Consider the following 227,907-nt stretch of genomic DNA (forward strand, 5'->3'; position numbering starts at 1 on the left):
CCAGCAGGACGAGATCCTCGTGGCCCCGGTCACCGCCCCGTCTTGGGGGCCGGTGTTCGGCAAGATCAAGGCGACCGTCACGGACATCGGCGGCATGATGAGCCACGCCGCGATCGTCTGCCGCGAGTACGCCCTGCCGGCCGTCACCGGCACCGGCAGCGCCTCCACCACCATCGTCACTGGCCAGCGGCTGCGCGTGGACGGCACCAAGGGCACCGTGACCATCCTGGACGGCGCCAACGCCGCCCCGCAGGTCTCCGGCCCGGGCGCCCACTCCCACCACCACGGCGGTGAGCACGGCGCGCAGCACGGGGCCCCGGAGGCGGACACCGCGGGGGAGCCGGCCCATGTCTGACCCGACCGCCTCCGCCCCGGGCACCGCCCCGGGCCCGACGCCGACCGGCCGGCAGCGCACGGTGCTCGTCACCGGCGCGGCCGGGGGCCTGGGCCGGGCCTTCGCCGAGGGGTTCGCCGCGCGCGGCGACCGGGTCGCCGTCGCGGACATCAACCTCGACGGCGCCACGGAGACCGCCCGGGCCCTCAACGCCGCCGGGGCGGCCGCGGCCGCCTTCCAGGTGGACGTCACGGACCTGGACTCGGTGACCGCCCTGGCCCGCGAGGTGGCGTCCTTCGGGGACGGGAGCATCGACGTCCTGGTCAACAACGCGGCCGTCTACGCCACCGTCACGCGCTCGCCGTTCGAGGAGATCGACCCCGCCGAGTGGGACCTCGTGATGGGCGTGAACCTCAAGGGGCCGTGGCTCGTGACCCGGGCGGTGAGCCCGTACCTGTCCACCGGGGCGCGCGTGGTGAACCTCTCCAGCGCCACCATCTACTCCGGGTCAGCCCACTGGGCGCACTACGTGGCCTCCAAGGGCGGCGTGGTGGCCCTGACCCGGGTGCTGGCCAAGGAGCTGGGCTCGCGGGAGATCACGGTCAACGCGATCGCCCCGGGCTTCACGCTCACCGAGGCCAGCTACGGGCTCATGGCGGACGCCGAGACCTACGGCGTGGACCGCGGGTCCATCAAGCGGGCCTCCCAGCCCGAGGACATCGTGGGCGCCGCCCTGTTCCTGGCCTCCCCCGAGGCCGGCTACGTCACCGGCCAGACCATGGTCGTCGACGGCGGCCGCCAGTTCATCTGAGCCGTCCCGGGCCCGCCGGGCCCGGGACGGGCCGGACGACCCCGGCATCCCGACCACTCCGACCACTCCGATAACGAGGAGGCATCATGCCGACCATCCACTACACCGACGCCGCGGGCGAGACCCGGGACATCGAGGCGAACGTGGGCGACTCCGTCATGGAGACCGCCGTGCGCAACGGCGTGCCCGGCATCGTCGCCGAGTGCGGCGGCTCCCTGTCCTGCGCCACCTGCCACGTGTTCGTCCGCGAGGACGAGCTCGAGCAGCTGCCCGGGATGAGCGAGATGGAGGACGAGATGCTCTACGGCACCGCCGTGGACCGCGAGGACTGCTCGCGGCTGTCCTGCCAGATCAAGGTCACGGACGGCATGGAGCTGCACGTGACCACCCCCGAGACCCAGGTCTGACCCAGCGTCCCGGCCGCGCGCCGGGACCGAGCCAGGAGTTCCCCATGAGCACCCACACCCCCGAGCGGGCCGAGCGCAGCGGCACCGACGTGGCGGCCGGCCCCGAGGCCGGGGCCGCCACCCGGCCCGAGACCGGACTGCTGATCATCGGCGCCAGCCAGGCCGGCGTGCAGCTGGCCATCTCGCTGCGCGGCACCGGCTTCGACGAGCACATCACCCTGCTGGGCGAGGAGGACCACCGCCCCTACCAGCGCCCCGCCCTGTCCAAGGAGTTCCTGCAGGACAAGGTGGACAAGGAGAACCTGATCTTCCGGTCCCAGCAGTACTGGGACGAGCACGACATCGAGCTCGTCAAGGGTGCCCGGATCGTGCGGATCGAGAGGCACGCCCCGGCCGAGGACGGGCGCCGGGACGGCTCCGGAGTGGCGGTCGCCGCCGACGGCACCCGCTACCCGTACCGCCGGCTGGCCCTGGCCGTCGGCGCCCGCGCCCGCCGGCTCGAGCTCGAGGGCGCGGAGCTGGACGGCGTGGTCTACCTGCGCAGCGCCGACGACGCCCTGGCGCTGAAGGCCCGGCTCGGGGACTTCCGGGACGTCGTCGTGGTCGGCGGCGGGTTCATCGGCCTGGAGGCCGCCTGCTCCCTGCACGGCATGGGCAAGCACGTCACCGTCCTCGAGCACGGCCCCCGCCTCGTCGGCCGCGCGGTGGGCGAGGACACCTCCGAGTACTTCCTGCGCTCCCACCGCGAGCGCGGCATCGACATCCGGCTCGAGGCCCGGATGCGGCGCCTCGTGCCGGGGACCGGTGAGCGCGCCGGCTCCGTGGCCGGCGTCGAGCTCGAGGACGGCACCGTGGTGGACGCCCAGCTGGTGCTCGTGGGCATCGGCGTGGTCCCCAACACGGAACTGGCCGAGCAGATGGGCCTGGCCGTGGACAACGGGATCGTGGTGGACCGCCACGCCGTGGCCTCGGACGGCACCACCGTGGCGGTGGGGGACGTGGCGAACATGCCCAACCCCCTGCCCGGTGCCCCCGAGGGCGAGCGCATCCGGCTGGAGAGCGTGAACAACGCGATCGAGCACGCCAAGGTGGCCGCCTACTCGCTCACCGGCCGGCAGGAGGAGTACGCCGGCATCCCGTGGTTCTGGTCCAACCAGGCCGACCTGAAGCTGCAGATCGCCGGGCTGACCCTCGGCTACGACTCCACCGTGGTCCGCCGCGACGACGCCAAGGGCAGGTTCTCGGTGCTGTACTACCGCGGCGGCCAGGTCATCGCCGCCGACTGCGTCAACGCCCCGCTGGACTTCATGGCCGTGCGCGCCGCGCTCGGCAAGGGGCAGAACATCCCCGCCGGGGCCGCCGCCGACCCCGCCGTCCCGCTCAAGACCCTCGTGGTCGACCGCACCGCCCAGGAGGTCCCCGCATGAGCACCACCGACCAGCAGTCCGCCCAGGCCCACCCGGCGTGGGAGCAGGCCGAGCCCGGCGCGCACGCGCGGGACCCGCGCGCCGTGGCCTTCACCGAGGCCCACCCCGAGCGGCCGATCCCGGCCGTGGGCCCCGTCGACGACGCCCCCATCACCACCACGCCCTCCACCGGGCTGGAGGAACTGTGGCGCTCGATCGTCACGGAGTCCCGCACCCGGGCCAACGACATCCACCTGCCCACCTCCACCGCCTACGCCCAGCGGCTGTGCGATGCCTACCCGCAGGCCGACCGGGAGCTCGTGCTGGCGACCGTCATCCTGCACGACACCGGCTGGGCCCACGTGGACGAGTCCCGGATCATCTCCGAGGGCTTCCAGGGCGACTGGCGCAAGGCCGCGATCCGCTACGAGCACGAGGCCGAGGGCTGCGCCGTGGCCCGGCGGGTCCTGCCGGCCCTGGGCTACGACGAGCGGTTCGTGGAGCGGGTGTGCGAGATCATCGACGGCCACGACACCCGCCCCGTCGCCTTCTCGCTCGAGGACGCCCTCGTGCGCGACGCCGACCGGCTGTGGCGCTTCGACGTCACCGGGGTGTGCGTGTCCTCCTCCTGGTTCGGCATGGACCCGGCCACCTACACCGACCGGCTCGACCGGGAGATCCTGCCCGAGCTGCTCACCGAGGCCGCGGTCCGGATGGCCCGCGCCGACCTGGCCCGGACCCGGGCCCTGCTCCGGACGGAGGTCCTGCGATGACCACCCCGCTCTCCGAGCGCCACGGCGCCTCCCCGGCCGGCCCTGCCGCACCGGCCGCCACCGCCGGTCCGCAGGACGCCCGGGCCCGCCGGGCCGCCCTGGACCTGCCGTACACGCACGTGGACGACTTCTTCATCGGCGGCGCCTACGTGCCCGCCGCCTCCCCGGACCGGAACCCGGTCACGGACCCGGCCACCGGCGAGGTGTGGGGCTCGGTCCCGGCGGCCACCGCGCCCGAGCTGGACGCCGCCGTCGGCGCCGCCCGGGAGGCCCTCGCCGGCTGGAGCGCCCTCACGGCCGCCGAGCGCGCGGCGTACCTGGTGCGGATCGCCGAGGAGATCGAGGCCCGCGCCGAGGTGCTGGCGCTGACCAACACGCGGGAGAACGGCTCCCCGGTCTCCGAGACGCGCGGGGCGGCGGCCAACGCCGCGGGGATCTTCCGCTACTTCGCCACGCTGGCCGAGTGGCTGGACCGCGAGGACGTCCGGCCCTTCCCGGCCGGGGGCGCCGAGTCCGTGGTGGACAAGGACCCCATCGGGGTGTGCGCGCTGATCGCCCCCTGGAACTTCCCCATCAACCTCGTGGTCATCAAGCTGGCCCCCGCCCTGCTGGCCGGCTGCACCACGGTCATCAAGCCGGCCTCGCCGACCCCGCTGTCCCTGCGCTTCGTCATCGATGCGGTGCACGCCGCCGGCGTGCCGGCCGGCGTGGTGAACCTGCTGACCGGCCCGGGCCGGTTCGGGGACGCGCTGGTGCGCCACCCCGGCGTGGACAAGGTGGCCTTCACCGGCTCCACCCCGGTGGGCCGGACGATCGCCGCCGCATGCGGCGAGCTGCTGCGGCCCGTGACCCTGGAGCTGGGCGGGAAGTCCTCGGCGATCGTGCTGCCGGACGCGGACCTGGCGGCCATGTCCGCCGTGCTGGTGCGCTCGTGCCTGCGCAACACGGGACAGACCTGCTACATCTCGACCCGGATCATCGCCCCGGCCTCCCGCTACGAGGAGGTGGTGCGGATGGTCGGCGAGACGATCGCGGCCGGCCGGCAGGGCGACCCGCTGGACGAGGCCACCGTGTTCGGCCCGGTGGCCACGCGCGCCCAGTACGAGACGGTGCTGGGGTACGTGGACTCCGCCCACGCCGAGGGGGCGCGGGCCGTGACCGGCGGCGGCCCCGCCGAGCCGGGTTCGCTCGGCCCGGGCCTGGAGGACGGCGTGTTCATCCGGCCCACGGTCTTCGCGGACGTCACCCCGGACATGCGCATCTCCCGGGAGGAGGTCTTCGGCCCGGTGATCTCGATCCTGCGGTACGACGACGGCCCCGGCGCCGGGGGCGACTGGTCCGCCGACGAGGCCGTGGCCCTGGCCAACAACACCGCGTTCGGCCTCGGCGGGATCGTCTTCGGCGCCGACGAGGACCGCGCACTGGAGGTCGCCCGCCGGGTGGACTCCGGGTCCGTGGGGATCAACTTCTTCGGCTCCAACCACTCCGCCCCGTTCGGCGGCCGGCACGACTCCGGGATGGGCGTGGAGTACGGGATCGAGGGGCTCAGCGCGTACCTGAGCTACAAGTCGATCCACCGCCGGACCCGCTGAGCGGGCACGGCGAGCGGACTGCTCCGGACGGCACGAGGCCCCGGCTCCCCGAGAGGGGGCCGGGGCCTCGGCGCCCGACGGCGTCCCTCCAGGGGGCGCTCCGGGGGCGGCCGGAGCGCGAGGGCACCGCCTGGACGGGCGCGTCCCGAGGCCTCAGGCGGCGCGGCCCTCCTCGACCGGCAGGCCGGCCAGCCGCCACTCGAGCATGCCGTCCTGCAGGCGCACTGCCCGGCGGCCGGACGCGCGGAGCAGGTCCACGGCCTCGTAGGCGAACACGCAGTAGGCCCCCCGGCAGTAGGCGACCACCTCGACGTCCTCGGGCAGCTCCCCGAGCCGCTCGCGCAGCTCCTCCAGGGGGATCGAGACCGCCCCGGGGATATGGGCCGCGGCGAACTCCTCGGCGGGACGCACGTCCACCACGGCCACCCGCCCGGCGGCCACGCGCCGCAGCAGGTCCTCGCGGTCCACGGCCTCGTCGGCCTCGAGCGCCTCCCCGGCCCTCCCGCCCGTCCCGTCCCCGGCGCCCGGACCCAGGTACTCGGCCCGGGCCCGCTCCACGCCCGCCACCCGCGCGGCGGCCACCGTGCGCAGCCGCTCGTAGAGGGCCGCCACGTCCTGGCCCGCGAGCGCGTAGTGGATGCGCGTGCCCTCCCGGCGCGTGGTCACCAGCCCGGCCTGCCGCAGCACCTGGAGGTGGGCCGAGGCGGTGCTCAGCCCCAGCCCCGCGGCCGCCGCCAGGTGCTCCACGCTGCGCTCGCCCTGGGCCAGCAGGTCCAGCAGCTCGAGCCGGCGCCCGCTGCCGAGGGCCTTGCCCACGCGGGCCAGCTCGTCGAACAGCGCCGACTTCTTCCGGTGGTCGCCCATCCCATCCTCCAATGATCTGTGGAATACTGTTCTCATTCTATTCCACGATTCCATGGAATAGCCACCGGTGCCCGGATGGAGCGCCGGAGCGCCCACCGTCCCGAGGTTCCCCATGTCCCGCCCCTCCCCCGCTCCCGCCGCCCCGAGGCTGGGACTGCGCGAGAACGCGAGCCAGTTCGCCCTGCTCGTGGCCGTCAACGCCCTCGTCGGGGGCATGGTGGGCCAGCAGCAGACCGTCCTGCCGTTGCTGGCCGAGTCCGCGTTCGGCCTCACCGGCTACACCGTCATCTTCACCTACGTGGCCGCCTTCGGCCTCAGCAAGGCCGCCGCCAACTGGTTCGCCGGCACCCTCGCGGACCGCCACGGGCGCAAGCCGGTACTGCTGGCGGGCTGGCTGGTGGCCGTGCCGGTGCCGCTGCTGCTGATCTGGGCCCCGGAGTGGTGGTGGGTGGTGGCGGCCAACGTGCTGCTGGGCATCAGCCAGGGCCTGGCGTGGTCCACCACCGTGGTGATGAAGATCGACCTCGTGGGACCGCAGCGGCGCGGGCTGGCCATGGGGCTGAACGAGGCGGCCGGCTACGGCGCCGTGGCCGTGAGCTCCCTGCTGGCCGGCTGGCTGGCCGGGCAGTTCGGGCTGCGCCCGGCCCCCTTCCTGCTCGGACTGGCGTACACCGCGATCGCCCTGGCCGTGGTGGGGCTGCTGGTCCGCGAGACGCGCGGCCACGCCCACCTCGAGGCCTCCGGGCACGCCCCGCAGGCCGACGGCCGGCGCGACCACCTGCACGCCGGCCTGACGAACCGGCAGATCGCCCTGCAGGCCAGCCTGCGGGACCCCGCCCTGTCCTCCGCCAGCCAGGCCGGCCTCGTCAACAACCTCAACTTCGGCCTGTCCTGGGGCGTCTTCCCCCTGCTGTTCGCCGGCTCGGGGCTGCCGCTGGCCCAGGTGGGCGTGCTCATGGCCCTGTACCCGGGCGTGTGGGGCGCGGGCCAGCTCGTCACCGGCGCCCTCTCGGACCGGATCGGGCGCAAGCACCTCATCACCTCCGGCATGGCCCTGCAGTCCGCGGCGCTGGCGGTCATCGCGCTCGGCACGGGCCTCGGCGCCTGGGCGGCCGGCTCCGTGCTGCTGGGGCTGGGCACGGCGATGGTCTACCCCACGCTGCTGGCCGCCGTCGGGGACGTGGCCCACCCCGCCTGGCGCGGCCGCGCGGTGGGCGTCTACCGGGTGTGGCGGGACCTGGGGTACGCCGCGGGCGCGGTCGGCGGCGGGCTCGCGGCCGACCTGCTGGACCTGCGGGCCGCGGTCTGGCTCGCGGTCGCCATCAGCGCCGCCTCCGCCCTCGGCGTCGCCCTGCGGATGGACGAGACCCATCCGCGCGGCGCGCGCGGCTGAAGGGCGCGACGCCGGCCCCCGGACCGCGCGCCCGGCCGGCCCGCGGGACCGGAGCGGGCCGCCGTCGGGCCCGTCACGGCAGGCAGGCCACATGACGAGGGCCCGGTCCGCACCAGCGGACCGGGCCCTCGCGGGGTCGGTGCGTCACCGCGGCCGGCGCGGCGACGACGGGATCAGGCCGGGACCGGCTCGGCCCCCGTCGCGCTCTCGGCGAAGCCGAGCTCGTCCAGGGAGGCGCCGTTCGCCACGGCCTCCAGGACCTCGGTGGCCTCGTCCTCGGTGATCTCCAGGGCGAGGGCGACCTCGGCCACCAGCGGGGCCTGGGCGTTGCGGAACATGTCCTTCTCGGCCATGGACAGGCCCTTGGTGTCGCGGCGGCGGCCCAGGTCGCGGACGACCTCGGCGATCTGCTCGAGCAGGCCAGAGGCCACCTTCTCCTGGTTCGCCTTCATGCGGCGGGACCACTGCTTCTCCTCGACGCCGGTGGGCTCCTGGACCACCTCGAGCAGCCGGCGCAGGTGGGCGCGGTCGTAGACCTCGCGCACGCCGATCTCCTCGACCTTGGCCTCCGGGATGGACACCACGAGGTTGTTGCTCCGGATGGTCAGCTCGATGTAGGTCACCTCAGCGCCCTTCACGGTGCGCTGGAAGCGGTTCGTGACCGCCGCCGGGCCGTGGTGGGGATGGACAACGAGCTTGCCGGGAATCAACTGCATGTACACGTCACTTTCCTTCGGAGCGAAAGGCCTCCCCCCGACACCCCTGTCCCGGTGGGGGACACCGGGGCCACGGGCGATCGTGCCCTCCACGGCGCCGGCGCAGCAGCGCCGGAGGCCTGGAGGGCACGCGGAGCCCGCCCCGGACCCGTCCACGGGCCGGTCGTGTTCCGCGAGGTTGGCTGTCATCCATTTTCTCACACTTACGGGACAAGTGCCCCGGGATGCCCTAGGCTTCTCCCCTTTTCGTCACGAGCGGTCACCGGGGCAGCCGATGGGGAGTACTCCCCATCGAGGACCTTCCCCGCACTCACTAGGCTCGACCCGTCACCACCGGACGGCGTGGTGGCCTCTCGTGGGATCCCAGGGATCGCAGGACAAGGAGGAAAGACCCGTGGCGCTACCGGATTACCGGATCGACGAGGTGAAGGCACCGATCGTGGTGGCCCGCACCCGCACGCACGTCCAGGAGTTCGCCGGCCAGCGGGAGGACCTGGCCCGGGCCGTCGAGCGGGCGGCCGGCAGCTCCAACAGCGCACTCATCATGGGGGCGCTGCAGGAGGTCTACGACGGATACCAGGGCAAGCTCGCCACCGTCCTGGACCACACCGCGCAGAACGTCGTCAACGAGGCCGACCGGATGATCGCCGCCTACCAGGCGGGTGACCGGCAGATGGCCGACGACGCCCGCCGCGCCGCGGACGACGTCGCCCACACGGCGGAGGAGGCGCGGTGACCGTCGATCTCAGCGGGCTGCCCGCCTTCCCCGACACCGCCGCACTGCGGGCCGATGCGACCGCCCTCCACACGGCCGGGACGGCGTTCTCGACGACGGCCACCGAGGCCCGGTCGGCGTGGCTGGAGATCGACCAGTGGATCACGGTGCCCGGGGAGGCGAGCGTGCTCTCGGCCTTCGACAGGCCCCGGGACATGGGCGCGGCCCTGGAGGCCAGCACCGACGTGGTCAGGCTCGCCCTCCACCAGTACTGCGACGACCTGGAGGCCCTCAGGGGCGAGTACGACGCCGCCGTCAGCGGTGGCATGAGGTGCTACGCCGAGGAGTCCGAGACGGAGCAGGCCCAGCAGGCCGTCAACGCCGTGGCCGCCAAGCTGCAGCAGCTCGAGCAGGACTGCGCCGCCAACATCAGGACGGCCGACCCGGTGGCGGTCCCGGACGCTCCGTGGGCAGCGCCCCAGGACGGGATGGTCCGCGGCGCCGTGACGGCGGCCCTCGGCCAGGTGCGGATGCCGGAGTTCGACATCCGGTTCAGCGCCGCGGTCAGCGTCACCACCCTGGACTACTCACGCATCAACATCGCCCACGCGGACGGGACCATCATCCCCGCCGAGCGCATCGTCCTGACCCGGTCCACCATCCAGGCCGACGTGCAGGTCCGCGGGCGGGCGCCCGTGGTCGATCCCACCCGCTTCGGCACCGTCCCGGACGTCCCGGTGTGGGCGCGGCGCACGGCGCAGTTCATCCCCTTCGTGGACTACGGGATCACGGCCTACAACTCCTTCGCGCAGGAGTGGGGCGACGACCTGGAGCAGCATCCGGAGATGTCGACGCTGGACCGCGTCTTCTCGGCAACGACCTCGGCCGGCCTGCGCACGATCGGCAACGGCCTCGGCAACATCGTCGGTGGCGCCGTCGGCGTCTTCGGTGGCGCGCTGGCCGGCGGCGCCACGGTGGGAGCCGCCGGGGCGGCCGCCGGCTCCGTGGTCCCCGGACTCGGGACCCTGGTCGGCGGGGGCGCGGGCCTGGTCGGCGGTGCGGCCGTGGGCGCCCTGATCGGCGGCTACGCTGGGGGCACGGCCGGCGGCCTGGCCGGGGAGAACCTCGGCGGCATGGTGGACAACTGGATCGACGGCGAGGACGCGAACTGGGGCACCGTCTGGAAGAAGGTGTGGGGCTGAGGCCGCGGGCGCCCGCCCAGGCTCGACTTCATCATGGAACCGATCTTCGTCTTCTTCCTCGTCCTGCTTCCCGTGGTCGCCCTCGTCATGCTCCTGCTCACGTGGGGTGCCTACGCGGGCAAGACCACGTTGCTGTGGAGCCATGGCGGCGGCGTCATGGCCGGCGGCAAGTACTGGTTCGTCCTGTCCCCGGCCCTCATGGCCGCCGACGTCCTCGTCGTCCTGGTCATGGTGATCCTCAGGGTGAACCCCGAGACGGAGGACCGCTTCGACTCCTGGGGCCTGGTGGGGGCGCTGGTCGCGTTCCTCCTCCTGGCCTTGGTGGCCTCGTATTGGCTGCCGGAGCGACTGAAGCCGGAGTGGATCCGTGAGGCCGAGGCCGCGGAGGCGGAGTCCGCGGCGACCCGGAGGCAGGCACGGCGCCGTGGCTGACCACCGGGTCCACGACGGCATGAGTGCCCGGTGGCCGGGTTAGGCTGACTTTACCTATGGACTCTTTCGCTGTCATCGCCCTCATCGTGCTCGTCGTCCTCGCCGCCGTGCTCCTGCTCCTCACGTGGGGCGCCTACACCGGCAAGACCAAGCTGCTGTGGCACCACGGCGGCGGCGTCATGGCCGGCGGTCCCTACTGGTTCGTCCTGAGTCCGGCCATCCTGGTCGGCGCCGTCCTCGTGGCCGCTGCCATGATCCTCGTCGAGCTCAACCCCGAGACCGCCGGGACCTTCGCCCAGAATCCCAGCGATCCCCTGCCGGCCAGCCTCATCCTCGCCCTCTGCGGGTTCGGCCTCCTGGCCCTGGCGGCCTCGTACTGGCTTCCCGAGCGGCTGAAGCCCGAGTGGATCCGTGAGGAAGAGGCTCGGTCGAAAGAGGCCAAGGCGACTCGGAGGCAGGCACGGCGCCGTGGCTGAACCGGGGCGTGACCTGGGCTGGCAGGACCTCCGCCTCGGCGGGATCGCCTATGCCGTCCCCGGCGGCTGGACCGCGACGGACACCACCACCGGGCAGCTCGCGGTGCACGTGGCCCCGGAGGACGCCGGCCAGGACACGGACGGCCACCGTCCCTCGTGCGTGGCCACCGTGGAACCGTGCACGGTGTCCGCCGCCGAGTACTCGACCCAGACGCTGAGCGACCTGATCGCCCACCTGCCCCTGCTCCACGTCCTCGACGTCGCCCCGTGGGCGCCCCCGGGCATCGACCCCGCCCACGGCCGCCGGGTGGAGTCCCTGCACTCCGCCGGCGGCGTCCCCGTGCACGCGGTCCAGTACTACGTGGTGCAGGACGGGACCGCCTTCTCGCTGACGCTCACCTGCTCGGAGCGTCAGCTCCCGCTCTGGGACGAGGCGTTCTGGGCGTGCGGTGACCGCGTGCACCTGACCGGTCCCACGCACCACGCGCACCCGGAGGGGACCCGTCCCCCGGGGATGCCCCGGCTGGCCGAGTACGCCACCGTCCGGTGGGGCTCACCGATGGAGGCGCTCGCGGGCATCGCGTCCGAACAGCCGTTCCGCTCGGCCGGGCCGGTCCTGCAGGACGCGGCCGCCGCCCTGCTGCTGGACCTGGCGACGGCGAGCGGCCGGGCCCCGCGCCGGCCGGCCGGCCGCCGCGGCCGGATCGCCCCGGACCTCGCCTCCGCTTCCCTGGACGAGCTCGTCGAGGCCGGGCTGGCCGACGTCGAGGGCGTCCTCACCGCGCAGGGGCGCACGGTCACCGCGCCGCTGCGGCAGCCGGCGGGACGGGCCACCCTGACGGCCCACCACCGCGGCCGGGAGTCCCGGCTCGCCCTGTTCCACGGCGCGGAGGGACAGACGCTGCTGCTCGGGCAGGGGTCCGTGGGCGAGGACCTGCTCCGCGGCCCCGGACCGCGCGTCCCCGGCGTCCACGTCGCCGGGGACGCCCCCGGCACCGGCGCCACCCGCCTGGACTTCCTCCCCGTCTGGCTCACGGCGTCCGTGGCCGCGGCCTGGCTCGGGCTGGGCCCGGCCTGGGTCACCGACACCGGCACCGCGACCGTGGCCTTCGAGGACTTCGACTCCCGCATCCGCGACGTGACGCCGCCGCCCGCGGGGCTGCCGACCGCGCTGGCCCTGGCCTGGACGGAACCGTGGGTGGTGTGGCAGGCCGAGGGCGACGGCGGCTCGGTCACCTACCTGGACGCCGGGGAGTCCGGCCACCACCTCGTGGAGTCCGACGGCGCCGGGAACGTGCTGCTGACCCCCGTCCCGGCGCGCAACGTCTACCGCCACCTGGCCGCCGTGCTCGGTCCGGCCGGCGCGGGCTACGGCGTGGCCCGCGCGGACTGACGGCGGGGTCCCCCACCCGACAGGCTCGCCTCCGGGACTCCCGGACTCCGGCGCCCTACCCCTCGTACCCCTCCTGGGCGCGCAGGAACTCGAAGACCTCCACCTCGTCCACGCCGGGGAACGCGCCGGAGGGCATGGCCGCCAGCAGGTGGGCGTTGGCGCGGGCGGCCGGCCACGCGTGGCCGCCCCAGTCCGCCTCCAGGTCCGGGGACGGCAGCCGACAGCACGTGGGGTCCGGGCAGCGGGACACGGAGCGGGCGGTGGTGTCCTTGCCGCGGAACCACCGGGCGGCGTCGAAGGGCACGCCGATGGACAGCGAGTAGAAGCCGGAGGAGTGCCCCTCCACCACGGCGGTGCACCAGTAGGTGCCGGCCGGGGTGTCCGTGTACTGGTTGAACGCCCGGAACCGGTCGCCCACGCCGAAGACCTCGCGCGAGGTCCAGTTCCGGCACACCTGCTGGCCCTCGATGGCGCCGGTGTGGTCGGCCGGGAAGGAGACGCCGTCGTTCTCGTAGGCCTTGTGGATGATCCCGGACTCGTGCACCTTCTGGAAGTGGCAGGTGATCCCCAGGTGCTCGGTGGCCAGGTTGGTGAACCGGTGGGCCGCGGACTCGTAGGAGACCCCGAACGCGTCCCGGACGTCCTCGATGGCCAGGTCCCGCTCCGCCTTCGCGCCCTTCAGGAACTTCACCGTCTCCTTCTGCGGCATCATCAGCGCCGCGGCGAAGTAGTTGGTGTAGACCCGCTGGCGCAGGAACTCCGAGTAGTCCTCCGGCTCGCCGTGGCCCAGGACGTAGGCGCCGATGGCCTGCAGCAGCACGGAGCGCTGGTCGTGGTCCGGCGTGCGGGCCCGGGAGAGGTAGAAGCGGCGGTTCTTCAGGTCCGTCACCGACCGGGTGGAGTGCGGCAGGTTGGCCACGGAGCGCACGGAGAAGCCGAGGTGCTCGGCGAGGTCCGCGGCGGCGTGGTGGCTCAGCGGCCCCCCGGAGTGCCCGACGGCGTCCAGCAGCTCCTGCGCCTGGCGCTCCAGTTCCGGGTAGTGGTTGTTCCGCTCCTTCATCTCCTGGCGCAGCTCGGCATTGGCCCGCCGGGCCTCCTCCGGAGTGGCGGCCTGCTCCTCCATGCGGCGGTTGAGCTCGGCCTCCAGCCCGGCGATGACCTCCAGGACCTCGGTGGGCGTGCGCGGGGAGATCTTGATCTGCGGCAGGCCCAGGCTGGCGTAGTGGGCGGTGCGCTGGGCCTTCTCGACGGCGATCTCCAGTGCCGCGCGGCGGCTCGGCGCCTCGGCGGCCAGCAGGTCCTCCACCGAGGTGCCGTGCAGGGCGGCCAGCCGGGACAGCAGGGTCAGCCGGGGCTCGCGCTTGCCGTTCTCGATGAGGGAGAGATGCGAGCCGGTGGCGCCCACGGCCTCCGCGGCCTGGTCGAGGGTCAGCCCGGCGGCCTTGCGCAGGTGGCGCAGGCGGCGGCCCAGCACCACGGGGTCCAGGGCCTCCGGCGCGGCGGCGGGCTGGGGACGGTCCGGTCGGTCGACACGGGGAGCAGCAGAGGTGATCGCCATCACCCCATGCTAGTCAAATCACCACGCTTTCCAGAAGCATGCCCGCCTTGGCTGCCTCAGCGAGGTCAAGAGGCGAGCCTCTTGACGCCCGACCACAGTCCCGCGTCCCACGTTCCGTCGCGGCCCCGCCCTACGGAAGCCGTGGGCAAGGGGCCCGGAGGCCACGTCGCAGCGACGGCTCAGGCCAGGGACAGGGCATAGGACAACGCGAAGCCCGCCGTCGTGCTCAGGGCCACGGCGGGGCCTCCGTGCTCGTACGCCTCGGGCATCAGGGTGTCCGCCAGGGAGGCGATGACGGCCCCGGCCGCGAAGGCCAGGGGCAGCGAGATCGTCTCCGGGTCGCTGCTGGCCAGGGGGCCGGCTCCGAGGACGACGGCCGCCACGAGCAGCGCCCCGCAGGCGGTCCAGAGCAGGACCACGCGGGTCCGGGACATGCCGCGCTCCCGCATCGAGGCGGCTCCCACGAGGGACTCGGGCAGGTTGGAGACGAAGATGGCGGCGAGCAGGGCCAGGCCGCCCGTGCCTTCCGTGAGCGAGACGCCGAGCGCCACGTTCTCCGGCACGCCGTCGAGGGTGACGGCGGCGAGCAGCGCGAGCCCGGCCGCCCCGCTGGCCGAGGCCGCCGTGGGCGCCGTCTCCTGCGCCGCGGCATCCGTGTCCAGCTTCGCGCTGCCCTGCTGCAGTTCGGCCTCGTTGCCCGCGGTGCCGGGCTGGGCCCACCGGTCGAGCAGTGCGCTGAGGGCCGTGAACACCGCGGCGCCGACGGCCAGGCCGATCACCGCGCGCCAGATGCCCCCGCGCTCGTAGGCGTCCTCGAAGAGCTCGAACGTCAGCGCCGTGATGAGCGCCCCGGCGGCGAAGGACAGCAGGATGGCCAGGAGGCGCTTGGGCAGGTCGACCCGGACCCCCACCAGCGCGCCGATGACGAGCGCGCTGGAGGCGATGACACCGAAGATGAACGGCCCCGTCATGGCGTCAGTGTAGGTCCTGGGCCGTGCCTGGGGAGGGGCTGGGCGACCGGTGGCCGGGATCACCGGCAGGCACGCCGCCCGGCCTCCCGGATGACGCCGCGCGACGTCCGATGACGGCGACGGAGGGCCAGGATGACGGCATCCGGCGCCGGGAGGCCGGACATGACGTCACGTTCCGACGAGGTGGCCGGTGACCGGGCGCGGGACGACACTGGGCCTCCGGTCCCCTCCGCGGGGTCCGTTCCCCCGACTCCTGTCACTCAAGGGCTCCCCCGAAGGACTCACCATGACCACTCGACCCCACGATGCTCCCCCGGTCCAGCGTCCGGGGAGGATCGCCGCGCGCCTGCTCCTCGCCGCCGGCTTCGCGGCCGCGCTCCTGCCCGTCCTCCACTGGTCCCTCGGCAGCGCGGTGACCGCCATGGCCTACCTCGTGGGCACCGCCGCCCTGGTCACCGTGGGCATCATCGCCGTGTACCTCGCCGAGCACCCCCGCACGGGTGGCTCCGCGGTGGACGGAGGGGAGCGGTGAACATGCTCATCGGATACGGGGCCATCGCGTTCTTCCTGGCGCTCGTCGTCACGGTCCTCGAACGCACGCGCGTGCGGTCCTCGGGGTTCAGCGACTACACCACGGGCGGGCGGTCCTTCGGCCCCTGGTTCCAGGCGATGTCCTTCCTCAACACGTGGCTGGCCGGGTCCGTGTTCATCTCCTTCGCCGGGATGGTCGCCGGGGGCGGCGTCATCGGCTTCTACCTCGTCTTCTACTCGTTGCTGGCGCTGGCCCTCATGTTCTTCATGGCGCGGCCCGTCCACGTGTGGGGCAAGCGCTTCGACCTGCGGACCCAGGCGGAACTGCTGGGCTTCCGCTACGGGTCCCGCGCCGTGCGCCGCACCGCGGGGCTGATCGCGCTCCTCGCCGCCTTCCCGTGGATCGTGCTGGGCATGCAGTCGCTCGGGCTGGTCTTCGTCCACCTCGGCTTCGGCGCGGTGCCCGCCGTCGTCGCGATCGTGCTGAGCATCCTCGTGCTCTCCGTCCGGCAGGTGTGGACGGTGCGGATGGGCATGCGCGGGGTGGTCATCTCGGACATGGTCCAGGGCATCGTCGCCTACGGCGTGGGCCTCGTGGTGATCGTGGGCCTGCTGGCGTACCTGCTCACCCACGGCCACGGCTTCGACGCCGTCCCGGAGGGCCACTTCCTGCTCCCCGGGCCGGGCAGCGAGGCCGGCCCGCTCTACTTCTTCTCCCTGGTCCTCGTGGGCGCCCTCGGCGGCTGGTGCTGGCCGGACGTGTTCGTCCGACTGTTCACCGCCCGCAGCACCGAGGCCATCCAGAGGTCCACCGCCCTGTCCGCGCCCATCCTGATGGCGTTCGCCACGGGGCTGTGCACCGTGGCGCTGCTCGGGACCTCCTTCCCGGGCGTGGCCGAGGACCCGAACGCGGTGTGGTTCATCGTCGCGTCCGTGGGCGGGCCGGCCCTCGTGGCCCTGGCCGGCGTGATCGTGCTGGCCGCGACCATGGGCAACATCGACGCGCTCATCCAGGCCTCCAGCGCCCAGTTGTCCAACGACTTCGCCCGGACCGTCCCGGACGCCCAGGGCCAGGGCGAGACCCGCCTGGCCAAGGTCGGCACCGCCGTCATCACGCTGGCCGCCGCGGTCTGCGCGCTCGTCTGGCTCGAGTCGCCGGCCCTGTACATGCTGGCGATCGTCTCCTACGCCGGGATCGTGCAGCTCGGTCCCACGCTGTACCTGGGCCTGTTCTGGCGGCGCGGGACGGCCGTGGCGGCCGTGGCCTCCATGGTGGCCGGCATCGGCACGGCGGCGGTGCTGCAGGTGCTCTACCCCACCTCCGTGCCCTGGCTCGGCGGGGCGACCTCCGGCCTCGTGGGACTGGTGGTCAACACCATCGTGTACGTCGCATGCGCCTACCTGCTCCCGGCCGCTCCCGCGGAGCGACTCCGGGTGGACGCCCTGTTCGCCCAGCTCGCCGACGCGGAGCCCGCGCCGTCGGGCAGCCCCACGCCGGTCACGGCCGGGGACGAGGATCCCCGACTGGACCCCGTCGGTCGCTGACGCCCCGGGGCGGCATCCCGGCCGGGGCCTCAGGCCCCGGCCGGGAACACCTTCCCCGGGTTCATGATCCCCTGCGGGTCGAAGACCTGCTTGATCCGCCGGGACAGCTCATACTGGTCTTCGCCCAGCTCGTCCTGGAGCCACGCCCGCTTCAGCAGGCCCACGCCGTGCTCGCCGGTGAGCGTGCCGCCCAGCTCGAGGGCCAGGCCGAAGACCTCCCCGGCGGCCTCCCAGATGTGGTGCGGGACCTCGCGGTCCGTGAAGACGAAGGTCGGGTGCAGGTTGCCGTCACCGGCGTGCGCCGTCGTCGGGATGGCCACCTGGTACCGCTCCTCGATGCGCCGGATGGCGGTGAAGGCCTCGGCGAGCCGGTCCCGCGGCACCGCGATGTCCTCCACCAGCAGCGTGCCCATCGCCTCCAGGGCCGGGAAGGCGCTGCGGCGCACGGCGACCAGCCGCTCGGACTCCGCGGGGTCCCGGGTGACGGCCACTCGGCCGCCGCCGGCCTCGGCGAGGGCGGCGATGCCGCGGGCCGCGTCCTCGGCGTCCGCCCCGTCGCACTGGACGAGGAGGTAGGACTCCGCGGCCGCCGTCGGGTCCTGGCCGCCAGCCGTGGCGATGGCCGTCAGGGTCCGGTCGTCCATGAGCTCCATGATCGCCGGGACGAAACCGTCCCGGACCACCGCGGAGGCCACGGCCGCCGCGGCGTCCACCGAGTCGAAGTACGCGCCGATCGTCACGACGGTCCCGGAGCGCAGCGGCTGGAGCTTGAGCGTGCACTCCACGATGACGCCCAGGGTGCCCTCGGAGCCGATCATCAGCGCGCACAGGTCGTAGCCGGTGACGCCCTTGACGGTGCGGTGGCCGACCGAGAGCAGCGTGCCGTCCGCCAGGACCACCTTCAGGGCGAGCACGGCCTCCCGGGTCACGCCGTACTTGGCGCACAGCAGCCCGCCGGCGTTCATGGCGATGTTGCCGCCCACCGTGGAGAAGTCCTTGCTCGCCGGGTCCGGCGGCCACCACAGGCCGTGCTCGGCCAGCAGGGCGTTCAGGTCCCCGTTGAGGATCCCGGGCTCGACGACGGCCAGCCGGTTCTCCGCGGAGACCTCCAGGACCCGGTCCATGTCCTCCAGCAGCAGGACGATCTCCCCGGGTCCGGCCACCGCGCCGCCGGCCAGGCCGGAGCCCGCGCCCCGGGTGACCACCGGGTGTCCGCCGCTCGAGGCGATGCGGCACACGGCCTGCACGTCCTCGATGCTCCGGGCGCGCACGCAGGCCAGGGGCACCCCGGCGGAGCGGTGGCCGGAGCGGTCGGTGGTGTACTCGGTGAGGGCGCCGGGGTCCTCGACCACCCGGCCGGGCAGGGCCTCGCGCAGGGCGCGCAGGACGTCGGCGGAGCGCTGGGAGGCGTCGGTGTCCACGGTGGTCAGGGGTCCTTCCGGAGGGGCGGGGTCAAGGCGCTTTCAGGGCACAAGCCAACAGTGTGGATCATGGCACAGGTCACGGCGCGGGGCGGGGAGGACGTCGACGCGGCCTCCCCGCCCCGTGGCCCCGACGGGGTCAGGCCCCTCCGGCTACTCGCGGCACGCGAAGCTGTCGGCGGACTCGGTGTCCCCGCCGACGTAGACCGCCACGGCCGGGTAGGCGCACAGCGGGCGGGAACGGTCCGTGGACCAGTCCGCCGGCAGCTGCGGGTTCGCCGGGTTCACCCACGCCTCGAGGCGGTCCGGACGCTCGCCGCGCTCCACCCAGTCGACCAGCGCGGCCAGGGAGTCGTGCTGGTCGGTGGCCGGGCCACCCTGCGTGTGCCCCATGCCGGGCACCTGGAAGTACTGGACGAAGTCCGAGGCGTCGCCGCCGTGGTGCGCCTCCAGGCCCCGGTACCACGCGGTGGTGTCCTCCATGGAGAAGACGCCGTCCGAGGCGCCGTGGATCACCATCATCTTCCCGCCACTGGCCTCCAGGTCCTCGAAGGCCAGGTCCGGGGGCGTCATGAACTCCATGGCACTCTCGGTGTAGGGACCCTCGGTGGCGTAGATGCGCTCGGCGGCGTCGTCCATGTCCAGGCCGAGCACGAAGTCGCGCAGGGCGCCCAGGGCCGGGGCGTAGGGCAGGGTGGAGAAGATGTAGCCCACGGCCACGGAGTCACGGGAGAACGGGGAGCCGAACTTCCAGTCGGCCCACCCCGGCTGGACGAGCCCCGGGTCGTACGGGAAGGGGCTGTAGATCTCCTCTCCGCCGCTGGTCCTCGCGCCGGCGAACACCTCGGCGACGACGGCCTTCTGCTCCGCGCTCAGGCACGTGCCGTCGCGCTCGCCCGTGCAGGTCGGCACGTCCTCGGCGACCGAGAACGCCTCCTGGCAGTCGTCGCTGGACTGCACGAGGCCGTCCTCGAGGCCGTCGAGGCCGTCGCACTCGGCAAGGACCGCTCCGGCGAGCACCTGCCGTTCGGCCGGGGTGAGCGCCGAGGCGAGGTCCTCGGAGGTGGCCACCGTGTTCCACTGCTGGGCGCCCCACAGCTGGGCGACGGCGGCCTGCGGGAGGTTGAACCCGGGCGCGACGGCCAGGAAGCCGTCGTACTCGTCCGCGTACCGGGAGGCGGCGACCATGGCGTGGCGGCCTCCGTTGGACGAGCCCGCGAAGTACGAGTGGTGCGGCGCGGCGCCGTAGGCCTCGGTCACCAGGGCCTTGGCCATGGGGGTCAACGTGCCGACGGCCTGGTAGCCGTAGTCCAGCCGGGCCTGCGGGTCCAGGCCGAAGGTGGGGTTCTGGGCGCCGGTGTGGCCGGCGTCGGAGCTCAGGACCGCCATGCCCAGCTGCAGTCCGCTGTCACTGCCGCCGGCCCGCCCGAGGGCGGTGGCCACGGAGCCGTCGAGCCCCCCGTTGCCCTGGTACAGGAAGCGACCGCTCCAGTGCATGGGCAGGCGCAGCTCGAAGCCGATGGCGTAGGCCTCCCCGTCCACCTCGCTGACCCGCTCGTTCATCCGCCCGGTGACGAGGCAGTGCTTGCCGATGCGCTCCCCGCGGTGGGTGAGCTCACCGGGCGGGACGATCTCCGCCGAGGTGATCTCGGTCGATGCGAAGTCGAAGTCCGCCAGCGCCTCGCACGTAGGCTTCGTCAGCGGGTGGACGGGCTTCCCGGACGTCGCCGCGAGGCCCGCCCTTTCGGCGGGTGCCGCGGGTCCGGCGCTCCAGGCCGGGGCCGCCGCGGAGCCGGCGAGCAGTCCGGCCGCGGCGAGGAGGCCGACGGCGGCCCTCAGCACCCGCCGGGGGCCCGTCACCGTGGGGCCGGGTGGGGAGGGGTCCACCGGTCGCGATGGTCGCCTGAAGTCATCCATGTCACCCTCCCTTGTCCGCCGGCGCCGGAACCACCTCGATGGCTCGCGGGCCCGGCCCTGCGGGTCGGCGGTGCGCGGCCCGTGGAGGGGAGCCTATGATTAATCGTTGCGATTGACAATCATCGACCACGACGTGCCGGGAGAAGATCCCGCTCCAGTCACCTCGGGATCCCCACGAATACGGTCGATTGATCTCCACAACCGTTGACACACTCCACCCACCGTCCATACCTTGTGGCGGACATCACATGCACCTACCGTTCCTTTCGTCCGCCCAGGAGGGCCCATGACCACCACTCGCCGCACCGCCCTCGCCCTGGGTGCCACCGTCCTGGCCGGCACGGCCACGGCCGCCACCGCCTCGGCCGAGACGCGGCCCCGCCCGGTGCCGGGCGAGCCCCAGCTCACCGACCGGCGCTTCCACGACCTCCTGGAGTCCACCCCGGTCGCGGCACCCACCACCCGGCTCGCGTTGCGCGCCGTCGTCGACATCGCCGACGGCATCGACCTCGGCGCATCGCCGTGGGGGCACCGCTACCTGGTGCTCATCACCGGCGGACGGTTCGCCGGTCCCGGCCTGGCGGGCGAGGGCATCGAGGGCGTCGTGCGTCCGGGCGGCGCGGACCGGCAGCTCCAGCGGCAGAACGGGATCAAGGACCTCGAGGCCATCTACGAACTGGAGACCGATGACGGAGCGGTCCTCAGCGTGGTCAACCTCGTCATCAGCGACCCTCGTGACGCCGACCGGCCGTACCGGCGCTCCACGGTGACCATCACCGCCCCGGAGGGCCGGTACGGCTGGCTGAACGAGAGGAAGTTCGTGGGCACCCTGCAGTCCCTGCGACCGGAGCGCCAGGCCGTGCTCATCAGCGTGTTCATCGTGGAGTAGGCCGCCGCGGCCGTCAGGACTCCTGTGCCGCCTCGTGGCCGGAGTGGTGGGTGATGAGCACGGGGCAGCGGGCGTGGCCACCCACGGCGGAGCTGACCGAGCCCAGCACCAGCCCGGCGAAGCCGCCCCGGCCGCGGCTGCCGACCACGAGCATGCTCGCCTCCCGGCTCATCCTCGTCAGGACCAGGGCGGCCGGGCCCTCGCGGGCCACTACCGTGGTCCCCGGCGGCGTCTCCTCGCCGAGGGCCTTCCGCACGGCGTCGGCCGCGAGCCTCTCGGCCTCCTCGTGGGGACTCCAGGCCCGGTCGGCCAGGATCTCCGGGACCACGAGCATGGGCCACTGCCAGGCGGTGACGACCGTGAGGGGCGCCTCCGTCAGCCGGGCCATCCGCGCCCCCTCACGGAGGGCGTGCAGCGACGCCTCCGAGCCGTCGACTCCCACGACCACCGGCTTCACAGCATCCATCACGTCTCCTCGGACGAACCGACACCGGGCGCGACCGCGGCGCCCTCGGGGTGAGGACACCGTAGGCTCGGACGCCCGCCTCCGACAAGGCTCGATCGCTGGGCGGCGGACCGCCCGTCACACCTCCGCCAGCAGCGCCACCGGGTTCTCGAAGCAGTCGGCCACGAAGCGCAGGAAGCCGCCGGCCACCCCGCCGTCGCAGACGCGGTGGTCGAACACCAGGGACAGTTGCATCACCTTGCGCACGGCCAGTTGGCCGTCCACGACCCACGGCCGGTCGATGATCCGCCCCATCCCGAGGATCGCGACCTCGGGGTGGTTGATGATCGCCGCCGAGCCGTCGGTGCCGAAGATGCCGTAGTTGTTGATGGTGAACGTCCCGCCGGACAGCTCCTGGGGCGTCCCCCTGCCGGAGCGGGCCAGCTCGGTCACGCGGCGCAGCTCGGCCTGCAGCTGCCGCGCACTCATCCGGTGGGCGCCGCGGATGGAGGGCACCACGAGCCCGCGGTCGGACTGCACCGCGACGCCGAGGTTGATGCCCTCGAAGGACACGATCCGGTGCCCGCCCTCGCCGTCCTCCTCGAACCGCTGCGCGAGCGCGGGGTACCGGGCCAGGCCCGCGAGCGCGAACCGGGAGGCGAACGCGAGCACGCCGGGCACGTCCTCGTCCCCGCGCGCCTTCATCCCGGCGCGCAGGTCCATCAGCGGGGTGACGTCCACGTCCACCCAGACGGTCGCCTCGGGGATCTCCCGCCGGGAGCGGGACATCGCCGCGGCGGTCGCCTTGCGCACGCCGGTCACCCTCTCGACGCCGGCCACCGCCAGCCCCGTGCGGGCGTCCACCTCTCCGGCGGCTCCGGCCCCGGGGACCCCGGGGCTCGGCGCCGCCGTCGGGGCGGCGAGCGCCGCCTCGCCGGCCACGGGCGCCGCCGCGGCACTGGCCGCCGAGGCCTCCGCGGTCCCGCCGCCACCCTGCGGGCCGACCTCCGCGCCGGAGGTCCCGACGGCGGCCAGCACGTCCGCGCGCATCACCAGCCCCCCGGGGCCCGAGCCGCGCACGGCCGCCAGGTCCACCCCGTGCTCGCGGGCCAGCCGCCGCACGAGTGGGTTCACCACGCGCGGCGCCTGCCGCTCGGCGCCCTCCGCACCGGACGCGCCCGGGGCACCGCCTGCGGCAGGTCCCCCCGTCGAGGAGACCGCCGCCGTCGCCGTCGCCGGGGCCTCGGCCGCCGCGGAGACCGCGGCGTGGGTCCGCGGACCGTCACCGGCCTGCCCGCCACCGGACACGCCACCGGCGGCACCGCCGGGCGCCGCGCCCTTGCGCCGCCGGGTGCGGCCCTTGGCCGCGCCGCCCGGGGTGCCGTAGCCGATCAGGACGTTGCCGGAGCCGCCGTCGTCCGCCTCGCCGGATCCACCGGAGCCCCCGGCCCCGGACTCGCCGGCGGCCACCACGCCGGCCTCGGCCGCGGCCTCGGGCTGCGCGCCGGCGCGCTCCTCCTCGGCGTAGGACTGGGCGACCTCGCGCGCGTGCGCCCCGGCCCAGTCGGCGTCCGTGGGGTTCGCCGCCGGACCGGCGGCTCCCCCGCCAGAGGCCGCCCCGGCAGCGCCGGCCGCGCCGCCGCCGGGACCACCAGCGTCCACGCCGTCCTCCACGGACACGAGCGGCCTGCCCACGTCCAGGGTGGTGCCGGCCGCGGCGTGCAGCGTGGCCACGGTGCCGCCGAACGGGCTGGGCACCTCCACGAGGGACTTGGCGGTCTCCACCTCCACGATGGGCTGGTCCACCACCACGGTGTCGCCCTCGGCCACGAGCCAGCGGACGATGTCGGCCTCGGTCAGGCCCTCCCCGAGGTCGGGGAGCAGGAACGTGCGGACGGTCATCTCAGTCCTCCCATTGCAGGTCGTCCACGGCGTCGAGGATGCGGTCCACCGACGGCAGGAAGTGGTGCTCGAGCTTCGGCGCCGGGTACGGCACGTCGAATCCGGTCACGCGCAGCACGGGCGCGGCCAGCGAGTGGAAGCAACGCTCCTGGACCCGCGCGGCGATCTCCCCGGCCACCGAGCCGAAGCCGGTCTCCTCGGAGATCACCACGGCCCGGCCGGTGCGGCGCACCGAGGCGGTGACGGTGGCGTCGTCGAACGGCACGATCGTGCGCACGTCCACCACCTCGAGCGAGCGGCCCTCCTCCGCGGCGGCCGCGGCGGCGGCCAGGGCGGTGGGCACGGACGGCCCGTAGGCGATCAGCGTGGCGTCCGTCCCGGTGCGCGCGACGGCGGCCCCGCCGGACTCCAGCGCGGCGCGCGGGTCCGCGCCGGCCGCGGCACCGGACCGGCCGGCGTCGGGCTCGGTGCCGGTGGCCCCGGACATCCGCCCGGCGTCCCGCCCGGCCCCGGCGTCCGCCCGGGCGCCGGACTCGTACTGCGCCCGCAGCGCCTCCAGGTCCACCCGGTCCTTGGCGAAGTACAGCTTCTTCGGCTCCAGGAAGACCACCGGGTCGTCGGAGTCGATCGCGGCGCGCAGCAGCAGGTACGCGTCCGTCACGGTGGCGGGGGTGACGACCTTCAGCCCCGGGGTGTGGGCGTAGTACGCCTCGGAGGAGTCACAGTGGTGCTCCACGCCGCCGATGCCCCCGGCGTAGGGGATGCGGATGACGATCGGCATCGGCAGCCGCCCGCGCGTGCGGTTGGACATCTTGGCGATGTGCGAGGCGATCTGCTCGAACGCCGGGTAGGCGAACGCGTCGAACTGCATCTCGATCACCGGGCGCATCCCGTTGATCGCCATGCCCACGCTCATCCCGGCGATGCCGGACTCGGCCAGCGGGGTGTCGAAGCAGCGCTGCGCGCCGAACCGCGCCGCCAGCCCGTCGGTGATCCGGAAGACCCCGCCGAGCGTGCCCACGTCCTCGCCGAAGACCACGACGCCGTCATCCGCCGCCAGCGCGTCGGCCAGCGCCGCGTTGAGCGCCTTGGCCATCGTCACCGGCCCCGGCGGGACCGGGGCGGCCGGGGACTCCGGGCGGGCCTGCGGGACGCCGGCACCCCCGGCCCGGCTGGCGGAGTCGCGCGCGGCGTCCACGGCCACGGCGACGTCGGCGGTCGCCGGCGCGGCGCCGTCGGGGTTCGCCGCGGGACCGGCGGTGTGCTGGGTGGTGCTCATCATGCCTCCTCGCGGGAGAGTTCCTCGGCCAGCCGGGCGGACTGCTCGGCCAACTGCGGGGTGGGGACGGTGTAGACGTGGGCGAACAGGTCCTGCGGGTCCGGGGTGGTCTCCCGGTTCAGGCCCTCGCGCAGGGCCGCGGCGACCTGCTCGGCCTCCTGCTCGTACTGCGCCTGGAGCTGCTCGGTGAGCAGCCCCCGGTCGGTCAGGTAGGTGCGCATCCGGGTGACGGGGTCCCGGGCCAGCCACTCCTGGACCTCGGCGTCCGCGCGGTAGCGGGTGGCGTCGTCCGCGTTGGTGTGCGCCTGGATGCGATAGGTGTAGGCCTCCACGAGCAGCGGGCCGGCACCGCCGCGGACGAGGCGCACGCCGCGCTCGAGCACGGCCAGCAGCGCCACGAGGTCGTTGCCGTCCACGCGCTCGCCGGCCATGCCGTAGCCGACGGCCTTGTGGGCCAGCGAGGGGGCCACGGTCTGGCGGGCCAGCGGCACGGAGATCGCGTACTGGTTGTTCTGGACGAAGAAGATCACCGGCAGGTGGAAGACGGCGGCGAAGTTCAGCGCCTCGTGGAAGTCGCCCTCCGAGGTGGCGCCGTCCCCGCACAGGGCCACCACCACGGTGTCCTCCCCGCGCAGCCGCGCCGCGTGGGCCACCCCCACGGCGTGCAGCAACTGGGTGGTCAGCGGCGTGGACTGGATGCCCACGCGGTGCTCGGCCGGGTCGAAGCCGCCGTGCCAGTCGCCGCGGAAGATGGTCATGGCCTCCACCGGGTCCACGCCGCGCGAGATCACGGCCACGGTGTCCCGGTAGGTGGGGAACAGCCAGTCCCCCTCGGCCAGGCACGCGGCGGCCGCGACCTGGCAGGCCTCCTGGCCGTGGCTGGAGGGGTAGACCGCCATCCGGCCCTGGCGCACGAGCGCCGAGTTCTGGTCGTTGATCCGCCGGCCGGCCACGAGGCGCCGGTACGCCTCGAGCAGGTGCTCGTCCGGCGGGACGGGGTAGTCGTGGCCGGGCTCCGGGCCCTCGTCCGAGACGACGCGGCCGTCCTGGTCCACGATCCGGATGAGGTGGCGGGCCGGGAGCATGTAGTCCTCCGGCGTGATGCCGAAGCTGCGGGCGGCATCGGAGATGTCCGTGGACACCTCCGCCGTCGCGGCGTCCGGGCGAACGTCCTCGCTCATGGTTCCTCCTGGGCCCGTGCCGGGCTGGGCGTCGGCCCGCGCGCACCGGGGGTGCGGCAGGTCACTGCGGTAGTCACTTTGTACCCAACAGTGTGGACCCGGTCGATGGTTCGTCGCCGCAATCCGGCGGGATCGTGGACAGATTGTCCGTTCGTGCATAGCCTGATGGATGCTTCGGGCCCACGCCCGGGGTCCGTGGACGGAGGCTCCACGGACGCGACGACGCCCGGACGACCCGGGTCCGGGGAGGAACCACCATGGACAAGATGCCCGCACGGATCGATTCCGTGGACGAGCGCATCCTGGCCGAGCTCACGCGGGACGGCCGGCAGTCCGTCACCGCCCTGGCGCAGAAGGTCCACATCTCCCGCGCCCACGCCTACGCCCGCATCAACCGGCTGCAGGAGGACGGGGTGATCACCCGCTACAGCGCCGTGGTGGACCCCGTGCGGGCCGGGCTGCGCTCCTCCGCGTACGTCACGCTCAAGCTGCGCCAGCACGGCTGGCGGGAGGTCAAGGACGCCCTGGCGAGGATCCCGGAGGTCTACCACGTGAGCCTGGTGGGCGGGAACTTCGACGTCCTGCTGCTCGTGCGCGCCCGGGACAACCTGGACCTGCGCCGCGTGGTCTTCGACCTCATCCAGCCGCTGCCCGGGGTGCTGGACACCCAGACGTTCGTGATCTTCGAGGACATGGACACGCGCTGAGCCGGGCGCCGGGCACCTCGCCCACCGGGCCGGGGTACGCTGGGGACCGGGCGCGGACGACGGACGGGGGCACGCCCCGGGCCGGCCGCCGTCGGGCCTGTCCGCCCGGTCACACGCCCTCATCCCGTGGCTCACACACCCCCATTCCGTGGCTCACAGGGGGCGGTGAAATTGGCGACAGATCCCCGGGATCCCGCGGATCCGGGGCCCTCACCGGCCCTACCCTGTCAGGGTGACCCCGCCTGAATCCCCCCGCCCCGCAGCCACCCGGCGCGCGCCCCGCCGCGGCCGCCGCTCCCTCGCGACCGCCCAGCCCGGGCCGCTCGGCGAGGACATCCTGCTGGCACGCCACGGGGACCGGATCGAGTCCTTCCGCCAGGACGCGCGGACGAACCGCACCGTCGCCGCGCTGCGGGACGGCGGGATGGACAGCGCCCCCAACCACCTCGACGGCGGCGCCGTGCGCCTGAGCCCCGTGGACCGGACCCAGCTGCGCCTGGCCACGCTGAGCTCCGCACGGGGCGCGGAGACGCGCCGCGAGCTGCGGTTCTTGGGCCGGATCACCCTGGCTTGGCTCGTGGTGTCCGCGATCGCCTTCGGCGCGATGATGTGGGGCGCGGCGGCCATGGACCCGCAGGACCTGCAGATGGTGATGTCCAGCCAGCTCGGCGCCGAGCGCCTGCCGGAGGGTATCGTCCCGCCCGTCAGCGGCTGACCGGGGAGGTCAGCGGCCGGCGGTGCCGGTGAAGACCGGCGTGCGCTTCTGCTGGAAGGCGGCGAAGCCCTCGGCGTAGTCCTCGGTGCCGCACAGGTCCGCCTGGGCCTGGTTCTCGTTCGCCATGGACTCCCACAGCCCCAGCCGCTGGTCGCGCACCTGCGCCACGAGCTCCTTGGAGGCCACGAACGCCCCGGTGGCCCCCTGCGCCACGCGGGCCACGATCGCCCGGGTGTCCTCGAGCAGCGACTCGGCGGGCATGGCGCGGGAGAACAGCCCGGAGGCCACGGCCTCGGCCCCGCTGATCAGCTCGGCGGTGTAGATCAGGTCCAGCGTCCGGTGGGTGCCCAGCCGCTCGGTGAACAGCCAGTGGCCGCCCGAGTCGAGGGTGGCGCCGAGGTTGGCGAACGGCGAGCCGATCTTCGCGTTCTCGGCCACGTAGACCACGTCCGTGGCGATCGCCAGGCCCAGCCCGACGCCCAGGCACGCGCCCTGCACCGCGGCGAACGTGGGCGCCGGGAAGGCGCTCATGGACTGCAGCAGCGGGGTGACCTTGCCGCCCAGGTAGCCCAGCACGTCGTCGTCGGCGGGGGTGACCCGGGAGATGTCCCGGCCCGCGCAGAAGCCACGGCCCTCGCCGCGCAGCAGCAGGGCCCGCACCTCGCCGCGGCCGGCGGCGGCAGCGGCGTCGTCGTACGCCCGGCCGAGCTCGGCCAGTGCCGCCTCGTCCAGGGCGTTCATCTTCTCCGGGGCGTTGAGGACCACCTCGGCGATCCCGTCGGCGATGGTCAGGTCGATCATGCGTGCCTCCTGGCGGTGGATGGTGAAGCTGGCGGAAGGGGTGCTGGCGGAAAGGGGGGACGTGGCGCCGCGGCCTCCGGCGGCCGTGGCAGGACGAACGGCGCCGTCCCCGCCGGTGGAGACCGGCGGGGACGGCGCTGGACGGATCAGGCGTCGAAGTTGACGACGAGCTTGTCCGTGGTGGGGTGGGACTGGCAGGTCAGCACGTAGCCGTTCTCGATCTCGTCCGGCTCCAGCGCGTAGTTCTCGTCCATCTCCACCGAGCCCTCGACGACCTTGGCGCGGCACGTGCCGCACACGCCGCCGGCGCAGGCGAAGGGGACGTCCGGGCGCACGCGCAGGGCGGCGTTGAGCACGGTCTCGCGCTGGCCCTTGGGGGACTTCACCTCGTTCTGCAGGCCGTCCAGGGTGAAGGCGATGTCGAAGTTCTCGCCCTTCTCGTCCACCACCACGGGGCGGCCGATGTTGCCCTCCGGCCGGCCCTTGCCCGGGTCGCCGGTGGTGAACAGCTCGAAGCGGACCTTGTCCGCATCCACGCCCAGGCTGCCCAGCTCGTCCCGGACCATCTGGACCAGCTCGAACGGTCCGCACAGGAACCACTCGTCCACGGTGTCCGGCTGGATCACGGTGGTCAGCAGGGTGGAGAGCTTCTCGTGGTCGATCCGCCCGGACAGCAGCGGGGAGATCCGCTGCTCGCGCGTCAGCACGTGGTGCAGGGCGAACCGGGAGGGGTAGCGGTCCTTCAGGTCGGCGAGCTCCTCGAGGAACATCACGTCCATGGCGGCCTTGTTCGAGTAGACCAGGTCGAACCGGACATTCTCGTTCGCGGCCAGCACGGTGCGGGCGATGGCGATCACCGGGGTGATGCCCGAGCCCGCGGCCACGGCCACGAAGGTGTGCTCCGTGTCCGTGTCGATCGACTCCGGGTCGTTCATCCCGGTCATCCGGTGCTTGGAGATGAACGCGCCGGCCGGGCTCATGACCTCGATCCGGTCCCCCGCCTGCAGGTTCTCGTTGGCCCACGTGGAGAAGACCCCGCCGAGGTCCCGCTTGATGGCCACCTTGACCTCGCCCGGCCGGGGCTCGGCGCAGATGGAGTAGCTGCGGCGCACCTCGTGGAGGTTGCCCTCGGCGTCCGGCAGGTCCTTGCGCAGGGCCACGTACTGGCCGGGGGCGTAGTCGTAGTCGGCCGCCAGGTCCTCGGGGACGGCGAACGTGACCTCGACGGCGTCGGCGGTCAGGCGGCGGACCTCGGCGACCTCCAGCTCGTGGAAGGTGGCGCGGCGGCGGCCGGCGGTGGTGGTTTCGGCGGTAGCGGTCATGAGAGCACCTTGAAGTAGTCGAAGGGTTCCAGGCAGTCGCGGCACGAGTACAGCGCCTTGCAGGAGGTGGATCCGAAGCGGGAGAGCTCGCGGGTGTTCAGCGAATGGCAGTGCGGGCACTTCACCGTCATCCCGAGGGTCACCGTGCCGCGGTGTCCCTTCCCGGTGGGCGGGGCGATGCCGTACTCCTCGAGCTTGGCCTTGCCCTCGTCGGTGATCCAGTCGGTGGACCACGCCGGGGAGAGCACCAGGTCCACGCGGACCCTCTCGTAGCCGGCCTCGGTGAACTCCTTCTCGAGGTCCTGCCGGATGGCGTCCATGGCCGGGCACCCCGAGTAGGTCGGGGTGATGGTCACGACGACGGTCCCGTCGCCCCCCTGGGCGACGTCCCGCAGGATGCCCAGGTCGGCGATCGTGAGGACCGGGATCTCCGGGTCCGTCACGCGGGACGCGATCTCGTGCAGTCGGCCGGTCGCGGTGGTCGGGGTCATGGTGGTCCTCCTGACGGGATTACCAGGTGGCGCCGGGATGCTTGCGCGCCAGCACCTGCATCTCGGCGAGGATGTAGCCCAGGTGCTCGGAGTGCTCCCCGCGGCGGCCGTGGCACATCGCGTAGGGCACCTGCGGGACGGCCAGGCCGGCCCGCTCCAGCAGCTCGCCCAGGCGGGCGTCCCAGTCCGCGCGCAGCGTGGACGGGCGCACGGCCACGCCCTCGAGCTCGTCGTACAGCGGCTCGTCGGTGAACAGCTCGTCCACGTACGGCCACAGCTTGTCCAGGGCCACCCGCATGCGGCGGGCGGACTCGTCGGTGCCCAGGCCCAGGCGCAGCGTCCACATCTCGAAGTGCTCGAGGTGGTAGTCGACCTCCTTGAGCGCCTTGGCGGAGATCGCGGCGAGGGTCTCGTCCGCCGAGTCCAGCAGCCGCGTGTAGAGCAGGTGCTGGTAGATGGCCAGGAACAGGCCGCGCACGGTGGTCTCGGCGAAGTCGCCGTTGGGCTGCTCGACGAGGTGGACGGAGGTGAACTCCTCCTCCTCGCGGAAGTAGGCCAGGTCGTCCTCCGTCTTGCCCCACGCCTTGCCGGCGTAGGTCAGGAAGGAGCGGGCGTGGCCGAGCTGGTCCAGGGTGATGTTGCCGAGGGCGACGTCCTCCTCCAGCTCCGGGGCGCGGGAGACCCAGTGGGCCATGCGCTGGGCGTAGACGAGGGCGTCGTCGCCCAGCCGCAGGGCGTACTGCGCCGCGGCCTCGCTCGCCGGGGCGGTGTCCTGCAGCACGATGTCCTCGGGCCGCAGGGCGTTGCCCGGGGTCACGCGGGTGGCCGAGGCCGCCGCGTCGCCGTAGCTGTCCAGGCTGTGGTCGGCCGCGTGGCCGGTGGAGGTGCCGCTCACAGGTGCTTCACCCCTTCGCTCTTGGTGTAGTAGGTGGCGTGGCGGTAGTCCTTGCCCTTGGGCGACTCGAACATGGCGTCCTTGTCGTCCGGGTCCGAGGTCATGATGTCCTCGGAGCGGACCACCCAGAGGGACACGCCCTCGTTGCGGCGGGTGTACAGGTCCCGGGCGTTGCGCACGGCCATCTCGGCGTCCGGCGCGTGGAGGGAGCCCGCGTGCACGTGGGACAGGCCGCGCGAGGAGCGCACGAACACCTCCCACAGGGGCCAGCCGGCCGAGTGGGCCGAGGTCGCGGACTGCGTGCCGTTCGGGGTGCTGGTCTTGCTCATGCCACCTGTTCCTTCTGCTCCTGCTGCTTGCGTGCGTAGGCGGCCGCGGCCTCGCGGACCCAGGCGCCTTCCTCGTGGGCCTCGCGGCGGCGTGCCATCCGCTGGGCGTTGCAGGGACCGCCGCCGGCGATCACCCGCTTGAACTCGTCCCAGTCCAGCTCCATGTGGATCCACTTGCCGGTCTCCTCGTCGTAGCGGAGCTCCGGGTCCGGCAGGGTCAGGCCGAGGACCTTGACCTGCTCGGCGATCATCCCGACGAAGCGCTGGCGCAGGTCGTCGTTGGAGAAGCGCTTGACCTTCCAGGCCATGGACTGCTGGGAGTTCGGCGAGTCGTGGTCGGACGGGCCGAACATCATCAGGGCCGGGGCGTAGAAGCGGTCGATGGCGTCCTGCGCCATCTTCTTCTGGGCCTCGGTGCCGTTGGCCAGCTCGAGCAGGATCTCGAAGCCCTGCCGCTGGTGGAAGGACTCCTCCTTGCAGATGCGCACCATGGCGCGGCCGTACGGGCCGTAGGAGGCGCGGCACAGCGGGACCTGGTTGGCGATCGCCGCCCCGTCCACGAGCCAGCCGATGGCGCCCATGTCCGCCCACGTGCGGGCCGGGTAGTTGAAGATCGAGGAGTACTTGGCGCGGCCGGCGAGCAGCTGGTCGTTCAGCGTGTCCCGGTCCGTGCCCAGGGTCTCCGTGGCGGAGTACAGGTACAGCCCGTGGCCGGCCTCGTCCTGCACCTTGGCGATGAGGATGGACTTGCGCTTCAGGCTTGGGGCGCGGGTGATCCAGTTCGCCTCCGGCTGCATGCCGATGATCTCGGAGTGCGCGTGCTGGCTCATCTGCCGGGTCAGCGACTTCCGGTAGGCCTCGGGCATCCAGTCCCGGGGCTCGATGCGGGAGTCCTCGGCGATGATCTCGTCGAACCGGCTCTGGCCCGCGGCCTCCTCCGGCGTCTGGACGGCGGTCAGGTGCCCGCCGGTTTCCTGGTTTGCGGCCATGGTGCCCACCTCGTTCTGGAGATTGTCTGCAGCGGGCCCGGGAGGGGCGTTCCGCTGTCCGTGCATGGTCAGGGTCGTTCCCGATCGTATTTACCGACCGTTCGTTCAGTAATATAGCCACGGGGTGTGACCCCGTCAACACCCCCGAGTCTCCGGCGATCCGCCGTCCCGGAGGGAGGCCCGGCGGACCAGAACTTGACCCACATCACATTCTAGGATTACCTAATGATCGTTCAGTAGAGAAAGATCGGAGCGCCCATGACCACGTCCGGCACCGCCGCGGAGACCGGCACGCGCCATGCCCTCCTCGAGGGCGACCACGCCAGCGCCTGGATGGGCATCGACGTCGAGCGCATCGCCGACGGCCACGCGACCATCACCATGACCCTCCGGCAGGAGATGCTCAACGGCTTCGGGATCGCCCACGGCGGCATGGTCTTCGCCTTCGCGGACTCCGCGTTCGCCCTGGCCTGCAACCCGGCCGAGGGCTCGGCGGACTCCATGACGGTCGCCTCCGGCGTGGACATCAACTTCCTCAAGCCCGGCATCCCGGGCCGGCTGCTGACGGCCGTGGCGAACCGCCGCCAGCAGTCCGGCCGCAGCGGGATCTACGACATCCAGGTCCTGCAGTCCCTCCCCGAGGGCGGCACCGAGGTCATCGCCGAGTTCCGCGGCCGGTCCCGGACCGTGTCCACCCGCTGACCGCCCCGCCGGGCCCCCGCCCGGCGGCCCCCTCTCCCTGACGTCCCCCGCCGGCGTCGCCGGTCCCCCGGCGCCCCGGCAACCAGACCCCCACCCACCGCATTTGGAGGCCCCCAGATGACCGAGACCCTCTCCACCACCGCGTCCGCGGCCGGACTCGACCCGGAGGAGACGATGAGCCGGGACCAGATCGAGTCCCTGCAGCTGGAACGCCTCCAGCACGCCGTCGCCTACGCCTACGACCGCGTCCCGCTGTACCGCGAGAAGTACGACGCCGCCGGCGTCCACCCGTCCGACCTCAAGGAGCTCGCCGACCTGGCCAAGTTCCCCTTCACGGACAAGGAGGACCTGCGCAAGACCTACCCGTTCGGCATGTTCGCCGTGCCGCAGCCGGAGGTCGCCCGCATCCACGCCTCCTCGGGTACCACCGGCCGTGCCACCGTGGTCGGCTACACGCAGCAGGACCTGGACGACTGGGCCAAGCTCGGCGCCCGCTGCCTGCGCATCTCCGGCGTGCAGAAGGGCTGGAAGGTCCACAATGCCTACGGCTACGGCCTGTTCACCGGCGGCCTGGGCGCCCACGCCGCCGCCGAGCGCCTCGGCACCACCGTCATCCCCATGTCCGGCGGCCAGACCGAGAAGCAGATCACGCTGATCCGCGACTTCGAGCCGGACGCGATCCTGTGCACCCCCACCTACCTGCTGACCATCGGCGACGCCATGCAGCGCCAGGGCCTGGACCCGCGCAAGACCTCGCTGAAGGTGGCCGTGCTCGGCGCCGAGCCGTGGACCGAGGAGATGCGCCACGAGCTCGAGGAGATGTTCGACATCGACGCATGCGACATCTACGGCCTCTCCGAGGTCATGGGCCCCGGCGTGGCCGGCGAGTCCGGGCGCACCAAGGACGGCTGCCACATCTGGGAGGACCACTTCCGCCCGGAGATCCTGGACCCGTTCGACGAGACCAAGGTCCTCGGCGACGGCGAGCACGGCGAGCTGGTCTTCACGGCCCTGACCAAGCAGGCCCTGCCGATCATCCGCTACCGCACCCACGACCTGACCCGCCTGCTGCCCGGCACCGACCGCCCCGGCCACCGCCGCATGGGCCGCATCACGGGCCGCTCGGACGACATGATCATCCTGCGCGGGGTGAACCTGTTCCCGAGCCAGATCGAGGAGCTCGCCCTCAAGGTGCCGGGCCTGTCCCCGCACTTCCAGCTGGAGATCACCCGCCCCGGGCGCATGGACCAGCTGGCCGTGAAGATCGAGCGCCGCGACGACTGCACCGCCGAGCGCGCCACCGCCGCCGGCGCGGAGTTGCAGAAGCTCATCAAGATCCACGTGGGCTCCTCGTGCCAGATCGACGTGGTGGACCCGGAGTCCCTGCCCCGCTCGGTCGGTAAGCTGAAGCGGATCCACGACCTGCGCAACCTCTGACCCGCTGCCGACCTCCAGGAGACTGACCGTGTCCCCCGCGTCCAAGACCACCTCCGCGCCCCGGCGCGGACGCCCCGGCTACGACCAGGAGTCGGTGCTGCAGATCGCCGTGGGGGTCTTCAACCGGCACGGCTACGACGCCACCTCGATGGGCATGCTCGCCGAGGAGCTGGGGGTCAGCAAGTCCGCGATCTACCACCACGTGCCCTCGAAGGGCGACCTGCTGCGGCTGGCGCTCGACGAGGCGCTCGTGCCCCTGGAGGCCATCGGCCGCCAGGAGCAGGCCATGCACGGCACGGCGATCGAGCGGCTGGAGTTCATCCTGCGCAGCACCATCCGCGTGCTGATCGAGCGCCAGCCGTACGTGACCCTGCTGCTGCGCCTGCGCGGCAACACGGAGGTGGAGCGCCAAGCGCTGGAGCGCCGGCGCGCGGTGGACCGGAAGGTCACGGACCTGATGATCGCCGCCCAGGCCGAGGGGAAGGTGCGCACGGACGTGGACCCGCGCACCACCACCCGGCTCATGTTCGGCATGATCAACTCGCTCGTGGAGTGGTACAAGCCGAACGGGCCGGGCTCGCCGGAGCAGCTCGAGGAGAACGCGATCGCGATGATCGTGGACGGGCTGCGCGCCCGGGCGTGAGGCGGTTGCCGTGGCGTCCCGGGGACGCCGCGGCAGGGGCGCACCCGCCCACCACGCACCCCACCCCGGACATCGCCATGCACGCCGAGGGGCGGGGCGGCCACGCGGCCGCCCCGCCCCTCGGCGTTCCCGGGGCCGCACGGGCGCGCCTGGCGCACGCGCGGAGTCCGTGGCACGGACGACGGCGGGCCGCCCCGGATCTCCCGGGACGGCCCGCCGTCGTCGTGTCCTGCCGTCCCAGCCGGGCGGCGGGAGGGTCAGTCCTGCCAGTCCTTGTAGATGGTGTCCTCCTTCTCCACGAGCGTCAGCACGTCGTAGGTGGCCACGATCTCGTCCCGCTGGTTGTGGATGACGGCGTCCCACGCCACCTCGCCGTAGTCGTCCGTCACGCGCGGCGTGATCTTCTTGGCGGTGAGGGTGATGCGGATGGAGTCGCCGGCGGCCACCGGGGTGATGAAGCGCAGGTTCTCCAGGCCGTAGTTGGCCAGCACCGGGCCCGGGGCCGGCTCCACGAACAGCCCGGCGCCCCAGGCCACGAGCAGGTAGCCGTGGGCCACGGTGCCCGGGAAGAACGGGTTGGCCTCGGCGGCCTTCGGGTTCACGTGGGCGTAGAAGGTGTCCCCCGTGGTGTGGGCGAAGGCGGTGATGTCCTCCTGGGTGACCTGGCGCAGGTCGGAGGCCAGGGCGTCGCCCACGCGCAGCTCCGCGAGGGACTTCCGGAACGGGTGCACGTTGCCGGGCTCCGCGCCGTACGCCTCGGAGCCCGCGATGCGCCGGTCCGCCCCGGTCTGCCACACGCCGGTCACGGCGGTGAGCAGGTTGGGCGAGCCCTGCAGGGCGGTGCGCTGCATGTGGTGCATGACGGAGCGGATGCCGCCGAGCTCCTCGCCGCCGCCGGCCCGGCCGGGTCCGCCGTGGACGAGATGCGGGACGGGCGAGCCGTGGCCCGTGGAGGTCTTGGCGGTCTCCCGGTTCAGCAGGTGCACGCGGCCGTGGTGGCCGGCGATGCCGACGGTCAGCTCGCGGGCCACGTCCGGATCGTTGGTGCAGACGGTGGCCACGAGGGAGCCGGAGCCGCGGGCGGCCAGGCGGATGGCGTCCGCCACGTCCGAGTAGCCGATCAGCGAGCTGACCGGGCCGAAGGCCTCGCGGGAGTGCACCACCTCGTTCTCCGCGTCCGCCCAGGTCAGCAGGATCGGGGACATGAAGGCCCCGTCCTCCACCACGGCCTGCTCGCCGGAGGCGGTGCGCACGGTGGGGGCGTCCAGGCTGCCGTAGGCCAGCTCGCCGCCGGCGGCGATCATGTCCTCCACGGCGCCGCGCACGTCCTGGAGCTGGCCCAGGGAGGCCAGGGCGCCCATGGTGACGCCCTCCGCGCGGGGGTCGCCCACCACCACGCGCTGCTCGAGCCGGGCCGCGATCGCGCGGCCGACGGCCTCGCGCTGGGCCTCGGGGACGATCGCGCGGCGGATCGCGGTGCACTTCTGGCCGGCCTTGACGGTCATCTCGGTGACGACGGCCTTGACGAAGGCGTCGAACTCGGGAGTGCCCTCGACGGCGTCGGGGCCCAGGATGGCCGCGTTGAGGGAGTCGGTCTCGGCGGTGAGGCGGACGCCGCCGGTGACGACGTTCGGGTGGGACTTCAGGGACTGGGCGGTGGACGCCGAGCCGGTGAAGGCCATCATGTCCCGGTAGTCCATGACGTCCAGCAGGCCGCGGGCCGAGCCGGAGATCAGCTGCAGGGAGCCGGCCGGCAGCAGGCCGGACTCGACCATGACGCGCACGGCCGCCTCGGTGACGTAGCCGGTCGGGGTGGCCGGCTTGACCACGGTGGGCACGCCCGCGATGAAGGCCGGGGCGAACTTCTCCAGCATGCCCCACACGGGGAAGTTGAAGGCGTTGACCTGCACGGCCACGCCCGGGATGCGGGTGTAGACGTGGGTGCCGATGAAGGAGCCGTCCTTGGACAGCGGCTCGATCCCGCCGTCCTGGATGACGTTGGCGTTGGGCAGCTCGCGGCGGCCCTTCGAGGAGAAGGTGAACAGCACGCCGATGCCGCCGTCGATGTCCACCATGTTGTCCACCTTGGTGGCGCCAGTGCGGTGGGAGAGCTCGTAGAGCTCCTCGCGCCGGCCGTTGAGGTACAGGGCCAGCTCCTTGAGCCTCAGGGCGCGCTCGTGGAGGGTCAGCTCGCCCAGCGAGCGCTGGCCCACGGTCCGGCCGTGCTCGAGGACGGCGGCCAGGTCGAGGCCCTCGGCGCCGAAGTGGGCCAGGACCTCGCCGGTGCTGGCGTCGAGGACATCGTTCGTCCGGGAGCCCTCCTCCGGGGTCCACCACTGGTCGAGGACGTAACTGGGGACGGTGTGCACGGCGGTCTGCGTGGTCATCCGACATACCTTTCTGAACGATCGGTCAGTATTGTTTCCCAGCCTAACAGCAGCGTGGCGCAGAGCACAGGCCCGGCGTCGACTCCGCGCCTCCGGCCGGCGGTCCTGCCGCGTCCCACGACGTCACGGGGCGGTCCTGGCCGAAGGTCCAGTTGAAATACCTCCCATGAGTGTGTCTTTAATGTCCCCCGGTTAGGTAAGGCTAACCTCATAACCGAAGGGACACCATGACCGCACCCAGCACGACCGACACGCTGCCCCACCCGTCCGCCGCGGCGCCCGACCCGGCGGAGGACGCCCTCCTGACGGGGGAGACGGCCCACCGCCTGGTCCAGCACGCCGGCACCGCCACCCTGCTGGCCGCCTCCGCGCTGGTGCGGGCCCAGGGCCCGACCACGGGACCGGACCCCGAGGACCTCGCCGGCCGGTTCACGGCCGTGGACCTGGACCGCCCGCTGGGCTCCACGGAGGCGGCCCTGGCCGAGGCCGCGGGACTGTACCTGGACGACGCGGTCTACTTCCACCACCCGCGCTACGCCGCCCACCTCAACTGCCCCGTGGCGCTGCCGGCGGTCGCGGCCGAGGCGCTCGTGACGAGCATCAACACCTCCATGGACACGTGGGACCAGTCGGCCGGGGCCACCCTGGTCGAGCGGCGCCTCGTGGACTGGGCGGCCGGCCGCTGCGGGCTCGGGGCCGCGGCGGACGGCGTCTTCACGAGCGGCGGGACGCAGTCCAACCTGCAGGCGCTGCTCGTGGCCCGCAACCGCGCGGTGGCCGGCGCCGGCCCCCTGCCCGGCCGGCTGGCCGGCTGGCGCGTGTACGCCTCCGCGGACAGCCACTTCAGCATCGTCCGCTCGGCGGCCCAGCTCGGCCTGGGCGCCGAGGCCGTGGTGCGTGTCCCCGTGGACCGTCACCACCGCATGGACGCGGTCGCCCTGGAGCGGGCCGTCGAGCGGGACCGCGCCGCCGGGCTGCGGCCCCTGGCCGTCGTCGCCACGGCCGGGACGACCGACTTCGGGGCCATCGACCCCCTCGAGGACGCGGCCGACGTCGCCCGGGGCGTGGGGGCCTGGTTCCACGTGGACGCCGCCTACGGCTGCGGGCTGCTGGCCTCCCCCACGCGCCGGCACCTGCTGGACGGGATCGAGCGCGCCGACTCCGTGACCGTGGACTTCCACAAGTCCTTCTTCCAGCCGATCGGCTCGAGTGCCCTGCTGCTGCGGGACGGCGCGCACTTCGCGCACATCACCCACCACGCCGACTACCTCAACCCCCACCGGGACCCCGCGAGCCCGAACCAGGTGGACAAGTCCCTGCAGACCACGCGCCGCTTCGACGCCCTCAAGCTGTGGGTCACCCTGCGCTCCCTGGGCGCGGACACCCTGGGCATCCTGTTCGACGCCACCCTGGACCTGGCCGCCGAGGCCGGCCGCCTCGTGGCGGACACGCCGGGACTCGTGCTGGCCGCGCCCGTCCAGCTGGGCACCGTGGTGTTCCGCTACGAGCCGGCGCTCGACGACGGCCGGCCCGCCGGGTCCGGCGGCGAGCGCCCCGGCGACAGGCACCCCGACGGTACCGCGGCCGAGGGCCCGGGGCCCGGCGGCACCGTCCCGGGCCCCGCCGCCGTCGACGCCCTCAACGACGCCGTCCGCCGCGCCCTGTACCGCTCGGGGGAGGCGATGGTCGCCGCGACCACCGTGGCCGGCCGCCGGCACCTGAAGCTCACCCTGCTCAACCCGCGCACCACCCCCGAGGACGTGGCCGCGATCCTCGACGGCATTCTCCGGCACGGCCGCGTCCTGGCCCGGACGGCGGTGGCGGCATGAGCACGACGCACGAGACCCCCACGCACGACGTCCTCGCGATCGGCGCCGGGCCGTTCAACCTCGGGCTGGCCGCCCTCGCCGGGCCGGCCGGGGTGGACGCCGTGGTCCTCGAGGCCCGCGAGGGGCCGCAGTGGCACCCCGGCATGATGCTCGAGGGCACGCACCTGCAGGTCCCGTTCCTCGCCGACCTCGTGACCATGGCCGATCCCACGCACCCGCTGTCCTTCCTGGCGTTCCTCAAGGAGACCGGCCGGCTGTACCCGTTCTACATCCGGGAGGACTTCCACGCCCTGCGTCCCGAGTACGCGCGGTACCTCGCCTGGGCCGCCGAGCGGCTGCCGGTCCGCTACGGCCACCGGGTGGAAACCGTCGACCACGACGGCCGGGCGTACACCGTCACCGCCACCACCCCGGACGGCCCGCGCACCCTGCGCGCCCGGTCCCTCGTGCTCGGCACCGGCACGGAGCCGGTGATGCCCGACGCCGTCCCGGTCGCCCTGCGCGCGGATCCCCGCGTGGTGCACTCGGCCGGGTACCTGCCCGCCCGGGAGCGGCTGGCCGCGGCCGGGCGCGTGGCCGTCGTCGGCAGCGGCCAGAGCGCGGCCGAGGTGTTCACGGACCTGCTCGGCGGCCTCATCGGCGGGACCCCGGGTGCCGGCCACCGGCACCTGACGTGGGTGACCCGCTCGCCGCGGTTCGTGCCCATGGAGTACACCAAGCCGACCCTGGAGATGACGTCCCCGGACTACATCGACCACTTCACGGCGCTGCCGCAGGCGGTGCGGGACCGGCTCTCCGCCGGCCAGGCCGCGCTGTACAAGGGTGTCAACGCGGACCTGCTCAACCGGCTCTACGACATGCTCTACGAGGCCAGCGTGCACGGTCCCGTCCCGGCGACGCTGCGCACCGCCACCACGCTCGAGCACCTCGAGGACCGGGGTGGGGAGCTGGTGCTCTCCCTGCGCCACGCGGACGACGGCGGGGTGCACGAGTGCCGCGCGGACGCCGTCGTGCTGGCCACCGGGTACGGCTACCGCGAGCCGGCGTTCCTGGCCGGGATCGAGGACCGGCTGCGGCGGCTGCCGGACGGGCGCTGGGACGTGGACCGCGGCTACGGCATCGGCCGCCACGGCGACGTGTTCGTGCAGAACGCCGAGCTGCACACCCACGGCTTCACCGCCCCCGACCTGGGCATGGGCGCCTACCGCAACGCGCTGATCGTGAACCGGCTCGCCGGGCACGAGCACTACGCCGTGGAGCGGCGCATCGCCTTCCAGGACTTCGGCACGCCCGGCGCCCACGAGCCGTACGCCCCCTTCACCACCGGCGCAACCGCCACCCGTCCCACCGACCCCGCGGCCCACGCCGCCCGCCTCGAGGAGGCCCTGCGATGACCCCGACGACCCCCCGCCCCACGACCGCTGCGGACCCCACGACCCAGGCGTCCGCGACGCCCCCGGGAGCCCCGCGCTTCGCCTTCCGCCCCGTGCGCCCGGCGGAGGACGCCGCCCTGCTGCACGCCTGGACCTCCCCGGAGCGGGCGCGCTTCTGGGGACTGACCGGCGCGTCCATGGCGGAGGTCCGCGCCGAGCACGAGCGCCTCGCGGCCGACCCGCACCACCGGGCGCTGCTGGCCCTGGACCGCGAGCGCGGCGACCGGCCGGCGTTCCTGCTGGAGACCTACGACCCGGCGCACTCGGTGCTGGCCGGCCGGTACGCGTGGCAGCACGGCGACGCCGGGCTGCACCTGCTGCTGCCCGACCCGGCCCAGGCCGGCGGCGCGGAGCCCGGGTTCAGCGCCGCTGCCCTCGAGGCCTCGCTCGAGCACGTCTTCGCGGACCCGGCCGTGCTGCGCGTGGTCGTGGAGCCCGACGCGCGGAACACCGCGATCCAGGCCCTCAACGCCCGCTGCGGCTTCCGCCCGGTGGGCCGGATCGAGCTCCCGGCCGACGGCGGGGCGCCGGCGAAGACCGCGCAGCTGTCCTTCTGCACGCGCGTGGACTTCGCGGCGGCGACCGGCCGGCCCAGTGGGGCCGTCGCCCACCTGGACCCGGCGCGCTGGGCCGCGGCCAACCGGCACGTCACCGCCAAGGCGATCGCGGAGTTCAGCCACGAGCGGCTGCTCGCCCCCGTCCCGGACCCGGACGCGCAGCCCGAGGCGGGCACGGGAACGGGAGCCGCCGCGTGGCTGCTGGAGGGACCCGGGATGCGCTACCGGTTCCGCGCCCGGCGCCACGCCCTGGACCACTGGGACGTCGACGCCGGCTCGCTCACCTGCGAGCGCCGGACCGAGGGGCCCGGGTGGACCGAGGAGGCCCCCGACGCCCAGCGGTTCGTCACGGCCTTCCGGGACGTCCTGGGCATCTCGGCGGCCCAGCTGCCGGTGTACCTCGAGGAGGTCGGCAGCACGCTGGCCTCGCACTGCTACAAGCAGCTGCACTCCACCGCCACGGCGGCGGAGCTCGCCGCCGGCACCGGCGACCCCGTGGCGGACTTCCAGCGGCTCGAGGCGGCGATGACGGAGGGGCACCCGTGCTTCGTGGCCAACAACGGCCGCCTCGGGCTCGGCGCCGAGGACTACCTCGCGCTGGCCCCGGAGACGGGATCCGCCCTGCCCCTGGAGTGGGTGGCCGCGCACCGCAGCCGGGCCCGGTTCACGGCGGTCGACGGCCTGGACCTCGACCAACTCCTGGCGGCGGAGCTCGGCCCGGGACTGCGCGAGGCCTTCCGGTCCCGGCTGGCCGCCGCGTGCGCGCGCACCGGCCTGGACCCCGAGGAGTTCCTCCCCCTGCCGGTGCACCCCTGGCAGTGGCGGAACCGGCTCTCGGTGACCTTCGCCGCCGACGTCGCCACGGGCCACCTCGTGCACCTGGGCCCGACCGAGGACCTGTACCAGCCGCAGCAGTCCATCCGGACGTTCCTGAACCGCACCCGCCCGGAGCGCCACTACGTCAAGACCGCCCTGTCCGTGCTCAACATGGGCTTCCTCCGCGGGCTCTCCGCGGCCTACATGGAGTCCACCCCGGCCATCAACGACTGGCTCGCCGGGCTGTTCGCGGACGACCCCGAGCTGGACCCGGAGCGGGTCCAGCTCATCCGGGAGGTCGCCGCCGTGGGGTACTCCAACCCGCTGTTCCACGAGGCGACGGACCGGCACTCGCCCTACCGCAAGATGCTCGCGGCGCTGTGGCGCGAGTCCCCGGCCACCCGGATCGGCCCGGGCGAGGACCTCGCCACCATGGCCTCGCTGCTGCACGTGGACCGGCACGGCACCCCGTTCGTGGCCGAGCTCGTCCGGCGCTCCGGGCTCGGGGCCGAGGACTGGCTCGGGCGCTACCTCGAGGCCTACCTGGTCCCGCTCGTGCACTGCCTCGTGCGCCACGACCTCGTGTTCATGCCGCACGGGGAGAACGTCATCCTCGTGCTGCGCGAGGGCGTCCCGGTGCGGGTGCTGCTCAAGGACCTCGCGGAGGAGGTCGTCGTGCTCGGGGACCGCACGGACCTGCCGCCCGAGGTCGAGCGGCTGCGGGCCGAGGTGGCGGACGAGGACCACGGGCTGTCCGTCCTGACGGACATCGTGGACTGCTTCCTGCGCTTCCTCGCCCCGCTCCTGGTGCGCGAGGGGCTGGTCACCGAGGAGCGGTTCTGGGCGGTCGTCGCCGGCCGGCTCACGGACTACCGGGCCCGCCACCCGGAGTCGGCCGAGCGGTTCGACTCCCTCGGCCTGCTGGCCCCCGCCTTCCGGCTGTCCTGCCTGAACCGCCTGCAGCTGCGCAACAACCAGCAGATGATCGACCTGGCGGACCCGGCCGGCTCGCTGGCCTACGCCGGGGAGCTGGAGAACCCGATCGCCGCGGCGGCGGAGGCCACGGCGGAGGTCACGGCGGGGGTCCCGGTGCCGGCCGGCGCCCCGGCGTAGCCGCGCCACCGGACGCACACCGGCCCCGGACAGGACCGTGGTCCTGGCCGGGGCCGGCGTCGTGGGCCTCCGCTGGGCGCGGGGCCTCACTCCCAGTCGAAGAAGCCCTTGCCGGTCTTGCGGCCGAGCTCGCCGCGGGCGACCTTCTCCCGCAGGATGGCCGGCGGGGCGAACCGCTCGCCCAGGGTCGAGGCGAGGTACTCGGCGATGCCCAGGCGCACGTCCAGCCCCACGATGTCCGTGGTGCGCAGCGGCCCGGTGGGGTGCCTGTAGCCCAGCACCATCGCGTTGTCGATGTCCTCGGCGCTGGCCACGCCCTCCTCGACCATCCGCATCGCCTCCAGGGCGATCGCCACGCCCAGCCGGGACGAGGCGAAGCCCGGGGCGTCGTTGACCACCACGGCGGTCTTGCCCAGGCCGGCGGTCCAGCCGCGGGCCGCGTCCACCAGCTCGGGGGCGGTCTGCTTGCCGATCACCACCTCCACGAGGGTGGAGGCCGGCACCGGGTTGAAGAAGTGCAGGCCGAGGAACCGCTCCGGGCGCTGCAGCTGCTCCGCGAGGCCGGTCACGGACAGGCTGGAGGTGTTCGAGGCCAGCACGGCAGTCTCGGACAGGTGCCGCTCCACCGCCTGCAGGGAGGACACCTTCAGGTCCCAGTCCTCCGGCACGGCCTCGATCACCAGCTCGCGGTCGTCGAACGCGGAGCGGTCCACGGAGACGGAGAACCGCTCCAGGATCGCGTCGAGGTTCCCGTCCAGCACGCCGCGCTCGAGGGACTTCGCGGTCGAGGACTCCACGCGCTCCTGCGCGGCCTCGGCCGCGGCCTCGTCCCGCTCCACGACCACGACGTCGGAGCCCTTGATCAGGAAGGCGTGGGCGATCCCGGCGCCCATCCGCCCGCCGCCGAGCACGCCCACGGTGGCGGGCACGGTGGCCTGGACGGCGGTGGGGGCGGACGCCCCGGTCGGTGCGGTCGATTCGGTCATGACGGTCCTACTTCCTGTTCTTCTTGTCGAGAAACGCCTGCATCCGGTCGAACTTGGCCTGGGACTCGAAGAGCATGCCCTGGGCCAGGGTGTCGATCACGGGATGGACCTCCCGCGGGGTGTGGAACACGGACTTGGTGATGCGCACGGCCAACGGGTCCTGCGCGGCGATCCGGTCGGCCAGCGCGTGCGCGGCGTCCATCAGGGCCTCCGGCTCCACCAGCTCGGTGATGAGCCCGGCGGCCAGGCACTCGGCGCCCTTGAGCACCTTGCCGGCGAGCAGGACCTCCTTGGCCAGCGGCTCCCCCACGAGCTCCCGCAGCCGCCACGTGGCGCCGGCGGCGGCCAGGATGCCGAGGTTCGTCTCGGGGTTGCCCATGCGCAGGGCCTCGGTGCCGATGCGGAAGTCCGCGGCGTAGGCCAGCTCGGCCCCGCCACCCAGGGCGTAGCCGTCCAGGGCGGCGATCACCGGCATCGGCAGCTTCGCGATCCGGTCGAAGATCGTGGAGTTGATCCCGGCCAGGGCGTCGTCCCGGCGCCGCTCGCGCAGCTGGGCGATGTCCGCGCCGGAGGCGAAGATGCCCTTCGTCCCGGCCTCCGGGTCGGACGGCGTCCCGGTGAGGATGAGCACCTTGGGGCTGCGCTCCAGGTGGGCGCAGACGGCGTGCAGCTCGTCCACCATCGCCTGGTCGATCGCGTTGCGGACCTCCGGGCGGTGCAGCCGGGCGACGAGCCGGTCCTCGCGCTCCTCGAGCTGCAGCGTGGTGAACTCCCGGGCCTCCAGCGTCGCCGTCATCAGACCGCCTCCACCAGCAGGGCGGAGCCCTGGCCGACGCCCACGCACATGGTTGCCAGGCCGCGCGCCCCGGCCGAGGCCTCGCGCTCGAGCCGGCCCAGCAGGGTGATGACGAGGCGGGAGCCCGAGGAGCCGAGCGGGTGCCCCAGGGAGATCGCGCCGCCGTCGTTGTTGACGATGCCGGCGTCCAGGCCGAGCTCGCGCATGCTGGCCAGCGACTGGGAGGCGAAGGCCTCGTTGAGCTCGACGGCGGCCAGGTCGCCGACCGCGGTCCCGGTGCGCTCGAGCACCTTGCGGGAGGACGGGACCGGGCCCATGCCCATGATCTCCGGGGCCAGCCCGGCGGAGGCACCGCCCAGGATGCGGGCGCGCGGGGCGAGCCCGTACTTCTCGATCGCGGCCTCGGAGGCCACGATGATCGCCGAGGCGCCGTCGTTGAGCGTGGAGGCGTTGCCCGCGGTCACCACGGAGCCGCCCTTGACGACCGGGCGCAGGCCGGCGAGGACCTCGAGGGTGGTGCCCGGGCGCGGGCCCTCGTCCGTGTCCACGACCGTCTCGGCGCCCTTGCGGCCCTTGACCGTCACGGGGACGATCTCCGCGGCGAAGCGGCCGGCCTCGATGGCGGCCAGGGCACGCTCGTGGGAGCGCACCGCGAAGGCGTCGCAGTCCTCGCGGGAGGTGCCGTAGACGCGGGCGACCTCCTCGGCGGTCTCCGGCATCGAGTACGTGGCCTTGCCATCCCGGGAGTACTCCCCGGACAGGAAGGCGGGGTTGGGGAAGCGCCAGCCGATGGAGGTGTCGTAGACCTCGCCGGGCTTGGCGAAGGGCTTGGCCGGCTTCTCCATCACCCAGGGGGCGCGGGACATGGACTCCACGCCGCCGGCGACGACGACGTCCGCCTCCCCGGCCTGGATCATGTGCGAGGCCATCTGGATGGCGCTCATCCCGGAGGCGCACAGGCGGTTGACCGTGATGCCCGGCACGTGGTCCGGGAAGCCGTTGAGCAGCCACGCCATGCGGGCCACGTTGCGGTTCTCCTCGCCGGCGCCGTTGGCATTGCCGAGGATGACCTCGTCCACCACGCCCGGGTCGATGCCGGCGCGCTCGACGGCGGCGCCGACCACCAGGGCGGCCAGGTCGTCGGGGCGGACGGAGGACAGGGCGCCGCCGTAGCGGCCGACGGGGGTGCGGGCACCGCCGACGAGGAATGCTGCAGTCATGGGACTCCGTTCGGGGAACCGGTCCGGGGACCGGGCGCGGGAGACGGCCAGGGAATTACCGACCGATCGTTCACCTACAGTATTCCGGGTCACACGGGGCGGGGCAACCACATGACGCCCCTCCCCGTCTATTGTTGACAATAGGATGGACGGATTCGAAGATGGGTCATGGCCACCTCCTACCCGTACGTCGGCCCCGCCGCCGGCGACCACCCCGGAGCCGCCGCGGTCCCGGACCTGCCGGCGGACTCGCCGGACGTGCGGGCCCCGCTGTTCTCCGCGGAGGAGTACGCCGGGCGCCTGCGCGCGGTCCGCCGCCGGATGGCCGCCCAGGGACTCTCCGCCCTGGTCGTCACGGACCCGGCGAACCTGTTCTACCTCACGGGCTACGACGCGTGGTCCTTCTACACCCCGCAGATGCTCTTCGTCCCGGCCGAGGGGGACATGCTCCTGTTCCTGCGGGAGATGGACGCCCACGGCGCGTTCCGGACCTCGTGGCTGCCCGCGGAGCAGGTCATCGGCTACCCCGAGCGGTACGTGCACCGGCCCCACCTGCACCCCTTCGACTGGGTCGCCTTCGCCCTGCGGCGCCGCGAGCTGATCGCCCCCGCCGCACGCGGCTGCGTGGGGCTGGAGATGGACTCCCACTTCTTCTCCCCCAAGGCCTACCGGGCCCTGGTCAACGCCCTGCCCGAGTGGACGCTGGTCGACTCGTTCGAGCTGGTGAACTGGGTGCGCGCCGTGAAGTCCGCGGCCGAGGTCCAGTACCTGCGCACGGCCGCGCGCGTGACCACCGCCGCGATGCAGGCGGCGATCGACGCGATCGAGCCGGGCGTCCCCCAGCACCACGTGGCGGCGCGCATCGCCGCCGCCCAGGTGCTGGGCGCGGAGGAGGCGTGGGGCGACTTCCCCGCCATCGCCCCCATGCTCCCGACCGGCGCCTCCGCGGACACGCCCCACCTGACGTGGTCGGACCGGGTGCTGCGGGAGGGCGAGGCCGTGGTCGTGGAGCTGGCCGGGGTGCACCGGCGCTATCACGTCCCACTGGCCCGGACGGTGATGCTCGGCCCACCGACGGACGAGCTGCTGCGCCTGGAGGAGGCCGTGGCCGCGGGGCTCCAGGCAGTCCTGGACGTCACCGCCGCGGGCGTGCCGGTGCGGGACCTCTCCGCGGCCTGGAACCGGACGCTGGCCGCCCACGGCCTGGAGAAGCCCAGCCGGCTGGGCTACTCCATCGGCATCGGCTACCCGCCGGACTGGGGCGAGCGCACCATCAGCATCCGCTCGGAGGACGAGACCGTCCTGGCCGAGGACATGACCTTCCACCTCATCTGCGGCATGTGGATGACCGGCTACGGCTACGAGGCCTCCGAGTCCATCCGCGTCACCGCCACCGGGACCGAGACCCTGACCGCCTTCCCCCGAGCCCTCATCAGGAAGTGAGCCATGACCATCACCCCCATCACCACCCTGGGAGACCTCACCACCCGGCGCGGCACCGCCGGCGACCCCCTCCGCGGCAGGCTGCCCCTGGCCCGCCGCGCCGACGGCCTCGTCGGCTCGGTCATCGACTCCTCCACCTCCCTGCTGGCCGCCCAGACGCACGACATCGTCCGGTTCGCCATGGGGGCCCCGGCGGCCGAGTCCGTGCCCGCCGAGCAGTTCCGCCGGATCGCCGCGGAGGTCCTGGACCACGACTCCTTCACCTACGGCGCCACGGAGGGCGAGCCCGGGCTGATCGAGACGGTGGTGGAGCACCACTCCACCACGCCCGAGCCCACGCACCCCGACCGCCTCGTCATCACCTCCGGCGGCATGCAGGGGCTGGACCTGGCGTTCAAGCTGTTCGTGGACCCCGGGGACCTCGTGGCGGTGGAGAGCCCCACGTACACCAACGGGTCCGGCACGGCCCTGAGCTACGGCGCGGACGTGCTGGAGGTCCCCGTGGACCGGGACGGGATGGACGTGGACGCGCTCGAGGACCTGGTGGCCTCGACCGGGCGGCTGCCCCGCGTCATCTACACGATCCCCACCTTCCAGAACCCCTCCGGCACGACCCTCAGCGAACCGCGCCGGCGCCGCCTGCTGAACCTCGCGCACCACTGGGGCTCGGTCATCCTCGACGACGACCCGTACGGGAGCCTGCGCTTCGCCGGCACCCGGGTCCCCGGGTTCCGGGAGCTCAGCCCGGACGACCCGCTCGTGTTCTCGGTGCGCACCTTCTCCAAGGTCCTGGCCCCGGGACTGCGCGTGGGCTGGGTGGACGCCGACCCGCGGCTGCGCCACCTGCTCATCGCCGGCAAGCAGGCCATGGACACCTGCACGAACGTGCCCGGCCAGCACATCGTGGAGCGCTTCGTGCGCCAGGGCGGCTACGACGACCACCTGGCCCGCCTGCGCGTCGAGTACCGCCGGCGCAAGGAGGCCATGGACGCCGCGATCGCCCGGCACCTCGGACCGCGCGTGAGGACCACCGACCCCGAGGGCGGCTTCTTCCTCTGGGTGACGCTGCAGGGCGAGGACGCCCGGGTCTCCGCCTCGCGGCTGTTCGAGATCGCCCTCGCGGAGGGCGTGGCGTTCATCCCCGGTCCGGCGCTGTCCCCGGCCGGGCGGTTCGGGGACGCCTTCCGGCTGTGCTTCGCCTCCACGACGCCGGAGCGCACCGAGATCGGCGTGCAGCGGCTGGCGAGGGCGCTGGACATCGCCCGCGCGGAGGTGGACCGCTGAGCGCGCGGCCGCCGGCGGGCCGCCCGCCCGCCCCCGCGGCGGGACCCGGGGGGATGCCCGCGGCGGGGCCCGCGGAGGCGTCCCGGGAGGGCGCCGCCCCGGCGGTGTCCGAGGCCGAGCGCGCGGTGCTGGAGTCCATCCGATCCGACGACGTGGTCGCGCTGACGCGGGCGCTCGTGGACGCCGGCGGGGAGAACCCGGGAGGGACGGAGGAGCGCACCGCGCAGGTCCTCGAGCAGGCCGGGCGCGCCCGCGGGCTCGCCGTCCGGTTGGACGCCGTGGCCCCCGGACGCCCGAACGTGGACGTGGAACTGCCCCCGGGCGGACCCGTGGGGGACGGCCCCGGCCTGCTGTTCCTGGGGCACTCGGACGTGGTGCCCGCCGGCCCCGGGTGGAGCCGGGAGCCCTTCCGCTCGGTCGTCGCGGACGGTCGGCTGTACGGGCGCGGCGCCACGGACATGAAGGGCGGGCTCGCGGCCGTCGTCGTCGCCCTGGACGCCCTGCGCCGCGCGCAGGTCCCGCTCACCGGGCCCGTGCGCCTGGCCTGCACCGTGGACGAGGAGGACCTGGGGCTCGGGATCCGGCACCTGGCGCGGCGCGGGCTGGGCCGCGCCTTCCGCGGCTGCGTGGTCGCCGAGCCCACGGACCTGCAGACCGTGGTGGCCTGCCGGGGGGACGCCTACGTGGAGCTCGAGGTCACCGGGGTCCCCGCGCACTCCGGCCGCCCGGCCGACGGGCGCAACGCCATTGACGCCGCGTCCCGCGTGCTCGAGGTGGTGCGGGCGGACCACGAGCGCCGCCAGCGGGACCGCGATCCCCTCCTGGGCGCGGGCAGCTGGAACGTGGGACGGATCGAGGGCGGGCGCACCTCCTCCATGGTCGCGCCCTCGTGCCACGTGTGGCTGGACCGCCGGCTGATGCCGGACGAGGACCCCCAGCTCATCGTCCGGGAACTGCTCGCCGCGGTGGATGCCGCCGGGATCCCGGGGGACGGCATCTCGGTCTCCGCCGAGGTCACCATGGCCATGCCCGGGTTCCGCACCGCCCCGGACCACCCGCTGGTCCGCACGATGCACGACGCCGTCGCCGCCCTGGGCGGCCCCGCCTCGGTGGGCGGCTGGACCGCGGCGTGCGACGGCGGCTTCATCGCGCGAGACCACGGGGTCCCCACCGTCGTCATGGGCCCCGGCGGCCTGAACGACCAGGCCCACCAGGTCGACGAGTCGGTGGGCGTGGAGGAACTGGTGATCGCCGCGCGGGCCTACGCCCTGGCCGCCCTGCGCCTGCTCGGCTGACGCCCCGGAGCCCGCGCGCCCGGGGGGACGCGCGGGCTCCGGGGCCACCGGGCCAGGGCTCAGGTGCGGGCGCGGACGATGTCCTGCGGCCGCGTCTCCGGGATCTCCGTGCCGCGCAGGGAGGCGCCCACCGTCTCCTTCATGAACCACACGGCCACGAGCCCGACGACGCAGGCGGCCATCATGTAGAAGGCGGGGACCAGCGGATTGCCGGTGGCGTCGATGAGGGCCTCGTTGGCCAGCGGCGCGGTGCCGCCGAAGACCGCGGTGGCCACGTTGTAGGTGATCGCGAAGCCCGCGTAGCGCACCTGCGTGGGGAACATGGCCGGGAACGTGGCCGAGATGGTGGCCAGCTGGGGGATGTAGAGCAGGCCCAGCACGGCGAAGCCGAGCAGGGCCCACCAGAAGCCGTTGGACATCAGCATGTACATCGGGATGGCCAGCACCAGCAGGCCGATCAGCGAGGCGTACCACATGGGCTTGCGACCGACCCGGTCCGAGAGGGCCCCGGCGAACGGGATGACGAGCATCATGGCGAACTGGGCCACGAACATGATCGTCAGGACCGTCTGGTTCTCCATCCCCACCTGGCCCTCGAGGTACGTGGGCATGTAGCTCAGCAGGGTGTAGTTCACCACGTTCAGCGCGATCACCAGTCCCGTCATCGTGAGCATGGGCCGCCAGTAGCGGGTGAGCAGGTCCTTCAGCGCGGACCCGGCGCTCGCCTCGGTGTGCCCGGACTCCTCCAGTTCCTGGAACACCGGCGAGTCCGCCAGCCGGGACCGCAGGTACAGGCCGACCAGGCCCAGCGGCCCGGCGATCAGGAACGGGATGCGCCAGCCCCACTCCCCCATGGCCTCGGTCCCCACGGTGACCTCGCCGAGCAGGACGATGAGCGAGCCGAGCGCGAAGCCGGCGAGCGTGCCGAACTCCAGGAAGCTGCCCAGGCGGCCACGCTTCCGGTCCGGGGCGTACTCGGCCATGAACGTGGCGGCGCCGCCGTACTCGCCGCCCGTGGAGAAGCCCTGGACCGCCCGGAGCAGGATGAGCAGCACCGGCGCCGCGATGCCGATGGCCTCGACGGTAGGCAGCAGCCCGATGCAGAAGGTGGCCCCGGCCATCAGGAGGATGGTCAGGGCGAGGATGCGCTTGCGGCCGAGACGGTCGCCGAGGGGGCCCCAGAACAGCCCGCCCAGGGGCCGGACGAGGAACGAGAACGCGAAGGTGCTCAGGGCGAGGACGGTGCCGTACTCGCCCGGGAAGAAGTTCTGGGTGATGTAGACGACCGACACGGCGTAGACGCCGTAGTCGAACCACTCGGTGGCGTTGCCGATCGCCGAGGCCGCGACGGCACGGCGGATGGTCCGGTCGTCCGGTTGGATACGGCCCGTCTCCGGGTCGCGGGGCAGCTGTTCCTGCCGGGTGCCGGTCCTGCCGGCGGTGTGGTGCGGGGTCATGGGGTCCTCCCTCGGGATGCGGACGGTGCGCCGGCCGGCACCCCGGCCGGGGTGGACCCGGCGTCGGGGACGCCGGGACGTGGGTGCTGGGCCTCCGGGCGCGCCGGGCGCCGGGTCCCCCAGTCGACGGCCCGCTCGTACGCCCGGGCCGCCCGGAGGACCGTGCGGTCGGCGTGGCGGGGGCCGACGACCTGCAGCCCCGCGGGGAGCCCGTCCTCGGTGAAGCCGCAGGGGACGCTCACCGCCGGCTGCTGGGTCATGTTGAACGGGTAGGTGTAGGGCGTCCAACTGGTCCAGTGGGGCGAGGGCCACCCCACGGGGGTGTCCCGGCCGCGGGCGAACGCGGGGATCGGCAGCGTGGGGGTGAGCAGCAGGTCGTAGGCCTCGTGGAAGCGCCCCAGGGCCACGCCCAGGGCCACCCGGACCGCGGTGGCGTCGAGGAACGCGGCGGCGCTGGCCTCGCCGAGCTCCTCGATGCCGCGCCGCAGCCCGGGGTCGATCCGCTCCCGGGCGTCCGGGCCGTAGCCCTCGAGGACCTTGGCCGCCCCGGCGAACCACAGGACGTGGAAGGCCTCCACGGGGTCCTCGATGCCCGGGTCCACCTCCTCGACCACGGCGCCCAGGTCCCGGAACCTCTCGGCGGCCGCCCGGACGAGCCGCTCGATCGCCGGGTCGTTGCGCCCGAACCCCAGGGTGGGCGAGAAGGCGATGCGCAGGCCGGAGACCCCGTCGTCGAGCCCGTCCAGGAAGGAGCGGGTGGGGGTCGGCAGTGCGGACCAGTCCCGGGAGTCGAAGCCCGTGACGACGTCCAGCAGCAGGGCGGCGTCGGCCACCGTGCGCGCCATGGGCCCGGCGTGGGCCAGCGTGCCGAAGGGGCTCGCCGGGTACAGGGGGACCAGCCCGTAGGTCGGCTTCAGGGCCACCGTGCCGGTGAACGCAGCCGGGATGCGGACCGAGCCGCCGCCGTCCGTCCCCACCGACCACGGGCCCATGCCCAGGCCCACCGCCGCGGCGCTGCCGCCGCTCGAGCCCCCCGGGGTCAGCGAGGGGTCCCACGGGTTGCCGGTGGAGCCGTGGCGCGCGGAGTCGGTGACGCCCTTCCACGCGAACTCCGGCGTGGTCGTCTTCCCCAGCAGCACCGCGCCGGTCTCGCGCAGGCGGGCCACGCACGGGGCGTCCTCGTCCCACCGGCGCTCGGCGTCGATGAGCCGGGTGCCGCGCAGGGTGGGCCAGCCCCGGGTGTGGAAGACGTCCTTGACGGACGTGGGGACGCCGTCCCCGGGCCCCAGGGGCTCTCCCGCCCGCCAACGGCGCTCCGACGCCGCCGCGGCCTCCAGGGCCTGCTCGGCGTCCACCGCCACGAAGGCGTTGACCGCCCCGTCGCGCTCCTCGATGGCCTGCAGGGCCGCACGCGTGGCCTCCACGGGGGACAGGGCGCCGCGACGGTAGCCGTCCAGCAGTTCCAGCGCCGTGAGGCCGGCCAGCTCCGCCATGGTGTCCTCCCCGAGGCGGCTCGCCCGTCGCGCCCCTCTTGGTGCCCCTCTTCGTACCATTGTCGACAATCAGTCTACGCGTGGGGTGTGGCCCGGACAACAGTGCACCGACGGGAGCCAGGGCCCCTCCGGGAGCGTCCCAGGGAGCGGAGGTCGGCGGTATGATTGTGGACAATCCTTCTTTCAGACCCGCTGCCACGGCCGGAGGCCCCCATGACCAGTCCCACGCTCCAACCGGTGGTCCAGGAGACGACCCCCTCCCTCATCGCGCGGCAGTTGCGCCGGGCGATCGGGCAGGGTGAGCTGGCCCCGGGCCAACAGCTCAACGAGGCGGAGCTCAGCCGCCGGCTCGGGGTGAGCCGGGGGCCGCTGCGGGAGGCGATGCAGCGGCTGACCCAGGAGGGCCTGCTGGTCAGCATCCGCAACCGCGGCGTGTTCGTCATCGAGGTGACGGACGACGACGTGCGGGACATGTACCTCGCCCGGACGGCCGTGGAGCGCGCCGCGGCGGCGCGGGCCATCGAGGTCCAGGCCGCGCACGCCGGCGAGCGCCTGCTCGAGGTGGTGGAGACCATGGCCGCGGCCGTGGGCCGGGACGACGCCGACGCGCTCACCGAGGCGGACGTGGAGTTCCACGCCCGGCTGGTGTCCCTGGCCGGCAGTCCCCGGCTCTCGCGGATGCACACCACCCTGATGGTGGAGACCCGCATGTGCATCACGGCGCTCGAGACGCGCTACGCCTCGCACGCCTTCCGCCTCGAGGAGCACCGGGGGATCGCCGAGGCGATCGGGCGCGGCGACACCGCGGAGGCCGACCGGTTGCTGCGCGACCACATGGAGGACGCGCTGGGGCGGCTCCAGCCCGCCGGAGAGCAGCCGGGACGGTAGCCGGGACCCCGGCCCGGCCGGCGGGTCAGCCGCGCGGCACCGCCATGTACTTGACCTCGAGGAACTCCTCGATGCCCACGCGGCCGCCCTCCCGGCCCAGGCCCGAGGCCTTGACGCCGCCGAAGGGCGCCGCGGGGTTCGAGACGATGCCGGTGTTGAGCCCGACCATGCCGACCTCGAGTGCCTCGCCCACGCGGAAGCCCCGGTCGACGTCCTGGGTGAAGAGGTATCCCACGAGGCCCCACGGGGTGTCGTTGGCCAGCCGCACGACCTCCTCCTCCGTGTCGAACGGGATCACGGGGGCGACGGGACCGAAGATCTCCTCGCCCATGAGCTGGGACCGAGGGTCGACGTCGGACAGGACGGTGGGGGCGTAGAAGTACCCCGGCCGCTCGGGCCGGGAGCCGCCGCAGACCACCGTGGCGCCCCGGGCGACGGCGTCGTCCACGAGCTCCTGCACCTTGGCGAGTGCCTTCTCCTCGACGAGCGGCCCCACCTCGGTGCCGTCCCGGGCGCCGTCACCCACGGCCAGCGACCCGAGGCGGTCGGCCAGGCGCCGGGAGAACTCGTCGGCCACCGAGCGGTGCACGAACAGCCGGTTGGCCGCGGTGCAGGCCTCCCCCATGTTGCGCATCTTCGCCGTGACGGCACCCTCCACCGCGCGGTCCAGGTCCGCGTCCCCGAACACGATGAAGGGCGCGTTGCCGCCGAGCTCCATGGACGAGCGCATCACGTGCTGGGCGGCCTGCTCCAGCAGGCGGACGCCCACCTCCGTGGAGCCGGTGAAGCTGACCTTGCGGGCGATGCCGCTGGCCATCCAGTGGCCCACCACGGACGAGGCGCTGGACGTGCAGACGACATTGAGCACGCCCCGGGGCAGGCCGGCCTCCACGAGGATGTCCACCAGCGCCAGCGAGGACAGCGGGGTGAGGGCGGCCGGCTTGAAGACCATGGTGCAGCCGGCCGCGATGGCCGGGCCGATCTTGCGCGTGCCCATGGCCAGCGGGAAGTTCCAGGGCGTGACCAGCACGCACGGGCCCACCGGCTCGCGGGAGACGAGGATCCGGTTCCGGCCGTCCCCCGTGGTGGTGTGGTCCCCGCCGATGCGCACGGCCTCCTCGGAGAACCAGCGGAAGAACTCGGCGGCATAGGCCACCTCCCCCCGGGCCTCGGCCAGGGGCTTGCCCATCTCCGTGGTCATCACCAGGGCCAGCTCGTCCTGGCGGGACATGATGAGGTCGTAGGCGCGGCGCAGGATCTCGCTGCGCTCCCGGGGCGGCGTGCGGCCCCACGTCCGCTGGACGCGGCCGGCGGTCTCGATCGCGCGCCGGGCCTCCTCGGGGCCCCCGTCCGCGACGGTGGCGATGACCTCCTCGGTGGCGGGGTTGACCACGTCGAAGCGGGCCCCGGAGGCGGCCTCGCCCCACTGCCCGTCGATGAACACGCCGGTGCTGACGGCGGAGACCGCGCGCCGGGCCTCCGCGGAGGTGCGGGCGGCGGGGGTGGTGTGGGCGTTGACGGTCACGATGGGTCCTCTCGTCCGGGCTGCGGGTCGGGCTGGGGGTCAGGCTGCGGATGCGGCTCGGCCGGCGGGCGCGCGGCGGCGCCCGTCGGCTCCGGATCCGCCGGCGCGGTCGGCGCGGGGTCCAGGAGCTGGGCCAGGTGCAGGCCGGGCCGGCCGGCGTCGAGCTGGTCGACCTGCCGGGCGCAGGAGAAGCCGTCGGTGAGCACCGCGGTCCGCGGCCCCGCGGCGCGCAGCGCCGGGGCCAGGGCGTTCTCCGCCACCTGCATGCTCACAGCGTAGTGCTCGCGCTCGAAGCCGAAGTTGCCGGCCACCCCGCAGCAGCCGGTGGCCTCCACGATGTCCGTGACACCGGCGGCCGCCAGCGCGGTCCGCTGCGCCCCCTGCCCGAAGACCGAGTACTCGTGGCAGTGCGTCTGCAGCACGACCCGCCCGGGGACCGGACGGCCCGGCCGGGGCGACCACCCGCCGGCGGAGCGCTCGGCCACGTGGGCGGCGAAGCTGCGCACCCGGGCGGCCACGCGGCGGGCCCGGTCCGTGGGGACCAGCTCGGGCAGGTCCTTGCGCAGGGCCGCGGCGCAGCTGGGCTCGACGACGACGATCGGCCGGTCCGTGCCGTCGTCGAGCACCTCCGCGGCCCGGGTGAGCATCGCCCGCGCGGGGCGCAGCTGGCCGGTGGAGATCCAGGTCAGCCCGCAGCAGGCCTCGGCCGAGCATTCCACGGACCCGCCGGTGCCGGCGAGCACCCGGGCCGCGGCCCCGGCCACCTCGGGACGGAACCCGCGGGTGAAGGTGTCGACGAACAGCACGGTGTCCTCCGCGCCCGGTCCGGTGACGCCCGCACCGGCCGGACCGCCGGCGGCGACCGTGGCCGCCGCGCCGACCTCCCGGCGCCACGCCCCGGACGGGGCGAGGCGCGGCAGCCGGCGCCGGGTGGTCAGCCCGCCCAGGGCCGCGGCGGTCCGGCCCAGCGGGGTGGCCAGCACGGCGTTCACGAGCGGGGCGATCCGGCCGGTGACCGCCAGCCACCGGGGCAGCCAGCCGAGCGAGTAGTGCGAGAGCGGGCGACGGCGGCCCCGGTAGTAGTGGTCGAGGAACTCGGACTTGTAGGTGGCCATGTCCACGCCGGTCGGGCAGTCGGTGGAGCAGGCCTTGCAGGACAGGCACAGGTCCAGCACCTCGCGGGCCTCCTCGGACCGCCACCCCTCCTCGACGGTGCGGGCGCCCCGGACCACCTCCTGCAGCACGCGGGCGCGGCCGCGCGTGGAGTCCTTCTCGTCCCGGGTGGCGCGGTAGCTCGGACACATGACCCCGCCGGTGTCCGCGCGGCACCGCCCCACGCCGATGCAGCCCTGCACGGCGTGCACCCAGGCGCCGGCGCGCTCGTCGTCGGCGCGCTCGTCCTCGGTGCGCCCGCCCTCGGGGGCCCCGGGCCGGGCCCCCAGGGGCCGCAGCTCGAAGCTCGTGCGCCAGGGCCGGTCGGGCACACCCGCCAGGGACAGGTGGGCATCCATCGGGTCCGGGGCGGTGACCGAGCCGGGGTTGAGGATGCCCGCCGGGTCCCAGAGCCGCCGGAACCCGGCGAAGGCGGCGAGGACCTCCGGGGAGTACATGATCGGCAACAGCTCCGACCGCGCCCGGCCGTCGCCGTGCTCCCCGGACAGCGACCCGCCGTGGCGGACCACCAGCTCCGCCGCGGCGCGGGTGAAGTCGCGGAAGACGGCCCGCCCGGCCTCCGTGCGCAGGTCGTAGGTGATGCGGATGTGCATGCACCCGGCCCCGAAGTGGCCGTACATGACCCCGTCCAGCCCGTGCGCGTCGAGCAGGGCCCGGAGGTCCGTGAGGTAGTCGGCGAGCCGCTCGGGGGCCACCGCGGAGTCCTCCCACCCGGGCCACGACTCCCCGCCGGAGGCCAACCGGGAGGAGAGCCCGGCCCCGTCCTCGCGCACCCGCCACAGCGAGGCCCGCTCCAGGGGGTCGGGCACCGCCCGGCCCTCCACGAGCCGGCCCTCGCGCCCCAGCCGGGCGAGCAGCCGCTCGGCGGCGGCCGCCACCTCGTCCGCGTCGTCGCCGTCGAGGTCCACGAACAGCCACGCATCCCCCGCGGGCAGGCCGAGCACGGAGTCCGCGCCGCGGCGCAGGCGCATGGTCTCCACGATGGCCCGGTCGATCCCCTCCACGGCCGCGGGGGAGGACTCGAGGATGGCGGGCACGTCCCGCGCGGCGTCCACGACCCCGGCGTAGCCCAGGCACACCAGCAGGGCGCTCGCCGGCCGGGGCACCAGCCGCATACGGGCGCGCACCACGAGGGCGCAGGTGCCCTCGGTGCCCACCAGCGCGCGGGCGACGTCCAGGTGCCGCTCCGGCAGCAGGTGCTCCAGGTGGTAACCGGAGACCTGGCGGGAGATCCGGCCCAGCTCCCGCCGGAAGGCGGCGAGGTGGTCCCGGGCGAGCCCGCGCAGGGCCTCCTCCAGCTCCGCGGCGCGCGCCGCGGAGGCGGCGTCCGCGGGGTCGGTGGCGCGCAGGCCCGTGGTCGTGGCCGTGAGTCGCGCGCCGTCGGAGGTGACCACGTCGAGCTCCACCACGTGGTCGGAGGTCCGGCCGTGGCGCACCGAGTGGTTGCCGCACGCGTCGTTGCCGATCGCCCCGCCCACCGTGGCCCGGGTCCGAGAGGACGGGTCCGGGGCGAAGGTGAGGCGGCCACCGGTGGCGGCCTCCACCTCCCGGGTCAGTTCCGCCAGCACCATGCCGGGCTCCACGTCCACCGTGCCGGCGGCCTCGTCGATGCCGTGGACGCGGTTCAGGTGGCGGGAGAGGTCCAGGACCACGCCCGGGCCCACCGCGTTGCCCGCCATGGACGTGCCCCCGCCGCGGCCGATGAGCGCGGTGCCGGTCTCGCGGCAGGCCACGACGGCGGCGCGGACCTCCTCCGCGGAGCGCGGGAACACCACGGCCACCGGGGCGACGCGGTAGTTGGAGGCGTCGTAGGAGTACTCGGCCAGGCGCCGGGGCGAGGCGTCCGGGTCCAGCCCGGCCGCCCGCAGGCGGTCGACCACGTCGACCACGGCGGAGCCCGGGCCGGCCCCGTCCCGGAGGGCGGCCTCCTCGCGCGGCCCGGTCCCGGGGAGGGGCCCTGGGAGGGTCTCGGCGGCGTCCCGCATGCGGTCCCCCAGCCCCGTCACGCGCCGGCGGCGGGGACGGCGGCGGCACCGGCGGGGACGGCCCCGACGACGGACGCCACGGCCGCCTCGAGGCGCTCCAGGCCCAGCGCGATCTCGCCCTCCGTGACCACGAGGGCCGGGATGAGGCGCACCACGTTGCCGGACGGCCCGCACGTCAGGGTGAGCAGCCCGTGCCCCGTGGTGGCCTGCTGGACGGCGGTGGCCGTCGCGGCGTCCGGGGTGCCGTCCGCGGCCGTGAACTCGATACCCTGCATCAGGCCCAGCCCGCGGACGTCCCCGATGACCGGGAACCGGCGCTGGACCTCCCGCAGCCCCGCCTGGAGCTGCTCACCGCGCACCCGGGAGTTCTCCACCAGGCCCTCGTCCCGGACGACGTCCAGGGTGGCCACGCCGGCCGCGGCGGAGACCGCGTTGCCGCCGTAGGTGCCGCCCTGGGAGCCCGGCCAGGCCTTGGCCATGGTCTCGGTGGGTGCGGCGATCGCCGAGATGGGGAAGCCGGAGGCGATGCCCTTGGCGGTGATGAGGATGTCCGGGACGGCGGCGGAGTGCTGGTGGCCCCAGAACCTCCCGGTGCGCCCGACGCCGGCCTGCACCTCGTCGACGACCAGCTGGATGCCGTGGTGGTCGGCCCGCTCCCGCAGTCCCTCCAGGAACGCCGGCGGCGTGGGCAGGTAGCCCCCGTCCCCCAGGGCGGGCTCGATGAGGAAGGCCGCCGTGTCCTCCGGGGCGGTGCGGGTCCTCAGCAGGTAGTCCAGCTCCCGCAGGGCGAACTCGACCGCGGTCGCCTCGTCCCAGCCGTAGCGGTAGGCGTAGGGGAAGGCGGACATGTGCACGCCGGCCATCAGGGGGGCGAACCCGGCCGAGAACCGGGTGCCGGCCGTGGTGAGGGAGGCGGCCGCGACCGTGCGGCCGTGGAACCCGCCCTGGAAGACGACGACGTTCGGCCGCCCCGTCGCCATGCGGGCCAGCCGGACGGCGGCCTCCACCGCCTCCGAGCCGGAGTTGGCGTAGAACACCGAGTCCAGGCCGGCGGGCAGCACCTCGCCCAGCCTCCCGGTGAGCTCCAGCAGCGGCCGGTGCATCACGGTCGTGTACTGGGCGTGGATGATCCGGCCCACCTGCTCGCGGGCGGCCTCCACCACCCGCGGATGGCAGTGGCCGGTGCTCGTCACGCCGATGCCGGTGGTGAAGTCGAGGTACTCGCGCCCGTCGGTGCCGAAGATCCAGCTGCCGAGGGCGTGGTCCACGACCACGGGGGTGGCCTGCTTGAGGACGGGGCTCAGGGACGTCATGCCGCACATCCTCCCGTCCGCATCGACTTATTGTCAACAATAAGCAGGGCGACCTAGGGTGGGGGCGTGGAGACCATGGAGAACAGGACATGCCGCCCCGGACCGCGGCCCACGGTGGTCGTGCTGACCACGGCCACCACCCCGCCCCCGTACAACGCGGCCCTCCTGGAGGACCGGGCGGAGGTCGTCTACACCGATGCGGAGGGGCTGGGCGGGGCCCTGCCCGGGGCCGAGGTGCTCCTCGTCTGGGACTTCTTCTCCACCGCCCTGCGGGACGCGTGGGAGCACGCCGACGCGCTGCGCTGGGTGCACGTGGCCGCGGCCGGCGTGGACTCCCTGCTCTTCGACGGGCTGCGCGACTCGGACGTCCTGGTCACCAACGCCCACGGCGCCTTCGACGGGCCCATCGCCGAGTTCGTCCTGGCCTCGGTCCTGGCGCAGGACAAGCAGCTCCACCTGAGCAAGGACCTGCAGCGGCGGTCCACGTGGCGGCACCGGGAGGTCCGGCGCACGGCCGGGCAGCACGCGCTCGTCGTCGGGACCGGCGGCATCGGCCGGGCCACCGCGCGCCTGCTCCGTGCAGTGGGCCTGGAGGTGCGCGGCGCGGGCCGCACGGCGCGCGAGGACGACCCCGACTTCGGCACCGTGGTCGCCAGCGCGGACCTGGCCGAGCACGCCGGGTGGGCCGACCACCTCGTGCTGATCGCGCCGCTGACCGAGGCCACCCGCGGCCTCCTGGACGCGGAGGTGCTGGGGCGGATGAAGCCCACCGCCCACGTGGTGAACGTGGGCCGCGGGGCGCTCGTGGAGGAGCCGGCGCTGGTCGAGGCGCTCCGGTCCGGGCGGATCGCCGCGGCCTCCCTGGACGTGTTCGCCGAGGAGCCCCTGCCCCCCGGCCATCCGTTCTGGGCGATGGAGAACGTGCACGTGTCCGCCCACATGAGTGGGGACGTGGTGGGCTGGCGGGACACGCTGGCGGACCAGTTCGCCGACAACCTGGACCGCTGGCTCGCGGGCTCCGTCCCGGCCCACCGCGTCGACAAGGACCTCGGCTACGTCCGCCGGTCCTGATCCGGCCCGTCCCGGAGCGGGACAGGTCAGCCGGCGTCGGCCCGGGCGAAGGCCAGCGTCTCCCCGCGCGCTCCGCCCATCCACACGTCCTGGCACGCCGCGCGGAACTCCTCCAGGCCCTCCTCGATCGTGGCGAAGACGTTCCCGGGCACCCAGCCGACGTCGCCGTTGAGCAGCAGGTTGTTGCGCCCGTAGAACACGGCCAGGTCGATGAGCAGCCGGTGCTCGGCCGTCCCGGCGGCGGGCTCGTACCCGTAGGCGGGATTGTCCAGGACGCCCTCGAAGGTGAAGTAGCACAGGTCCCCGGGGATGGGGGTCACGGTCTGGTTCTCCGGGCCCGGCTCCTGCGCCGCGAACGCCGGGACGAGGGCGTAGACCTCGTTGCGGGCGAACTTGCCGTGGAACACCTGGCCGGACTGGGGCAGGGCCTCCCAGACGGCGGCGGCCGTGCGGGGAGCCTCCTCGTCCAGCAGCCGGGCGCGGGCGGTGACCCCCCGCCGTTCCAGGGTGACCGTGATGTACCGCGCCATGGCAGGCTCCGTCCGGAGGATCGAGGGGCCCGGGCGGCCCGAGGATTGTCTACAATCCAACTGTAGGCGTCCGCGGTCACGCCGCAACCCCCGGCGCATCCGCGGCGCACCCCAGGAGGAGGGCCACCGCCGTGCACACCGTCGTCATGCTCTACCCCGGCCACAGCGCCGAGGACGAGTTCCGCGCCCTCGAGGACCGGGTCCCCGGCGCCTCCCTCCCCGTGGTGCACACGTGGGAGGGCGGCACCGCCCACGACGTGCCGGCCCTGCTGGCCCTGGGCTCCCGGCAGCAGCTGGCCAGCCCCGCCGCCCGGGCCCGGGCCCTCGCCCCGGACGCGGTGATGTGGGCCTGCACCTCGGGCAGCTTCGTGTACGGCTGGGAGGGCTGCCACGAGCAGGCGGGGTGGGTCCGGGAGGCCGCGGGGGCACCCGCCTCGTCGACCTCCCTGGCCTTCGCCGCGGCGGTGCACCACCTCGGCCTGCGGCGCGCGTCCGTCGCGGCGACCTACCCGGGGGACGTCGCGGCCCACTTCGTGGACCTCCTGGAGCGGGACGGCATCACGGTGACCGCCCTGTCCTCGTACGACGTCCCGAGCGGCGAGGACGCGGGCGCCCTGGGCCCGGACTGGGTGCGGCGGGTCGCCGGGGCGGCGGACCTCGCCGGGGCCGAGTGCCTGCTGGTCCCGGACACCGCCCTGCACACGATCGAGGTCCTGCCGGAGCTGGAGGCCGCCGCGGGCGTACCCGTGCTGACCGCCAACCAGGTCACGGCGTGGCACGGGCTCGCGCTGGCCGGCCACCCCGCCCGCGCGCCCGGGCTCGGCGCCCTCTTCGCCTGAGAGCGACGGCGGCCCGGCGCGGGCGAGGCGAGGACGGGGCGGGATCCCGACGACGGCCCGGCGAGGAATGCCGTCCGGCCGCCCCCGCGTCCGGGCGGCCCTCAGCCGTCCGCGGCCCAGCCCGCCGCACCGAGCACCTGGTCCCGCGCCGTGAGCCCCAGGCCCAGGCGGCGCAGCCCGGCCCACGCGGTGACCTGGTTGGCCGTGAGCACCGGCTTGCCCAGCTCCGCCTCGAGCGGGGCGATGATGTCGAAGGTCGGCAGGTTGGTGCACGAGACGAACACCGCCTCGGCCTCCGGGCGGTCCGCCTCGCGCACGAGCCCGGCGGTCACGCGGTACGGCACGTGCCAGATCAGGTGGTCGAGGCCGAGGCCGGCGGTGCCCACCACGGAGTGGCCCTCGGCGGCGAGGAAGGCCTCCAGCCGCTCGGTCAGGCGCGGGACGTAGGGCGTCGCGATCGCCACCCGCGCCAGGCCCAGGGCGTCCAGCGCCTCCAGGAGCGCCTCGGACGTCGTCACGGCCGGGGCGCCCACCTCCTCCGCGATGGCCGCGGAGATGCGCCGGGCGCCGTCGACCCCGTGGACGAAGCTGCCCGAGGCGCAGGCGAAGACGACGGCCTCCGGCTCCACCGCGGCCAGGGACCGGGCCGTGGAGCGGATCTCCGCGTCGTCCCCCAGCGCGCTCGCCATCAACTCGTCCACGACGAGCGGGTGGTACGGGGTCCGTGCCATGGCCAGGGAGACGCCGGCCGGCATCCAGCGCCACAGTTCGCGGTCCAGCGCCATGTCGTAGGGGTCGACCACCCCGATGACCCGGTCGGGCGCGGGCCCCTTGGGGATGCGTCCCGTCGTGTCCGGCATGCCTCATTCTCCCATGGCGTCCGATCGTCGACAATGCGACGGAGGCCCGCCCCGGAGCCCGGAACGCCGCACCCCGGAGGCGGACACGCCGAGGCCCGGCGCGCCCCGGCCTGGGAGCAGGCGGGCGCGCCGGGCCGTGGAGGGGCCGGGCCGGTGATCAGCCCATGGCCGCCATGGCGGAGGTCTCCACGTTGGCCTTGGTCGGCACCTTGCGGTCCGAGCCGTCCTGCAGGACGAGCTCGTAGACGCCGTTCTCGTCGTGGGTCTCCCGGCCGGTCACGGGCGGGTTGAACACGCAGGCCATGCGCAGCTCGGTGGTGGCGCGCACGGTGTGCTTCTCGTGCCCGTCGAGCAGGTACATGGTGCCGTCGCGCAGCTCGTGCACCTCGCCGGTCTCCTCGTTGGTGAGGGTGCCCTCGCCCTGGACGCAGTACACGGCCTCGATGTGGTTCGCGTAGTGGAAGGTCGAGGTGGTGCCGGCGTAGATCACGGTGTCGTGCAGGGAGAAGCCGACGCCCTCCCCGGCGAGCACCATGCGGCGCGAGCGCCAGGTCTCGGACTTGATGTCGCGCTCGGTCTCGTTCAGGTCGTTCAGGTTGGTCACCAGCATGGGTGGCTCCTTTCGGTCGGTCGAAGCGTGGGTCGGTGGCGCGGGGCGCCTGCTCAGGCGTCCAGCAGCTCGCGGTCGCCGGTGCGGTACTGCACGTCGGCACCGGTCACGGTGGCCACCGCGTCGGCGATCAACCGCAGGCCGCGCTCGAGCTGGTCCTTCGGGGTGGTGAGCGGCGGCATCACCTTGAGCACCTCGTCGTCCGGACCGGAGGTCTCCACGAGCAGGCCGTGGGCGAAGGCCTCGCGGGCCACCTTGCCGGCCACCTCGACGTCCTCGAAGCGGATGCCGGCCAGCAGGCCGCGGCCGCGGACCGAGGCGCCCTCCACGGACGCGGCGATCTGCTCCAGGCCCGAGTGCACGGTGGCGATGGCCTCGGCGAGGGTGCCGCGCTCGAAGGAGTCGTCGGCCCAGAACTCGCGCAGCGCGGTGGTGGCGGCCACGAACGCGGGGTTGTTGCCGCGGAAGGTGCCGTTGTGCTCGCCCGGGGCCCACTGGTCCAGGTCGCCGCGGAACAGGGTCAGGGCCATCGGCAGGCCGTAGCCGGAGATGGACTTGGACAGGCACACGATGTCCGGGGTGAAGCCGGCCTCCTCGAAGCTGAAGAAGGTGCCGGTGCGGCCGCAGCCGGCCTGCACGTCGTCCACGATCAGCAGGATCTCGTGCTTGCGGCACAGCTCGGACAGCCCGCGCAGCCACTCGGCGCGGGCCGCGCGCAGCCCGCCCTCGCCCTGGACGGTCTCGACGATCACCGCGGCCGGCTTGTCCACGCCGGAGCCGGAGTCCTCGAGCACTCGCTCGAGCCACAGGAAGTCGGCGGTCTCGCCGTCGAAGTAGTCGTCGTAGGGGATCTTGGAGCTGTTGGTCAGCGGGATCCCGGCGCCCTTGCGCTTCATGGAGTTGCCGGTCACGGACAGCGAGCCCAGGGTCATGCCGTGGAACGCGTTGGTGAAGGACAGGATGTGCTGGCGGCCGGTGACCTTGCGGGCCAGCTTCAGGGCCGCCTCCACGGTGTTGGTGCCCGTCGGACCGGGGAACATCACCTTGTAGTCCAGCCCGCGCGGGTCGAGGATCAGCTCCTTGAAGGTCTCGAGGAACTCGCGCTTGGCCGGGGTCATCATGTCCAGGGAGTGCACGGGGGCGCCGCTGGTGAGGTACTCGACCACGGCGGCCTGCATCTTCGGGTGGTTGTGCCCGTAGTTCAGGGCGCCGGCCCCGGCGAAGAAGTCCAGGTACTCGGTGCCGTCCTCGGCGGTCTGGGTGGACCCGGAGGCGTGGCTGAACACGGCGGGCCAGCTGCGGCTGTAGCTGCGGACCTCGGACTCGGTGGTGGTGAAGATGTCGTTCGTCATGGTGCGTCCCTTTCGTCGGGGGAGGGAATGGCCTGTGGTGGGCGACGCGGCGGTCGGCTCAAGGACGTCGCCCCGGTCCCGGACCGCGACCGGCCGCGTGGGGGCGATCCGGTGCAGGAACTCGGTGTCGTGGCCGTCCGGGTACATCCGCTCGGTGAACAGCGGCGTGACCTCGTGGCCGGCGCCGTGCCGGCGGGCGAGGCCCGTGAACAGCGCGATGGAGGCCTCGTTGTCCGCGGTGATGGTGGTCTCCACGGCCTCGGCGGAGGTGCGGGAGACCAGCTCCTCCAGCATGCGCGAGGCCAGCCCGTGGCCCCGGGCGGCCTCGGCCACCGCCACCTGCCACACCATCAGCGTGCCCGGCGCGTCGGGGCGCAGGTACCCGGTCACGAAGCCCACCGGCGCGCCGTCGAGCTCGGCGATCACGGAGGTGTCCGCGAAGTCGCGGCACCACAGCAGGTAGGCGTACGAGGTGTTGACGTCCAGGGTCCGCGAGTCCCTGGCCATCTGCCAGAGGGCGGCCCCGTCGGCGGGCCGGGGGCGCCGCAACGTGGGGGTGGTCGGTCGGGTGGTCAGTGGTGTGTCTGCATCAGCTGCCATCCATTCCAACCTAACGAGATCGATCTCGATCTCAACTCGGGAAGGGCCGGATTCCGGGGTTTCCGGCCCCTCGGCACCCCTCCCGTGGCGGGGTGCGGACCCCCTTGGATCCCTTGCGCCATGAGGTTGCGCGGGCAAATACGACGTACACGGAAGGACTGCTGGGCATCGTTATCATTCCGTTATATTCACCCCCCGGCCGGCGGGCCGGGAGGACCTCCCCGGGGCCGTCGCCCGCGTGCCGGGCGTCACCTCCCCCGCTCCCCCGCTCCCCGACGGCGGGCTCCGCTACATTGCTGGAATGACCGCTTCCACCCCGGACCGCCAGCCCTCCACCCCGGCCGTGGGGACCGACACCCTCGAGGCCCCCGCCCCGGACCTCGACGCCCCGGGGCGGCAGGGTGGCCGCCGCGGGCTCGTGCTGGGCCGCACGGAGCAGCTGATGCGCGTGCACCTGCTCCGCGACCCGCAGCACGGTGCGGCGGGCGCGAGGACGGGGACGATGGGCACCGGGCCGTGGGTCCTCGACCCGGACGGGCGGCCCTTCGGGGCCGCGGCGGCGGTGATCATGGACAACACCCTGGCCACGTCCCTGCACGCGGCGGGCCCCGAGCTGGACTGGATCGTCACCACGGAGCTGCTGCTCAACGTGCTGCGGCCGCTGCCGGCGGACGGCACCGTGCTCGAGTCCTGGACCCGGGCGCGCGTGGCCGACGCCACGGGCGGGATGGCCTCCGGCACGCTCGTGGGGCCGGACGGCACGGAGTACCTCCAGGCGACCGGCTGGTTCCAGGGCGTCGAGCGCCACGACCCGGCCGCCGTCGAGCACTTCACCGCCATGGCACGCCTGCCGCTGGGCCCGGACACGGAAGTCCCCCTGGACCGGATCCTGGGGGCGAGGCCCACGACGCCGGCCCCGCCGGCCGGGCGGCCGGCGGTCACCGAGGCCTTCGGGGCCGGATGGGGCTTCGAGCGCAAGGACGAGCTGCGCAACCCGCACGGGGCCGTCCACGGCGGGGCCCTGAGCATAATGGCGGCCATGGCCGCCCAGCAGGCCATGCCGGACCACGCCGGGTTCGACCTGCAGTCGCTGCGGGTCATGTTCCTGCGGCCGGCCGGCGGCGCGATCGCCTCGCGGGTGCGGGTCCGGCATGCGGGCCGCTCGCTGCGCGTGGTGCAGGTGGAACTGGCCGGCGCCGAGCACGGGCCCGGCGCGAAGCCGTTCGTGCAGGCCGAGGCGGTGTTCCGGCCGGCCCAGTGAGGGCGGGCCGGAGCGCCCCGACCCGGACGGGTCAGGCGGCCTGCCGGGCGTCCTCGCGCTGGGCCTTCGCCGCCTTGCCGCGGTCCAGGCCGAGGTCCTTGAGCGGGACCCCGTCGATCGCCTGGGCCATGACGTCCTCGGCCTCGGCGGCGGAGATGTCGAGGACGATGGCCACCTCGGCGGCGAGCACGTCCACGGCCTCGCGGTGCAGCATGCGCTCGGCCATGGAGAGCTCCTTGACCTCGTGGCGGCGGTGCAGGTCACGGACCACCTCGGCCACGCGCGGCAGGTCACCGGTGGCCAGCTTCTCCTGGAACGCCTTCAGGCGGCGGGACCACTGCTCCTCGACGTGCTCGCTGGGCTTCGCCAGCAGGGACATCAGCTTGCGCACGGTGGTGTGGCTGCTGACGTCCCGGACGCCGATGGTCTTCACCATGGACTCGGGCACGGAGATGCGCAGCCCCTTGTCCTGGATCTCCAGCTCCACGTAGGCGACGTCCTTGCCCTTCAACTGGCGCACCTTGCGGTCCAGGACGACCGCGGGACCGTGGTGGGGGTGGACGACGAACTGACCGGGAACCAGACGCATGGGTGGGGTGCACCTTCCTGTTGACGGAGCCGAGCGACCTCCGGGCGGCAGCGGCACGCCGCCGGGAATTCGGCCAATAAATCATCTCATAAATAGCCGGAAAAAACAATTCGCCGGAGGGAATCTGGCGTTCCCCGAGGGCGGAATCAGTTCTTGACGGGGAGGATCGGGGTGTCCCCCGCGAAGTCGCCGGCATCGGCGCGGAACCGCGCGAGGATGCCGTTGAGGGTGGAGACGTCCCCTGCGGGGATGCCGAGGTCGCCGAAGACGCGCTCGTTCAGGGCCCGGCCGGCGCGGTCGGCCAGGTCGCGGCCCGCCGCGGTGATCTCGATGAGCGTGGCCCGCCGATCGGTGGGGTGGGCCCGGCGGGCCACGAGGCCGGCCTGCTCCAGCCGGTCCACGGTGTTCGTCACGGAGGTGGGGTGCACCTGCAGCCGCACGGAGGCCTTGGCCATCGGCAGGGCCCCCGAGCGCGTGAAGGACAGCAGGGTGAGCAGCTCGAAGCGCGCGAAGCTCAGGTCCAGCGGCCGCAGCACGGCGTCGATGCGGGCCATGATGATCTGCTGCGCGCGGACGAGCGAGGTCACCAGGGCCATGCCGTCGGCGGCCCCGCTCCAGCCGCGGTCCACCCAGTGGCGGTAGGCCTCCGCCACCGGGTCCGTCCCGAGGGGTTCACGCATGCGAGGCCCCCGGTCCGCCGTTCCAGGTGAACTCGGGCTCGCGGTGCGCCAGGAAGGCGGCGACCCCGGTCCGTGCGTCCCCGGCGGCGAGCATCTGCCGCTGCCAGCGCGCGCTCGCCTCCTCCAGCCCCGCCCCGCCGGCGGACGCCCGGTCGACGATCTCCTTCATCGCCTGGACGGACAGCTGGGACCGGGAGGCCACGCGCCGGGCCAGGGCGTCCGCGCGGTCCCAGAAGTCCTCCGTGGGGTGCACGGCGTGCACCAGGCCCATCGCCCGGGCCTGCTCGGCGTCCACGAAGTCCCCGGTGAACAGCAGGTACTTGGCGACGGCCGGGCCGGCCAGGCGCACCAGCCGCTCGATGCCCGCGACCGGGTAGACGATCCCGATCTTGGCCGGCGTGATGCCGAAGGTGGACCGGGCGGAGGCGATCCGCAGGTCGCAGGCCGCGGCGATCTGCCAGGCCCCGCCGAGGCAGTAGCCGTCGACGGCGGCGATGGTCGGCTTGTGCAGCCCGGCCAGGGCGGCCTCGCCCTTCGCGAGCGCCCCGCCGTCGTGCCGGCCGGTGTCCTCGTCCCGCAGGATGTTCTCCAGGTCGGTCAGGTCCGCCCCGGCGGAGAAGTCCTCCCCCGCACCGCGGACCACCACGACCCGCACCGCGGGGTCCTCGGCGAGCGCGGCGGTGACCGGGACGAGGGACAGCCACATCTGCTCGGTCATCGCGTTGCGGCGGCGCGGGTGGGACAGCGTGATCGTGGCCACCGCCCCCTCGGTCGCCACCGTCACGCGTCCGCCGGGCCCGGCCGCCGTCGGGCCGGTCATGGCCGTCCCGCCTCGGTGACGATGCCGGCCTCCACGAGCCCGGCGATCTGCGCCTCGTCCAGCCCGAGGCCCTTGAGCACGGCGCGGGTGTCCTGCCCCAGCGCCGGCGGGGCGCGGTGCACGGGCGTGGCCTCGCCGTCGATGCTCAGCGGACCGCGCACGAGCGGCAGCTCCGAGCCGTCCGCGCGCCGCACCCGCCGCACGACGTCCAGGGCCTGCACCTGTGGGTCGGCGAACGCCTGCGGGTAGGTGTAGATCGGTCCCGTGGGGATGCCCGCGGCGCGGAACCGCTCGATCCACTCCAGCCCGGGGCGCGTGGCCAGCCGCTGCTCGATGAGCTCCGCGAGGTCCCGGCGGTGCCCGGAGCGGTCCCGCCCCGTGGCGAACCGCGGGTCCTCCTCCAGCTCGGGCGCGCCGAGGATTCCGCAGAAGGTCCGCCAGTGGGCCTGGTTCCCGACGGCGATGATGACCGGCAGGTCCGCGGTGCGGAACACGCCGTAGGGGGCGAGCACGGGGTGGTCGTTGCCGCGCGGGACGGGCACGGCGCCGGTGGACAGGTGGTCCTGGCCCTGGAACGCGGACAGGGCGAGCCCGGCCTCCAGCAGCGAGGTGGCCACGTGCCGGCCCCGCCCGCCCTGGCGCTCGCGCCCGGCCAGCGCCGCGCAGATCCCCACGGCGGTGAACATCCCGGCGGACAGGTCCATGACCGGGACGCCCACGCGGGTGGGGTGCTCGGCGTCCGGGCCGGTGACGGACATCAGCCCGGACATGCCCTGCGCCACCTGGTCCAGCCCCGCGGCCTGCGCGAGCGGACCGGTGCTGCCGAAGCCGGAGACCGAGGCGATCACCAGGCTCGGGTTCTCCCGGCGCAGCTCCTCCGGGTCCAGGCCCATGGTGGCCAGCACGCCGGGGCGGAAGTTCTCCACCAGCACGTCGGCGGACACCGCGAGGTCCCACAGCAGCGTCCGGCCCCGGTCGGAGTAGAAGTCGATGGCGATCGACTCCTTGTTGCGGTTGGTGCAGTCGAAATAGAGCGAGTGCTCGCCCTCGAACGGCGGCCAGGCGCGGGAGGAGTCCCCGCCCGTGACGGACTCGACCTTGACCACGGTGGCACCGAGGTCCCCCAGCAGGGCGGTCGCGTACGGGCCCGCCAGCGCGCGGGACAGGTCCACGACCCGGACGCCGTCGAGCGGCAGGGGCGCCGGGGCACCGGCGGCCGGGATCGCGTCCGGCGTCATCCCCGCAGCCTCACGTTGACCTGCTTGACCTGGGTGAAGCCCTCCAGCATGCCCTCGAGGGACACCTCGCGGCCCATCCCGGACTGCTTGTAGCCGCCGTAGGACTGGCCCACCACCTGCCCGCCGCCCTGGTTGACCTGCACCCAGCCGGCCTCGAGGCGGTGGGCGGTGTCCAGGGCGGCGTCCAGGTCGTGCGTCCAGACATAGGCGGCCAGGCCGTAGTGGGAGTCGTTGGCCATCCGCACCACCTCGTCGACGTCCTTCCACTTGATGGCCACCAGCACGGGCCCGAAGATCTCCTCCTGGGAGAGCCGGAAGTCGTTGCGGGCCCCGCCGAAGATGGTGGGCAGGTGGTAGTAGCCCTCGGTGAGGGGACCCTCGGCGGGGACCTCGCCGCCGAGCACCGTGGTCAGGTCCGGGTGGTTCCGGCCCTCCTCGAGGTAGCCGCTGATCTGGTCGAACTGGGACTGGTTGATGACCGAGCCCATGTCCGAGGCCTCGTCGAGCGGGTCTCCGACCACGAGGGCGCCGAGCCGGGCGGAGAGCCGCTGGAGCATCTCGTCGTAGACGTCCTCGTGCAGGAACAGCCGCGACCCGGCGGTGCAGGACTGGCCCTGGCGGGTGAACCGGGAGGACAGCAGCAGCCCGTCGAGGATCCCCTCGTCCTCCACCGCGTCCGGGAACACGATGGACGGGTTCTTCCCGCCCAGCTCCAGGGACAGGTGCGCCAGCCGCTCGGAGGCCTGCGCGGCCACGCCGCGGCCCACCTCGGTGGAGCCGGTGAAGGACACCTTGTCCACGCCCGGGTGGGTGGCCAGGGCGGTGCCGATCACCGAGCCGCGCCCGGTCAGGGAGTTCACGACGCCGGCCGGCACGTGCCGCTGGCACAGCTGGGCCAGGTACTGGATGGTCAGCGGCGCGTCGTCCGCGGCCTTGAGGATCACCGTGTTCCCGGCCGCGAGGGCGGCGGGAACCTTGAAGGCGGCGATCATCAGCGGGGAGTTCCACGGCAGGATGCATGCCACCACGCCCAGCGGCTCGCGGCGCGTGTACTGCAGCTGCCGATCCCCCGCGGGCAGGGTCACGCCCTTCGCCTCGCCGGCGACCCCGGCGAAGTAGCGGAAGAGCGAGACGAGCGTGGCGACCTCCGGACGCGCCTGGGTGCGCAGGGCGTTGCCGGTGTCCAGGGCGGTGAGCCGGGCGAACTTCTCGGCCTCGGCCTCGATGTCGTCGGCGATCGCCAGCAGCGCCCGGGAGCGCTCCGTGAAGTGCAGGGCGCGCCACGCGGGGAACGCCGCGCGGGCCGCGCGCACGGCGCGCTCCACGTCCTCGGGGCCGGCGGCGGGCACGCGCGCGATCGCCTCGCCCCGGCGGGCCGGGTTCAGCACGTCGCGCCACTGCCCCGTGGCCGACTCCACGGCGTGGCCGTCGATCCACAGCGCCTGCTCGACGCCGGCCAGGATCTCCTGGGCCCGGGTGTCCGGGGTGGTCTGGGTCATGGTGTCCTTCTCTCGGGTGTGGCTCGGGGGTGCCTCGGGTCTGGCCCGGTCGTGGCTCGGGGGCCGGGGGTCGGGGCGCGGTTCAGCGGTGGGCGAAGGAGGCCGGGCGCTTCTCGACGAAGGCGGCCATCCCCTCCTTCTGGTCCTCGGTGGCGAAGCAGGCGTGGTTCATCCGGCGCTCGTGGAGCAGCCCCTCGCGCAGGGAGGACTCGTAGGAGCGGTTGACCGCCTCCTTGGCGATCATCGCGATCGGCTTGGACATCCCGGCAATGGTGGCCGCCAGCTCCGCCACCTCGCGCTGGAGGTCGGCCACCGGCACCACGCGGGCCACCAGCCCCGCCCGTTCGGCCTCCGCGGCGTCCATGGTCCGGCCGGTGAGCACCATCTCCATGGCCTTGGACTTCCCGATCGCCCGGGTCAGCCGCTGGGACCCGCCCATGCCCGGGATGATGCCGAGCTTGATCTCCGGCTGGCCGAACCTCGCGTTGTCCGCCGCGATGATGAGGTCCGCGATCATCGCCAGCTCGCAGCCACCGCCGAGGGCGTGGCCGGCCACGGCGGCGATCACCGGCGTGCGCACCGCGACGAGCCGGTCCCACGCGCCGAAGAGGTCCGCGGCGTAGACGTCCGCGAAGGAGTGCGTGGCCATCTCCTTGATGTCCGCGCCGGCCGCGAAGGCCTTCTCGGAGCCGGTGATGACGATGGCCCCGATCCCCGGGTCCGCGTCGAACCGCTCGGCGGCGTCCAGCAGCTCCTCGGTGAGCCGCAGGTTCAGGGCGTTGAGGGCCTTCGGCCGGTTGAGGGTGATCGTGGCGACCCGGCCCTCGGTGCTCGTCAGGATGGTCTCGTAGTCGGTCGTGTGCATGGTGGTCCCGTTCCTCGCGTCGGTCGTGGCGGTCATTGCTCGGCTCCCGTGCCGGTCCCGGTGCCGGTCCCGGTGTCGGTCCCGGCGTCGGCCCCGGACGCGGTGCCGGTCCCCGCCTCGGTCTCGAGGGCGGAGTGCTCGCGGATCTGCTCGATGATGGCGGAGAAGTCCCGGTCGGCCCCCTCGCCGGCGGCGAAGGCGGCGTAGATCCGCTCGGCCAGCAGCCCGATCCGGCTCTCGGTGCCGGTGGCCTCGATGGCGTGGCGGGCCAGCCCGAGGTCCTTCGCCATGAGGGCCCCGGCGAAGCCCGGCCGGTAGTCCCGGTTGGCCGGGGACGTGGGCACCGGGCCCGGCACGGGGCAGTTGGTGGTCAGCGCCCAGCACTGCCCGGAGGCCGTGGAGGCCACGTCGAACAGCGCCTGGTTGCTCAGGCCCAGCCGCTCGCCCAGCACGAAGGCCTCGGACACGGCGATCATGGAGGCCCCCAGGATCAGGTTGTTGCAGACCTTCGCGGCCTGCCCGGCCCCGGCGTCCCCGCAGTGCACGATCCGCCGGCCGACCACCTCGAGCACGGGCAGGGCCTCGGCGTAGTCCTCGGCGGAGCCGCCGACCATCATCGTCAGCGTCCCGGCCTCGGCCCCCACCACCCCGCCGGAGACCGGCGCGTCGAGGCTGCGGTGCCCGGCCGCCGTCGCGAGCTCGTGCGCCCGGCGGGCGTCCTCGACCGAGATGGTGGAGCAGTCCATGAACAGGGTGTCCGGGGCCGCAGCCTCCAGCAGCCCGGGCACCGCGAGGGCTTCCCCGTCCCCGGGGGTGCCCTGGTAGGCGACCAGCACGTGGCGGCCGGCCGGCAGCATGGTGATGACCAGTGCGGCGCCCTGCACGGCCTCCGGGCCGGAGCCGGCGATCTCCACGCCGGCGGCCCGGGCGGTCTCGAGCGCCTCGGGCACGAGGTCGAAGCCGCGCACGCGGTAGCCGGCCGCCACCAGGTTGGCGGCCATCGGGGCGCCCATGTGGCCCAGGCCGATGAAGGCCACCTGCGGCAGCGCGGCGGGGGCGGTGGTCTCGGGGACCGTGGGGGTCCCGGGGGTCTCGGTCATGACAGGGCCTCCTCGACGGCCTCGGTGCGGGACGGGTGGGGTGCGGCGAAGACGGCGGCGACGTCGGCGTCCCGCACGTCCTCGAGCGCGGCCGGGTCCCAGTGGGGATCGCGGTCCTTGTCCACGAGCTGGGCGCGGATGCCCTCGCTCATGTCCGCGCTGCGGATCAGGTGGTGGGCCACCGTGCGGTCCTGGTCCAGCACCTCGTGCACCGAGCGCATCCGACCGGCCCGGCGCACGAGCTCGAGGGTGACCTTGACCGACGTCGGCGACTTGGCCCGGATGTGCGCGGCGGCCTCGGCGGCGGCCGGGTCGCCGTCGGCCTCCAGGGCGGCGACGATCTCCTCCGCCGTGCCGGCCCGGTAGCACGCCTCGATCCACCGACGATGGGCCAGCAGGGGCGCGGCGGGCGGGTCGGTGGCGACGGCGGCGATCGCCGCGTCCGCCTCGAGCGTCTCCAGCGCGGCGGCCAGCTCCGGCAGCCGCCCGGCGGGGACGTGGTGGTCCGCGAAGCCCAGCGCCACGGCGTCCGCACCGGTGACGTGCTGGGACGTCAGCGCCATGTGCAGGCCGAAGCCGTCCGCGCGGGACAGCAGCCAGGACCCGCCGACGTCCGGGAAGAAGCCGATTCCGGTCTCCGGCATGCCGAGCCGGGTGCGCTCGGTGACGACCCGGTGGGAGCCGTGGGCGGAGATCCCCACGCCGCCGCCCAGGACGATGCCGTCCATGAACGCCACGAACGGCTTGGGGAAGTCCGCGATCTCCCCGTTCATCGTGTACTCGACGTCGAAGAACGCGTCCGCGTCCTCCGGGTGGCCCTCGGCCACCGTGCGGTGCAGGTTGACGATGTCCCCGCCGGCGCACAGCCCCCGTTCCCCGGCGCCCGTGACGAGGACCGTGCGCACGCCGTCGTCCTCGCGCCACCGCGCCAGCGCCTCCCGGACGGTGTCCACCATGCCGGGGGTGAGCGCGTTGAGCGCCCGCGGGCGGTTCAGGACGAGGTGGCCCAGGCGCCCGGCGCGCCGGACGATCACCTCGGGCCCGTCCGCGGGGTCCGCGGCCGGCGTCGTGCTCGGTTCGGTGCTCATGGATTCCCTTCCGCTCTCGGGGCCGGGCGGCCCCCGGATGTCAGGCGTCGACGAGCATGCGGCCGACGATCAGCCGCATGATCTCGTTGGAGCCCTCGAGGATCTGGTGGACCCGCAGGTCCCGGACGAGCTTCTCCACCCCGTACTCGTGGAGGTAGCCGTAGCCGCCGTGCAGCTGCAGGGCGGCGTTGGCCACCTCGAAGCCGGCGTCCGTGGCCACCCTCTTGGCCATGGCGCACAGCCGGACCCGGTCCGGGTCCTGGCGGTCCAGGGCGTCCGCCGCCCGCATCAGCAGGGTGCGGGCCGCCTCGAGGCGCATGTCCATGTCCGCCAGGTCGAAGACGAGGGCCTGCTTGGTGGTCAGGGGGGCGCCGAAGGCCGTGCGCTCCTTGAGGTAGGCGGTCGCCTTCTCCAGCGCCGCCTGGCCGCCGCCGAGCGAGCACGCCCCGATGTTGATGCGCCCGCCGTTCAGGCCCTTCATGGCGATGTGGAACCCGTCCCCCTCCTCGCCGAGCCGGTGGGCCACCGGGACCCGGGCGTCCTCGAGGATGACCTGGCGCGTGGGCTGGGTGTTCCAGCCCATCTTCTTCTCGTTCGGCCCGAAGGACAGCCCGGGGGTGTCCGCGGGCACCACGAGGGTGGAGATGCCCTTGGCGCCGGTGTCCGCGGTGCGGCACATGACCACGTAGACGTCGGAGGAGCCCGCCCCGGAGATGAACTGCTTGACGCCGTTCACCACGTAGTGGTCCCCGTCCCGCACGGCCCGCGTGGTGAGCGCCGCCGCGTCCGAGCCGGCGCCGGGCTCGGTCAGGCAGTAGCTGCCCAGCCGGCCCATCCCGACCAGTTCGGGCACCCAGCGGGCCCGTTGCTCGTCCGTGCCGAACGAGTCGATCATCCAGACCACCATGTTGTGGATGGAGATGTAGGCGGCCAGCGCCGGATCGGCCTTGGCGAGCTCCTCGAAGATGAGGACGGCGTCCTTGCGGTCCAGCCCCGCGCCGCCGTGCTCCTCGGACACGTAGATCCCGCCGAGCCCGAGCTCGCCGGCCTCGGCGAGCACGTCCACGGGGAAGTGCTTCCGCGCGTCCCAGTCCAGGGCGTGCGGGGCGATCCGCTGGTCGGCGAAGCCGCGCACGGCCTCGACCAGGGCCTGCTGGTCCTCGGTGACTCGGTACATGACGTCAGTCCTTCCTCCAGGCCCGGGGTGCGGGGCCGGGGCTACTTGGTGACCTTGCCCATCCGGGTGGCGAGGGGCGTGGTGAACAGCGGTCGGGTGAGGAACCAGGCCGCGGCGATCACGACCAGCGAGCCCAGGAAGACCACCAGCCCCCACCAGTCCGCCACGTCCCGCGAGGTGTACATGTGGTTCAGGTTCCGCAGCGCCCCGGTGAAGAACACCAGGAACACGTGCACGGCGGTGAACGCCACGAAGTAGAGCATCACCGGGAAGTGCAGCGCCCGCGCCCACTCCACCGGGTACGCCCGGTTCAGCCGCTCGGCCCGCTCCGGCCACCACGTGGAGATCCGCACCCCGGTGGCGATCGCCAGCGGGGCGGCCACGAACACGGTGAGGAAGTAGGTGAAGGACTGCAGCGCGTTGTAGTGCACCCACCCGTTCTCCGTGGGCCAGTCCAGGGAGGCGTACTGGATCGCGGTGGAGGCCATGTGCGGCACCACGTCCCAGCTGGTCGGCACGATCCGCGCCCAGTGCCCGGTGACCAGCAGCAGCACGACGAACACCAGCCCGTTGGCCACCCACAGCACGTCCAGCACCTGGTGCAGCCACTGGGTCAGGGACACCTTCTTCGGGGTGTTCCCCGCCGGGGAGAAGAACGAGCCCTGCCTCGCCGTCCAGTAGGCCGGGGGCTTGCGCTCGGTGCGCACCTGCAGGCCGGTGCGGATGATCAGCACGATGAAGAACATGTTCAGGAAGTGCTGCCAGCCCAGCCACGCCGGGATCCCCACCGGGGCGTCCGCCGGCTGGGTGGCGTGCCCGTCGTAGGCGGCGATGAACTCCGCCACCGGGTCCAGCGTGCGCAGCCACCGGGCGGCGAGCACCACCAGGGCGGCCACCACCACCAGCACCGCGGTGATGACCACCGGCCGCACCCACGGGCGGGCCGGCCTCGCCGGGGTCGCCGCCCCCGCCGGACCCGGGGTGCCCGCCCGGCCCACCGGACCGGACGGGGCCGCAGCAGCGGCCGGACCTGCCGGGCGGGCAGCGGCTGCCGCGGCCGGGGCACCCATCCGGGTGCCCCCACGGGCGGTTCCCGACGCCGGCCCGGGCGCCACCGGGGTGTCCGGCCCAGTAGCGTCGGCGGCGGGGGACGGGGCCCCCGCGGTCGCCGGGGCGCTGCGGGCGGCACCCATCCGCGTCCGGCCGGACGGCGTGCCGGCCGCCTCGGACGCCGGCACGGGGGCGGCCGGGGCATCCGCCGGGACGGAAGCGGCCGGGGTCGCCGTCACCGGCCGTGCCGCCGGGGTCCGGCCCATGCGGGTCTTCGTGCCCGGCGCGGGAACGGACGGCTGGGCCTCCTGCGTCGCCGGGGCGGCCGGAGCGGAGGCCGACACCGCGGCAGCGGGGGCCGAGCCCATGCGGGTCCTGGCCGGGGGCGCCGGGGCCGCCGCGGACGCAGGGGTCGTCGCGGGGGCCGCGTCATCACCGGCCGCCGGGCGGGCGGGCGCGGCCGGGGCGCCCCCCATCCGCGTCCTCGTGCCGCCCATCCTGGTCTTCACGGGCGGCATCGCCCCGTCTCCCGAGGGCGCCGGGGCCGCTGACACCGCGGCCTGGGGGGCGGACGACGGCGAGGCCCCGGCGTCGGGGGAGTCCGGCCGTGCGGTGACCGCGGGCGCCGCGGGCGTCGAGCCCGCCGTGGCCTGTCCGGAATCGAGGGGCCGGGGCGCCCCGCCCATGCGGGTCTTGCGCACCGGGGCGGCGGACGCCGCCTCCGGTGAGGGTGCCGCCGCAGGAGGCGCGGCGCCCTGCGCCGGCTCGGGCCGGGCCTCGTCGCCGCCGGCCGGGGCCGCAGGCGTCCCGGACCCGCCCTCCGGCTGCCGCAGCGGGGTGTACCCGGCCATGCGGCGCCGGGCAGGGCCCCGGGCCCCGGCGGGGTCCTGCGGCGCGTCGTTCTCGGTGGTCATGGGGCGGTCCGTTCCTTCGTCCGGGTCGGCGGGGGTTCGCGGGTCAGCCGCGGCGGGCGTTGATCTCCTCGACGAGCTGGGGGACGACGGTGAAGAGGTCCCCCACGATGCCGAAGTCCGCGATCTCGAAGATCGGGGCGTCCTCGTCCTTGTTGATCGCCACGATGGTCTTGGAGGTCTGCATGCCCGAGCGGTGCTGGATGGCCCCGGAGATCCCCAGCGCCACGTAGAGGTCCGGGGTGACCGAGATGCCGGTCTGGCCCACCTGGTAGTGCTGCGGCACGTACCCGGCATCGACGGCGGCGCGGGAGGCGCCCACCGCGGCCCCGAGGGCGTCGGCGAGCTGCTCGACGATCTCGAAGTTCTCCTTCGAGCCGACCCCGCGCCCGCCGGAGACCACGGCCTTGGCCCCGCGCAGCACCGGTCGGCCGGTGGCGGCCGGGGCGTCCGTGGCGGCATCGATCCTCGCCCCGGGGCCGGCGGCGGTGGCCACGGGGGCGGTGCGCACCTCCGGGCTCGCCACGGCCTCGGCGCGGGCGTCGACCGAGCCGGGCCGGACCGTGACGATCATCAGCCCGCCCTCCACGGTGGACTCGGTGGTGAAGTCCCCGCCGAACACCGCGTGCACGGCGATGACCTCCTGGCCCTCGGCGTCCCAGCGCACGCCGACCGCGTCCGCGGCGATCGCCCCGTTGGCCACGATCGCCAGGCGACCGGCCACCGCCTTGGAGTCGTTCGTCGCCGGCAGCAGCGCCACCTGCGCCCCGTAGGCCCGGGCGGCGTCGGCCAGGGCGCCGACCTGGGCGGTGCCCAGCTCGGCGGCCGCGGCCTCGGACTCGGCCATGTACACGTGCACCGCGCCGAGCTCCCCCAGCCGGGACGCCAGCGCCTGCCCGGCCCCGCCGGGGGCCGCCACCACCACGGCCACGGGGGTGCCCACCTGGGCGGCGGCACCCAGCAGGGAGGCGGCGGTGGACTTGGGCGTCCCGTCGGTGGTGGTCTCGATCAGGACAACGACGTTTCCAGCGGTCATGAGCGTGCTTCCTTCGCCTTCTCAGGTCTTCACGTGGTGGGTCTGTGGAGCGGGTACGGAGCGGGAGCCGGGTCGCGGCGGCCGGCACCCCGGCGGGGCGGCCGGCGGCGTCCGGCGGCGGTTCAGAGCAGCCTGTTCGCGGCCAGGAAGTCGGCCAGCTGGGCCGCCGCGGTGCCGTCGTCGGTGACCTTCGGCCCGGCCTGCTTCACCGGCCGGGCCGTGGCCGAGACCATCACCGAGCGCACGCCGGCCGCCTCCGGGCCCGCCTGGATGCCCAGGTCCGCCAGGGACCACGTGTCCACCGGCTTCTTCTTCGCCGCCATGATCCCCTTGAAGTTGGGGAACCGCGCCTCGGCGGACTTCTCCGTCACGGACACCACCGCCGGCAGCGGCGCGGACAGGGACACCGTGCCCCCGTCCACCTGGGCGGTGCCCGAGACACCGTCCGCGGCGAGGGTGACCTCGTCCAGGCCCGGCAGCACCGGCACGCCCAACACCTCGGCGACCATGGCGGGGATCATCCCGCCCCGGCCGTCCGTGGCCTCGTTGCCGGCCACCACCAGGTCCACCCCGCCGATCTTCTGCACCGCGGCGGCCAGCACGCGGGCGGTCTGGACCATGTCCGAGCCGGCCAGTGCCGGGTCCGTGACCAGCACCCCGGCGTCCGCGCCCATCGACAGCAGCTTGCGCACCGTCTTGGTCGAGTCCTCCAGGCCCATCGTCAGCACCACGATCTCGGTGTCCTTCTGGGCGTCCTTGTACTGCAGGGCCGACTCCAGGGCCCGCTCGTTGATCTCGTCCGGCACCGGCTCCGAGGCCGACCGGTCCAGCATCCCGGACTCCAGGTCGATCTTCCGGTCCGACCAGGTGTCCGGAACCTGCTTGGCCAACACGACGATTCTCACGGGGCGATCTCCTTGCCACACGGGCGATGGGGGACGGTGCGGGGGTCTGGGCCACAACTTACTAGGGCATCCATCTATTTACTAGGTCTTCCAAGCAAATGCGGCGATCCGTATGCTCTCCGCCATGACCCCTGAGTCCCCCGCCCTGGCCCTGCGCCGCGCCCGCGACATCCTGCTCGAGTCCCGCACGGACCCCACGGCCGCCTACGAGGCGTTCCGGTGGCCCCGGTTCGAGCACTTCAACTTCGCCGCCGACTGGATCGACCACGTCGCCGCCGGCGAGCGCGGCCACCAGGCCGCCCTCGTCATCACGGAGGAGGACGGCTCGGGCGAGCGGCGCACCTATCGCGAGCTGGCAGCCCGGTCCCGGCAGGTCGCGGCGTGGCTGGACGGGATCGGCGTGCGGCGCGGGGACCACGTGATCGTCATGCTCGGCAACCAGGTGGAGCTGTGGGAGGTCATGCTCGCGTGCTTCCGGCTCGGCGCCCCGGTGATCCCCTCCACCATCATGCTCGGCCCGGCCGACCTCGCCGACCGCGTGGAACGGGGACGGGCCTCGTGGGTCGTCACCACCGGCACGGAGGCCCCCAAGTTCGACGAGGTGCCCGGGGACCTCCAGCTCGTCCAGGTCGGCCCCCGGCCCGACGGCGGCGGCCACCGGCCCGCGCACGACTGGCAGGACTCCTTCGCGGCCCCGGAGGACTTCCGCCTCGCGGAGCCGACCCGCGCCGACGAGACGATGCTGCTGTACTTCACCTCGGGCACCACGTCCAAGGCCAAGCTCGTGGAGCACACGCACACCTCCTATCCCGTGGGACACCTCTCCACGCTGTACTGGATCGGCCTCGAACCCGGGGACGTCCACCTCAACGTCGCCTCCCCCGGCTGGGCCAAGCACGCGTGGTCCAACCTCTTCGCGCCGTTCCTGGCCGAGGCCACGGTCTTCCTCCACAACTACGGCCGGTTCGACGCCAAGGCCCTGATGCGGCAGATGGACCGCGAGGGCGTCACGAGCTTCTGCGCCCCGCCGACCGTGTGGCGGATGCTCATCCAGGCGGACCTGGGCCAGCTCGAGCACCCGCCCACCAAGGTCGTCGCGGCGGGCGAGCCGCTCAACCCCGAGGTCATCGCGCAGGTGGAGCGGGCCTGGGGCACCCAGGTCCGGGACGGCTACGGGCAGACCGAGACCACCCTCCAGGTGGCCAACACCCCCGGCCAGCCGGTCCGCCCCGGAGCGATGGGCAAGCCCCTGCCGGGCTACGACGTCGTCCTCATCGACCCGGACACGGACGCGGAGACGGACGGCACCGGGGAGCTGTGCCTGCGCCTGGACCCGCGGCCGGTGGGGCTGACCCCGGGCTACTGGGGCGACGAGCAGCGCACGGCGGAGGCCTTCCGCGGCGGCGTCTACCACACGGGGGACCTCGTGAGCCGGGACGCGGACGGCACCATCACCTACGTGGGCCGTACGGACGACGTGTTCAAGGCCTCCGACTACCGCCTCTCCCCGTTCGAGCTGGAGTCGGCGGTGATCGAGCACCCCGCGGTGGCCGAGGCCGCCGTCGTCCCGTCCCCGGACCCGATCCGGCTCGCCGTGCCCAAGGCCTACGTCCGCCTCGCCGAGGGCTGGGCGCCGGACGAGGAGACGGCCCGGTCCATCCTGCAGCACTGCCGGGACACCCTGGCGCCCTACAAGCGGATCCGCCGCCTGGAGTTCCACGAGCTGCCCAAGACCGTCTCCGGGAAGATCCGGCGCATCGAGCTGCGCCGGCGGGAGGAGCAGGTCCATCCCGACGGCGGTGCGGCCCCCGGGATCTCCCCGTCCGGCCCGGACGGGGTCGAGTACACCGACGACCTCCTGCGCCAGGACGCCGGGGCGGAGACGTGAGGGCCGTCGTCGTCCCCGAGCTGACCGGGCCGCACGCGGCCGAGCTGCGGGAGGTGCCCGAGCCGGCCGGCGCCCACGACCGCGCCGGCGGGCGCCGCGTGCTGGTGGACGTCCACGCCGCCGGCCTGTCCTTCATCGACCCCCTGCAGTCCCGGGGCCGGTACCAGGCCGGCAGCGAGCCGCCGTACGTGGCCGGGAGCGAGGTGGCCGGCGTCGTGCTCGAGGCGCCCGCCGACTCCGCCTTCCGGCCCGGCGACCGGGTGGCCGGCTCGGTGTGGCACGGCGCCCTCGCCGAGCGGGCCCTCGCGGCCGAGGACTACCTCGTCCACCTCCCGCCGGACCTCGACTACACGCGGGCCGCCGGGCTGCACATGAACTACTCCACCGCCCTGTACGCCCTCGAGGCCACCGGCGCGGGACCGGGGGGAACGGTGCTCGTCACCGGGGCCGGCGGCGGCGTCGGCACGGCGGTGCTGGACATCGCCCGGGCCCGGGGCGTGTCCACCATCGCCCTCGTCTCCTCGGACGCGAAGGAGCGCGTGGCACGGGAGTCCGGCGCCACGCACGTGGTGCGCTCCGCCGGCGACTGGCTGGGGCGGGTGCGGGAGCTCACCGGCGGGTCCGGCGTGCAGGCGTTCATCGACATGGTCGGCGGCGAGGGCTTCCTCGACGCCGTGCGCTCCCTCGCGATCGGCGGCACGGGCGTGGTGGTCGGGTTCGCCAGCGGCACGATCCCGGAGATCCGCGTGAACCGGCTGCTGCTGCGCAACCTCACCCTCAGGGGGATCGCGATGGACGTCATGGAGCGCGAGCACCCCGGCACGCTGGACCGCCTCCGGCGCGGCCTGGAGGAGTTGCTGGGCGCCGGCGCCCTGCACCCGGCCGTGGGCGCGGTCTACCCCCTGGAGCGGGCGGCGGAGGCGATGGCCTCCCTCGAGGAGCGGACCGCCGTCGGCAAGGTCGTGGTGTCCGTCAAGGACTGAGGCGGGGTCCGGCGGCGGGCGGCTCAGCCGGTGATCCGCCGCGCCTGGCGCAGCACCGGCTCGTCGACCATCCGCCCGCGGAACCGGAACACCCCGGGCTGGTGCTCCGCCTCGGCCAGCACGGCCCGCGCCCACTCGAGTTCCTCCGCGCCGGGCGCGTAGGCCTCCCGGATCACGGGGACCTGCGAGGGGTGGATGCAGGCGGTGGCGGCGAAGCCGGAGGCCGCGGCGTCCTCCGCCTCGGCGCGCAGCCCGTCGAGGTCCGGGATGTCCAGGAACACGGAGTCCACGGCGAGCTTGCCCGCGGCGGTGGCCGCGATGAGCACGCGCGAGCGGGCGTGGCGCGCCACGTCCCGGTACCGGCCCCGGCGCGGGCCCTCGGCGAAGCGGCTGGAGCGGCCGGCCATGGACGCCACGAGGTCCTCGGCACCCCACATCAGCGACGCCACGGCCGGGTGCCGGGCGATCTCCGCCGCCGCCTCCACGCCCGCGGCGGTCTCGCACAGGGCGATGACCCGGTACCCGGCCTCGTGCAGGTGGTCGAGCTGGCCGGCGGCCTCCGCCTTGGCGAGCATCAGCAGCCGGTACGGACCGCCCGCGAGGGCCGCGAGGTCCAGGTCGTGGTCCACGGTGCCCACGGGGTTGACCCGCACGATCGTGGTCACCGGGTCCATGCCCGCACCTCGGCCGGCGGCGGCCACGTGCTCGCGGGCGGCCGCCTTGTCCGCGGGGGCCACGGCGTCCTCGAGGTCGAGGATGACGGCGTCGGCGGCCGCCGCCGCCTTGGCGTAGCGGTCCGGCCGGTCGGCCGGGCAGAAGAGGATGGCCGGGCCGGGGTGCGCGGCGCTCATGGCGTGCCTCCCGACCCCGGGGAGAGCTGCATGAGGGTGGAGCGCTTGGCCACGGCCACCACGGTGCCGTGCTGGTTGCGCGCGGTGTGGTGGAACTCCACGACGCCCTGGTGCGGCCGCGAGCGCGAGCGGCGCTTGGCCGCGACCAGCGTCTCGGCGTACAGGGTGTCGCCGTGCCGCACCGGCGCCGGGAAGGACACCTCGGAGAAGCCGAGGTTGGCCACGATCGTGCCCTGGGTCAGCTGGGCCACGGACAGCCCCACCAGCGTGGAGAGGGTGAACATGCTGTTGACCAGCGGCTCGCCGAACTCCGTGCCGGCCGACCACGCGGCGTCCAGGTGCAGGGACTGGGTGTTCATGGTCAGCGTGGTGAACAGGACGTTGTCCGCCTCGGTGACGGTGCGCCCCGGGGCGTGGACGTAGACCGCGCCCTCCTCCATCTCGTCGAAGTACAGCCCGCGCTGCTCGATGCGCCGCGGCTCCGTGCCCGGTTGCGGATCCCGCTCGGTCATGCCGCCGATCCCTCCTCGTGCTGGTCGTGCTGGTCCCGCTCGTCCGGGATGCCCCGGCCGTCCGGCCCGCCGATCGTCCCGCCGGCGGCCCCCTCGGGGGCGCCATCGTCGGAGGCCCCGGCCGGGGTGATGACCGCCAGGACCTGCCCGCGGGCCACCGCATCCCCCACGGCCGCGTGCAGCCGCACGGTCCCGGCCACCGTGGAGCGGATGACGTGCTCCATCTTCATCGCCTCCACGACGACGACGGGGTCGCCCTCGGCGACCGCGTCGCCGTCGGCCACGGGGGCCAGCAGCACGGTGCCCGGCATCGGGGAGACCAGGGTGGGGTCCGAGCTGGCCTCGGCGTCCACGCCGTGGTCGGCGCGCTCGCGGCGGATGTCGAACAGCGCGCCCTCGCGGGCGAGCTGGACGCCCTCGGGGCCCACGACGGCGGTGAAGCCGCGCCCGACGCCGTCGAGGGTCACGGTGGCCCAGTGCCCGTCCCGGCGCACCCGGGCCGGCAGCTCGCCGTCCTCGGTGAGCACGCGCGGCGCCTCCACGCTCCCGGCCAGGCGGACCGTGGCGCGGGTGCCGTCCGCGGCGACGAGGCGGATCCGCCGGGGCGCGGCCTCGCCGAGCCGCCAGCCGTCGCGGCGGTGCCACGGGCCCGCCGCCGTGCCGCGGGCGGCGTCCATGAGCAGGGCGGCCTCGCGGAAGTCGCGCTCGGTGGGCGTGGCGGCCGCGAGGCCGTCGAGTTCGCGGGCGATCAGCCCGGTGTCGAGGTCCCCGGCCACGACGTCCGGCAGCCGCAGCAGCGCGCGCAGGAACTCGACGTTCGTGGTGAACCCGACGACGGCCGTGTCCTCGAGGGCGGCGACGAGCCGGCGCCGGGCCTCCTCGCGGTCCCGGCCCCACGTGATGACCTTGGCCAGCATGGGGTCGTAGTCCACGGAGACGACGAGGCCGTCCTCCAGGGCGGTGTCCACGCGCACGCCGTCAGCGGCCGGGTGCCGCACGTGCTCCACCGTCCCGCCGGTGGGCAGGAAGCCGGCGGCGGGGTCCTCGGCGTACACCCGGGCCTCGATCGAGTGCCCGTCCAGGACGACGTCCTCCTGGGCCAGCGCGAGCGGCTCGCCGGCGGCGATCCGCAGCTGCTGCTCCACCAGGTCCACGCCGGTGACCTGCTCCGTGACGGGGTGCTCGACCTGCAGGCGGGTGTTCATCTCCATGAAGAAGAACTCGTCCGGGGCATCGGCCGGGACGATGAACTCCACCGTGCCCGCCCCGCGGTAGTCCACGGACCGTGCGGTGTCGCACGCGGCCCGGCCGATCCGGGCGCGGGTGGCCTCGTCCAGCAGCGGGGACGGCGCCTCCTCGATGACCTTCTGGTGCCGGCGCTGCAGCGAGCACTCGCGCTCGCCGAGGTGGATGACGTTGCCGTGGGCGTCCGCGAGGACCTGGACCTCGATGTGCCGTGGCGTCGTCACGTAGCGCTCGAGGAACAGGGTGTCGTCGCCGAAGCTCGCGGCCGCCTCGCGGCGCGCGGCCTCCAGCGCGGCGTGCAGCCGATCGGGCGCCTCGACGACGTGCATGCCCTTGCCGCCGCCGCCCGCGGAGGGCTTGATGAGCAGCGGGTAGCCGACGTCCCCGGCCGCAGCGGCCAGTTCCTCGTTCGTCAGCCCGGGCCGGGCGATGCCGGGCACCGTGGGGACCCCGCGCTCGTGCACCGCGTTCTTCGCGGTGATCTTGTCCCCCATCACGCGGATCGACTCCGCCGTCGGGCCGATGAAGACCAGCCCGGCCTCCTCGCAGGCCCGGGCGAACGCGGCGTTCTCGGCCAGGAACCCGTAGCCCGGGTGGACGGCCTCGGCGCCGGTGGCCCGCGCCGCGGCGATCACGGCCTCGGCGTCCAGGTAGCTCTGGGCGGCCGGGGCGGGGCCGAGCCGCACGGAGGCGTCGGCCAGGCGCACGTGGCGCGCGCCGGCGTCGGCGTCCGAGTACACGGCCACGGAGCGGATGCCCAGCGAGCGCAGGGTGCGGATGATGCGGCAGGCGATCTCGCCGCGGTTGGCGATCAGCACGGTGGTGAACATGGCTCTCACATCCTGAAGACGCCGTAGCCCGGCGCGTCGGTGGGCTGGGTGGGGGCGCGCATGACCACGTCGAGCGCGAGCCCGACGACGTCGCGGGTCTGGGCCGGTTCGATGATGCCGTCGTCCCACAGGCGGGCGGTCGAGTAGTACGGGCTGCCCTGGCGTTCGTACTGCTCGCGCGTGGGCGCCTCGAACGCGGCCTGCTCCTCGGCGCTCCACTCGCCGCCGGCCGCCTCGATCTGGTCGCGCCGCACGGTGGAGAGCACGGAGGCCGCCTGCGGCCCGCCCATCACGGACACGCGCGCCCCGGGCCACAGCCACAGGAAGCGCGGGGAGTAGGCCCGGCCGCACATCGAGTAGGTGCCCGCCCCGAAGGAGCCCCCGACGACGACGGTCAGCTTGGGCACGGAGGCGGTGGCCACGGCGTTGACCATCTTGGCCCCGTGCTTGGCGATGCCGCCGGACTCGTACTCGCGCCCGACCATGAACCCGGTGATGTTCTGCAGGAACAGCAGTGGGATCCGGCGCTGCTCGCACAGCTCGATGAAGTGGGCGCCCTTGAGCGCGGACTCGGCGAACAGGACGCCGTTGTTGGCCAGGATGCCGACCCGGTGCCCGTGGATGCGGGCGAAGCCGGTCACGAGCGTGGTCCCGTACTCGCGCTTGAACTCGTGGAAGCTGCCGGCGTCGATGGTGCGGGCGATGATCTCCCGCGCGTCGTAGGGGGTGGTCAGCTCGACCGGCACCACGTCGGTGAGGGTGGCGGGGTCCTGCTCCGGGGCGGCCGCGGGCTCCGGCTCGTAGGGCAGGTCCGGCGCCGGGGGCAGCGTGGCGACGATGTCCCGCAGGAGCTGCACGGCGTGCTCGTCGTCCTCGGCGAGGTGGTCGGTGACCCCGGAGACCCGCGAGTGGACCTCCCCGCCGCCGAGGTCCTCGGCGGAGACGACCTCCCCCGTGGCGGCCTTCACCAGCGGCGGGCCGCCCAGGAAGATGGTCCCCTGGTTCCGCACGATCACGGTCTCGTCGCTCATGGCCGGCACGTAGGCGCCGCCGGCGGTGGAGGAGCCCATGACGGCGGCGATCTGCGGGATGCCGTCCCGGGACATCCGGGCCTGGTTGTAGAAGATGCGGCCGAAGTGGTCCCGGTCCGGGAAGACCTCGTCCTGCATCGGCAGGAACGCCCCGCCCGAGTCCACGAGGTAGATGCAGGGCAGCCGGTTCTCCGCGGCGATCTCCTGCGCCCGCAGGTGCTTCTTCACGGTGATCGGGTAGTAGGTCCCGCCCTTGACGGTCGCGTCGTTGCCCACGACCATCACGTGCCGGCCGTGCACCAGCCCGATCCCGGCCACCACGCCGCCGCTCGGGGCGTCGCCGCCGTACAGGCCGTGGCCGGCCAGCGGGGCGACCTCCAGGAACGGGCTGCCCTCGTCCAGCAGCGCGTCGATGCGGTCCCGGACCAGCATCTTGCCGCGGGAGACGTGCCGCTCGCGGGAGGCCTCGGGGCCGCCGAGGGCGGCGGTGGCCCGGTGCGACCGCAGCTCGGCGATCAGCTCGGGGTAGGTCGTCGGCATCGGTGGGGCCGCCCTTCGGGAGTACGGTGTCGGTCAGCTGCGGGCCGGGCCCGCCGCGGGGCCGATCCGAAATCAGGTTACTGGCCTCTAACCGAAATTGTCTATGATCGGGTCAGGACGGGATCCCGACCCGGACGACGGACCCCGCGGCACCCCGCCGCACGAGCAGGAGGACCCCATGACCGCGACCTGGCGGGCCACGCAGAAGGCCAACCGGCGCGCCGCGCTGATCCGCTCGGCCGCGCACCTGTTCGCCGAGCGCGGCTTCGCCGCCGTGTCCACCGGGGAGCTCGGCGAGGCCGTGGGCATGAGCGGGCCGGCCCTGTACAAGCACTTCCCCAGCAAGGACGCACTGCTGGCGGAGATCCTGGTGGACGTCTCGGAGCGGCTGCTGGCCGGCGGCCAGGCGATCGTGGCCGAGGACGGCCCGCCCGCCGAGGTGCTCGAGCGGCTGGTCCGGTTCCACCTCGACTTCGCCACCTCCGAACCGGACGTCATCCGGCTCCAGGACCGCGAGCTGCCCTCCCTCGCCCCCGAGGCCAACCACCGGGTGCGCCGCCTGCAGCGCGAGTACGTGCAGTCCTGGGACGGCCCGCTGGCGCGGCACCGTCCGGACCTCGACGACGACGAGCGCCAGGTCCGCCTGATGGCCACCTTCGGCCTGCTCAACTCGACCCCCCACAGCGCCGGGGGGTCGGCCCGCACGCCCGCGACGCACCTCCCGGAGGGGGCGCACGGGGCCGACGGGGCGCGCGGGTCGGACGCCGCCGACCGGCCCGGCGGGGGAGCGGGATCCGATGTCATCGACGTCCTGGCACCGATGGCCTGGCGGGCCCTGACGGGTTGACCGCCTACCCTGAGCCCATGTCCTCCTCCGCCCAGCACCGCACCGGCACATCGACGCCCCCGGGGATCCCCCGGGCGGCCACGGTCCTGCTCCTGAGACCCGGCACGGACTCGCCGACCCCCGAGGTCTTCACCATCACCCGGCACACCGCCCTGGCCTTCAGCGCGGGGGTCTCCGCCTTCCCCGGCGGCCGCGTCGACGCCGCCGACGAGCTACCGGCGGACTTCTGGGCCGGCACCGACCTGGTCGACTGGGGCCAGCGGCTGCAACTGGAACCGGAGACCGCCGGGATGGTGCTGGCCGGCGTCGTGCGCGAGACCTTCGAGGAGACGGGGGTGCTGCTGGCCCGGCACCGGGACGGCCGCCCCGTGGACGCCGCCACCCTGGCCGCGCTCCCGGACGATGCCCGCCGACGGGTGGAGGACCACGAGCTCGACTTCGCCACCCTGCTGGCCGAGCACGGCCTGCACCCGGACGCCGGCGGCCTGCGCGCCCTGTCCCGCTGGGTCACCCCGGAGGGCGAACCCCGGCGCTACGACACCTACTTCTTCCTGGCCGCCCTGCCGGACGGGCAGGAACCGGGCACCCTGTCCTTCGAGGGAGCGGACAGCCGGTGGACCACCGCGACGGCGGCCCTGGAGGACTTCCGCGCCGGCATCCACCGGCTGATGCCGCCCACCTGGGCCCAGTTCCGCGCCCTCGCAGGGGCCCCCGATCTCGACTCCGCGCTGGCCACCGGCGGCACCCTCGCACCCGTCCAGCCGACGGTCGCCAGTCGCAAGCCACGCCGGATCATCGACTTCCCCGGCCATGAGGACTTCGCCCGCGACCTGGCCGCGGGGAGTTCCGCGTCCGGCCCACCGGCGTGAGGCGCCCCGGGCTGCACCGGCCTACCGCTGCCGCGTGCCCGGGCCCGGGCCCAGGCGCAACCGGGCGCCGAGCGCCCTGGCATGCTCGGGGCACGCTCCATCGGACGCCCCACTGCTCCAGGGCCAGGGCGGTCCCAGCCGCCGTCAGCGCCTCCCCGTCGAGGCGCCCACGGGCTGGCGCCGGTACCATTCCGGTCGCCAGCGGTCGGGCAGGACGTGGCTGACGACCATCCCGACGACGATGCCCGTGAGCAGCACCGCGATGGACGCCACCTGCATCCAGGAGGAGTCCCCGGCCTGCGCCAGGCCCAGCAGCACTCCGCCGATGAGGGAGGTCCCGGAATAGACGGCCAGGGTCAGCAGCCCCCAGTGCGGCCCCCAGAGGGTGAGCGGTGGGTGGATGGCCGTCCACCCGCGCCAGCTCCCCCGATAGGCCCGCGCGCTCAGGACACCGCACCACAGTGCCGCCGGGCAGAAGATCGCCGTGATGGCGATCGCGATCACGTGGTTGTCCGACAAGCCGGCCTCCCCAGAAGTCGTCCCAGGCGTTCTCTCAGCACGGCCTCGCCGGCCCAAGGTACTCGCCAGCCATCCTGGGAACGGTCCGCCCGGGTCGCGATGGGGAGCCCTTCCCTCCGCCGGTCTCGCAGGCACGTGGACGCCCAGGCTCCCGAGCCCACGCACTGTCAATATTTCACGCCATTGCTCTGATTGCGCCCAACTATTGGGGGCAAGAAGCCGTAGAAGCGGGAAATGGTGACTTCCTGACCACGGTGAAGATGGAGTGAAATTATCCGTCGGTTCCCGCACCGCGAGGCCTCGCAGCGGTCAAGACTGGTGGTCAACGAAGCGATCCACATCACTTCGACCGCCACAGTCCACACCCGACTCGCAGGAGAGCCGCCATGGAACAGAACACCCCCGCATCCGCCGAACAGCTCCAGCACGACTGGGACCACAACCCCCGTTGGGCCACGGTCGAGCGCACCTACTCCGCCGAGGAGGTCGTGAAGCTGCGCGGCCGGGTCCAGGAGGAGCACACCCTGGCCCGCCGCGGCGCCGAGAAGCTCTGGGACCAGCTGACCGCCGAGCACGCCGAGGGCCGGTTCACCAACGCCCTGGGCGCCCTGACCGGCAACATGGCCGTCCAGCAGGTCAAGGCCGGCCTGCGCGCCATCTACCTCTCCGGCTGGCAGGTGGCCGCCGACGCGAACCTCTCCGGCCACACCTACCCGGACCAGTCCCTCTACCCGGCCAACTCCGTCCCGCAGGTGGTGCGCCGGATCAACAACGCGCTGCTGCGCGCGGACCAGATCGAGTTCTCCGAGGGCATCCAGACGGTCGAGGACTGGCTGGTGCCGATCGTGGCGGACGCGGAGGCCGGCTTCGGCGGCCCGCTCAACGCCTACGAGCTGATGAAGTCGATGATCGCCGCCGGCGCCTCGGGCGTGCACTGGGAGGACCAGCTGGCCTCCGAGAAGAAGTGCGGCCACCTGGGCGGCAAGGTGCTCATCCCCACCGGCCAGCACGTCCGGACGCTCAACGCCGCCCGGCTCGCCGCGGACGTGGCCGGCGTCCCCTCCGTCATCATCGCCCGGACCGACGCGGAGGCCGCCACCCTGATCACCTCCGACGTGGACGAGCGCGACGCGGAGTTCATCACCGGCGAGCGCACCGCCGAGGGCTTCTACAAGGTCCGCAACGGGATCGAGCCGTGCATCGCCCGTGCCAAGGCCTACGCGCCGTACTCCGACCTCATCTGGATGGAGACCGGCACGCCGGACCTGGAGCTGGCCAAGCAGTTCGCCGAGGCCGTCAAGTCCGAGTTCCCGGACCAGATGCTCTCCTACAACTGCTCGCCGTCCTTCAACTGGCGGAAGAACCTGGACGACGAGACCATCGCCAAGTTCCAGCGCGAGCTCGGCGCCATGGGCTACACCTTCCAGTTCATCACCCTGGCCGGCTTCCACGCCCTCAACCACTCCATGTTCGACCTGGCCAAGGGCTACAACGAGCGTCAGATGGCCGCCTACGTGGAGCTGCAGGAGCGCGAGTTCGCGGACGAGTCCCGCGGCTACACCGCCACCAAGCACCAGCGCGAGGTCGGCACCGGCTACTTCGACGCCATCTCCACGGCGCTGAACCCGGACGCCTCCACCCTGGCCCTGACCGGGTCCACCGAGGCCGGCCAGTTCCACTGAGCCGACCGGCCCTCGCGGCCCGTCCCCTCCGGACGCGCGGCGGGCGGCGGACCGGCCCACCGGCCGGCCGCCGCCCGCGGCGTCCCCCACCAGACACCCCCGACCAGCCGACCACCCCAAGACCCGACGCCGGCACCCCACCCGGGCCGCCGGCGTCGCCCACCACACCCCGCACCACAGCCCTGGGGCCTCTTCCCTTCCACCCACCCTGACCGCGCGGCCCGGCCGGCCGCGCACCGCGTCGCCGGCAGCGCCGCCGGCGCGCACGACTTCCCCGAGGAGACTCCCATGTACCCCACCGACCAGCCCATCACCCTCAACGGCGTGACGATCACCGGCCCCCACCTGCCGCGGCAGGAGGAGATCCTCACCCCGGACGCGCTCGACTTCCTGGTCACGCTGCACCGGCGCTTCAACGGCCGCCGGGCCGAGCTGCTGGCCCGGCGCCAGGAGACCCGCCGGCGCATCTCCGAGGGCTGGACCCCGGACTTCCTGCCGGAGACCCGCACCATCCGCGAGGACGAGTCGTGGCGCGTGGCCCCGCTCGCCCCGGGCCTGAAGGACCGCCGGGTCGAGATCACCGGGCCCGTGGACCGCAAGATGACCATCAACGCCCTGAACTCGGGGGCCAAGTGCTGGCTGGCCGACTTCGAGGACTCCTCCTCGCCCTCGTGGGAGAACATGCTGGCCGGCCAGGTGAACCTCCGGGACGCCATCCGCCGCCGGATCGACTTCACCTCGCCCGAGGGCAAGGAGTACAAGCTCGGCGGCGTGCAGCTGGTGGACCGGCCGACCATCATCGTCCGTCCCCGCGGCTGGCACCTGGACGAGGACCACCTGACGGTGGACGGCGAGCCGATGGCCGGGGCGCTCGTGGACTTCGGCCTGTACTTCTTCCACAACGCCAAGGAGCTGCTGCGCCGCGGCATCGGCCCGTACTTCTACCTGCCGAAGACGGAGAACCACCTCGAGGCCCGGCTGTGGAACTGCGTGTTCATCGTGGCCCAGGACGCCCTCGGCATCCCCCAGGGCACCGTCCGGGCGACCGTGCTGATCGAGACGATCACGGCGGCGTTCGAGATGGAGGAGATCCTCTACCAGCTGCGCAACCACGCCGCCGGGCTGAACGCCGGGCGCTGGGACTACATCTTCTCCATCATCAAGAACTTCCGGGACCGCGGCGAGGACTTCGTGCTGCCGGACCGGGCGGACGTGACCATGACCGCCCCCATGATGCGCTCCTACACCGACCAGCTGGTCCGGGCCTGCCACAAGCGCGGGGCCTCGGCGATCGGCGGCATGGCCGCCTTCATCCCGAACCGGCGCGACCCGGAGGCGAACGAGCGGGCGCTGGCCAAGGTCCGCGAGGACAAGACCCGGGAGGCCAACGACGGCTTCGACGGCTCGTGGGTGGCCCACCCGGACCTGGTGCCGGTGGCCATGGAGGTCTTCGACGCGGTGCTGGGCGACCGGCGCAACCAGATCCGCACCAACCGGCGCGAGGACGTCACCCCGGACGCCGCCGGCCTGCTCAACGTCTCGGCCACCCCGGGCGCGATCACCGAGCAGGGGGTGCGCACCAACATCGAGGTGGGCATCCGCTACGTGGAGTCCTGGCTGCGGGGCAACGGCGCCGCGGCGATCCACAACCTCATGGAGGACGCCGCCACCGCGGAGATCTCGCGCTCCCAGATCTGGCAGTGGATCAACGCCGGGTCCACCGCGCGGCTCGCCGAGGGCGGCACCCGCACCGTGACCCGCGAGTGGGTGCAGCAGCTGATGGAGGAGGAGTTCGCGGCGATCGAGCGCACCGACGGCGACCGGTTCGACGACGCCCTGGAGATCTTCGCCGGCTGCGCCCTGGCCGAGGAGTTCCCGGACTTCCTCACCCTGCCGGCCTACCGCCGGTTCCTCTCGGCGAACGCCCCGGCACGCCAGGAGCTCGCGGGCGCCACCCCGTGAGCTGACCCCACGGTCCGGGGCCACCGGGACCGCCTCCGGCTACACTGCGAATCCGGAGGCGGTACCGGTGGCCCCGTGGCGTGCCGGCCGTCCCCGACCACCCCAACAGAGGAGGATCGCATGAGCACCGAACCCGTGGACCCGGACGTGCCGGAGCAGGACCGCCAGGACGCGTCGTCGTCCCCCGAGGCGGAGAAGGACTCGAAGGGTCCGGACACCGAGCAGGGCCTGGACGAGCAGGTCGAGGAGACGTTCCCCGCCTCGGACGCCCCCGGGAACTACTGAGCGGTCCGCCGCAGTGACGGACGGGGCCCCACGGACCAGGTGGTCCGCGGGGCCCCGTCGTGTGCGCGGGCGGTGCGCGGCGGCCTGCCCGGGCCCTGCCGGGCGCCGGATCCCCGCCGGGGCTCAGTAGTTGGACGGCGGGTCGGAGGCGGGGAAGGACTCCTCCTCCCACTCGTCGGCGCGGGCGTCGTCGGCGTCGTGCCGCCTCTTGGCCTCCTCGGCCGCCCGGCGGGCCTCCTCGGCGGCGTCCCGGGCCTCCTCGGCCGCCTGGCGGGCCTCCTCGGCGGCGTCCCGCGCGTCCTGCGCGGACGCGGGATCCGGCTGCGCCCCTCCCGGAACGCCGGGGGACAGTGGTTCGGTGCTCATGGGGGTCCTCCTGCTCGGTCCTGGTGGTGCCTCGGAGGATACTCCCGCTCCCCCGCGCAGGTCAGGGCGTCATCGACCGTCCACGGGGTCCCCGCCGCCGTCCAGGGCGTCGGCGAGGAGGTCCCGGGCCTCGCCGGTCGCCGAGCGCCGGGACAGCAGCCAGGCCGCCAGCGTGGCCAGCAGCACCAGCACGGCGGCCCCGCCGGCCGTGAGGGCCAGCGAGGCCGACTGCAGCCCCGCACCGTCCGAGCGGCCCACGGCGATCCAGGCGAGTCCCCACGCCGTGGCCACGGCGGGGGCGAACCGGCCGCCGTCGTAGAGCGCCGTGGCCGTGGCCACCAGGGTGGCGGCCACCACCAGCACGGTGGCCCACGCGACGGGGCCGATCGGCGCGCCGGAGAAGCCCAGGGAACCCAGCCAGGCCGCCACGTTGGCCAGCGTGGCCACGGTGACCCAGCCCAGGTACAGCCCCTGTACGCCGTCGAGCAGGATCCGCTCCGCCCAGCGCCCGGCGGGCCCGCGGCGGGCGGGGGCCGTCGTCGCCGGCCGGACCCGGTACCGGGCGGACTCGAGCACGACCAGCACCCGGCACAGGCACGCCAGCAGCAGGACGATCACCAGCACGCTCGCCCCGAGCCAGCCGGCCTGCACGGCCCAGATCCACGCGGCGTTGAGCACGATGCCCGCCAGGACCCACGGCCGCGCGGCATCGTGCCGGGCCGAGGCCGCGGCGGGCAGGAACTGCCAGGTCCCGTAGCCGACGAAGCCCGCGTAGATCACCGACCAGATCGCGAAGGCGGGGCCGGCCGGCGCGATCCAGGTGCCGTCCTCGCTGAGCCAGCCCCCCGCCGCGGACTGGATGGGGGTGCCGCCGAGGGCCCCGGAGCCCACGAAGGTGCTGACGATGGCCAGGGCGATGACCACGGCCGTCGTCACCTGCCCGGGGCGGCGGGACAGGAAGCCCGGGCCCCCGGGACGGCGGGCGGCGGGGGCGGCCGGCGCGGCGCTCATGACCGGTCCCCGGAGGTGGCCCGGGCGGTGGCGGCCGGGGTGGCGCCGGCGCCCTCTCCGGCGCCCTCTCCGGACGGGCCGTCCCCGGCGTCGCCGCCGGGCCAGCGCCACTCCTCGAGCCCGGCCCGCTCCGCGTCCGTCAGCGCGCGGGAGGACCCGTCCGGGCCGACCATCACCATCACGGCGTCCACGGTGAACACGGGGCCGTCCCCCTGCACGCCCTGGTGGCGCAGCGTGAAGGAGCGGGTGCCCACCCGGAGCACGCCCACCCGCACCTCGAGCGGCACCCCGTAGTGGGCCGGGCGGTGGTAGTCGATGACCTGGCGGGCGACCACCCGGCCGCCCACCGCCCCGGACCCCTCGAGGGAGGCCGGGCCGTCCAGGTGCACCTGGAAGCGCACGCGCGCCTCCTCCGCGAGGGTCACGACGCGCGCGTTGTTGACGTGGCCCAGCAGGTCCTGGTCGGACCAGCGCAGGTCCAGCGGGACGGGCAGGAATCTCTCGGTCATGGGGTCCTCTCGAGGTCGGCGCCGGCACGGCCGCGGGCGGGTGCCGGCGGCGCGGCGGCCCTCCGGTGGCGGTCCGGCCGGGGCCGGGTGTCGGTCCATGGTGCTCCCACCCCGGCCCCGCCGTGGTGCTGGGGCCAGCGTACCGAGGGGGCCGGGACTAGGGCACCACCGCGCGCCGGTGGCCCACGTCCAGCACCACCGCGAGGATCCCCAGGAGCCCGACGGCGGCCCACAGGGCGCCCAGCCCCCAGGCCCGGTAGGCCACGGCGCCGGCGACGGACCCGATCGCGATGGCCGCCCACAGCGCCAGGTACCGCAGCCAGACCACCCGGTTGCCACCGGTCAGCGCGAGGGCCAGGTGCTGGCCGGTCTTCACGAGGGTGCCGGTCATGTACGTGAGCCCCACGGTGACCTCGCCGCCCCGGGTGAAGGTCCCGTTCACGGCGCCCATCCCGGCGGCCACCGCCGGCGGCACGGCCGGCCCCAGGCCCGGCACGAGGGACAGGACGGCGGCCAGCAGCACGAAGCCCAGGGAGACCCAGACGGCCGTGGAGCGGGGGCCGGAGGGCTCGGGACGGGCGGACCGGGCCGAGCGCACGTGCACGGCGAGCGCGGAGGCCACCACGCCCACCACGAAGGAGAGGACCAGGCCCATCGCCTTGGCCCAGCCGAGCGGGTCGCCGGTGGCCAGGTCCGCCCCGGCCCGGGTGGAGTTACCGGACATGAAGGAGACGAAGTAGCCGCCCAGGTGGATGAACGCGAGGCCGTCCACGAAGCCGGCCGTCGCGGTCAGGGCAGCGGCCAGCAGCCCCTGCCGGGGCGTGAGTGATCCGGCCACCGCAGGGCTCCTCTCCCCGGTGGGCCCACCGGCCCGCTCCTCCGCCGTCGACTCGACTTTAGCGGCCCGAGGTGGGTTAGATGAGGACAAGCGAGGGAACAACGAGAGGACGTACCGTGCCCATCAAGGACCCGATCGACGCGACATTGGCCATCGCCGACGCCCCGGCACCGGACAGTGACCGCAAGCCGGACAGCCCGCCCAAGTTGACGGGGTCGAGCCGGAAGTACGCGTTCCGGAGGGCGCTCAAGGAATTCGGCTCGGACGGCGGCACGGACCTGGCGGCCATGCTGACCTACTACACGGTGCTGTCCCTGGCCCCGGCCCTGCTGGCGATCTTCTCGATCATCACGCTCGTGCTGGCCAACAATGCCGAGACCGTCACCACCCTGGTGGACGACCTGGTCAAGCGGTACGTCCCCGCGGACTACCAGGGCCTGGTGGTGAACCTCGTCGAGACCATGACCAGCTCGGCCGGCGGGGGCGTGATCGCGCTGGTCATCGGTATCGCCACGGCCCTGTGGTCGTCCTCGGCCTACGTCAAGGCCTTCTCCCGCTGCATGAACACCATCTACGGGGTCGAGGAGGGCCGCGGCTTCGTCAAGCAGGTGGTGACCATGCTGCTGGTGACCCTGGTGCTGCTGGTCGGCGTGGTGCTGATCCTCGTCTCGATCGCGCTGAACCAGTCCCTGGTGTCCGGGGTCCTGGGCCCCATCGCCGAGCCGCTCGGGTTCGGCGGCGCCCTGAACTTCCTCACGCAGACCTTCCTGCCGATCTGGGCGTGGGTGAAGTGGCCCGTGATCCTCGTGGCGGTGGTCGTCATGATCGCCGTGCTGTACTACTTCACCCCGGTCGTGAAGCAGCCGAAGTTCACCTGGATCAGCATCGGCGCGGTCGTGGCGATCGTCGGCATCGCGATCGCCGGCGTCGCCCTGTACATCTACTTCAGCTTCTTCGCCGGCTACAGCTCCTACGGCGCCATCGGCACCGTCATGGCCCTGCTGTTCGCCCTGTGGGTGTTCAACATCGTGCTGCTGCTGGGCGCCGAGATCGACGCCGAGATGGAGCGCGCCCGCCAGCTGCAGGCCGGCATCACGGCCGAGGAGATGATCCAGCTGCCGCCGCGCAGCACGGCCAAGGTGGAGAAGGCCCGGGTGGCCCGGGACAAGCTCGAGGCCGACGGCCGGGTGCTGCGCCTGTCCACCCCGGACACCGTCCGGGACGGCGACCACTCCTGATCCGGGCCCTCGGCGGTGCGGGCGGGACTGGTGGGCCAGTCCTGCCCGCACCGCCTGGACAGGTATCAGCCCCTCGCGTCCGACGTGGTCGGAAGGGCCTGCGAGCGCCAGCCGAGACCTTCCCGGCCCAGAACGCGGCTCACACCTTCGACTTGCGGTACCCGGCGGCGATCGCCGCGGCCTCCGACGCGAAGCAATTGCGGGAGTTCGTCTGCCCGTAGTGACGCTGACCGGGGACGTGGTAGATCATCGAGTTGTCGTTGCCCTTGATCGGGTGCGACGACGGGCACTGTCCACCGCTGCCGCCGACGGCCGGTCCACCGCCCGGCGCCGCCGGCGGGGCCGGGGCCTGGCGCTGCTGCCGCTGCTGCTCCGCCTGGCGGGCGGCCTCCCGGCGCTGGGCCTCCTCGCGGGCCGCCGCGGCCTGCTCCGCCTGCTGGGCCGCCGACTGGCGCTCGGCCTCGGCTCGGCGCGCGGCCTCACGCTCGGCCTCGGCCTGGCGGGCTGCCTCGCGGGCCGCCGCGGCCTGCCGCGCCTCCTCCGCCTGGCGCGCTTCCTCGGCCTTCCGGGCGGCCTCCGCCTGCCGCTCGGCCTCCGCCTTGCGCTCAGCGGCCGCCTTGCGCTCAGCCGCGGCCTTCCGCTTCGCCTCCGCCTGGCGCTTGGCCTCCGCAGCAGCCCGGCGTTCGGCCTCCTTGATCGACTCCTGCTCGGCCCTCAGGCCATCGCGGTACTCGACGGCGGCCGGCAGGGCCGTGTCCAGGCGGGCGCGGATCGAGGGTGCGGTGGAGGCATAGGCCTTCTGCAGCACCACGTGCGCGCCCGAGCCCGCGAGGTCCAGGGCGCCCTCGAGCGCCTGGCCCGCGGCGATCACCGGCCCGGCCGCCGCCAGGGCTCCCGCCACCCCGGCGGCGTCCGCGGGGATCGCGGCGGGCAGGTCCTCGAGCGGCGGCAGGGCGTCCTGCGCCATGCCGGGAAGCGTGCAGTCCACGGCCGGGTCGTGCAGTCCCTCGCCGGCCTCCTCGGCCCGCTGCTGGGCCTCCAGCACCTCGTCGTAGAAGCGCTCGTTCGGTTCGTACAGCACGGCCACGCCGAGGCCGGCCGCGGCGATATCCGCGTTGACGAGCGAGTCGTCCTTGTACACCCCGGCCAGGGTGCGGCCATAGCGGTCGGTGCGCTCGACGTCGTAGGCCAGCTCGATCCGGTCCCCGGGCGCCAGCAGCCCCTCCAGGAACTCCGTGGCCTCGGCCCCGAGGCACTGCACCGGCTTCTGCGGGTGCTTCGTCTCCGGGGTGTCCACGTTGAGCAGCCGGATCCGCTGCGTGCCGCCCCCGAGCCGAGCGTCGACGGTGTCCCCGTCGATCACGCGGACCACCGTCGCCGCGTCGCGCTCCTCCCCGCCGGACTGGGCGACGGCCACCGCGACCACTCCGCCGACCACCATCCCCGAGACGACGACGCCCGCGACCACCTTGGCCGCCACGGACCCCAGTGCACCAGAACCTGCCATGACTCTCCCTCGAACCTGCCCCCACCGTGATGACGAGATGAAGCGTACGGCCGCCGCGGCCACCCCGGCGCCGGCCCGTCGCGCCTCGTCACAGAGGCAATGCCGCCCCGCGCCCCCTGGGTGGAGAATGGGTCCATGGCCGAGACCGCGACCCCGCCCGCACAGCCCGCCGAACCCGCCCGGACCACCGCCCAGAAGCTGTTCATCAGGCCCGGGGACACCCTGTTCCTCGGCGGCGGGCACCAGGGCCTGCACGCCCTCCTGGACCCGCTGCCCGAGGACGTCCTCGTGACGCAGGACATCGGGGCGGCGACCGCCGTCGTGCTCTTCGCCCAGGACCAGCGCTCGCTGGACGGCGTGCTGGACGACTGGCTCGAGCCGGCCCTGGGCGCCCGCGTGCTGTGGATCGGTTACCCCAAGGGCGGCCGCTCGGACCTGTCCCGGGACACCATCTGGGCGGACCTGCAGCGGCGCGGACAGGCCCTCAACGGCAACGTCGCCCTGTCCGGGGAATGGTCCTCCGTGCGCGTGCGGACCACCCCCGCCTAGTCCCCGCGGTCCCGCCCGCCGCGGGCCCGCGGCCACCGTCGCCTCGTAGACTGGCCCCAGCGGGCCGGCACCCGCCGGCCGGAAGCTGAGACGACAGGGAACCGTACCCATGCGCCGAATGTCCGACCCCGCGTACCTCACCGACGCCCGGAACCACCTGCACGGCGAGCACATCGCCCCGATCACCGAGCTCTGCCAGTCCCTCGAGGACCCCGCCAAGGGACCCGTGCCCTACCTCGACCCCGCCTACGACGTGGACGAGGCGCGGATCCTCGTGCTCACCGCGGCCCCGGGCGAGGGCACCGCCTCCGGTTTCCTCTCCCACGAGAACGACGACGACGCCTCCGAGCGCCTGGACCGCGTCCTGCGCTCCGCCGGGCTCGCCCCGCGGTTCACCATCCCCTGGACGGTGCACCCCTGGACCCAGGAGGGCTACGCCCTCAACCTCACGCGGGACCAGATCACCGCGGGGCTGAAGCCGTTCAAGCGCTTCCTCAAGCAGGTCCCCCGCGTGGTGGCCATCATGGCCCACGGCGGGGAGGCCCAGAAGCTCCTGAAGGCCTTCTCCGGCACGATCGGGGGGACCGTCCTGGAGGAGAAGGCGATCCGCGTCTTCGCGCTGCCCGCCGTCCACGCCCAGGGCGGCGGCCGCAAGGCGGCCCCGGAGGAGGTCGAGGAGCAGATGGTGGAGGCGTACGGCCAGGCCATGCGGCTGTGCGGGGTCCGGCCGGTCACCACCGACGCCTGACGCCCCCGGACACGGGAAGACCCCGGGGGCCGTGGCCCCCGGGGTCTTCCACCGGAACGGTCGTCGGCGCCGGACGGCGCCGCGGCGCACTCAGGCGCGCAGGTGCTCCGGGGTCTCCTCGGACACCGGGTCCAGCACGAAGTCGTAGTTGACCTCCTTGCCGTGGCCGTCCGAGGCGTCCTGCGGGTCCAGGATCAGCTCGGGCTTGACGGCCGAGGCGATGTCGTCGTCATTGTGCTCGTCACCCGGGAAGTACAGCTGGGCGGTGAGCAGCTCGTGGCCGGGGGCCGAGACCTTCAGGTGCAGGTGGGCCGGGCGCCAGGCGTGCCAGCCGGCGGCGGCGATCAGCTGGCCGCAGGCGCCGTCGGTCGGGATCTGGTACGGCGCGGGCTGGATCGTGTCGATCGCGAAGTGGCCCTCCTCATCGGCGATGAAGGTGCCGCGCAGGTTCCACTCCGGCAGGTTCGGGGCGAACTGCGAGTAGAAGCCGTCCTCGTCGGCGTGCCACAGCTCGATCTTGGCGTTCGGCAGGGCCTTGCCGTCGGTCCCGCGGACCTGGCCCTGGAAGAGCAGGCGGGTGCCCTTCTCGTCCGGACGCTGGGAGATCTTGGCCGGGGCGCCCTTGCCGGTCTGCTGGGACGGGGAGTCCGGGATGTAGTACGGGCCCTCGATGGAGCCCTTGTTGCCGTCGCGGTGCTCCGTGGCGACCTCCTCCACGGAGTGCTCCAGCCACACGTCCAGGAACAGCGGCCACTCGCCGTCCTCGCCGACCTTGATCAGCCACGCCTTGAGGGCGTTGAACTCGGGGTAGGTGACCTTCTTCTCCAGGATGATGTCGTTGGCGGCCTTGACGAGGGCCGAGGCCAGCTCGTTGACGCGGGCCTGGTCGGCCTGGACGGCGGCCGTCTTGCCGGACTGGCGGAAGCGGTCGGTGGCGGCGGCGCCGGAGGCGGCAGCGGTGGCCTGTTCGGTCGGGGTCATGATTACCTCTCTCGGTTTGGTTGGGGATTCAAGAAAGTGAGGCCGTGTTGACGGTCACATTTGTTGCGGTCAGCCTATGGATGACACGGGCCGAGCGGAATGTCGCGTTTCAGTGGTATTGAGACGCGATGCATCCGAATGACTCGGACTAGGCATCCGTCCGGTACCGCGCCAGCTTCTCCTCGTCGATCTCCGCCCCCACGCCCGGCACGTCGCGTACCGCGATGCAGCCGCCGACGATGGAGAGGGGGTCGGCCAGGAGATCGTCGCTCATGTCGAGGAAGTTGGACAGCTCTCCCGCGCGGCGGGAGCTGGCCTCGTGGGCGGCGCCGAAGGTGACGGTGGCCAGCGAGCCGACCTGCGTGTCGATCTGGTTGCCCATCGTCACGTCCACCCCGAGCCCGGTGCACAGCCCCAGGATCTCGGTGGCCTCGGTGAACCCGGAGCGCGCGGTCTTGATGCAGATGGCGTTGCAGCCACCGGACAGCAGCTCCCGCGAGGCGTCACCGGCGGTGGGCACGGACTCGTCGCCCACCACCGGGATCGGGGACTTCTCCACGAGCCGGCGCCGGCTCATGGCCTCCTTGGCGTCGCACGGCTCCTCCAGCAGCGTCAGGCCGAGCCCCTCGGTCCCGCGCAGCACCTCCATCGCCTCGTTGGCGGTCCAGCCGCGGTTGGCGTCGAGGTAGAGCTCCACGTCCTCGCCGAGCCCCTCGCGCAGCACGTGGCACGCCTCGATGTCCAGGGCGAGCGGCCGCCGGCCGACCTTGAGCTTGAAGGTGGTGATGCCGTACTCCTCGCCGAAGCGCAGGGCCTCGTCCAGCAGCTCCTGGGCGGGCCGGAAGCCGAGCATGTGGCTCACGCGCATCGAGTCCGTCCAGCCGCCGAGCATCTTGTGCACCGGCATCCCGAGCGCCTTGCCGGCCAGGTCCCACAGCGCGATGTCCACGGTGCCCTTGGCCACCTGGTTGTGGATGGTCCGGCGCATCACCGCGTGGGCCTTCTCCCGGTCGAACGGGTCCAGGCCGATCAGCTGGGGCGCGAAGACCTCCTCCACCACGTTCTTGATGGAGACCTGGGTCTCGCCGTAGGTGTACGGCCGCGGCGGGGCGTCGGCCACGCCCGTGACGCCCTCGTCCGTGTGGATCCGCACCAGCACGTGGTCGGCGGTCTCCACCGCACCCGAGGCGAACTTCAGCGGGTGGGTGTAGGGGATGGCATACGGAATGGCCTCGATGCCGGTGATCTTCATGGAGCCTCCTGGGCGATGGGGGGTGCGGTGTCGGCGGGGGACGGCCGCCGGCGGACCTGCTCGACGGCGCGGTGGGCCAATGAGCGGAAGCCCGGTAGGAGCAGGGACCGGCTGCCGCGCTTCCAGGCCAGCGCCAGCCCCACCTCCGGGCTCTCGGCCAGTTCGCGGTAGGCGACGGGCCACGCGGCGGCCCGGCGGGCGCCGTCCGGAACGAGGGCCAGGCCCATGCCGGCCCCGACGAAGGCCAGCAGCGTGGAGGTCTCGGTGGCCTCCTGCACCACGCGCGGGCTGAAGCCCGCCCGGCGGCAGGCCTCGCGGGAGATGGTGGCGACGGCGGAGGCCTGCGGGTAGCTGACGAAGTCCTCCCCCGCGAGCTCCGCCAGGTCCACGGGCCCCTCGCCCGCGGCCAGCCGGTGCCCGGCGGGCAGGGCGACGAGCAGGGAGTCGCCCTCGAGGGCGTCGAGGGTGACCTCGGGGGACTGCACCGGCGGCCGCAGCACCGCCACGTCCAGGCGGTTCTCCAGCAGCCCCTGCTCGATGTTGGGCGTGAGCATCTCCCCCATGACGTGCAGGCGCACGCCGGGCAGCTCGCGGCGCGCGAGCTGCACGACCGCCGGCATGACCCGGTAGGTGGCGGAGCCCACGAAGCCCACGCGCAGCACGCCGGCCGCCCCCGCCCCGACCTCGCGCACGTCCTTCTCGAGGGACTCCACGTCGGCCAGGATCTGGCGGGCCCGTTCCAGCATCAGCCGGCCGGCCTCGGTGAGGTCCACCTTGCGCGTGGTGCGCTCGAGCAGCTGGGTGCCCAGCCCGGCCTCGAGCTGCTTGATCTGCTGGGACAGCGGCGGCTGGGCCATGTGCAGCCGCTCGGCGGCCCGGCCGAAGTGGCGCTCCTCGGCGACCGCCACGAAGTAACGCATCTGGCGCAGGTCCATGGCGCCTCCCTTCGTCTGCCGGCCATCCCGAGTCCCCGCCGGTCGGGTGGCCGACCGGCAATCAGTACCGGTCCAGCGTAGGGATGGCCTCTGTCACAGGGGAAAGACCGGTTGGATCAAGTTTAGGACGTTGCGCCTCTCAATGCGCTGGGAATGTGTACTTCACCTGCGTCATTGATGCGCGTACGGTGCACCAGGCCGCACATCCAGACCGCGCGGCTCCCAGAGGCCCTCGACGAAAGCGTGCGCGATGACCACGACGACCCCAGCCACGGAGACGGCGGACGCCCTCGACTCCGGCTCCCGACGCACCGGGTGGCTACTCGCCCTCGGCCCGGCCGCCGGGCTGGCGCTCGCCCTGGTGCTGCCGGCGTCGTTGTCCTTCGAGGGCCGCGCCGTGGCCGGCTGCGCCCTGTGGATGGCGATCTGGTGGATGACCGAGGCGGCCCCCATCCCCGTCACCTCGCTGCTGCCGCTCGTGCTGTTCCCGCTGTTCGGGATGGCGCCGATCAAGGACGTCGCCGCGCCCTACGCCGACTCGGTGGTGTTCCTGGTCCTGGGCGGCGTCATCCTGGGCCTGGCCACGGAGAGGTCCAACCTGCACCTGCGCGTGGCCCTGCTGACCATCCGGACGGTCGGCACGCGGCCCGCGCAGATCGCGTTCGGCCTGATGGCGGCCTCGGCCTTCATCTCCGCCTGGGTCTCCAACACCGCCACCGCGGTCATCATGGTGCCGATCGCCGTCTCCATCCTGCAGCTCGTGCGCTCCGTGGACCCCGAGGCCGCCGGGCGCAGGTTCGCCGCCTCGCTGCTGCTCGGCGTCGCCTACGGGGTCACCATCGGCTCGACCGCCACGCTCATCGGCCAGCCGCCCATGGCCCTCATGAAGGCCTACCTCGGCGAGGCCCACGGCATCGACCTGCAGTTCGGCCACTGGATGCTCGTGGGCGTGCCGTGGGCGCTCGTCATGCTGGGCGCGGCCTGGCTCGTGCTGACCCGCCTCGTCTTCCGCGCCGAGGTCGCGGAGATCCCGGGCGGCCGCGAGATGATCCGCGGTGAGCTGGCCCGGCTCGGCCGGATGACCACCCCGGAGCGCCGCGTGGGCCTTGTCTTCCTGCTCGCCATCTTCTGCTGGGTGGCGCTGCCGTTCATCGCCGACATCCCGGCCGTGGCCGGGGCCCTGCCGTTCCTCGGCGGCATCTCGGACACGCAGGTCGCCATGGCCGCCGCCATCGCCTGCTTCCTGGTCCCGGCGCAGAAGCGGTCCGAGGATCCGGCCGGGACGCCGCTGCTGCGCTGGTCGGCCGCTCGGGAGATCCCCTGGGGGCTCCTGCTGCTGTTCGGCGGCGGGCTGTCCCTGTCCGCCATGTTCACCGCCACCGGGTTCAGCGAGTGGCTGGGCGGCCAGGTCGGCGGACTGACGGGCGTGCCGGCCTGGCTGGTGCTGCTCGTGGTGGTCGTGGTCTGCCTGGCCCTGACCGAGCTGACCTCCAACACGGCCACCGCCGCCGCGTTCTTCCCGATCTTCGGCGCCGTCGCCGTGGGCCTGGGGATGGACCCGCTGCTCATGACGGTCGCCGTCACCCTGGCCGTGTGCTCCGCGTACATGCTGCCGGTGGCCACCCCCTCCAACGCCGTGGCCTTCGGTTCCGGCGAGGTGACGATCCGGCAGATGGTGCGGGCCGGCGTCTGGCTCAACCTCGTCTCGGTCGGACTGGTCATGCTGGTGATGTACACCCTCGTGCCCGCGGTGTTCGGCACCGGGCGCTGAGCCCCGCCCGGGCGTCAGCCGCCGGACGGGGACTCCGTCTCCAGCCGCTGGCAGTCGAGGGGACCGGGCTTCCGGGACACGTCCCCGGCCGGCCGCAGCCCCTTGTACTTCCGGCCCACGATGACGTCCACGGTGTCGTCCTCGCGCCGGTCCGGCAGGTACACGGCGCCCTCGATGTTCCGCTGCACGGCCAGGGAGGTGCCCCGCCCGCCCTTCCCGGAGACGACCACGGCCACCATGTTGGAGGTCGAGAAGCCCTTGTTGCCCACCCCGCCGATGACGAAGTCCCGCTCCTCGAGCGCGTTGGCCACGTCCCCGGCGAGCCCCCCGATGGACGTGCCGTTGTACACCGTCACCGTGGAGTCCAGCGCGTACTCCACCGTCCCCGCCGGGCACAGCAGGGGCTCGGGCGGCGGCGCCGCCTCCCAGCCGGGGATGGTCCACTCCCCGCGCAGCACCTGCCATGCGGTGACGGTCCCCGCCGCCACGAGCAGCGCCACGACGGTGAGCACGATCGCGTGCCACCAGTGCCGGCGCCGCCGGTCGCGTGCCAGGACGCGCGGGTCGACCGCCTCGAAGTAGTCGGTCAGGTCGTCCTCGGTGAAGATCCTCCGCCCCTCCTCGTCGTGCCGGGGGTCGGACCACTGCGGCTCCGGGCGCGGCGCCGGGCGGCCGTGACGGGGGTCGGCGGGGCGGTGAGGACTGGTCATGCGGTCCCCCTTCGGCGGCGGCGGGTGTGATCGTCGTTACAGCGTAGGCGAACCAGCCCCCCGTGACCGGTCATGACGCGTCACGCGCCCCGCCCCGGCACCCCCGTACAGTGGGGTCGTGCGCACCCTCCCGATCGCCGGCTTCCTCCTGGACGTGGACGGCCCCATCGCCTCCCCGGAGACCCGGCGCGTGCCCGGACCGATCCTCGAGGCCCTCGTGCGGCTGGCCGAGCGCGGGGACCCGGTGGTGTTCAACACCGGACGGTCCGCCGAGTTCGTGGTGCGCCAGCTCGCCGAGCCCCTGCGCGCCGCCGGGCTGCCCGCGGGGGCGCGCTTCCACGCGGTGTGCGAGAAGGGCGCCGTGCGCTTCTCCTTCGCGGACCTGCCCGACGGCGGCCTGCCGGATGCCGGCGACCGCGCCGCGGTGCCCGGCTGGCTCCGGGTGGACGAGGGCATGCGGGTGCCCGAGGACACGGAGGAGACGCTGGCCCGGCTCGTGCGCGAGGAGTTCGGCGCCACCATGTTCCACGACGACACGAAGCTGGCCATGTTCTCCGCGGAGATGAACGTGGGCGAGTCCCTCGAGCGCTACCAGCCGGAGCAGTCCCGGTTCGAGGACCGGGCCCGCGAGCGGCTGGACGCGGACGGCCTGGCGGACGAGTTCCGGGTGGACCCGACCATCATCTCCTCGGACGTCGAGCACCGCACGAGCGGCAAGGACCTCGGGGCGGCCCGGGCGTGGGACCTCGTGGCGGCGGACGGGGAGCTGCCCGTGCACTGGTACACCTGCGGGGACTCCCGCTCGGACTACGCCATGGCGGACTGGCTCCACGAGCGCGGCGCGGGAGTCACCCACGTGGACGCCCGCCCCGAGGACGGCGTCCCCGAGGTCCCCTACCCGGTGCTGACCAGCCGCGAGTTGGCCGCCGAGGGCTTCGGCCCGGCGGACGGCGTGCACGAGCAGACCGGCCGGGCGCTGCTGGAGTGGGCATTAAACATGAACGGGTCCGCCGGCTCCAGATCGTGACGATGTGACGTCACGGGGCGTAGCGCAGGGCAACCGGTCTTCCGGCCCGGCGGGCCGGCGTCGTTCACTGGTGCCATGACTTCTGCCCCCTCCGCCCCCGCGGCGGGTGACGCCGCCCTGGACATCCCCGTCCTGGACGTGTCCACCATGCGCGCCGCCGACGGTTCCTTCGCCCCGGAGTTCCTGGACCAGCTGCGCCACGCCGCCCACCACGTCGGCTTCTTCCAGATCGTCAACTACGGCGCGGCCGAGGGCCAGGTCGACGAGCTGTTCCGGGTGACGGCGGAGTTCTTCGCCCGCCCGGAGGAGGAGAAGCTGGCCCTGCACAACCAGAACTCCCCCCACTACCGGGGCTACTCGTCCGTGGGCGCCGAGCGCACCCAGGGCCGGCCGGACTCGCGCGAGCAGATCGACTTCTCCCCGGACCGCGAGCCCGTGCCCGCCGAGCGGATCCGCCCCGGCGAGGAGTACTGGTACCTGCAGGGCCCGAACCAGTGGCCCGCCGACATGCCCGAGCTCGAGCGCACGGCGATGGCCTGGACGGCGCTGATGGACCGGGTCGGCGAGGACCTGCTCAAGGCCCTGTGCGTGGCGATCGGCCTGGACGAGGACCACTTCGCCGAGCCGTTCTCCGGCGACCGCGCTTGGATGGCCAAGCTGGCCCACTACGTGGGCGGGGTCAAGGAGGCCGGCGCCCAGGGCGTGGGGCTGCACGCCGACTACGGCTTCATCACCCTGCTGCTGCAGGACATGGTGGGCGGCCTCGAGGTCCGCCCCTACGGCCAGGACGAGTGGCTGCCGGTGGAGCCGATCCACGGCGCGCTCGTGGTGAACCTGGGCGAGATGCTGGAGGTGGCCACCAACGGGTACCTCATGGCGACCATCCACCGCGTGATCGCCCCGGACGAGGGGGTGGACCGCTACGCGGTGCCGTTCTTCTACTCTCCGCGGCTGGACGCCGTGATCGAGCCGGTGGAGCTGCCGGCGGAGCTCGCCGCCCAGGCGCGCGGGGTCTCGGACGACCCGACGAACCCGATGCTGGCGTCCTTCGGCTCGAACATGCTCAAGGGCTTCGTCCGCGCCCACCCGAAGGTCACCGAGAGGTTCCACCCGGAGCTCGCGGGCCGGTAGGCGTTCCGGGGGGGTCGGCCGGCAGGGACCGTCCGACCCGGCGACCCCCGCGGCCCCTCAGAACTCGATGACCTGCCGGACGGCGAGGCCGTCGGCGAGCCGGTCCATGCCCTCGTTGACCTCCTCGAGCCCGATGGTGCCGGAGATCAGCCGCTCCAGCGGCAGCCGGCCGTCCCGCCAGAGCTGCTCGAACCTCGGGATGTCCCGGGACGGCACGGCCGAGCCGAGGTAGGAGCCCACGATGGTCCGGGCCTCCGCGGTCAGGACCAGGGGACTGATCCGGGCCAGGGCGTCCGGTGCGGGCAGCCCCACGGTGACGGTGGTGCCGCCCGGGGCCGTCAGCCGCACCGCGGTCTCGAAGGCCCGGGGGTGGCCGGCGGCCTCGACCACGGCGGGGGCCCGGACCCCCTCGTCCTCGGCCTGCTGGGGCGTGAGCGCCCGGTCCGCGCCGAGCTCCCGGGCCAGCTGCAGCTTCGGCTCCTGCTGGTCGACGGCCGTGACCGTCCCGGTGGTCAGGGCGCGCGCCACCAGCAGCGCGGCCATGCCGACGCCACCGAGGCCGACCACGACGATGTCGTCCGCCGGTCCGGGGCGCGCGGCGTTGATCACGGCACCCCCGCCGGTCAGCACGGCGCAGCCGAGCACCGCGGCGACGCCGGCCGGGACGTCCGCGCCGATCGGCACCACCGAGCGGCGGTCCACGACCGCATGGGTGGCGAAGCCGGACACGCCCAGGTGGTGGTGGACGTCCTCGGTTCCCCCCGCCCCAGCGTCCCGGTGCAGCCGGCGGCCTCCCCCGAGCAGTTCCCCCGCGGTGTTGGCGGCCGATCCCCGCGAGCACGGCAGCCGCCCGTCCGTGGCGCACTCGGCGCACTCGCCGCAGCGCGGCAGGAAGACCATGACCACCCGGTCCCCGGGGGCCAGGTCCGTCACCCCGGCGCCCACGGCCTCGACGGTCCCGGCCGACTCGTGCCCCAGGAGCATCGGGACCGGGCGCACGCGGTTGCCGTCCACCACCGACAGGTCGGAGTGGCACAGCCCGGCGGCCTCGATGCGCACCAGCAGCTCCCCCGGCCCCGGCGGGTCCAGGGTCAGCTCCTGCACCCGCAACGGGGTGGAGTCCGCATAGGGACGCTCCGCCCCGATGCGCTCCAGGACGGCACCGCGGATGGTGCGGGGCCCTGCGGGCGCCCCGGCCGGCGTCGTGCTCATCGGTCTCCGCCCTCCCCCGCGCCGCGGCCCGCCGCACGGCCGCCCGGTGCCCCGCCTGCGCCGCCGTCACCGCCAGTCGGGTCGAAGCCGTCCAGGACACCGTCCGGGGTGGCCAGCAGGGCCACGAGCGAGCAGTCCCGGTCCGCGTAGCCCTCGTCGATCAGTTCCTGCAGTTGCGAGGCGATCAGCCGGGCGGCGGGCAGGTGGACTCCCGTCTGCTCCCCGGCGGACAGCGCGAGGCCCACGTCCTTGGCCGCCAGGTCCACCCGGAAGGTGGCCCTGAAGTTGTCGTTGGCGGCCGCCGTCGGGATGATCCCCGGCACCGGGTACCAGGTCTGCTGGGACCAGGAGCGGCCCGAGGAGACGGAGACGATCTCCCAGAACACCTTGGGGTCGAGGCCGAGCCGGGCGGCCAGCTGGCTGCCCTCCGAGTTCGCCATGAGGGTGATGAACAGCATCATGTTGTTGCAGATCTTCGCCGCGATCCCGGCGGTCGGCCCGCCCGCGGCGATCACCTTCCCGGCCATGGGCCGCACCAGCTCGGTGGCGCGCTCCACCGCCTCCGGCTCGCCGCCGAGCATGAAGGCCAGGGTCGCCTCGGCCGCCCCCGAGATGCCGCCGGAGACCGGGGTGTCGGCGAAGGCGAAGCCGTGGGCGGCGGACTGCTCGTGGCACCACCGGCTGGTCTCGATGTCCACGGTGGAGGAGTCGCACAGCAGGGCCTCGCGCGGGGCGTTTGCCCAGATCCCGTCCGGCCCGTCGAACACCGCGCGCACGTGCTCGCCCTTGGGCAGCATGGTGAAGACGGCCTCGGCGTCCCGGACGGCCTCGGCCACGGAGCCGGCCACGTGCACCCCGGCGGCGGCCGCGGCTGCGGCCGCCCCCTCGTCGAGGTCGACGCCCCGGACCTCGTGCCCGGCGGCGACGAGGTTGGCGGTCATCGGCCCGCCCATGTTGCCCAGTCCGATCCATGCGTAACGCGTCATCACTGCTCCCCCGTCTGGTGGTGTGGTCCTCCCGCGGCACCCCGCGGTGTCGCCCCGCGCGGCGCCACGGGTCCGTGCCGCGGGCCCGTGCCGCGACGTCCGTCCGGCCAGCATGGCCGGTCGGCGCCCACGGGGGAAGGGGCGGCCGGGCGCGGACGCCGGGACACCCCCTCCCCCGCCGTGGTCAGTCCCCGGCGGCCAGGCGCTGCCGGTCCACGTCGTCCAGCTCGTGCAGGGACGAGCCGACCGTCTCCCGGGCGACCGCCACGGCGATCAGCGTGATGACGGCCGCGATGGCGATGTAGATCGACACGGGCACCGAGCTGCCGAAGTTGCGCAGCAGCGTGGTGGCGATGATGGGCGCGAGCGAGCCGGCCACGATCGAGGTCACCTGGTAGCCCAGCGAGACGCCCGAGTACCGCATGCGGGTGGGGAACATCTCGGACATGATGGCCGGCTGCCCGGCGTACATCAGGGCGTGCACGATCAGCCCCGCGATGATGGTGCCGAGGATGATCCACTCGTTCGCCGTGTTGAACAGGGCGAAGGCCGCGAAGCCCCACACGATCATCAGCCCGGCCCCGATGGCGTACGGCAGGCGGCGGCCGACCCGGTCGCTCAGCCGGCCGACGAGCGGCACCACGATGAAGTGGATGACGTGGGCCACCAGCAGCAGGCGCAGGATGGTGGAGGTGTCCATCTTCAGCTGGGTGCTCAGGTAGGTGATGGAGAAGGTCACGACCATGTAGTAGAGGATGTTCTCGCCGAAGCGCAGGCCCATGGCGGTGAACACGCCGCGGGGGTAGCGCTTGAGGACCTCCACGACGCCGTAGCCGGCCTTCGCGTTCTCCTCCAGCTCGGCCCTGGCCTCCTGGAAGATCGGCGCGTCCGTGACCTTGGTGCGGATGTAGTACCCGACGGCGACGATGACCACGGAGAGCCAGAACGCGATGCGCCAGCCCCACGCCAGGAAGTCCTCGGCGGAGAGCACCCCGTTGAGCACGAGCAGGACGACGGTGGCCAGCAGGTTGCCCATCGGCACCGCCGCCTGCGGCCACGACGCCCAGAAGCCGCGCTCGCGGTCCGGGGAGTGCTCGGAGACCAGCAGGACGGCCCCGCCCCACTCGCCGCCGACGGCGAAGCCCTGGAAGAACCGCAGGATCACGAGCAGGATCGGCGCGGCGTAGCCGATCGCGTCGAAGGTGGGCAGGCAGCCCATCAGGAAGGTGGTGACGCCCACCAGGATGATGGCCAGCTGCAGCAGGTGCTTGCGGCCGTACTTGTCCCCGAAGTGGCCGAAGACGATGCCGCCGATCGGACGGGCGACGAAGCCCACGGCGTAGGTGAGGAACGCGTTGATGATGGCGTCCAGCTCGTTGCCGCCGGCGGGGAAGAAGATCTTGTTGAAGACGATGGTCGCGGCGGTGGCGTAGAGGAAGAACTCGTACCACTCGACGACGGTGCCCGCCATCGAGGCGGTGACGACCCGTCGCAGGTTCTTGCGGTCGAGGTGGTGGGTGGAGGGATCGTCGGTCACGGCGCCCATGCAGGTGCTCCTTCGTCCGGGTGGCCGGTGGCCACGCCCGAGGAATGTGATGGAAGCCACAGCGTAGGTCATTGGGACGCCAGATGAAAGGGTGTTCAGGTCGCCGGGGGGCGGACACGCAGAAGCGCCCCGACCGGGTGACCGGTCGGGGCGCTTCGTCCTGGCGGAGGATGGGGGATTTGAACCCCCGAGGGCGTTAACCCAACACGCGTTCCAGGCGTGCGCCATAGGCCGCTAGGCGAATCCTCCTCAGTCGCTCCGGCGGGCCGCGCGGGGCGTCCGACGCAAGAGCAGGCTCCATCGTACCCGACGTCCCGGTCCGGGGGCCAATCGGGCCCCGGAGGCCCCTCCGGGACCGCCCACCGGCCGCCCCGCCGGCCACCCGGCACGCGCCGGGCGAACACCCGGCATGCGCGGGACCCCGGCTCACTGCTACCATGGACGACGGCCCCTCACGTGGTGTCATCTCGCTGAACTCCCCCAGGACCGGAAGGTAGCAAGGGTAGGTGGGCTCTGGCAGGTGCGTGGGGGGTCTTCAACGTCTTCCGACCTTTCCCCTGGCCGACCCGGCCTCCCGGGAGGACCCATGCCCGCCGGCCGCTACGCCCCCAGCCCCTCCGGACCGCTGCACCTGGGCAACCTCCGCACCGCCGTCCTGGCCTGGCTCTTCGCCCGCCACACCGGCCGGGGGTTCCTGCTGCGGATCGAGGACCTGGACCGCGTGCGCTCCGGCGCCGAGGAGCTCCAGCTCGCCGACCTGCGGGCCATCGGCCTGGACTGGGACGGCACCCCCGTCCGGCAGTCCGAGCGCCTGGACCGCTACGAGCGGGCGGTGGCCGCGCTCGCCGCGGACGGCCTGGCCTACGAGTGCTTCTGCTCGCGCAAGGACATCGCCGAGGCCACGAGCGCCCCGCACCCCGCGGGGCCGCCGTCGGGAGCCCCCGGGGTCCTGCTGCCGCCGGGGGCCTACCCCGGGACCTGCCGGCGGCTGTCCGAGGCCGAGCGCGCCCGCCGGCGCCGGGAGCGTCCCGCGGCCCTGCGGATCGACGCCGCCGCGGCCGCCGGGCTGCCGGACGGCACGGCTCCCCTCCACGCCATCACGGACGTGCTGCACGGGGAGGTCACGGCCGCCGTGGACGACTTCGTGCTGCGCCGCAACGACGGCGCCTTCGCCTACAACCTGGCGGTCGTGGTGGACGACGTGGCCCAGGGGGTGGACCAGGTGGTGCGCGGCGACGACCTGCTGTCCTCCGCGCCCCGGCAGGACTGGCTGGCCCGGCTGCTCGCGCCCCGCACGGGCGCCGCCGTCCCGGGCACCGAGTACGTGCACGTCCCGCTCGTGCTCTCCCCGGCGGGCCGGCGCCTGGCCAAGCGGGACGGGGCGGTCACGCTGTCGGACCTGGCGGCCCTGCCGGCGGGGGCGCCCGGCGTCCCCGACGGCGGCTGGACGCCCGCACGCGTCCGGGACCTGTTGCTGGACTCGCTCGGGCTGCCCCCGGGAGACCTTCGTCACGCCCTGGCGCACTTCGCCCCGGACACCGTGCCGCGCACGCCGTGGACTCCTCCACACGCCCTCACCCACCCTGCGGAGCAGGCCCCGGAACGGATAAGGTTTCCTAGGTGACCACCGCCCTGTACCGCCGCTATCGTCCCGACTCCTTCGAGGACGTCATCGGCCAGGAACACGTCACCGTGCCGCTGATGACCGCCCTGTCCAAGGACCGGGTCAACCACGCCTACCTGTTCTCCGGCCCGCGCGGCTGCGGCAAGACCACCTCCGCCCGCGTCCTGGCCCGCTGCCTGAACTGCGCCGAGGGGCCCACCCCGAACCCGTGCGGGGTGTGCGAGTCCTGCCGCGAGCTGGCCACGGGCGGCCCGGGGGCGCTGGACGTCATCGAGATCGACGCCGCCAGCCACGGCGGCGTGGACGACGCCCGCGACCTGCGCGAGCGGGCCACCTTCGCCCCCGTGCGGGACCGCTACAAGATCTTCATCATCGACGAGGCCCACATGGTCACCTCGGCCGGGTTCAACGCCCTGCTGAAGATCGTGGAGGAGCCCCCGCCGCACATCAAGTTCATCTTCGCCACCACGGAGCCGGACAAGGTGATCGGGACCATCCGCTCCCGCACGCACCACTACCCCTTCCGCCTCGTGCCGCCCGAGCCGCTCATGGAGTACCTCGAGCGGCTGTGCGTCCAGGAGGGCGTGGACGTGGAGCCCGGCGTGCTCTCCCTCGTGATCCGCTCCGGCGGCGGCTCGGTCCGGGACACCCTGTCCGTGCTGGACCAGCTGATGGCCGGGGCCGCCGAGGGGCGCATCGGCTACGACCTCGCCGTGAACCTGCTCGGCTACACCCCGGGCGCCCTGCTGGACGACGTGGTGGACGCCGTGGCGGCCGCCGACTCCCAGACGGTGTTCCGCGTGGTGGACCGCGTGGTGCAGTCCGGCCAGGACCCGCGCCGGTTCGTGGAGGACCTGCTCGAGCGCTTCCGCGACCTCGTCATCGTCAAGGCCATGCCGGACTCCGCCTCCTCCGTGCTGCACGGCATGCCCGAGGACCAGGTCCGCCGCCTCGAGGCGCAGGCCGCCCAGCTCGGCGCCGGGGAGATCTCCCGCGCGGCGGACATCACCAACCACGCGCTGACGGAGATGGTCGGCGCCACCAGCCCCCGGCTGCACCTCGAGCTGCTGATGGCCCGGCTGATGCTGCCGTCCTCGGACGTCACCGAGCGCGGCCTGGCCGCGCGGCTGGACCGGATCGAGCGCCGGCTCGCCTACGGCGGGGCCCCCGAGGCTCCCGACGGCGGCGCCCCCGCCCAGCCCGGCCCTTCCGGCGGGGCCGGGGCGCCCCCGGCGACGCCGGGCGCCGACTCCCCGCGGCCCGGCGACGCCGCGGCCGGCGGGGACGCGCCGTCCGCCCCGGGCGGCCTGAGCGGTGCGGCCCTGGCCCGGGCGGCGATGCGGCGCGGCGAGGCCTCGGCCGCCTCGCCCTCCCAGGCCGGTGCGGAGCCGTCCCCCGCGCCGGCGGCATCGCCGGCGGCCGAGGTCCCCGCCTCCCCCGCCCGTCCGCAGGCCGCCGCGCCCTCGCCCGACTGGGGCGGCGGCTGGGGCATCATGCCGGAACCGGCCCGGCCCGCGCCGTCCCCCTCGGCCACCGCGGAGCCCGGGCACGCCCCGTCCACGCCGGAGCCCTCCGGGGCGGAGCAATCCGCGGCGGGGCCGTCGCAGGCCGCGTCCGCACCCGAGCCGTCCGCCGCGGCTCCCTCGCGACCGGAGGCCCCGCGGCCCGGATCGGCGCCCCAGGACGGCGCCGCCGCGGCCGACCGGGGTGGACCGCTCGCGTCCGGCCGTCCGGGGCAGGAACCGCCGGCCGGCCGGGCGCAGGCCTCCCAGTCGGGGGCTCCCACCTCGCAGGTGGAGATGATCCGGCGCGCCTGGCCCGAGATCCTGGCCTACCTCGAGGAGCACTCGCGGCTGGTGTGGATGGTCGTCTCGCAGAACGCCTCGGTGGCCGGGTTCGACGGCCAGCTGCTGACGATCGGCTTCTCCTCGGACAGCCCGCGGGACACCGTCCAGCGCCGCCGGGGCGACCAGGTCATCGCCGAGGCGGTCAACGCCGTGCTCGGCATCCAGCCGCGGCTCGACCTCATCACCGGGGGGTCCGCTCCGGCGGGTGGTCCCGGCCCAAAAGCTGAGGGCCGCCCCACCCCGGCGGCCCCCCGACCGGAACCGACGGCGGACGCCCCGGCCCGCCCGGCCCCCGCGCCGTCCGGCGCTCCGGCCGGATTGGCGCCGGGCGGTCCGGACGCGTCCCCCGCGGTGCCCCCACCACGGGACGGCGGCCCGGCCCCGGCGCTGACCGCCCCCGGCGGCGACGCCGGCGCGGCCTCACGCCCCGTCCGTCCCGGCGAACCGGGGCGCCCCACCCCGTCCTCCACCGCCCCCGGGCGCGTCGCCGAGGCCTCGCCGTCCGCGACGCCCGCGGCGCCGTCACGAGGTTCCCAGGCCTCGGCCGCCCCGTCCGCGCGGACGGCCGAGGACACCCCCGAGGACGACGGCCCGGGTTCGGAGCCGGTCGTCGAGGGGGCGACCGGGCCGGGCACCCCGCCGCCGCCGGAGGACCTGGGCGCCGACGACGTCCCGGTCTCCGACTGGTATGGCGAGGAGCCGCACGACGACGAGTTCCCGCCGCCGCCCGAGGACGACGAGGACGAGCCCGCCGACGCCGGCGTGGCTGCCCGCCCCTGGGGCCAGTGGGCGGTCCCGGGCCGCGAGCCCGGCTCCGTGGGCATCCCCCGCCCCGAGCCGGGCCAGGGCGGCATCCCGGCCTTCGCGCGTCCGGAGGCCGAGCTGCTGGCGGAGTTCGAGGCCCGCCGCGCGGGGCGGGGCTCGGGCCCGTCGGCGGCCAGCGCCCCCGACGCCGGCTCCCCCGCGGCCCCGGACCCCTCGGGCACCCCGCACCACCGGCGGGCCAGCCGGTTCCAGCAGATGATGGAGCAGTACCAGCGCACCCAGGAGGGCGGCCGGCCGCCCGTCCCCGGCGAGCCGTCGCACGCGTCCGGCCCCGCCGGGCCGGGGCCGGACAGTCCCGGGGCACCCGGGCCGGGCGGGCCGTCGTCGGGCCCCGGGACCGGGTCCGCCGCCGCGGGCCCCGGTGGCACCGGGCGTCCGGGCGGGTCCGTAGACTGGACCGACGACGTCCCGAGCGAGGACGACGTCACCATCGAGGAGTCCGGCATGGCCGGGCGCAAGGTGGTCGAGCGGTTGCTCGGCGCCCGCCTCGTGGAGGAGCGGATGCTGGACGGAAGCCCCCTGTCCTGATCCGGAGGCCACCGGGACGACCCGTCCCGGCCCGGCGCAGGGGGCACGGATCCAACGCGGAAAGTGGTCGGTAGCGTGTACGAAGGTGCGGTCCAGGACCTGATCGACGAGCTCGGGCGGCTGCCCGGCATCGGTCCCAAGTCCGCCCAGCGGATCGCCTTCCACATCCTGGAGGCGGACGCCGAGGACATGCTGCGGCTCGCCGAGGCGATCCGCACGGTCAAGGACCGGGTCAAGCTCTGCTCGATCTGCTTCAACGTCTCCGAGCAGGAGACGTGCTCGATCTGCCGCGACGAGCGCCGCGACGCCTCCCAGGTCTGCGTGGTCGAGGAGTCCAAGGACGTCATGGCGATCGAGCGCACCCGCACCTACCGCGGCCGGTACCACGTGCTCGGCGGCTCCATCAACCCGATCGCGGGCATCGGCCCGGACCAGCTGCACATCCGGGAGCTGCTGACCCGGCTGCAGGACCCGGCCATCGAGGAGGTCATCCTCGCCACCGACCCTAACCTCGAGGGCGAGGCCACGGCCACCTACCTGTCCCGCATGCTCGGCTCCACGGGCCTGAAGGTCACCCGGCTGGCCTCGGGCCTGCCGGTGGGCGGGGACCTCGAGTACGCCGACGAGGTGACGCTCGGGCGGGCCTTCGAGGGCCGCCGCGCCGTGGGCTGAGCCCGTCCCCGACGGGCCAGGGTCCGACGGGCGCACGTGGTGATCGAGTAGCCGACCGGGTGGCGTCAGCCGGATCGTCCTCCTAGCGTCGGCGAGGTCGTCCCCCGCACCGAAGGAGCCCGCCCGCATGCCCCGCCCCCGTCCCGCCGCCCTGTCCGCCACCCTCCTGGCCACGGGATCCCTCCTGCTGCTGACCGGGTGCGCGGCCGGCGCGCCCCCGGGCCCGGCGAGCGCGGCGGCGAGCCAGGGCTCCTCGGCGTCGGATCCCGCACCGGCCCCCACCTCGGGATCCCCGTCGCACTCGGCGCCCGCCGCCGCCCCGGAGCTGCCGGACGTGGTGATCACCGACGACTACTTCGCCGACCTCGAGCGGTACTGGCCGGGCGAGGACGGCATCGACACCGACCTGGCCGTGCGCATGATCGAGGACGTCTGCGACACCGCACTGGAGGGCGATGCCGTGGGCGGTGGCGCCGGCTTCGCCGAGGGGGTGCGCCGGCACGGCCTGCAGGGGGACGTCCACTGGGCGTTGCCGCTCGTGGTCGCCGAGCACCACTGCCCGGACCGCGTGGCCGCCGTCGGCCTGGTCCAGCGGACCGTCGAGGAGGGCGCGTCCACCTAGGTCAGGCCACGCGCGTGCCGCGCGGCAGGCGCGTGGCCGGGGCGACGAGGCGCTGGCGCGCCCACGCGAACAGCCCGGCGACCACCGCCAGCTGCAACCCCAGTCCCAGGGGCCACACGGGGGTCCCCTGCCAGGCCTCCTCCCGCCCGGCGTCGGCCGGCTCGCCGTGGGCGCACGGTACGCCCATCTCCGGCGGCCGCTGGAGGTGCCGCACGCCGAAGGAGATGCTCGTCATCACCCCGTCCGGAGCCCACGTGTCCTCGTCCCCCGGATCGAACGGGACCGCCTCGGGCGTCGGCACGGCGTCCGAGACCACCACGAAGGGATTGGCCGCGAGCAGCCAGTACGTGGAGCGGGTGTCCAGCGCCGGCACCGGCTGCAGCCGCCCGTAGCACCGCACGGGGCCCGCCTCCAGCAGGTCGGCGGCGGTGCTCCACTCGGGGATGTTCGCCGGGACCGTCGCGTGCGTCAGCGGCGCCGCGAGGGCGAACGCGACCACGGTGCCCAGGGAGGACAGCGCCACCAGCAGGTAGGTGGTCACCACGGCGAACAGGGTGCGGGACGCGACGGCGGACAGGGTGGTGCCGAGCGCGCACACCACGCCCAGCTCCACGGCGACCATCACCCCGAGGACCACGAGGCCGCCCAGGTCCAGGCCGCCGGCCACGAGGGAGACGACGACGTACGGCAGGGCCACCAGCAGGAAGGCCAGGGCCACGGCCCACGAGGCGAGCCACTTGCCCACGAGCAGCTGCGCGGGGGTCAGCAGGGTCACCTGGACGACGGCCAGCGTGCCGCCGGCCCGGTCCCCGCTGATCCCGCTGGCGGACACGGCCGGGGCCACGAGCAGCCCGAAGCCCAGCACGAAGCCGACCACGGCCTCGAAGACGAACCGGCCCGCCCCGCCGCCGATCCCCTCCATCCCGGACAGGACGTTGTAGCTGGCGAAGGCCGCCCACGTCACCAGGCCGATGACGACGAACCAGGCCCCCAGCAGCACGTACCAGCTGCGGGTGCGCAGCCGCTGCCGCAGGTCCATCCGGACCACGGTGGCCAGCGCGCGGCCCCAGCCCAGGCGCTCGGCCGGGCGCACGCCCGCGGCCGTCTCCGGCCCCGTCATGGCCCGCCCCTCCTCCCGGCACTCCCGGGACCCGCCCTCCCGGGGCGCGCGCCCCCCGGGCCCGGGGCCCCGGGGTGCCCGGGTCCGGCACCCGTGGACCGCAGCCGGTCCAGTTCCCGGTACGCCGTCTCGAGCCGCGAGGCCTCCGGGGTGAAGGCGACGACGGGCACCCCCTCGGCCACGAGCGTGGCGAGCAGCTCCGCGGCCTCGGCGGCGGAGTCGACCTCCACGCTCACGGAGTCCTGCCGCGGCCCCGGCTGGCGGTGGTAGGCCATCGAGTAGCGCTCGAGCGTGGCCAGCAGCGCCGCGACGTCCAGCGCCGTGATGAGGTATCGGCCCCCGGCCACGCCATCCCCGGCCAGCTCCTCCACGCGCACCGTGCGCCCGTCCTGGACGAACACCGCCAGGTCCGCCATCTCCTCCAGCTCGGCCAGCACGTGGGAGGAGACCAGGATGGTCTTGCCCGCCGCCGCCATCTGCCGCAGGTCGTCCCGCAGCCGGATCCTCGAGCCCGGGTCCAGCCCCGAGGCGGGCTCGTCCAGCAGCAGGACCTGGGGATCGTGGATGACGGCCCGCGCCAGGGAGAGCCGCTGCTGCTGGCCACGCGAGAGCACCCGGGCCGGCTGGTCCGCCAGCACGGTCAGCTGCTGCCACTCGAGCAGCTCGGCGGCCCGCGAGCGCAGGGCGCCCCGGTCCATCCCGTAGAGCAGGCCCATGGACTCGAGGATCTCCCGGGCCGTCAGCGCCTCCCACACCCCCAGGGTGTCCGGCATCCAGCCCGTCCTCCGGCGCACCGCCCCGGGGGCCAGGACCGGGTCCTCGCCGGCGACCAGGACGGAGCCGTCGTCGGGCCGCAGCAGGGAGGCGAGCACGAGCAGCAGGGTGGTCTTGCCGGATCCGTTGGGCCCCACGAGGGCCGTGATGGTGCCGGCCGGGACCATGAGGTCCACGCCCTGCAGCGCCCGGACGGCCCCGAAGCTGCGCACGACCCCCCGGGCCGAGATGCCCGGCGGCGCCCCGTCGGGCGGCCGCCAGTCCCCCGTCGGCAGCCCGTCCCGCGGGGACGGCCCGTCCGCCGGCGGCGGCCCCGCTCCGGCGGGCCCGCCTGGAGACGTCATGGGACCATGGTCCGCCACGGCGCCACCGGCGGCAAGGACACATCCGGGCCGGGAGCGCGCCGATGCCTAGACTGCACCGGGTGAGCCCCCTGCCCGGTGACGACGCCGCCGCCCCCGACGACGACCACCGCGAGGGCGGGCCCGGCGGCACCGACCGGCCCCCGCGGGACCGGCGGCTGTGGAGCCGCGACTTCGTGCTGGCGATGGTCGTGCAGCTCGGCGTCGCCCTGGTGTTCATGACGCTGATGACGTACATGGCGCTGTACGCCGGGGAGCGGTTCGGCGCGCGGGACGTCGCGGCCGGCTTCGCCGCGAGCGCGTTCATCCTGGGCTCGGCACTGGCGCGGATCGTGCTCGGCAAGTACCTGGACGTCATCGGCCGCAAGCGCCTGCTCGTGTCCGCCCTGCTGGTGTACGTCGCCTGTTCCGCGCTCTACCCCCTGGCCGGTGCCTACGGGGTGCTCGTGGCCCTGCGCGTGGTGCAGGGGGCCGCGTTCGGCGCGGCCACCACCGCCGTGACGGCCGGCGTGCTGCAGATGGTCCCGCCCTCCCGGCGCGGGGAGGGGATGGGGTACTTCCTCACGGCCTCGACGGTCGCCAACGGCGTGGGCCCACTGCTGGCGGTGCAGCTGTCCACCGCCCACGGGCCCGCCCCGGTCTTCCTGCTCGTGCTCGGCGCGTCGGTGCTCGCCCTGGGGGCCGCCGTCGTCCTGCGGGTCCCCGAGCTCGCCGGCGGGCCGCCACCCCACGCCCGCCGGTTCCGCCTCCGGCCCGGGGACGTCCTGGACCCGGACGCGCTGCCGGTGGCGCTCGTCATCCTCATCGTCTCCTTCGGCTACGCGGGGATCGCCACGTACTCCACCCCGTTCCTGCTCCAGGCGGGGCTGGGCACCGCGGCCTCGCTGTTCTTCGTGGCCCTGGCCACGGGGATGCTGACCGTGCGCCTGTTCTCCGGCCGGCTGCAGGACCGCCGCGGGCCCAACGCGGTGATCCTGCCCCTCGGTGCGCTCTTCACGGTGGCGCTGGTCCTGCTCGGGGTGGCCACCGAGCCCTGGCTCGTCATCACGGCGGGGCTGCTGGCGGGGCTCGGCTACGGCGGGGCCAGCCCCACCCTCCAGGTCGTGGCCGCCACCCGGGCGCGGCCCGAGCGCCTCGGGATCGCCACCTCCACCCACTACCTGCTGCTGGACACCAGCATCGCCTTCGGCCCCGTCGTGTTCGGCGCGCTCATCCCCCTCATCGGCTACCGCGGGCACTTCCTGGTGCTCGCCGCCACCGTGCTGGCCGGCGTGGTGCTCTACTGGTTCGTTCACGGGCGGGGCCACCACGGCGGGCGCCCGTAGACTGGAGCGCAGTCCACTGAAGGCCCGCACGGCGTGCGGGCCCCGTCCGACCCGAGGTACTGCATGAGCCTGATCGTCCAGAAGTACGGCGGATCCTCCGTCGCCGACGCCGACGGAATCCTGCGCGTGGCCAGACGCGTGGTGGAGACCCAGCAAGCCGGGAACCAGGTCGTCGTGGTCGTGTCCGCCATGGGCGACACCACCGACGAGCTGATGGACCTCTCGGAGCAGATCAACGCCGAGCCGCCGCCCCGCGAGATGGACGTGCTGCTCTCCGCCGGCGAGCGCATCTCCATGTCCCTGCTGGCCATGGGCATCCACTCGCTCGGGGCCACCGCCCAGTCGTTCACCGGCTCCCAGGCCGGGATGTTCACCGACTCCCTGCACGGGCAGGCGCGCATCATCGACGTCTCCCCGGACCGCGTGCAGCAGGCGCTGGACCACGGGGACGTGGCGATCGTGGCCGGCTTCCAGGGCATGAGCCGGGAGTCCCACGACATCACCACGATGGGCCGTGGCGGCTCCGACACCACGGCCGTGGCGCTGGCCGCCGCCCTGGACGCGGACGTCTGCGAGATCTACACGGACGTGGACGGCGTGTACACCGCCGATCCGCGCGTGGTCCCCTCGGCACGGAAGATCGACGAGATCTCCTCCGAGGACATGCTCGAGATGGCCGCCTCCGGCTCCAAGATCCTGCACCTGCGCTGCGTGGAGTACGCGCGCCGCTTCGGGGTGCCGCTGCACGTGCGCTCCTCGTTCTCCCACCACGAGGGCACGTGGGTGCGCCCCAACCCTGAAGACACCATCACCATCGAGGAAGGCGAACCCATGGAACAGCCGATCGTCTCCGGCGTCGCCCATGACCGCTCCGAGGGCAAGGTCACCGTCTACGGTGTGCCGGACGTCCCCGGCAAGGCCGCGGAGGTCTTCAACGTGATCGCCTCCGCCAACGTGAACATCGACATGATCGTCCAGAACGTCCCGCGCGTGGAGACGGGCCGGACGGACATCTCCTTCACGCTGCCCATCACCGAGGGCAAGGCGGCCACCGAGGCCCTCCGCGCGGCCCAGGAGTCCATCGGCTTCGAGGACATCCTGCTGGACGCCCACGTCGGCAAGCTCTCCCTCGTCGGCGGCGGCATGCGCTCGAACCCGGGCGTCTCCGCGAAGTTCTTCGACGCGCTGCGCCAGGCCGGGGTGAACATCGAGATGATCTCCACCTCGGAGATCCGCATCTCCATCATCACCCGCGAGGAGATGCTGGACACCGCCGTGCGCGCGGTGCACCAGGCCTTCGACCTGGACTCCGACGAGGAGGCCACGGTCTACGGCGGCACCGGGCGGTAGGATCCCGAGGCCGACCCAGCCGGTCCCAGCGCGAGGGCCCCGCCCGGAGTACTCCGGGCGGGGCCCTGTGCCGTCCGGGCCGCCTTACTCGGTCACGACGGCGTCCGTGCGGGCCATGAACGCCGCGGCCTCACCGCGGGTGATCGGCGCGTTCGGGCGGAAGGTCCCGTCCTTGTACCCGCGGGTGATGCCCTCCGACGCCATCCACGTGATGGCCTCGTAGTGAGTGCTCGACGTGGAGACGTCCGAGAACTCCGCGTCCTGCTCCCCCAGGCTCGTCGGCTCGATCGCCCGGTGGAGGAAGGAGGCGAACTCCGCCCGCGTCACCTCGCGCTCCGGACGGAAGGTCCCATCGCGGTAGCCCGTCGTGATCCCCTCGGTCGCTGCCCAGGAGATCGCCGTGGCGAACGGATGGGTCGGCGGGACGTCGTCGAACCCCGTCTCGGTCCCCGTCACCCCGGGATCGAGGTAACGGTAGAGGAACGCCACCGACTGACCGCGGCTGATGGCCTGGGGCTTGCGGTAGGTGCCGTCCGCATAGCCGGTGGTGATGCCGGCACACTGCATCCACCGTACCTCCGCATAGAAGACGGATCCTGGCCGGTTGTCCGCGAAGTCGGCGGCCTCACAGGCCGGTGCCCCCGGTCCGACGACGGTCACGGTGACCGCCGTGCTCGATCCCTCGGCCCACGTCACGGATCCCATCCACACGCCGGGGGTGAGCCCGGACCACGTGAGGGTGGCGGTGGCGTCCTGGCCTCGGGTGACCTCCAGCGGATCGGGGGACACGGTGAGGTTGCCGGCGTCGCCGGACTGCACCACGGTGCGCAGCGTGGCGTCCGCCGGCGCCCCTCCGGGCGAGGAGTAGAGGTTCGCGACCGCGTAGTACGTCCCCGGTTCGGGGTCCTCGATCACGAGGGACTCGGAGCCGGCCGCGGTGGCCTGCTGCACCACCTCCTCGGAGGGCGTGACCACGTAGAGGTCCCAGTCGGACTCCTCGTCCGCGGCGTCGAGCGCCCACGAGACCTCGGTGGCGCCGGCGGGCACCTCGACGGCGGACGGGTGGTTCGACGGGTTCTCGCCTCCGTAGAGCTTCCCGGGCGTCTTGGTGAACTCCTCGATCTCGGCCGGGGCCAGGCCCTCGACCACCGGGTCGAGCGTCCCGGTGATGCCCGGGGTGACCTCCACGGTGGCCGAGCCCGAGGACCCCTCGCCGGTGACGGCAGCCGGGGCCTTGGCGTCCACGGCGCGCAGGGAGACCGGGGCGGTCACCGGGGTGGCGCCCGGCTTGGCCAGGGTGTAGGAACCGTGGGCCCAGGTCGCCGCCGCCGCGGTGGTCCGCGTGAAGGTGATCGCCACCTCCCGGCTCTGGCCCTTGTCCAGTTCGAAGGTGGACGGCTCGACGCTGACCTCGTAGCCCGGCACGCTGCCGCTGGCCTCCCAGGCGCCCGTCTCCGTGGCGGTGACCGTCCGGGTCACGGTCTCGCTGCCGAGCAGGTCCGAGACCGCGACGGAGGGCACGTTGACCTCGCGGCCCGGGAGCTCGCCCAGGATCAGCGCGTCCCACTGCTTCGCGTCCGCCTCGAAGACGAGGCTCGGAGCGGTCATCTCCTCCGGATCGGCCGAGCCGGCACCGGTGGCGAAGTTGTCCGTGGAGGACTCGCCCTGGGCCGTCAGCACGTCAGCGGCGGAGGTCATCATGGCCGACTTGACGGCCATCGGGGACCACTCCGGGTACTTCCCACCCATGAGGGCGGCCATGCCGGCCACGTTGGGGGCGGCCATCGAGGTGCCGGACATCAGGCCGAACGTGTCCCCGTCGTACTGGGGGTTCAGCGGGGAGACCCCGGCGAGGACGTTGACGCCGGGGGCGGCGAGGTCCGGCTTGAGCAGCTCGGAGCCCACCGCGGTGGACGGTCCGCGCGAGGAGAAACCGGCGATCTGCGGCACCGGGACCGGCTCCAGGCCGGTGGTGTCCCCCTTCACGAGGGTCGCTTGGGCGTCCGTGGACGCCACGTGCTCCTTGATGGACTCGTCCGAGGTGTGCACGGTGGGCACCGCGTGCAGGTCCGCGTCCTCGGAGCCGCCGCCGATGTTCACCAGGACCATGCCGACGCCGCCGGCCTTCTCCACGGCCGCGGACTTGTCCACGCGGGCGTAGACCCCGCGGTCGCACACCACGATCTTGCCGGTGGCCTTGGCGGGGTCCAGGGCGTCCATGTCGCACAGCCGGACCTGGTCCGCGGTCTTGCCGGCCAGGCCGACCTCGCTGGCGAGCACGATGTCCGCCGGCCCCACGCCCTCGGCCATCGAGGACACGCCGCGGAACCTGGTGCCGTCCGGGAACTCCACGGTGCCGGTCAGCTCGTTGGAGAACGTCGAGGCCGCCACGGAGGTCAGCCACGGGGCGGAGTGGTTCACGGTCTGCGGCGCGGGGCCGGAGTTGCCGGCGGAGGCGGCCACGAAGATGCCGGCCTCGGCGGCGGACTTGAAGGCCAGGGCCACCGGGTCGACGATCGAGGAGTTGTTGCCGGAGATCGAGTAGTTCAGCACGTCGACGCCGTCGATGATGGCCTGCTCGATCGCGGCCACCGAGGCCGTGCCGTAGCAGCCACCGGTGTCCGGGTCCTTGTCCTCCCAGCACACCTTGTAGACGGAGACCTTCGCCGCCGGGGCCACGCCCGAGCCGGGGCCGTAGGAGGCCCCGCCGTTCATGACCTGGTCGTCGACCTGGTTGCCGGCGGCCGTGGTGGCCGTGTGGGTGCCGTGGGAGTCGATGTCCACCGGGGACAGCCGTTCACGGGGGTCGCGCTGCTCGGCCGGGACGAAGGCCTCGAAGTCCTCGGAGTAGTAGCGGGCCGAGAGCACCTTGGAGTTGCACTCGTCCCCGGTGAAGCCCTGGCCGGTCTGGCAGTCACCGCGGAAGGTGGTGCCGTCCGCCTTCAGCATGGCGATCTCGCCGGCCTCCGTGAGGTAGGGCTCCCCCACCCGGGGCTCGCCGCTGAGCGGCTGGACCGGCTCCCCGGCGAGCATCTCCTGGTCCGGGTAGTAGCCGGTGTCGATCACGCCGACCACCACGCCCTTGCCGGCGTCCTCCACGCCGCCGTACTGGGTGTTCCACGCCCCGGTGCTGCCGGGCAGGCCGAGGAACTCGGTGGAGGAGTAGTCCGGGTGGAACTGCTCCACCTCGGAGACGCCGAGCACGCGGGGGTCCTTGGCCAGCGCGCGGGCCTCGTCGGCCGTGAGCTCCGAGACGAAGGCGTTCAGGGCCGTGGTGAAGTGGCGCTGCACCCGCACCTTCGTGGAGGCTGCCACCTCGAGCTGCCGGGCCGTGAGGTGACGGTCGTACTTGCGGGCGGCGTCCGAGCGGACGTCGATCTCGCCGTCCGTGGCGGCCGTGGCGGGCAGCCCCTTGGTGCCCCCGCGGTACGTCGCGAGCGGGTCCTCCTTGAGGACCACGAAGTAGCGGCCGTCCCGGTACTCCGCCTGGTCGCGCAGCACCTTCTCGACCGCCGCCTCCGCGGCGGCTCCGTCACCGGACCCGCCGCTGGGCGCGGCCGCCGCCGGCAGCGCAGCCAGGGGCGCGGCCAGCAGGCCGAGCCCCGCCAGTCCGGCGGTCAGTGCCCGGCGCAGCCGGGATCGTCTGGGGTTCCTCGTCATGAACCGTGCCTTTCGTCACCAAGGTGCGGGCCGCGCGCGATCACGCCCGGCCGGTCCCCTCCGCGGGCCCACGGCGCCAGCGCACGCTCGTCCCGGGTGGGGACGCCACGCCGGGCGCCGTCGAGACGGTGAGAGTGATGAGTACCACGGAGGTGGGGATGACCGCACAGTACCCGAGCAAGGTGTCCACCGGTAGACCTGAAATGAACCTTTGAGACGAGGGCCGCCGCCATCGACCGCGGTCAGCCGCGCACCCCCGCCGGGCACGCCGCGGCCGCCGGTGCGCGACTACGCTGGAGCCGTGCCCGCACCCCTCGCCGACGACCCCCTCGTCCTGGCCCCCGCGCAGTGGCGCGCCCGGGCGGAGGCGCACCGCGCGCGCATCACCCCCTACACGGAACCGCTGCGGGAACTGCACTCCGCCGGCGTCCGCCACCCGGTCCACGACTTCCTGTTCTCCTACTACTCCCTCACCCCGGGGGCCCTCGAGCGCTGGCACCCCGGGGCCGGCGTCGTGCTCGCCGCGGACCCCGCCGCGCCGGATCCCGCGGTTCCCCACGCCCCGGGTCCCGACGCCGGCCGGGCCCCGCACGCCGCCGCGTCACCGGCCCCTGCGGCGCCGGGCGCCGGGGAGCCCGGCGGCCGGTTCTACCGCCGGCTGGAGCCCGCGCCGGGCCTGCCCGAGGGCGGCTGGACCGTGGACCTCGCGGCGTTCGCCGAGCGGCGGGGCACCATGGTGGAGTTCGCGCGGCGGATCCTGGCCGGCACGGCACGGCGGCCGGCCCGGCTGGCCTGCTTCGGGCTGCACGAGTGGGCCATGGCCTACCGCTCCGAGGTGCACGGCGTGCGCCACTCGACCGTGCCGCTGCGCCTCGGGGCGGAGGGGACGAACCGGGTCGTGGAGGAGAACCGGATCGCCTGCTCGCACTTCGACGCCTTCCGCTTCTACGCACCCGAGGCCGCCCCGCTCAACGAGCTGCAGCCCACGCGCGCCACCCAGGTGGACCTCGAGCAGCCTGGCTGCCTGCACGCCAACATGGACCTGTACAAGTGGGCCTACAAGCTGCTGCCGGCCGTCGGCTCGGACCTGGTGGCGGACTGCTTCGAACTGGCCTGGCGGATCCGGACGATGGACATGCGGGCCTCCCCCTACGAGCTGGCCGCCTGGGGGCTCGAGCCGATCCGGATCGAGACGCCGGCGGGGCGCGCGGAGTACGTGCGCCACCAGCGGGCCTTCGCGGTCGAGGCGAACGCCCTGCGCGCCCGCCTGCTCGAGGCACTGGCGCCACTGGAACCACCGGAACCGCTGGCGGCACCGGACGGGTCCTACGGGCCGGACCGCGCCCCGGGCGCCTCCTCGCGGGGGTAGGGTCCCGGGCTCAGTCCACGGCACCGTCGTGGTAGTACCAGGAGCCCTTGCGCCGCACGAAGCGGGAGACCTCGTGCTGGGTCCGCCGGCCCGCCGGGGTCCGGAAGTGGGCGGTGAACTCGACCGTGCCGGCGTCGTCGAAGGGGCCTCCGCCCGCCACGTGCTCGACGTCCAGGCGCAGCCAGTGCAGTTCCTCGCCCGACCCGGCCCCCGGCGCGTCCAGGGCCAACGACGCCGGCCGGGTCTCCGGCGCCCACGTCGCGAGCAGGTAGCGCTCGGCCGCGGGGAAGTCCCCGGTGGAGGCCAGGGCGAACGCCGCATAGCGGGAGCGCATGAGCGCCTCGGCCGTGGGCGCGGACAGCGTGCCGTCCCCGGTGAAGCGCGCGTGCACCCGGCCACAGCAGGAGCCGTAGACCTCGCCGCTGCCGCACGGGCAGCGACGACCGGCCAGCTCCGCGTCGAGCCGCTCGGCGGCGGCCCGCGGCTCAGCGCCCGTCATCGTCCACCGTGGGCCTCACCGCGACCTGGCCGGACAGGATCGCCGGCCCGGACGCGCGCTCCTGCGGGATGCTGCGCAGGCCGGTGACCGCCACATCCTCCGCACCGGCCGCTCCCGCTCCACCGGCGCCTCCCCCGCCTCCCCCGCCGCCCGCGCCGGCCGCACCGCGCGCCCCGGGCACCACGGCCTTCCGGGGCGGGGTGGAGCGGGCCTTGCGCACGGAGCGGTTGATCGCCACCCCGGCCGCCACGAGGGCGGCCACCATCGCCGCCGGGAGCACCGAGACGCCGTCCGCCCCGGTCCTCCGCTCCGGCCGGGCCGCCGCCCGCTCCGCCCTGTCCTGCTTCCTGCCTCCGGTCCACGCCTGCCGGCGGCCCGTCCGGTCGTTCCTGCGCACCATGCCCCCAGCGTAGGGGCGGGCTCCCCGGCCCGGAACCGTCCGGCGTCCCGGACCGGCTTCCGAGGGCCCGCCGTCACCCGCGGACCGCCGGAGGCGGGCGGCTCGCGGCCCGACTAGAATGACCGGAGCCCTCACGCATACCACCGGGAGTCCTCCATGCCCACGATCGTCGTCGACGTCATGCCCAAGCCCGAGATCCTTGACCCGCAGGGCAAGGCCATCGCCGGCGCCCTGCCCCGCCTCGGCTTCACCGGATTCGCCGCGGTCCGCCAGGGCAAGCGGTTCGAACTCACCGTGGAGGGCGAGGTGACGGACGAGGTGCTGGCCCAGGCCCGCCAGGCCGCCGAGCAGCTGCTCTCCAACCCCGTCATCGAGGACGTCGTCAACGTCGAGGTCCTGCCCGCCGCCGAGCCGGCGCTGGAGGCCCAGGCCGAGGCCCGCGCCTGATGAGCACGGACCTGCCCCTCATCGGCGACTTCTCCACCGCCGGGCCCGTCCTCACCGGGGCGCGCATCGGCGTCGTGACCTTCCCCGGCACCCTCGACGACCGGGACGCGGCCCGCGCGGTGCGCCTGGCCGGCGGCGAGCCGGTCGCGCTGTGGCACGCCGAGACCGACGGCGCCGCCGCCCTCGCCCAGCTCGACGCCGTCATCATCCCCGGCGGCTTCTCCTACGGCGACTACCTGCGCGCCGGGGCGATCGCCCGCTTCGCGCCGCTGATGCAGGCCATCGTCGACGCCGCCGGCGGCCGCGACGGCTCCACCGGCGGGCTGCCCGTGCTCGGCATCTGCAACGGCTTCCAGATCCTCACGGAGTCGCACCTGCTGCCCGGCTCGATGATCAAGAACGACCACCTCAAGTTCCTGTGCCGCGACCAGGTCCTGCGCGTGGAGAGCAACGCCACCGCCTGGACCGGCCAGTACGGCGCCGGCGAGGAGATCACCGTGCCGCTGAAGAACCAGGACGGCCAGTACGTGGCCGACGAGCGCACGCTCGACGAGCTCGAGGGCGAGAATCGTGTCGTCTTCCGGTACGTCGGCTGGAACCCCAATGGCTCCCGCCGGGACATCGCCGGCATCACCAACGCCGCCGGCAACGTGGTGGGCCTCATGCCGCACCCAGAGCACGCCGTGGAGGCCGGCTTCGGCCCCGACTCGGCACAGGGCATGCGCATGGGCACCGACGGCCTGGGCGTCTTCACCTCGGTGCTGGCGTCCATCGCGGGAGCGAGCACAGGAGAGAAGAAGTGACCGAGCAGACGACCTTCAACATCGACACGGTCGAGCACGCCGCCCAGACCCCGGACACCGAGCTGCCCTGGGCCGAGCTGGGCCTGAAGCAGAACGAGTTCGAGGAGATCGTCCAGATCCTCGGCCGCCGCCCCACCGCGGCGGAACTGGCCATGTACTCCGTCATGTGGTCGGAGCACTGCTCCTACAAGTCCTCCAAGGTGCACCTGCGCCAGTTCGGCGAGAAGGTCACCGACGAGATGCGCAAGGACCTCATGGTCGGCATCGGCGAGAACGCCGGCGTGACCGACCTCGGCGACGGCTGGGCCGTGACCTTCAAGATCGAGTCCCACAACTCCCCGTCCTACGTGGAGCCCTTCCAGGGCGCGGCCACCGGCATCGGCGGCATCGTCCGGGACATCATCTCCATGGGCGCCCGGCCCGTGGCCGTCATGGACCCGCTGCGCTTCGGCGCCGTGGACCACCCGGACACCGCCCGCGTCATGCACGGCGCCGTGGCCGGCATCGGCAGCTACGGCAACTCGCTGGGCCTGCCGAACATCGGCGGCGAGATGGTGTTCGACCCGGTGTACCAGGGCAACCCGCTCGTCAACGCCCTCGCCGTGGGCGTGCTGCGCCACGAGGACCTGCGCCTGGCCAACGCCTCCGGCGTGGGCAACAAGGTGGTGCTCTTCGGCGCCCGCACGGGCGGCGACGGCATCGGCGGCGCCTCCGTGCTCGCCTCCGAGTCCTTCGACGACACCAAGCCGTCCAAGCGCCCGGCCGTCCAGGTGGGCGACCCCTTCGCCGAGAAGGTGCTCATCGAGTGCTGCCTCGAGCTGTTCAAGGGCTCCCTCGTGGAGGGCATCCAGGACCTCGGCGCGGCCGGCATCTCCTGCGCCACCTCCGAGCTCGCCTCCAACGGCGAGGGCGGCATGGCCGTGGAGCTGACCAACGTGCTGCTGCGCGACCCCACTCTGACCCCGGGCGAGATCCTCATGTCCGAGTCGCAGGAGCGGATGATGGCCGTCGTCACGCCGGAGAACGTCGAGGCGTTCGAGGCCGTCATGGCCAAGTGGGACGTCGAGTACTCGTGGCTGGGCGAGGTCACGGACGACAACCGCCTGACCATCACCTGGGACGGCGAGGTGATCGTCGACGTCGATCCCCGCACCGTGGCGCACGATGGCCCGGTGTACGAGCGGCCCTACCACCGTCCCTCCTTCCAGGACGCCCTGGTGGCGGACACCTTCCGCTCGGCCGTCGTGGCCGGCCGCGTGCCGGCGCTGCCGGCCACCGGCGACGAGCTGCGCGCCGCGGTGCTCGAGCTGATGTCCTCGCCGAACCTGGCCGACACCTCGTGGGTGACGAACCAGTACGACCACTTCGTGCAGGGCAACACCGCGATGGCCGCCCCGGACGACGCCGGCGTGGTGCGCGTGGACGAGGAGACCGGGATGGGCGTGGCCGTGTCCACGGACTGCAACTCCCGGTACTCCTACCTGGACCCGTACGTCGGCGCCCAGCTGGCCCTGGCCGAGTCCTACCGCAACGTGGCCACGGCCGGCGCCGTGCCGAAGGCCGTCTCGGACTGCCTGAACTTCGGCTCCCCCGAGGACCCCGAGGTCATGTGGCAGTTCGCCGAGTCCGTCCGCGGCCTCGCCGACGCGTGCCAGCGGATGGGCGTGCCGGTCACCGGCGGCAACGTCTCGCTGTACAACCAGACCGGCAGCACGCCGATCCACCCCACCCCCGTGGTGGCGACGCTGGGCCAGTTCGACGACGTCTCCCGCCGCACCCCGTCCGGCTTCCACCGCGACGCCGACGGCCAGGCCGTGTACCTCATGGGCGTCACGCGCGACGAGCTGGACGGCTCCGAGTTCGCCCGGCTGCACGATCACCTCGGCGGCGTGCCCCCGCAGGTGGACCTGGACGCGGAGCGGCTCCTCGGCGAGCTGCTCGTCAACGCGTCCCGGGACGGGATGGTCGACGCCGCGCACGACCTCTCCGAGGGCGGCCTGGCCGCCGCGCTGTCCGAGATGGTCCTGCGCTTCGGCGTCGGCGCCCGGGTGGCCCTGGACGAGGTCATGCAGCGCGACGGCGTGGACGCCTTCACCGCGCTGTTCTCCGAGTCCCAGGCCCGCGCCGTCGTGGCCGTGCCGCGCACCGAGGAGGTCCGCTTCAAGGACATGACCACGGCCCGCGGCTTCCCGGTGGCGCGCATCGGCGTGGTGGACGCCGCCTCGGGCGCCCTCGAGGTGCAGGGCGAGTTCACCCTGCCGATCGAGGAGCTGCGCGAGCGCTGGTCCGCCACGCTGCCGCACCACTTCGGCTGATCCGGCGCCGGCCGGGCCGGACCGCCCGCCCGCCCGACGCACCACGTGAGGGATCCGGCGGCCTCCCGCTCCCGGGACGCCGCCGGGTCCCTCACGTGCTGACGGGACGCCCCGTGCGATCAGTCGTGGGATTCGTCGGCCACTCGGCCGCGGGACGGCGACGATTCCCGCACCTGATCGCCGGAGGCTCGGTCCTCCGCCGTCCATGGTGCTGCCTCGGCGGCGGGTCTAGCCTTCTTCCATGTCCGCGGACCCAGGCCCCTCATCCCGTCCCGCCGACCGCCTCGAGCGCGCCGTGCGCCGGCACGCACCCGGCTCCGCGGGCCGCGCCGTCGAGCGTCTGGGGGACCACGCCGAGGAGATGTCCAGGCACCCGTGGTTCCAGCGGCTGGCGCGGACCGGACACGTCGCCAACGGCATCCTGCACTTGCTCATCGGGATCATCGCCTGGAACCTGGCCCTCGGCACCTCGGGCCGGTCCGCCGACCAGTCCGGGGCCATCGCCCTGCTGGCCGGCCAGCCGTTCGGGATGGTCCTGGCCTGGGTGTGCGCCGCCGGCTGCGTCCTGCTCGGCCTGTGGTACCTCAGCGAGGCGCTGTGGGACCGGCAGGAGGCGCTGGACGGCGTGAAGGACGGCGGCAAGGCCGTGGTCTACGTGGCGATCGGCGTGCTGTTCGCGATGGCGGCCCTCGGGAGCGGACAGGACTCCGGCGAGTCGGCGAGCTCGTTCTCCGCCGCGCTGATGTCCCACCCCGCCGGCGCGGCCCTGCTGGTGGCGGTCGGGGCCGGGTTCATCGCCGCCGGCGCGTACCACGTGGTCAAGGGCGCCACCCGCCGGTTCACGCGGGACCTGGAGCACTCCTCCAACCTCACCGTCTCCCGGGCCATCCGGGTCACCGGCACCGTCGGCTACGTGGCCAAGGGCATCGTCCTGGCCCTCGTGGGGCTGCTGTTCGTGGTGGCCACGGTGCAGCACGACCCGCAGGAGGCCACCGGCATGGACGGCGCCCTGCGGGCCCTGCTGGACCAGCCCCTCGGACCGGTGCTGCTGGCGGCCGTGGGCGTGGGGCTGATGCTCTTCGGGGTCTACTCGGTCATGCGCTCCCGCTACGCGGCCTGACCGACCGGACCACCGGCGGCGGATCAGTCGACCTGCAGCTCGCCCATCCGGTCCCAGCCCTCGCCCTCGACCTGGCGGCTGACGATCCGCGGCGTGGAGACCAGCAGCGGGCGCATGGTCTCCAGGCCGGTGGTGAAGTGCTCGCTCGTCACGTGGGCCTCGGCGGCGCCGTCCTTGAACGCCTCCACGAGGACGAACTCGTCCGGGTCCTCCACGCTGCGGGACCACTCGAACCAGAGGTTGCCCTCCTCGGCGCGCGTGGACTCCGTGTAGTCACGGACGCGCTCGATGAACCCGTCCGCGTGCTCGGGCTTGACCTGGAATTTCACGACGATGAAGATCATGGCCCCACCCTAGTGCCGGCGCTGCCCGTCAGCCGGGGAGCAGGGACGGATCGGCCCGCACCTCGATGACCGGGCACGTGTCCATCACCACGTCCAGCCCGGCGGCCCGGGCGCGCTCGGCGGCGGCCTCGTCCACCACCCCGAGCTGCAGCCAGACGGCCTTCGCGCCCACTGCGATCGCCTCGTCCACGATCCGCCCCACCTTCTGGGAGTTGACGAAGCAGTCCACCACGTCGATCTCCCCCGGGACGTCCGCGAGCCGGCGGTAGCCCGTCTCCCCGTGCACCTCCTGCGCGCCGAGGTTGACCGGGATGATCTCCATCCCGAGGTCGTCCCGCAGGAAGCGCGAGACCCCGACGGCGGCGCGGCGCGGGTTGGGCGTGAGCCCGACGACGGCCCAGCGGCCCCCCCGGTCCGTCAGCAGCCGGCGGACGGTCGCCGGGTCGTTCACGTGTGCCATGGCCCCACCGTATCCGGGCCCGCGGCCCGCGTCAGTCCCCGTCCTGCGGGGCCAGGACGCCCAGCCGGACGAGGCGGCGCCGGGCGGCGAGCTCGGAGGGACCCCGCCGGCCCAGCGCCCGGCCGATGACGGCCAGCGTCGCCCGGCCGGCGAGGCGGGTGAGGGCCGGGACGCCGCTGCCGCGCAGCCCGGCGAGCTCCCGGTGACGGCGCGGCAGGGTGTCCACGACGGCCAGGAACAGCGCGCGGTAGCCCGGCCGCAGGCCCGGCTCCAGGGGCGGACGCCGCAGGAAGCGGACCACCTCCTCGAGCTCGGGGCCCCCGCGCAGCTGGCGGTCCGGGCCGGCGTCGAAGGCGGCCAGGCGTGCCCGCAGCGCGGCCTGGGTCCGCGGCGGGTCCGGGACGCCCATCAGTTCTCCCGCCACGGCCCACTCGGCCACGTAGGCGTCCGCCCCGGTGCGGCCGGCGGGCGTGCCCGGCGGGGCCGGGACCGGGCCGATGAACGTCTCGTAGCAGGTGAGGAAGGCGTCCGTGAAGGCGAGGTGGACCCATTCGTCCAGGACGGGGTCGTTGGCCGCGTAGTCGCGGACGGTGCCGTCGGCGGCGGTGTACCGGCCGCGCACCGGGCCGTGGAGCCGCCGCACGTACGCGCAGGCCTGCCGGGCGGCCTCGGTCGAGCCGTAGGTCACGGTGAAGATCCAGCGGATGGTGCCGGCCAGCCGGCCGAACGGGTCGGCCCGGTAGTCGGAGTGCTCGGCCACCCCGGCCAGCGCCCCGGGGTGCAGCGCCTGGACCAGCAGCGCGCGGATGCCGGCCGGGATGGTGGACATGCCGCCGTGCACGGTCCACACGGCCGAGTCCGGGGAGAAGTAGCCGGCGTCGTCGCCCAGCTCCAGGTCGAGCTGCCACTGCGGCACGCCGCCAGCGTGCTCGCCGGAGAAGGTGCGCACGAGGCTCGCCTGCAGCGAGCGCAGGGGGTGGGGGATACCCATGCCCCGAGGCTACCGCGCGGGGGCGCCCGGCGGGTCAGCGGCCGGTGGCCGCCCGGCGGCGGCCCGGCACCGGGGCCCTGGACCGAGGTCCCGACGGCGGCCGGGGCCGGCCGTCGCTGCGCCGCGGTGTCCCCCTCCGGGATGACCCGGATGCACCCCGGATTCGCCCCGCAGGGTGAGGCGCCCCGGGCCGGTCGGCCACTAGATTGGGGGCATCGCTGCAGGCCGGCCCCCTCCGGCCCCCGTTGCCTGCCGCTCGACCCCCGGGAGACAATCAGCGTGAGCACATCGGCCAGCACCGGCGGCACCGCCACCGGGGAGGAGGACGACATCCAGGACCTCCCCCGACCGGGCTCCTCGGCGGCCTCCCCCGACGCCCCGGGCCCGTCCCCGGCCGCTCCCCCGCCGCCCGCGGTCCCCACGTCTCCCGCGTCCCCCGCGCACGCCGCCGTCGCCGGTCTCCCCGCCCCGGGCACCCCCGGGCACCCGGACCACCCCGACCACCCGGACGCCCGGCGCCGGCTCCACCTGCGCCACCGGGGCCTCGAGGGACTGGTCCGCCCCGCGGACGACCACCTCGCCGAGCACGGGCTGGACGAGGCCGCCGTCGCCGAGCGCGTGGAGCACGGGCTGACCAACCGGCAGCCGCGGGACACGTCCCGCTCGATCTGGAAGATCCTGCGCGTCCACGTCCTGACCCTGTTCAACCTGGCCATCGGCTCGTGCGCGGCGGCCATCATCGTCCTGGGCCGCTGGTTCGACCTCGTCTTCTGCTTCGCCGCCCTCGCCAACGTGGTCATCGGCGTGGTGCAGGAGTACTCCGCCAAGCGCAAGCTGGACCAGATCGCGCTGCTGCACCAGGACGCCGCGCGCGTGCTGCGCTCCGGGACGGAGCGGGAGGTCCGGCTCGAGGACATCGTGCTGGACGACGCCGTGGTGCTACGGCGCGGGGACCAGGTCCCGGCCGACGGGGTGGTGCTGGCCGCGGACGGCCTGGACATCGACGAGTCCCTGCTGACCGGCGAGTCGGACGCGGTGGGCAAGCTGCCCGGGCACGCGGTGCTGTCCGGCTCGGCCGTGCTCTCCGGCCACGGGCTGTTCCGCGTCTCCGCGGTCGGCGCCGACTCGCACGCCTCGCAGCTGGCCATCGAGGCCCGGCGATTCTCGAGGATCCACTCCGAACTGCGCGGGGCGCTGGACACCGTGGCGAAGTGGCTCACGATCGCCCTGGTGCCGATCGTGGCCGTCATCGTCAACGGCCAGGTGCAGGCCATCGGCGGCTGGGCCCACGCCCTGGCCACGGGGGCGATGGAGCCGGCCGTCGTGGCCTCCGTCGCCGCCATCACCTCCATGGTCCCGCAGGGGCTGGCGCTGATGACCACCATCGCGTTCGCCGTGGCCGCGCTCAAGCTCGCCCGGGACCAGGTGCTCATCCAGGAGCAGCCCGCGGTGGAGATCCTCGCCCGCGTGGACACCGTCTGCCTGGACAAGACCGGCACGCTGACCGAGGGGCGGATCGTCTTCGACGCCGCCACGCCCCTGGCCCCGGCCGCCGCGGTGCACGATGCCGGCGAGGCCGTGCTGGCCTGGTTCGGTGCCGACGCCAACGCCAACCCCACCGCGCTGGCCCTGCGCGAGCGCTACGCCGCGGTCCCCGGGGCCGAGCCCAGCGCCCGGGTGCCCTTCGCCTCCGCGCGGCGCTGGTCCGCCGTCGCCTTCGGCACGCCGGCCGGGCCCGACGCCGCCCCGGCCGGCCCAAGCGCCCCCGGTCCGGAGGCCGCGGGGACCGATGGCGCGGTCTCCGGAGCCGAGGACCCGGGCGCCCCGGGGGCGCTGCACGGGGCGTGGGTGCTCGGCGCTCCCGAGGCACTGCTCGACGGGTCCCGCCGCCCCGGGGAGCACCTCGAGCGGATCCGGTCGCTGTGCCACGAGACGACCGAGCAGGGCCTGCGCACCATGCTGCTGTGCCGCTCGGCCGAGCCGGCGGCCGCGGGCGCCTGGTTCGGCACCGACGGCGGGGCGGCCGGGGCCCTCGCGGCGGACGGACCCGCACCGGGCGACGGGGCCGGGCCGGCGTCGGGCCCGGCGGACGGGACAAACGCCGCGTGGGCCGGGGCGCCCGTCCGGACCGGGGAACTGCTGCCGCCCGCGCTGGAGCCCGTGGCGCTGCTGACCTTCCGCGAGAAGGTCCGCGACGACGCCCACGAGACCCTGGAGTACTTCCGGGCGCAGGGCGTGGAGCTGAAGATCATCTCGGGGGACAACCCCCGCACGGTCGCCGCGGTCGCGCGCGAGGTCGGGATGACGCTGCACGGCGACGGCTACGACGCCCGCCACCTGCCCGAGGACGACGCCGAGCGGCGCCGCGTCCTGGACACCTATTCCGTCTTCGGCCGGGTCACCCCGGACCAGAAGAAGGGCATGGTCAAGGACCTGCAGGACGCCGGGCACGTGGTGGCGATGACCGGCGACGGCATCAACGACGCGCTGGCGCTGAAGTCCGCGGACCTCGGCATCGCGATGGGCAACGGCGCCCCGGCCACGAAGGCCGTCTCCCGCATGGTGCTGCTGGACAGCCGGTTCTCGCGGCTGCCCTCCGTGCTGGCCGAGGGCCGGCAGGTGATCGCCAACATCGAGCAGCTGGCCCACCTGTACCTCACCAAGACCTCCTACGCCGTGCTGTTCGGCGTGGTGTTCTCCCTGCTGGCCTGGCAGTACCCGCTGCTGCCTCGGCAGGCCTCCACGGTCGACTTCCTGATGATCGGCCTGCCCACGTTCTTCCTGGCCCTGGCGCCGAACCAGCGGCGGTACGTGCCCGGGTTCCTCCGGCGGTCACTGCGCTTCGCGCTGCCCTCGGGCCTGGTCATCCTCACCGGGCTGCTGGCCGTGAACCTCGCGGCCCGCTGGTTCGCCGGGGACGTGTCCGTGCGGCAGGTCCAGACGGCCTCGGTCATCACGCTGACGCTCATGGGCCTGTGGGTGCTCAACCTCATCTCCCGCCCGCTGACGCGCTGGAAACTGACGCTGATCGCGTCCATGTACGCGCTGCTGGTCGTGGTGCTCGTGGTGCCCGCCTCCCAGCGGTTCCACCAGTTCGAGTACCCACCGCTGGACCTGGGGCTCACGGCGGGGGGGATCGGCGTGGTCGGCTGCGTCCTGCTCGAGCTGATCCACCTGCGGCACCGGTCCTGGGTCCGCCGCACGCAGGGCGCTGGACGTCCGGAGGTCCCGGCCGGCCCGGCGCGGGCGGGCGGGATGACCGGCCGTGGCCCCGCCCGCCAGTCCGTGGTCGAATGGCAGGGACCGCGCCCGGACCGAGCCCCGGAGGACCGATTGCCCGCAGCAGCACCCACCGCCCCCCGCACCGTCGACGTCCTCGTGATCGGCGGCGGCAACGCCGGGATCTCCCTCGCCGCCCGGCTGCACCGCCAGGGCCTGCGGGACGTGGCCGTCGTCGAGCCCAAGGACACGCACCACTACCGGCCGATGCTCTCCTACGTGGGGGCCGGGCTGAAGACGGTGCGGGACCTGTCCCGTCCCCAGGCCCGCGCCATGCCGGACGGGGTCACGTGGGTCCGGGACGCCGTGGCGGCCCTGGACACCGCCGCGCGGACGGCCGTGCTGGCCTCCGGCACCCGGATCGGCTACCGCGACGTGGTGGTCTGCCCGGGCTCCACCCCGGACTGGGACGCCGTCCCCGGCAGCGCCGAGGCCATGGCCAGCGGCTTCGCCTCGACCAACTACACGGTGGACCTGGCGCCGCGGACGTGGGAGCTCATCCGCGGGCTGCGCGCCGGCCGCGCCCTGTTCACGATCCCGGACGGACCCGCGCCCACTCCCCAGATCGGCCAGAAGATCCTCTACCTCGCGTGCGACTACTGGCAGCGCCGCGGCGTGCTGCGGGACATCGAGGTGACCCTGCTGACGCCCACCGCCACGGTCTTCGGCCAGCCGGACGTGGACCGGCGGCTGGAGCCCTGGGTGTCCCGGTACGGGATCCGCGTGGTCACCGGGGCGCGGGTGCGGTCCATCGACGCCGGCGCCCGCCGGCTGGCCGCGGAGGTGGAGGGCACGCCGCGCGAGTTCGGCTACGACCTGCTGCACCACGGCCCCGTGCACCGCGCCCCCTCCTGGATCGCCGCCGCGGGCCTGGGCACGGAGGACGGGTACGTGGACGTGGACCCGGAGACGCTGCGCCACCGCTCGGTGCCCTCGGTGTGGGCGTGCGGCGACGCCGCCGAGCTGCGGACCGGCCGGTCCGGCGGGGGCCTGCGCCACCAGACGAGGATCCTCGCCGACAACCTGCTCGCCGCCCGCGAGGGCAGGACCCTGGAGGGACGGTACGACGGCTACACGGTCACGCCCGTCACCGTGGCCCGCGGCAGGGCCCTGTTCCCGGAGTACGACCGGGACAACGCGCTGGACCCCAGCATCCCGGGGCTGCCGCTGCTGCGCCCCAGCCGCGCCCTGTGGTTCTTCGACCTCGAGGTCCTGCCCCGGGAGTACTGGTACAGCATCCTCAAGGGCCGCTGACCCGGCCCGTGGGCGGGTCAGCCAGCCCGTCCGTCCGGCCGGGAAACGGCGGGGGGACGGGCGGGGAACGGGCGCCGTCCACTCGGAAACGGCACTGTCACGGGGCTTCCGTGGCCCGTCATGGTACTGAGGGGTAGTGATCGCGCGCGGCTAAACTCGCCCTGTTCGGGACGGTCAGACACGGCGTCCAGTCAGTAACCCCACCAGAAGGAGCTCCTGCCATGGCAGCACCCAGCCCCGGTTATTCGATCACCCTGCAGGTCCAGGCCCCCGCGTCGTTCACCGCGACCTCCGACCTGGCCGCCGCCGTGGCAGCCACCGGTGCCGCCGTCACCGCCCTCGACGTCGTCGAGTCCCACCACTCCTCCATGGTCATCGCCGTCAGCTGCAACACCACCGACGCCGGCCACGCCGAGCGGGTCAAGGCCGCCCTGGACGCCCTGGAGGGCACCGAGGTCCAGGAGATGGCCGACCAGACCTTCCAGCTGCACGAGGGCGGCAAGATCGAGACCACGCTGCGCGTGCCGCTGCGCACCCGTGACGACCTGTCCCGCGCCTACACCCCGGGCGTGGCCCGCGTGTGCCAGGCGATCGCCCAGGACAAGTCCCAGGCCCGGCACCTGACCATCAAGAAGAACACCGTCGCCGTGGTCACCGACGGCACCGCCGTGCTGGGCCTGGGGGACATCGGCCCCGAGGCCGCCATGCCGGTCATGGAGGGCAAGGCCGCCCTGTTCAAGCAGTTCGCCGGCGTGGACGCCTGGCCGGTGGCCCTGGACACCACGGACACCGAGGAGATCATCCGCACCGTCAAGGCCATCGCCCCGGCCTACGGCGGGATCAACCTCGAGGACATCTCCGCCCCGCGCTGCTTCGAGATCGAGGCCCGCCTGCGCGAGGAGCTGGACATCCCGGTCTTCCACGACGACCAGCACGGCACCGCCATCGTGGTCCAGGCCGCCCTGACCAACGCCCTGAAGCTCACCGGCAAGAGGATCGAGGACGTGCGCATCGTCGTCTCCGGCGTGGGCGCGGCCGGCACCGCCATCATCCGCCTGCTGATGGCCTCCGGGGCCCGCCACATCGTGGCCGCCGGGCGCGCGGGCGTGATCGAGCGCGGCTCCCAGCACGCCGACTCCAACCGCCAGTGGCTGGCCGACAACACCAACGCCGACTCCTTCTCCGGCTCCGTCAAGGAGGCCATGGTCGGCGCCGACGTGTTCATCGGCGTCTCCGCCCCGAACCTGCTGGACGAGGCGGACATCGCCGCGATGAACGACGGGGCCATGGTCTTCGCCATGTCCAACCCGGACCCCGAGGTGGACCCGGCGGCGGCCTCCAAGCACGCCGCCGTGGTGGCCACCGGCCGCTCGGACTTCCCGAACCAGATCAACAACGTGCTGGCCTTCCCCGGCTTCTTCCGCGGCCTGCTGGACGCCGGTGCCTCGGACATCACCGACGAGATGCTCGTGGTGGCCGCCGAGGCCATCGCCTCCTGCATCTCCGACGAGGAGCTCAACCCCGGCTTCATCATCCCCTCGGTCTTCGACCCCGAGGTCTCCACCCGCGTCGCCGAGGCGGTGGCCGCCGTCGCCACGCCGCGCGCCTGACGCGACCCCGACGGACGCCGCACGCGCACCGTCACCAGGACCGCGGGGCCAGTGGCCCCGCCGCCACGGCCGGCGTCGGCCCCGGATCCCGGGGCCGACGCCGGCCGTCTCGCCCTGGGCGTGGCCATGGCGTTTCCTGTGCGTCAGCTGGGAACCGTTTGACCCTCGGGTCCACGCGCGAAAGACTCAGGTCATCACCCAACCGGCGGACCCCGCCATGAAGGAGAGATGATGATGCGACTGTTCACCTTGGGCGTCGGCGCGGCGATCGGGTACCTGCTGGGGAGCCGCGAAGGGCGTCAGAACCTCGACAAGTTCGCGAAGAACGCGCAGAAGCTGTGGAACGACCCGAAGACCCAGGAGCAGGTCCACAAGGCCACCTCCGCGGTGAAGGACAAGGCGCCGGGCGTGGCGGACAAGGCCACCCAGCTCGCGGACAAGGCCGCCGACTCGATCCGTGACCGGGCCCCCGGGGTGGCGGACAAGGCCAGCGCCGCCGCCCACTCCCTTGCGGACAAGGCCACGGCCACCACGCAGGACCTGGCGGACAAGGCCTCCTCGTCGGACGCCGCGGGCGGCAAGCACGCCGGCGGGACCTCCTACGACACCGAGTACCGCAACGACGCCGGCCCGGCCAAGACCGCCGGCGGCGACGCCCTCTCCGATCCCTCCTCCTCGCTCGAGTCCGAGGGCGGCGGCCCGGACCGCTACTGACCGGCCGGGGCGGTCGCCCGGCGGCGGCCGTCCCCGCACGACGACGGACCCCCGGTTCCCTGCGCAGGGAACCGGGGGTCCGTCGTCGGGCCTCACGGCCCTGGGGCCGGCCCCCGGGGCCGGCCTCGGGTGCGCTCAGCTGCCCACGCGGTTGCGCAGGGAGAAGGACGCGCCGTAGTGGTTCTCCGGCAGGTGGTCACCGCGGCCGAAGAGCTTGTGGCGCATGGTGCCCTCGGTGTACTCGGTCTTGTAGCGGCCCAGCTCCTGCAGCGCCGGGACCACGTACTCCACGATGTCCTCGAAGGTGCCCGGGGTGATGTGGTACGCGAGGTTGAACCCGTCCACGTCCGTCTCGTCCTGGATCCGGGCCAGCTCCTTGGCCACCGTCTCGCCGGAGCCGATGATGACCGGGCCGAACCCGCCCACGCCGCACCACTCGGCGATGCGCCGCACGGTCCAGGGGTTGCCGTCGTCCCCGGAGGCCTTCTTGAAGGTCTCGATGGTGGACTGGATGGCGTTGGACTCCACGTCGCCCAGCGGCTCGTCGAGGTCGAACTGGGACAGGTCGATGCCCATCCAGCCGCTCATCAGCACGAGGCCGCCCTCGACGTCGATGTACTGCAGCAGGTCCTGGTACTTCGCCTGCGCCTCCTCGTCGGTGGCGCCGGTGACGATGGTCTGCATGGACATGATGCGGATGTCGTACGGGTCGCGGCCGGCCTCCACGGCGGCCCGGCGGATCTTCGAGACGGTGCCGGCGATCAGCTCGTCCGTGGGCGAGTTGATGAACACGGCCTCGGCGTGCTTGCCGGCGAAGGCGCGGCCGCGCGTGGAGGCGCCGGCCTGGTAGATCACCGGGGTGCGCTGCCTGGACGGCTCGGTGAAGGCGATGCCCGGGGTCTTGAAGTACGTGCCCTCGTGCTCGATGCGGTGGACCTTGGCCGGGTCGATGAAGACGCCCGACTCCTTGTCGTAGACGACCGCGTCGTCCTCCCACGAGCCCTCGAGCAGCTTGTAGACCACGTCGAGGTACTCGTCGGCGTGGTTGTAGCGCTCGTCGTGCTCCATCTGGTCGTCGTGCCCGAAGTTGCGGGCGGCCGAGGGCAGGTAGCCGGTCACGACGTTCCATCCCACGCGGCCCTCGGTGAGGTGGTCCAGCGTGGCCAGGCGGCGCGCGAAGGCGTAGGGGTGCTCGTAGGCGGTGCCCGCGGTGACGCCGAAGGTGAGGTGCTTGGTGACGGCGGCCATCGGCGGCACGACGAGGATCGGGTCGTTGGTGGGCACCTGGGTGCCGGCCTTGAGGGTGGCCTCGTCCGAGTTGCCGTAGACGTCGTAGGGGCCCAGGACGTCGGCGATGAAGATGCCGTCGAACAGCCCCTTCTCCAGGGTCTGGGCCAGCCCGGTCCAATAGCCCAGCGTGTTGTAGTCGCGGGCGTGGTCGTCCGGGTGGCGCCACAGCCCCGGGGACTGGTGGGCCACGCAGTTCATGTCGAACGCGTTGAAGAGGATCTCCCGCTTGCCGGCGGGGGTGGTGGGCACCCCGGCGGGCAGGGCGGAGGTGTTCTCGGGGGACGATGAGGTCATGGCGATGCTCCTTCCATCGGTCCTGGCGGTAGCACCGCTCCGGTGCGCGGGGCGCACGGTGGTTGCTGCGGCGTCGTGGAGCCAGGTCTCTCGGCCGCTCTGGATGGTTACCCAGCAATTGGAGCACACCGGGAAAGCCGGTGGCGAATTCCGCGTCGCCCGGTGACGTCCCTCACCCGGCGGTGAGCACCACCACGGGATCGGTCGTGGGCGCGGTGGACCCACCGGCCGGTTCCACGGTGACGGCGAGCGCGGCCGTCTCCGGGACCCCGTCCAGCCGGACGAGGGCCCGGCCGTCCTCGAGCTCCAGCAGCCCGGCGGACTCCGGGTCTCCCTGCCCCCGGAGGGTCCACAGCTGGTACACGCGGCCCCCCTGCGGGGCGGGGAGGTCCCGGGCGGCCAGGACGGTCTCCCCGGAGGGCGCGCGGGCGACCTCGACCGTGCCGCCCCCGGCCACCGGGGCGGTACCCCGGCGGGCGCCGTCCTGCTCCAGGACCTGCTCGATGGCCACGGCCTGGTCCCGTTCGGTGAGGCCCGCCGGCTGCCAGGGGTGGGCGAGGAGCAGTGCCGCGGCGGCGGCCGCCGCCGCGGCCGTGGCCGCCACCGCGGCCCAGGCCCGACGGCGGCCGGGCCGGCGTCGTTCCCGGTGGTCCTGCAGGCTGGCGGGCGCCGCGGGACCCGGCCCGGCGGACGGGGCGCCGGAGTGGGCCCCGGCGTCCCCGGAGGACCGCGCCTCGGCGGCGATCGCGTCCAGCACGCGGTCCCGCAGCCCGGCCGGCGGCGCCACGGCCTCCCCGGCGCCCAGGCGGTCCGTCGCCCGCAGCAGGGCGTCCGCCTCGGCGCGCAACACGGGGTCCGTGCGCAGCCGCTCCTCGATCCGGGCGCGCTCGTCCTCGTCCACGGCGTCCAGCGCCCAGGCGGCGAGCAGGTCGCGGTCGTCGGACATCACTCCACCCCCAGGCAGTCCAGTAGTCGTCGCAGTCCGGTGCGCATCCGTGACTTCACGGTGGCCAGCTTCGCCCCGAGCCGGTCGGCGACCTCACGGTACGTCAGCCCGCCGTAGTAGGCGGCCGTGACGGCCTCCTGCTCCAGTGCCGTGAGGGTGCCCAGGCAGTCGACCACCCGGCGCCGGTCCTCGGCGTCGGCCACGGCCTCGGCGACGTCGTCGTGCTCCCGGCCGAACGAGGCCGCGCCCGCCCGGAGCTCCCGGTCGCGCCGGGACTGCGTGGACCGCACCAGGTCGACGGCCCGCCGGTGGGTGATCGAACAGACCCAGCCGGTCACCGATCCCCGCTCGGGACGGAATCCCGCGGCGCCGCGCCAGGCGTCCAGGAGGGCCTCCTGCGTGACGTCGGCCGCCAGGTCGGGATCGCGCACCACGCGCAGGGCCAGGCCGTAGGCCCGTGGGGCCACCGCGTCGTAGAGGGCGGCGAAGGCCTGCTGGTCGCCCTCGGCGCTGCGCCGCACCAGGTCCGCCAGGACCTCCTCGCCCGCGCCGACCCGGGGGCTCGGGCCGGGCGGCGTGGTCCCGGGGCCGGCGTCGCGCGTCATCCGGTCAGCGTATCCCCGGCGCCCGCTCCGGGCGAGGCGACGCCCGGAGCCCGGCGACGGCGGGCGGGGCGGAGCCCCGGACGCTCGCCGGGGAGTGTCCGGGGCACCGTGCACCCGTCACTTGACGAGGGCCTCCGCCATCGAGTCGATGGCGCCGGCCAGCGTCTCCACGTGCATGCCCAGCCCCGCGGCGACCTCCTCGGCCGGCAGTTCGCCGCCGCTGATCCCCTCGAGGAACTCGCCGGCCTGCGGGCGGTAGCCGTCCAGGTCCGCCAGGGCCTGCTCGGCGGCCTCGGTGTCCCCCGCGGCCCTCGCCCCGGCGTAGTCGACGAAGAACCCGATGTGCTCGCGCCACAGCTCCAGGAACGCCGCGCCCTGGTCCTCGCCCGCCAACGAGCCGATCGCCTCGGCCAGGGCCTGGGAGTTCTCGTCAAGGGTCCCGGCCGCGGCCGTGAAGGCCTCGGAATCGGTGCCGCCCTCGGCGGTGTAGGCGGTGAAGACGGCGATCCCGGCGAGGTACACGTGCTCCTGCAGGTCGTAGGTGAGCTGGGCGCGCAGGGCGGCCGCGTCGTCCATCGGATCGCCCTCCATCCCGGTGGCCGCGACCACGCCGCCGGTGATCGTGCCGGCGGCCTCGCCCACGTGGTGGGCCGCGGCCCGCAGGTCGCCGTAGGCCGCGGGATCGCCGGCGGCGAGGCCGTCGATCGCGGCGGTGAGGGTGTCCACGTGGCCGTGCAGGGACTCGGTCACGGCATCGGCCGGCAGCTCGCCGCCCGTGAGCTCCTCGAAGAAGGCCCCGGCCTCCCGCGTGTACCCCTCCAGGTCGGCGACGGCCTGCTCCTGGCCGGCCGCATCACCGGACTTCTCGGCCGCCGCGTAGTCGACGAAGTAGCCGATGTGCTCGCGCCACAGCGCGAGGAACGCCTCGGCGGTCTCGGCGTCCGAGGCCGCCTCGATGGTCGCGGCGAGCTCCTGGGAATTCTCGTCCAGGGCGGCGGAGGCCAGTTCGGTCTCCGGGCTCTCGAGGTCGGTGGCATAGGCCGTGGCCACGGTGATGCCGGCCAGGTAGACGTGCTCCTGCAGCTGGGCCGTGAGGGTGGCGCGCAGGGTGGCCGCCTCGGAGGCCGGGTCCCCGTCCACGTCGGCCGCGGCGACGAGGCCGGCGGCCAGCGTCTCGGCGGTCTCGGGCATGTGCGCCGCGGCGGTCCGCGCGTCGGCGAACGGATCGCCGGTGGAGGCCGGCATCGGCATGGCCGCGGATGAGGCCTCCGGCATGTCCTCGGACATGCCCGCGGACGCCGAGGGCGAGGCGGACATCGCCCCGGACATCGACTCCGACATCGAGGGCGAGGCCGACGCCGCCGGGCTGGAGGACTGGCCGGACTCCCCGCCGGCTCCGCCACCGGCGCCACAGGCCGCGAGGGACAGGGCGAGGGCGACGGCGCCGAGGACGGTGGTGGTCTTCCGGGCGGTGTTCGTGGTCATGACTGCTCCTTGGTCGATCCAGCGGTGACGTCTGGTGTTCGGAGCAGGTGCCCGGCCGGATGGGTCGGGGCGGGGGAAATCTTCGCCGGCTGGGGCCGCGGTGCCGGCACCGGCCGGCAGCGGGTCCTGGTGGTCAGGGGGTCCTGGTGGTCAGGCGGTCGCGGTCAGACGGTCCCGGTGGTCAGGTACGGCACGGGCCGGGTGCCGTTCACCTCCCAGTCCCCCACCATCCGGGCCATGAACACGGCCGGATCGTGGCTGGCGAGAGTGCGGGCGTTGCGCCAGTGGCGGTCCAGCTGCAGGTCGGTACTGGTGGCCGAGGCCCCCAGGGTGTCGAAGATCCGCGTGCAGGTGTCCAGCACGAGCCTCGGCACCATCACGTGGGCGCGATGGACCGTCAGGGCCGCACGCCGCATGGCCTCGGCCGCGGTCTCGGCGGCGGGCTCGGCGCCAGGCTCGGGGTGCGTCCCCGTCTCCGGCTCCGTGGCGGACTCGGCGGTCGCCGCGGCGGCGGGCTGGGCGGCGACGGCCAGGGCCTCGTCGAGGTCACGTCCGGCGGCGCGCACCAGTTCCTCGGCGGTGGCCTGCTGCGCGGACAGCTCGCCCACGATCCCCAGCAGCTGGTCGTCCTCGCGCGGGGTGAGCCCGCCCGCGGTGTTGGGCGAGCGGCGGCGCGCGCGGGTGAGGCCGATCCCGTCCCGCAGGGCGGCCCGGCCGACCCCGGCCAGCAGGGCCATCAGCGTGGCCTCGTGGTGCAGCGGCACGTGCCCGTCCGCGGGGGGCAGCACCAGCAGGTCCTCGACGCCGGCCCCGTCGAACTCGACCGTGCCGGTGCCGGTGAGCCGCTGGCCGAAGCCGTCCCAGTCGTCCTTGACGGCCGCGCGCGGCTGGCGCACCCGCACGACGGCGAGCGCCAGGTCCGTCCGGTCGGGCAGCCGGGGATCGTCCGGCCGGCCGGCCTCCGGCCGGGCGGTGCGAGGCTGCCCCCGACGCCGGCCCGGGCGCGGGACGCCCTCCTCCAGCCGGGCGGTGGCCAGGGTCCACGTGGCGAAGATGCTGCCGGTCGTGTAGTACTTGCGGCCGCGGATGCGCAGCGAGCCCCCGTCGTCCTTCCACACGGTGGTGGCGAGTTCGCCCAGGGCTGGGCCCGGGGACTCGGAGAGGGCACTGCCGGCCAGCTCGCCGGCCATCACCCGCGCCAGCCAGCGCGAGCGCAGGGCGGCGTCGGCCTGCACGAGGACGTGCTCCACGAAGCTCAGGTGGCTGCGCAGCAGGTGGGCCGTGTTCGCGTCCACCGCCGCCAGGTCCATGAGCAGCCGCAGCGCGTCCTCCTGGCCGGCACCGGCCCCGCCGGCGGACTCCGGCACGGTCAGACCGCCCAGGCCGGCGGCACGGAGCTGCTCCAGCGGGGCGAACGGCAGGTGGCGGCCCGCCTCGCGGGCGGTCTCCCCGCGGGCCACCTCGGCGAAGGCCGGGGCGAACCGGGCGGACAGGGAGGCATAGTGGGAACCGGTGCGACCGTTCCGGTGGGTGGGGCCGGAGTCCGCCTCCCGGGCCTCCGGGGCCGTGGTCGTGCTGTTGCCTGCAGTGGTCATGCTGTCCTCCATCGGTCCTGGCGGTAGCACCCGGGCCCCTGTCGGGCGGGTTGCTGCGGCGTCGTCGAGCCAGGTCTCTCGGCCGCTCTGGATGGTGTTCCCTGTCATGAGACCACCGGCCCGGGCGGAACGCCAACTCCGTTCCGTGGCCGGCCGGCCGTCGGCCCCGGTGCTGGGCACCGTGGCCGACGGGCGGTCATTCCGCGGAGACGGGTGTCAGCACGCCGGCGACGAGCGGGTCGTCCGTGGTCTTCAGGTATTCCTCCAGGCGGGGGTCGGAGAACACCTCGATGAGCTTCTGCGTCTCTGGGGTGTCCGCGAACTGCGTGCCGACGATGAGCCGAGAGGCGAAGGTCCTGGGCGGGTCCGGGAACAGGATGCCCTTGTCCCGGCCGACCTTGCCGGCGTCGAAGAGGTTGGTGTAGCCGATGGCGACGTCCACGGAGTCCAGCGTGCGTGCCATGGACAGCAGGTCGATCTCGGTGAACTCGAAGCCGCGGGGGTTGTCCACCACGTCCTTCAGCTTGGCGGTGCGCGGCTCGATGTCCGGGTCCAGGGTGATGAGTCCCTCGCGGTCGAGCAGCCACAGCGCCTGCCCCTGGTTGGCCAGGTCGGTGGGCACGGCCAGCGTGGCACCGTCCGGGAGTTCCTCCACCGAGTCGTACCGGGTGGAGTACAGCCCGAAGGCCCACTGGTAGAGCTCGATGGTGGGGGTCAGCTCGAAGCCGTTGGCATCGGCCACCTGCTTCATGTACCACTGGTGCTCGAAGATCGTGGCGTGGATCGACCCCTCGGCCACGGCGCGGTTGGACTGGACGCTGTCCTCGATGCCCACCGCCTCGATCTCCACGCCGTGGTCGGGCGCGATCTCCTCGGCCACGAAGTCGAGGATCTTCTCCTCGCCGGCCATGGCGGGCTCGTAATGCACGCGCAGCGGGCCGGTCACCTCGGAGGTGGCCGCACCGGAGGCGGCCACCGCCGGGCGGTTGGACTGTTGGATGACCACGATGCCCAGGACGAGGGCGATCACGGTGGCCAGGGCGGCGATGCTCCAGGGCAAGGCGGCACGCTGCCGGCGCAGCGTGAAGCCGTGGGCGTGTTCGGCGGACGGAGTGCTCATGATGCTCCTTCGGGAAGTGCGACGACGGTGACGCGGCATGGCGGGCCGGGCGTCGGGAGGGCGGTGGTGGCACGAGGCCGTGCGGGCCGGTGCAGGGCGCTCAGCCCAGTCGGCGGCGCCGGCGGCACGGCCTTCAGGGGCGGGCCAGGGCGTGGGCCACCCGGTCGCCGATGAACTGGACGACCTGGACGGTCACGATCAGCGCGATGATCGTGGCGAGCATGACGGTCATGTCGAAGCGCTGGTAGCCGTAGGTGACCGCCAGGTACCCGATGCCGCCGGCGCCGATGGTGCCCGCGATGGCCGAGTACTCGATCATCGAGATCGTGTTGAGGGTGACGGCCGAGGCCAGCCCCGGCAGCGCCTCGCGCAACTGGGTCTGCCGGATGATCTGTCCGGTGGAGCTGCCGGTGACGAGGCCCACGGCCATGTTCTCGCGGGGTAGGTCGTTCAGCGCGTTCTGCACGAGGCGCGCGAAGAACGGGATGCCGGCGATGGTCATGGGCACGATCGCGGCCGCGATGCCCAGGGTGGTGCCGGTGACCCACTTGGTGAACGGGATGATGGCCGCCATCAGCACGAGGAACGGCAGGGATCGGCCCATGTTCACCACCCAGCTGAGCGCGCCGTGGAGCCGGTCCCGGGGGAACAGCCCCCGCGGGGAGGTGTTGTAGAGCAATACCCCGGTGGCCCCACCGACGAGCACGACCATCACCATCACGATGCCCACCATGGCCCAGGTCTCGCCATAGGCGGGCAGCAGCAGTGACGGCAGGTCCGCCCACGGCGTGTCCGTCACGAGGGGCTGCGAGGACTCCGTCGTCGCACTCATGCGACCACCTCCAGTGGGGTCTCGTCGTGGGTGGTGGACCGGGCCGCGTCGTCGCGCAGCCGGGCCTGGATGCCGAGGCGGTCCAGCGCCTCGATCGCGGGACGGTACTGCTCGGAGTGGATCCCGACGACGGCACGGCCCAGGGCGATGTCCCCGCGGGCCTCCACCGTCCCGCCGAGCAGGGCGAGGCGGATCCCGTGGTCCACGGCCAGCCGGGTGAACCACTCCGGGTCGACGGCACCGTCCCGGTAGGCGAGCTCGAGCGCGAGATCGAACCGGGGCGGCAGCGGCAGTGCGGAGACCGGCAGGAGCTGGTGGCCGACCGCCGAGTCCTGGTCGGCCACGAGCGAGGGCAGGGACCCGTACTCGGACAGCCGGCCGTCGGACAACGCCGCCACCTGGTCGGCCACATGGCGGACGACGTCCATCTCGTGGGTGATCAGGATGATGGACAGGCCCAGGTCGCTGCGCAGCGAGGCGAGCAGGTCCAGGATCTGTGCGGTCGTCTCCGGGTCCAGCCCGGAGGTGGACTCGTCGGAGAGCAGGATGCGCGGCCGCAGGGCCAGCGCGCGGGCGATGCCCACCCGCTGCCGCTGGCCACCGGAGAGCTGGCCGGGATAGGCGTTCGCCTTGTGCAGCAGACCGACCCGGTCAAGCAACTCGGCGACTCGGTCCTCCATCTCGTGCTGGACCACGCCCAGGTTGCGCAGGGGCAGGGCGACGTTCTCCGCCACCGTGATCCGCCGCAGCAGGGCCGAGTGCTGGAAGATGGTGCCGATCGCCCTTCGGGCGGAGCGCAGTTGCCGTCCCCGCAGGTGGGAGAGGTCCCTTCCGTCGACGAGGATCTCTCCGCTGGTGGGTTTCTCCAGCAGGGAGATGCAGTGCGAGAGGGTGGTCTTGCCCGCACCGGACGGTCCGACGACGGCCGTGATGGTGCCCTCGGGCACGACCAGGTCAATGCCCTTGAGGACCTCGACCGGCCCGTCGTGTCCGGCATAGGACTTGTGCAGGTTCCTGATCTCGATCACCGCTCCGCGCCCCCGCTCATGGCGAGCGCGCCGATCCGGAAGCCGGACCCGCGGTGGTTGGCGGGGAGCCGGTCCCCACGTCCGAACAGCTTGTGGCGCAAGGTGCCCTCCTCGTAGTCGGTCGGATAGGCGCCCCGGGCCTGGAGTTCGGGCACCACGTACTCGACCACGTCCTCGAAGGTGCCGGGGGTGATCGCGTAGGCCAGGTTGAAGCCGTCCACGTCGGTCTCTCGGGCCCAGTCGAGGAGCTCATCGGCCACCTGGGCCCCCGATCCGACGACGACCGGACCGAAGCCGCCGATGCCGACCCACTCGGCGAGGCGGCGGACGGTCCAGGGCTCGTCGTCACCCGCAGAGGCGCGGAAGGTGTCGACCGCCGACTGGACGGCATTGGTCTGGACGTCATGGCCGATGACGTCGTCCAGGCCGTACTGCGAGAAGTCGATGCCCATCCACCCCGAGAGCAGGGCCAGGGCCCCCTGGTGGTCGATGTACGAGGCGTAGTCCTCGTGCTTGGCCTGCGCGGCGGCCTCGTCCGGCCCGGTGATCACCGTGAGCAGGGTGTAGACCTTGACGTCGCCCGGCTCCCGACCGGCCTCGATGGCGGCAGCACGGATCCCGGTCACGGCCTGCGCGAGCCTCTGCCGGGTCGGGGCGGCGACGAAGACGCACTCGGCGTTCTCCCCGGCGAAGCGCAGCCCCCGCGGGGAGGTCCCGGCCTGGTAGACGACGGGCGTGCGCTGGGGGCTCGGCTCCGTGATCGCGATGCCGGGCACGGTGAAGTGGGCACCGGCGTGCCCGATCTCGTGCACGCGATCCGGGTCGGTGAAGACGCTGGACCGGCGGTCCCGCACCACGGCGCCGTCCTCCCACGACCCCTCGAGCAGCTTGTAGACGACCTCGAGGTATTCGTCTGCGTGGTCGTAACGGTCGTCGTGGGCGGCCTGGTCCCGCTGCCCCATGTTGCGCGCGGCCGAGGGAAGGTAGCCGGTCACGACGTTCCAGCCGACCCGGCCACCGGTCAGGTGGTCCAGCGTTGCCAGGCGGCGGGCGAAGGGGTAGGGATGCTCGAACGCCGTTCCGGCGGTGATCCCGAAGCCCAGGTGCTCGGTCACCGCGGCCATCGCGCTGACGAGGAGCACCGGGTCATTGACCGGGACCTGCGTCCCCGCGGCCAAGGTGGCCCGGTTCGAGGAGCCATAGACGTCGTAGGTGCCCAGGACGTCTGCGATGAACAGCCCATCGAAGCGGCCCCGCTCGATGACCTGGGCCAGGTGTGTCCAGTAGGCAATGGTGTTGTACTCGGACGACCGGTCGTCCGGATGCCGCCACAGTCCGGGGGACTGGTGGCCCACGCAGTTCATGTCGAACGCGTTGAAGCGGATCCGTCTCGGGGCATGAGGGTGCATGGGAATGCACGTCCTTCCATCGATCCTGGCGGTAGCACCCTGGCCCCTGTCGGGCGGGTTGCTGCGGCGTCGTCGAGCCAGATCTCTCGGCCGCTCTGGATGGTTACGGATCCACTGTGGGGCCGTCCGGAGCCGGGGCGCCAACCGGGCGTCACACTCCGACGCGTACCGATCACCCCGCGCCAGGAACGCTGCAGGCTGCCCCGATGAGGGTCCAGCATGACGCTCCGTGACGTCACGTGACGCAGGCAGCGGTCCCCGCTTCCCGGGACGCCACGACACGCCGCCCAAAGCGGCATCGGTGGTGGCGGCGCCGTCCCGCACCTGCTTCACTATTGCCACCAACCATCCAGAGCGGCCGAGAGATCTGGCTCCGTGACGCCGCAGCAACCGCCCGGTCCCCGACCGGGAAACGGTGCTCATGCCAGAAGCGATGGAGAGTGATGATCATGACCGCCCTTGCCGAACCGCGCCTGGCCGCCGGCACGGGAGCCCGCGTGGGGTCACCCGGCAACGCCACGGCCGCGAGCCTGTCCGTGGAGTTCCGTGGCGTCGGCCGCTCCTTCCCCGGCCTCGAGGGAGAGCGCACCGTCCTGCGGGACCTGACCCTGGAGGTCGCCCCGGGCGAGGTGCTCGCCATCCTCGGCGCCTCCGGCTGCGGCAAGTCGACCCTGTTGCGGGCCGCGGGCGGCCTGGACACCGGGAACACCGGCGAGATCCTCATCGGCGGCCGGCGGGTCGCGCCGCATGACGCACGCACCGCCGTCGGGTTCCAGGAACCCCGCCTGATGCCCTGGCGCACCATCCACCAGAACGTGTCCCTGGGCCTGCCGCACGGAACCGGCCGCGCCGAGGGCCGCGAGCGCGTGGACCACCTCCTCGAGCTCGTCGGGCTGGCCGCCCACGCCGGGCACCGCCCGCGCGAGGTCTCGGGCGGCATGGCCCAGCGCACCTCGCTCGCCCGGGCCCTGGCGCGCCGGCCCGGCGTGCTGCTGCTGGACGAGCCGTTCGGTGCCCTCGACGCACTGACCCGGATGCGGATGCAGGACCTCCTGCTGGACATCCACGCGCGCACCGCCACCACCATCCTGCTCGTCACCCACGACGTGGACGAGGCCCTGCAGCTGGCCGACCGCATCCTGCTCCTCGGCCGGGACCACGCGCCGGACGCCGCCCCGGGTGCCTCCGCCCGCACCGTCCTCACGGTGCCCGGCGAGCGCCCCCGGGACCGCGGCTCGGCCGAGCTCGCCGCCCTGCGCTCCGAGCTGCTGGACGGCCTCGGGGTGGACGCCCACCGCCGCTGAGCGGCGGGCCCGCCCCGTCCGGCACCGGCTCCTCGGTCCGGGCCCCTCCACGGGCGGGCCGTCCGCGCCCGGACGGCCCCCCAACCTCCCTCCCGGCCGTGCTCCACGCCCGGCCGCCTCCTTCCGCGTTTCCCTGCATCACCGCAACCGTCCCGAAAGGCATCCCCATGCGCTCACGACTTGCCCTCTCCACCGCCGCCCTGGCCGTCTCCGCCCTCGCCCTGACCGGCTGCGTGGCCGGCGAGGGCTCAGGCGGCGGCGCCGCCCAGGCCGGGGCCTCCGGCACCGCCGGTGGCGGCAGCGGCGGCACCCTGGACATCGACTTCGCCACCTACAACCCCCTCTCCCTCGTGATCAAGGAGAAGGGCTGGCTGGAGGAGGAGCTCTCGGACGAGGGCGTCACCGTCAACTGGGTCCAGTCCGCCGGCTCCAACAAGGCCAACGAGGCGCTGCGCGCCGAGGCCATCGACGTCGGCTCCACCGCCGGCTCCGCGGCCCTGCTGGCCCGGGCCAACGGCACCCCGATCAAGACCATCGCCCTGTACTCCCAGCCGGAGTGGTCCGCCCTGGTCACCGGCCCCGACTCGGACATCACCGAGGTCGCGGACCTCGCCGGCCGGGACGTGGCGGCCACGAAGGGGACCGACCCATACTTCTTCCTCATCCAGTCCCTCGAGGAGGCCGGGGTGGACCCGTCCGAGGTCACCGTGCAGAACCTGCAGCACGCCGACGGCAAGACCGCCCTGGACAACGGCTCCGTGGACGCCTGGGCCGGCCTCGACCCGATCATGGCCGGAGCGGAGGCCGAGGGCGCGGAGCTGTTCTACCGCAACGTCGACTTCAACACCTACGGCTTCCTCAACGCCACGGAGTCCTTCCTCGAGGAATCCCCCGAGCTGGCCCAGACGGTGGTGGACGTCTACGAGAAGGCGCGCGCCTGGTCCCTGGAGAACCCCGAGGAGACGGCGCGGATCCTCGCCGAGGTCGCCGGGCTGGACGAGGAGGTGGCCACCACGGTCATCGAGGAGCGCTCGAACCTGGACGTGGACCCCGTGCCCGGGCAGGACCAGCTGGACGTGCTGGAGCGGGTCGGGCCCATCCTCGTGGAGACCGGCGACGTCGCCAGCCAGGACAACGTGGACACCGCCCTGGCCGAGCTGCTCGAGCCGGCCTACGCCGAAGAGGCCACCCGGTGAGCCGCGCGGCCTCGCCCGACCACGCCGTCCCGCCCGGCACGGTGGGCGCCTCGCCCGCGGCGGCGGGCACGTCCGTCCCGACGCCGGCCGCCGCCGGTCCGGCGCCCCGGTCCGGCAGGACGTCCGGTCACCGCCGCGGCGGCCGGACGGGGTCCGGCCCCGGCACACCCGGGATCCTCGGCACGCCGGCCGGACGGGCCGCCGTCGGGCTCGTGGTCCCCGTGCTGCTGGTGACCGCGTGGTGGGCGGCGACCGCGGCGGGAGTGTTCTCCCCCGTGCAACTGCCCTCTCCGGCCTCCGTGGTGCAGGCCGGCGTGCAGCTGGCCTCGGACGGCTCGCTGGGGCACCACGTCGCCATCTCGGTGCAGCGCGTGCTGCTGGGCTTCGCCATCGGCGGGGCGCTCGGCCTGCTGGTCGGGTCCGTGCTGGGGCTGTCCACGTGGGCCGATGCGCTCCTGTCCCCCCTGGTCGGGGCGGTGCGGGCGGTGCCGTCCCTGGCCTGGGTGCCGCTGTTGATCCTCTGGATGAAGATCGGCGAGGACTCCAAGATCACGCTCATCGCGATCGGCGCGTTCTTCCCGGTCTTCACCACCGTGCACGCGGCGCTGCGCCACGTGGACCCGCACCTCGTGGAGGCCGGGCGGGCGTTCGGCTACCACGGCCTGCGGCTGCTGCGCACGGTGCAGCTGCCCGCGGTGACCCCGTCCGTGTTCTCGGGCCTGCGGCTGGCCCTGGCCCAGGCGTGGCTGTTCCTCGTGGCCGCCGAGCTGATCGCCTCCTCCATGGGACTCGGCTTCCTGCTGACGGACTCGCAGAACAACGGGCGGACCGACCGCTTGGTCCTGGCGATCATCCTGCTGGCCGTGATCGGCAAGGCCACCGACGCCGTCCTGGGCCTCGTGGAGAGGTGGGCGGTCCGGCGCTGGACCTGACCGGCCCCGCCGCCCCTCCCCTCCTCCCCGCCCATGACTTTGCGGGCAGAAGCCACCGGTGGATTCTGCCCGCAAAGTCGCGTCCTAAGGGTACTTGCATACCCCTGGGGGTATCTTGCATACTGGTTCCGACCGAACCCGTCCGAGACCCCGCGGCGCGCCGCGGGGCCCGCCGCCCCAGGAGGCCCCATGCCCGAGATCACCATCACCGATGCCAACCAGCGCCGCGCCCAGGACCAGGTGCTCGACGTCCGCGAGGACTTCGAGGTCGTCGAGGGGATGATCCCCGGCGCCCTGCACATCCCCATGGGCCAGCTCGGCGCCCGGCTCGGCGAGCTGGACCAGTCCCGCCCCGTGATCGTCGTGTGCCGCAGCGGCAACCGCAGCGCCCGCGTGGCCGAGGCCCTCAACCAGGCCGGCTACACCGCGGACACCATGGCCGGCGGCATGATGGCCTGGCAGGGCTCCGGGCTGCCCACCGACCGGTAGTCACCGCCGGGAGGCCCGTCCCGGCCCTGACGAGGACGGGCGCCCGGACGCGGGGCGTGGGCGCACGTCCGGACGCGGGGCGTCACCCGGACACCTCCCGTTCCCGGACGGGTCCTAGGATGACCCGCGTGCAGCCCCGATTCACCGAGACGCCCGTGGACAGCGAGTCCAAGACCCTGCGCGCCGCAGGGACCTGGACCGGACGACAGCAGACGCGGGTGGCGATCCGCGGCTTCGCCTTCACCGTGGACGAGCCCGAGGCGATCGGGGGCCGCGACGAGGCCCCCACGCCCATGGAGTACCTCGCCGGCGCCGTGGACGCCTGCATCACGGTCACGATCGACCAGGCCGCCGCCCGGCGCGGCCTCGGGCTGACCGGGATCTCCACCTACTCCCTGGCTCGCCAGGACCGCCGCGGCCTGGCCGGCACCGCGGACGTCCAGCCCTACTTCCACGCCTACCGCCTGCAGGTCTGCGTCGGCACCCCCGAGACCGACCCGGCGGTCCTGCGGGACTTCGCCGCCGCCGTCGAGCATTCCTGCCCCGCCGTGAACCTGCTGCGGGACGCGAACGTGGACCTGACCGTGGCGTGGTCCTTCGCCGCGCGCACCGTGGCGCACGACGCCGAGGCCGCGTGCAACCTTGCCCTCGGCTATCCCGTGCCGAACGCGCCCGTGGGCGCCCCGGAGCCTGTCTTCACCTGCGAGGACGCGGACGTGCGCCGAGGGCCCGACGGCGGCGCACCGGCCGGGCGGGCCGGCGCCCCGGGCACTGCGGGCGCGGCGGACGCGGGCACTGCGGGCGCGGCGGACGCGAGGGTGCGCGCATGACCGCGGCGGGGCTGTGGACGATCGCCTTGGCCCTGGCCTACACCGCTTGGCTCGTGCTCGGCGGGCGGATCGTCACGCGCCGCCGGGAGACCGGCCGGGGCGGGTTCTTCGTGGGCGGCCGCTCCTTCGGGCCCTGGACGGTGGCGTTCTGCATCACCGGCCTGTTCTCCGGCTCGTCCTACATCGCGATCGTGGAGCTGAGCTACCGGACCGGCGTCTCGGCGATCTGGTACGGCGTCGCGGAGACGGTGCAGGTGCTGCTCATCGCGCTGCTGCTGGTCAAGCCCCTGCGGGAGCGGCTCGTGGTGACGGTGACCGGCATCATCGGGGACCGGTTCGGCCGGGCCGCCAAGGCCGTGGGCTCCGTCATCACCGGGCTCACCTTCCCCATGTACTCCGTGGCCACCACGATCGCCTTCGCCTCCGCGCTGTCCGTGGTGACGGACCTGTCCCTGCCGCTGTCCGTGGCCGTCACGGCCGTGGTGCTGCTGGGCTTCCTGTCCTCCGGCGGGATGCGCTCGGTCGGGTTCAGCCAGACCATGAACGTCGTCATGATCGGGCTGATGTTCCTCGTGGGGCTGTGGGCCCTGCTCGCCGAGCCGGGGCTGGCCGGCCCCGGCGGGCTGGCCGCCTTCGCGGCGGAGCGCCCGGAGATGTTCGACCCGGTCAATGCCGGGACCTCGCTGATCGTGGCGTGGTTCGGCACCTTCATCATCAACGTCCCGCTGGCCCAGGCCGCGTTCCAGATGTCGATGTCCGCCCGCACCCCGGCCGACGGCCAGCGGGGCCTGCTGCGCGCCGCCGTCCTGGGCGCCCCGCTGCTCGTGCTCGGCGTGCTCGTGGGGGTGGCCGCGGCGATCGTCACCCCGGGGGGCGCGCTGCCGCTGGTCTCGATCGCCGAGTACGTCACCGGCACGGTGCCGCCCTGGGCGGCCGGCGTGTTCTTCGTGGGCCTGTGGGCCTGCGCCCTGGGCTGGGCCGGGCCCTGCCAGTTCTCCGGGGCCACCTCGCTGGGCCGCGACCTCGGCTCCGCGCTGCACCCCGGGGCCACCGAGGCGCAGCTGGTGCGCTACACCCGGGTGGCGCTCGTGGGGCTCACGGTGGTCATGGTCGCCTTCGCCCTGCTGCGCACCGAGGAGTCCGCGTGGTGGAACGTCATGGCGTGGACCCTGCGCAACGGCGCCACGCTGGCCCCCGTCCTCGCCGCGTTCGCCTGGCCCCTGGCCACGCGGTCCGCGGCCCTCGCCGCCATGCTGGCCGGCTTCGGCACGGGGCTGGCCTGGTACGCGGCCTCCGGCTTCCACCCCACCGCGTTCCTGCTCGGGCTGCATCCCGTGTGGCTCGGGATGGCCGTGAACCTGCTGGCCATGACCGCGGTGACGCTCGCGCGGTCCGAGTGGCGCCTCGCCGCGCCGGGCCGCCGCCGCCAGCGCGGGGTGACGGCCCTGGCCGGCGCCGGGGTCCTCGTGGCGCTCGCCGCGGTCGTCTGGCCGTGGCTCACCGCGAACGGGATGACGGGCCTGCTGCTCGGCGCCGTGGCCCTGTGCCTGTTCTCCGCTGCGGTGCTCCTGACCGAGGGCACCGGGACCCGCCGCGCCGCCGGGGGCGCCCGGGAGGACGCAGGCGCGGTGGAGCCCTCCTCCGCCGCGCCCTCCCCGGGGACGGCCGCCTCGGCACCGCCCGCCGCGTAGCACGCGGTCACCCGTTTCGCGCCCGGGGCCGGACCGGCCGTACAGTGGAGTCGACCATCCCGAGCGGCCGAGAGATCTGGCTCCGTGACGCCGCAGCAACCCGCGGGACCGGCAGTGCGCCGGCCCGCCAGGTGCTACCGCCAGATTCGATGGAAAGAAGGTTTCCCGTGCCTGTCCACGCCTCCGCACCGACCGTTCCCGCCGCCCTGCCCGCTCCCCTGCCGGCCGCCGTCGTGGACGCCGCCGACCCCTCCGTCCACCCCGGCCGCCCCGCGGGACTGCTGCACGGCGGCCTCGGGGACGGGTCGCCCGTCCGCGAGGAGGACCGCCTCGCGTTCTGGGACGCCGCCGCCCGCCGGCTGGACTGGGACACCGAGTGGCACACCGTGCACTCGATGACCCCCGCGGACCCGGCGGCCGAGCGCGGCCCGGAGATCCGCTGGTTCGAGGGCGGGCGCCTGAACGTCGCCGCGAACTGCGTGGACCGCCACGTGGCCGCCGGGCGCGGGGACAAGGTGGCCCTGTACTTCGAGGGCGAGCCGGGCGACCGCCGGGCCGTGACCTACGCCCAGCTGCAGCGCGAGGTCAGCAAGGCGGCCAACGCCCTGCTGGAGCTCGGGATCGGGAAGGGCGACCGCGTGGTCGTCTACCTGCCGGTGCTCGTGGAGACGGTCGTCATCACGCTGGCGTGCGCCCGGATCGGCGCCGTGCACTCGCTCGTGTTCGGCGGCTTCTCCGCCGAGGCGCTGCGCTTCCGCGTGGAGGACACCGGGGCGAAGCTGCTGGTCACCACGGACGGCCAGTTCCGCCGGGGCCAGGCCGTGCCGGTCAAGGCCAACGCGGACGAGGCGGTGTCCGGGGACAACGCGATCGAGCACGTGCTGGTGCTCGACCGCACCGGCCACACCGAGACCGGGGACGGGCCCGGGCAGATCTCCTGGACCGAGGGCCGGGATGTGTGGTGGCACGAGCTCGTGGACCGCCAGCCGGACACCCACGTCCCGGAGGCCTTCGACGCCGAGACGCCGCTGTTCATCATGTACACCTCCGGCACCACGGGCCAGCCCAAGGGCCTGGTGCACACCTCCGGCGGCTACCTCACGCAGGCCTCCTGGTCCCACGACTACCTGTTCTCGAACCCGGACGCGGAGCAGCGGGAGAAGGACGTGCACTGGTGCACCGCGGACCTGGCCTGGGTCACCGCGCACACCTACGAGATCTACGGGCCGCTGTCCAACGGCGTCACGCAGGTGATCTACGAGGGCGTGCCGAACGCCCCGCACCCCGGCCGGCACTTCGAGGTGATCGAGCGCTACGGCGTCACCAGCTACTACACCGCGCCCACCCTCGTCCGCTCGCTCATGGGCTGGTTCCCCGAGGGCATCCCCGCGCAGTACGACCTGTCCTCCATCCGCCTCGTCGGCACCGTGGGCGAGGCCGTGAACCCGGAGGCGTGGACCTGGGCCCGCACCCAGGTGGGCCGGGACCGCCTCGCCGCGCTGGACGCCGCCCTGCAGGCCGAGACCGGCGACGCCGGCGCCCGGGTGCCGCGCGACGGCTCGGTGGGCGTGCCCATGGTGGACACCTGGTGGCAGTCCGAGACCGGCGCCACCGTGCTCTCCCCGCGCCCGACGGACGAGCGCTTCAAGCCCGGCTGCGGGTCCCGCCCGCTGCCGGGCGTGGACACGGCCGTGGTGGACGACGACGGAGCCGCCGTCCCGGCGGGGGTGCAGGGCAAGGTGGTGGTCACCCGCACCGGCCCGGCCATGGCGCGCACCGTGTGGGGCAATCCCGCCCGGTACTTCAGCTCCTACTGGAAGGACTACGCCGAGCAGGGCTGGTTCCTGGCCGGGGACGGCGCCAAGCTCGACGAGGACGGGGACACCTGGATCCTCGGGCGGATCGACGACGTCATCAACATCTCCGGGCACCGGCTGTCCACGATCGAGATCGAGTCCGCGCTCGTCTCCCACCCGCAGGTCGTCGAGGCGGGGGTCTGCCCGGTGCCGGACGCGAAGACCGGGCACGCCGCCGTCGCCTTCGTGGTGGCCCGCGAGGGATACGGCGCCGCAGGCGGGGACGTGGCAGGGGCCGCCGAGGAGCTGCGCCACCACGTGGGCCGCGCGATCGGCCCCGTGGCCAAGCCCCGCGACGTGGTGTTCGTGCCGGACGTGCCCAAGACCCGCTCGGGCAAGATCATGCGGCGCCTGCTCACCCAGCTCTTCGAGGGCACCGCCCTGGGGGACACCACGAGCCTGCAGAACGAGCCGTGCGTGGGGCAGATCGCCGACGTCATGGCCCGCCGCCGGGGCTAGTCAGTCGGCCCGGACCGCCCGGGCCCCATCCCCGTCGGGAGCGACGGGAGGGCCCCTGGGCGGGGGCAGGGAGGGCACGGCCCCCGGCGGCGCCGGGGGCCGTCCGGGTCACTTCAGCAGGCCGCGGGCGGCCTTGGCCCACGCCTCCGTGACGTCCTCGGCGAACTGGATCTGGGTGTTCGCGGCATCCTTCGCCCACTGCGTGCGGGCGTTGCCCGCCATCTGGCGCTGCAGCTCGAACAGGCTCTTCGCGGCCTTCGTGGAATTGTCGACGACGGAGCGGCTGGTGGACTTCGAGGCCTCCTGCATGGCCGAGTTGAACTCCCGGACGCGCTCGGAGTTCTGCGCGACCATCTCGCCGAGGCGCTCGGAGTTCTGCTCGACCATCTCGCGCACGCGCTCGGAGTTCTGCTCCACCATCTGGCGCACGCGCTCGGCGTTCTCCTCGAAGCGCCGCGCGGCCTCCTCGGCCATCCTGGTGGCCTGGTCGGCGCCGGTGCGGTCGTTGGCGTTGGTCTCGTCAGCAGCCATGGTGTCTCCCGGATGTCGGTGGGTCTGGTCACGGTGACGGTCTGCCCGCCCCCGCCCCTCAAGCTAGTGGAGTGGTGCCGACCCCGCTAGGGCGGCCCAGCAGCACACGGGCCCCGGCCCCGGCGCGGGACCCTGCGCCGCGGATCCGGCACCCCACCCTCAGGCCTCCGGGAAGATCTGCCCGATCGGCTCGCGCTTCTCGGCCTGGAACGCGTCCTCGGCGCGGCCGTGGGCCCAGTACGCGGACAGGGACATCTGCCGGCGGTCCACCCCGCGCACGTCGGCGAGGTAGCGGCGCAGGTCCTTGACCATCTCCCGCTCGCCGTGGGCGAAGACCTGCACGGTGCCCTCGCGCCACTCGGCGTCGATCACGGCGGCGGCCAGCCCGGTGGTCTCGGGGGTGAACTCCCCGCCCCGGTGCAGCCAGGTGACCGTGATGCCGGCGGGGACGGACAGCCCGATCTCGTCCTCGGGGCCGGCCACCTCGATGATCGCCTGCCCCACGGCGTCGGCCGGCATGGCCTCGAGGGCGGCGCCGATCGCCGGGAGGGCGGACTCGTCGCCGGCCAGCAGGTGCCAGTCGGCCGCCGGGTCCGGGCGGTACATCCCGCCGGGGCCGGTGAAGCAGACCCGGTCCCCCGGCCGGGCGGCGGCGGCCCACGGGCCGGCCAGGCCGTCCTCGCCGTGGACCACGAAGTCGATGGTGAGCGTGCCGGCGTCGGGATCCACCGAGCGCACCGTGTAGGTGCGCCGGACCGGCATCTGCTCGGGGGTGAGGCGCTGGCGCAGCGCCTCGAGGTCGTACGGCATCTCCAGGCCCAGGGCCGGGTCGGCGAACAGGAGCTTGACGTACTTGTCCGTGGCGTCCTTGTCCTGGTACACGGCGAAGCCCTCGCCGCCCAGGGTCAGGCGGACCAGGTGCGGACCGAGCCGCTCCGCGGCCACCACCTCGAGGACCACGGTGGGCTTGGGCTGGCGCGGGCGCCGGGCGGCGGGAGCCGGTCCCTCCGGGTCGTGCTGCGGCATGCGGGAACCCCTTCGTCGCTCCACCGGCCGGGCGGCCGGTGCGGCAGGGCCTCTCCCTGCCCCTCCGACATTACGTCAGGCGGTCGTGGCCCAATAATCGCGACGGCGGCCGGCCGGGACCCGCCACCGCCCTCGGGCGGCCCGCGGCCGTCCCGCTCCGGGTCGGCGCGGAATCGAGACCTGTTCGAGTCCAGAAAGTATGTGACACGGCTCACCATGTCCTCTATGCTTCTGAAGTGACCGAACGGTCGGTCACTAAAGACTTCATCCCCACGCCGCAACCGCACCGATCACCTGGAGCACACCATGGCACATCACGACGCCGCAGTGGCCTCGCCCCGGGGGCGTACCCCCGAGGAGAAGAAGGTCCTGGCGGGCACCCTCGTCGGCACCACCATCGAGTGGTACGACTTCTTCATCTACGCGCAGGCCGCCGCCTTCGTCCTGGCCCCGCTGTTCTTCGCCCCCGTCTCGCAGGAGAACCCGGGGCTCGCCCAGGTGATCACGTGGGCCACCCTGGGCATCAGCTTCCTGTTCCGCCCGCTGGGCGCCATCGTGGCCGGCCACCTGGGGGACAAGCACGGCCGCAAGCTCGTCCTCGTGCTGACCCTCGTGGGCATGGGCGGCGCCACCGCGCTGATCGGCCTGCTGCCCACGTACGCCGTGATCGGCATCTGGGCCCCGATCATCCTGATGCTCCTGCGCATCGTCCAGGGCTTCTCCGCCGGCGGCGAGTGGGGCGGTGCCGCGCTGATGTCCGTGGAGCACGCCCCCCGCAACAAGCGCAGCGCCTTCGGCTCCTACCCGCAGATCGGCGTGCCGATCGGCATGCTGCTGGCCACGGTCTTCATGTGGGCCCTCACCAGCTCGATGAGCCAGGAGGCCTTCCTGGCCTGGGGCTGGCGCATCCCGTTCCTGTCCTCCGTGGTGCTGATCGTCGTCGGCTACCTCATCCGCAAGGCCGTGGACGAGTCCCCGGTCTTCAAGGAGATGCAGCTGCGCAAGAAGGAGTCCGCCGCTCCCCTGGGCGTGCTCCTGAAGTCCCACAAGAAGAACGTCATCCTGGCCGCCCTGATCTTCTGCGCCAACAACGCCGCGGGCTACCTGGTCATCGCGTTCTTCGCCTCCTACGGCGCCAACGTCCTGGGCATGAGCCGGGAGTCCACCCTGGTCGCGACCTTCATCGGCGGCCTCGGCTGGCTGGCCTTCACGATGTTCGGCGGGTACATCGGGGACAAGATCGGCAAGATCCGCACGTTCCAGATCGGCTACGGCATCATCATCCTGTGGGCCATCCCCATGTGGTTCCTCATGGACACCGCCTCCCTGCCGCTGTTCGCCCTGGCGATCGTCATCCTGACCGTCGGCCTCGGCCCATCCTACGGCCCGCAGTCCGCGCTCTACGCCGAGATGTTCCCGGCCCACGTGCGCTACTCCGGCGTCTCCATCGGCTACGCCCTGGGCTCCATCATCGGCGGCGCGTTCGCCCCGATGATCGCCCAGCTGCTGCTGAACGAGACCGGACAGGGCTGGACCATCGGCGTGTACATCGCGGCCCTGGCCATCGTGTCCTTCGTCGCCGTGTCCATGGTGCCGCGCTCCGTCGAGGGCTCGGACCTGCACGTGGAGGAGGTCCACGAGCAGTACCTGGCCGAGCACCCGGAGGACGCCGCCATCGTCCGCCAGGCCGACCAGGCCCACGGCGGCCGCTGAGCCGCACCGCCCCTCCACCGGGCCCCGCAGCACCCCCGGGTGCTGCGGGGCCCGGCCCGTTCCGGGGCCGGGCCAGGGCGACGGGGTGCCGCGGCGTTCCCGGCCCTGCGGGGGTCCCGGGCCGCGCGGTCCCGACGCCGGCCGGGGAGCCGACGGGCCGACGTCGGGACCGCGCCCCGTCAGGAGGCGGCGGACGCCCCCGCCCCGACGGCACGGCGGAACGCGGCGCCGCGGTGGTCCGGCGCCAGCCGGGGACCGCCGCCGCCCAGGGCCTCGCGCAGCGTGCCCGTGCCGGGCTCGGCGAGGACCCCGCGGCGGCGCAGCTCCGGGGACACGAGGGCGCCGAAGCGCTCCAGGTCGGCCGGCCGCACGGCGGCGGAGACGTTGAAGCCGTCCACGCCGGCCTCCTCCTGCCAGCGCTCGAGCTCGTCCGCCACGGTGGCCGGGGAGCCGGCGATCACCGGGCCGCGGCCGCCGATGGCCACGAACTCGGCCAGGTCCCGCACCGTCCACCGCCGGTCCGGAGACAGGGAGGTGAACGAGGCCAGCGCGGACTGGTTGGCGTCCGTGGCCACGTACTCCAGGGGCGCCTCCGGGTCCGCGCCGGCCAGGTCCACCCCGGTCCAGCCGCCGAACAGGGCCAGGGCGCCCTCGATGTCCACGTGCCGGCGGTAGCCGTCCAGCCGGTCCCGCGCCGCCTCGTCCGTGTCCGCGACCACCACGGTGGCCATGGTGAAGACCTTCACGGCGTCCTCGGCCCGGCCGCGCTCGGCCAGCCCGGCCCGCACGCCGTCCGTCCAGCCCCGCACGAGCCGCGGGGTGTTGCCGATGAAGAAGATCGCCTCGGCGTGGTCCAGGGCGAACTGCTGGCCCCGCTTCGAGGCCCCCGCCTGGAACAGGAACGGGGTGCCCTGCGGCCCCGGATGCGCCAGGGCCTGCCCGGGCACGGAGAAGTAGGTGCCCCGGTGCTCGACGGGGTGCACCCGGTCCGGGTCCACGAAGACCCCGGCCTCCGCGTCCGCGCGCACCGCCCCGGGCTCGAAGGAGCCCTCGAGGAGCTTGTACATGACCTCGAGGTACTCGTCCGCCCGGTCGTAGCGCTCGTCGTGCGGCAACTGGCGCTCCAGGCCCAGGTTCCGCGCCGCGGAGTCCTGGTAGGAGGTGACCACGTTCCAGGCCACGCGGCCGGCGGTGACGTGGTCCAGGGTGGCGAGCGTGCGGGCCAGCAGGTAGGGCGCCTCGTAGGTGACCGAGGCGGTCACGCCGAAGCCCAGGCGCTCGGTCACGGCGGCCATGGCCGGGACCAGCACGAGCGGGTCGAGCAGCGGGTACTGGACGCCGCCGCGCGCCGTGGCCTCCGTGCCGCCGCCGTAGACGTCGTAGACCCCGGGGATGTCCGCCAGGAACAGCGAGGCGAAGCCGCCCTCCTCCAGGGTGCGCGCCAGCGAGGTCCAGTAGCCCAGGGTGTCGAAGCGGGACGCCCCGGAGTCGGGGTGGCGCCACAGCCCCGGCGACTGGTGCACCGGGACCATCATGTCGAAGGCGTTCAGCAGCATCGGCCGGCTCATGCGCGGGTCCTCTCGGGGGTGGGGGCGGCGGCGGTCGCGGCGCCCGGCGTCCCGGCGTTCCCGGCCGCGGGTCCTGCGGGTGCCGGGTGCAGGTCCGTCAGCTCGGTGCCGTGGTGGCTGCGGGCGGGGTCGCGGGCGAGCAGGCCCGCCGCGACGGACAGCACCGCCAGCACGCTGAGGTAGCCGGCGATGAGCCACGGGGTGTTCGCGCCGGCGGCGAACAGCAGGGCGGCGATCATCGGCATCAGCCCGCCGCCGAGCACCGTGCCCACCTGGTAGCCCATGCTCACGCCGGAGTAGCGCACGTGCACGGGGAACTGCTCGGCGAACCAGGCGGCCTGCGGCCCGTAGATCGCGTCGTGGACCACGTTGATGCCCAGGACGATCACCAGCGGCAGCAGGGACAGCGGGCCGGCGTCCAGGAACGCGAAGAGCACCCAGCCGAAGACCCCGACCGCCGCGTAGGCGGTCACGGAGACGACCTTGCGGCCCACGCGGTCGGACAGCCAGCCCCAGAACGGGGTGGAGACCAGGCCGATCGCGGAGGCGACCATCACCGCCGTCACCCCGGAGGCGGAGTCACCGCGCTCGTCCCGCAGGTAGGTGAGCATGTACACGGTCACCAGGTAGTAGACGGCGTTCTGGGCGAGGCGCAGGCCGATCGTCACCAGCAGCGGGCGGCGATGGTGGGCCAGCAGCACCCTCAGGGGCGACGTCTCCACCCGTCCCGAGGCCTGGTGCTCGAGGAACTCGGGGGCGTCCGCCACGCCGAGCCGGATCCACAGGCCCACGGCCACGAGCAGCGCCGAGAGCAGGAAGGGGATGCGCCAGCCGAAGGCCGCGAACTGCTCCTCGGTCAGCACGTTCTGCACGATGAAGAAGGCGCCGGTGGCCAGCAGCATGCCCGCGGAGGAGCCGATCTGGGTGAACGAGCCGAAGAACCCGCGGTGGCGGGCCGGGGCGTGCTCCACGCTCAGCAGCGCCGAGCCGCCCCACTCCGCACCCGTGGACAGGCCCTGCAGGATGCGCAGGACCACCAGCCCGACGACGGCCCACCAACCGATCGCGTCGAAGGTCGGCAGCAGCCCGATGAGGGTGGAGGCGATGCCCATGACCAGCAGGGAGGCGACGAGCAGGGCCTTGCGGCCGATCCGGTCCCCGAGGTGGCCGCCGACGATCCCGCCGAGGGGCCGGGCCACCACCCCGACGGCGAGGGTGGCGAAGGAGGCGACGATCCCGCCCAGCTCGGTGGCCATGGGGAAGAACTGGACGTTGAAGACCAGGGCCGCGGCGGTGCCGTAGAGGTAGAAGTCGTACCACTCGATCGTGGTGCCGGCGAAGGCCGAGGCGAGCACGCGCTTCTTGCCGTGCACGAGGGCGGAGGCCCGGCCCCGGGGCGGCGCGGCGGCGGTGGACGGCGTGGTCGTGGTGTTCATGCGCGGCCTCCCGCGGTGGTGGTGCGGGCGTCGCCGATGGCGTTCAGCCCCTCGGGCAGGGTGCCGTTGATGGCGTGGTCGCCCAGGGCACGGGCGCGGAAGGCGATGGGGTTGTGGGTGGCCACCGTCTGGGCGTTGCGCCAGTGCCGGTCCAGGCCCTTGGCGGTGGAGGTGGCGGAGGCGCCCACGGTGAGGAACAGGTCCTGGGCCGCGCCGAGGGCCAGTTCCGGCACGGTCACCTGTGCGTGCTCGACGGCGATCTCGGACGCGTGCAGCGCCGCCGGCAGGGTGCCCCGGAACCCCGGGCGGTCGGCGCCGGCGGCGGTCGCGGCGGCCAGGCCGGCGTCGAGGGCGCGGGCGGCGTGCAGCACCGTGGCCTCGGCCGCGAAGGCCTTCGCGGAGATCCGGCCGGTGGCCTCCTGGATCAGGGGGTCCTCGCGGAACGGCAGGCCCAGCCCGGTGTTGAACGTCCGGGTGCGGCCGGCGATGGTGGCCACCGCGTCGCGCCGGGCGGCCCGGGCGATCCCGGCCAGCACGGCCAGCAGGACGAGCTGGAAGAACGCGGCCTCGTGGACCGCCTCGGCGCTGCCCGCGGTGCGGTCCAGCACCGCGTCCTCGGGGACGGAGACGTCCTCGAAGACCGCGGTGCCGGTGCCGGTGAGCTTCTGCCCGAAGCCGTCCCAGTCGTCCTCCAACGTGACGCCCGGGGCGTCCGTGGCCACCACGGCGAAGCGGCGGCCGTCCTGGCCGTCCAGGGCGGCGGACACCCGCGTGTAGTCGGAGAAGACCGAGCCGGTGGCGTAGTACTTCCGGCCGGTGAGCACCCAGCCGGCCTCCGTGCGGCGCAGCACGGTGTTGAGGGTGCCCAGCGCGTTGCCGCCCTTCTCGGTGGAGGCGTTGCCCACGGTGGCCCCGGCCAGCACCCGGGGGTACCAGGCGTCCTGGACCCGGGCCGGCAGGAAGCGCAGCGACTCCACGAAGCCGGCGTGCGAGCGGTACAGGTGCGCGATGTTGGAGTCGGCCTCGGCGAGGTCCACCAGCAGCCGGGTGAAGTCCTCCACGCTCACCCCCGGCCCGCCGTGCTCGCGCGGCACCCGCAGCGTCCCGAAGCCGGCCTCGTCCAGGCGGCGCACCTCGGCGAACGGCAGCCGGCGCTCCAGGTCCCGCTCCAGGGACCCGGCGGCGATCTCCGCCAGGAGCGGGGCGAAGTGCTCGCGCAGCCCGGCGTGGTCGGCGGGGAGCCCGGTGGCGAGGTTGCGGGGAGTGGCCTGGCTGGTGGTGGTCTGGCTGGTGGCGGCCCTCTCGGCCGTGCCCTGCGTCATTCGGCGGTCCTCTCGGTCGCACCGAGGATTACCGGCAACCCATGCCTCGGAACGGCCGGCACGCCGGCACGCGCCGACGCACAGACCGACGGCGGTTCCGGGATCTCCATCGGTCCTGGCCTTAGCACCCGTCGTGGGGAACGAGGTCCCCCCGGGTTGCTGCGGCGTCGTCGAGCCAGGTCTCTCAGCCGCTCTGGATGGTTACCCGACCACCGTAACAGCACGTGGCGGCCCCCGGGGTGGCGCGCGTCACGCCGGGACACACGCGCGGGACCCGCGCCCCGGGCCGGGCTCAGCCGGCGGTGGCGTCCCCGGTCCGCGTCATCGGGCCGGCGGCGAGGGTCACGCCGCTGTGCGCGGGGTTGCCGTCGAAGTCCTCCTGCGACACGTCCACCACGGGGAACCGCGCCAGGTCCACCCCGGAGGGCACCGGCAGCGTGGTGGTCGTGGCGGTCACCGTGCCCAGCGAGATCAGCCGGCTGGCCTCCTCGTCCCGCAGCCACACCTCGTAGTAGCCGCTCTCGGGCAGCTTGGAGACGTCCACGGTCAGGCGCAGCCCGCCGTCCGGCTCGGAGACCATCTCGGCCCGGCCGGCCACGTCCGCCGCCGTCACCGGGTCCAGGACGGCCTCCCCGACGGCGACCGGCCCCTGCGGCGTGCCGTTCCCGCCGTCGTCGCCGGTGAGTGCCGCGGTCACGAGCGCGGCGCCCGCGGCGCCCACGACGAGCCCGGCGGCCGCGGCGGCGGCGATCACCGGCCAGCGACGGCGGTTCGCCCGCGGCAGGAAGGACACGGAGCCGCCCTCCTCGGGTCCCGCCGCGCCCGCCCCGCCGGGTCGGGGCGCCGGCCGGTCGTCTCCCGGTAGCGGCCGCAGGGGCGAGGGGTCCGGGAACGCGGTGCCGAGGTCCCGCTCGATGGCCTCCCAGAGGCCGGCTGGCGGCTCGTGGAGCTCCACGGGGGCGGCCAGGGCCGCGACCGCGCGCTCCGTGCGCGCGAGGTCCTCGCGGCAGGGCGGGCACGCGAGCAGGTGGGCGGCCACCGCCGCGCCGGGGGCCGCGCCGGTGGCGATCGAGGCGAGGTCGTCCTCGGTCAGGTGCCGTTCCGTCGTCTCAGCCATCGTTCACCTCCAGTGCTACTCGAAGCCGGGCCAGTCCCCGGTGGACATGCGACTTGACCGTCCCCAGCGGCATGCCGAGCCGCTCGGCGATCTGGGCCTGCGGGAGGTCCTGCACGAAGGCCATCCTCAGGATCTCATCCTGGGGCGGGCCGAGCCGGTCCAGGGCCTCGTGGACGAGCACCCGGTCCACCACCTGCTCGGAGAGCTGGCGGTCCTCCCGTGGCTGTTCGCCGGCCGTGGCGTCCACGGCCCGGCGCTGGCGCTCGCGCGCGGCGAAGACGTCCGCCACCACGCGCCGGGTGATCCCGGTCAGCCAGCCGCCGAGGGGCCGGGACGGGTCGTAGCTCTCGCGGGAGCGCCAGGCGCGGGTGAACACCTGCTGGGCGGCGTCCTCGGCGTCCTGGCGCTGGCCCAGCGCGGCCATGCACAGCGAGAACACCAGCCGCCCGTGCAGGGAGTAGGCCTCCCTCATGGCGTCCGGTGCTCCGGCCGCGAAGCGGCGTGGCAGGTCGTCGCTGTCCAGCGTGTCTCCTCGGTCGGTCCCGGCCGGGCCGGGGCCGGCCCTTCAGCCGGGGTGGCACCAGGCCGGCGGCATCGTCTGGAGCCGAGGATACGGCTCAGGGGACCGGTTCGGCCACCACGATGATGTTGTCCGCATAGCTCTCCCGTTCCGGGCGCCACTGGCCGCCACAGGTCACGAGCACCAGCCGGGCCGGGCCGGTCCGGTCGAAGTAGGGCGTGAAGTCCAGGCCGTCCTTGCCGAGCTGCTCCACGGTGGTGACGCGGTAGCGGTGCTCCGTGCCGTCCTGGTCCCACAGCCGCACGAGGTCCCCCGCCGCGGCGTCCCGCAGGGCGTACAGCGGCCCGCGGGGCGTCTCGACCGAGCCGGCGTGGGCGGCGAGGACCGTGTGGCCCTCCCCGTCCGCCGGCGCCGGCCCGAACCGGTACCAGCCCGCCGTGGCCGCGTCCTCGGGGATCTCCATCTGGCCGTCGCCGGCCACGCCGGTGGGCATCACGGGCACGTCCGCCCCGATCGCCTCGTACCGCAGGCGGACCGGTGCCGGGACCGGCTCGGCGGGCCGCAGCGCGGCGGAGGCCACCGGCACGTCCGCGGCGCGGGCGGCCGGGACGGCGGAGGCACGGTCATCCGCCGGGGCGGGAGTCGCCGGCCGGTCCGCCGCGGCCGCCGGACCGACGCCGGCCCCGGCGCGTGGGGTGCCGGGGCCGGCACCGGGCCGGTCCCCCGGCGCCGGGGAGGCCCCGTCGGGGCGGGCCGGCGCCGGGTAGGCAGAGGTGGAGGGTGCGGCCGCAGCCGGGCTGGAGGAGGGGAACCACGCTCCACCGGCAGGTGCGCAACCGGTGCCCGTCAGGGCGACTGCGGCCGCCAGGGCGGCGAGGACTCCCCCCGCCGCCCTGGACCCCCGGGGCGAGGGAAGGCCCCGGCGGGTCGTCTCAGGCACGGACGGACCGGCGGCGCACCGCCGCCGCCATCCCGGCCGCGGCGAGGAGCAGGGCACCGCCGCCCACGGCCCACCACAGGCCCTGGTCCTCGGCGGGAACCTGCGTGTTGCCCGTGGGCACGCCGCCGGGCGCGGAGTGCATCCCCTCGACGGTCTGGGTCGCCAGGGCCAGCGAGCCGTCCTCGGCGGAGCCCCACGCGTAGACGATCGTCGCGGCGCCCTCCGTGACCTGCACGTCGGCCGGGCCGAGCACCGGGTCGCTCTCCCCGGCCAGGGACACCGCGGCCTCGATGGTGCCGGCCGGCAGGTCCAGGGACTTCTCGTCCGGGTTCTCCAGGCCGGGGACGGCCACCTCGCCGTCGGCCCAGATGTCCACGGCCGGGGCCGCGGCCACGTGGCGCACCACGAGGCGACCGGTGCCGGCCTCGAGGGAGGAGGTGTCGTTGACGAACGCCGTCGCGGTCGGCTGGCCCTCGGCGTCGAGGTGGGCCGCGGCGGTGTAGTCCATGCCGCCCTCCAGGGTGACGTCCACGGGGCCGATGACGGGCTCGGAGTCGTCCTCGGCATCGGCCGCCGTGATGGCGATCTCGTAGTCGCCCGCCGGCAGCTCGAGGGGACCGGCCAGGTCGCCGGGCTCGAAGTCGTCCAGGGTCCGCTCGCCGTTGACGTAGACGTCCACGGTGGTGTCCGGGACGCCGTGCAGGACCGAGAGCATCGCGGCGTCGCCGCCGTGCTCGTCCGCGGCGGCGGGCAGCGCGGTACCGAGAAGGGCCAGGCCACACGTCGCGGTGACCGCCAGGGGGAGTGCCTTGCGCATGATGTCGTCCTTTCGAGGGGCCCGTGGCCGGGCCGTCCGGCGAAGCACTGGTGTGCTCACATCCCCTACTACCGGGAGCGGCCGCGGAGGGTTGCAGGCACCGGGAGGTTTTTTTCCGGGTATCCCTCCGGCCGGTCCCCCGGGGGCCTGCGCGCCGTCTTCCGCCCGGCGGACGCCGGGGAATACCCCGGTAGGATCCCCCGTTGGACCACCGGAGCCCACCGGCTCCGCCCATCCGATGAGAGGACGCCCGTGCCGACTGCCCCCGCCGAGGACCCCCAGGGGGACACCACCGAGTCGCCGCGGGCCGGGACCGCGGTCCCCGCCGGCGCCTCCCGCGTCATCGCGCTGCTCGTGGCCGCCGCCTTCGTGGTGATCCTCAACGAGACCGTCATGAGCGTGGCCCTGCCGCGGCTGATGCACGAGTTCACCATCGGCGCGGCCACCGCGCAGTGGATGACCACGGCGTTCATGCTCACCATGGCCGTGGTCATCCCGGTCACGGGCTACCTGCTCACCCGCCTGCCGTTGCGCACCGTGTTCACCGTGGCGATGGTCAGCTTCCTGCTCGGCACGCTGCTGGCCGCCGTGGCCCCCACGTTCCTCGTGCTGGTCGCCGGTCGCGTGGTGCAGGCCGTCGGCACCGCCATCATGATGCCGCTGCTGTTCACCACGGTGCTCACCGTGGTCCCGGCGCACCGCCGCGGCCGCACGATGGGCGTCATCTCGATCGTCATCGCGGTGGCCCCGGCCACCGGCCCCACGATCGGCGGGATCATCCTGGACGCCCTCGACTGGCGGTGGATGTTCTGGCTCATGCTGCCGATCGCCGCCCTGTCCCTGGCCCTCGGGGTGGCGATGATCCGCAACGTCACCGAGACCCAGCGGGTGCCGCTGGACGTGCTGTCCGTCGTGCTCTCCGCCCTCGGCTTCGCCGGCCTCGTGTTCGGGCTGAGCAGCATCGGCGCCGCCGCCGAGGGCGACGCCCTGCTGCCGCCGTGGATCGCCCTGGCCGTGGGCGTGGCCGCCCTCGCCGCCTTCACGTGGCGCCAGGCGGGCCTGCGCGACCACGCCCTGCTGGACGTGCGCGCGTTCCGCGTGCCCGCCTTCTCGGTGGCCCTGGGCATGATGGTCATCGGCATGATGGCCCTGTTCGGCACCCTGATCGTGCTGCCGATCTACCTGCAGGAGGTCGTCGGCGCCTCGACGCGGGACACCGGCCTGGCCCTGCTGCCGGGCGGGCTCGTGATGGGGGTGATGGGCCTGGTGGTGGGCCGCCTGTTCGACCGCCTCGGCGCGCGCCCGCTCGTGGTCCCGGGCACCGTGGTCGTCGCGGCCGCCCTGTGGGGGATGACCACCCTCACCGCCGCCTCGCCGGTGGCCCTGCTCATCGTGTGGCACGTGCTGCTCAACGCCGGACTGTCCCTCATGTTCAGCCCGCTGATGACCGCCGCCCTGGGGGCCCTGCCGCGCCGCCTCTACTCGCACGGCAGCGCGATCATGTCCACGCTGCAGCAGGTGGCCGGCGCCGCCGGCACCGCCCTGTTCATCACCGTCATGACGATGGCGACGATCGCCGGGGCGTCCGCCCACACCGACCCGGTGGTCGCCCTGATGGACGGCATCCACGGCGCCCTGGTCTGGGGCGCGGTCATCTCGCTGCTGGCCGTGGCGGGATCGTTCCTGGTCCGCTCCGCGCCCGCCGCCGAGGAGAGCCCGGCGCCGGTGCCCCAGCCCGTGGACGCCTGAGGTCCTCCCGGACCCCCGGGGCCGGGAGCGCCTCCGGCCTCGCCGGCCGGCGCCCCCGGCTCAGCCGCGCAGGTCGATGGTGTCCGCGGGACCGGTCCGGCCGCCGTCGGGCGCGGTGACGGACGCGTCCTGCTCCTCGTCCCCCTCGGCGGCGAGCTGCCCGCACGCCCCGTCGATCTCCTTGCCGCGGGTGTCCCGGAGGGTGGTGGGGATCCCGGCCGCGTTCAGCCGGTCCACGAACTCCCGGGTGACGTCCGGCTCGGAGGAGGTCCAGATCGACCCGGGCGTCGGGTTGAGCGGGATCGGGTTCACGTGCACCCAGCCCCGGCCGCGGGCGTTGAGCTTCTCGGCCAGCAGGTCGGCCCGCCAGGCGTGGTCGTTCATGTCCTTGATCAGCGCGTACTCGATGGACACGCGCCGTCCCGTCTTGGCGAAGTAGCCGTACGCGGCGTCGATCGCCTCGTCCGCCTTCCACCGGGAGTTGACGGGGATCAGCTCGTCGCGCAGCTCGTCGTCCGGGGCGTGCAGGGACAGCGCGAAGGTGACCGGGATGCCCTCGTCCGCGAGCCGGTTGATGGCCGGGACCAGGCCCACCGTGGACACGGTGATGTGGCGCGCGGACATGCCCAGCCCCTCGGGGGCCGGGTCCACCATGCGCCGCACGGCGGCGATCACGCGCTTGTAGTTGGCCAGCGGCTCGCCCATGCCCATGAACACGATGTTCGTCACGCGGTCGGCGTCGTGGCCGCCGTCCCGGCGCCGGCCGCCCAGCGCGCCCTCGGCGATGACCTGGTTGGCGCGGACCACCTGCTCCACGATCTCCGCGGTGGACATGTTGCGGGTCAGCCCGTTCTGGCCGGTGGCGCAGAACGGGCAGTTCATGCCGCAGCCGGCCTGGCTGGACACGCACAGGGTCACCCGCCCGGGATAGCGCATCAGCACCGACTCCACGAGGGCGCCGTCGAACAGCCGCCACAGGAACTTGATGGTGTCCCCGTTGTCCGTGGTCAGCCGGCGGACCTCGGTGAGCAGCGGCGGGAACATCTCGGCCACGAGCGTCCCCCGCTGGGCGGCCGGCAGGTCCGTCATCCGCTCCGGGTCCGAGGTGTGGTGCACGAAGTAGTGGGTGGACAGCTGCTTGGCGCGGAACGCGGGCAGGCCCAGTTCCTTCACCCGCTCCTGGCGCTCGGCCAGCGTGAGGTCGGCCAGGTGCGTCCTCGGCTGGGCCACGCGGGGCTGCTTGAACTGCAGCAGCGGCCGGCCGTCCTCGGTGGTCTGCTGCGTCCAGCCCTCCGCCCTGGGCCGGACCTGGGGGCGGTCGTCCCCGGCGCCGGCCGCGGACGGGTTGGACAGCATCCGCCCGTCCAGGGGACCGCCGACGCCCTGGCGGTGCAGGCGCTCGCGGTCCTCGGCCAGGTGGCGGGCCTCGGCCTCGTCGATCAGTCCGCGCCGCGGCCGGTTCAGCTTGGGCTTGCCGTCCCGGGCGTGCTCCAGGTGCGCGTCCGCTGGGTCGGGGGCGGGGCCACCGGGGCGAATGGGGGCGGCGGGGGCGCCGGCACGGCCGGGGCGCCCCGGCGCCGGGGCGGTGCGGGGCGTGGGGTCCGGGGTGCGGGAGCGGTTCTTCTCGGCCATCGGTCCCATTCTCCCACGGCTGTCCAGCCCCGGACCGGGCTACACCGCCCCGGCCGGCTCCTCCTCGATGGTCCGGTCCCGCCCGGCCAGCCAGCCGAAGACGGCGGCCCCGAGGCCGGAGGCGGCGAACAGCCACGCGGCCGGCCCGAAGGAGCCCGTGGCGGCGAACACCTGGCCCGTGATGAACGTCCCGGAGGACCCCAGGCCGTAGCCGAGGCCCTGCATCATCCCCGAGACCCGGATGGCCATGTGGGCGGAGTCGCTGCGCAGCGTGATCATGGTCAGCGCGAGCGCCGTCAGCGCTCCCTGGCCCAGTCCCAGCAGCCCCGTCCACGCCCAGACGCCGGCCAGCGGGCCGTGCACGGAGAGGATGAAGCCCCCGCCGGTGAGCACGGCGGCGGCCGCGTTCAGCGCGGACTGCGAGCGCATCCGCGCCGCCAACACGGGGGCGGCGAGGGACCCGGCCATCTGCAGCACGATCGAGACCGCCACGACCAGCCCGGCCAGCCCACCCTCGAGGCCGCGCTCGCGCAGGATGGGGGCCAGCCACGCGAAGCACGTGAAGGAGGTCATCGCCTGGAAGACCATCATCAGGGTGATGTGCCACGCCACGGGCGAGGCCAGCGGGCTGCGCCCCGTGGTCGAGGTGACGGGCCGGGCGCTGGAGCGGTGCCGGCGCACCACGGGCACCAGCAGCGCGGCGGCCACCAGCACGGGCACCGCCCACAGCCCGAGGGCCAGCCGCCAGTCCCCCACGGCGCCGAGGGCCGGGAAGGTGAGCCCCGCCCCGAGGGCCGCCGAGCCGCAGATCGCGGTGGTGTAGAGCCCGCTCATCAGGCCCAGGTGGGCGCGGAAGTCCTGCTTGACGATGCTCGGCAGCACCACGTTGGCCAGGGCGATCGCCGCCCCGGAGACCACGGTGCCGGCCAGCAGCGGGACCATCGCCCCGCCGTCGGGCACGGGCACGGAGCGCACCACGAGGCCGGCCGTGAGCAGCAGCAGGGCGCCGAGGAGCACCCGCCAGGAACCGAGGCGGCGGGCCAGCACGGGGGCCACGGGGGCGAAGACGCCCAGCAGCGTGGCCGGGACGGTGGTCAGCACGGTGGCGCCCCACGCCGGCAGCCCGGTCGCCGCCACGATCTCCGGCAGGATCGCCGAGAAGGAGGAGAACAGGGTGCGCAGGTTGAGCGAGACGAGCACCACGCACACCGCCAGGTACAGCCAGGACACGGGGGACGGGCGGGCTGGCGGTGCGGTGCTCACAGGGGCATCATGCCAGCCTCACGAGGGCAGTCCGCGCACCACGAGGCGCGCCGGGAGCCGGCGCAGTCCCCGCGGCAGGCGCGGGTAGACGGCGCGCACGGCCCGCCACAGCCGGTCCTCGCGGCGCGAGTCCGCCCCGTCCCAGTCCAGGCCGAGCGCCGTGCGCACCGGGTGGGGCAGCAGGCCGGCGGCGGTGAACCGCGCCAGCGGCAGCACCCGCCGCAGCCACCACGGCGCGGCGGCGCCGGCGAACAGGTCCCGGCAGAGGGCCCGGGCGTCGTCGGTCACCTCCAGGGCCCCGACGGCGTCCGTCCAGTACCGCCGGAAGCCCGCCCGGTCGGCGGGCCAGGCCGAGGCCGGCATGCCCAGCAGGGTGCCCAGGACCGCGTAGTCGCGGTAGATCGCCTCCGCGGGGCCGGCCTCGAGCGTGCCCCACACCCGCCAGCGGACCTCCTCGGCCACCGCGTACAGCGTCGCCGCGACCCACAGCTGGGCCCGCGGGTCCCCGGCCGCGTAGGGGCGGCCGCCGGCGTCCGTGCCCTCGACGGGCCGGTGGGCCGAGCGCACGGCCGCGGCCATCGCGTCCCGGGCGCCCGCGGCCTCGGGCAGCACGGTGGCGTAGACGTACTGCAGCGTGTGCCGCAGCCGGCGCACCGGGTCCGCGACGAAGCCGGAGTGCCGGACCACCCCGGCGCCCACCGGCCGGTGGGCCACCTGCAGCAGGATCGCCGCGCCCGCCCCGGCGAGCACGATCGCCTCCCGGGCCAGGTCCACCGTGGTCAGCGGCGCGTCCCGGCCGGCCGTCATCCCCGGCCTCCGGGATCTCGCGGGTCCACCCGCCAGCCGCGGTAGGCGGGCCGGGGCCCGGCGGGCGCGCCGGTCGGCGGCACGGCGGACGCGGTCTCGCCCCGTCCCCCCCTCCCCCGGCCGGTTCCCCGGCGCCCGCCCGGCGGGACGGGACCGGCCGGCGTCGGGCCCCCGGCCCCCTCCCGGGCGGCGAGCGCCCGCGCCTCGGCCCCGGCCGCCTCCTCGCGCTCGGTGTCCCCGATCCCGGCCACCGTCAGGACGGCGTCCAGGGTGCGGATGAACACCACGAGCCAGCCGTAGACGATCCCGCCCATCGCCAGCTCGAACCCGGTGAGGTTGTAGTACCGCAGCGGGAACCACAGCGCGGTGGCCACGAGCGCGAGGGCCACCATGAGGTAGCTGGCCACGTAGACGGCCGCCGGGAACCCGGGCAGCCAGAGCTGGATGGTGGCCAGCAGCGCGATGAACACGACCCCCAGAATGCGGATGAACGTGGAGTGCACCGGGTCGGAGAGGTTGATCGGCACCACCCCGGCGCCCATCATGCACAGCCCCACCACGAACAGCCCCGAGCGCAGGACCGCCACGCGCGCCCGGCGCCCGCCCGTGGACTCCCGGGCCCGGGCCCACGTGTAGAGGTCCTGGGTGATGAAGGAGGCGAGCGTGGTCAGCACCAGCCCGGAGACCGCCAGCGTGGTGTTGAACGTCCAGAAGGAGAGGACACCGGCCTGCCCGGTGCCCAGCTCCGAGAAGAAGGCGTGCCACCAGAACGGGTTCTCCGCCAGCAGCATGGACACGATCATCCCCGAGGCCATGAACACGGCCAGCAGCGAGGACAGCGACCGGGTGGAGATCCGCGCCGCGGAGTTGAAGCCCAGGTAGCCGGCCACCGAGCTGATGATCGTCAGCATGACCGTGGCCGCCACGCGGTCCACGGTGAGGCCCGTGAAGGCCTCCTGGAAGAGCCGGAACAGGGCCAGGCAGGCCATGACCGCGATCGCGGCGTGCACCACCAGCAGGCCGAACGCGTCCGCCACCACCCATCCCCAGGGCCGGCGGGCCATCCACCGGTGGGTGGTGCGCGTGGAGCGGGCCAGCCCGACCAGGCAGGCGATCCCGGCGCACGAGGCCGCCGTGATCGCCGCGATCGTGCCCACGGACTCGTCCCCGGACAGCGCCCGGCGGCCCTGGAACACCACGAGCCCGACGGCGGCGCCCGCCGCCCCGGAGGCGATCGCCGTCCAGATGGCCCGGGACTCCCGGACCACCGGGTTGATGACCGCACGGCGGGACGGGGCCCGCTCGGCCCCCGGGCCGTGCCCGTCGCGGGGGCCTCCGGACAGGGCGGTGGCGGGGCTCCGGGCTGGGAAGTGGCTCAGGTCCCTCACGCTGGCCGATTGTGGCACGGCGGGGTTGACCGCGGGCAACGCCCGGCACGCCCACATGACGACACATGACGGTGACATGGCCCGGAAAGGCGGAGACTGTTGCATTCCTCACAGCCCTGCCTATAGTGATTAATGCCCTGTTCACCTTCCGTTCACCTCTGGAGGCCGGGGCCGTGGCGACGCGGGGTCGCCACCATGACTCGAGGAGGAGCCATGACCAGTCACGTCATGACCGACCCGCGGCCCGCTGGCCGCCAGGAGGGCGCCGCCGGCGCGCCGCGCCGGGGGATGCGCGGCGGCCTGCCCACCGGCCCCAACCACATCGTGCACGCCCACGTGCTCGGCCGCGCCACGGACCGGCTGCTGGTGCAGTACGGGGACGTCCTCGCCGAGGACCTCGTCCGCGGCACCGTCCAGCAGGCCTACCGGGAGCTCGAGGCCACCGCGCGGCTCCACACGTTCCTGCCCGTCCTCGCCGCCCGCGTGGCGGAGGACCGGCTGCGCCGGCTGGCCCGGGAGGCCCGCACCGCGGCCCCGGCGACCGGGGCGGCCACCACCGCGACCGTCCCGGCGGCGGCCACCACCGCCCTGGCCGCCTGACCTCACCATCGTCCCGGCGGGGGCGGCACCCCGCCGGGCCACCAGCACTGGAGGGATGATGACCGAGAACGCACACCGCCCGGTGACCGCGCCGGAGCCGGTCCTGGCCGGCGAGCACCGCGAGCGGGACCTGCACGTCCTGGACCGGCTCGCCAGCCACCTGCACGAGCGCTACGCCGAAGCCGTGGACCGGCCCACGGTGGAGCGCGTCGTGGCCGAGTGCTACGAGGAGCTGGACCGGACGGCCACCGTCAAGACCTTCCTCGCCACGAGCGCCGCGCGCTTCGCCGAGAGCCGGGTCCGGGCGCTGGCCATCGCCCGGGGCGCCGTCGAGTCGCCCCTGCCGCGCGTGCTCTTCGTGGACGACCTCAACGCAGGACGGTCCCAGATGGCCGCCGCACTGGTCCTGAGGCACTCGGGGGGCCTGGTCACCGCCCGCTCCGCCGGGCTCGAACCGGCCGGCCACGTCCACGAGGACGCCCTCGCCGCCATGGAGGAGGTGGGGGTCCCGCTCCACCACGCCTTCCCCAAGCCCCTGACCCCGGACGTCCACGCGGCCGCGCAGGTGGTCATCACCTTCGACTGCGCGGACCGGGTGCCCCGGCTCGACGGCAAGGACTACCGCGACTGGGCCATCCCCAACCTCGTCGGCCGCCCGCTGGAGGACATCCGCCGGGCCCGCGAGGAGATCGACGCGCGGGTGCGCGAGCTCGTCCGCGAGCTGGGTCCGGACACCGGGCGCCCGGACGGGTCAGCGCCGTCGTCGTCCTCGGTGCCGCGGGCCGCCTGAGCGGGGACGGCCCCCGGACGGCCGCCCCCGCCGGCCCGGTCCTATGATCGCGGCATGACGGATGCGGCGCGGGCCTCGGGACACCATGCCCCCGGGCACCATCACGGGGCGGGGGCCTCCCGCGCCCGGCTGGCGATCGCCTTCGCCATCACCGCCGCCCTCCTGGTCGCCGAGGTCATCGGGGCGGCGCTGACCGGCAGCCTCGCCCTGCTCGTGGACGCCGGCCACATGGTCACGGACGCCGGCGGACTGCTCCTGGCCCTCGTGGCCGCCCACCTGATGCTCCGGCCGCCCTCGCAGCGGCGCACGTGGGGCCTGCTGCGCCTCGAGGTCCTCGCCGCCGGGGCGCAGGCGGCCATCCTGCTGGGGGTGGGGATCTACGCCCTGGTGGACGGCGTGCTGCGCCTGGGCCGCCCGCCCGAGGTGCACGCGGAGGGACTGCTGGCCTTCGGCGTGCTGGGCCTGGCGGGCAACGTGGCCGCGCTGACCGTGCTCGCCGGCGGCCGGGGGCACTCGCTGAACCTGCGGGCGGCGTTCCTCGAGGTGGTCAACGACGCCCTCGGGTCCGTGGCCGTCATCGTCGCCGCCGTGGTGGTCGCCACCACCGGCTGGCTGCAGGCGGACGCGGTGGCCGGGATGCTCATCGGCCTGCTGATCCTGCCCCGGGCCGCGGTGATCCTGCGCGAGGCCGGCAGCCTGCTGCTGGAGTCCGTGCCCGCCGAGCTGGACCTGGCGGACATCCGCCGCCACCTGCTGGACACCGACCACGTGCTGGACGTCCACGACCTGCACGTCAGCCGCATCGACACCGGGACCCCCGTGATCACCGCCCACGTGGTGGTGGGGGCGGAGTGCTTCGACGAGGGCCACGCGAGCCGGGTGCTGCGCGACCTGCAGGACTGCGTGGCGGGGCACTTCCCGCTGTCCGTGGAGCACAGCACCTTCCAGCTCGAGCCGCCGGGACACCGGGACGGCGAGGGCCACGTGCACTCCTGAGGAGGGGTGGCAAGATACCCCCTGGGGGTACTTGCGTCCGTACCCCCCAGGGGTATATGGTCGCCCCATGACGACCGACGTGCACGAGCCCTCCGGGGCCCCCGAGCCGGTCCTGCCCGCCGGGCAGGACCACCCGTCCGGACACGGCTACGGCCCGCGCAAGGACGAGTACCTCAAGCGGCTGCGCCGCGTGGAGGGCCAGGTCCGCGGCATCAGCCGGATGGTGGACGAGGACCAGTACTGCATCGACGTGCTGACCCAGGTGGCCGCGGCCACCAAGGCGCTGCACGCCGTGAGCCTGGGCCTGCTCGAGGACCACCTCGGGCACTGCGTCGCCGAGGCGGCGCGCGAGTCCGGGGAGACGGGGGACGACGCCCTCGTGCGCGCCAAGGTCGCCGAGGCAACGGCGGCGATCGCCCGCCTCGTCCGCTGACCGCCCAGCCGCCCGCGGGCGAGCGGCGGCCGACGACCGACGACCGACGATCACCGAAGACCACCGAGCACCAGGAGGACGCCATGACCACCACCGACATCAAGATCAACGGCATGACCTGCAACCACTGCGTCGCGAGCGTCACCGAGGAGCTCTCCGAGGTGCCGGGCGTGACCGGCGTGGAGGTGAGGCTCGTGGCCGGGGGGACGTCCGTGGCCACCGTGACCTCCGAGGGGCCCGCCCCGGCGCCGGAGGACCTGCAGGCCGCCGTCGAGGAGGCCGGCTACGTGGTGGCCACCCCCGGCCTCGACCTGGCCTGAGGACGCCGGGGAGCCCATGAGCCACACCGACCACACCCGCCTCCCGGCGGACGCCGGCCCGGGGGCCGGGACGGACCCCGCCACCGGTGCCGCGGCCCCCGGGGAGGCCGCGCCCGAGGTCCACGCCGAGGCCGGTGCCACGCGCCGCGTGGACCTCGACATCACCGGCATGTCCTGCGCCTCGTGCGTGCTGCGCATCGAGCGCAAGCTGGGCAAGCTCGAGGGCGTCAGCGCCTCCGTGAACCTGCCGCTCGAGTCGGCCGCCGTCATGGCCCCGGCCTCGGTGAGCGACGAGGACCTCGTGGCCGCCGTCGACCGGGCCGGCTACTCGGCCACCGTGCGCCGGGCCGCCGAGGCGCCGACGCCGGCCCCCGCCGACGCGGGACCGGCCGCGGCCGCAGGGGACCCGTCCCCCGAGGACCGGCACGCCGGCCACGCGGCCGCGGGTCCGGCCGGCGGACCGGCGGAGCACCCGGTCGGGCACGGCGAGGGCGAGGGCGAGGACCACCTGGACCACGGGCCCTCCGTGGACGTCCTGCGCCCGCGGCTCATCGGCGCCGCGGTGCTGACGCTGCCGCTGGTCCTGATCTCCATGGTGCCGGCGCTGCAGTTCCCGCACTGGGGGTGGGTGGCGCTCGCGCTGGCCACCCCGGTCACCTCCTGGGCCGCCTGGCCGTTCCACGCGGCCGCCTTCCGGGCGGCCCGGCACGGCTCCTCCACCATGGACACCCTGGTCTCGCTCGGCGTCCTGGCCGCGTGGGCCTTCTCCACGGTGGAGCTCGTGCTGGCCCCGGGCATGACCGCCCTGGCGGGCACCGAGCACGCCGGGATGGCCGGCATGGGCCCGATGGCCGAGCACCAGCTGTACTTCGAGACGGCCGGGGTGGTGACCACGTTCCTGTTGCTCGGCCGTTGGCTCGAGGCCCGGGCCAAGCGCCGGGCCGGCGCCGCCCTGCGGTCCCTGCTGGACCTCGGCGCGAAGACCGCCACCGTGCTGCGCGACGGCGTGGAGACCACCGTCCCCGCCGCGGACCTCGTCCCGGGCGACGAGTTCGTGGTGCGCCCGGGCGAGAAGATCGCCACGGACGGCTACGTGGTCAGCGGCCACTCCGCCGTGGACACCTCGCTCCTCACGGGCGAGTCCGTCCCGGTGGAGGTCGGTCCGGACGACACCGTCACGGGCGCCACCGTCAACGCCTCCGGTCGGCTGCTGGTGCGCGCCACGCGCGTGGGCCGCGAGACGACCCTGGCCCAGATGGGCCGGCTCGTGGCCGAGGCCCAGACCGGCAAGGCGCCCATCGCGCGCCTGGCCGACCGCATCTCGGCGGTGTTCGTGCCGATCGTCCTCGTCATCGCAGCCCTCGCCTTCGTCCTGTGGATGGTCTTCTCGGGCGACCTGCACGCCTCCTTCCGCGCCGCCGTCGCCGTCCTGGTGATCGCGTGCCCCTGCGCCCTCGGGCTGGCCACCCCGGTCGGCCTGCTGGCCGGGACGGGCCGCGCCTCGCAACTCGGCATCCTCATCCGCGGACCGGAGGTCCTGGAGGACACCCGCACCGTGGACACGATCGTGCTGGACAAGACCGGCACCGTCACCGAGGGCAACCTCGCGGTCACCGGGATCACGGCCCTGGACGGCTTCGGCGCCGACGAGGTGCTGCGGCTGGCCGGTGCCGTGGAGGCCCACTCCGAGCACCCGATCGCCACGGCGATCGTGGACGCCGCCCGCGCGGCCGGCCCGGTCCCGGAGGTCACCGGCTTCGCCTCGGCCGCCGGGGGCGGCGTCCGCGGCACCGTGCCCGACGCCGGCTCACCCGCCGCGGGGGGAACGGCCCCCCGCCCGCGCACGGTCGCGGCCGGCCGCTCCGACTTCATCGTCACGCAGCTGGCCACCGGTGGGCTCGCGGAGCCGGACCGCCGGGCGTTCGCCGAGGCCGAGGCGGCCGGGGCGACGGCCGTCTGGGTCGCCGTGGACGGGGTGCCCGCCGGGATCATCTCCCTGCAGGACACCGTCAAGGACTCCTCCCCCGCCGCGATCGCGGACCTGCGGGCGCTGGGGCTGCGCCCCATCCTGCTCACGGGGGACAACGCACAGGTGGCCGCCCGGGTGGCGGCCGCCGTCGGGATCGCCGCCGGGGACGTCTTCGCCGGGGTGCGGCCCGGGGACAAGGTGGCCAAGGTGGCGGAGCTGCAGGCGGCCGGGCGCGTGGTCGCCATGGTCGGCGACGGCGTCAACGACGCCCCGGCGCTGGCCCAGGCCGACCTGGGGATCGCCATGGGCTCCGGGACGGACGTGGCCCGCGAGGCCGCGGACATCACCGTGATGGGCTCCTCCCTGCGCCAGGTGGTACAGTCCGTGCAGCTCAGCCGCCGGACGCTCGGCATCATCCGCTCGAACCTGTTCTGGGCCTTCGCCTACAACACGCTCGGCATCCCGGTGGCGGCCGTGGGCCTGCTCAACCCGATGATCGCCGGCGCCGCGATGGCGGCCAGCTCGGTGCTGGTGGTGGCGAACTCCCTGCGGCTGACCCGCTTCGGGCGGTAGGCCCCCGGCCGGGCGGCCCGCCGTCCGCTGACGGGGCGTCGTCCGCTCCCTCCCCGCCGTGGGCGCGCCCGAGAACTCCGTGCTGACACTTTGAGGGCAGGAACGACCGGTCGTTCCTGCCCTCAAAGTGCGTCAGGGGGGTGGCCGAGGGGATGGCTCAGGCGCCGTAGACGCCCTCGAAGAAGGCGGCCAGCTCGTCGGTCGCGTCCAGCGGCAGGACGTGGGCGACGTACTGGTCGGGGCGGACCACGACGACGACGCCCTCGCGGCTGAGCCCGCGGGCCTCGAAGATGTCGTCCTCCGGGTCCGCGCCGAACACCTTGTTCAGGTTGGAGACCTGGAACTCGCCGACCTTCGGGCGGAAGATCGCCGGGGCGCGCATGAGCTCCACGTCCTGGTGCGGCTGCTGGTAGATCGCGTAGACGTCGAACAGGGCGTCCAGGTCCCGGCCCTGCGGGGTGAACCGGCGCACCGGGGACTGCTCGGAGTCCATCCACTCGGCCCACGCGCGCAGCCTCGAGTCCTGCGCGGAGGACACCGCGGCGTCGGCGAAGGCGTAGATCCGCCAGCGCCCGTCCGCCACGTGCTGGTGGCCCAGGAACTTCGGGTTGGTGTCGCACACGCGCGTGACCGGGTGGGCCTTGAAGCGCTTGCCCAGCGTGTAGCCGGTGGCCAGGTCCTGGTGGGTGGCGGGGCCGACGACCAGGCCCTGCGGGTACTCCGTCATGAACCCGGCCGGGAACTCGAAGGTCTTCTGGTAGAACTCCTCCAGCGCATGGGGGTTCTCCAGCTCCTCCGGCTTGGCGGCCATCATCGAGGACCACTCGCGGTCGAAGTCGATGAGGTTCTGGGCGATCTGCTGGCGCTCCGCCGTGTAGGTGGTCAGCAGCTTCTCCGGCGCGATCCCGGAGAGGACCTGGCCGAGCTTCCAGCCCAGGTTGAAGGCGTCCTGGATGGAGACGTTCATCCCCTGGCCGGCCTTGGCCGAGTGGGTGTGGCAGGCGTCGCCGGCGATGAACACGCGCGGGGTGCGCGTCCCGGCCTCCTCGACCGGCACGTCGTCGAAGCGGTCGGTCACGCGGTGGCCGACCTCGTAGACGCTCCACCAGGCGACGTCCTTCACGTCCACCGTGTAGGGCGAGACGATCTCGTTGGCGCGGCGGATGATCTCGTCCAGCGGGGTCTTGCGCACCGCCCCGGCGTCGTCGGGGTCCACCTCGCCCAGGTCCACGTACATGCGGAACAGGAAGCCGCCCTCGCGCGGGATGTGCAGGATCGAGCCGTGCCGGGACTGGATGGCGCACTTGGTGCGGATGTCCGGGAAGTCGGTCTCGGCCAGCACGTCCATGACGCCCCACGCGTGGTAGGACACCGCGCCCACGTGCTGGGCGCCGATGTCCCGGCGGACCCGGGAGTGGGCGCCGTCGGCCCCGAGGACGTACTTGGCGCGCACGGTGCGCTCCTCGCCCGGGGCCACCCCGGCCTCGGCGGTCTCGCCGGTGCGCTTCAGCGTCGCGGTCACGGGGTACTCGCCCTCGCCGACCTCGAGCCGGACGAACTCCCAGCCGAAGTAGGGCTCGGTGCGGGAGGGGGCGTGCCGGGCGAAGCGGGCGAAGTAGTCCAGCACGCGGGCCTGGTTCACGATCAGGTGCGGGAACTCGCTGACGCCGGCCGGGTCGTCCAGCTCGCGGGCCGTGCGGACGATGTGGTCCGGGTTGGCCGGGTCCGGCTTCCAGAAGTTCATCTCGGTCAGGTGGTAGGCCTCGGCGACGATCTCGTCCGCGAAGCCGAACGCCTGGAAGGTCTCCACGCTGCGGGCCTGGATGCCGTCGGCCTGCCCGATCTCCAGGCGCTGCGGACGGCGGTCGATCAGGCAGGTCATGACGTCCGGGAAGCTGGCCAGCTGGGCCGTGGCGGTCATGCCCGCCGGGCCGGAGCCGACCACGAGCACGTCCATGGTCTCGGGCAGCTCGGGGGAACGGTCGAGGCCCACGCCGGCGGCGGGCTGGACGCGCGGATCCGTGGACACGTAGCCGTGGTGGTGGAACAGCATGGAGGTCTCCTGGGGTGGAAGGACGGGTGCGCCTGCCCTGTTCTATAATCGAACGAGGGGTTCAGCTATCGAACATCTGGGCAGGATCATATACGGTTGGTGACTGGACTCACAAGGTCCCGTGACGCGGTCCACCCCGGCGGCCCCCACGGCAGCACCCCGACCGGCCCCCGTCCGGCCCGGACCCCCGGCCCCCCCGTCCCCCCACAGAGAAGAGACCACCGTGAACGCCCCGGGACCCCGCTCCTCCGCGACGACCGCCCCGCACTCCCAGACGCTCTCGCGCGGGCTGCAGATGCTGGAGCTGGTGGTCTCGGCGCCGGAGCCGCCCACGATCGCGGACGTCGCGGCACAGCTGGGCGTGCACCGCTCGATCGCCTACCGGATCCTGCGCACCCTCGAGGACCACGGCCTGCTCACGCGCGACTCCTCCGGCCGGCTCATCGGCGCGCCGGGACTGGCGGTACTGGCCCGGGGCGTGCAGCAGGACCTCCAGTCCGCGGCCCTGCCCGAGCTGACCACGCTGGCCAACGAGCTGCAGATGAGCGCGTTCGTCGCCGTGTGGGGCCAGGGCGAGTGCATCACCCTGGTGACGGTGGAGCCCTCCCGCGGCCACGCCGTCACGCAGCGCCCGGGCACCCGGCACCCGCTCGACCGGGGCGCGCCGGGGCTCGCCGTGCAGGCGGGCATGCCGCCGGAGGAGCTCGCCGAGCTGACCGACGGCGTCCCGCCCCGCCCGGAGGTGGAGCAGACCCGGCGGCGCGGCTACGCGGTGAGCAACGACGAGGTGCTGGACGGCGTCTCCTCGGTGGCCGTCCCGCTGCGGGTCCCCGGCCACCTGCCGGCGGCGGTGGCGGTCGTCTACGCCACCCGCCAGCTCGACGTCGAGGAGCTGGGCCGCCGGCTGGCGCGCAGCGCCGAGCAGGTCGCCGCGCGCCTGGGCCAGCGGCCGGCGGCGCGGTAGGCCCCGGCGGCCGGGCCGCCGTCCGGTTGCGCCCGACGCCGGCCCCCGGCCCCCGCGACCGTCAGTAGGACCCGCGCGGGCCGGCGTCGGGCTCCCCCGGGGCCGGGCACCACGTGTCCGCGAGCGCCTCGGAGCCGCGGGCCAGCAGGGCGACGTCCGCGCCCACGTTGACGAAGTCGGCCCCGGCCGCCACGTACTCGCGGGCCTGGGCCTCCACGAACGCGTTGACCCCCACGACCTTCCCGGCGGCCTTGACGTCCGCGATGACCTGCTTGACGGCGGCGACGACGTCCGGGTGCCCCTGCTGGCCGAGCAGGCCCATCGTGGCGGACAGGTCCGAGGGGCCGATGAAGACCCCGTCCACCCCGTCCACGGCGGCGATGTCCGCGGCATGGGCCACGGCCTCGACGGACTCGACCTGCACGAGCAGCGTCACCTGCTCCCCCGCGGCCGCGAGGTACCCCGCGGTGCGGTTCCAGCGGCCGGAACGGGCCAGGGCGGAGCCGACGCCGCGCACCCCGCGGGGCGGGTAGTGCATGGCCCGCACGGCGGCCTCGGCGTCCTCGGCGGTGTGCACCATGGGCACCAGCACGTTCTGCGCCCCGAGGTCCAGCACCTGCTTGATGACGACCTCGTCCAGCGCGGGCACCCGGACCAGGGCGAGGGTTCCCGTCCCGGCGATCGCCCGCAGCTGCGCCTGGATGGACTCCAGGGACAGCGGGGCGTGCTCGCCGTCGATGAGCAGGTAGTCCAGGCCCGCCCCGGCGCAGATCTCCGCGGCGGTGGGATCGCCCGAGGACAGGAACATCCCCGCCACGGGCCGGCCGCCGCGCGCGGCCGCGGCCCCGGGCGTGAACAGGTCCTTCAGCGGCGGCTCGGCGGTCACGCGAATCGGCATGTCACCGTCCCCAGCGGTCCGTAGTCGGCGAAGACGGTGTCCCCCGCGTAGACCCACATGGGCCGCGTGAAGGAGCCGGCGAGGATGATCTCCCCGGCCTCGAGGGCGTCCCCGTGCCCGGCGATGCGGTTGGCCAGCCAGTGCACGCCGTTGGCGGGGTGGTTGAGCACGCCGGCGGCCACGCCGGTCTCGATGATCTCCTCGTTGCGCGAGAGCAGGCCGGCGACCCAGCGCAGGTCCACGTCCCCGACGCCGACCGGCCGGCCGCCGAGGACCATGGAGCCCAGGGCGGCGTTGTCCGAGATGGTGTCCGTGATGGTGCGGCCCTCCATCTCGATGCGGGAGTCCAGCACCTCCAGGGCCGGCACCACGTACTCGGTGGCGCGCAGCACGTCCAGGATGTTCAGTCCCGGCCCGCGCAGCTCGTCCTTGAGCACGAAGGCCAGCTCCATCTCCACGCGCGGGTGGGTGTACCGGGCCCACTCGTAGACGTGGCCGGACTCGACGACCTGGTCGTCGAAGATCACCCCGTAGTCGGGCTCGTCGATCCCGGTGGCGTCCTGCATGGCCTTGGAGGTCAGGCCGATCTTGTGGCCGACCTTGCGCCGGCCGGCCTCGACCTGGCGCTCGGCCCAGATCCGCTGGACCGCGTAGGAGTCCTCGATCTGCATCTCGGGGTAGCGGGCCGTCAGCCGCGGGACGGGCTGGCGGTCGATGCCGGCGCGGTGCAGCTCGTCGGCGATCTGTACGTGGGTGTCGTGGTCGAGCATGGGGCTCCTCCAGGTGCTCCGGGGACGGGACCGCGGGACGGTGTTCCCCTGATCGTATACGATGCAGGGCGATCTTCGTCACATCCCGGCCGCCGCGGGCCCCGCGCCCGCCGTCGCTCCCTCACGGCAGCAGGCGCAGCCTCCGGGCCGTGGCCACGGCCTCGTGGCGGTTGCCGCAGTCCAGCTTGGCCATCACCGAGCGCATGTAGCTCTTCACGGTGACGGGGCTGAGCGAGAGCCGCTCCCCCACCTCGGCGTAGCCGCAGCCCAGCGCCACCTGGGACAGCACGTCCATCTCGCGCCGGGTCAGCCGCACCGCCGCCTCGGCGCCGCCGGCGGTCCAGTCCTCCAGCCGCGCCGCCACGGCCCGGACGGAGGCGGCCAGCGCCTCGTCCCCGCTCGCGTGCGCCAGGGCGATCAGCTCCGAGTGCGTGGTGCGCAGCACCTCCTCGAGGTCGCGCAGGTCGGCGTCCACGGGCCCCTGGGCCAGCCCGAGCAGCGCGACGCGGCGGTCGACCTCGTCCCGGGTGCGCAGCTCCTGCGCGATCGCCTGCGCGGCGGTGACGAGGTCGCCGATCACCCGGTCGCCCACGCTGCCGCACTGCCGCGTGGCCGCGTAGAGCACCGCGCGGGGACGCTGGCGGACCACCACGGGGATGGCCGCCATAGAGGACAGCCCCTCGGCGCTGACGACTGCGTCGAAGTGGTGGGTGATGGCGTCCGAGGTGACGTAGTCGTCCACGGTGAGGGGCCGGTCCCGGTGCATCGCCGCCCCGCCGAGGCCCTGCCCGACCGGGACCCGCTGGCCCACCAGCGACCGCGTCCGCGTTCCGGACGTCTCGGAGATCTCCAGCCGGTCGCCCCGGACGATGCCGCCGAAGGACACGTCCGTGATGGACGCCGTGCGCATCCGGCGCAGCCACGCCCGGATGAGCTCGAGGTCATCCGGGCGGTGGAGCTCGGCACTCGGACCCACGGGCAGCCCCTCTCGTGATGTTCGTCACAGTCTACGGGACGCGCGGTCGCCACGGCCCGGGAACCGTGGCGACCGCACACCCAGGGGATCGCGGGACGTCAGGGGGCCTCGACGGCGTCGCGGATCGCGGCCGGCGCCGGGGCGGGAGCGGCGCCCGGAGCAGCGGCCGCCGGGCCGGCGTCGGCCAGGTCCGCCCCGCGGGTCTCGCGCAGCAGGGCCAGGACCAGCACGCTCACCAGGGCGATGCCCGTGAGCATCAGGCCGACGGCGCCCCCGCCGAAGGCGGCCAGCAGGCCCGCCGCGGCGAGCGGCGGCAGGGCGCCGCCGAGGATGCCGGCCAGGCTGTAGGCCAGCCCGGCTCCGGTGTAGCGGTACCGCGTCTCGAACAGCTCGGGCAGGAAGGACCCGGCCGCGCCGAAGCTGAGCCCGGCCACCACGAGCGTGCCGCTGACGCCCAGGGTGAAGGACACGACGCTGCCGCCGTCCTCCGTGAGGCCCATGTCCAGCACGGGGAACATCACGAACGACCAGCCCAGCCCGGCCACGCCCGCCACGAGCAGGGTGCCGCGGCGGCCGATCCGGTCGGAGAGCATTCCCGAGCCCACGGTGGCCAGGGCGAAGAACACCGAGGTGACGAGGCCGGCGGTGAGGATCTCGTTGCGCTCGAGCTGGAGCACCTTCGACCCGTAGCTGGTGAGGAACGAGGTGCCGAGGTAGAAGAAGGCGAACAGGGAGCTGAAGGCCAGCCCGCCCAGGACCATCTCCCTCCACTGCCGCCGGACGGCCTCCCAGATCGGCAGGGTCCGGCGCCCGGGCTCCGCCAGGGCGGTCCCGGCGGCCGCGGCGACCGCGCGCTCGGCCTCGGCACGCGCCTCGGCCGCAGCCTTGGCCTCGAGGAACACGGGGGTCTCCTCGATGCTCAGGCGGATCCACAGCCCGACGACCACGAGGGCCGCGCTGAGGATGAACGGCACGCGCCAGCCGACCTCGACGAAGGCCGTGGAGGAGTCGCCCAGGGTGATGTTGGTGACGAGGAAGGTGCCGCTGGCCAGGCCGAAGGCGATCGCGGGGCCGAGCATCGGCAGCGCGGCGAAGTACCCGCGCAGCTTGGGCGGCGCGTACTCGGCGGCCATCAGCGCGGCGCCGGCCCACTCCCCGCCCACCGCGAAGCCCTGCAGGAACCGCAGGGTCACGAGCAGGATCGGGGCCACGACCCCGAAGGCGCCCAGGGATTCGGGGGTGGGCAGCAGGCCGATCAGCACGGTGGCCGAGCCCATGATGAGCAGGGTGGCCACGAGCGCCTTCTTGCGGCCGATCCGGTCCCCGAAGTGCCCGAAGACCACCGCGCCGACGGGGCGGGCGAAGAAGGCGACGGCGAAGGTGGCGAACGAGGCCACGAGGGCGGCCGACTCGCCCAGCGCGGCGAAGAAGACGGTGGGGAACACCAGGGCGGCGGCGGTCCCGTAGATGAAGAAGTCGTAGTACTCGATGGTGGTGCCCACGGTCGTCGCGACGGCGACCCGGCCCATCGGCGGCTTCTTGGCGGGCGGCGCGCCCTCGGCGACCGGCCGCTGGCGGTCATGTCTCCGGATGGTCATGGCCTCTCCTCAGTGCTCCACGGGGAATGTGATGCACGCCACAGTAGGAGGGGCGCCCGCGGGCCCACCACGTCCCGAAGGAGGTAGGGCGACCGGCGGACCGGGACCCGCCCCACGCCCTCCGGCGGGGGCGGCGGGTGGCCGGGCCGGGGAACGACGGCGGCCGGCACCCCGCGCTGGAGGTGCCGGCCGGCGTCGGGCGGGGTCCGGGAGGTCCCGGACCCCGGGAATCCCGGACCCGGGCGGATCAGAGCTGGTTGCCGAGCTTGAAGCCCTTGGCCGCCTCGCCCTTCCAGGAGCCGGACTCGTCACCCTCGCGGGTGTAGGAGAACCCGTCGGCGCCGATCGTCACGTCCATCTCGGAGTCGTCGGTGCGGGCCACGACCTCCTTCGGGTTGCCGTCCAGGTCCAGGACCAGGGAGGCGTTGGTGTACCAGGACGGCACGACCGGATTGCCCCAGAAGTCGCGGCGCTGGTTGTCGTGGACGTCCCAGGTGACCACCGGGTTGTCCGGGTCACCGGTGTAGTAGTCCTGGGTGTAGATCTCGATGCGGTGGCCGTCCGGGTCCAGGATGTAGAGGTAGAACGCGTTGGAGACGCCGTGGCGGCCGGGACCGCGCTCGATCCGGTCCGAGATGCGCAGGGCGCCCATCTTGTCGCAGATGGCCAGGATGTTGTGCTTCTCGTGGGTGGAGAAGGCCACGTGGTGCATGCGCGGGCCGTCGCCGCCGGTCATGGCGGTGTCGTGGACGGTCGGCTTGCGGCGCATCCAGGCCGCGTACACGGTGCCGGCCTCGTCCTGGATGTCCTCGGTGACGCGGAAGCCCAGGTCCTGCATGAACTTCGTGGCGCGCGGCACGTCCGGGGTGACCTGGTTGAAGTGGTCCAGGCGGACCAGGGCGCCCGGGGTGTAGAGGTCGTAGCGCCAGGCCAGGCGCTCCACGTGCTCCACGTCGTAGAAGAACTCGTAGGGGAAGCCCAGCGGGTCCTCCACGCGCACCGAGTCGCCGATGCCCTTGGTGAAGCCGTCCTTGCGCCGCTCCACGCGGCAGCCGAGCTCCTCGTAGAAGGCCACGGCCTTGTCCAGTTCCTCGGGGCTGCGCACGCGGTAGGAGAAGGCGGCGACGGCGGCCACCGGGCCCTTGCGCAGCACCAGGTTGTGGTGGATGAACTCCTCGAGGGACCGCAGGTAGATGGCCTCCTCGTCCTCCTCGGTGACCGTCAGGCCCAGCACGTCCACGTAGAACTCGCGGGACTTGGCCAGGTCGGTGACGACCAGCTCCATGTACGCGCAGCGCAGGATGTCCGGAGCGGGGGCCTTCGGGGTGGGGATCGGGTTGTCGGAGTGGATCGGGGCCTCCTGGGAGACGTAGAAGCCCGAGGACGTCAGCGTCCGGTCATCGAGGTGGGTCATGGCTGTCCTAGTTTCTCGTGCGGGGGATGCGGGGGATCCCGGGAAGGGAAGGGGAAGTGCAGGAGGTGGACGGCGGGCCGGTGGGCCCGCCGCCCGCGGGGGCTCAGGCCTGGAGCTGCTCCGCGGCCTCCTCCTGGCGGCCGAAGACGGGGTTGTGCACCTCGCCGAGGTTGATGTGCACGGCCTGCTGGTCCGTGTAGAAGTCGATGGACCGGTAGCCGCCCTCGTGGCCGAGGCCGGAGGCCTTCACGCCGCCGAACGGGGTGCGCAGGTCGCGCACGTTGTTGGAGTTCAGCCACACCATGCCGGCCTCCACGTCCTGGGCGAAGTTGTGGGCCCGCTTGAGGTCGTTGGTCCAGATGTAGGCGGCCAGGCCGTACTTGGTGTTGTTGGCCAGCTCCAGCGCCTCCTCGTCCGTGTCGAACGGGGTGATGGCCACGACCGGGCCGAAGATCTCCTCCTGGAAGATCCGGGCGTCCGGGGCCACGTCCGCGAACACGGTGGGCTGGATGAAGTTGCCCTCCGGGAACGCCTCCGGGCGGCCGCCGCCGGCGGTCAGCCGGGCCTCGGTCTTGCCGATCTCCACGTAGGACATGACCTTCTCGAAGTGCTCCGGGTGCACCAGCGCGCCCACCTCGGTGGTCTCGTCGTGCGGCAGGCCCACCTTCACGCGCTTGGCCTGGGCCGAGTAGCGCTCCACGAACTCGTCGTAGACGTCCCGCTGGACCAGGATGCGCGAGCCGGCGGTGCAGCGCTCGCCGTTGAGGGAGAAGACGCCGAAGATGGTGGCGTCGATCGCGGCGTCCAGGTCGGCGTCCGCGAAGACCACGGCCGGGGACTTGCCGCCGAGCTCCATGGACAGCGCCTTCAGGTGCGGGGCGGCGTTGCCGAAGATGATCTGGCCGGTGCGGGACTCGCCGGTGAAGGAGATCAGCGGCACGTCCGGGTGCTTGACGAGCGAGTCGCCCGCGTAGCCCTCCTCGCCGTAGCCGTGGACGATGTTGAACACGCCCGCCGGCAGCCCGGCCTCCTCGAAGATGCCCGGCCACAGGGAGGCGGACAGCGGGGTGAACTCGGCCGGCTTGAGCACCACGGTGTTGCCGGTGGCCAGGGCGGGGCCGAGCTTCCAGGACTCGAGCATGAACGGGGTGTTCCACGGGGTGATGAGCCCGGCCACGCCGATCGGCTTGCGGTTGACGTAGTTCGCCTGGCGTCCGGGGACCTTGAAGGCGTCGTCGTGCTGGGCGACGATCAGGTCCGCGAAGAACCGGAAGTTCTCGGCGGCGCGGCGGGCCTGGCCGAGGGCCTGCTTGATCGGCAGCCCGGTGTCGTAGCACTCCATCTCGGCGAGGTCCTGGCCGCGGGACTCCACGATGTCCGCGACCTTGTGCAGGATGCGGGAGCGCTCGCGCGGCAGCATGGTGGGCCACGGCCCGTTCCGGAAGGCCTCCTTGGCGGCGGCGACGGCGGCGTCCACGTCCGCGACCTTGCCCGAGGCGGCCTTGAGGTAGGGCTCGTTGGTGACCGGGTTCAGCACGTCGAAGGTGTCGCCGTCGATCGAGTCGACGTGCTCGCCGTTGATGTAGTGCTGGATCCTCTCCGGCAGGTGGGCGGGGACGAAGTCATCGGTGGGGGTGCTCATCGTGGGTCCTCTCGGTGTGGGACGGGTGGAGGGTCGGGGGGGTCGGTTCAGGAGGCGGAGGGGGCGGCCATCGTGGCCATGTACGCGTCCAGGGTGTTGGTCCGGTGCCGCCGGGCGGCGGCCTCGATCTCGGCGAACGGGGCGCCCGCGGCGATCAGGTCCAGCAGCGCGTCGTGCTCGTCCACCGAGTCCCGGGCCCGGGCGGGGACGTGGGCGAAGGTGGAGGAGCGTAGCGCGGTGAGCCGGTTCCAGCCGCGGTGCACCAGGTCCAGGATGTGGGGGTTCTGGTGGTGCTCGAAGAGCGTGGAGTGGAACTCCTTGTTCAGGGCCGTGAACTCCACGGGGTCGAAGCCCGCGGCCAGCAGGGCGCGCATCCGGGCGTTGATGGCCCGGGCCCGGTCCAGCTCCTCGGCCGTGACGAGCGGGGCGCACTGGGCGGTGGAGAACCCCTCCACGAGGGCCAAGGTCTCCATCGTGTACTGGTACTCCTGCGGGTTCACGCCCACCACGGTGGCGCCCACGTTGCGCTCGTAGGACACCAGGTCGTCGTGCTGGAGCCGGCGGATGGCCTCGCGCACCGGGACCACGGACATGTCCAGCTCGGCGGCCAGCTGGGCCAGCACGAGGCGGCTGCCCGGGGCGAACCGGCCCTGCTGGATGCCCTCCAGGATGGCCCGGTAGGCGCGGTCCGCCTTCGAGTCCTCCCCCGGGGCCGGCGCGATGCCGGGACCGCCCGCCGCGCGCCCGGCGGGGGCGCGGACCGCGGGGTCCGTCGCGGCGGGGGCCATCAGGACCGGCCCCCGTCGGGGGCCTCGCCCGCGGCGTCCCGGGCACCCGCGGCGTCCTGGGCGGCACGGTACTCGGCGTAGCGCTGCCTCCACTCGGCGTTGGGCGGGAACAGCCCGTCCACGGGGTGTCCCTCGGCCACGCGGTCGAACACCCAGGCGTCCTGCAGCTCCTGCGCGTAGGCGTCCTCGATGACCTCGTGCAGCAGGGCCGGCGGGACCACGACCACGCCGTCGTCGTCGCCGATCACGATGTCCCCGGACTGCACGGTGGTGCCGCCGCACGCGATGGTGCCGCCCACCTCCCACGGCACGTGGCGGCGGCCGAGCACGGCCGGGTGGGCGCCGTTGGAGTACACCGGCAGCCCCACCTCGGCGACGGCCGCGCTGTCCCGCACCCCGCCGTCGGTGATCACGGCGTTGGCGCCGCGCACCTTGGCGCGCAGGGCGAGCACGTCCCCGAGGGTCCCCGTGCCGGTCTCGCCGCGCGCCTCCATGACCACCACGTCGTCCGGCTCCACGGAGTCCATGGCGCGCTTCTGGGCGTTGAAGCCGCCGCCGAAGGCCTTGAAGAGGTCCTCGCGGTTGGGCACGTAGCGCAGGGTCTTGGCGTAGCCGAGGATCCGCTGCCCCGGGTGCATGGGGCGGACGCCGTCGATCGTGGCGTTGTCGATCCCGCGCTTGCGCAGCTGCGCGGTGATGGTGGCCACCGCGGTGGCGTTGATCATGGCCTTGAGCCCATCGGTGAGCAACGAGCGGTCGGCGGTGGGCGCCGAGGGCACGTAGTGGTACCCGGCCCCCTGCGCCGGTGCCGGCTCCGCGCCGGCCGCGGCGCCGCCGTCGCCGGCCTCCGGGGGCAGCCCGGCGGCCTCGCGGGAGCCCCAGGCCTCCTCGCGCTGGGTGTCGTCCACCCTCGGGCCGTGGCCGTAGGGGGCCATCGGGTGCTCGCCGGCCACCACGCGGGTGACGAGGCGGCCGCTGGACGGGGCGCCGGGAGCGGTGGGCGCGTCCACCTCCACCTCGACGACGTCGCCCGGCCGGGCGACGGAGGATCCGGCCGGGGTGCCGGTCAGGATGACGTCCCCCGCCTCCAGGGTCATCAGCTGGGACAGGTCGGCGACGAGCTGGCCGAAGGGGAAGACGAGGCCCTCGGTGGTGTCCTCCTGGACGAGCTCGCCGTTGACCCAGGTGCGCACGCGCAGCGCGGCGGGGTCCACCTGCCCGGCCGGGATGACGTGGGGGCCGAGCGGGGTGTAGCCGTCGCCGGACTTGTTCTTGACGTTGGAGCCCTTGTCCGCGTGGCGGAGGTCGTACAGGCCCCAGTCGTTGGCGGCGGTGACGCCGGAGACCTTGGACCAGCCCTCCTCCGGGGTGACCCGCCGGCAGTCCTCGCCGATGACGAGCGCGATCTCGCCCTCGTAGGCGAGCAGCTCGGTTCCGGCGGGGCGCTCGATGGCGTCCCCCGTGCGGGCGATGGAGGTGCCGGCCTTGAGGAAGTATCCCGGGAACTGCGGGGAGCGCCCGCGCTGGGCGATCCGCGAGGGGTAGTTGAGGTGCAGGGCGATGACCTTGCCGGGCCGGTCCCGCCGCGCCGTGAAGTCCACCTCGACGGGGCCCTGGGGTGCCGTCCCGCCCGTGCCGCCTGCCGTGCCCGTGCCTGTCATGTCCTGCGCCTCCGCGGTGTCGATGTGATCTGCGTCGCTGTCGGAGCAATCGTATACGATCCGGGGCGGGTGGCACCACCCCCGTCCCCGGAGGACGTCACGGAAGGCGTCCCGGGGATCCCGGGGCGGGGCCGCGAGGCTCCCTAGACTGGCCCCATGAGCGAGACGCCGCAGGACGCCCAGCCCACCCCCGCATCGGCCGCCGAGTCGGCCGCCGAGTCGACCACGGGACCGACCGCCGGGACGACCGACCCCGCCGGACGGACCAACCCGGACACCGGCCTGCCCGTGTCCGCGCCGCAGGCCGCGTGGCCGGAGCGGGTGGACACCGGTCCGCGCCAGGTGAGCTACCGCATCCGCGTACAGGCGCCGGCGGCCGAGCTGTGGGCCCTGCTGGCCGATCCCCACCGGCACCACGAGGTGGACGGCTCCGGGACCGTCCAGCACACCCGGACCGGCCCCCACCGGCTGGCCGTGGGCGACGAGTTCACCGTGGCCATGCGGAAGTTCGGCGTGCCGTACACGATGCGCCTGGTGACCACGGCCTCCGACGAGGGGCGGCTGCTGGAGTGGCAGCACCCGGGCGGACACCGCTGGCGGTGGCGGTTCGAGGACGCCGGGGACGGCAGCAGCCTCGTCACCGAGACCTTCGACTACTCGTGGACGCGTCCCGCCGTGGCCCGCGCCTACGAGCTCACCCGCCGCCCGGCGGACAACGCGAACGGCATCCGCTCCTCCCTGACGCGGCTGGCGGGCCGCTACCTCTGACCGCGGCCCCGGACGGACGGCATTCCGCCTTCGCGGACCGGCCCGGGGCGCCCCGTCGCGGTGTACCCCGGACACGGCGCGACCCGGCAGGTCCCGGGGCCCCGCCGGGAGGCGGCACCCCGGTCCTGCCGGGTCACGGGCGGGCGTTCGCCGGGTCAGGCCCGGCCGGCGTCCTCGTAGTCGATGACCACGCGCCCGGAGATCTTGCCGTGCTGCATCTCGTCCAGGACGGCGTTGACGTCCGAGAGCGGCCGCGTGGTGTAGGTCGGGTGGATGAGGCCCCGGGCGTAGAAGTCCAGCGCCTCGACCATGTCCTGGCGCGTGCCCACGATCGACCCGCGGATGGTCAGCCCCTTGAGCACGATGTCGAAGATGGGCGCGGGGAAGTCCCCCGGCGGCAGGCCGTTGAACACGATCGTCCCGCCGCGGCGGGTCATGTCGATCGCCTGGCCGAAGGCCCGCGGATGGACGGCGGTGACCAGCACGCCGTGGGCCCCGCCGGTCTTCTTGAGGATCTCCTCGGCCGGCTCCGCCACGTTGGCGTTGACGAGCACCTCGGCCCCGTGCTCCCGGGCGAGCTCGAGCTTGTCGTCGGCCACGTCCACGGCCACCACGCGCATGCCCATGGCCACGGCGTACTGCACGGCGATGTGACCGAGGCCGCCGATGCCGGAGATCACCACCCACTGGCCGGGGCGGACCTCGGTCTGCTTGAGCCCCTTGTACACGGTGACGCCGGCGCACAGCACGGGGGCCACCTCGTGGGGGTCCGCCCCCTCCGGGATGACGGCGGCGAACCGGGCGTCCACCAGCATGTACTGGCCGAAGGAGCCGTCCACGGAGTAGCCGCCGTTGACCTGGCTTTCGCACAGCGTCTCCCAGCCGGTGCGGCAGTACTCGCAACTGCCGCAGGCGCTCGAGAGCCACGCATTGCCGACCATCTGGCCCACCGACACCTCGGTCACGCCCGGGCCGACCCTCTCCACGATCCCCACCCCCTCGTGCCCCGGGACGAAGGGCGGTGTGGGCTGGACGGGCCAGTCGCCGTGGGCGGCGTGCAGGTCCGTGTGGCACACGCCGCTGGCGATCAGCCGCACGAGGGCCTGGCCGGGCCCCGGCTCGGGAATGGGCAGGTCCTTGACGGCGAGGTCCTGGCCGAACGACTCGACGACGGCAGCCTTCATGGTGCTCATGGCATCCTCCTGGGTGCTGGGCAAAGCGGGGAAAAGCGTGAGGGGCGGGGGGAAGCGGTGGGGACAGCGTGGGGCGCGCAGGCCTAGAAGAAGCCCTGGGCGTCCTCGGAGTAGGACACGAGCAGGTTCTTCGTCTGCTGGTAGTGGTCCAGCATCATGAGGTGGTTCTCGCGGCCGATGCCGGAGGACTTGTACCCGCCGAACGCCGAGTGCGCGGGGTAGTTGTGGTAGTGGTTCACCCACACGCGGCCGGCCTGGATGGCCCGCCCGGCCCGGTAGGCGGTGTTGCCGTTGCGGGACCAGACCCCGGCGCCGAGACCGTAGAGGGTGTCGTTGGCGATGGACATGGCGTCGTCGAAGTCCCGGAAGGTGGTCAGCGAGACCACGGGGCCGAAGATCTCCTCCTGGAAGATGCGCATGTCGTTGGTCCCGCGGAAGATCGTCGGCTGCACGTAGTAGCCGCCGGCCAGGTCGCCGTCGAGCTCGGCGCGCCCCCCGCCGGTGAGCACCTCCGCGCCCTCCTGGCGGCCGATGTCCAGGTAGGACAGGATCTTCTCGAGCTGGTCGTTGGAGGCCTGCGCCCCCATCATCGTCTCCGGGTCCAGCGGGTTGCCCTGCGTGATGCGCCGGGTGCGCTCCACCACGGCGTCCAGGAACCGGTCCACGATCGACTCCTGCACCAGCGCGCGGGACGGGCACGTGCAGACCTCGCCCTGGTTGAGGGCGAACATGGTGAAGCCCTCCTGCGCCTTGTCCCAGTAGGCGTCGTCCGCCGCCATGACGTCCTCGAAGAAGACGTTCGGGGACTTCCCGCCCAGCTCCAGGGTCACGGGGATGAGGTTCTCCGAGGCGTACTGCATGATCAGCCGGCCCGTGGTGGTCTCCCCGGTGAACGCGATCTTGCGGATCCGCCTGCTCGTGGCCAGGGGCTTGCCCGCCTCGAGGCCGAAGCCGTTGACGATGTTGAGCACGCCGGCCGGCAGCAGGTCCCCGATCAGCTCGGCGAGCACGAGGATGGAGGCCGGCGTCTGCTCGGCCGGCTTGAGCACCACGGCGTTGCCGGCGGCCAGCGCGGGGGCGAGCTTCCACACGGCCATGAGGATCGGGAAGTTCCACGGGATGACCTGTCCCACCACGCCCAGCGGCTCGTGGTAGTGGTACGCCGTGGTGTTCTCGTCCAGCTGGGACAGGGAGCCCTCCTGGGTGCGGATGGCGCTGGCGAAGTAGCGGAAGTGGTCGATCGCCAGGGGCAGGTCCGCGTTGAGGGTCTCCCGGATGGCCTTGCCGTTGTCCCACGTCTCGGCCACCGCGAGCATCTCGAGGTTGGCCTCCATGCGGTCGGCGATCCGGTTGAGCACCAGCGCCCGCTCCGCGGGGGAGGTCTGGCCCCATGCGGGGGCGGCGGCGTGCGCGGCGTCGAGCGCGGCCTCGATGTCCTCCGCGGTGCCCCGGCCGACCTCCGTGAAGACCTGGCCGGTGACGGGGGTCGGGTTCTGGAAGTACTGGCCCCGCACCGGCGGCACCCACTCCCCGCCGATGTAGTGCTCGTACCGGGGACGGAAGCTGACCTTCGCCCCCTCGGTGCCCGGGGTGGCGTAGACGGCGGTCTCAGGGTCTGCGTAGACGGTCATGTCGGCTCCTTGACGAGGTGGTCGCGGCCGGGGAGGTGCCGCGAACGTGACGGTAGTCACACCCCCGTTGCATCCACGTTGCACCGCGGCACCTCGGCCGCCCGCTCAGCCGGTGGCCGCGATCCGCTCGATCGTGCTCACGGCGAGGGCCCGCCGCGGGGACTCGGCGGGCAGCAGGCGCAGCGCCGCCGTCCACGCCTCGAGGTCCTCCGCCGCCTCCGGCCGGGCCAGGTACGCCCACAGCTCGTCGATCCCCGCGTCCTGCAGCACCGCCTCCCGCAGGGCCGCCCGCAGCTCCCCGCGGATCGCCACGATCCCGGGCGCCTCCGAGCGCGGCAGCACCGGCCCGACGGCGAGGCGCAGGGCCGCGCCCACGTCACCGCGGCGCAGGGCGTCCCGGGCGAGCACGGCGTCGGTGCGCAGCGGGCCGGTGATCCGGTACGGGCGGGAGCCGAGCCCCACGGGACCGGTGCCGGGCCCCGTCCCGGCGGGGCCGCCGTCGGGCGCCTCGCCGGAGGCCGCACCCGCGCAGCCCGCCAGCACCCGGCGCAGCCGGTGCAGCTCGGCCCGCAGGGTGACGTCCTGGCCACCGCCGTAGAGCAGGTCCTCGAGGGCGGCCCCGTCCAGGCCCGGGGCGTGCCAGTCCAGCAACGCCAGGATCTCCGCGTGCCGGCGGGAGACCTCGCGCAGCGCGGTCCCGTCCCGGCCCAGCCGCGCCGGCAGCACCCCGGTGACATGCAGCAGCAGCGGCCCGTCCGGACGGGCGGGCCCCGCACCGGCACCGGCGGCGGAGGCTCCCACCGCCGCCCCCTGCCCCGCCGCCGGACGGCCGGGGACGACGACGGCCGCGCGGCCGGCGCGGCGCACCCCGGTCCGTTGCCAGGTCAGCTCGACGGCGGAGGCCGCGGCGCCCAGCAGGGGCAGCGCCAGCGGGGAGACGGCCTCGTCCCCACCGGTGAGGTCGAGCACGCCCACGAGGGTGCCGTCGGCGGGGTCCCGCAGCGGCACGGCCGAGCAGCTCCACGGGTGGACCACCGGGTGGAAGTGCTCGAAGCGGCTGACCTGCATGGCGCGGCCCGTGGCCAGGGCGGCCCCGGGCGCGGAGGTGCCCACGGAGGCCTCGGACCAGTCGGCGCCGGGGACGAAGCCCATGACCTCGGCACGGCGGGCCGCCGCCGGATCCCCCTCGACCCACAGCAGCTGCCCGGCGGCGTTGCCGAGGGCCACGATGAGCCCGGCATCCGCGGCCGGCTCCACGAGCAGGCGGCGGACGATGGACAGCACGTCGGCCAGCGGGTGCCCGTCGCGGGCCTCGCGCAGGGCGTCGTCGGCGAGCACCGCGGGGGCGGCCGAGGCGTCGGGACGGGCCCGCACGGCGAGGGACCGGCGCCAGGACTGGGCCACGTCCTCCCGCAGCGGGCCTCGCAGGGGCAGCCCCGCGCCGGCCGCGGCGGCCAGGGCCGCCAGTTCGTGGTGCGCCCGCTCCACGTGCCGCTGGTAGTCGGGCGCGGAGAGCCGGGGGATCACCGGGGGTCCATCAGGCGAGAGCGGATCAGGAACCGCTTGCCCTCGGGGGCCTCCACGGAGAACCCGGAGCCCCGGCCGTCCACCACGTCCAGGGTCAGGTGCGTGTGCTTCCAGTACTCGAACTGCTCCCGGCTCATCCAGAACGGCAGCCCCGTCCCGTCCGGCAGGCCGAAGGTGCCGAGCAGGATGTCCGCGTCCCCGGTGCGGAAGTCGCCCGCGGGGAAGCACATGGGCGAGGAGCCGTCGCAGCAGCCCCCGGACTGGTGGAACATCAGCGGTCCGTGCACCTGCTGGAGCCGCTGGACCAGGTCGAGGGCCTCGCGCGTCATCGCCACCCGGGAGGCCTGCTCCCCGGGGACCTCGGGCCGGGCCTCGAGGGCCGGGGGGTCGGACGTCGGGTGGGCGGGACCGGGGGCGCCGGCCGCGCCGGACGGGGCCTGCGGGGATGCAGACGTCATGGCGTGCCTCCTGGGCTGGGGGGTGCCACCACGGTACCGCCCGGCGTGACCTGCGTCACGCCCGGCGCCGGCGCTCCGCCTCCGCGGCGATGTCCGCCAGGTCCTGGCGCATCGCCCGGCGCGATGCGGCCGCCCCGAGCGGGGCGGTGACCGCGGCGAGCAGCCGCAGGGGCAACGACGGACGGACGGGCTCTCCCCGGAACCGCATCACCAGCTGCGCCCGCTCCCCGCCGGCGCCCCCGGCCACGGGCAGGAGCTCGAGGACCGTCTCGTAGCGCATGCCGTGGGACTCGGCTCGGATCTCGGTCCGGCGCCCCGGCTCCATCGCGGTGACGGTCATGACCTCGCTCGCCTCCCGGCCGAGCATCACGCGGGTCTCCCGCCAGCTGGTGCCGACCCCATAGCCGGTGTCCGCGGACAGCCGCTCGACGGAGGTGACCCCCGAGAGCACCCGGGCCGTGCCCTCCAGGTCGGCCAGGACCTCCCACACGGTGGCGGCGGGCGCCCGGACCTCGGTGACGACGGAGAGCGGCTTCATGGGGGACCTCCCGGGCACGGGCCGTCAACGGCCGATGGAGCGGACGGGATCACCGTACCGCTCCATCGCCGTGCACCGGACCGCTCGCGGTCCGGCCGGGCCCGTCAGTAGGCCTTGACGCGCTGCTCCACGATCAGGTGGATCAGGGCGAAGCGGTTCTCCTCGTCGATCGCCTTGAGGGCGGACTCGAGGGCGGCCGGGATCTCGGAGTCCTTCTCCACGCGCACGCCGAAGCCGCCGAAGGCCTGGGCCATGACCGCGAAGTCGGGGTTCTTCAGCTGGGTGCCGGACACGCGGCCCGGGTAGTCGCGCTCCTGGTGGGTGCGGATGGTGCCGTACTCCTGGTTGTCCATGACGATCACCAGCGGGGTGGCGCCATACTGGGCGGCGGTGGCCAGCTCCTGGCCGTTCATCAGGAACTCGCCGTCACCGGCGATGGTCACCACGCGGCGGCCCGGGTAGTTCAGGGAGGCGGCCACGGCCGAGGGCACCGAGTAGCCCATGGAGCCGTTGCGGGCCGAGATCATGGCGGCGTAGGAGTTGGTGGGGAAGTACCGGTGCGCCCAGTTGGTGTGCTCGCCGGCGCCCAGGGTGACCATGGCGTCCTCGGGCAGGGTCTGCACCAGGTTGGCCATCAGCGTGGCCATCTTCGCCTGGCCCTCGGAGGGCTCGGCCGGCGGCAGCTCCGCGAACTTCTCCTGCTCGCCGCGCATGCGGGCGGTCCACTCCTTCCAGGACTCCTTGACGGGCAGGTCCATGCGCACGAGGTCGCGCACGAACACGTCCGGCTTGGAGACGATCTGGTGGGAGACGGGGCCGGAGCGGCCGCGCAGGGACGGGTCGATGGTGACCAGGAAGTTCTTCTTGTCCCAGTTCTGGCGGATGGTGAAGCCGTCCGTGACCACGTCACCGGGCACGGTGCCGATGAAGATGATGAGGTCCGTCTCCTCGAGCAGGTCGTAGGTGGGCTTCGGGCGGCCGTAGCCGATCGGGCCCACGTAGGACGGGGAGGTGAAGGGCACGGTGCCCTCGGTGCGCCACTCGGCGGCGGCCGGGATGTGGTGCTCCTCGAGCCACTGGGTGAGCGTCTCGGCGCCCTCGGTGGTCCAGTCGTTGCCGCCGGTGATGACGAGCGGCTTGTCCGACTCCTGCAGGGCCTGGTTCAGGGTCTTCCAGTCCTCCACGGTCATGCCGCCGGGGGCCACCGGGATGCACGGGTGCAGCGTGGGGTCGATCTGCTCCTTGATGACGTCCTCGTGCAGGCCCACGATGACCGGACCCGGGCGGCCGGAGCTGGCGGCGAACATGGCCTCGGCCACGATCTCCGAGGCGCGGTCGGCCTGGTCCACGGTCATCACGCGCTTGGCGCCGGACTCGAACCACATCTGCGGGTCGAACTCCTGGAACGCCTCCTTGCCGCGGTGCTCGAAGGGGATCAGGCCCACGAACAGCACCATGGCGGTGGAGTCCTGCCACGCGGTGTGCAGCCCCACGTGCGCGTTGGCGGCGCCCGGGCCGCGGGTCACCATGGCGATGCCCGGGACGTCGTTCATCTTGCCGTCGGCCTCGGCCATGTAGGCGGCGCCGCCCTCGTGGCGACAGACCACGTTCTCGATGTCGGAGTTGTGCAGCCCGTCCAGCACGTCCAGGTAGCTCTCGCCCGGGACCGAGTAGACGCGCTTCACGCCGTGGGCCCTCAGCGTGTCCACGATGACGTGGCCGGCGGACTTGGTCGCGGACGTGTTCTGGGCTGTGCTCATGGAAGCTCCTTGGACTGTGTGCGGTGGCGGCGCTGCCGACCGCGACCCGGGATGGTCCTCGGGCGGTGCAGGGCGGACTCCGAGCAAAGATACCCCAGCGGATCCGCGGCCTCCGGTCCTGTGGCGGGATGTGTCGCCGGGCGCGGAGCCCGCGCGAACACTGGGCGGGCCGTGTTTCTGGCACGCGGAAACGCCCGGCTGCGCTTCAGCCCCAACCGGCAGTACAGTGCTGAGATGTTCTCCCCCACCACGACCCGCCGGCTGGCCCTGGCGGCAGCGCTGGTCAACACCTCCGCCGGTCGCCACGGCGGCCGGGTCCTGCCCGACCGCCTCGAGGAACCGGGGCGACTGGCCGCCCTGCTGCCCGGCGGGGACCCCGGCGGCCCCGCCCCGGAGGCCACCCTGCGGGCGGTCCGGAAGCTCCGCGCCGCCCTCGCCGGCACCTGGCAGGACGCCGCCGCCCGGGACGTGCCCGCCGCGCTGGAGTCCCTGAACCACCTGCTCGCCGCGGCCGGCCCGGTCCGGCTGGCGCTGCCGGGCGCGCCCGACGGCGGCGGGTCCGGCCCCGGCCCGGAGGGCGCCGAGGGCGCGGGGCCGGGGGACGCGACGGGTCCGGGGGACGCGACGGGGCCGGGGCCGGCGGCGCGGACCCCGGCCGTGCTCGCCGCGGGCCGCGAGGGGGACCCCGCCGAGCGGGAGCTGTCCGCGGCCCTGGCGCTGGCGCTCACGGAGGTCGCCCTGGCCGGGGAGCTGACGCGGCTGCGCACCTGCGCCGGCGAGGACTGCGACAACGCCTTCGTGGACCTGACCCGGAACCGCTCCAAGCAGTTCTGCGACGAGGCCAACTGCGCCAACCGCGCCCACGTGAAGGCCTATCGGGCGCGCCGCGCCGCCGAGCCCGGGGCCGCGGAGGCGTCCGTCGGCACCGGCACGCCCGGGGCGGCGCCCGCCGGTCCGGGGACGGGGGACCGGGAGGAGGGCTCCGGGAAGGGCACGGCCCGGGGCAGGGAAGCCGACAAGGGCGGGAAGCAGAAGGCGAAGAAGAAGGCGAAGAAGAAGGCGCGGAAGAAGGGCCAGAAGGGATCGACGAAGGGCGCCTAGGCCTCGTCCTCGGGGGGTGGCCGGCCTAGCGCTCCCCGCGCTCGCCCTCGTCGGGACGGCGGGCCGCCTCCTCGCGGCGGCGCTGCGCCTCGGCCTTGCGCCGGGCGACCGCCTGGCGGTGCAGCTCCTCGGAGGAGCGGTGCACGCCGGAGCCCTGGGAGAGATGGTCGGGGTTGTCCTTGGCGGCCAGCTGGAGCATGGCGACGACCACGAGGGACACGATGAAGAAGGCGCCGAAGGCGATCAGGCCGATGTCCACGCGCCACGGGTTGTCCGTGCCGCCCGAGGCGGTGAGCGTGGCGACGACCCCGCCGATGAGGGCGAGGGCGAAGGAGAACAGCAGCGGGCCCTTGATCGAGGACAGGAAGCCCGGCTTGCCCTCACGGCGCTCCTGCGGGGCCCCGCCGGGACGGGGTGGCTGCGGGCCGGTGCTGGGCGTGCTCACGAACGATCTCCTGGTCTACGAGTGCTGGGGCATCCGCCCGGGCGGGACTCCGCCTCGCGCGGGACGCACCCCACCATTCTACGCGTCGTAGAGAAACGCCTCGACCGGCATCCGGCGCCCTCCGACGGGAGCCCGGACCGGCCCTACCGGCGCGGGGCGCGCGGCTCGACGGCGGCGCGGGCCTCGGGGCCGGCGTCGTGCCGGAAGCCGAAGCCGGAGATGGCCAGCAGGACGGCGATGACGATCGCCCCGCCGCCCACGATCCCCAGCATGCCGTGCGGGTCCAGGCGCAGGAACAGGAGCAGGCCGATGCCGGTGAGGATCCCCACGCCGCCGGTGTAGAGCTGGTCCCGCGCGGGGACGAACTCGCGGCGGTGCCGGGCCCAGGCCACGAGCTCGGCCGTGCCCGCGCCGAGGAGCGCGATCGCGCCGACGAGCCCGGCCACGAACGGCGTCCCGGCGAAGAGCAGGACGACGGCCCCGAGCATGAACACGGCCGCGGCGATCGACAGCGGGCCGCGCATGCGCTCCGGCACGGGGTCGCGGCGCAGGTACTCCCACAGCCCGGAGCCGGAGAAGACGAAGTAGGCGGCGAGCCCGTACTTCAGCACGGGCAGGCCGGGCTGCTGCAGGAACACGGTGGTCAGACCGAAGATCGCCGCGATCAGGGCGCGGACGAGGATCGGCTTCCACATGACGGCGGCGGTCTCGGCGGGGGCTTTGGCGGCAGGCACCCGACCATTCTAGGTCCGCCCGTCCGGGCCGCCCCGCAGGTCCGCCGGGTCAGCCCCCGCCCGTGCGCATCCACGCGTCGGTGCGGGCCCGCAGGCCGAGCGTGGCCGCGCGGGCGCCGAGGTAGACCCCGGCGAACCCGGTCCACAGCAGGGCCAGCTGCACGCCCGCGCCGGGCGCCCCGCCGGGGTCCGACCAGTCGGCGGTCCATCCGGCACCCCCGCCGGCCACCCAGGCCAGGAGGGCGAGCACGGGCAGGTACACGGCCAGGTTCACGACGCCGGCCAGCGCCAGGTAGCGGGCATCGCCGGCCCCGATCAGCACGCCGTCCAGGACGAAGACGTAGCCGCTGACCGGTTGCGAGGCGGCCAGCACGAGCAGTCCCGCGGTGGCCGCGGACCGCACGGCCGGGTCCGGGGTGAACAGCGGCGGCAGCACCCACGCCAGCGCGGCCAGCAGCACGCCGGTGGCCAGCCCGAACCACAGGCTCCAGCGCACCATGGTGGCGGTCAGGGCACGGGCGGCGTCCCGGCGGCCCGCGCCCAGCTCCCGGCCGATGAGGGCCTGCGCGGCGATCGCGAGCGCGTCGAGCGCGAAGGCCAGGGTGGAGAAGACCGTGAAGACGAGCTGGTGGGCGGCCAGCGTGGCCACGCCCAGCCCCGTGGCCGCCATGACGGTGGCCAGGACGGCCACGCGCAGGCTCGCGGTGCGCAGCAGCAGCCAGGACCCCAGCTGGGCGGTGGCCCGCATCCCGGGCCACGAGGGGGCCAGGCCGGACCCGGCGGCGCGGAAGCGCGGCAGCAGCACGCCCAGGTAGACGGCGAGCATCCCCCACTGGACGATCGAGGTGCCCGCGGCCGAGCCCGCGACGCCGAGGCCCAGGCCGTAGACGAGGACCCAGTTCAGCGCGATGTTCAGGGCGAACCCCGCCCCCGCCACCACGAGGGGCGTGCGCGTGTCCAGCAGGCCGCGCAGGATGCCGGTGGCCGCGAGCACCCCGAGCATGGCCGGCAGCCCGGGCATGGACCAGCGCAGGTAGGCCACGGCGTGCTGGGAGACGGCGCCCTCCGCGCCGACCAGCCCGGCCAGCCACGGGGCGGCCGCCCAGCCGGCCACCGCGAGGAGGAGGCCGAGCAGCAGGGCCAGCCAGACGCCGTCGCGCCCGCGGTCCATGGCGGCCCGGAGGTTCCCGGCGCCCATGGCCCGGGAGACCGCGGGGGTGGTGGAGTACGCCAGGAAGACCATCAGGCCGGTCACCGTGTGCAGCACGGTGGTGCCGATCCCGACGCCGGCCAGCTGGGCGACGCCGAGGTGCCCGACGATCGCGGTGTCCGCCAGCAGGAACAGCGGCTCGGCCAGCAGGGCCCCGAACGCGGGCACCGCCAGGGCGAGGACCTGCCGGGACAGCGGCCGGGTGTCGCTGGGCACGGCGCGGTGGTGCGTGTCCGGGGAGCCCACGGCGGATCAGCCGAGCAGCGGCAGCAGCGTGTAGGCCACCACGATGGAGATCAGGTTGTTGAACACGTGCAGGATCGTCACGTACGCCAGCGACTTCCCGGACCAGACGTAGGCCACGCAGATCGCCGCGGCCAGGGTCAGGTACGGGACCACCTCCACGGGGTTGAACCGCAGGCCCGTGCTGAGGAAGTGGATCAGGGCGAACAGCACCATGGACAGCGCCACGCACACCCACACGTTCACGTGCCGGGAGAGCTTGCCGATCATCAGGTGCCGGAAGACGTACTCCTCCACGAGCGGGGCCATGAGCACGGTGACGAGGACCATCGGCAGGAAGTCCACCTGGGTGGTCATCTCCTCGATCGCGAGCTGGTTGGCGCTCTTGATCGGCTCCCCCGCGGCCATGACCACGAGGGCGTTGACCATGATGCAGCCCAGCCAGACGGCCGGGACCAGCCCCACCTTGAGCCAGCCCCGGTACCGGAAGGTGCGCAGGGACGCCACGAAGGGGCGCCAGCACGCGATCACCACCAGCACCGTGAGCACCGAGTAGCCGATGAGGTTGATGGTGAAGGTCAGCGAGCCCTGGTTGAGGCTCCCGTCGGCCTCGGTGAACCGGTCCAGGAAGCCGGGGATGAGCGCCACGAGCGCGGCCCCGCCCAGCAGGAAGACCAGCACGTAGGCCAGCACCGTGGCCAGGTCCATCCACGTGAAGGGGCCCGGGTCCAGCACCACGCGGTCCCCGCGGCGCCGGCGGGGCCACCCCGGCGGGATGCCGCCGGCGCCTCCCGCGCCGGCCGGTCCCGCCGGCTCCGGGGGCGGACCCGGCGGGGCGGGGGTCGGGGGCTGCGGAGCCTGCGGCGGGTCCTGGGTCATGGGCCCATGCTAACGGCGCACCCCGACGGCGGCCCGGGGGACCGGCACGGCGCCGGGCTCAGGACCGGGCGCGGGTGAAGATCGCGGCGCGGACGTCGTCGTCCTCCTCGAGCCCGGCGCCGAGCGCGGAGCCGATGGTGGCCAGCCCACCGACGAGCCAGGCCAGCTTCAGGTACTCGGGGAAGCGCGCCGGGACGCCCGTGACGGCGCCGAACACCTCGGGGTCCACGAGCAGCAGCGCCCCGGCCAGGGCGGCCACGGCCAGGCCGGCGTGCAGGGTCACCACCCCCACCAGGACCGTGGCGACCGTGGCGATGTTGAACAGGGCCACCTGCTCCCGCTCGCCCCGGCGCCGCGGCCGCTCCCACAGGTCGGCGCCCACCACGAGGGAGACGGTCACGGCGGCGATCGCCACCGCTCCGAGCAGCGCCATCTGCACCCCGGTGTACTCGGCGGACAGCAGCCACAGGTCCGTGGTGACGAGGGTGAGCGCCCCCGTGGCGAGCGCGGCGGTGAGCGAGCGGGACAGGCTCGCCGCGAGCAGCCACGGCCGGTTGGCGCGCAGGGTGCCCAGCAGGAGCCGGGCGTTGCCGGCCAGCACGCGCCCGGCGAACCGGCCGCCGCCCTCCGGGCCGCGGTCCTCCACGTCCGTGGCGAGCTGGCGGGCGGCGTCCACGGCGCCGCGCGCCTGCGCGGGGCCGGGCGCGCCGTCGTCGGGGTCCAGGCCCAGGATGCCGGCGACCGTCCGGCGCACCGCCTCGGCCACGTCCACCCCGGCGAGGTCCAGGGACACGACGCCGGCGGCGTGCACCGGGGAGACCTGGGCGGTGAGGGTGTGCTTGCCCTGGCGCAGCGGCTCCCGGCGCACCCCGACGGCCAGGTCCCAGTCCTCGTCGAGCAGGCGGTCGCGGGCGGACTCCAGCAGGTCGAGCGCCTCGTCCTCGTCCGGGTCCGCCCAGTCCTCGCGGACGGCCCGGACGTCCCACGCCAGCCCCGGGTAGGCGGCGGCGAGGTCCGCCGCGAGGGACACGGCCAGGGCGTGGTCGCCGGCCGGCTGTCCCGCGGGGCCCGCGGCACCGCCGGGGCCGCCGGGGGCGTCCGGACGGCCGGCGTCCCCGGCCACGTCCGGCCCGATGAGCACGCCGAGCCGGACGACGACGTCGGCCACCGCGGCCCCGGTCGCGGGTGCGGTCACCGGTCCTCGCCCTCCGGTCCGGCATCGTCCGACGCCACGGCCGCCGGCTCGGCGTCCGGGTCCACCCCCGCGGCGAACTGCGAGCGGTAGAGCCGCTCGTAGGAGCCCCCCGCGGCGAGCAGCTCCTCGTGGGTGCCCTGCTCCACGATGTCCCCGTGCTCCATCACGAGGATCACGTCCGCGTCCCGGATGGTGGAGAGTCGGTGGGCGATCACGAAGGAGGTCCGGTCCGTGCGCAGGGCGGCCATCGCGTGCTGGACGAGCACCTCGGTGCGGGTGTCCACGGAGGAGGTGGCCTCGTCCAGGATGAGCAGGGCGGGGTCCGCCAGGAAGGCCCGGGCGATCGTGATGAGCTGGCGCTCCCCCGCGGAGACGGTGGCGCCCTCCTCGTCCACCACGGTGTCGTAGCCCTCCGGCAGGGTGTGCACGAACCGGTCCACGAAGGTGGCCCGGGCGGCGGCGACCACCTCGTCGTCCGTGGCGTCGAGCCGGCCGTAGCGGATGTTCTCCCGGATGGTCCCGCCGAACAGCACCGCGTCCTGCAGCACCATGCCCACCTGGCCGCGCAGCACGGCCCGGTCCAGGGTGCGGGTGTCCACGCCGTCGAGCAGGATCCGGCCGGCGTCGATCTCGTAGAAGCGCATGACGAGGTTGACCAGCGTGGTCTTGCCGGCGCCCGTGGGCCCGACGATCGCCACGGTCTGGCCCGGCTCGGCGACCAGGGACAGGTCCCGGATGAGCGGGCGCCCCGGGGCGTAGGAGAACGCCACGTGCTCGAACTCGATGCGCCCGCGCACCGGCCGGGCGAGCGTTCCGGGCCGGGGTCCGGCGGGGTCCGGGGTCCCGTCCGCGGCGCGGTCGGACAGGTCCGGCTCCTGCTCCTCGGCGTCGAGCAGCTCGAAGATGCGCTCGGCGGAGGCCACCCCGGACAGCAGCATGTTGGACATCCCCGCCACCTGGCCCAGCGGCTGGTTGAACTCCCGGGAGTACTGGATGAACGCTGTCACCGCGCCCAGGGTCATCTGGCCCGTGGCCACGCGCAGCCCGCCCACCACCGCGATGCCCACGTAGCCGAGGTAGTTCACCCACTGCATGATCGGCATGATCATCCCGGAGTAGAACTGGGCCCGGAAGGAGGCCTCGAACAGCTCCTCGTTGCGCTCGTCGAACCGGGCGCCCATGTCCTGCTGGCGGCCGAACACGGTGACCAGCTCGTGGCCCGTGAAGGACTCCTCGATGTGCCCGTTGAGCCGGCCGGTGTTGCGCCACTGCGCCGCGAACAGCCGCTGCGAGCGGCTGCCGACCAGCCCGACCACCACGGCGGACAGCGGCAGCGCGACGAGCGCGATCAGGGCCAGCTGCCAGGACAGCCAGAACATCATGACGATGATGCCCAGGATCGTCAGCACGGAGTACACGAGCGTGGCGAGGGCGTGCTGCAGGGCCTGCTGCACGTTGTCCACGTCGTTCGTGGTCCGGGAGAGCAGGTCCCCGCGCTGGCGGGTGTCGAAGTAGGACAGCGGCAGCCGGTTCACCTTGGCCTCGATGTCCTGGCGCAGCCGGAACACCACCCGCATCACCACGTCGTTGAGCACCCGGCCCTGCAGCCACATGAACGTCTGCGCCACCACGTACATGCCGAGCACGACCAGCAGTAGCCGGGCCAGCTCGCCGAAGTCGATGCCCTGGCCGGGGACGAACTCCATGCCGGAGAGCATGTCCGCCACCTGGCCCTGCCCCACGGCCCGCAGGCCCCGGATGACCTCCTCCTCGCTGGCCCCGGCGGGCATCCGGGAGGAGACGACCCCGCGGAAGATGACGTCCATGGCCCGGCCGAGCACGGCGGGGGCCCAGACGTTGAACACCACGGCCACCACCACGAGGGCCAGCACGGCGGCCAGGCCCAGCCGCTCCGGGCCGAAGGCCGCCAGCAGGCGCCGGGCGGAGGGCCAGAACGCCTTCGCCCGCCGGGGCGCCCCCTGGCCGTGGTGGCCGGTGGAGCCCACGCTGTCCTGCAGTTCGGTGATCTCCTCGTCCGAGAGCACGACGCCGGCCGCGCCCGCGTCCCGCCCGGCACCCCGCCGGCCCCGTGGGCCCCGCCGGCGGGCGGCGTCCCGGCCCGCGCCGCCGCGGCCGTCGTGCCGCCCGGCGCGCCCGGGGGCCGTGGTCCCCTGGTCCGCGCTCATGCCACCTCCTCCGCGCTGAGCTGGGAGTCCACGATCTCCCGGTAGGTCTCCGAGGTCTCCAGCAGCTCCCGGTGCGTGCCGCGCCCGACGATCCGGCCGGCGTCGAGCACCAGGATCTGGTCCGCCTCGGTGATGGTGGACACGCGCTGGGCCACGATGATCGTGGTCGCGCCCTGCGTGTACTCGGCCAGGGCCGCGCGCAGGCGGGCGTCCGTGGTGACGTCCAGGGCGGAGAACGAGTCGTCGAAGAGGTAGACCCGCGGCCGGGCCACGAGCGCCCGGGCGATGCACAGCCGCTGGCGCTGGCCCCCCGAGACGTTGGTGCCGCCCTGGGAGATCGCCGAATCCAGCCCCGTGCGCGCCGCGTCCCCCTCGCCGGTAGTGCGCCCGGCCACGAACTCCGTGGCCTGCGCCGTGTCCAGGGCCGCCCACAGCCGGTCCTCGGGCGCGTCCGGGTCCCCGAACCGCAGGTTCTCCGCCACGGTCCCGGAGAACAGGTAGGGCCGTTGCGGCACGAGGCCCACGGCGCGGGTGAGCGTGGCCCGGGACAGCTCGGTGACGGGGACGCCGTCCACCAGGACGGTGCCGCCGGTGGCGTCGTGGAGCCGCGGGACGAGGTTGACGAGCGTGGTCTTGCCGGAGCCGGTGGAGCCGATGATCGCCGTGGTCCGCCCGGCCGGGGCCGTGAAGGAGATCCCGTCCAGCACGGGGGCGGCCGCCCCCGGGTAGGCGAAGGTGACGTCCCGGAACTCCACGGTCCCCTCGGGGAGCGCCGGGGTGACCGGGTGGGCGGGCTCCTCCACCGAACCGCTGGTGGAGAGCACCTCGTCGATGCGCCGGGCGCAGACGATCGCCCGCGGGAGCATCATCACCATGAAGGTGCCCATCATCACCGCCATGAGGATCTGCAGCAGGTACTGCATGAAGGCGGTCAGGGAGCCGACCTCCACCACCCCGGCGTCCACCCGCAGCCCGCCGAACCACAGCACGGCCGCGGTGGCCAGGTGCAGGACCATGGTGATGACCGGGCCCATCAGCACGAACAGCCGGCCGATCCGCACCGAGGTGTCCGTGAGCGCGGCGTTGGCGTCCGTGAACCGGCGCTGCTCGTGCTCCTCGCGTACGAACGCCCGGACCACGCGGATGCCCATGACCTGCTCGCGCATCACGGCGTTGACGCCGTCGATGTTGCCCTGCATGCGCTCGAACAGCGGCATCAGCCGGCGCACCAGCAGGCCCACCAGGACCAGCAGCAGCGGCACGGAGACCCAGACGAGCCAGGACAGCCCGGCGTCCTGGCGGACGGCCATGATGATCCCGCCGATGGACATGATCGGCACCGCCACCATGAAGTTCAGGGCCATCAGGGTGACCATCTGCACCTGCTGGACGTCGTTCGTCCCGCGCGTGATCAGGGTCGGCGCCCCGAAGCGGCCGATCTCCTCCGCGGAGAACCCGTCCACGTGCCGGTAGACGGCCCGGCGCAGGTCACGGCCGATCCCCATGGCCACCCGGGCCCCGCACCAGACGGCGCCGATGGCCGCGACCACCTGGGCCAGGGCCACGGCGAGCATCACCGCGCCCGTGCGCCAGATGTGGCCGGTGTCCCCCACGGCCACGCCGTGGTCGATGATGTCCGCGTTGAGGCTGGGCAGGTACAGCGTGGCCAGGGTGGCGGCCAGCTGGAGCACCAGCACGGCCAGGACGAGGCGGCGGTGGGGCCGGCCGTACCGCCGAAGGAGTGTCCACAGCATGGGTGTCGCTTCCGGATCGTTCGGTCCCGTCCCGGGTGGGGGCGCGGGGTGGACGTCCCCGGGCCGGTCCGCCGGACGGCCCGTGCGGGCCCGCGGGCGCCCGGTGCGCGGTGCCCGCGAGGCGGGCGCCCGGTGCGTGGTGCCCGGGGCGGCGGGGGCGCGGCGAGGACGGGGCTGGGAGTGTCCACGACCATCATGCACCACCCCCGGCACCGGCGGGTCACCCGGCCCTCCCCCTCATCTGCAGGTCGAAAGTGCACCGTTCCAGCCCGGATCGGGGCTCGTTCCGGGGCGCTTTCGACCGCCAGTTGCGAACAGCGCCAGTTGCGCACAGGGGCCGGAGTGCTCGGGGGACCAGGGCGCACGGGGGCTCAGGTCAGGTGGTCGCAGCGCCCCTCGGCCCAGTCCGCATGCCGGCGCGCCGAGCGGTGCACCACCGCGCGGGCGTCCGTGGCGATGCAGCCGGTGAAGTTGTCGTAGAGCCGGTCGTAGTCGTACCGGTCCAGGTGCTCGGCGATCCGCAGCGCCACCCGCCCGGACAGCGGCAGGTAGTTGGGGAAGGAGCGCATGAACGTGGTCCAGGCCCGGTCCCGGGCCACGCCCACCGTGTCCCCGGCCAGCAGCACGCCCCGGCCGTCCCGCGCGGTGAAGTGCACCACCACGCTGCCGGGGAAGTGCCCGCCCGGCTGGGAGGCCGTGACCCCGGGCAGCGGCTCGAGCGTCCCGGACCACCGCACGGGGTTCGGCGGGCGCCGGGCCGGCCAGCCGGCGTCGGGCTCGGAGACGTACACCGGCGCGTTCCCGAACGCCGCCGACCACTCGGACTGCACCCCGTACATGTGCGGGTGCGAGGCGATGATCCCGGCGAGGCCCCCCAGCCCGGCCACCGCCGCCACCGCGGCCTCGTCCACGTAGGCGGGGACGTCCACCATGAGGTTCCCGGCCGGGGTCACCAGCACCTTGGCGTGCTGGCCGATCCCGACGCCGCCGCGCACCGGCAGCGCCCACAGGCCCGGTTCCAGCTCGGCCGGCCGGATCGCGGCGCCCCCGGCGCGCAGCTCGCCGAGGGTGGTCCAGCGCTGCCCGTCCGCGGGCACCCACTGGCGGTCGTCCGCGCAGACGGCGCACACCGCCGGGAGGGCGGCGGGATCGTGCTCCACCCCGCACGTGGCGCACAGGACGGCGGCGTCCCGCCCGGGGTCCGGCGGGACGGGACCGGCGGCGGCCCGGCTGGTGGGGGACCCGGTGCCCGGGGTCTGGGTGTCCATGGTCCCGGCAGTGTAGGTTCCGGTCATGACCGCAGGACAGGCCCCGGACCCGGAGGCGCCCCTCACCGAGCTCACCTTCACCGTGGCCGGGCGGATCGCCCGGCCCGTGGCGGAGGTGTACGAGGCGGTGGCGGACCCGGAGCAGCTCGCCCGCTACTTCACCACGGGCGGCGCGATCGGCCGACTGGAGACCGGCGCCCAGGTCACGTGGGACTTCGCCGACCACCCGGGGGCGTTCCCGGTGGACGTGGTCGAGGCGAGCGCGCCCCGGCGGATCGTGCTGCGCTGGGACGGCGAGGCCACCGTGGACGAGTCGGACACCACGACCGCGACGATCGAGTTCGCGCCCCTGGACGGCGACGAGCGCACGCTCGTGAGCATCACCGAGTCCTCGTGGCGGCCCACCGTGGAGGGGGCGCAGAACGCCTTCGGCAACTGCATGGGCTGGACCGGGATGATCGCGGCCCTGAAGGCCTGGCTGGAGTACGGCGTCGTCCTGCGGGAGGGCTTCTACGCCTAGGCCACGCCGAGTTCATGCCGAGGTCATGCCGGGGTCACGCCTGGGTGCGGCCCGCCCACTCGTGGGCGGCCTTGTTGCGCAGTCCCACCAGCTCCAGGGCGCGGCGCTCGAGCACCCGGTCCTGCTCGGTGGCCGCCCGCCACTGCCGGACCGGCACCGCGCGGCCGTCCGGGCCGGTGGAGACCATCACGCTGAGCCCGTGGGCGATGAGCCGCGGCTCGCGCTCGCGCCGGTCCCCCGCCCGGGCACGGACGGAGACGTGCATGGAGCGCGCCGAGGTGTGCACCAGCTGGGCCTCGAGCTCCACCAGGTCCCCCACGCGCACGGGCTGGTAGAACCGGACGCCGCCGGCGAACACCGCCACCACGGGCAGTCCGGACCACCGGGAGGCGCACACGTCCGCGGCCTCGTCGATCCACCGCATCACCACGCCGCCCTGGACCTTCTCGCCCGGGTAGACCTCGCGCGTGCTGGCGATGAAGCGCAGCACCACGGTCTCGGCGGTCATCTCCCCCAGGAAGGGCGCCTCCACGAGCGCCTCCTCCATCTCGCGGCGGATCGACTGGCGCGCCATGGCCATCCGCTCGTGCTCGCGATCCTCCTCGGTGCTGGGCTCCCAGCGGCGCACGGGCACCGGCGTGCCGCCGGCGTCCACGGCCACGTAGACCATGACGCACTCCGTGGAGACGAGGGACCTGCCGTCCGCGTCCTTGCTCTCCGGCAGCACCACGCGCGTCTGCACGTGCACGGAGGTGCGCCCCGTGTGCACCACGCGCGCCTGCACGATCACCCGCGTCTCCACCGGGACCGGGTGGGAGAAGTGCATGTTCCCCACGTAGGAGGCCACCACGTCCGCCCCGGACCAGCTGGCCGCGGCGGCGTAGGCGGTCTTGTCGATCCACGTCATGACGGTGCCGGCGTCCACCGAGCCGTCCGGGTGGTCGTAGGCCTCGGCACGGAACTGGAGGGCGATGGAACTGCGGGGCATGACTCGAACCTAGCACCCGTGACGCACGCCACGTCCGGGCCGTTCTCGCCCAGTGGGAACTCCCGGCACAATGGGGCCATGGAGACTGCACCCCCGCCGCCCGCGCCCGCCGGCGAGCGCCGCCACGAGGTGACCCTGCGCTTCCTGGCCGCCCCCACGGACCGCGGGCACGCCGGGACGGTGGACGCCGGCCGGGTCCTCGAGTGGATCGACAAGGCCGCCTTCGCCGCGGCCACCGCGTGGTCCGGCTCCTACTGCGTGACCGCGTACGTGGGCAACATCCACTTCCGCGATCCCGTCCAGGTGGGGGAGATGGTGGAGGTCACCGCGACCGTCCTCTACACCGGGCGGACCTCCCTGCACATCAGCACCATGGTCAGCTCGGGGGACCCGAAGACCGGCGCCCTCGAGGAGCGGGCCCGCTGCCTGGTGGTCTTCGTGGCCGTGGACCGGGACGGCCGCGCCCAGCCGGTGCCCGAGTTCGTCCCGCGCACCCTGGAGCAGCAACTGGCCCGGGAGTACGCCCTCTCCCGCATCCCCGTGCGGGACGAGATCGCGGCGGAGCTGAAGAAGCAGCGGTACACGGACGCCGGCACCGCCGAGCGCGTGGTGCTGCGCTTCCTGGCCGCCCCCACGGACGTCAACTGGGGCGGCAAGGTCCACGGCGGGATCGTCATGGAGTGGATCGACCAGGCCGCCTACCTGTGCTCCTCGCGCTACTGCGGCCGGGACACGGTGGCCGTGTTCTCCGGCGGCATCCGGTTCCTGCAGCCCCTGCACATCGGGGACCTCGTGGAGGTCGAGGCCCGGCTGATCTACACCGGGCACAAGGGCATGCACATCGCCGTGGAGGTCCGCTCGGGGGATCCCAAGGGCTCGGAGCTGCGGCTGACCACCAACTGCATCACCGTCATGGTGGCCCGCGACGACGAGGGCACCTCGGTGCCCGTGGAGCCCTGGGTGCCGGTCACGGAGGAGGACCGGCGGCTGTGGCAGCACGCCCGCGACCTGCTGATGATCCGCGGCCGCGCCCCGGGCAACCGCCTGCCCAACCACCTGCTGGCCGAGCCGTCCGGGGTCGCCGGGACGGCCGGCGGCCCCGCCGAGGAGGAGGGATCCTGATGGACCGCCACGACTGGGACGTGCACCTGCCGGAGCCCCACCGCCCCCGGCCCGACGCCGGCCCCGTGCCGCCCGCGGCCGTGCTCGCCGGGCTGGAGAGCGAGGACTGGCAGGTGCGCGAGGCCGCCTGCCGCGTGGCCGGCGGCCAGGGCGTCACGGAGGCCGAGCGGGCGCTCGAGGGCCTGCTGGCCGACCCGGACCCGCGCGTGCGCAGCGCCGCGGCCCACGCCCTGGGCACGGTCGGCCGGGAGAGCGCCGCCCGGGTCCTGCACGGGCTCGTGATGGACCCGGACTCCGTGCTGGCGTCCGCCGCCGAGGAGGCCCTGGAGCGCATCGCCGAGCGGCTCGGCCGCCCGGACCTGCGCCCCGGGACCGACTACTGAGCCGACTGGCGGACCGACGGCCCGGCCGACGACCGGGCCCCGCGCGGCGCCGGGGACCGTGGAGGCCGGGTGCCACCCCTCGGTACCCTTGGGGCATCATGCAATGCCCCCACTTCGATGCCGGCGAGTGCCGGTCCTGCCCCCTGATGGGGGTGCCCTATCCCCGGCAGCTGGCGGACAAGCAGGCCGGCGTGCGCGCCCTGCTGGACCCCGTCCTGGGCACCCGCGCCCCGGACGGCACGGACCTGTGGCTGGAGCCGGTGGCCTCCGCGGAGTCCGCGTTCCGCAACAAGGCCAAGATGGTGGTCACGGGCACGGCGGCGCACCCCCGGCTGGGGATCCTCGACCCGCGCCAGCACCCCCGGCACCACGACGGCACGGGGGTGGACCTGCGCGACTGCGGGCTCTACGAGCCGGCCCTGGCCGCCGCGTTCCCGCCCCTGGCGGAGGCGATCACGGCTGCGGGGCTGACCCCCTACGACGTCGGCTCCCGCACGGGGGAGCTCAAGCACGTCATCGTCACCGTCTCCCCGGAGGGCGGGCTGATGGTTCGGTTCGTACTGCGCTCCACGGAGCAGCTGCCGGCCCTGCGCCGGGCGCTGCCCGGGCTGCTGGAGGCCCTGCCGCGCGCCGAGGTGGTGACCGCCAACGTCCTGCCGGAGCACCAGGCGCTGCTCGAGGGCGAGGAGGAGATCCACCTGGCCGGGGAGCAGACCCTGGCCATGCGCCTCAACGGGATCCCGCTGCACCTGCGCCCGCAGGGGTTCTTCCAGACCAACACCGCCGTCGCCTCCGCCCTCTACGCCGAGGCCTCGGCGTGGCTGGACACCACGGACGCCGAGAGCGCGTGGGACCTGTACTGCGGCGTGGGCGGCTTCGGCTTCCAGCTCGCCGAGGTGCGCCACGGCTCCGGCCCGCGGCCCGCCGGCGCCCCGCGCACCGTGTGGGGCCTGGAGACGGCGGCCGACGCCGTCGCCGCCGCCCGCGCGACCGCCCGGGAACTGGGGGTGGAGGACCGGGTGCGCTTCGCCGTCGGGGACGCCACGGACCCGGCGCACCGCCCGGAGGGGCTGCCGGACGCCGTGGTGGTCAACCCGCCGCGGCGGGGGCTGGGGCCCGGGCTCGCCGACTGGCTGGAGGGCTCGGGCGTGCCCCACGTGCTCTACTCCAGCTGCAACGCCACCACGCTGGCGAAGGACCTGGCGCGGATGCCCGGCTACGCGCCGGTGCGCGCCCGGCTGCTGGACATGTTCCCCCAGACCGGGCACTACGAGGTGCTCGTCCAGCTCGGGCGCCGCCCCTGACCGCCCGCCGAGCAGCGCGCCGCGCCCCGGCCCCGAGGTGACGCCAAGGCTCCGGGGCTAGCATGGCCCATCGACCACCGACCGCCCGCCGGGTCCCCACCGCCGGACCCCCCGGCCCTCCCCCGCCCGCCCGCCCGTCCATCCGTCCACGGACCCTCCGAGGAACAGGAAGACCGCATGCACCCCCTGACCCGTCCCATCGCCCTCGTCGGGCCCGCCCGGCGGCACGCGCTCCGCCACTTCCGGGCCGTGATCTTCGACATGGACGGGGTGGTCACGGACACCGCCGGGGTGCACGCGCGGGCGTGGAAGGAGCTGTTCGACGCCTCGCTGCCCGCGGTCGGGGCCCTGCCGCAGAACGCGGCCGTCGTGGCCGCCCGGCCCCAGTGCCTGCGCCCCTTCGACGAGGCCACCGACTACCTCACCTACGTGGACGGCCGCCCCCGCGAGGACGGGGTGCGCGCCTTCTTCGCCTCCCGCGGCCTGGCCGTCCCCGAGGCCGCCGGGGAGCCCGGCACCACCGGGCCGCCCCCCAGCGAGGAGGTGGCCCGGGCGGAGGCCGCGACGGCGGCCCGCACGGCGGAGGCGTCCCGGCCTGCCGGGGACCCGGCACCGGGTGCACCGGAGACGTCGGGGCCCGGGGCCCTGTCCTCGGTCGCGCTGGCCCCGGCCGAGGAGCTGACCGTGCAGTCCCTCGCCGAGCGCAAGCAGGGCTACTTCGAGGCCGTGCTCGCCCGGGACGGCGTCACGGTGTTCCCCGAGGCGCTCGACCTGCTCACCCGGCTGCGCCACGAGGCGGTGCCCACCGCGCTCGTGACCTCCTCCCGCAACTCCGCGGCCGTGCTGGGCGCCGGCCACGTGCAGCGGATGTTCGACGTGGTGGTGGACGGCAACACCGCGATCGAGCGGGCCCTGCCGGGCAAGCCGGACCCGGCCATGTTCCTCGTCGCCGCGCAGGAGCTCGGCGTCGAGCCCGCGGACGCCATCGTCCTCGAGGACGCCGCCTCCGGCGTCCAGGCCGCGCGCGACGGCGGCTTCGGGCTGGTGGTCGGCGTGGACCGGGCGCGGGACCCGGACCGGCTCAAGCAGGCCGGGGCGGACGTGGTGGTGGAGGACTTCACGGAGCTGCACCTGGAGCACCGCACCACCCGGCCCTTCGACCCGGCCTGGGTGCTCGCCTACGACCACTTCGACCCCGAGGACGAGGGGACGCGCGAGGCCCTGTGCACCCTGGCCAACGGCTACTGGGGCACCCGCGGCTCCGTGCCCGGCACCAGCGCCGGGGACGCCGGCGAGGTCCACTATCCCGGCACCTACCTGGCCGGCGTGTTCAACCGGCTCGAGTCCACCGTCCAGGGCCGGACGGTGGAGACCGAGCACATGGTCAACGCCCCCGACTGGACGTACCTGAAGGTGACGCTGCCCGGCGGGGACGAGCTGCTGCCGGGCAACCCGGACCTCATCTCCTACCGCCAGGAGCTGGACCTGCGCCGGGGCCTGCTGAGCCGCACCTGCCGGTTCCGCGACCGCCAGGGGCGCACCACCCGGGTCAGCACGCGCCAGTTCCAGTCCTTCGCCGGGCACCACCTGGCCGCCATGGAGCTCACCGTGGAGGCCGAGGACTGGTCCGGCGCCGCGACCGTGCGCTCGCTGATCGACGGCCGGGTGGCCAACCGCAACGTGGCCGACGACCGGGAGCTGGCCTCGGCCCACTGGCAGCCGGTCACCTCCCGCGAGCTGGACCCCGAGACCGTGCTGCTGGAGACCGTGACCAGCCAGTCGGACGTGCACGTGGCGATGGCCGCCCGCACCCGGTTCCAGTCCCCCGCGGACGCCGAGGAGCCGGTGCGCACGCCCGTGGAGCTGGGCGAGCTCGTGGCCGGGCACGACATCGAGATCCGGCTGGAGGCGGGCGTGCCCGTGATGCTGGACAAGATCGTGGCGGCGGCCAACACGCACGACCACGCCGTCTCCTCGGTGTGGCACAACGCGGCCAAGCGGATCGAGCGGACCGGGTCCTTCCGGCAGCTGCTGACCTTCCACGAGGAGATGTGGGGCATCAGCTGGGGCCGCTTCGCGGTGAAGCTGGACACCATCCGCGAGGGCCCCGAGCTGATGCCGGAGGCCTTCGACGGGCTGTACGCCTTCGCCGGCGCCACCCAGCGCCACCAGCTGGCCCTGAACCTGCACACCTTCCACGTGCTGCAGACCTCCTTCGGCTCCCGCCGGGACCTCGACGCCGGCCTGGGCGCCCGCGGGCTGCACGGGGAGGGCTACCGCGGCCACGTCTTCTGGGACGAGCTGTTCATCTACCCCATGCTCACCCTGCGCCGGCCCGAGCTGACCCGCGGGCTGCTGATGTACCGGTACCGGCGCCTGGGCGAGGCGCGGGCCAACGCGCGCGCCGAGGGCTACCGGGGGGCCATGTTCCCGTGGCAGTCGGGCTCCGACGGGCGCGAGGAGACCCCGCGCGAGCTGTGGAACCCCCGCTCCGGGCAGTGGATGCCGGACAACTCCCACAACCAGCGGCACGTGTCCCTGGCCGTGGCCTACTCGGTGCTGCGCTACATCGAGGCCACGCGGGACCAGATGTTCCTCTCCGACTACGGCGCCGAGATGCTGGTGGAGGTCTGCCGCTTCTTCGTCTCGATGACCCACCACGACCGCGGGCGCGACCGGTACGAGCTGCACGGGGTGATGGGCCCGGACGAGTACCACGACGGCTACCCGGACGCCCCCGGCTCCGGGCTGCGCAACAACGCGTACACCAACGTGCTGCTGTCCTGGGTGCTCTCCGAGACGGTCCGCCTGGTGCGCTGGCTCAACGGCCTGGACGACCCGCTGACGGAGTGGCTGGACGTCTTCGAGGACGAGCTGGAGTTGTGGGAGCGGATCAGCCTGAAGCTGCGGGTGCCCTTCCAGGACGGCGGGGTGATGAGCCAGTTCGACGGCTACGAGGACCTGCTCGAGTTCGACTGGGAGCACTACCGCCGCACGTACGGCAACATCGGCCGGCTCGACCTGATCCTGCAGGCCGAGGGCGACTCCACCAACCGGTACAAGCTCTCCAAGCAGGCGGACGTGCTCATGCTCGCCTACCTGTTCTCCTCCGAGGAGCTCCAGGGCATCCTGCAGCGGATGGGCTACAGCTTCACCTCGGAGGACTTCGCCGCCACGGTGGAGTACTACCTGCAGCGCACCTCGCACGGCTCCACCCTGTCCCGGCTCGTGCACGGCTGGGTGGCCGCCCGCACCGACCGCTCCGGCTCGTGGCGGCTGTTCGAGGAGGCCCTCGAGGCGGACCTGTCAGACACCCAGGGCGGGACCACGCGCGAGGGCATCCACCTGGGCGCGATGGCCGGCACGGTGGACATGGTCATCCGCTGCTACGCCGGGGTGGAGACCCGGTCGGACACCCTGTGGCTGCACCCGCAGCTGCCGGTGGAGGCCCCGGGCGTGCAGTTCACCCTCCGCTTCCGCCAGCAGCCGCTGAGCGTGCGGATCACCCAGTACTGCATCACCCTGGAGCTGCTGGAGGGCTCGGCGCACCCCATCCACCTCAACGTGGAGGGCCGGGACAAGACCATGCACCCCGGCGAGAAGTGGACCGTGCCGCTGCTGAACCGGCACCCGTCGCTGACCTCCTCCGTGGACCCCATGGCGTGCGTCTCCCCGGACGCCAACCGGCTGGGCATCCTGTGACGGCCGGCCCGTCCCCGCGGGCCGCGGCCCTGCTCCGCGGCCGGGTCGTCGTCGCCGCCCCGATGGCCGGCGGCCCCTCCACCCCGGCGCTCGCGGCGGCGGTCTCGGCCGCCGGCGGGCTCGGGTTCCTCGCGGGCGGCATGCGCGCGGTGGACGCGCTCGCGGCGGACGTGGCGGCGGTCCGCGCCGCCCTGGACGGCGCCGGCGCGCCGTTCGGCGTCAACCTCTTCGTCCCCGAGCCGGCGAACACCGCCATCCCCCCGGAGCGGACCGCGCCCGGCTCGGCGTCCCGGCGCCGGCGCGCGGAGGCCGTGCTCCGGTACCGTGCCGCACTGCTCGCCGAGGCGCAGCGCCGCGGCGTGGAGCTGCCCGCGGCCGAGGCCCTGGACCCGGACGCGACGGACGGCTGGGCGGAGAAGCTCGCCGCCGCCGAGGCCGGGGCGTGGCCGCTCGTGACGTTCACGTTCGGGCTGCCCGCCCGGGAGGTGTTCGACCGGCTGCACGCCGCCGGCTGCGTGCTCGGGGTGACCGTGACGAGCGCCGGGGAGGCGGTGCGCTCCGTGGACCACGGCGCGGACGTGCTCAGCGTCCAGGGCCCGGAGTCCGGCGGACACCGCTCCGTGCACGACCCGGCCGCCGACCCCGGCACCGAGCCCCTGCCGGAGCTGCTCGCCCGGGTGCGGGACGCCGTCGGGCCCGGCGTGCCGCTGCTGGCCGCCGGCGGGATCATGGACGCCGCCGGCGTGCGGGCCGTTCTGGCCGCGGGGGCCGCGGCGGCGCAGTGCGGCACCGCGTTCCTGCGCGCCGAGGAGGCCGGGACCTCCGGGCTGCAGCGGGCCGCGCTGGAGGCCGCCGCGGCCGGGACCGGCTTCGTCAGCGTGGACGGCGCCGCCCGCACCGCCCTGACGCGGGCGTACTCGGGCCGCTGGGCCCGCGGGCTGGAGAACCGCTTCCTGCGCGAGCACACCGACGCCCCCGCGGCCTACCCGGAGGTCAACGCCCTCACCGGGCCGCTGCGCGCGGCCGCCGGGGCCGCCGGGGACCCGGAGGCCTCGAGCCTGTGGGCCGGCGTCGGGGCCGCCCGGACCGCCGCCGCTCCCGCCGCGGAGATCCTGCGCGCCCTGCTGCCCTGACCAGCGCCCCACCCTCCCCGCTCCCGGGTCGCGAACCCCGGGTGCCGGGCGCGAGGACCCTGCGTCCACGACCCGGGACCGTGGGCCCCGTCGGGACGGGAAGACCAGACCACGGGATGACTCCCGGGACCCCGGCGCCGCCTAGGGTGGAGCACCGTGAACCCCCTGCACCGGCTCGACACGTGGTCGCGCCGCCACCCCGTCCTCGTCGACTCGCTCGTGGCGGCGGGGCTCCTGGCTTTCCTCGCCCTGCTGTCCGTGGGTGCGGTGGTGCCGTTCGAGAGCACCACGGTCGGGCACTTCCTGTGGGGGCTGCTCGCGCTGGCGTGCGCGGTGGGCCAGCTGGCACCGTGGGCGATCCGCCGCTGGCGGCCGGTCCTGTCCGCCGGGATCGTCGTGTCCGCCTGCCTGCTGCAGCTCGTGCTGGGCCCGGAGCTGCTGCCCTCCCTCATCGCCGTCCCGATGACCGTGCACAACCTCGCCGTGAACGGCCCCCGCTGGGCCTCGCTCGCCGGGATCGGCACCGCCCTGGCCGGGGCGGTGCTCAACGGGCTCAAGATCGCCTACGTCGGGGCCCCGGGGTTCGCCGACGACGGCTCGGCCCTGGGCCGAGGGGCCGCCCTGGCGGCCGGCGGCACCACCGAGCGGCTGGCCGCCGGGGCGGGGGCGGCCGTGGCCGCCGCCGCGATCGTGCTGGCCGCGTGGGCCTTCGGGGACCTGGCCCGGACGCGGCGGCTGGCCCTCGAACAGCTCCGGGACCGGGCGCGGCGGCTGGAGGTCGAGGCCGCCCGGGAGCGGGCGCTCGCCGCCGCGGACGAGCGCAACCACATCGCCCGGGAGATGCACGACATCGTGGCGCACTCCCTGCAGGTCATCATCACGCAGGCCGACGGCGGCCGGTACGCGGGGGCGCGGGACCCGGCGGTCGCCGTCGGGACGCTGCAGACCGTCTCGGACACGGGCCGGCGCGCCCTCGGGGAGATGCGGCGGCTGCTGGGGGTGCTGCGCGGCCCCGAGTCCCTCGGGTTCCACCCTCAGCCGGGCCTGGCGGACCTGGACGAGCTCGTGGAGACCATCCGGCTCACCGGGCTCGAGGTGGACTTCACCACCGAGGGGACCCCGCGCCGCGAGCTGCCGGCCGGCGGGGAGCTCGCGGCCTACCGTGCCGTCCAGGAGGCGCTCACCAACACCGTGCGCCACGGCGGTCCGGAGGCCCGGGCGGCGGTGCGCCTGTGCTGGACCGGCCGGGGCCTGGAGATCGGCGTGGAGGACGACGGCCGCGGCGCCGCCGCCTCCC

194 protein-coding genes, 1 tRNA gene, 1 other RNA gene, 1 pseudogene and 6 riboswitches (2 of these 203 cut by a window edge) are annotated in these 227,907 nt (G+C 74.1%); of the genes and pseudogenes, 83 read left to right on the plus strand and 114 right to left on the minus strand.

Annotation, left to right across the window (positions count from 1 at the left end; all coding sequences use genetic code 11):
* From E7744_RS12935 to E7744_RS12960, 6 genes are all read left to right on the plus strand, one after another.
* Positions 1-355, plus strand: the 3' end of a protein-coding gene (locus E7744_RS12935; protein ID WP_137774465.1) for a PEP-utilizing enzyme. It extends 1,601 nt beyond the left edge of the window; only the last 355 of its 1,956 coding nucleotides appear in the window; its start codon lies off the left edge, out of view; its stop codon occupies positions 353-355.
* A complete protein-coding gene (locus E7744_RS12940) occupies positions 348-1,145 on the plus strand; it encodes an SDR family NAD(P)-dependent oxidoreductase (protein ID WP_168199824.1) in 798 nt (265 codons plus the stop codon). Before E7744_RS12935 ends, E7744_RS12940 begins: the two co-directional genes overlap by 8 nt.
* Before the next feature lie 86 nt (positions 1,146-1,231).
* Positions 1,232-1,552 carry a 2Fe-2S iron-sulfur cluster-binding protein gene (locus E7744_RS12945; protein ID WP_137774466.1) on the plus strand — a complete coding sequence of 107 codons (321 nt, stop codon included), beginning with the start codon at positions 1,232-1,234 and terminating at the stop codon, positions 1,550-1,552.
* Between the two features lie 44 nt (positions 1,553-1,596).
* On the plus strand, positions 1,597-2,979 hold the full coding sequence (locus tag E7744_RS12950) for an NAD(P)/FAD-dependent oxidoreductase (protein ID WP_137774467.1): 1,383 nt from the start codon (positions 1,597-1,599) through the stop codon (positions 2,977-2,979).
* Positions 2,976-3,731, plus strand: a complete 756-nt coding sequence (locus E7744_RS12955; protein ID WP_137774468.1) for an HD domain-containing protein — start codon at positions 2,976-2,978, stop codon at positions 3,729-3,731. The genes E7744_RS12950 and E7744_RS12955 overlap by 4 nt, the downstream gene beginning before the upstream one ends.
* The gene (locus E7744_RS12960) at positions 3,728-5,323 is read left to right on the plus strand and encodes an aldehyde dehydrogenase family protein (protein ID WP_246858451.1); all 1,596 of its coding nucleotides are present in this window, start codon (positions 3,728-3,730) and stop codon (positions 5,321-5,323) included. The genes E7744_RS12955 and E7744_RS12960 overlap by 4 nt, the downstream gene beginning before the upstream one ends.
* A 153-nt stretch (positions 5,324-5,476) precedes the next feature.
* Here E7744_RS12960 and E7744_RS12965 read toward each other — a convergent pair whose 3' ends face one another.
* The gene (locus E7744_RS12965) at positions 5,477-6,187 is read right to left on the minus strand and encodes a metalloregulator ArsR/SmtB family transcription factor (RefSeq protein ID WP_137774469.1); all 711 of its coding nucleotides are present in this window, start codon (positions 6,185-6,187) and stop codon (positions 5,477-5,479) included.
* Positions 6,188-6,299: 112 nt separating this feature from the next.
* Here E7744_RS12965 and E7744_RS12970 point away from each other — a divergent pair, with 112 nt between their 5' ends.
* Entirely contained in the window at positions 6,300-7,580 is a 1,281-nt protein-coding gene (locus E7744_RS12970; protein WP_137774470.1) for an MFS transporter, read from the plus strand.
* 173 nt (positions 7,581-7,753) lie between these two features.
* Here E7744_RS12970 and E7744_RS12975 read toward each other — a convergent pair whose 3' ends face one another.
* The gene (locus E7744_RS12975) at positions 7,754-8,296 is read right to left on the minus strand and encodes a CarD family transcriptional regulator (RefSeq protein WP_246858452.1); all 543 of its coding nucleotides are present in this window, start codon (positions 8,294-8,296) and stop codon (positions 7,754-7,756) included.
* 394 nt (positions 8,297-8,690) lie between these two features.
* Between E7744_RS12975 and E7744_RS12980 the strand changes: the two genes are divergently transcribed.
* The 5 genes from E7744_RS12980 to E7744_RS13000 are packed head-to-tail and all read left to right on the plus strand — an operon-like array spanning position 8,691 to position 12,514.
* Positions 8,691-9,032: a DUF6507 family protein gene (locus E7744_RS12980; protein WP_137774472.1), complete on the plus strand. Its 342-nt coding sequence runs from the start codon at positions 8,691-8,693 to the stop codon at positions 9,030-9,032.
* Positions 9,029-10,213, plus strand: coding sequence for a hypothetical protein (locus E7744_RS12985; protein ID WP_137774473.1), 1,185 nt, complete (start codon positions 9,029-9,031; stop codon positions 10,211-10,213). Before E7744_RS12980 ends, E7744_RS12985 begins: the two co-directional genes overlap by 4 nt.
* Before the next feature lie 33 nt (positions 10,214-10,246).
* On the plus strand, positions 10,247-10,645 hold the full coding sequence (locus E7744_RS12990; RefSeq protein ID WP_137774474.1) for a hypothetical protein: 399 nt from the start codon (positions 10,247-10,249) through the stop codon (positions 10,643-10,645).
* 56 nt (positions 10,646-10,701) lie between these two features.
* Positions 10,702-11,121: a hypothetical protein gene (locus E7744_RS12995; RefSeq protein ID WP_137774475.1), complete on the plus strand. Its 420-nt coding sequence runs from the start codon at positions 10,702-10,704 to the stop codon at positions 11,119-11,121.
* Positions 11,114-12,514 (plus strand): DUF1795 domain-containing protein, encoded by a 1,401-nt coding sequence (locus E7744_RS13000; RefSeq protein ID WP_137774476.1) that lies wholly within the window; start codon positions 11,114-11,116, stop codon positions 12,512-12,514. The genes E7744_RS12995 and E7744_RS13000 overlap by 8 nt, the downstream gene beginning before the upstream one ends.
* Before the next feature lie 55 nt (positions 12,515-12,569).
* Here the strand turns inward: E7744_RS13000 and E7744_RS13005 are convergent, their stop codons facing one another.
* Positions 12,570-14,072, minus strand: coding sequence for a helix-turn-helix transcriptional regulator (locus E7744_RS13005; protein WP_246858453.1), 1,503 nt, complete (start codon positions 14,070-14,072; stop codon positions 12,570-12,572).
* A gap of 179 nt (positions 14,073-14,251) precedes the next feature.
* The gene (locus E7744_RS13010) at positions 14,252-15,043 is read right to left on the minus strand and encodes a ZIP family metal transporter (protein ID WP_137774477.1); all 792 of its coding nucleotides are present in this window, start codon (positions 15,041-15,043) and stop codon (positions 14,252-14,254) included.
* Positions 15,044-15,329: 286 nt separating this feature from the next.
* Here E7744_RS13010 and E7744_RS13015 point away from each other — a divergent pair, with 286 nt between their 5' ends.
* Together E7744_RS13015 and E7744_RS13020 are read left to right on the plus strand one after the other, a co-directional pair.
* Positions 15,330-15,575 carry a hypothetical protein gene (locus E7744_RS13015; RefSeq protein WP_137774478.1) on the plus strand — a complete coding sequence of 82 codons (246 nt, stop codon included), beginning with the start codon at positions 15,330-15,332 and terminating at the stop codon, positions 15,573-15,575.
* A 2-nt stretch (positions 15,576-15,577) separates the two neighbouring features.
* Complete coding sequence (locus E7744_RS13020; RefSeq protein ID WP_137774479.1) at positions 15,578-17,119, plus strand: sodium:solute symporter; 1,542 nt, start codon at positions 15,578-15,580, stop codon at positions 17,117-17,119.
* Between the two features lie 29 nt (positions 17,120-17,148).
* Here the strand turns inward: E7744_RS13020 and E7744_RS13025 are convergent, their stop codons facing one another.
* On the minus strand, positions 17,149-18,540 hold the full coding sequence (locus E7744_RS13025; RefSeq protein ID WP_137774480.1) for an FAD-binding oxidoreductase: 1,392 nt from the start codon (positions 18,538-18,540) through the stop codon (positions 17,149-17,151).
* Between the two features lie 153 nt (positions 18,541-18,693).
* Positions 18,694-20,427, minus strand: coding sequence for a tannase/feruloyl esterase family alpha/beta hydrolase (locus E7744_RS13030; protein WP_210417121.1), 1,734 nt, complete (start codon positions 20,425-20,427; stop codon positions 18,694-18,696).
* 316 nt (positions 20,428-20,743) lie between these two features.
* On the opposite strand from E7744_RS13030, the gene E7744_RS13035 reads away from it, so the two are divergent.
* Positions 20,744-21,346, plus strand: a complete 603-nt coding sequence (locus E7744_RS13035; protein ID WP_137774482.1) for a DUF3237 domain-containing protein — start codon at positions 20,744-20,746, stop codon at positions 21,344-21,346.
* A 13-nt stretch (positions 21,347-21,359) separates the two neighbouring features.
* On the opposite strand, the gene E7744_RS13040 is transcribed toward E7744_RS13035, so the two are convergent.
* The 4 genes from E7744_RS13040 to E7744_RS13055 all read right to left on the minus strand — a co-directional run bounded on the left by E7744_RS13040 (position 21,360) and on the right by E7744_RS13055 (position 26,153).
* A complete protein-coding gene (locus tag E7744_RS13040; RefSeq protein WP_137774483.1) occupies positions 21,360-21,812 on the minus strand; it encodes a universal stress protein in 453 nt (150 codons plus the stop codon).
* A gap of 117 nt (positions 21,813-21,929) precedes the next feature.
* On the minus strand, positions 21,930-23,693 hold the full coding sequence (locus tag E7744_RS13045; protein ID WP_137774484.1) for a dihydrolipoamide acetyltransferase family protein: 1,764 nt from the start codon (positions 23,691-23,693) through the stop codon (positions 21,930-21,932).
* Position 23,694: 1 nt separating this feature from the next.
* A complete protein-coding gene (locus E7744_RS13050; RefSeq protein ID WP_137775059.1) occupies positions 23,695-24,972 on the minus strand; it encodes an alpha-ketoacid dehydrogenase subunit beta in 1,278 nt (425 codons plus the stop codon).
* Positions 24,972-26,153, minus strand: a complete 1,182-nt coding sequence (locus tag E7744_RS13055; RefSeq protein ID WP_137774485.1) for a thiamine pyrophosphate-dependent dehydrogenase E1 component subunit alpha — start codon at positions 26,151-26,153, stop codon at positions 24,972-24,974. The genes E7744_RS13050 and E7744_RS13055 overlap by 1 nt, the downstream gene beginning before the upstream one ends.
* A gap of 257 nt (positions 26,154-26,410) precedes the next feature.
* On the opposite strand from E7744_RS13055, the gene E7744_RS13060 reads away from it, so the two are divergent.
* Both E7744_RS13060 and E7744_RS13065 read left to right on the plus strand, forming a co-directional pair.
* Entirely contained in the window at positions 26,411-26,860 is a 450-nt protein-coding gene (locus tag E7744_RS13060) for an Lrp/AsnC family transcriptional regulator (RefSeq protein ID WP_137774486.1), read from the plus strand.
* Positions 26,861-27,092: 232 nt separating this feature from the next.
* Positions 27,093-27,575, plus strand: a complete 483-nt coding sequence (locus E7744_RS13065; protein ID WP_137774487.1) for a hypothetical protein — start codon at positions 27,093-27,095, stop codon at positions 27,573-27,575.
* Between the two features lie 9 nt (positions 27,576-27,584).
* Here the strand turns inward: E7744_RS13065 and E7744_RS13070 are convergent, their stop codons facing one another.
* From E7744_RS13070 to paaA, 6 genes are all read right to left on the minus strand, one after another.
* The gene (locus E7744_RS13070) at positions 27,585-28,376 is read right to left on the minus strand and encodes an enoyl-CoA hydratase/isomerase family protein (RefSeq protein ID WP_137774488.1); all 792 of its coding nucleotides are present in this window, start codon (positions 28,374-28,376) and stop codon (positions 27,585-27,587) included.
* 146 nt (positions 28,377-28,522) lie between these two features.
* Positions 28,523-29,698 carry a 1,2-phenylacetyl-CoA epoxidase subunit PaaE gene (gene paaE / locus E7744_RS13075; RefSeq protein ID WP_137774489.1) on the minus strand — a complete coding sequence of 392 codons (1,176 nt, stop codon included), beginning with the start codon at positions 29,696-29,698 and terminating at the stop codon, positions 28,523-28,525.
* A complete protein-coding gene (gene paaD / locus E7744_RS13080) occupies positions 29,695-30,189 on the minus strand; it encodes a 1,2-phenylacetyl-CoA epoxidase subunit PaaD (RefSeq protein WP_137774490.1) in 495 nt (164 codons plus the stop codon). The genes paaE and paaD overlap by 4 nt, the downstream gene beginning before the upstream one ends.
* Positions 30,190-30,208: 19 nt before the next feature.
* On the minus strand, positions 30,209-31,084 hold the full coding sequence (paaC, locus tag E7744_RS13085; RefSeq protein WP_137774491.1) for a 1,2-phenylacetyl-CoA epoxidase subunit PaaC: 876 nt from the start codon (positions 31,082-31,084) through the stop codon (positions 30,209-30,211).
* Positions 31,081-31,413: a 1,2-phenylacetyl-CoA epoxidase subunit PaaB gene (gene paaB / locus E7744_RS13090; protein WP_137774492.1), complete on the minus strand. Its 333-nt coding sequence runs from the start codon at positions 31,411-31,413 to the stop codon at positions 31,081-31,083. Before paaB ends, paaC begins: the two co-directional genes overlap by 4 nt.
* A complete protein-coding gene (gene paaA, locus E7744_RS13095) occupies positions 31,410-32,402 on the minus strand; it encodes a 1,2-phenylacetyl-CoA epoxidase subunit PaaA (RefSeq protein ID WP_137774493.1) in 993 nt (330 codons plus the stop codon). The genes paaB and paaA overlap by 4 nt, the downstream gene beginning before the upstream one ends.
* 258 nt (positions 32,403-32,660) lie before the next feature.
* Between paaA and paaI the strand changes: the two genes are divergently transcribed.
* From paaI to E7744_RS13110, 3 genes are all read left to right on the plus strand, one after another.
* Positions 32,661-33,104 carry a hydroxyphenylacetyl-CoA thioesterase PaaI gene (gene paaI / locus E7744_RS13100; RefSeq protein WP_137774494.1) on the plus strand — a complete coding sequence of 148 codons (444 nt, stop codon included), beginning with the start codon at positions 32,661-32,663 and terminating at the stop codon, positions 33,102-33,104.
* Between the two features lie 117 nt (positions 33,105-33,221).
* Complete coding sequence (locus tag E7744_RS13105) at positions 33,222-34,541, plus strand: phenylacetate--CoA ligase family protein (protein WP_137774495.1); 1,320 nt, start codon at positions 33,222-33,224, stop codon at positions 34,539-34,541.
* Positions 34,542-34,569: 28 nt separating this feature from the next.
* Positions 34,570-35,184 (plus strand): TetR family transcriptional regulator, encoded by a 615-nt coding sequence (locus tag E7744_RS13110; RefSeq protein WP_137774496.1) that lies wholly within the window; start codon positions 34,570-34,572, stop codon positions 35,182-35,184.
* Positions 35,185-35,441: 257 nt separating this feature from the next.
* On the opposite strand, the gene paaZ is transcribed toward E7744_RS13110, so the two are convergent.
* Positions 35,442-37,571, minus strand: a complete 2,130-nt coding sequence (gene paaZ / locus E7744_RS13115) for a phenylacetic acid degradation bifunctional protein PaaZ (protein ID WP_137774497.1) — start codon at positions 37,569-37,571, stop codon at positions 35,442-35,444.
* A gap of 227 nt (positions 37,572-37,798) precedes the next feature.
* On the opposite strand from paaZ, the gene E7744_RS13120 reads away from it, so the two are divergent.
* Genes E7744_RS13120 through E7744_RS13130 form a run of 3 tightly spaced genes read left to right on the plus strand, consistent with a single transcriptional unit; the run spans position 37,799 to position 43,319 of the window.
* The gene (locus E7744_RS13120; protein WP_137774498.1) at positions 37,799-39,400 is read left to right on the plus strand and encodes an aspartate aminotransferase family protein; all 1,602 of its coding nucleotides are present in this window, start codon (positions 37,799-37,801) and stop codon (positions 39,398-39,400) included.
* Complete coding sequence (locus E7744_RS13125) at positions 39,397-40,794, plus strand: lysine N(6)-hydroxylase/L-ornithine N(5)-oxygenase family protein (protein WP_137774499.1); 1,398 nt, start codon at positions 39,397-39,399, stop codon at positions 40,792-40,794. Before E7744_RS13120 ends, E7744_RS13125 begins: the two co-directional genes overlap by 4 nt.
* Positions 40,791-43,319, plus strand: a complete 2,529-nt coding sequence (locus tag E7744_RS13130) for a GNAT family N-acetyltransferase (protein WP_137774500.1) — start codon at positions 40,791-40,793, stop codon at positions 43,317-43,319. Before E7744_RS13125 ends, E7744_RS13130 begins: the two co-directional genes overlap by 4 nt.
* 86 nt (positions 43,320-43,405) lie before the next feature.
* Here E7744_RS13130 and E7744_RS13135 read toward each other — a convergent pair whose 3' ends face one another.
* Genes E7744_RS13135 through E7744_RS13145 form a run of 3 tightly spaced genes read right to left on the minus strand, consistent with a single transcriptional unit; the run spans position 43,406 to position 46,321 of the window.
* A complete protein-coding gene (locus tag E7744_RS13135; protein WP_137774501.1) occupies positions 43,406-44,305 on the minus strand; it encodes a 3-hydroxyacyl-CoA dehydrogenase family protein in 900 nt (299 codons plus the stop codon).
* A gap of 7 nt (positions 44,306-44,312) precedes the next feature.
* Positions 44,313-45,101: an enoyl-CoA hydratase/isomerase family protein gene (locus E7744_RS13140; RefSeq protein ID WP_137774502.1), complete on the minus strand. Its 789-nt coding sequence runs from the start codon at positions 45,099-45,101 to the stop codon at positions 44,313-44,315.
* Positions 45,101-46,321 (minus strand): acetyl-CoA C-acyltransferase, encoded by a 1,221-nt coding sequence (locus tag E7744_RS13145; RefSeq protein ID WP_137774503.1) that lies wholly within the window; start codon positions 46,319-46,321, stop codon positions 45,101-45,103. The genes E7744_RS13140 and E7744_RS13145 overlap by 1 nt, the downstream gene beginning before the upstream one ends.
* 168 nt (positions 46,322-46,489) lie before the next feature.
* Here E7744_RS13145 and E7744_RS13150 point away from each other — a divergent pair, with 168 nt between their 5' ends.
* From E7744_RS13150 to E7744_RS13160, 3 genes are read left to right on the plus strand one after another with little or no spacing between them, the layout of a single operon-like run.
* Positions 46,490-47,764, plus strand: a complete 1,275-nt coding sequence (locus E7744_RS13150; protein WP_137774504.1) for a M24 family metallopeptidase — start codon at positions 46,490-46,492, stop codon at positions 47,762-47,764.
* A 3-nt stretch (positions 47,765-47,767) separates the two neighbouring features.
* On the plus strand, positions 47,768-49,048 hold the full coding sequence (locus tag E7744_RS13155) for a PLP-dependent aminotransferase family protein (RefSeq protein ID WP_137774505.1): 1,281 nt from the start codon (positions 47,768-47,770) through the stop codon (positions 49,046-49,048).
* Positions 49,049-49,101: 53 nt separating this feature from the next.
* The gene (locus tag E7744_RS13160) at positions 49,102-50,343 is read left to right on the plus strand and encodes a M20 family metallopeptidase (RefSeq protein WP_137774506.1); all 1,242 of its coding nucleotides are present in this window, start codon (positions 49,102-49,104) and stop codon (positions 50,341-50,343) included.
* Between the two features lie 59 nt (positions 50,344-50,402).
* Here the strand turns inward: E7744_RS13160 and E7744_RS13165 are convergent, their stop codons facing one another.
* Positions 50,403-51,800, minus strand: a complete 1,398-nt coding sequence (locus E7744_RS13165; protein WP_137774507.1) for an MFS transporter — start codon at positions 51,798-51,800, stop codon at positions 50,403-50,405.
* A complete protein-coding gene (locus E7744_RS13170; RefSeq protein WP_137774508.1) occupies positions 51,797-53,293 on the minus strand; it encodes an amidase in 1,497 nt (498 codons plus the stop codon). The genes E7744_RS13165 and E7744_RS13170 overlap by 4 nt, the downstream gene beginning before the upstream one ends.
* Positions 53,294-53,506: 213 nt before the next feature.
* On the opposite strand from E7744_RS13170, the gene E7744_RS13175 reads away from it, so the two are divergent.
* Positions 53,507-54,181, plus strand: a complete 675-nt coding sequence (locus tag E7744_RS13175; protein ID WP_137774509.1) for a GntR family transcriptional regulator — start codon at positions 53,507-53,509, stop codon at positions 54,179-54,181.
* Positions 54,182-54,206: 25 nt separating this feature from the next.
* Here E7744_RS13175 and E7744_RS13180 read toward each other — a convergent pair whose 3' ends face one another.
* From E7744_RS13180 to E7744_RS13190, 3 genes are read right to left on the minus strand one after another with little or no spacing between them, the layout of a single operon-like run.
* On the minus strand, positions 54,207-55,706 hold the full coding sequence (locus tag E7744_RS13180) for an NAD-dependent succinate-semialdehyde dehydrogenase (protein ID WP_137774510.1): 1,500 nt from the start codon (positions 55,704-55,706) through the stop codon (positions 54,207-54,209).
* Positions 55,703-58,864 (minus strand): FAD-binding and (Fe-S)-binding domain-containing protein, encoded by a 3,162-nt coding sequence (locus tag E7744_RS13185; protein ID WP_137774511.1) that lies wholly within the window; start codon positions 58,862-58,864, stop codon positions 55,703-55,705. The genes E7744_RS13180 and E7744_RS13185 overlap by 4 nt, the downstream gene beginning before the upstream one ends.
* Positions 58,865-58,881: 17 nt before the next feature.
* The gene (locus E7744_RS13190; protein ID WP_137774512.1) at positions 58,882-60,177 is read right to left on the minus strand and encodes an aspartate aminotransferase family protein; all 1,296 of its coding nucleotides are present in this window, start codon (positions 60,175-60,177) and stop codon (positions 58,882-58,884) included.
* A gap of 75 nt (positions 60,178-60,252) precedes the next feature.
* Between E7744_RS13190 and E7744_RS13195 the strand changes: the two genes are divergently transcribed.
* On the plus strand, positions 60,253-61,248 hold the full coding sequence (locus E7744_RS13195) for a D-2-hydroxyacid dehydrogenase (RefSeq protein WP_137774513.1): 996 nt from the start codon (positions 60,253-60,255) through the stop codon (positions 61,246-61,248).
* A gap of 26 nt (positions 61,249-61,274) precedes the next feature.
* Here E7744_RS13195 and E7744_RS13200 read toward each other — a convergent pair whose 3' ends face one another.
* Positions 61,275-61,778: a DUF3830 family protein gene (locus E7744_RS13200; protein WP_137774514.1), complete on the minus strand. Its 504-nt coding sequence runs from the start codon at positions 61,776-61,778 to the stop codon at positions 61,275-61,277.
* 131 nt (positions 61,779-61,909) lie between these two features.
* On the opposite strand from E7744_RS13200, the gene E7744_RS13205 reads away from it, so the two are divergent.
* Positions 61,910-62,617, plus strand: a complete 708-nt coding sequence (locus E7744_RS13205) for a maleate cis-trans isomerase (RefSeq protein ID WP_137774515.1) — start codon at positions 61,910-61,912, stop codon at positions 62,615-62,617.
* Between the two features lie 101 nt (positions 62,618-62,718).
* Here the strand turns inward: E7744_RS13205 and E7744_RS13210 are convergent, their stop codons facing one another.
* From E7744_RS13210 to ectA, 4 genes and pseudogenes are all read right to left on the minus strand, one after another.
* The gene (locus E7744_RS13210; protein ID WP_137774516.1) at positions 62,719-63,477 is read right to left on the minus strand and encodes an Asp/Glu/hydantoin racemase; all 759 of its coding nucleotides are present in this window, start codon (positions 63,475-63,477) and stop codon (positions 62,719-62,721) included.
* Positions 63,478-63,634: 157 nt separating this feature from the next.
* Positions 63,635-64,087: an ectoine synthase gene (locus tag E7744_RS13215; RefSeq protein WP_137774517.1), complete on the minus strand. Its 453-nt coding sequence runs from the start codon at positions 64,085-64,087 to the stop codon at positions 63,635-63,637.
* Positions 64,088-64,140: 53 nt separating this feature from the next.
* A complete protein-coding gene (gene ectB / locus E7744_RS13220; protein ID WP_246858676.1) occupies positions 64,141-65,439 on the minus strand; it encodes a diaminobutyrate--2-oxoglutarate transaminase in 1,299 nt (432 codons plus the stop codon).
* 111 nt (positions 65,440-65,550) lie between these two features.
* Positions 65,551-66,039, minus strand: a pseudogene (gene ectA, locus E7744_RS16270) (diaminobutyrate acetyltransferase); the annotation flags it as partial.
* 301 nt (positions 66,040-66,340) lie between these two features.
* Between ectA and E7744_RS13225 the strand changes: the two are divergent.
* On the plus strand, positions 66,341-67,300 hold the full coding sequence (locus E7744_RS13225; protein WP_137774519.1) for an acyl-CoA thioesterase domain-containing protein: 960 nt from the start codon (positions 66,341-66,343) through the stop codon (positions 67,298-67,300).
* A 31-nt stretch (positions 67,301-67,331) separates the two neighbouring features.
* On the opposite strand, the gene E7744_RS13230 is transcribed toward E7744_RS13225, so the two are convergent.
* The 12 genes from E7744_RS13230 to E7744_RS13285 all read right to left on the minus strand — a co-directional run bounded on the left by E7744_RS13230 (position 67,332) and on the right by E7744_RS13285 (position 80,258).
* Entirely contained in the window at positions 67,332-67,889 is a 558-nt protein-coding gene (locus E7744_RS13230; RefSeq protein ID WP_137774520.1) for a CarD family transcriptional regulator, read from the minus strand.
* Between the two features lie 146 nt (positions 67,890-68,035).
* Complete coding sequence (locus E7744_RS13235) at positions 68,036-68,569, minus strand: MarR family winged helix-turn-helix transcriptional regulator (protein ID WP_137774521.1); 534 nt, start codon at positions 68,567-68,569, stop codon at positions 68,036-68,038.
* Positions 68,562-69,389: an enoyl-CoA hydratase/isomerase family protein gene (locus E7744_RS13240; RefSeq protein WP_137774522.1), complete on the minus strand. Its 828-nt coding sequence runs from the start codon at positions 69,387-69,389 to the stop codon at positions 68,562-68,564. Before E7744_RS13240 ends, E7744_RS13235 begins: the two co-directional genes overlap by 8 nt.
* The gene (locus E7744_RS13245; protein ID WP_137774523.1) at positions 69,386-70,627 is read right to left on the minus strand and encodes a CaiB/BaiF CoA-transferase family protein; all 1,242 of its coding nucleotides are present in this window, start codon (positions 70,625-70,627) and stop codon (positions 69,386-69,388) included. The genes E7744_RS13240 and E7744_RS13245 overlap by 4 nt, the downstream gene beginning before the upstream one ends.
* Positions 70,624-72,126, minus strand: a complete 1,503-nt coding sequence (locus tag E7744_RS13250) for an aldehyde dehydrogenase family protein (protein ID WP_137774524.1) — start codon at positions 72,124-72,126, stop codon at positions 70,624-70,626. Before E7744_RS13250 ends, E7744_RS13245 begins: the two co-directional genes overlap by 4 nt.
* 82 nt (positions 72,127-72,208) lie before the next feature.
* Positions 72,209-73,027: an enoyl-CoA hydratase gene (locus tag E7744_RS13255; RefSeq protein WP_371415352.1), complete on the minus strand. Its 819-nt coding sequence runs from the start codon at positions 73,025-73,027 to the stop codon at positions 72,209-72,211.
* Positions 73,024-74,091, minus strand: coding sequence for a 3-hydroxyisobutyrate dehydrogenase (gene mmsB / locus E7744_RS13260; protein ID WP_137774525.1), 1,068 nt, complete (start codon positions 74,089-74,091; stop codon positions 73,024-73,026). The genes E7744_RS13255 and mmsB overlap by 4 nt, the downstream gene beginning before the upstream one ends.
* Complete coding sequence (locus E7744_RS13265; protein ID WP_137774526.1) at positions 74,088-75,179, minus strand: enoyl-CoA hydratase/isomerase family protein; 1,092 nt, start codon at positions 75,177-75,179, stop codon at positions 74,088-74,090. The genes mmsB and E7744_RS13265 overlap by 4 nt, the downstream gene beginning before the upstream one ends.
* A gap of 40 nt (positions 75,180-75,219) precedes the next feature.
* A complete protein-coding gene (locus E7744_RS13270) occupies positions 75,220-76,356 on the minus strand; it encodes an acyl-CoA dehydrogenase family protein (RefSeq protein ID WP_137774527.1) in 1,137 nt (378 codons plus the stop codon).
* Between the two features lie 41 nt (positions 76,357-76,397).
* On the minus strand, positions 76,398-77,279 hold the full coding sequence (locus E7744_RS13275; RefSeq protein ID WP_137774528.1) for a cytochrome b/b6 domain-containing protein: 882 nt from the start codon (positions 77,277-77,279) through the stop codon (positions 76,398-76,400).
* 1,084 nt (positions 77,280-78,363) lie between these two features.
* Entirely contained in the window at positions 78,364-79,353 is a 990-nt protein-coding gene (locus tag E7744_RS13280) for an electron transfer flavoprotein subunit alpha/FixB family protein (RefSeq protein WP_137774529.1), read from the minus strand.
* Between the two features lie 122 nt (positions 79,354-79,475).
* Positions 79,476-80,258, minus strand: coding sequence for an electron transfer flavoprotein subunit beta/FixA family protein (locus tag E7744_RS13285; RefSeq protein WP_137774530.1), 783 nt, complete (start codon positions 80,256-80,258; stop codon positions 79,476-79,478).
* A 124-nt stretch (positions 80,259-80,382) separates the two neighbouring features.
* Here E7744_RS13285 and E7744_RS13290 point away from each other — a divergent pair, with 124 nt between their 5' ends.
* Both E7744_RS13290 and E7744_RS13295 read left to right on the plus strand, forming a co-directional pair.
* Positions 80,383-82,146 carry an AMP-binding protein gene (locus E7744_RS13290; protein ID WP_137774531.1) on the plus strand — a complete coding sequence of 588 codons (1,764 nt, stop codon included), beginning with the start codon at positions 80,383-80,385 and terminating at the stop codon, positions 82,144-82,146.
* Positions 82,143-83,129, plus strand: coding sequence for a zinc-binding dehydrogenase (locus E7744_RS13295; RefSeq protein ID WP_137774532.1), 987 nt, complete (start codon positions 82,143-82,145; stop codon positions 83,127-83,129). The genes E7744_RS13290 and E7744_RS13295 overlap by 4 nt, the downstream gene beginning before the upstream one ends.
* A 23-nt stretch (positions 83,130-83,152) precedes the next feature.
* Here E7744_RS13295 and E7744_RS13300 read toward each other — a convergent pair whose 3' ends face one another.
* The 4 genes from E7744_RS13300 to E7744_RS13315 are packed head-to-tail and all read right to left on the minus strand — an operon-like array spanning position 83,153 to position 88,138.
* Positions 83,153-83,980 (minus strand): CoA ester lyase, encoded by an 828-nt coding sequence (locus tag E7744_RS13300; RefSeq protein ID WP_137774533.1) that lies wholly within the window; start codon positions 83,978-83,980, stop codon positions 83,153-83,155.
* Positions 83,977-84,492, minus strand: coding sequence for a MaoC family dehydratase (locus E7744_RS13305; protein WP_137774534.1), 516 nt, complete (start codon positions 84,490-84,492; stop codon positions 83,977-83,979). Before E7744_RS13305 ends, E7744_RS13300 begins: the two co-directional genes overlap by 4 nt.
* Positions 84,489-86,567 (minus strand): acetyl-CoA carboxylase biotin carboxylase subunit, encoded by a 2,079-nt coding sequence (locus E7744_RS13310; RefSeq protein ID WP_137774535.1) that lies wholly within the window; start codon positions 86,565-86,567, stop codon positions 84,489-84,491. Before E7744_RS13310 ends, E7744_RS13305 begins: the two co-directional genes overlap by 4 nt.
* Positions 86,568-86,572: 5 nt before the next feature.
* Positions 86,573-88,138 carry a carboxyl transferase domain-containing protein gene (locus E7744_RS13315; protein ID WP_137774536.1) on the minus strand — a complete coding sequence of 522 codons (1,566 nt, stop codon included), beginning with the start codon at positions 88,136-88,138 and terminating at the stop codon, positions 86,573-86,575.
* A 178-nt stretch (positions 88,139-88,316) separates the two neighbouring features.
* On the opposite strand from E7744_RS13315, the gene E7744_RS13320 reads away from it, so the two are divergent.
* Both E7744_RS13320 and E7744_RS13325 read left to right on the plus strand, forming a co-directional pair.
* The gene (locus E7744_RS13320; RefSeq protein ID WP_137774537.1) at positions 88,317-88,985 is read left to right on the plus strand and encodes a TetR/AcrR family transcriptional regulator; all 669 of its coding nucleotides are present in this window, start codon (positions 88,317-88,319) and stop codon (positions 88,983-88,985) included.
* Positions 88,986-89,002: 17 nt separating this feature from the next.
* Complete coding sequence (locus tag E7744_RS13325; protein WP_137774538.1) at positions 89,003-89,854, plus strand: NUDIX hydrolase; 852 nt, start codon at positions 89,003-89,005, stop codon at positions 89,852-89,854.
* A 144-nt stretch (positions 89,855-89,998) separates the two neighbouring features.
* Here E7744_RS13325 and E7744_RS13330 read toward each other — a convergent pair whose 3' ends face one another.
* Positions 89,999-90,373, minus strand: a complete 375-nt coding sequence (locus tag E7744_RS13330) for a hypothetical protein (protein WP_137774539.1) — start codon at positions 90,371-90,373, stop codon at positions 89,999-90,001.
* Between the two features lie 386 nt (positions 90,374-90,759).
* Here E7744_RS13330 and aceA point away from each other — a divergent pair, with 386 nt between their 5' ends.
* The 3 genes from aceA (at position 90,760) to E7744_RS15870 (ending at position 94,302) form a co-directional block, all read left to right on the plus strand.
* Positions 90,760-92,055 (plus strand): isocitrate lyase, encoded by a 1,296-nt coding sequence (gene aceA / locus E7744_RS13335; protein ID WP_137774540.1) that lies wholly within the window; start codon positions 90,760-90,762, stop codon positions 92,053-92,055.
* 288 nt (positions 92,056-92,343) lie between these two features.
* Entirely contained in the window at positions 92,344-94,017 is a 1,674-nt protein-coding gene (gene aceB, locus E7744_RS13340; RefSeq protein ID WP_137774541.1) for a malate synthase A, read from the plus strand.
* Positions 94,018-94,137: 120 nt separating this feature from the next.
* Positions 94,138-94,302 (plus strand): hypothetical protein, encoded by a 165-nt coding sequence (locus tag E7744_RS15870; protein ID WP_168199825.1) that lies wholly within the window; start codon positions 94,138-94,140, stop codon positions 94,300-94,302.
* A 123-nt stretch (positions 94,303-94,425) separates the two neighbouring features.
* Here the strand turns inward: E7744_RS15870 and E7744_RS13345 are convergent, their stop codons facing one another.
* The 4 genes from E7744_RS13345 to E7744_RS13360 form a co-directional block, all read right to left on the minus strand.
* On the minus strand, positions 94,426-94,668 hold the full coding sequence (locus E7744_RS13345; protein ID WP_137774542.1) for a hypothetical protein: 243 nt from the start codon (positions 94,666-94,668) through the stop codon (positions 94,426-94,428).
* 69 nt (positions 94,669-94,737) lie between these two features.
* Positions 94,738-95,679 (minus strand): tryptophan-rich sensory protein, encoded by a 942-nt coding sequence (locus E7744_RS13350; protein ID WP_246858454.1) that lies wholly within the window; start codon positions 95,677-95,679, stop codon positions 94,738-94,740.
* On the minus strand, positions 95,676-96,188 hold the full coding sequence (locus E7744_RS13355; protein ID WP_137774543.1) for a thioesterase family protein: 513 nt from the start codon (positions 96,186-96,188) through the stop codon (positions 95,676-95,678). Before E7744_RS13355 ends, E7744_RS13350 begins: the two co-directional genes overlap by 4 nt.
* Before the next feature lie 157 nt (positions 96,189-96,345).
* Positions 96,346-97,026, minus strand: a complete 681-nt coding sequence (locus tag E7744_RS13360; protein ID WP_246858455.1) for a YoaK family protein — start codon at positions 97,024-97,026, stop codon at positions 96,346-96,348.
* Positions 97,027-97,142: 116 nt separating this feature from the next.
* On the opposite strand from E7744_RS13360, the gene E7744_RS13365 reads away from it, so the two are divergent.
* Entirely contained in the window at positions 97,143-98,264 is a 1,122-nt protein-coding gene (locus E7744_RS13365; protein WP_137774544.1) for a YihY/virulence factor BrkB family protein, read from the plus strand.
* Between the two features lie 139 nt (positions 98,265-98,403).
* Here E7744_RS13365 and E7744_RS13370 read toward each other — a convergent pair whose 3' ends face one another.
* Positions 98,404-99,771 carry a thermonuclease family protein gene (locus tag E7744_RS13370; protein WP_137774545.1) on the minus strand — a complete coding sequence of 456 codons (1,368 nt, stop codon included), beginning with the start codon at positions 99,769-99,771 and terminating at the stop codon, positions 98,404-98,406.
* A 135-nt stretch (positions 99,772-99,906) separates the two neighbouring features.
* Between E7744_RS13370 and E7744_RS13375 the strand changes: the two genes are divergently transcribed.
* Both E7744_RS13375 and E7744_RS13380 read left to right on the plus strand, forming a co-directional pair.
* On the plus strand, positions 99,907-100,320 hold the full coding sequence (locus E7744_RS13375) for a DUF3052 domain-containing protein (RefSeq protein ID WP_137774546.1): 414 nt from the start codon (positions 99,907-99,909) through the stop codon (positions 100,318-100,320).
* Positions 100,321-100,438: 118 nt separating this feature from the next.
* The gene (locus tag E7744_RS13380; protein WP_168199826.1) at positions 100,439-101,068 is read left to right on the plus strand and encodes a uracil-DNA glycosylase; all 630 of its coding nucleotides are present in this window, start codon (positions 100,439-100,441) and stop codon (positions 101,066-101,068) included.
* A gap of 90 nt (positions 101,069-101,158) precedes the next feature.
* On the opposite strand, the gene catA is transcribed toward E7744_RS13380, so the two are convergent.
* The 3 genes from catA to E7744_RS13395 form a co-directional block, all read right to left on the minus strand.
* Positions 101,159-102,049 carry a catechol 1,2-dioxygenase gene (gene catA, locus E7744_RS13385; protein WP_137774548.1) on the minus strand — a complete coding sequence of 297 codons (891 nt, stop codon included), beginning with the start codon at positions 102,047-102,049 and terminating at the stop codon, positions 101,159-101,161.
* A gap of 148 nt (positions 102,050-102,197) precedes the next feature.
* Entirely contained in the window at positions 102,198-103,301 is a 1,104-nt protein-coding gene (locus E7744_RS13390) for a mandelate racemase/muconate lactonizing enzyme family protein (RefSeq protein WP_137774549.1), read from the minus strand.
* Positions 103,298-104,236, minus strand: a complete 939-nt coding sequence (locus E7744_RS13395; protein WP_137774550.1) for a LysR substrate-binding domain-containing protein — start codon at positions 104,234-104,236, stop codon at positions 103,298-103,300. Before E7744_RS13395 ends, E7744_RS13390 begins: the two co-directional genes overlap by 4 nt.
* Positions 104,237-104,486: 250 nt before the next feature.
* Here E7744_RS13395 and E7744_RS13400 point away from each other — a divergent pair, with 250 nt between their 5' ends.
* On the plus strand, positions 104,487-106,007 hold the full coding sequence (locus E7744_RS13400) for a DASS family sodium-coupled anion symporter (protein WP_137774551.1): 1,521 nt from the start codon (positions 104,487-104,489) through the stop codon (positions 106,005-106,007).
* A gap of 14 nt (positions 106,008-106,021) precedes the next feature.
* Here E7744_RS13400 and E7744_RS13405 read toward each other — a convergent pair whose 3' ends face one another.
* The gene (locus E7744_RS13405; RefSeq protein ID WP_137774552.1) at positions 106,022-106,717 is read right to left on the minus strand and encodes a LytR C-terminal domain-containing protein; all 696 of its coding nucleotides are present in this window, start codon (positions 106,715-106,717) and stop codon (positions 106,022-106,024) included.
* 118 nt (positions 106,718-106,835) lie between these two features.
* Here E7744_RS13405 and E7744_RS13410 point away from each other — a divergent pair, with 118 nt between their 5' ends.
* Both E7744_RS13410 and E7744_RS13415 read left to right on the plus strand, forming a co-directional pair.
* A complete protein-coding gene (locus tag E7744_RS13410) occupies positions 106,836-107,744 on the plus strand; it encodes a haloacid dehalogenase (protein ID WP_137774553.1) in 909 nt (302 codons plus the stop codon).
* Positions 107,745-107,819: 75 nt separating this feature from the next.
* Positions 107,820-108,875 carry an isopenicillin N synthase family oxygenase gene (locus E7744_RS13415; protein ID WP_137774554.1) on the plus strand — a complete coding sequence of 352 codons (1,056 nt, stop codon included), beginning with the start codon at positions 107,820-107,822 and terminating at the stop codon, positions 108,873-108,875.
* A gap of 57 nt (positions 108,876-108,932) precedes the next feature.
* On the opposite strand, the gene E7744_RS13420 is transcribed toward E7744_RS13415, so the two are convergent.
* The 4 genes from E7744_RS13420 to E7744_RS13435 all read right to left on the minus strand — a co-directional run bounded on the left by E7744_RS13420 (position 108,933) and on the right by E7744_RS13435 (position 112,868).
* Positions 108,933-110,087, minus strand: coding sequence for an alcohol dehydrogenase catalytic domain-containing protein (locus E7744_RS13420; RefSeq protein WP_137774555.1), 1,155 nt, complete (start codon positions 110,085-110,087; stop codon positions 108,933-108,935).
* Positions 110,084-111,073 (minus strand): NAD(P)-dependent oxidoreductase, encoded by a 990-nt coding sequence (locus tag E7744_RS13425; RefSeq protein WP_210417122.1) that lies wholly within the window; start codon positions 111,071-111,073, stop codon positions 110,084-110,086. Before E7744_RS13425 ends, E7744_RS13420 begins: the two co-directional genes overlap by 4 nt.
* A 184-nt stretch (positions 111,074-111,257) precedes the next feature.
* Positions 111,258-112,619, minus strand: coding sequence for an MFS transporter (locus E7744_RS13430; RefSeq protein WP_137774556.1), 1,362 nt, complete (start codon positions 112,617-112,619; stop codon positions 111,258-111,260).
* Between the two features lie 161 nt (positions 112,620-112,780).
* A tRNA-Ser gene (locus E7744_RS13435) sits at positions 112,781-112,868 on the minus strand.
* 194 nt (positions 112,869-113,062) lie between these two features.
* On the opposite strand from E7744_RS13435, the gene ffs reads away from it, so the two are divergent.
* From ffs to E7744_RS13460, 5 genes are all read left to right on the plus strand, one after another.
* An RNA gene (gene ffs / locus E7744_RS13440) (signal recognition particle sRNA small type) lies at positions 113,063-113,159 on the plus strand.
* A gap of 46 nt (positions 113,160-113,205) precedes the next feature.
* The gene (gene gluQRS / locus E7744_RS13445) at positions 113,206-114,243 is read left to right on the plus strand and encodes a tRNA glutamyl-Q(34) synthetase GluQRS (protein ID WP_137774557.1); all 1,038 of its coding nucleotides are present in this window, start codon (positions 113,206-113,208) and stop codon (positions 114,241-114,243) included.
* Positions 114,240-117,443 carry a DNA polymerase III subunit gamma and tau gene (locus E7744_RS13450; RefSeq protein ID WP_137774558.1) on the plus strand — a complete coding sequence of 1,068 codons (3,204 nt, stop codon included), beginning with the start codon at positions 114,240-114,242 and terminating at the stop codon, positions 117,441-117,443. The genes gluQRS and E7744_RS13450 overlap by 4 nt, the downstream gene beginning before the upstream one ends.
* 75 nt (positions 117,444-117,518) lie before the next feature.
* Positions 117,519-118,115, plus strand: coding sequence for a recombination mediator RecR (gene recR, locus E7744_RS13455; protein ID WP_137774559.1), 597 nt, complete (start codon positions 117,519-117,521; stop codon positions 118,113-118,115).
* A 127-nt stretch (positions 118,116-118,242) separates the two neighbouring features.
* Positions 118,243-118,737 carry a hypothetical protein gene (locus E7744_RS13460; RefSeq protein ID WP_137774560.1) on the plus strand — a complete coding sequence of 165 codons (495 nt, stop codon included), beginning with the start codon at positions 118,243-118,245 and terminating at the stop codon, positions 118,735-118,737.
* A gap of 1 nt (position 118,738) precedes the next feature.
* Here the strand turns inward: E7744_RS13460 and E7744_RS13465 are convergent, their stop codons facing one another.
* Positions 118,739-119,857 (minus strand): ABC transporter permease, encoded by a 1,119-nt coding sequence (locus E7744_RS13465; protein ID WP_137774561.1) that lies wholly within the window; start codon positions 119,855-119,857, stop codon positions 118,739-118,741.
* Entirely contained in the window at positions 119,854-120,975 is a 1,122-nt protein-coding gene (locus E7744_RS13470; RefSeq protein WP_137774562.1) for an ABC transporter ATP-binding protein, read from the minus strand. The genes E7744_RS13465 and E7744_RS13470 overlap by 4 nt, the downstream gene beginning before the upstream one ends.
* Positions 120,976-121,055: 80 nt before the next feature.
* Here E7744_RS13470 and E7744_RS13475 point away from each other — a divergent pair, with 80 nt between their 5' ends.
* Both E7744_RS13475 and E7744_RS13480 read left to right on the plus strand, forming a co-directional pair.
* A complete protein-coding gene (locus E7744_RS13475; protein ID WP_168199827.1) occupies positions 121,056-122,318 on the plus strand; it encodes an MFS transporter in 1,263 nt (420 codons plus the stop codon).
* Positions 122,319-122,381: 63 nt separating this feature from the next.
* The gene (locus E7744_RS13480; RefSeq protein ID WP_137774564.1) at positions 122,382-123,668 is read left to right on the plus strand and encodes an aspartate kinase; all 1,287 of its coding nucleotides are present in this window, start codon (positions 122,382-122,384) and stop codon (positions 123,666-123,668) included.
* Between the two features lie 84 nt (positions 123,669-123,752).
* On the opposite strand, the gene E7744_RS13485 is transcribed toward E7744_RS13480, so the two are convergent.
* Positions 123,753-127,328 (minus strand): S8 family serine peptidase, encoded by a 3,576-nt coding sequence (locus E7744_RS13485; RefSeq protein ID WP_137774565.1) that lies wholly within the window; start codon positions 127,326-127,328, stop codon positions 123,753-123,755.
* A 301-nt stretch (positions 127,329-127,629) separates the two neighbouring features.
* Between E7744_RS13485 and E7744_RS13490 the strand changes: the two genes are divergently transcribed.
* Positions 127,630-128,697, plus strand: a complete 1,068-nt coding sequence (locus E7744_RS13490; RefSeq protein ID WP_246858456.1) for a 3-methyladenine DNA glycosylase — start codon at positions 127,630-127,632, stop codon at positions 128,695-128,697.
* Between the two features lie 10 nt (positions 128,698-128,707).
* Here the strand turns inward: E7744_RS13490 and E7744_RS13495 are convergent, their stop codons facing one another.
* Together E7744_RS13495 and E7744_RS15875 are read right to left on the minus strand one after the other, a co-directional pair.
* Positions 128,708-129,196 (minus strand): YchJ family protein, encoded by a 489-nt coding sequence (locus E7744_RS13495; RefSeq protein WP_137774566.1) that lies wholly within the window; start codon positions 129,194-129,196, stop codon positions 128,708-128,710.
* Positions 129,183-129,596, minus strand: coding sequence for a hypothetical protein (locus E7744_RS15875; protein WP_168199828.1), 414 nt, complete (start codon positions 129,594-129,596; stop codon positions 129,183-129,185). Before E7744_RS15875 ends, E7744_RS13495 begins: the two co-directional genes overlap by 14 nt.
* Positions 129,597-129,752: 156 nt before the next feature.
* On the opposite strand from E7744_RS15875, the gene purS reads away from it, so the two are divergent.
* The 4 genes from purS to E7744_RS13520 all read left to right on the plus strand — a co-directional run bounded on the left by purS (position 129,753) and on the right by E7744_RS13520 (position 134,281).
* The gene (gene purS, locus E7744_RS13505) at positions 129,753-130,043 is read left to right on the plus strand and encodes a phosphoribosylformylglycinamidine synthase subunit PurS (RefSeq protein ID WP_137774568.1); all 291 of its coding nucleotides are present in this window, start codon (positions 129,753-129,755) and stop codon (positions 130,041-130,043) included.
* Positions 130,043-130,846 carry a phosphoribosylformylglycinamidine synthase subunit PurQ gene (gene purQ, locus E7744_RS13510; RefSeq protein WP_137774569.1) on the plus strand — a complete coding sequence of 268 codons (804 nt, stop codon included), beginning with the start codon at positions 130,043-130,045 and terminating at the stop codon, positions 130,844-130,846. Before purS ends, purQ begins: the two co-directional genes overlap by 1 nt.
* Complete coding sequence (gene purL, locus E7744_RS13515) at positions 130,843-133,161, plus strand: phosphoribosylformylglycinamidine synthase subunit PurL (RefSeq protein ID WP_137774570.1); 2,319 nt, start codon at positions 130,843-130,845, stop codon at positions 133,159-133,161. The genes purQ and purL overlap by 4 nt, the downstream gene beginning before the upstream one ends.
* Before the next feature lie 241 nt (positions 133,162-133,402).
* Entirely contained in the window at positions 133,403-134,281 is an 879-nt protein-coding gene (locus tag E7744_RS13520; protein WP_137774571.1) for a DUF1206 domain-containing protein, read from the plus strand.
* A 23-nt stretch (positions 134,282-134,304) separates the two neighbouring features.
* On the opposite strand, the gene E7744_RS13525 is transcribed toward E7744_RS13520, so the two are convergent.
* The 3 genes from E7744_RS13525 to E7744_RS13535 are packed head-to-tail and all read right to left on the minus strand — an operon-like array spanning position 134,305 to position 136,076.
* Entirely contained in the window at positions 134,305-134,625 is a 321-nt protein-coding gene (locus E7744_RS13525; RefSeq protein ID WP_137774572.1) for a putative quinol monooxygenase, read from the minus strand.
* Between the two features lie 28 nt (positions 134,626-134,653).
* Complete coding sequence (locus E7744_RS13530; RefSeq protein ID WP_137774573.1) at positions 134,654-135,085, minus strand: CoA-binding protein; 432 nt, start codon at positions 135,083-135,085, stop codon at positions 134,654-134,656.
* Positions 135,086-135,116: 31 nt separating this feature from the next.
* Positions 135,117-136,076 (minus strand): oxygenase MpaB family protein, encoded by a 960-nt coding sequence (locus E7744_RS13535; protein ID WP_137774574.1) that lies wholly within the window; start codon positions 136,074-136,076, stop codon positions 135,117-135,119.
* Positions 136,077-136,349: 273 nt separating this feature from the next.
* On the opposite strand from E7744_RS13535, the gene E7744_RS16275 reads away from it, so the two are divergent.
* The 3 genes from E7744_RS16275 to E7744_RS16280 all read left to right on the plus strand — a co-directional run bounded on the left by E7744_RS16275 (position 136,350) and on the right by E7744_RS16280 (position 142,933).
* Positions 136,350-140,609, plus strand: coding sequence for an HAD-IC family P-type ATPase (locus tag E7744_RS16275; protein WP_371415407.1), 4,260 nt, complete (start codon positions 136,350-136,352; stop codon positions 140,607-140,609).
* Between the two features lie 221 nt (positions 140,610-140,830).
* Positions 140,831-142,219 carry an NADP-dependent malic enzyme gene (locus E7744_RS13555; protein WP_137774575.1) on the plus strand — a complete coding sequence of 463 codons (1,389 nt, stop codon included), beginning with the start codon at positions 140,831-140,833 and terminating at the stop codon, positions 142,217-142,219.
* 228 nt (positions 142,220-142,447) lie between these two features.
* Positions 142,448-142,933 (plus strand): YtxH domain-containing protein, encoded by a 486-nt coding sequence (locus tag E7744_RS16280; RefSeq protein WP_246858458.1) that lies wholly within the window; start codon positions 142,448-142,450, stop codon positions 142,931-142,933.
* A 135-nt stretch (positions 142,934-143,068) separates the two neighbouring features.
* Here E7744_RS16280 and E7744_RS13565 read toward each other — a convergent pair whose 3' ends face one another.
* The 9 genes from E7744_RS13565 to E7744_RS13605 all read right to left on the minus strand — a co-directional run bounded on the left by E7744_RS13565 (position 143,069) and on the right by E7744_RS13605 (position 153,537).
* Positions 143,069-144,517, minus strand: coding sequence for an LLM class flavin-dependent oxidoreductase (locus E7744_RS13565; protein ID WP_246858459.1), 1,449 nt, complete (start codon positions 144,515-144,517; stop codon positions 143,069-143,071).
* A 10-nt stretch (positions 144,518-144,527) separates the two neighbouring features.
* A riboswitch (SAM riboswitch) is annotated at positions 144,528-144,627 on the minus strand.
* 62 nt (positions 144,628-144,689) lie between these two features.
* Positions 144,690-145,463 carry an anti-sigma factor gene (locus E7744_RS13570; RefSeq protein ID WP_137774576.1) on the minus strand — a complete coding sequence of 258 codons (774 nt, stop codon included), beginning with the start codon at positions 145,461-145,463 and terminating at the stop codon, positions 144,690-144,692.
* On the minus strand, positions 145,463-146,068 hold the full coding sequence (sigK, locus tag E7744_RS13575; RefSeq protein WP_137774577.1) for an ECF RNA polymerase sigma factor SigK: 606 nt from the start codon (positions 146,066-146,068) through the stop codon (positions 145,463-145,465). Before sigK ends, E7744_RS13570 begins: the two co-directional genes overlap by 1 nt.
* Before the next feature lie 117 nt (positions 146,069-146,185).
* Positions 146,186-147,553, minus strand: a complete 1,368-nt coding sequence (locus E7744_RS13580; protein WP_137774578.1) for a hypothetical protein — start codon at positions 147,551-147,553, stop codon at positions 146,186-146,188.
* Positions 147,554-147,717: 164 nt separating this feature from the next.
* Positions 147,718-149,148, minus strand: coding sequence for an acyl-CoA dehydrogenase family protein (locus E7744_RS13585; protein WP_137774579.1), 1,431 nt, complete (start codon positions 149,146-149,148; stop codon positions 147,718-147,720).
* 5 nt (positions 149,149-149,153) lie between these two features.
* Positions 149,154-149,246: riboswitch (SAM riboswitch) on the minus strand.
* A gap of 98 nt (positions 149,247-149,344) precedes the next feature.
* Positions 149,345-150,268 (minus strand): MetQ/NlpA family ABC transporter substrate-binding protein, encoded by a 924-nt coding sequence (locus E7744_RS13590; protein ID WP_137774580.1) that lies wholly within the window; start codon positions 150,266-150,268, stop codon positions 149,345-149,347.
* A 133-nt stretch (positions 150,269-150,401) separates the two neighbouring features.
* Complete coding sequence (locus E7744_RS13595) at positions 150,402-151,100, minus strand: methionine ABC transporter permease (protein ID WP_137774581.1); 699 nt, start codon at positions 151,098-151,100, stop codon at positions 150,402-150,404.
* Complete coding sequence (locus E7744_RS13600) at positions 151,097-152,128, minus strand: methionine ABC transporter ATP-binding protein (protein ID WP_137774582.1); 1,032 nt, start codon at positions 152,126-152,128, stop codon at positions 151,097-151,099. The genes E7744_RS13595 and E7744_RS13600 overlap by 4 nt, the downstream gene beginning before the upstream one ends.
* The gene (locus E7744_RS13605) at positions 152,125-153,537 is read right to left on the minus strand and encodes an LLM class flavin-dependent oxidoreductase (RefSeq protein ID WP_137774583.1); all 1,413 of its coding nucleotides are present in this window, start codon (positions 153,535-153,537) and stop codon (positions 152,125-152,127) included. Before E7744_RS13605 ends, E7744_RS13600 begins: the two co-directional genes overlap by 4 nt.
* 13 nt (positions 153,538-153,550) lie before the next feature.
* Positions 153,551-153,643: riboswitch (SAM riboswitch) on the minus strand.
* A 236-nt stretch (positions 153,644-153,879) separates the two neighbouring features.
* Positions 153,880-153,977: riboswitch (SAM riboswitch) on the plus strand.
* 9 nt (positions 153,978-153,986) lie between these two features.
* On the opposite strand from E7744_RS13605, the gene E7744_RS13610 reads away from it, so the two are divergent.
* The 7 genes from E7744_RS13610 (at position 153,987) to E7744_RS13640 (ending at position 162,294) form a co-directional block, all read left to right on the plus strand.
* A complete protein-coding gene (locus E7744_RS13610) occupies positions 153,987-154,841 on the plus strand; it encodes an ABC transporter ATP-binding protein (protein WP_137774584.1) in 855 nt (284 codons plus the stop codon).
* A 167-nt stretch (positions 154,842-155,008) separates the two neighbouring features.
* Positions 155,009-156,037, plus strand: coding sequence for an aliphatic sulfonate ABC transporter substrate-binding protein (locus tag E7744_RS13615; protein WP_137774585.1), 1,029 nt, complete (start codon positions 155,009-155,011; stop codon positions 156,035-156,037).
* A 173-nt stretch (positions 156,038-156,210) separates the two neighbouring features.
* Positions 156,211-156,969: an ABC transporter permease gene (locus tag E7744_RS13620; protein ID WP_137775065.1), complete on the plus strand. Its 759-nt coding sequence runs from the start codon at positions 156,211-156,213 to the stop codon at positions 156,967-156,969.
* Between the two features lie 189 nt (positions 156,970-157,158).
* Entirely contained in the window at positions 157,159-157,458 is a 300-nt protein-coding gene (locus tag E7744_RS13625; RefSeq protein ID WP_137774586.1) for a rhodanese-like domain-containing protein, read from the plus strand.
* Between the two features lie 128 nt (positions 157,459-157,586).
* A complete protein-coding gene (locus E7744_RS13630; RefSeq protein WP_168199829.1) occupies positions 157,587-158,288 on the plus strand; it encodes an OsmC family protein in 702 nt (233 codons plus the stop codon).
* On the plus strand, positions 158,285-159,979 hold the full coding sequence (locus E7744_RS13635; RefSeq protein WP_137774588.1) for a sodium:solute symporter: 1,695 nt from the start codon (positions 158,285-158,287) through the stop codon (positions 159,977-159,979). The genes E7744_RS13630 and E7744_RS13635 overlap by 4 nt, the downstream gene beginning before the upstream one ends.
* 51 nt (positions 159,980-160,030) lie before the next feature.
* Positions 160,031-160,135, plus strand: a riboswitch (SAM riboswitch).
* Positions 160,136-160,146: 11 nt separating this feature from the next.
* Positions 160,147-162,294 (plus strand): AMP-binding protein, encoded by a 2,148-nt coding sequence (locus tag E7744_RS13640; protein ID WP_246858460.1) that lies wholly within the window; start codon positions 160,147-160,149, stop codon positions 162,292-162,294.
* Positions 162,295-162,402: 108 nt separating this feature from the next.
* Here E7744_RS13640 and E7744_RS13645 read toward each other — a convergent pair whose 3' ends face one another.
* Both E7744_RS13645 and E7744_RS13650 read right to left on the minus strand, forming a co-directional pair.
* On the minus strand, positions 162,403-162,825 hold the full coding sequence (locus E7744_RS13645) for a hypothetical protein (protein WP_137774590.1): 423 nt from the start codon (positions 162,823-162,825) through the stop codon (positions 162,403-162,405).
* Between the two features lie 159 nt (positions 162,826-162,984).
* Positions 162,985-163,851 (minus strand): siderophore-interacting protein, encoded by an 867-nt coding sequence (locus tag E7744_RS13650; RefSeq protein ID WP_137774591.1) that lies wholly within the window; start codon positions 163,849-163,851, stop codon positions 162,985-162,987.
* A gap of 306 nt (positions 163,852-164,157) precedes the next feature.
* On the opposite strand from E7744_RS13650, the gene E7744_RS13655 reads away from it, so the two are divergent.
* Positions 164,158-165,564, plus strand: a complete 1,407-nt coding sequence (locus tag E7744_RS13655) for an MFS transporter (protein ID WP_137774592.1) — start codon at positions 164,158-164,160, stop codon at positions 165,562-165,564.
* A gap of 179 nt (positions 165,565-165,743) precedes the next feature.
* On the opposite strand, the gene E7744_RS13660 is transcribed toward E7744_RS13655, so the two are convergent.
* The 7 genes from E7744_RS13660 to E7744_RS13690 all read right to left on the minus strand — a co-directional run bounded on the left by E7744_RS13660 (position 165,744) and on the right by E7744_RS13690 (position 173,284).
* The gene (locus E7744_RS13660) at positions 165,744-167,132 is read right to left on the minus strand and encodes an LLM class flavin-dependent oxidoreductase (RefSeq protein ID WP_137774593.1); all 1,389 of its coding nucleotides are present in this window, start codon (positions 167,130-167,132) and stop codon (positions 165,744-165,746) included.
* Positions 167,129-168,568: an MFS transporter gene (locus E7744_RS13665; RefSeq protein ID WP_137774594.1), complete on the minus strand. Its 1,440-nt coding sequence runs from the start codon at positions 168,566-168,568 to the stop codon at positions 167,129-167,131. Before E7744_RS13665 ends, E7744_RS13660 begins: the two co-directional genes overlap by 4 nt.
* Positions 168,565-169,890, minus strand: coding sequence for an acyl-CoA dehydrogenase family protein (locus E7744_RS13670; protein WP_137774595.1), 1,326 nt, complete (start codon positions 169,888-169,890; stop codon positions 168,565-168,567). The genes E7744_RS13665 and E7744_RS13670 overlap by 4 nt, the downstream gene beginning before the upstream one ends.
* 103 nt (positions 169,891-169,993) lie before the next feature.
* A riboswitch (SAM riboswitch) is annotated at positions 169,994-170,094 on the minus strand.
* Positions 170,095-170,182: 88 nt separating this feature from the next.
* Positions 170,183-171,007 carry an anti-sigma factor gene (locus E7744_RS13675; RefSeq protein WP_137774596.1) on the minus strand — a complete coding sequence of 275 codons (825 nt, stop codon included), beginning with the start codon at positions 171,005-171,007 and terminating at the stop codon, positions 170,183-170,185.
* Positions 171,000-171,479 (minus strand): RNA polymerase sigma factor, encoded by a 480-nt coding sequence (locus E7744_RS13680; protein ID WP_137774597.1) that lies wholly within the window; start codon positions 171,477-171,479, stop codon positions 171,000-171,002. Before E7744_RS13680 ends, E7744_RS13675 begins: the two co-directional genes overlap by 8 nt.
* A gap of 145 nt (positions 171,480-171,624) precedes the next feature.
* Positions 171,625-172,107, minus strand: coding sequence for a class F sortase (locus E7744_RS13685; protein WP_137774598.1), 483 nt, complete (start codon positions 172,105-172,107; stop codon positions 171,625-171,627).
* Between the two features lie 352 nt (positions 172,108-172,459).
* Positions 172,460-173,284 carry a DUF4397 domain-containing protein gene (locus tag E7744_RS13690; protein ID WP_137774599.1) on the minus strand — a complete coding sequence of 275 codons (825 nt, stop codon included), beginning with the start codon at positions 173,282-173,284 and terminating at the stop codon, positions 172,460-172,462.
* Between the two features lie 252 nt (positions 173,285-173,536).
* On the opposite strand from E7744_RS13690, the gene E7744_RS13695 reads away from it, so the two are divergent.
* A complete protein-coding gene (locus E7744_RS13695) occupies positions 173,537-175,033 on the plus strand; it encodes an MDR family MFS transporter (RefSeq protein WP_137774600.1) in 1,497 nt (498 codons plus the stop codon).
* 60 nt (positions 175,034-175,093) lie between these two features.
* Here E7744_RS13695 and rlmN read toward each other — a convergent pair whose 3' ends face one another.
* From rlmN to E7744_RS13715, 4 genes are all read right to left on the minus strand, one after another.
* The gene (rlmN, locus tag E7744_RS13700) at positions 175,094-176,389 is read right to left on the minus strand and encodes a 23S rRNA (adenine(2503)-C(2))-methyltransferase RlmN (RefSeq protein WP_168199865.1); all 1,296 of its coding nucleotides are present in this window, start codon (positions 176,387-176,389) and stop codon (positions 175,094-175,096) included.
* Positions 176,390-176,704: 315 nt separating this feature from the next.
* Positions 176,705-177,928 carry an MFS transporter gene (locus E7744_RS13705; RefSeq protein WP_246858461.1) on the minus strand — a complete coding sequence of 408 codons (1,224 nt, stop codon included), beginning with the start codon at positions 177,926-177,928 and terminating at the stop codon, positions 176,705-176,707.
* Positions 177,929-177,946: 18 nt separating this feature from the next.
* Positions 177,947-178,735 (minus strand): oxygenase MpaB family protein, encoded by a 789-nt coding sequence (locus tag E7744_RS13710; RefSeq protein ID WP_137774602.1) that lies wholly within the window; start codon positions 178,733-178,735, stop codon positions 177,947-177,949.
* A complete protein-coding gene (locus E7744_RS13715) occupies positions 178,732-180,123 on the minus strand; it encodes a hypothetical protein (protein ID WP_137774603.1) in 1,392 nt (463 codons plus the stop codon). The genes E7744_RS13710 and E7744_RS13715 overlap by 4 nt, the downstream gene beginning before the upstream one ends.
* Before the next feature lie 213 nt (positions 180,124-180,336).
* On the opposite strand from E7744_RS13715, the gene E7744_RS13720 reads away from it, so the two are divergent.
* The 6 genes from E7744_RS13720 (at position 180,337) to E7744_RS13745 (ending at position 185,804) form a co-directional block, all read left to right on the plus strand.
* Positions 180,337-180,723: a three-helix bundle dimerization domain-containing protein gene (locus tag E7744_RS13720; protein ID WP_137774604.1), complete on the plus strand. Its 387-nt coding sequence runs from the start codon at positions 180,337-180,339 to the stop codon at positions 180,721-180,723.
* A 58-nt stretch (positions 180,724-180,781) separates the two neighbouring features.
* On the plus strand, positions 180,782-181,513 hold the full coding sequence (locus E7744_RS13725; RefSeq protein WP_137774605.1) for a low molecular weight phosphatase family protein: 732 nt from the start codon (positions 180,782-180,784) through the stop codon (positions 181,511-181,513).
* Positions 181,514-181,567: 54 nt separating this feature from the next.
* Positions 181,568-182,509, plus strand: a complete 942-nt coding sequence (locus tag E7744_RS13730; protein WP_137774606.1) for a cation diffusion facilitator family transporter — start codon at positions 181,568-181,570, stop codon at positions 182,507-182,509.
* 67 nt (positions 182,510-182,576) lie between these two features.
* Entirely contained in the window at positions 182,577-182,942 is a 366-nt protein-coding gene (locus E7744_RS13735; protein ID WP_137774607.1) for a metal-sensitive transcriptional regulator, read from the plus strand.
* A gap of 83 nt (positions 182,943-183,025) precedes the next feature.
* Positions 183,026-183,262, plus strand: a complete 237-nt coding sequence (locus tag E7744_RS13740; RefSeq protein ID WP_137774608.1) for a heavy-metal-associated domain-containing protein — start codon at positions 183,026-183,028, stop codon at positions 183,260-183,262.
* A 16-nt stretch (positions 183,263-183,278) separates the two neighbouring features.
* A complete protein-coding gene (locus tag E7744_RS13745; RefSeq protein WP_137774609.1) occupies positions 183,279-185,804 on the plus strand; it encodes a cation-translocating P-type ATPase in 2,526 nt (841 codons plus the stop codon).
* A 157-nt stretch (positions 185,805-185,961) separates the two neighbouring features.
* On the opposite strand, the gene E7744_RS13750 is transcribed toward E7744_RS13745, so the two are convergent.
* Positions 185,962-187,857: an FAD-dependent monooxygenase gene (locus tag E7744_RS13750; RefSeq protein ID WP_137774610.1), complete on the minus strand. Its 1,896-nt coding sequence runs from the start codon at positions 187,855-187,857 to the stop codon at positions 185,962-185,964.
* A gap of 223 nt (positions 187,858-188,080) precedes the next feature.
* On the opposite strand from E7744_RS13750, the gene E7744_RS13755 reads away from it, so the two are divergent.
* The gene (locus tag E7744_RS13755) at positions 188,081-188,821 is read left to right on the plus strand and encodes an IclR family transcriptional regulator (protein WP_137774611.1); all 741 of its coding nucleotides are present in this window, start codon (positions 188,081-188,083) and stop codon (positions 188,819-188,821) included.
* A 61-nt stretch (positions 188,822-188,882) separates the two neighbouring features.
* On the opposite strand, the gene E7744_RS13760 is transcribed toward E7744_RS13755, so the two are convergent.
* From E7744_RS13760 to E7744_RS13795, 8 genes are all read right to left on the minus strand, one after another.
* Positions 188,883-189,719, minus strand: a complete 837-nt coding sequence (locus E7744_RS13760) for an HpcH/HpaI aldolase/citrate lyase family protein (protein ID WP_137774612.1) — start codon at positions 189,717-189,719, stop codon at positions 188,883-188,885.
* Positions 189,704-190,489: a 2-keto-4-pentenoate hydratase gene (locus tag E7744_RS13765; protein WP_137774613.1), complete on the minus strand. Its 786-nt coding sequence runs from the start codon at positions 190,487-190,489 to the stop codon at positions 189,704-189,706. Before E7744_RS13765 ends, E7744_RS13760 begins: the two co-directional genes overlap by 16 nt.
* 121 nt (positions 190,490-190,610) lie before the next feature.
* Positions 190,611-191,465, minus strand: coding sequence for a LuxR C-terminal-related transcriptional regulator (locus E7744_RS13770; protein WP_210417123.1), 855 nt, complete (start codon positions 191,463-191,465; stop codon positions 190,611-190,613).
* 98 nt (positions 191,466-191,563) lie between these two features.
* Positions 191,564-193,063: an MFS transporter gene (locus E7744_RS13775; protein WP_137774614.1), complete on the minus strand. Its 1,500-nt coding sequence runs from the start codon at positions 193,061-193,063 to the stop codon at positions 191,564-191,566.
* A gap of 247 nt (positions 193,064-193,310) precedes the next feature.
* Positions 193,311-194,477 (minus strand): 3,4-dihydroxyphenylacetate 2,3-dioxygenase, encoded by a 1,167-nt coding sequence (gene hpaD / locus E7744_RS13780; RefSeq protein WP_137774615.1) that lies wholly within the window; start codon positions 194,475-194,477, stop codon positions 193,311-193,313.
* A gap of 103 nt (positions 194,478-194,580) precedes the next feature.
* Positions 194,581-196,119, minus strand: a complete 1,539-nt coding sequence (gene hpaE / locus E7744_RS13785) for a 5-carboxymethyl-2-hydroxymuconate semialdehyde dehydrogenase (RefSeq protein ID WP_137774616.1) — start codon at positions 196,117-196,119, stop codon at positions 194,581-194,583.
* Positions 196,120-196,166: 47 nt separating this feature from the next.
* On the minus strand, positions 196,167-196,907 hold the full coding sequence (locus tag E7744_RS13790; RefSeq protein WP_137774617.1) for a GntR family transcriptional regulator: 741 nt from the start codon (positions 196,905-196,907) through the stop codon (positions 196,167-196,169).
* On the minus strand, positions 196,907-198,568 hold the full coding sequence (locus E7744_RS13795) for a fumarylacetoacetate hydrolase family protein (protein ID WP_246858462.1): 1,662 nt from the start codon (positions 198,566-198,568) through the stop codon (positions 196,907-196,909). Before E7744_RS13795 ends, E7744_RS13790 begins: the two co-directional genes overlap by 1 nt.
* A gap of 156 nt (positions 198,569-198,724) precedes the next feature.
* Here E7744_RS13795 and E7744_RS13800 point away from each other — a divergent pair, with 156 nt between their 5' ends.
* The gene (locus E7744_RS13800; RefSeq protein ID WP_137774618.1) at positions 198,725-199,336 is read left to right on the plus strand and encodes an SRPBCC family protein; all 612 of its coding nucleotides are present in this window, start codon (positions 198,725-198,727) and stop codon (positions 199,334-199,336) included.
* Between the two features lie 155 nt (positions 199,337-199,491).
* Here E7744_RS13800 and adhP read toward each other — a convergent pair whose 3' ends face one another.
* The 6 genes from adhP to E7744_RS13830 form a co-directional block, all read right to left on the minus strand.
* Positions 199,492-200,529 (minus strand): alcohol dehydrogenase AdhP, encoded by a 1,038-nt coding sequence (gene adhP, locus E7744_RS13805; protein WP_137774619.1) that lies wholly within the window; start codon positions 200,527-200,529, stop codon positions 199,492-199,494.
* 83 nt (positions 200,530-200,612) lie between these two features.
* A complete protein-coding gene (locus tag E7744_RS13810) occupies positions 200,613-202,160 on the minus strand; it encodes an aldehyde dehydrogenase family protein (protein WP_137774620.1) in 1,548 nt (515 codons plus the stop codon).
* Positions 202,161-202,265: 105 nt separating this feature from the next.
* Entirely contained in the window at positions 202,266-203,687 is a 1,422-nt protein-coding gene (locus E7744_RS13815) for a GAF domain-containing protein (RefSeq protein ID WP_137774621.1), read from the minus strand.
* Positions 203,684-204,016 carry a DUF779 domain-containing protein gene (locus E7744_RS13820; RefSeq protein WP_246858680.1) on the minus strand — a complete coding sequence of 111 codons (333 nt, stop codon included), beginning with the start codon at positions 204,014-204,016 and terminating at the stop codon, positions 203,684-203,686. The genes E7744_RS13815 and E7744_RS13820 overlap by 4 nt, the downstream gene beginning before the upstream one ends.
* A gap of 184 nt (positions 204,017-204,200) precedes the next feature.
* Positions 204,201-204,683: an SRPBCC family protein gene (locus E7744_RS13825; protein ID WP_137774623.1), complete on the minus strand. Its 483-nt coding sequence runs from the start codon at positions 204,681-204,683 to the stop codon at positions 204,201-204,203.
* Positions 204,684-204,787: 104 nt separating this feature from the next.
* The gene (locus E7744_RS13830; protein ID WP_137774624.1) at positions 204,788-206,443 is read right to left on the minus strand and encodes a thiamine pyrophosphate-dependent enzyme; all 1,656 of its coding nucleotides are present in this window, start codon (positions 206,441-206,443) and stop codon (positions 204,788-204,790) included.
* Positions 206,444-206,677: 234 nt separating this feature from the next.
* Between E7744_RS13830 and E7744_RS13835 the strand changes: the two genes are divergently transcribed.
* Entirely contained in the window at positions 206,678-207,544 is an 867-nt protein-coding gene (locus E7744_RS13835; RefSeq protein ID WP_137774625.1) for a CGNR zinc finger domain-containing protein, read from the plus strand.
* A gap of 25 nt (positions 207,545-207,569) precedes the next feature.
* Here E7744_RS13835 and E7744_RS13840 read toward each other — a convergent pair whose 3' ends face one another.
* The 8 genes from E7744_RS13840 to E7744_RS13875 form a co-directional block, all read right to left on the minus strand.
* Positions 207,570-207,989, minus strand: a complete 420-nt coding sequence (locus tag E7744_RS13840) for a hypothetical protein (protein WP_137774626.1) — start codon at positions 207,987-207,989, stop codon at positions 207,570-207,572.
* A 143-nt stretch (positions 207,990-208,132) separates the two neighbouring features.
* A complete protein-coding gene (locus E7744_RS13845) occupies positions 208,133-208,723 on the minus strand; it encodes a hypothetical protein (protein ID WP_137774627.1) in 591 nt (196 codons plus the stop codon).
* A gap of 49 nt (positions 208,724-208,772) precedes the next feature.
* A complete protein-coding gene (locus E7744_RS13850) occupies positions 208,773-210,149 on the minus strand; it encodes an MATE family efflux transporter (RefSeq protein WP_246858463.1) in 1,377 nt (458 codons plus the stop codon).
* Between the two features lie 36 nt (positions 210,150-210,185).
* Positions 210,186-211,055 (minus strand): CPBP family intramembrane glutamic endopeptidase, encoded by an 870-nt coding sequence (locus E7744_RS13855; protein WP_137774629.1) that lies wholly within the window; start codon positions 211,053-211,055, stop codon positions 210,186-210,188.
* Between the two features lie 58 nt (positions 211,056-211,113).
* Entirely contained in the window at positions 211,114-212,250 is a 1,137-nt protein-coding gene (locus E7744_RS13860) for a hypothetical protein (protein ID WP_210417124.1), read from the minus strand.
* A complete protein-coding gene (locus tag E7744_RS13865; RefSeq protein ID WP_137774630.1) occupies positions 212,247-214,436 on the minus strand; it encodes an ABC transporter ATP-binding protein in 2,190 nt (729 codons plus the stop codon). The genes E7744_RS13860 and E7744_RS13865 overlap by 4 nt, the downstream gene beginning before the upstream one ends.
* Positions 214,433-216,190 carry an ABC transporter ATP-binding protein gene (locus tag E7744_RS13870; protein ID WP_137774631.1) on the minus strand — a complete coding sequence of 586 codons (1,758 nt, stop codon included), beginning with the start codon at positions 216,188-216,190 and terminating at the stop codon, positions 214,433-214,435. Before E7744_RS13870 ends, E7744_RS13865 begins: the two co-directional genes overlap by 4 nt.
* Before the next feature lie 371 nt (positions 216,191-216,561).
* Positions 216,562-217,458, minus strand: coding sequence for an MBL fold metallo-hydrolase (locus tag E7744_RS13875; protein WP_137774632.1), 897 nt, complete (start codon positions 217,456-217,458; stop codon positions 216,562-216,564).
* Between the two features lie 25 nt (positions 217,459-217,483).
* Here E7744_RS13875 and E7744_RS13880 point away from each other — a divergent pair, with 25 nt between their 5' ends.
* On the plus strand, positions 217,484-217,978 hold the full coding sequence (locus E7744_RS13880; RefSeq protein ID WP_137774633.1) for an SRPBCC domain-containing protein: 495 nt from the start codon (positions 217,484-217,486) through the stop codon (positions 217,976-217,978).
* A 34-nt stretch (positions 217,979-218,012) separates the two neighbouring features.
* Here E7744_RS13880 and E7744_RS13885 read toward each other — a convergent pair whose 3' ends face one another.
* A complete protein-coding gene (locus E7744_RS13885; RefSeq protein WP_137774634.1) occupies positions 218,013-218,966 on the minus strand; it encodes an acyl-CoA thioesterase in 954 nt (317 codons plus the stop codon).
* A 78-nt stretch (positions 218,967-219,044) separates the two neighbouring features.
* Between E7744_RS13885 and E7744_RS13890 the strand changes: the two genes are divergently transcribed.
* The 6 genes from E7744_RS13890 to E7744_RS13915 all read left to right on the plus strand — a co-directional run.
* Positions 219,045-220,088, plus strand: coding sequence for an acyl-CoA thioesterase (locus E7744_RS13890; protein WP_137774635.1), 1,044 nt, complete (start codon positions 219,045-219,047; stop codon positions 220,086-220,088).
* The gene (locus E7744_RS13895; RefSeq protein ID WP_137774636.1) at positions 220,088-220,471 is read left to right on the plus strand and encodes a HEAT repeat domain-containing protein; all 384 of its coding nucleotides are present in this window, start codon (positions 220,088-220,090) and stop codon (positions 220,469-220,471) included. Before E7744_RS13890 ends, E7744_RS13895 begins: the two co-directional genes overlap by 1 nt.
* Before the next feature lie 98 nt (positions 220,472-220,569).
* Positions 220,570-221,775 (plus strand): methyltransferase domain-containing protein, encoded by a 1,206-nt coding sequence (locus E7744_RS13900; RefSeq protein WP_137774637.1) that lies wholly within the window; start codon positions 220,570-220,572, stop codon positions 221,773-221,775.
* A 177-nt stretch (positions 221,776-221,952) separates the two neighbouring features.
* Positions 221,953-225,477: an HAD-IA family hydrolase gene (locus E7744_RS13905; RefSeq protein WP_137774638.1), complete on the plus strand. Its 3,525-nt coding sequence runs from the start codon at positions 221,953-221,955 to the stop codon at positions 225,475-225,477.
* Positions 225,474-226,610, plus strand: a complete 1,137-nt coding sequence (locus tag E7744_RS13910) for a nitronate monooxygenase (protein WP_246858464.1) — start codon at positions 225,474-225,476, stop codon at positions 226,608-226,610. Before E7744_RS13905 ends, E7744_RS13910 begins: the two co-directional genes overlap by 4 nt.
* A 156-nt stretch (positions 226,611-226,766) precedes the next feature.
* Positions 226,767-227,907 carry the 5' portion of a sensor histidine kinase gene (locus E7744_RS13915; protein ID WP_137774639.1) on the plus strand. It continues 137 nt past the right edge of the window, so 1,141 of the gene's 1,278 nt are visible here — the first part of the coding sequence; the start codon lies at positions 226,767-226,769; its stop codon lies off the right edge, out of view.

It is taken from the genome of Citricoccus sp. SGAir0253, assembly GCF_005877055.1.
Taxonomy (GTDB): domain Bacteria; phylum Actinomycetota; class Actinomycetes; order Actinomycetales; family Micrococcaceae; genus Citricoccus.

Excerpts from the sequence above, each read along its gene's own strand:
- E7744_RS13175 (WP_137774509.1), top strand. The coding sequence starts at position 53,507 with ATGACCAGTCCCACGCTCCAACCGGTGGTCCAGGAGACGACCCCCTCC.
- E7744_RS13350 (WP_246858454.1), bottom strand. The coding sequence starts at position 95,679 with ATGAGCGCCGCGCCGGCCGCCCCCGCCGCCCGCCGTCCCGGGGGCCCG.
- E7744_RS13890 (WP_137774635.1), top strand. The coding sequence starts at position 219,045 with ATGGAGACTGCACCCCCGCCGCCCGCGCCCGCCGGCGAGCGCCGCCAC.
- purQ (WP_137774569.1), top strand. The coding sequence starts at position 130,043 with ATGAGCACGGACCTGCCCCTCATCGGCGACTTCTCCACCGCCGGGCCC.
- E7744_RS13300 (WP_137774533.1), bottom strand. The coding sequence starts at position 83,980 with ATGAGCGCCGCGCACCCCGGCCCGGCCATCCTCTTCTGCCCGGCCGAC.
- E7744_RS13225 (WP_137774519.1), top strand. The coding sequence starts at position 66,341 with ATGACCGCTTCCACCCCGGACCGCCAGCCCTCCACCCCGGCCGTGGGG.
- E7744_RS13470 (WP_137774562.1), bottom strand. The coding sequence starts at position 120,975 with ATGACGTCTCCAGGCGGGCCCGCCGGAGCGGGGCCGCCGCCGGCGGAC.
- E7744_RS13555 (WP_137774575.1), top strand. The coding sequence starts at position 140,831 with ATGGCAGCACCCAGCCCCGGTTATTCGATCACCCTGCAGGTCCAGGCC.
- E7744_RS13120 (WP_137774498.1), top strand. The coding sequence starts at position 37,799 with ATGACCGCACCCAGCACGACCGACACGCTGCCCCACCCGTCCGCCGCG.
- E7744_RS13010 (WP_137774477.1), bottom strand. The coding sequence starts at position 15,043 with ATGACGGGGCCGTTCATCTTCGGTGTCATCGCCTCCAGCGCGCTCGTC.
- sigK (WP_137774577.1), bottom strand. The coding sequence starts at position 146,068 with ATGACGCGCGACGCCGGCCCCGGGACCACGCCGCCCGGCCCGAGCCCC.
- E7744_RS13615 (WP_137774585.1), top strand. The coding sequence starts at position 155,009 with ATGCGCTCACGACTTGCCCTCTCCACCGCCGCCCTGGCCGTCTCCGCC.
- E7744_RS13670 (WP_137774595.1), bottom strand. The coding sequence starts at position 169,890 with ATGACGCAGGGCACGGCCGAGAGGGCCGCCACCAGCCAGACCACCACC.
- E7744_RS13060 (WP_137774486.1), top strand. The coding sequence starts at position 26,411 with ATGGACAAGATGCCCGCACGGATCGATTCCGTGGACGAGCGCATCCTG.
- E7744_RS13325 (WP_137774538.1), top strand. The coding sequence starts at position 89,003 with ATGTCCTCCTCCGCCCAGCACCGCACCGGCACATCGACGCCCCCGGGG.
- E7744_RS15870 (WP_168199825.1), top strand. The coding sequence starts at position 94,138 with ATGAGCACCGAACCCGTGGACCCGGACGTGCCGGAGCAGGACCGCCAG.
- E7744_RS13585 (WP_137774579.1), bottom strand. The coding sequence starts at position 149,148 with ATGACCACTGCAGGCAACAGCACGACCACGGCCCCGGAGGCCCGGGAG.
- E7744_RS13690 (WP_137774599.1), bottom strand. The coding sequence starts at position 173,284 with ATGCGCAAGGCACTCCCCCTGGCGGTCACCGCGACGTGTGGCCTGGCC.
- E7744_RS13005 (WP_246858453.1), bottom strand. The coding sequence starts at position 14,072 with ATGGCGATCACCTCTGCTGCTCCCCGTGTCGACCGACCGGACCGTCCC.
- E7744_RS13250 (WP_137774524.1), bottom strand. The coding sequence starts at position 72,126 with ATGACCCAGACCACCCCGGACACCCGGGCCCAGGAGATCCTGGCCGGC.
- rlmN (WP_168199865.1), bottom strand. The coding sequence starts at position 176,389 with ATGCTGTCCAACCCGTCCGCGGCCGGCGCCGGGGACGACCGCCCCCAG.
- E7744_RS13105 (WP_137774495.1), top strand. The coding sequence starts at position 33,222 with ATGACCGAGACCCTCTCCACCACCGCGTCCGCGGCCGGACTCGACCCG.
- E7744_RS13255 (WP_371415352.1), bottom strand. The coding sequence starts at position 73,027 with ATGACCGCCACGACCGACGCGAGGAACGGGACCACCATGCACACGACC.
- aceB (WP_137774541.1), top strand. The coding sequence starts at position 92,344 with ATGTACCCCACCGACCAGCCCATCACCCTCAACGGCGTGACGATCACC.
- E7744_RS13420 (WP_137774555.1), bottom strand. The coding sequence starts at position 110,087 with ATGAGCACGACGCCGGCCGGGGCGCCCGCAGGGCCCCGCACCATCCGC.
- paaD (WP_137774490.1), bottom strand. The coding sequence starts at position 30,189 with ATGACCCCGACCACCGCGACCGGCCGACTGCACGAGATCGCGTCCCGC.
- E7744_RS13750 (WP_137774610.1), bottom strand. The coding sequence starts at position 187,857 with ATGCTGTTCCACCACCACGGCTACGTGTCCACGGATCCGCGCGTCCAG.
- E7744_RS13280 (WP_137774529.1), bottom strand. The coding sequence starts at position 79,353 with ATGACCGCTGGAAACGTCGTTGTCCTGATCGAGACCACCACCGACGGG.
- E7744_RS13820 (WP_246858680.1), bottom strand. The coding sequence starts at position 204,016 with ATGACGCGCGAGGCCCTCGACCTGGTCCAGCGGCTCCAGCAGGTGCAC.
- E7744_RS13200 (WP_137774514.1), bottom strand. The coding sequence starts at position 61,778 with ATGGCGCGGTACATCACGGTCACCCTGGAACGGCGGGGGGTCACCGCC.
- hpaE (WP_137774616.1), bottom strand. The coding sequence starts at position 196,119 with ATGAGCACCCCCACCGATGACTTCGTCCCCGCCCACCTGCCGGAGAGG.
- mmsB (WP_137774525.1), bottom strand. The coding sequence starts at position 74,091 with ATGACCGAGACCCCCGGGACCCCCACGGTCCCCGAGACCACCGCCCCC.
- E7744_RS13370 (WP_137774545.1), bottom strand. The coding sequence starts at position 99,771 with ATGGCAGGTTCTGGTGCACTGGGGTCCGTGGCGGCCAAGGTGGTCGCG.
- E7744_RS13775 (WP_137774614.1), bottom strand. The coding sequence starts at position 193,063 with ATGACCATCCGGAGACATGACCGCCAGCGGCCGGTCGCCGAGGGCGCG.
- E7744_RS13795 (WP_246858462.1), bottom strand. The coding sequence starts at position 198,568 with ATGACAGGCACGGGCACGGCAGGCGGCACGGGCGGGACGGCACCCCAG.
- E7744_RS13665 (WP_137774594.1), bottom strand. The coding sequence starts at position 168,568 with ATGAACACCACGACCACGCCGTCCACCGCCGCCGCGCCGCCCCGGGGC.
- E7744_RS16280 (WP_246858458.1), top strand. The coding sequence starts at position 142,448 with ATGATGATGCGACTGTTCACCTTGGGCGTCGGCGCGGCGATCGGGTAC.
- gluQRS (WP_137774557.1), top strand. The coding sequence starts at position 113,206 with ATGCCCGCCGGCCGCTACGCCCCCAGCCCCTCCGGACCGCTGCACCTG.
- E7744_RS13835 (WP_137774625.1), top strand. The coding sequence starts at position 206,678 with ATGTTCTCCCCCACCACGACCCGCCGGCTGGCCCTGGCGGCAGCGCTG.
- E7744_RS13375 (WP_137774546.1), top strand. The coding sequence starts at position 99,907 with ATGGCCGAGACCGCGACCCCGCCCGCACAGCCCGCCGAACCCGCCCGG.
- E7744_RS13055 (WP_137774485.1), bottom strand. The coding sequence starts at position 26,153 with ATGAGCGAGGACGTTCGCCCGGACGCCGCGACGGCGGAGGTGTCCACG.
- E7744_RS13215 (WP_137774517.1), bottom strand. The coding sequence starts at position 64,087 with ATGCTGGTGACCAACCTGAACGACCTGAACGAGACCGAGCGCGACATC.
- E7744_RS13035 (WP_137774482.1), top strand. The coding sequence starts at position 20,744 with ATGACCACCACTCGCCGCACCGCCCTCGCCCTGGGTGCCACCGTCCTG.
- E7744_RS13725 (WP_137774605.1), top strand. The coding sequence starts at position 180,782 with ATGACCGAGAACGCACACCGCCCGGTGACCGCGCCGGAGCCGGTCCTG.
- E7744_RS12965 (WP_137774469.1), bottom strand. The coding sequence starts at position 6,187 with ATGGGCGACCACCGGAAGAAGTCGGCGCTGTTCGACGAGCTGGCCCGC.
- E7744_RS13740 (WP_137774608.1), top strand. The coding sequence starts at position 183,026 with ATGACCACCACCGACATCAAGATCAACGGCATGACCTGCAACCACTGC.
- E7744_RS13430 (WP_137774556.1), bottom strand. The coding sequence starts at position 112,619 with ATGGGCGCCGTGACCGACGATCCCTCCACCCACCACCTCGACCGCAAG.
- E7744_RS13675 (WP_137774596.1), bottom strand. The coding sequence starts at position 171,007 with ATGGCTGAGACGACGGAACGGCACCTGACCGAGGACGACCTCGCCTCG.
- E7744_RS13565 (WP_246858459.1), bottom strand. The coding sequence starts at position 144,517 with ATGACCTCATCGTCCCCCGAGAACACCTCCGCCCTGCCCGCCGGGGTG.
- paaA (WP_137774493.1), bottom strand. The coding sequence starts at position 32,402 with ATGGCCGCAAACCAGGAAACCGGCGGGCACCTGACCGCCGTCCAGACG.
- E7744_RS13595 (WP_137774581.1), bottom strand. The coding sequence starts at position 151,100 with ATGAGTGCGACGACGGAGTCCTCGCAGCCCCTCGTGACGGACACGCCG.
- E7744_RS13900 (WP_137774637.1), top strand. The coding sequence starts at position 220,570 with ATGCAATGCCCCCACTTCGATGCCGGCGAGTGCCGGTCCTGCCCCCTG.
- E7744_RS13870 (WP_137774631.1), bottom strand. The coding sequence starts at position 216,190 with ATGCTGTGGACACTCCTTCGGCGGTACGGCCGGCCCCACCGCCGCCTC.
- E7744_RS13590 (WP_137774580.1), bottom strand. The coding sequence starts at position 150,268 with ATGAGCACTCCGTCCGCCGAACACGCCCACGGCTTCACGCTGCGCCGG.
- E7744_RS12955 (WP_137774468.1), top strand. The coding sequence starts at position 2,976 with ATGAGCACCACCGACCAGCAGTCCGCCCAGGCCCACCCGGCGTGGGAG.
- E7744_RS13645 (WP_137774590.1), bottom strand. The coding sequence starts at position 162,825 with ATGGCTGCTGACGAGACCAACGCCAACGACCGCACCGGCGCCGACCAG.
- E7744_RS13210 (WP_137774516.1), bottom strand. The coding sequence starts at position 63,477 with ATGCCGGACACGACGGGACGCATCCCCAAGGGGCCCGCGCCCGACCGG.
- E7744_RS13070 (WP_137774488.1), bottom strand. The coding sequence starts at position 28,376 with ATGATCGACCTGACCATCGCCGACGGGATCGCCGAGGTGGTCCTCAAC.
- E7744_RS12975 (WP_246858452.1), bottom strand. The coding sequence starts at position 8,296 with ATGCAGTTGATTCCCGGCAAGCTCGTTGTCCATCCCCACCACGGCCCG.
- E7744_RS13730 (WP_137774606.1), top strand. The coding sequence starts at position 181,568 with ATGACGGATGCGGCGCGGGCCTCGGGACACCATGCCCCCGGGCACCAT.
- E7744_RS13230 (WP_137774520.1), bottom strand. The coding sequence starts at position 67,889 with ATGCGTCTGGTTCCCGGTCAGTTCGTCGTCCACCCCCACCACGGTCCC.
- E7744_RS13020 (WP_137774479.1), top strand. The coding sequence starts at position 15,578 with ATGCTCATCGGATACGGGGCCATCGCGTTCTTCCTGGCGCTCGTCGTC.
- E7744_RS13405 (WP_137774552.1), bottom strand. The coding sequence starts at position 106,717 with ATGACCAGTCCTCACCGCCCCGCCGACCCCCGTCACGGCCGCCCGGCG.
- E7744_RS13530 (WP_137774573.1), bottom strand. The coding sequence starts at position 135,085 with ATGGCACACGTGAACGACCCGGCGACCGTCCGCCGGCTGCTGACGGAC.
- E7744_RS13290 (WP_137774531.1), top strand. The coding sequence starts at position 80,383 with ATGACCCCTGAGTCCCCCGCCCTGGCCCTGCGCCGCGCCCGCGACATC.
- E7744_RS13800 (WP_137774618.1), top strand. The coding sequence starts at position 198,725 with ATGAGCGAGACGCCGCAGGACGCCCAGCCCACCCCCGCATCGGCCGCC.
- E7744_RS13605 (WP_137774583.1), bottom strand. The coding sequence starts at position 153,537 with ATGCACCCTCATGCCCCGAGACGGATCCGCTTCAACGCGTTCGACATG.
- E7744_RS13745 (WP_137774609.1), top strand. The coding sequence starts at position 183,279 with ATGAGCCACACCGACCACACCCGCCTCCCGGCGGACGCCGGCCCGGGG.
- E7744_RS13130 (WP_137774500.1), top strand. The coding sequence starts at position 40,791 with ATGACCCCGACGACCCCCCGCCCCACGACCGCTGCGGACCCCACGACC.
- E7744_RS13635 (WP_137774588.1), top strand. The coding sequence starts at position 158,285 with ATGACCGCGGCGGGGCTGTGGACGATCGCCTTGGCCCTGGCCTACACC.
- E7744_RS13040 (WP_137774483.1), bottom strand. The coding sequence starts at position 21,812 with ATGGATGCTGTGAAGCCGGTGGTCGTGGGAGTCGACGGCTCGGAGGCG.
- E7744_RS13390 (WP_137774549.1), bottom strand. The coding sequence starts at position 103,301 with ATGAAGATCACCGGCATCGAGGCCATTCCGTATGCCATCCCCTACACC.
- E7744_RS13150 (WP_137774504.1), top strand. The coding sequence starts at position 46,490 with ATGGCCACCTCCTACCCGTACGTCGGCCCCGCCGCCGGCGACCACCCC.
- E7744_RS13170 (WP_137774508.1), bottom strand. The coding sequence starts at position 53,293 with ATGGCGGAGCTGGCCGGCCTCACGGCGCTGGAACTGCTGGACGGCTAC.
- purS (WP_137774568.1), top strand. The coding sequence starts at position 129,753 with ATGCCCACGATCGTCGTCGACGTCATGCCCAAGCCCGAGATCCTTGAC.
- E7744_RS13050 (WP_137775059.1), bottom strand. The coding sequence starts at position 24,972 with ATGAGCACCACCCAGCACACCGCCGGTCCCGCGGCGAACCCCGACGGC.
- E7744_RS13270 (WP_137774527.1), bottom strand. The coding sequence starts at position 76,356 with ATGTACCGAGTCACCGAGGACCAGCAGGCCCTGGTCGAGGCCGTGCGC.
- E7744_RS12995 (WP_137774475.1), top strand. The coding sequence starts at position 10,702 with ATGGACTCTTTCGCTGTCATCGCCCTCATCGTGCTCGTCGTCCTCGCC.
- E7744_RS13355 (WP_137774543.1), bottom strand. The coding sequence starts at position 96,188 with ATGACCGAGAGATTCCTGCCCGTCCCGCTGGACCTGCGCTGGTCCGAC.
- E7744_RS13235 (WP_137774521.1), bottom strand. The coding sequence starts at position 68,569 with ATGCGTGAACCCCTCGGGACGGACCCGGTGGCGGAGGCCTACCGCCAC.
- paaE (WP_137774489.1), bottom strand. The coding sequence starts at position 29,698 with ATGACCGCTACCGCCGAAACCACCACCGCCGGCCGCCGCCGCGCCACC.
- E7744_RS13610 (WP_137774584.1), top strand. The coding sequence starts at position 153,987 with ATGACCGCCCTTGCCGAACCGCGCCTGGCCGCCGGCACGGGAGCCCGC.
- E7744_RS13885 (WP_137774634.1), bottom strand. The coding sequence starts at position 218,966 with ATGCCCCGCAGTTCCATCGCCCTCCAGTTCCGTGCCGAGGCCTACGAC.
- E7744_RS13680 (WP_137774597.1), bottom strand. The coding sequence starts at position 171,479 with ATGAGGGAGGCCTACTCCCTGCACGGGCGGCTGGTGTTCTCGCTGTGC.
- E7744_RS12960 (WP_246858451.1), top strand. The coding sequence starts at position 3,728 with ATGACCACCCCGCTCTCCGAGCGCCACGGCGCCTCCCCGGCCGGCCCT.
- E7744_RS13880 (WP_137774633.1), top strand. The coding sequence starts at position 217,484 with ATGACCGCAGGACAGGCCCCGGACCCGGAGGCGCCCCTCACCGAGCTC.
- E7744_RS13810 (WP_137774620.1), bottom strand. The coding sequence starts at position 202,160 with ATGACCGTCTACGCAGACCCTGAGACCGCCGTCTACGCCACCCCGGGC.
- E7744_RS13315 (WP_137774536.1), bottom strand. The coding sequence starts at position 88,138 with ATGCCGACGACCTACCCCGAGCTGATCGCCGAGCTGCGGTCGCACCGG.
- E7744_RS13855 (WP_137774629.1), bottom strand. The coding sequence starts at position 211,055 with ATGACCCAGGACCCGCCGCAGGCTCCGCAGCCCCCGACCCCCGCCCCG.
- E7744_RS13480 (WP_137774564.1), top strand. The coding sequence starts at position 122,382 with ATGAGCCTGATCGTCCAGAAGTACGGCGGATCCTCCGTCGCCGACGCC.
- E7744_RS13415 (WP_137774554.1), top strand. The coding sequence starts at position 107,820 with ATGACTTCTGCCCCCTCCGCCCCCGCGGCGGGTGACGCCGCCCTGGAC.
- E7744_RS13520 (WP_137774571.1), top strand. The coding sequence starts at position 133,403 with ATGTCCGCGGACCCAGGCCCCTCATCCCGTCCCGCCGACCGCCTCGAG.
- E7744_RS13525 (WP_137774572.1), bottom strand. The coding sequence starts at position 134,625 with ATGATCTTCATCGTCGTGAAATTCCAGGTCAAGCCCGAGCACGCGGAC.
- E7744_RS12970 (WP_137774470.1), top strand. The coding sequence starts at position 6,300 with ATGTCCCGCCCCTCCCCCGCTCCCGCCGCCCCGAGGCTGGGACTGCGC.
- E7744_RS13195 (WP_137774513.1), top strand. The coding sequence starts at position 60,253 with ATGGAGAACAGGACATGCCGCCCCGGACCGCGGCCCACGGTGGTCGTG.
- E7744_RS13045 (WP_137774484.1), bottom strand. The coding sequence starts at position 23,693 with ATGACCGTCCGCACGTTCCTGCTCCCCGACCTCGGGGAGGGCCTGACC.
- paaB (WP_137774492.1), bottom strand. The coding sequence starts at position 31,413 with ATGAGCAAGACCAGCACCCCGAACGGCACGCAGTCCGCGACCTCGGCC.
- E7744_RS13760 (WP_137774612.1), bottom strand. The coding sequence starts at position 189,719 with ATGCCGATTCGCGTGACCGCCGAGCCGCCGCTGAAGGACCTGTTCACG.
- E7744_RS13825 (WP_137774623.1), bottom strand. The coding sequence starts at position 204,683 with ATGAAGCCGCTCTCCGTCGTCACCGAGGTCCGGGCGCCCGCCGCCACC.
- E7744_RS13460 (WP_137774560.1), top strand. The coding sequence starts at position 118,243 with ATGCCCCGCCCCCGTCCCGCCGCCCTGTCCGCCACCCTCCTGGCCACG.
- E7744_RS13145 (WP_137774503.1), bottom strand. The coding sequence starts at position 46,321 with ATGACTGCAGCATTCCTCGTCGGCGGTGCCCGCACCCCCGTCGGCCGC.
- E7744_RS13185 (WP_137774511.1), bottom strand. The coding sequence starts at position 58,864 with ATGCGGGACGCCGCCGAGACCCTCCCAGGGCCCCTCCCCGGGACCGGG.
- E7744_RS13570 (WP_137774576.1), bottom strand. The coding sequence starts at position 145,463 with ATGTCCGACGACCGCGACCTGCTCGCCGCCTGGGCGCTGGACGCCGTG.
- E7744_RS13905 (WP_137774638.1), top strand. The coding sequence starts at position 221,953 with ATGCACCCCCTGACCCGTCCCATCGCCCTCGTCGGGCCCGCCCGGCGG.
- E7744_RS13160 (WP_137774506.1), top strand. The coding sequence starts at position 49,102 with ATGCCCGCGGCGGGGCCCGCGGAGGCGTCCCGGGAGGGCGCCGCCCCG.
- E7744_RS12950 (WP_137774467.1), top strand. The coding sequence starts at position 1,597 with ATGAGCACCCACACCCCCGAGCGGGCCGAGCGCAGCGGCACCGACGTG.
- E7744_RS13305 (WP_137774534.1), bottom strand. The coding sequence starts at position 84,492 with ATGACCGAGCGGGATCCGCAACCGGGCACGGAGCCGCGGCGCATCGAG.
- E7744_RS13655 (WP_137774592.1), top strand. The coding sequence starts at position 164,158 with ATGGCACATCACGACGCCGCAGTGGCCTCGCCCCGGGGGCGTACCCCC.
- E7744_RS13535 (WP_137774574.1), bottom strand. The coding sequence starts at position 136,076 with ATGGGTATCCCCCACCCCCTGCGCTCGCTGCAGGCGAGCCTCGTGCGC.
- E7744_RS13245 (WP_137774523.1), bottom strand. The coding sequence starts at position 70,627 with ATGACGCCGGACGCGATCCCGGCCGCCGGTGCCCCGGCGCCCCTGCCG.
- E7744_RS13380 (WP_168199826.1), top strand. The coding sequence starts at position 100,439 with ATGTCCGACCCCGCGTACCTCACCGACGCCCGGAACCACCTGCACGGC.
- E7744_RS13625 (WP_137774586.1), top strand. The coding sequence starts at position 157,159 with ATGCCCGAGATCACCATCACCGATGCCAACCAGCGCCGCGCCCAGGAC.
- E7744_RS13485 (WP_137774565.1), bottom strand. The coding sequence starts at position 127,328 with ATGACGAGGAACCCCAGACGATCCCGGCTGCGCCGGGCACTGACCGCC.
- aceA (WP_137774540.1), top strand. The coding sequence starts at position 90,760 with ATGGAACAGAACACCCCCGCATCCGCCGAACAGCTCCAGCACGACTGG.
- E7744_RS13865 (WP_137774630.1), bottom strand. The coding sequence starts at position 214,436 with ATGAGCGCGGACCAGGGGACCACGGCCCCCGGGCGCGCCGGGCGGCAC.
- E7744_RS13345 (WP_137774542.1), bottom strand. The coding sequence starts at position 94,668 with ATGAGCACCGAACCACTGTCCCCCGGCGTTCCGGGAGGGGCGCAGCCG.
- E7744_RS12940 (WP_168199824.1), top strand. The coding sequence starts at position 348 with ATGTCTGACCCGACCGCCTCCGCCCCGGGCACCGCCCCGGGCCCGACG.
- E7744_RS13425 (WP_210417122.1), bottom strand. The coding sequence starts at position 111,073 with ATGACGCGTTACGCATGGATCGGACTGGGCAACATGGGCGGGCCGATG.
- E7744_RS13495 (WP_137774566.1), bottom strand. The coding sequence starts at position 129,196 with ATGACGGGCGCTGAGCCGCGGGCCGCCGCCGAGCGGCTCGACGCGGAG.
- E7744_RS12945 (WP_137774466.1), top strand. The coding sequence starts at position 1,232 with ATGCCGACCATCCACTACACCGACGCCGCGGGCGAGACCCGGGACATC.
- E7744_RS13720 (WP_137774604.1), top strand. The coding sequence starts at position 180,337 with ATGACCAGTCACGTCATGACCGACCCGCGGCCCGCTGGCCGCCAGGAG.
- paaZ (WP_137774497.1), bottom strand. The coding sequence starts at position 37,571 with ATGACCACGCAGACCGCCGTGCACACCGTCCCCAGTTACGTCCTCGAC.
- E7744_RS13735 (WP_137774607.1), top strand. The coding sequence starts at position 182,577 with ATGACGACCGACGTGCACGAGCCCTCCGGGGCCCCCGAGCCGGTCCTG.
- E7744_RS13395 (WP_137774550.1), bottom strand. The coding sequence starts at position 104,236 with ATGGACCTGCGCCAGATGCGTTACTTCGTGGCGGTCGCCGAGGAGCGC.
- E7744_RS13240 (WP_137774522.1), bottom strand. The coding sequence starts at position 69,389 with ATGACCGGCCCGACGGCGGCCGGGCCCGGCGGACGCGTGACGGTGGCG.
- E7744_RS13895 (WP_137774636.1), top strand. The coding sequence starts at position 220,088 with ATGGACCGCCACGACTGGGACGTGCACCTGCCGGAGCCCCACCGCCCC.
- E7744_RS13125 (WP_137774499.1), top strand. The coding sequence starts at position 39,397 with ATGAGCACGACGCACGAGACCCCCACGCACGACGTCCTCGCGATCGGC.
- E7744_RS13155 (WP_137774505.1), top strand. The coding sequence starts at position 47,768 with ATGACCATCACCCCCATCACCACCCTGGGAGACCTCACCACCCGGCGC.
- E7744_RS13190 (WP_137774512.1), bottom strand. The coding sequence starts at position 60,177 with ATGACGTCCCTGAGCCCCGTCCTCAAGCAGGCCACCCCCGTGGTCGTG.
- adhP (WP_137774619.1), bottom strand. The coding sequence starts at position 200,529 with ATGAGCACCATGAAGGCTGCCGTCGTCGAGTCGTTCGGCCAGGACCTC.
- E7744_RS13660 (WP_137774593.1), bottom strand. The coding sequence starts at position 167,132 with ATGAGCCGGCCGATGCTGCTGAACGCCTTCGACATGATGGTCCCGGTG.
- E7744_RS13265 (WP_137774526.1), bottom strand. The coding sequence starts at position 75,179 with ATGAGCACCGAACCGAGCACGACGCCGGCCGCGGACCCCGCGGACGGG.
- E7744_RS13310 (WP_137774535.1), bottom strand. The coding sequence starts at position 86,567 with ATGTTCACCACCGTGCTGATCGCCAACCGCGGCGAGATCGCCTGCCGC.
- E7744_RS13650 (WP_137774591.1), bottom strand. The coding sequence starts at position 163,851 with ATGCCGCAGCACGACCCGGAGGGACCGGCTCCCGCCGCCCGGCGCCCG.
- E7744_RS13165 (WP_137774507.1), bottom strand. The coding sequence starts at position 51,800 with ATGACCCCGCACCACACCGCCGGCAGGACCGGCACCCGGCAGGAACAG.
- E7744_RS13875 (WP_137774632.1), bottom strand. The coding sequence starts at position 217,458 with ATGGACACCCAGACCCCGGGCACCGGGTCCCCCACCAGCCGGGCCGCC.
- E7744_RS13465 (WP_137774561.1), bottom strand. The coding sequence starts at position 119,857 with ATGACGGGGCCGGAGACGGCCGCGGGCGTGCGCCCGGCCGAGCGCCTG.
- catA (WP_137774548.1), bottom strand. The coding sequence starts at position 102,049 with ATGACCCCGACCGAACAGGCCACCGCTGCCGCCTCCGGCGCCGCCGCC.
- ectB (WP_246858676.1), bottom strand. The coding sequence starts at position 65,439 with ATGACGAACGACATCTTCACCACCACCGAGTCCGAGGTCCGCAGCTAC.
- E7744_RS13400 (WP_137774551.1), top strand. The coding sequence starts at position 104,487 with ATGACCACGACGACCCCAGCCACGGAGACGGCGGACGCCCTCGACTCC.
- E7744_RS13580 (WP_137774578.1), bottom strand. The coding sequence starts at position 147,553 with ATGACCACGAACACCGCCCGGAAGACCACCACCGTCCTCGGCGCCGTC.
- E7744_RS13790 (WP_137774617.1), bottom strand. The coding sequence starts at position 196,907 with ATGGCCCCCGCCGCGACGGACCCCGCGGTCCGCGCCCCCGCCGGGCGC.
- E7744_RS13320 (WP_137774537.1), top strand. The coding sequence starts at position 88,317 with ATGACCGCGACCTGGCGGGCCACGCAGAAGGCCAACCGGCGCGCCGCG.
- E7744_RS13710 (WP_137774602.1), bottom strand. The coding sequence starts at position 178,735 with ATGACGGCCGGCCGGGACGCGCCGCTGACCACGGTGGACCTGGCCCGG.
- E7744_RS13830 (WP_137774624.1), bottom strand. The coding sequence starts at position 206,443 with ATGAGCACAGCCCAGAACACGTCCGCGACCAAGTCCGCCGGCCACGTC.
- E7744_RS12990 (WP_137774474.1), top strand. The coding sequence starts at position 10,247 with ATGGAACCGATCTTCGTCTTCTTCCTCGTCCTGCTTCCCGTGGTCGCC.
- E7744_RS13015 (WP_137774478.1), top strand. The coding sequence starts at position 15,330 with ATGACCACTCGACCCCACGATGCTCCCCCGGTCCAGCGTCCGGGGAGG.
- hpaD (WP_137774615.1), bottom strand. The coding sequence starts at position 194,477 with ATGACCCACCTCGATGACCGGACGCTGACGTCCTCGGGCTTCTACGTC.
- E7744_RS15875 (WP_168199828.1), bottom strand. The coding sequence starts at position 129,596 with ATGGTGCGCAGGAACGACCGGACGGGCCGCCGGCAGGCGTGGACCGGA.
- E7744_RS13765 (WP_137774613.1), bottom strand. The coding sequence starts at position 190,489 with ATGCTCGACCACGACACCCACGTACAGATCGCCGACGAGCTGCACCGC.
- paaI (WP_137774494.1), top strand. The coding sequence starts at position 32,661 with ATGACCACGTCCGGCACCGCCGCGGAGACCGGCACGCGCCATGCCCTC.
- E7744_RS13135 (WP_137774501.1), bottom strand. The coding sequence starts at position 44,305 with ATGACCGAATCGACCGCACCGACCGGGGCGTCCGCCCCCACCGCCGTC.
- E7744_RS13140 (WP_137774502.1), bottom strand. The coding sequence starts at position 45,101 with ATGACGGCGACGCTGGAGGCCCGGGAGTTCACCACGCTGCAGCTCGAG.